The 169,661-nt window shown below is 45.2% G+C and carries 170 protein-coding genes, 1 tRNA gene, 4 pseudogenes and 1 riboswitch (1 of these 176 running past the window's edge); of the genes and pseudogenes, 78 read left to right on the forward strand and 97 right to left on the reverse strand.

Annotation, left to right across the window (positions count from 1 at the left end; all coding sequences use genetic code 11):
- Positions 1–119, reverse strand: the start of a protein-coding gene (gene folB, locus R2S67_RS12070; protein ID WP_005436044.1) for a bifunctional dihydroneopterin aldolase/7,8-dihydroneopterin epimerase. Its footprint begins 241 nt before the window's first position; only the first 119 of its 360 coding nucleotides appear in the window; its start codon is at positions 117–119; the stop codon falls past the left edge of the window.
- A gap of 250 nt (positions 120–369) precedes the next feature.
- Between folB and plsY the strand changes: the two genes are divergently transcribed.
- A complete protein-coding gene (plsY, locus tag R2S67_RS12075; protein WP_005379857.1) occupies positions 370–981 on the forward strand; it encodes a glycerol-3-phosphate 1-O-acyltransferase PlsY in 612 nt (203 codons plus the stop codon).
- Between the two features lie 34 nt (positions 982–1,015).
- On the opposite strand, the gene R2S67_RS12080 is transcribed toward plsY, so the two are convergent.
- Both R2S67_RS12080 and tsaD read right to left on the reverse strand, forming a co-directional pair.
- Positions 1,016–1,831: an alpha/beta fold hydrolase gene (locus R2S67_RS12080; protein WP_104974519.1), complete on the reverse strand. Its 816-nt coding sequence runs from the start codon at positions 1,829–1,831 to the stop codon at positions 1,016–1,018.
- A 175-nt stretch (positions 1,832–2,006) separates the two neighbouring features.
- Positions 2,007–3,023, reverse strand: coding sequence for a tRNA (adenosine(37)-N6)-threonylcarbamoyltransferase complex transferase subunit TsaD (gene tsaD, locus R2S67_RS12085; protein ID WP_046874179.1), 1,017 nt, complete (start codon positions 3,021–3,023; stop codon positions 2,007–2,009).
- Positions 3,024–3,253: 230 nt separating this feature from the next.
- Between tsaD and rpsU the strand changes: the two genes are divergently transcribed.
- The 8 genes and pseudogenes from rpsU to R2S67_RS12125 form a co-directional block, all read left to right on the forward strand.
- Positions 3,254–3,469 carry a 30S ribosomal protein S21 gene (gene rpsU / locus R2S67_RS12090; protein WP_001145625.1) on the forward strand — a complete coding sequence of 72 codons (216 nt, stop codon included), beginning with the start codon at positions 3,254–3,256 and terminating at the stop codon, positions 3,467–3,469.
- A 27-nt stretch (positions 3,470–3,496) separates the two neighbouring features.
- Positions 3,497–3,940: a GatB/YqeY domain-containing protein gene (locus R2S67_RS12095; protein ID WP_005395984.1), complete on the forward strand. Its 444-nt coding sequence runs from the start codon at positions 3,497–3,499 to the stop codon at positions 3,938–3,940.
- Positions 3,941–4,089: 149 nt separating this feature from the next.
- Entirely contained in the window at positions 4,090–5,856 is a 1,767-nt protein-coding gene (dnaG, locus tag R2S67_RS12100; RefSeq protein WP_065644978.1) for a DNA primase, read from the forward strand.
- A 99-nt stretch (positions 5,857–5,955) separates the two neighbouring features.
- Positions 5,956–7,818: an RNA polymerase sigma factor RpoD gene (rpoD, locus tag R2S67_RS12105; RefSeq protein ID WP_005395986.1), complete on the forward strand. Its 1,863-nt coding sequence runs from the start codon at positions 5,956–5,958 to the stop codon at positions 7,816–7,818.
- Between the two features lie 155 nt (positions 7,819–7,973).
- A tRNA-Ile gene (locus tag R2S67_RS12110) sits at positions 7,974–8,049 on the forward strand.
- A 98-nt stretch (positions 8,050–8,147) separates the two neighbouring features.
- On the forward strand, positions 8,148–9,239 hold the full coding sequence (locus R2S67_RS12115; protein WP_317344604.1) for a site-specific integrase: 1,092 nt from the start codon (positions 8,148–8,150) through the stop codon (positions 9,237–9,239).
- A 259-nt stretch (positions 9,240–9,498) separates the two neighbouring features.
- Complete coding sequence (locus R2S67_RS12120) at positions 9,499–9,912, forward strand: hypothetical protein (protein ID WP_317344606.1); 414 nt, start codon at positions 9,499–9,501, stop codon at positions 9,910–9,912.
- Between the two features lie 18 nt (positions 9,913–9,930).
- A pseudogene (locus tag R2S67_RS12125) lies at positions 9,931–10,155 on the forward strand (tyrosine-type recombinase/integrase); the annotation flags it as partial.
- Between the two features lie 249 nt (positions 10,156–10,404).
- Here the strand turns inward: R2S67_RS12125 and R2S67_RS12130 are convergent.
- From R2S67_RS12130 to R2S67_RS12140, 3 genes are all read right to left on the reverse strand, one after another.
- Positions 10,405–11,235 carry an abortive infection family protein gene (locus R2S67_RS12130; protein WP_218562326.1) on the reverse strand — a complete coding sequence of 277 codons (831 nt, stop codon included), beginning with the start codon at positions 11,233–11,235 and terminating at the stop codon, positions 10,405–10,407.
- 110 nt (positions 11,236–11,345) lie between these two features.
- On the reverse strand, positions 11,346–12,296 hold the full coding sequence (locus R2S67_RS12135; protein ID WP_317344609.1) for an FRG domain-containing protein: 951 nt from the start codon (positions 12,294–12,296) through the stop codon (positions 11,346–11,348).
- 95 nt (positions 12,297–12,391) lie between these two features.
- A complete protein-coding gene (locus tag R2S67_RS12140) occupies positions 12,392–13,225 on the reverse strand; it encodes an abortive infection family protein (protein ID WP_317344611.1) in 834 nt (277 codons plus the stop codon).
- Positions 13,226–14,097: 872 nt separating this feature from the next.
- Here R2S67_RS12140 and R2S67_RS12145 point away from each other — a divergent pair.
- The 12 genes from R2S67_RS12145 to R2S67_RS12200 all read left to right on the forward strand — a co-directional run bounded on the left by R2S67_RS12145 (position 14,098) and on the right by R2S67_RS12200 (position 23,389).
- Positions 14,098–14,379: a helix-turn-helix domain-containing protein gene (locus R2S67_RS12145; RefSeq protein WP_256612139.1), complete on the forward strand. Its 282-nt coding sequence runs from the start codon at positions 14,098–14,100 to the stop codon at positions 14,377–14,379.
- Position 14,380: 1 nt separating this feature from the next.
- Positions 14,381–14,725, forward strand: a complete 345-nt coding sequence (locus R2S67_RS12150) for a TraK family protein (RefSeq protein WP_140354586.1) — start codon at positions 14,381–14,383, stop codon at positions 14,723–14,725.
- 343 nt (positions 14,726–15,068) lie between these two features.
- Positions 15,069–15,431 (forward strand): conjugal transfer transcriptional regulator TraJ, encoded by a 363-nt coding sequence (gene traJ, locus R2S67_RS12155; protein WP_222732879.1) that lies wholly within the window; start codon positions 15,069–15,071, stop codon positions 15,429–15,431.
- 5 nt (positions 15,432–15,436) lie between these two features.
- Complete coding sequence (traI, locus tag R2S67_RS12160; RefSeq protein WP_317344616.1) at positions 15,437–17,209, forward strand: TraI/MobA(P) family conjugative relaxase; 1,773 nt, start codon at positions 15,437–15,439, stop codon at positions 17,207–17,209.
- Between the two features lie 29 nt (positions 17,210–17,238).
- Positions 17,239–18,015 (forward strand): P-type conjugative transfer protein TrbJ, encoded by a 777-nt coding sequence (trbJ, locus tag R2S67_RS12165; RefSeq protein WP_317344618.1) that lies wholly within the window; start codon positions 17,239–17,241, stop codon positions 18,013–18,015.
- 2 nt (positions 18,016–18,017) lie between these two features.
- Positions 18,018–18,206 carry a hypothetical protein gene (locus R2S67_RS12170; RefSeq protein ID WP_017048919.1) on the forward strand — a complete coding sequence of 63 codons (189 nt, stop codon included), beginning with the start codon at positions 18,018–18,020 and terminating at the stop codon, positions 18,204–18,206.
- Positions 18,207–18,208: 2 nt separating this feature from the next.
- Positions 18,209–19,300, forward strand: coding sequence for a P-type conjugative transfer protein TrbL (gene trbL / locus R2S67_RS12175; RefSeq protein WP_317344621.1), 1,092 nt, complete (start codon positions 18,209–18,211; stop codon positions 19,298–19,300).
- A gap of 100 nt (positions 19,301–19,400) precedes the next feature.
- A complete protein-coding gene (locus R2S67_RS12180; protein WP_317344622.1) occupies positions 19,401–19,646 on the forward strand; it encodes a hypothetical protein in 246 nt (81 codons plus the stop codon).
- 167 nt (positions 19,647–19,813) lie between these two features.
- On the forward strand, positions 19,814–20,476 hold the full coding sequence (locus tag R2S67_RS12185) for a hypothetical protein (RefSeq protein ID WP_317344624.1): 663 nt from the start codon (positions 19,814–19,816) through the stop codon (positions 20,474–20,476).
- A gap of 546 nt (positions 20,477–21,022) precedes the next feature.
- Positions 21,023–21,304, forward strand: coding sequence for a hypothetical protein (locus tag R2S67_RS12190; protein ID WP_317344626.1), 282 nt, complete (start codon positions 21,023–21,025; stop codon positions 21,302–21,304).
- A gap of 301 nt (positions 21,305–21,605) precedes the next feature.
- Entirely contained in the window at positions 21,606–21,779 is a 174-nt protein-coding gene (locus R2S67_RS12195; RefSeq protein ID WP_158141135.1) for a hypothetical protein, read from the forward strand.
- Between the two features lie 53 nt (positions 21,780–21,832).
- A complete protein-coding gene (locus R2S67_RS12200; protein ID WP_158141445.1) occupies positions 21,833–23,389 on the forward strand; it encodes an anti-phage dCTP deaminase in 1,557 nt (518 codons plus the stop codon).
- 196 nt (positions 23,390–23,585) lie between these two features.
- On the opposite strand, the gene R2S67_RS12205 is transcribed toward R2S67_RS12200, so the two are convergent.
- The 8 genes and pseudogenes from R2S67_RS12205 to R2S67_RS12240 form a co-directional block, all read right to left on the reverse strand.
- Positions 23,586–24,329, reverse strand: coding sequence for a hypothetical protein (locus R2S67_RS12205; protein ID WP_317344628.1), 744 nt, complete (start codon positions 24,327–24,329; stop codon positions 23,586–23,588).
- Positions 24,330–24,485: 156 nt separating this feature from the next.
- A complete protein-coding gene (locus R2S67_RS12210; RefSeq protein WP_317344629.1) occupies positions 24,486–25,373 on the reverse strand; it encodes an FRG domain-containing protein in 888 nt (295 codons plus the stop codon).
- Between the two features lie 157 nt (positions 25,374–25,530).
- A complete protein-coding gene (locus R2S67_RS12215; protein WP_317344631.1) occupies positions 25,531–26,259 on the reverse strand; it encodes a hypothetical protein in 729 nt (242 codons plus the stop codon).
- A complete protein-coding gene (locus R2S67_RS12220) occupies positions 26,256–26,672 on the reverse strand; it encodes a hypothetical protein (RefSeq protein WP_317344633.1) in 417 nt (138 codons plus the stop codon). Before R2S67_RS12220 ends, R2S67_RS12215 begins: the two co-directional genes overlap by 4 nt.
- An 84-nt stretch (positions 26,673–26,756) precedes the next feature.
- Positions 26,757–26,984, reverse strand: coding sequence for a DUF2188 domain-containing protein (locus R2S67_RS12225; RefSeq protein ID WP_317344635.1), 228 nt, complete (start codon positions 26,982–26,984; stop codon positions 26,757–26,759).
- A gap of 11 nt (positions 26,985–26,995) precedes the next feature.
- The gene (locus tag R2S67_RS12230; RefSeq protein ID WP_082038639.1) at positions 26,996–27,130 is read right to left on the reverse strand and encodes a zinc ribbon-containing protein; all 135 of its coding nucleotides are present in this window, start codon (positions 27,128–27,130) and stop codon (positions 26,996–26,998) included.
- A 1,615-nt stretch (positions 27,131–28,745) separates the two neighbouring features.
- A complete protein-coding gene (locus tag R2S67_RS12235) occupies positions 28,746–30,269 on the reverse strand; it encodes an anti-phage dCTP deaminase (protein WP_317344639.1) in 1,524 nt (507 codons plus the stop codon).
- A gap of 154 nt (positions 30,270–30,423) precedes the next feature.
- Positions 30,424–31,359: pseudogene (locus R2S67_RS12240) on the reverse strand (tyrosine-type recombinase/integrase); the annotation flags it as partial.
- A gap of 2 nt (positions 31,360–31,361) precedes the next feature.
- Here R2S67_RS12240 and R2S67_RS12245 point away from each other — a divergent pair.
- A pseudogene (locus R2S67_RS12245) lies at positions 31,362–31,538 on the forward strand (tyrosine-type recombinase/integrase); the annotation flags it as partial.
- Between the two features lie 355 nt (positions 31,539–31,893).
- Here R2S67_RS12245 and R2S67_RS12250 read toward each other — a convergent pair.
- The gene (locus tag R2S67_RS12250; RefSeq protein ID WP_317344640.1) at positions 31,894–32,256 is read right to left on the reverse strand and encodes a GIY-YIG nuclease family protein; all 363 of its coding nucleotides are present in this window, start codon (positions 32,254–32,256) and stop codon (positions 31,894–31,896) included.
- A gap of 220 nt (positions 32,257–32,476) precedes the next feature.
- Between R2S67_RS12250 and R2S67_RS12255 the strand changes: the two genes are divergently transcribed.
- The 3 genes from R2S67_RS12255 (at position 32,477) to R2S67_RS12265 (ending at position 36,733) form a co-directional block, all read left to right on the forward strand.
- Entirely contained in the window at positions 32,477–33,934 is a 1,458-nt protein-coding gene (locus tag R2S67_RS12255; protein ID WP_317344642.1) for a DNA sulfur modification protein DndB, read from the forward strand.
- 134 nt (positions 33,935–34,068) lie between these two features.
- The gene (locus tag R2S67_RS12260) at positions 34,069–34,797 is read left to right on the forward strand and encodes a hypothetical protein (RefSeq protein WP_317344643.1); all 729 of its coding nucleotides are present in this window, start codon (positions 34,069–34,071) and stop codon (positions 34,795–34,797) included.
- Positions 34,798–35,929: 1,132 nt separating this feature from the next.
- Positions 35,930–36,733 (forward strand): MetQ/NlpA family ABC transporter substrate-binding protein, encoded by an 804-nt coding sequence (locus R2S67_RS12265; protein ID WP_104974523.1) that lies wholly within the window; start codon positions 35,930–35,932, stop codon positions 36,731–36,733.
- Positions 36,734–36,827: 94 nt separating this feature from the next.
- On the opposite strand, the gene R2S67_RS12270 is transcribed toward R2S67_RS12265, so the two are convergent.
- Positions 36,828–37,103 carry a hypothetical protein gene (locus R2S67_RS12270; RefSeq protein WP_005383040.1) on the reverse strand — a complete coding sequence of 92 codons (276 nt, stop codon included), beginning with the start codon at positions 37,101–37,103 and terminating at the stop codon, positions 36,828–36,830.
- Positions 37,104–37,332: 229 nt separating this feature from the next.
- Between R2S67_RS12270 and R2S67_RS12275 the strand changes: the two genes are divergently transcribed.
- Complete coding sequence (locus R2S67_RS12275; protein WP_317344646.1) at positions 37,333–38,382, forward strand: DUF4382 domain-containing protein; 1,050 nt, start codon at positions 37,333–37,335, stop codon at positions 38,380–38,382.
- A gap of 53 nt (positions 38,383–38,435) precedes the next feature.
- Here R2S67_RS12275 and R2S67_RS12280 read toward each other — a convergent pair whose 3' ends face one another.
- Positions 38,436–39,155 (reverse strand): SIMPL domain-containing protein, encoded by a 720-nt coding sequence (locus tag R2S67_RS12280; protein ID WP_006742751.1) that lies wholly within the window; start codon positions 39,153–39,155, stop codon positions 38,436–38,438.
- 163 nt (positions 39,156–39,318) lie between these two features.
- Here R2S67_RS12280 and R2S67_RS12285 point away from each other — a divergent pair, with 163 nt between their 5' ends.
- The 6 genes from R2S67_RS12285 to dhaR all read left to right on the forward strand — a co-directional run bounded on the left by R2S67_RS12285 (position 39,319) and on the right by dhaR (position 47,949).
- Entirely contained in the window at positions 39,319–39,585 is a 267-nt protein-coding gene (locus tag R2S67_RS12285) for a hypothetical protein (RefSeq protein ID WP_317344941.1), read from the forward strand.
- A 136-nt stretch (positions 39,586–39,721) separates the two neighbouring features.
- On the forward strand, positions 39,722–41,470 hold the full coding sequence (locus R2S67_RS12290; RefSeq protein ID WP_243326978.1) for a lysophospholipid acyltransferase family protein: 1,749 nt from the start codon (positions 39,722–39,724) through the stop codon (positions 41,468–41,470).
- Positions 41,471–42,073: 603 nt separating this feature from the next.
- Entirely contained in the window at positions 42,074–44,026 is a 1,953-nt protein-coding gene (locus tag R2S67_RS12295; protein WP_317344649.1) for a PTS mannitol transporter subunit IICBA, read from the forward strand.
- A gap of 112 nt (positions 44,027–44,138) precedes the next feature.
- The gene (locus tag R2S67_RS12300) at positions 44,139–45,287 is read left to right on the forward strand and encodes a mannitol-1-phosphate 5-dehydrogenase (protein ID WP_317344651.1); all 1,149 of its coding nucleotides are present in this window, start codon (positions 44,139–44,141) and stop codon (positions 45,285–45,287) included.
- 57 nt (positions 45,288–45,344) lie between these two features.
- A complete protein-coding gene (locus tag R2S67_RS12305; protein WP_012841150.1) occupies positions 45,345–45,875 on the forward strand; it encodes an MltR family transcriptional regulator in 531 nt (176 codons plus the stop codon).
- Between the two features lie 148 nt (positions 45,876–46,023).
- On the forward strand, positions 46,024–47,949 hold the full coding sequence (gene dhaR, locus R2S67_RS12310; RefSeq protein WP_317344657.1) for a dihydroxyacetone kinase operon transcriptional regulator DhaR: 1,926 nt from the start codon (positions 46,024–46,026) through the stop codon (positions 47,947–47,949).
- A 78-nt stretch (positions 47,950–48,027) separates the two neighbouring features.
- On the opposite strand, the gene ptsP is transcribed toward dhaR, so the two are convergent.
- From ptsP to dhaK, 3 genes are read right to left on the reverse strand one after another with little or no spacing between them, the layout of a single operon-like run.
- Positions 48,028–50,427 (reverse strand): phosphoenolpyruvate--protein phosphotransferase, encoded by a 2,400-nt coding sequence (ptsP, locus tag R2S67_RS12315; RefSeq protein WP_317344659.1) that lies wholly within the window; start codon positions 50,425–50,427, stop codon positions 48,028–48,030.
- Between the two features lies 1 nt (position 50,428).
- On the reverse strand, positions 50,429–51,064 hold the full coding sequence (gene dhaL, locus R2S67_RS12320; RefSeq protein WP_005379705.1) for a dihydroxyacetone kinase subunit DhaL: 636 nt from the start codon (positions 51,062–51,064) through the stop codon (positions 50,429–50,431).
- Between the two features lie 15 nt (positions 51,065–51,079).
- The gene (gene dhaK, locus R2S67_RS12325) at positions 51,080–52,138 is read right to left on the reverse strand and encodes a dihydroxyacetone kinase subunit DhaK (RefSeq protein ID WP_048626608.1); all 1,059 of its coding nucleotides are present in this window, start codon (positions 52,136–52,138) and stop codon (positions 51,080–51,082) included.
- 353 nt (positions 52,139–52,491) lie between these two features.
- On the opposite strand from dhaK, the gene R2S67_RS12330 reads away from it, so the two are divergent.
- The gene (locus R2S67_RS12330; RefSeq protein WP_317344667.1) at positions 52,492–53,574 is read left to right on the forward strand and encodes a glycerol dehydrogenase; all 1,083 of its coding nucleotides are present in this window, start codon (positions 52,492–52,494) and stop codon (positions 53,572–53,574) included.
- 54 nt (positions 53,575–53,628) lie between these two features.
- Here the strand turns inward: R2S67_RS12330 and R2S67_RS12335 are convergent, their stop codons facing one another.
- The 5 genes from R2S67_RS12335 to R2S67_RS12355 all read right to left on the reverse strand — a co-directional run bounded on the left by R2S67_RS12335 (position 53,629) and on the right by R2S67_RS12355 (position 59,092).
- Complete coding sequence (locus R2S67_RS12335; protein ID WP_317344669.1) at positions 53,629–55,014, reverse strand: heavy metal sensor histidine kinase; 1,386 nt, start codon at positions 55,012–55,014, stop codon at positions 53,629–53,631.
- Positions 55,007–55,699, reverse strand: coding sequence for a heavy metal response regulator transcription factor (locus tag R2S67_RS12340; protein WP_317344671.1), 693 nt, complete (start codon positions 55,697–55,699; stop codon positions 55,007–55,009). The genes R2S67_RS12335 and R2S67_RS12340 overlap by 8 nt, the downstream gene beginning before the upstream one ends.
- A 102-nt stretch (positions 55,700–55,801) precedes the next feature.
- Entirely contained in the window at positions 55,802–56,179 is a 378-nt protein-coding gene (locus R2S67_RS12345; RefSeq protein WP_031815906.1) for a DUF3316 domain-containing protein, read from the reverse strand.
- 204 nt (positions 56,180–56,383) lie between these two features.
- On the reverse strand, positions 56,384–58,216 hold the full coding sequence (gene glmS, locus R2S67_RS12350; RefSeq protein WP_317344673.1) for a glutamine--fructose-6-phosphate transaminase (isomerizing): 1,833 nt from the start codon (positions 58,214–58,216) through the stop codon (positions 56,384–56,386).
- A 114-nt stretch (positions 58,217–58,330) separates the two neighbouring features.
- Entirely contained in the window at positions 58,331–59,092 is a 762-nt protein-coding gene (locus R2S67_RS12355; protein ID WP_005392240.1) for a DeoR/GlpR family DNA-binding transcription regulator, read from the reverse strand.
- A 433-nt stretch (positions 59,093–59,525) separates the two neighbouring features.
- On the opposite strand from R2S67_RS12355, the gene pykF reads away from it, so the two are divergent.
- Together pykF and R2S67_RS12365 are read left to right on the forward strand one after the other, a co-directional pair.
- Positions 59,526–60,938, forward strand: a complete 1,413-nt coding sequence (pykF, locus tag R2S67_RS12360) for a pyruvate kinase PykF (RefSeq protein ID WP_005392243.1) — start codon at positions 59,526–59,528, stop codon at positions 60,936–60,938.
- Positions 60,939–61,095: 157 nt separating this feature from the next.
- On the forward strand, positions 61,096–61,782 hold the full coding sequence (locus R2S67_RS12365) for a GntR family transcriptional regulator (RefSeq protein WP_317344677.1): 687 nt from the start codon (positions 61,096–61,098) through the stop codon (positions 61,780–61,782).
- Between the two features lie 64 nt (positions 61,783–61,846).
- Here R2S67_RS12365 and R2S67_RS12370 read toward each other — a convergent pair whose 3' ends face one another.
- The 8 genes from R2S67_RS12370 to R2S67_RS12405 form a co-directional block, all read right to left on the reverse strand.
- Positions 61,847–63,727, reverse strand: a complete 1,881-nt coding sequence (locus tag R2S67_RS12370) for a GGDEF domain-containing protein (RefSeq protein WP_005392251.1) — start codon at positions 63,725–63,727, stop codon at positions 61,847–61,849.
- Between the two features lie 109 nt (positions 63,728–63,836).
- Entirely contained in the window at positions 63,837–64,331 is a 495-nt protein-coding gene (ilvN, locus tag R2S67_RS12375; protein WP_005392253.1) for an acetolactate synthase small subunit, read from the reverse strand.
- 1 nt (position 64,332) lies between these two features.
- Positions 64,333–66,057, reverse strand: coding sequence for an acetolactate synthase 3 large subunit (locus R2S67_RS12380; protein ID WP_005392255.1), 1,725 nt, complete (start codon positions 66,055–66,057; stop codon positions 64,333–64,335).
- Between the two features lie 448 nt (positions 66,058–66,505).
- Positions 66,506–68,314 (reverse strand): AMP-dependent synthetase/ligase, encoded by a 1,809-nt coding sequence (locus R2S67_RS12385; RefSeq protein ID WP_046874025.1) that lies wholly within the window; start codon positions 68,312–68,314, stop codon positions 66,506–66,508.
- A gap of 294 nt (positions 68,315–68,608) precedes the next feature.
- On the reverse strand, positions 68,609–69,568 hold the full coding sequence (gene calR, locus R2S67_RS12390; RefSeq protein WP_005379693.1) for a LysR family transcriptional regulator CalR: 960 nt from the start codon (positions 69,566–69,568) through the stop codon (positions 68,609–68,611).
- Between the two features lie 556 nt (positions 69,569–70,124).
- A complete protein-coding gene (locus R2S67_RS12395; protein WP_005392259.1) occupies positions 70,125–71,171 on the reverse strand; it encodes an MJ1255/VC2487 family glycosyltransferase in 1,047 nt (348 codons plus the stop codon).
- Between the two features lie 3 nt (positions 71,172–71,174).
- Entirely contained in the window at positions 71,175–71,723 is a 549-nt protein-coding gene (locus tag R2S67_RS12400) for a phosphatase PAP2 family protein (RefSeq protein WP_005379690.1), read from the reverse strand.
- Positions 71,724–71,875: 152 nt separating this feature from the next.
- Positions 71,876–72,673 (reverse strand): SH3 domain-containing protein, encoded by a 798-nt coding sequence (locus tag R2S67_RS12405; protein ID WP_047009047.1) that lies wholly within the window; start codon positions 72,671–72,673, stop codon positions 71,876–71,878.
- 514 nt (positions 72,674–73,187) lie between these two features.
- Between R2S67_RS12405 and leuA the strand changes: the two genes are divergently transcribed.
- The 5 genes from leuA (at position 73,188) to R2S67_RS12430 (ending at position 78,922) form a co-directional block, all read left to right on the forward strand.
- On the forward strand, positions 73,188–74,735 hold the full coding sequence (gene leuA, locus R2S67_RS12410) for a 2-isopropylmalate synthase (protein ID WP_006742733.1): 1,548 nt from the start codon (positions 73,188–73,190) through the stop codon (positions 74,733–74,735).
- Positions 74,736–74,817: 82 nt separating this feature from the next.
- Positions 74,818–75,909, forward strand: coding sequence for a 3-isopropylmalate dehydrogenase (leuB, locus tag R2S67_RS12415; protein WP_005392269.1), 1,092 nt, complete (start codon positions 74,818–74,820; stop codon positions 75,907–75,909).
- 81 nt (positions 75,910–75,990) lie between these two features.
- Positions 75,991–77,391: a 3-isopropylmalate dehydratase large subunit gene (gene leuC / locus R2S67_RS12420; RefSeq protein ID WP_005392271.1), complete on the forward strand. Its 1,401-nt coding sequence runs from the start codon at positions 75,991–75,993 to the stop codon at positions 77,389–77,391.
- Between the two features lie 11 nt (positions 77,392–77,402).
- Positions 77,403–78,005, forward strand: a complete 603-nt coding sequence (leuD, locus tag R2S67_RS12425) for a 3-isopropylmalate dehydratase small subunit (protein ID WP_256899670.1) — start codon at positions 77,403–77,405, stop codon at positions 78,003–78,005.
- Between the two features lie 134 nt (positions 78,006–78,139).
- Positions 78,140–78,922: a DUF547 domain-containing protein gene (locus tag R2S67_RS12430; protein WP_317344684.1), complete on the forward strand. Its 783-nt coding sequence runs from the start codon at positions 78,140–78,142 to the stop codon at positions 78,920–78,922.
- A 100-nt stretch (positions 78,923–79,022) separates the two neighbouring features.
- Here R2S67_RS12430 and djlA read toward each other — a convergent pair whose 3' ends face one another.
- Entirely contained in the window at positions 79,023–79,877 is an 855-nt protein-coding gene (djlA, locus tag R2S67_RS12435; protein ID WP_005383076.1) for a co-chaperone DjlA, read from the reverse strand.
- A gap of 266 nt (positions 79,878–80,143) precedes the next feature.
- Between djlA and lptD the strand changes: the two genes are divergently transcribed.
- From lptD to R2S67_RS12465, 6 genes are all read left to right on the forward strand, one after another.
- The gene (gene lptD, locus R2S67_RS12440; protein ID WP_006742729.1) at positions 80,144–82,489 is read left to right on the forward strand and encodes an LPS assembly protein LptD; all 2,346 of its coding nucleotides are present in this window, start codon (positions 80,144–80,146) and stop codon (positions 82,487–82,489) included.
- Positions 82,490–82,549: 60 nt separating this feature from the next.
- Entirely contained in the window at positions 82,550–83,833 is a 1,284-nt protein-coding gene (gene surA, locus R2S67_RS12445) for a peptidylprolyl isomerase SurA (protein WP_317344686.1), read from the forward strand.
- The gene (pdxA, locus tag R2S67_RS12450; protein ID WP_005383085.1) at positions 83,823–84,821 is read left to right on the forward strand and encodes a 4-hydroxythreonine-4-phosphate dehydrogenase PdxA; all 999 of its coding nucleotides are present in this window, start codon (positions 83,823–83,825) and stop codon (positions 84,819–84,821) included. The genes surA and pdxA overlap by 11 nt, the downstream gene beginning before the upstream one ends.
- The gene (rsmA, locus tag R2S67_RS12455) at positions 84,818–85,627 is read left to right on the forward strand and encodes a 16S rRNA (adenine(1518)-N(6)/adenine(1519)-N(6))-dimethyltransferase RsmA (protein WP_005379669.1); all 810 of its coding nucleotides are present in this window, start codon (positions 84,818–84,820) and stop codon (positions 85,625–85,627) included. The genes pdxA and rsmA overlap by 4 nt, the downstream gene beginning before the upstream one ends.
- Before the next feature lie 75 nt (positions 85,628–85,702).
- On the forward strand, positions 85,703–86,083 hold the full coding sequence (gene apaG / locus R2S67_RS12460) for a Co2+/Mg2+ efflux protein ApaG (protein ID WP_005379668.1): 381 nt from the start codon (positions 85,703–85,705) through the stop codon (positions 86,081–86,083).
- Positions 86,084–86,098: 15 nt separating this feature from the next.
- Positions 86,099–86,905: a symmetrical bis(5'-nucleosyl)-tetraphosphatase gene (locus R2S67_RS12465; protein ID WP_317344690.1), complete on the forward strand. Its 807-nt coding sequence runs from the start codon at positions 86,099–86,101 to the stop codon at positions 86,903–86,905.
- Positions 86,906–87,173: 268 nt separating this feature from the next.
- Here R2S67_RS12465 and folA read toward each other — a convergent pair whose 3' ends face one another.
- The 6 genes from folA to rplU all read right to left on the reverse strand — a co-directional run bounded on the left by folA (position 87,174) and on the right by rplU (position 91,103).
- The gene (gene folA, locus R2S67_RS12470) at positions 87,174–87,653 is read right to left on the reverse strand and encodes a type 3 dihydrofolate reductase (protein WP_005392293.1); all 480 of its coding nucleotides are present in this window, start codon (positions 87,651–87,653) and stop codon (positions 87,174–87,176) included.
- Between the two features lie 9 nt (positions 87,654–87,662).
- Entirely contained in the window at positions 87,663–88,136 is a 474-nt protein-coding gene (locus R2S67_RS12475) for a threonine/serine exporter family protein (protein WP_005392295.1), read from the reverse strand.
- On the reverse strand, positions 88,136–88,936 hold the full coding sequence (locus tag R2S67_RS12480; RefSeq protein ID WP_150916207.1) for a threonine/serine exporter family protein: 801 nt from the start codon (positions 88,934–88,936) through the stop codon (positions 88,136–88,138). Before R2S67_RS12480 ends, R2S67_RS12475 begins: the two co-directional genes overlap by 1 nt.
- 195 nt (positions 88,937–89,131) lie before the next feature.
- On the reverse strand, positions 89,132–90,307 hold the full coding sequence (gene cgtA, locus R2S67_RS12485) for an Obg family GTPase CgtA (protein WP_005383091.1): 1,176 nt from the start codon (positions 90,305–90,307) through the stop codon (positions 89,132–89,134).
- 206 nt (positions 90,308–90,513) lie between these two features.
- Complete coding sequence (gene rpmA / locus R2S67_RS12490; protein WP_005383095.1) at positions 90,514–90,771, reverse strand: 50S ribosomal protein L27; 258 nt, start codon at positions 90,769–90,771, stop codon at positions 90,514–90,516.
- Positions 90,772–90,791: 20 nt separating this feature from the next.
- A complete protein-coding gene (gene rplU / locus R2S67_RS12495) occupies positions 90,792–91,103 on the reverse strand; it encodes a 50S ribosomal protein L21 (protein ID WP_005383096.1) in 312 nt (103 codons plus the stop codon).
- 256 nt (positions 91,104–91,359) lie between these two features.
- Here rplU and ispB point away from each other — a divergent pair, with 256 nt between their 5' ends.
- Positions 91,360–92,331: an octaprenyl diphosphate synthase gene (ispB, locus tag R2S67_RS12500; protein ID WP_005392297.1), complete on the forward strand. Its 972-nt coding sequence runs from the start codon at positions 91,360–91,362 to the stop codon at positions 92,329–92,331.
- A gap of 88 nt (positions 92,332–92,419) precedes the next feature.
- On the opposite strand, the gene R2S67_RS12505 is transcribed toward ispB, so the two are convergent.
- Positions 92,420–92,611: a hypothetical protein gene (locus tag R2S67_RS12505; protein ID WP_005392299.1), complete on the reverse strand. Its 192-nt coding sequence runs from the start codon at positions 92,609–92,611 to the stop codon at positions 92,420–92,422.
- Positions 92,612–92,724: 113 nt separating this feature from the next.
- Positions 92,725–93,660 carry a malate dehydrogenase gene (mdh, locus tag R2S67_RS12510; RefSeq protein WP_005392300.1) on the reverse strand — a complete coding sequence of 312 codons (936 nt, stop codon included), beginning with the start codon at positions 93,658–93,660 and terminating at the stop codon, positions 92,725–92,727.
- Positions 93,661–94,019: 359 nt separating this feature from the next.
- On the opposite strand from mdh, the gene argR reads away from it, so the two are divergent.
- The 4 genes from argR to R2S67_RS12530 all read left to right on the forward strand — a co-directional run bounded on the left by argR (position 94,020) and on the right by R2S67_RS12530 (position 99,219).
- Positions 94,020–94,490: a transcriptional regulator ArgR gene (gene argR / locus R2S67_RS12515; protein WP_031780246.1), complete on the forward strand. Its 471-nt coding sequence runs from the start codon at positions 94,020–94,022 to the stop codon at positions 94,488–94,490.
- Positions 94,491–94,895: 405 nt separating this feature from the next.
- Positions 94,896–95,864 carry a TAXI family TRAP transporter solute-binding subunit gene (locus R2S67_RS12520; protein ID WP_005392302.1) on the forward strand — a complete coding sequence of 323 codons (969 nt, stop codon included), beginning with the start codon at positions 94,896–94,898 and terminating at the stop codon, positions 95,862–95,864.
- Between the two features lie 295 nt (positions 95,865–96,159).
- A complete protein-coding gene (locus R2S67_RS12525) occupies positions 96,160–98,739 on the forward strand; it encodes a TRAP transporter permease (protein ID WP_317344744.1) in 2,580 nt (859 codons plus the stop codon).
- Between the two features lie 42 nt (positions 98,740–98,781).
- Positions 98,782–99,219 (forward strand): universal stress protein, encoded by a 438-nt coding sequence (locus tag R2S67_RS12530; protein WP_005392306.1) that lies wholly within the window; start codon positions 98,782–98,784, stop codon positions 99,217–99,219.
- A 63-nt stretch (positions 99,220–99,282) separates the two neighbouring features.
- Here R2S67_RS12530 and R2S67_RS12535 read toward each other — a convergent pair whose 3' ends face one another.
- Positions 99,283–100,359: an alkene reductase gene (locus R2S67_RS12535; protein ID WP_006742959.1), complete on the reverse strand. Its 1,077-nt coding sequence runs from the start codon at positions 100,357–100,359 to the stop codon at positions 99,283–99,285.
- A 92-nt stretch (positions 100,360–100,451) separates the two neighbouring features.
- On the opposite strand from R2S67_RS12535, the gene R2S67_RS12540 reads away from it, so the two are divergent.
- Positions 100,452–101,399 (forward strand): LysR family transcriptional regulator, encoded by a 948-nt coding sequence (locus R2S67_RS12540; RefSeq protein ID WP_054867221.1) that lies wholly within the window; start codon positions 100,452–100,454, stop codon positions 101,397–101,399.
- 18 nt (positions 101,400–101,417) lie between these two features.
- On the opposite strand, the gene thiQ is transcribed toward R2S67_RS12540, so the two are convergent.
- The 5 genes from thiQ to mpl form a co-directional block, all read right to left on the reverse strand.
- Positions 101,418–102,122: a thiamine ABC transporter ATP-binding protein gene (gene thiQ, locus R2S67_RS12545; RefSeq protein ID WP_047009041.1), complete on the reverse strand. Its 705-nt coding sequence runs from the start codon at positions 102,120–102,122 to the stop codon at positions 101,418–101,420.
- Positions 102,122–103,708: a thiamine/thiamine pyrophosphate ABC transporter permease ThiP gene (gene thiP / locus R2S67_RS12550; RefSeq protein WP_317344746.1), complete on the reverse strand. Its 1,587-nt coding sequence runs from the start codon at positions 103,706–103,708 to the stop codon at positions 102,122–102,124. Before thiP ends, thiQ begins: the two co-directional genes overlap by 1 nt.
- Before the next feature lie 41 nt (positions 103,709–103,749).
- The gene (gene thiB / locus R2S67_RS12555; protein WP_006742963.1) at positions 103,750–104,742 is read right to left on the reverse strand and encodes a thiamine ABC transporter substrate binding subunit; all 993 of its coding nucleotides are present in this window, start codon (positions 104,740–104,742) and stop codon (positions 103,750–103,752) included.
- A 71-nt stretch (positions 104,743–104,813) separates the two neighbouring features.
- Positions 104,814–104,950: riboswitch (TPP riboswitch) on the reverse strand.
- A gap of 37 nt (positions 104,951–104,987) precedes the next feature.
- Complete coding sequence (locus R2S67_RS12560) at positions 104,988–105,623, reverse strand: flavin prenyltransferase UbiX (protein WP_317344747.1); 636 nt, start codon at positions 105,621–105,623, stop codon at positions 104,988–104,990.
- A gap of 4 nt (positions 105,624–105,627) precedes the next feature.
- Complete coding sequence (gene mpl / locus R2S67_RS12565; RefSeq protein WP_317344748.1) at positions 105,628–106,986, reverse strand: UDP-N-acetylmuramate:L-alanyl-gamma-D-glutamyl-meso-diaminopimelate ligase; 1,359 nt, start codon at positions 106,984–106,986, stop codon at positions 105,628–105,630.
- A gap of 312 nt (positions 106,987–107,298) precedes the next feature.
- Between mpl and fbp the strand changes: the two genes are divergently transcribed.
- The gene (fbp, locus tag R2S67_RS12570) at positions 107,299–108,315 is read left to right on the forward strand and encodes a class 1 fructose-bisphosphatase (protein ID WP_005392321.1); all 1,017 of its coding nucleotides are present in this window, start codon (positions 107,299–107,301) and stop codon (positions 108,313–108,315) included.
- A gap of 127 nt (positions 108,316–108,442) precedes the next feature.
- Positions 108,443–108,973: an inorganic diphosphatase gene (gene ppa, locus R2S67_RS12575; RefSeq protein ID WP_012841160.1), complete on the forward strand. Its 531-nt coding sequence runs from the start codon at positions 108,443–108,445 to the stop codon at positions 108,971–108,973.
- Between the two features lie 77 nt (positions 108,974–109,050).
- On the opposite strand, the gene R2S67_RS12580 is transcribed toward ppa, so the two are convergent.
- The 4 genes from R2S67_RS12580 to R2S67_RS12595 are packed head-to-tail and all read right to left on the reverse strand — an operon-like array spanning position 109,051 to position 115,329.
- Entirely contained in the window at positions 109,051–109,413 is a 363-nt protein-coding gene (locus R2S67_RS12580) for a DUF2799 domain-containing protein (protein WP_170902407.1), read from the reverse strand.
- A gap of 49 nt (positions 109,414–109,462) precedes the next feature.
- Positions 109,463–109,810 carry a gamma-glutamylcyclotransferase gene (locus R2S67_RS12585; RefSeq protein WP_012841162.1) on the reverse strand — a complete coding sequence of 116 codons (348 nt, stop codon included), beginning with the start codon at positions 109,808–109,810 and terminating at the stop codon, positions 109,463–109,465.
- 45 nt (positions 109,811–109,855) lie between these two features.
- Positions 109,856–113,620, reverse strand: a complete 3,765-nt coding sequence (locus tag R2S67_RS12590) for a translocation/assembly module TamB domain-containing protein (RefSeq protein ID WP_317344751.1) — start codon at positions 113,618–113,620, stop codon at positions 109,856–109,858.
- Entirely contained in the window at positions 113,617–115,329 is a 1,713-nt protein-coding gene (locus R2S67_RS12595) for an autotransporter assembly complex family protein (RefSeq protein ID WP_317344753.1), read from the reverse strand. The genes R2S67_RS12590 and R2S67_RS12595 overlap by 4 nt, the downstream gene beginning before the upstream one ends.
- Positions 115,330–115,496: 167 nt before the next feature.
- Between R2S67_RS12595 and msrA the strand changes: the two genes are divergently transcribed.
- The gene (msrA, locus tag R2S67_RS12600; RefSeq protein ID WP_005392333.1) at positions 115,497–116,135 is read left to right on the forward strand and encodes a peptide-methionine (S)-S-oxide reductase MsrA; all 639 of its coding nucleotides are present in this window, start codon (positions 115,497–115,499) and stop codon (positions 116,133–116,135) included.
- An 86-nt stretch (positions 116,136–116,221) separates the two neighbouring features.
- Here msrA and R2S67_RS12605 read toward each other — a convergent pair whose 3' ends face one another.
- Positions 116,222–116,422 (reverse strand): DUF1107 domain-containing protein, encoded by a 201-nt coding sequence (locus R2S67_RS12605; RefSeq protein ID WP_012841164.1) that lies wholly within the window; start codon positions 116,420–116,422, stop codon positions 116,222–116,224.
- 214 nt (positions 116,423–116,636) lie between these two features.
- Between R2S67_RS12605 and R2S67_RS12610 the strand changes: the two genes are divergently transcribed.
- The 7 genes from R2S67_RS12610 to R2S67_RS12640 all read left to right on the forward strand — a co-directional run bounded on the left by R2S67_RS12610 (position 116,637) and on the right by R2S67_RS12640 (position 122,318).
- Positions 116,637–117,188 (forward strand): YtfJ family protein, encoded by a 552-nt coding sequence (locus R2S67_RS12610; protein ID WP_005392336.1) that lies wholly within the window; start codon positions 116,637–116,639, stop codon positions 117,186–117,188.
- 236 nt (positions 117,189–117,424) lie between these two features.
- On the forward strand, positions 117,425–117,724 hold the full coding sequence (locus tag R2S67_RS12615) for a DUF2607 family protein (RefSeq protein ID WP_005392338.1): 300 nt from the start codon (positions 117,425–117,427) through the stop codon (positions 117,722–117,724).
- Between the two features lie 134 nt (positions 117,725–117,858).
- Positions 117,859–118,554, forward strand: coding sequence for a zinc uptake protein ZrgA (zrgA, locus tag R2S67_RS12620; protein ID WP_317344754.1), 696 nt, complete (start codon positions 117,859–117,861; stop codon positions 118,552–118,554).
- Positions 118,555–118,606: 52 nt separating this feature from the next.
- Positions 118,607–119,335: an ABC transporter ATP-binding protein gene (locus tag R2S67_RS12625; RefSeq protein WP_225461741.1), complete on the forward strand. Its 729-nt coding sequence runs from the start codon at positions 118,607–118,609 to the stop codon at positions 119,333–119,335.
- A complete protein-coding gene (locus R2S67_RS12630) occupies positions 119,332–120,591 on the forward strand; it encodes an ABC transporter permease (protein WP_182033104.1) in 1,260 nt (419 codons plus the stop codon). The genes R2S67_RS12625 and R2S67_RS12630 overlap by 4 nt, the downstream gene beginning before the upstream one ends.
- Before the next feature lie 4 nt (positions 120,592–120,595).
- A complete protein-coding gene (locus tag R2S67_RS12635) occupies positions 120,596–121,090 on the forward strand; it encodes a DUF3299 domain-containing protein (protein WP_047009028.1) in 495 nt (164 codons plus the stop codon).
- A 322-nt stretch (positions 121,091–121,412) separates the two neighbouring features.
- Positions 121,413–122,318, forward strand: coding sequence for a TIGR03899 family protein (locus R2S67_RS12640; RefSeq protein WP_167426972.1), 906 nt, complete (start codon positions 121,413–121,415; stop codon positions 122,316–122,318).
- Between the two features lie 89 nt (positions 122,319–122,407).
- Here the strand turns inward: R2S67_RS12640 and cysC are convergent, their stop codons facing one another.
- The 5 genes from cysC to cobA form a co-directional block, all read right to left on the reverse strand.
- The gene (cysC, locus tag R2S67_RS12645; protein ID WP_317344757.1) at positions 122,408–123,025 is read right to left on the reverse strand and encodes an adenylyl-sulfate kinase; all 618 of its coding nucleotides are present in this window, start codon (positions 123,023–123,025) and stop codon (positions 122,408–122,410) included.
- Between the two features lie 24 nt (positions 123,026–123,049).
- Positions 123,050–124,774: an SLC13 family permease gene (locus R2S67_RS12650; protein ID WP_005392351.1), complete on the reverse strand. Its 1,725-nt coding sequence runs from the start codon at positions 124,772–124,774 to the stop codon at positions 123,050–123,052.
- Positions 124,775–125,026: 252 nt separating this feature from the next.
- Positions 125,027–126,457: a sulfate adenylyltransferase subunit CysN gene (gene cysN / locus R2S67_RS12655; protein WP_046874053.1), complete on the reverse strand. Its 1,431-nt coding sequence runs from the start codon at positions 126,455–126,457 to the stop codon at positions 125,027–125,029.
- A gap of 18 nt (positions 126,458–126,475) precedes the next feature.
- Positions 126,476–127,384, reverse strand: a complete 909-nt coding sequence (gene cysD, locus R2S67_RS12660; RefSeq protein ID WP_005379592.1) for a sulfate adenylyltransferase subunit CysD — start codon at positions 127,382–127,384, stop codon at positions 126,476–126,478.
- Between the two features lie 59 nt (positions 127,385–127,443).
- Positions 127,444–128,319, reverse strand: a complete 876-nt coding sequence (gene cobA / locus R2S67_RS12665) for a uroporphyrinogen-III C-methyltransferase (RefSeq protein WP_031780800.1) — start codon at positions 128,317–128,319, stop codon at positions 127,444–127,446.
- Between the two features lie 275 nt (positions 128,320–128,594).
- Between cobA and cpdB the strand changes: the two genes are divergently transcribed.
- On the forward strand, positions 128,595–130,556 hold the full coding sequence (gene cpdB / locus R2S67_RS12670; protein WP_317344760.1) for a 2',3'-cyclic-nucleotide 2'-phosphodiesterase: 1,962 nt from the start codon (positions 128,595–128,597) through the stop codon (positions 130,554–130,556).
- A gap of 97 nt (positions 130,557–130,653) precedes the next feature.
- Positions 130,654–131,232, forward strand: a complete 579-nt coding sequence (locus R2S67_RS12675) for a Crp/Fnr family transcriptional regulator (protein ID WP_012841168.1) — start codon at positions 130,654–130,656, stop codon at positions 131,230–131,232.
- 43 nt (positions 131,233–131,275) lie between these two features.
- Here the strand turns inward: R2S67_RS12675 and dbpA are convergent, their stop codons facing one another.
- Positions 131,276–132,655 carry an ATP-dependent RNA helicase DbpA gene (gene dbpA / locus R2S67_RS12680; RefSeq protein WP_047009023.1) on the reverse strand — a complete coding sequence of 460 codons (1,380 nt, stop codon included), beginning with the start codon at positions 132,653–132,655 and terminating at the stop codon, positions 131,276–131,278.
- Positions 132,656–132,797: 142 nt separating this feature from the next.
- Here dbpA and R2S67_RS12685 point away from each other — a divergent pair, with 142 nt between their 5' ends.
- Positions 132,798–133,259, forward strand: a complete 462-nt coding sequence (locus tag R2S67_RS12685) for a GNAT family N-acetyltransferase (protein WP_048626712.1) — start codon at positions 132,798–132,800, stop codon at positions 133,257–133,259.
- Positions 133,260–133,339: 80 nt separating this feature from the next.
- Here the strand turns inward: R2S67_RS12685 and R2S67_RS12690 are convergent, their stop codons facing one another.
- Positions 133,340–133,936 carry a LysM-like peptidoglycan-binding domain-containing protein gene (locus R2S67_RS12690; protein ID WP_046874056.1) on the reverse strand — a complete coding sequence of 199 codons (597 nt, stop codon included), beginning with the start codon at positions 133,934–133,936 and terminating at the stop codon, positions 133,340–133,342.
- 232 nt (positions 133,937–134,168) lie between these two features.
- On the opposite strand from R2S67_RS12690, the gene R2S67_RS12695 reads away from it, so the two are divergent.
- Entirely contained in the window at positions 134,169–134,789 is a 621-nt protein-coding gene (locus R2S67_RS12695) for an FKBP-type peptidyl-prolyl cis-trans isomerase (RefSeq protein WP_005392370.1), read from the forward strand.
- A 153-nt stretch (positions 134,790–134,942) separates the two neighbouring features.
- Positions 134,943–135,421 (forward strand): annotated as a pseudogene (locus tag R2S67_RS12700) (DUF2780 domain-containing protein).
- A gap of 135 nt (positions 135,422–135,556) precedes the next feature.
- Here the strand turns inward: R2S67_RS12700 and rplQ are convergent.
- The 29 genes from rplQ to rpmE form a co-directional block, all read right to left on the reverse strand.
- Positions 135,557–135,937 (reverse strand): 50S ribosomal protein L17, encoded by a 381-nt coding sequence (gene rplQ, locus R2S67_RS12705; RefSeq protein ID WP_005383141.1) that lies wholly within the window; start codon positions 135,935–135,937, stop codon positions 135,557–135,559.
- A 26-nt stretch (positions 135,938–135,963) separates the two neighbouring features.
- Positions 135,964–136,956, reverse strand: a complete 993-nt coding sequence (locus R2S67_RS12710) for a DNA-directed RNA polymerase subunit alpha (RefSeq protein WP_005383143.1) — start codon at positions 136,954–136,956, stop codon at positions 135,964–135,966.
- Between the two features lie 24 nt (positions 136,957–136,980).
- Complete coding sequence (gene rpsD / locus R2S67_RS12715) at positions 136,981–137,601, reverse strand: 30S ribosomal protein S4 (protein ID WP_005383146.1); 621 nt, start codon at positions 137,599–137,601, stop codon at positions 136,981–136,983.
- Between the two features lie 27 nt (positions 137,602–137,628).
- On the reverse strand, positions 137,629–138,018 hold the full coding sequence (rpsK, locus tag R2S67_RS12720; protein WP_001118870.1) for a 30S ribosomal protein S11: 390 nt from the start codon (positions 138,016–138,018) through the stop codon (positions 137,629–137,631).
- An 18-nt stretch (positions 138,019–138,036) separates the two neighbouring features.
- The gene (gene rpsM / locus R2S67_RS12725; protein ID WP_005383154.1) at positions 138,037–138,393 is read right to left on the reverse strand and encodes a 30S ribosomal protein S13; all 357 of its coding nucleotides are present in this window, start codon (positions 138,391–138,393) and stop codon (positions 138,037–138,039) included.
- A gap of 149 nt (positions 138,394–138,542) precedes the next feature.
- On the reverse strand, positions 138,543–138,656 hold the full coding sequence (gene rpmJ / locus R2S67_RS12730) for a 50S ribosomal protein L36 (protein WP_000868186.1): 114 nt from the start codon (positions 138,654–138,656) through the stop codon (positions 138,543–138,545).
- A 38-nt stretch (positions 138,657–138,694) separates the two neighbouring features.
- Positions 138,695–140,029, reverse strand: coding sequence for a preprotein translocase subunit SecY (gene secY, locus R2S67_RS12735; RefSeq protein WP_005379562.1), 1,335 nt, complete (start codon positions 140,027–140,029; stop codon positions 138,695–138,697).
- Positions 140,030–140,049: 20 nt separating this feature from the next.
- Positions 140,050–140,484, reverse strand: coding sequence for a 50S ribosomal protein L15 (gene rplO, locus R2S67_RS12740; protein ID WP_005383155.1), 435 nt, complete (start codon positions 140,482–140,484; stop codon positions 140,050–140,052).
- A 5-nt stretch (positions 140,485–140,489) separates the two neighbouring features.
- The gene (gene rpmD / locus R2S67_RS12745) at positions 140,490–140,666 is read right to left on the reverse strand and encodes a 50S ribosomal protein L30 (protein ID WP_005379565.1); all 177 of its coding nucleotides are present in this window, start codon (positions 140,664–140,666) and stop codon (positions 140,490–140,492) included.
- 7 nt (positions 140,667–140,673) lie between these two features.
- Positions 140,674–141,177, reverse strand: coding sequence for a 30S ribosomal protein S5 (gene rpsE, locus R2S67_RS12750; RefSeq protein ID WP_004745894.1), 504 nt, complete (start codon positions 141,175–141,177; stop codon positions 140,674–140,676).
- A gap of 14 nt (positions 141,178–141,191) precedes the next feature.
- A complete protein-coding gene (gene rplR / locus R2S67_RS12755; protein WP_005379568.1) occupies positions 141,192–141,545 on the reverse strand; it encodes a 50S ribosomal protein L18 in 354 nt (117 codons plus the stop codon).
- A 9-nt stretch (positions 141,546–141,554) separates the two neighbouring features.
- Positions 141,555–142,088, reverse strand: a complete 534-nt coding sequence (rplF, locus tag R2S67_RS12760; RefSeq protein WP_005392377.1) for a 50S ribosomal protein L6 — start codon at positions 142,086–142,088, stop codon at positions 141,555–141,557.
- Positions 142,089–142,101: 13 nt separating this feature from the next.
- Complete coding sequence (rpsH, locus tag R2S67_RS12765; RefSeq protein WP_005379572.1) at positions 142,102–142,494, reverse strand: 30S ribosomal protein S8; 393 nt, start codon at positions 142,492–142,494, stop codon at positions 142,102–142,104.
- A gap of 29 nt (positions 142,495–142,523) precedes the next feature.
- Entirely contained in the window at positions 142,524–142,829 is a 306-nt protein-coding gene (rpsN, locus tag R2S67_RS12770; RefSeq protein WP_012841173.1) for a 30S ribosomal protein S14, read from the reverse strand.
- Between the two features lie 17 nt (positions 142,830–142,846).
- Entirely contained in the window at positions 142,847–143,386 is a 540-nt protein-coding gene (gene rplE / locus R2S67_RS12775) for a 50S ribosomal protein L5 (RefSeq protein WP_005379573.1), read from the reverse strand.
- A 23-nt stretch (positions 143,387–143,409) separates the two neighbouring features.
- Complete coding sequence (gene rplX / locus R2S67_RS12780; protein ID WP_005379574.1) at positions 143,410–143,727, reverse strand: 50S ribosomal protein L24; 318 nt, start codon at positions 143,725–143,727, stop codon at positions 143,410–143,412.
- Between the two features lie 13 nt (positions 143,728–143,740).
- Positions 143,741–144,112, reverse strand: a complete 372-nt coding sequence (gene rplN, locus R2S67_RS12785; protein WP_004410450.1) for a 50S ribosomal protein L14 — start codon at positions 144,110–144,112, stop codon at positions 143,741–143,743.
- Positions 144,113–144,274: 162 nt separating this feature from the next.
- Positions 144,275–144,529, reverse strand: a complete 255-nt coding sequence (gene rpsQ / locus R2S67_RS12790) for a 30S ribosomal protein S17 (protein ID WP_005379575.1) — start codon at positions 144,527–144,529, stop codon at positions 144,275–144,277.
- Positions 144,529–144,720, reverse strand: coding sequence for a 50S ribosomal protein L29 (rpmC, locus tag R2S67_RS12795; protein WP_005379576.1), 192 nt, complete (start codon positions 144,718–144,720; stop codon positions 144,529–144,531). The genes rpsQ and rpmC overlap by 1 nt, the downstream gene beginning before the upstream one ends.
- Entirely contained in the window at positions 144,720–145,130 is a 411-nt protein-coding gene (gene rplP / locus R2S67_RS12800; protein ID WP_005379577.1) for a 50S ribosomal protein L16, read from the reverse strand. Before rplP ends, rpmC begins: the two co-directional genes overlap by 1 nt.
- An 11-nt stretch (positions 145,131–145,141) precedes the next feature.
- Complete coding sequence (gene rpsC, locus R2S67_RS12805) at positions 145,142–145,840, reverse strand: 30S ribosomal protein S3 (protein ID WP_005383161.1); 699 nt, start codon at positions 145,838–145,840, stop codon at positions 145,142–145,144.
- 18 nt (positions 145,841–145,858) lie between these two features.
- Positions 145,859–146,191: a 50S ribosomal protein L22 gene (gene rplV, locus R2S67_RS12810; RefSeq protein WP_005383164.1), complete on the reverse strand. Its 333-nt coding sequence runs from the start codon at positions 146,189–146,191 to the stop codon at positions 145,859–145,861.
- Positions 146,192–146,201: 10 nt separating this feature from the next.
- Positions 146,202–146,480 carry a 30S ribosomal protein S19 gene (rpsS, locus tag R2S67_RS12815; protein WP_004394525.1) on the reverse strand — a complete coding sequence of 93 codons (279 nt, stop codon included), beginning with the start codon at positions 146,478–146,480 and terminating at the stop codon, positions 146,202–146,204.
- A 21-nt stretch (positions 146,481–146,501) separates the two neighbouring features.
- On the reverse strand, positions 146,502–147,326 hold the full coding sequence (gene rplB / locus R2S67_RS12820; RefSeq protein ID WP_005383168.1) for a 50S ribosomal protein L2: 825 nt from the start codon (positions 147,324–147,326) through the stop codon (positions 146,502–146,504).
- 15 nt (positions 147,327–147,341) lie between these two features.
- Entirely contained in the window at positions 147,342–147,644 is a 303-nt protein-coding gene (gene rplW, locus R2S67_RS12825; RefSeq protein ID WP_004398471.1) for a 50S ribosomal protein L23, read from the reverse strand.
- Complete coding sequence (gene rplD / locus R2S67_RS12830) at positions 147,641–148,243, reverse strand: 50S ribosomal protein L4 (RefSeq protein WP_005379556.1); 603 nt, start codon at positions 148,241–148,243, stop codon at positions 147,641–147,643. The genes rplW and rplD overlap by 4 nt, the downstream gene beginning before the upstream one ends.
- A 17-nt stretch (positions 148,244–148,260) precedes the next feature.
- Positions 148,261–148,890 (reverse strand): 50S ribosomal protein L3, encoded by a 630-nt coding sequence (rplC, locus tag R2S67_RS12835; protein WP_005379555.1) that lies wholly within the window; start codon positions 148,888–148,890, stop codon positions 148,261–148,263.
- A 14-nt stretch (positions 148,891–148,904) separates the two neighbouring features.
- Positions 148,905–149,216, reverse strand: a complete 312-nt coding sequence (rpsJ, locus tag R2S67_RS12840; protein ID WP_004410492.1) for a 30S ribosomal protein S10 — start codon at positions 149,214–149,216, stop codon at positions 148,905–148,907.
- 455 nt (positions 149,217–149,671) lie between these two features.
- Entirely contained in the window at positions 149,672–149,893 is a 222-nt protein-coding gene (rpmE, locus tag R2S67_RS12845) for a 50S ribosomal protein L31 (protein ID WP_005379546.1), read from the reverse strand.
- Between the two features lie 295 nt (positions 149,894–150,188).
- Here rpmE and priA point away from each other — a divergent pair, with 295 nt between their 5' ends.
- The 7 genes from priA (at position 150,189) to rraA (ending at position 158,327) form a co-directional block, all read left to right on the forward strand.
- Entirely contained in the window at positions 150,189–152,390 is a 2,202-nt protein-coding gene (gene priA, locus R2S67_RS12850; RefSeq protein WP_225461735.1) for a primosomal protein N', read from the forward strand.
- A gap of 304 nt (positions 152,391–152,694) precedes the next feature.
- Entirely contained in the window at positions 152,695–153,723 is a 1,029-nt protein-coding gene (gene cytR, locus R2S67_RS12855; protein WP_254901949.1) for a DNA-binding transcriptional regulator CytR, read from the forward strand.
- A gap of 224 nt (positions 153,724–153,947) precedes the next feature.
- Positions 153,948–154,496, forward strand: a complete 549-nt coding sequence (ftsN, locus tag R2S67_RS12860) for a cell division protein FtsN (protein WP_017820300.1) — start codon at positions 153,948–153,950, stop codon at positions 154,494–154,496.
- A 115-nt stretch (positions 154,497–154,611) separates the two neighbouring features.
- Entirely contained in the window at positions 154,612–155,163 is a 552-nt protein-coding gene (gene hslV / locus R2S67_RS12865) for an ATP-dependent protease subunit HslV (protein WP_005383176.1), read from the forward strand.
- 23 nt (positions 155,164–155,186) lie between these two features.
- On the forward strand, positions 155,187–156,518 hold the full coding sequence (gene hslU / locus R2S67_RS12870; protein WP_006742475.1) for an HslU--HslV peptidase ATPase subunit: 1,332 nt from the start codon (positions 155,187–155,189) through the stop codon (positions 156,516–156,518).
- Between the two features lie 308 nt (positions 156,519–156,826).
- Positions 156,827–157,744: a 1,4-dihydroxy-2-naphthoate polyprenyltransferase gene (locus R2S67_RS12875; RefSeq protein WP_047009017.1), complete on the forward strand. Its 918-nt coding sequence runs from the start codon at positions 156,827–156,829 to the stop codon at positions 157,742–157,744.
- A gap of 76 nt (positions 157,745–157,820) precedes the next feature.
- Positions 157,821–158,327, forward strand: coding sequence for a ribonuclease E activity regulator RraA (gene rraA, locus R2S67_RS12880; protein ID WP_005379537.1), 507 nt, complete (start codon positions 157,821–157,823; stop codon positions 158,325–158,327).
- A 135-nt stretch (positions 158,328–158,462) separates the two neighbouring features.
- Here rraA and zapB read toward each other — a convergent pair whose 3' ends face one another.
- The gene (gene zapB / locus R2S67_RS12885) at positions 158,463–158,705 is read right to left on the reverse strand and encodes a cell division protein ZapB (protein WP_005379536.1); all 243 of its coding nucleotides are present in this window, start codon (positions 158,703–158,705) and stop codon (positions 158,463–158,465) included.
- Positions 158,706–159,053: 348 nt separating this feature from the next.
- On the opposite strand from zapB, the gene glpX reads away from it, so the two are divergent.
- The 3 genes from glpX (at position 159,054) to R2S67_RS12900 (ending at position 161,720) form a co-directional block, all read left to right on the forward strand.
- On the forward strand, positions 159,054–160,061 hold the full coding sequence (glpX, locus tag R2S67_RS12890; protein ID WP_005383180.1) for a class II fructose-bisphosphatase: 1,008 nt from the start codon (positions 159,054–159,056) through the stop codon (positions 160,059–160,061).
- A gap of 527 nt (positions 160,062–160,588) precedes the next feature.
- Complete coding sequence (locus R2S67_RS12895; protein ID WP_053809483.1) at positions 160,589–161,209, forward strand: helix-turn-helix transcriptional regulator; 621 nt, start codon at positions 160,589–160,591, stop codon at positions 161,207–161,209.
- A gap of 160 nt (positions 161,210–161,369) precedes the next feature.
- Positions 161,370–161,720, forward strand: a complete 351-nt coding sequence (locus tag R2S67_RS12900; RefSeq protein WP_048626578.1) for a DUF3135 domain-containing protein — start codon at positions 161,370–161,372, stop codon at positions 161,718–161,720.
- Here R2S67_RS12900 and R2S67_RS12905 read toward each other — a convergent pair.
- From R2S67_RS12905 to R2S67_RS12915, 3 genes are all read right to left on the reverse strand, one after another.
- Positions 161,714–162,007 carry a GIY-YIG nuclease family protein gene (locus R2S67_RS12905; protein ID WP_395219149.1) on the reverse strand — a complete coding sequence of 98 codons (294 nt, stop codon included), beginning with the start codon at positions 162,005–162,007 and terminating at the stop codon, positions 161,714–161,716. The genes R2S67_RS12900 and R2S67_RS12905 overlap by 7 nt on opposite strands.
- A 553-nt stretch (positions 162,008–162,560) precedes the next feature.
- Complete coding sequence (locus R2S67_RS12910; protein WP_012841178.1) at positions 162,561–162,983, reverse strand: DUF805 domain-containing protein; 423 nt, start codon at positions 162,981–162,983, stop codon at positions 162,561–162,563.
- 216 nt (positions 162,984–163,199) lie between these two features.
- Positions 163,200–163,547: a 5-carboxymethyl-2-hydroxymuconate Delta-isomerase gene (locus tag R2S67_RS12915; RefSeq protein WP_317344937.1), complete on the reverse strand. Its 348-nt coding sequence runs from the start codon at positions 163,545–163,547 to the stop codon at positions 163,200–163,202.
- A 269-nt stretch (positions 163,548–163,816) separates the two neighbouring features.
- Between R2S67_RS12915 and tpiA the strand changes: the two genes are divergently transcribed.
- Entirely contained in the window at positions 163,817–164,587 is a 771-nt protein-coding gene (gene tpiA / locus R2S67_RS12920) for a triose-phosphate isomerase (RefSeq protein WP_005384863.1), read from the forward strand.
- Positions 164,588–164,687: 100 nt separating this feature from the next.
- Here the strand turns inward: tpiA and galU are convergent, their stop codons facing one another.
- The 4 genes from galU to R2S67_RS12940 all read right to left on the reverse strand — a co-directional run.
- A complete protein-coding gene (gene galU, locus R2S67_RS12925; RefSeq protein ID WP_005397961.1) occupies positions 164,688–165,566 on the reverse strand; it encodes a UTP--glucose-1-phosphate uridylyltransferase GalU in 879 nt (292 codons plus the stop codon).
- A 68-nt stretch (positions 165,567–165,634) separates the two neighbouring features.
- The gene (locus R2S67_RS12930; RefSeq protein WP_140120929.1) at positions 165,635–166,801 is read right to left on the reverse strand and encodes a nucleotide sugar dehydrogenase; all 1,167 of its coding nucleotides are present in this window, start codon (positions 166,799–166,801) and stop codon (positions 165,635–165,637) included.
- Between the two features lie 97 nt (positions 166,802–166,898).
- Entirely contained in the window at positions 166,899–168,995 is a 2,097-nt protein-coding gene (locus R2S67_RS12935; RefSeq protein ID WP_317344938.1) for a YjbH domain-containing protein, read from the reverse strand.
- A 43-nt stretch (positions 168,996–169,038) separates the two neighbouring features.
- A partial coding sequence (locus tag R2S67_RS12940) for a glycosyltransferase family 2 protein (RefSeq protein WP_317344939.1) occupies positions 169,039–169,661 on the reverse strand: 623 nt, incomplete at its 5' end.

The raw sequence follows: 169,661 nt of genomic DNA on the forward strand, positions 1-169,661 counted from the left end.
TTGTCGTGCGCCATTTCGATATCCAGAACCAACTTTTGTTTAATTTGTTGTTCCCAGTCGTACACGCCAATCGTGGTGATTACTTCTAATTGTTCAATAAAAACTTTATCCAGAGCCATCTTATGTCCTTCTATTACAGAGGTCGGATACCCGTGAGGGGTAATTTGATCGTAGTATTCTATACCTAAGTAACATTTACTTGGGTCATCACAATGTTACTTAGGTATAAACTGCGAAAGCATCTTTATATACAAGAAATCACATAATGCAAGCTCTATCACAGTGAGGATTTCTGCATTATGTGAATTCGAGGTATGATAGCAACTACGCGGGAACCGAGCATTAAATTCCAATCCATCAAGGACTTCTATGGACGCACTGGCACTGATAATGACAATGGCCGCCTATTTACTGGGTTCGGTTTCCAGTGCGGTTTTGATCTGTCGACTCTTAAAACTGCCAGATCCACGCAGTGTAGGCTCCAACAACCCTGGAGCAACGAACGTATTGCGTATTGGCGGACGAGGAGCCGCTGTTTCAGTCTTGTTGTGCGATATGCTCAAAGGCACCATCCCCGTGTGGGGCGGATACTTTCTTGGTATCGACCCTATCATTCTTGGCGTCATCGCCATTGCTGCCTGTCTTGGGCACATGTACCCCATCTTTTTCCACTTTAAAGGCGGAAAAGGTGTCGCAACCGCGCTTGGCGCTATCGCTCCGATTGGTTTGGACTTAACAGGATTAGTGATGTTAACTTGGCTGTCAGTCGCCGCGCTATTCCGCTATTCATCCTTAGCGGCTCTCGTCACGGTTTTGGTCACTCCGTTTTATACCTGGATGTTTAAGCCGCAATACACGTTACCTGTTGCTATGCTGTGTTGCTTAATCGTATTTAAGCATCATCAAAATATTCGGCGGCTTTTGTCTGGCGACGAGCCAAAAATCGGCGAGAAGAAACTGACACAAAAAAACTCGGCTTAATGCCGAGTTTTTCGTTTAAAGAGGGATGCATTGGTTATGCATGAACTCGATTCAGGAAGTTCAACAACATTTGGTTGACGAACTCCGGCTGTTCTAAACAACTGATGTGTCCCGCTTGCGGAATTTCTACCAACTCACTGCCCGTGATACAGTCTTTCATTAAATACGATTCGAAAACCGGGCGAGGCTTATCTTCACAGCCCACCGCAATTAACGTCGGCAGAGCGAATTTTTCCGAATCTTCAATCACATCACGGCGACCAAACACCATGCGCCCCATGCGAGCTACTTCAACCGCACGCTCACCGTTGAGGTCTTCTAAACTGCGTTTGAATGAAGCGACCAACTCAGGGTTATCCTGATCGACGTTGTTGGCAAAGAACAGCGGCACAACGGCTTCAATAATTGGCGCAGGCACCGCTTGGACTTGGCTGATGGTATCAAGCATTGCAAAGTACTTTTTATACGTAACTTCTGGCTCCCAACCAATGAAGGTATCCATCAATACCAGTGATTTCACACGTTGCGGCGCTTGAGCCGTTAGCTCCGCTCCCCACATGCCGCCAACAGATAAGCCCACCACCGAAAACTCTTCAATGTCCAAATGATCCATCAACGCCAACATATGTTGTGCATAATCAACTAATGACTCTGTCGATGTAGGGGCCGCTTCTGACTCACCATGTGCCCACAAATCTGGCACAATACAACGATATGACTGGCTTAAAACTTCAATTTGTGGCGCCCACATTTGGCTATCCCACAAATAACTGTGACCAAACAGTAATACTGGACCATCACCTTTATCAAGGTAAGCAAGTTGCTGACCTTCAATTTCAAACTTATTCATTGTTATATCCATTTCTTATTCTTCCGCACCATCCTATCACTGAAACGATACCGAAATGCTCGCATCAGTCAGAGTGTAAACGAAGCTTTTCATTGAATAGCTAAAAATAAAGGCCTCTGATGAGCAGAGACCTTTATCGTAGTGAATCTATTTCAAACCTACCGCATAAGTTTGATTAAGCGACTGGCGTCAGTTGGTCAATCGGCCAACGTGGGCGAGCCTCTACTGACATATCGGCCACTTCGCCATTCTTCAAACGCTGCATACCAGCGTAAGCGATCATCGCACCATTATCCGTACAGAACTCAGTTCGTGGGTAGTAAACCTCGCCGCCAACTTTCTTCGCTAGCTTCTCTAACTCTGCACGTAAACGACGGTTAGCACTCACACCACCAGCAATAACAATACGCTTCATGCCTGTTTGCTCAAGCGCGCGTTTACATTTAATCGCCAATGTTGCACACACGGCTTCTTCAAATGCCAGTGCGATGTCTGCGCGAGTTTGCTCGTCATCGCCATTCGCAGCAATCGTATTTGCTGTAAAGGTTTTCAGGCCAGAGAAACTCATATCCAAGCCAGGGCGATCAGTCATTGGGCGCGGGAACTTAAAGCGACCCGGCGTGCCTTTTTCTGCCAGTTTAGACAACAGCGGGCCGCCTGGGTAATCCAACCCCATTAGCTTCGCTGTTTTATCAAACGCTTCGCCCGCCGCATCATCAATCGACTCACCCAGAATTTTGTACTCACCGATGCCTCTCACTTCGACCATCATCGAGTGACCACCCGACACCAACACTGCCACAAACGGGAATGGTGGTGGGTTATCTTCCAGCATTGGAGCCAACAGGTGACCTTCCATATGATGAACAGGTACAGCAGGCACTCCCCAAGCATAAGCAATACTGCGACCAATAGTAGCACCCACTAATAGTGCACCAACGAGACCCGGCCCCGCGGTGTACGCGACACCATCAATGTCTTTCGAAGTTAAGTTCGCTTCTTTTAGTGCCTCTTTAATAAGAGGAATGGTTTTCTTTACATGGTCACGTGAAGCCAACTCAGGCACCACACCACCGTAATCTGCGTGCAGTTTTACTTGGCTGTAAAGCTTGTGTGACAGCAGACCTTTTTCATCATCATAAATCGCGATGCCAGTCTCGTCACAAGAGGTTTCAATACCGATAATGCGCATGGTTTTCTCAGTATGCTTTCTGTATAGAGGAAATTTGGGCGTCATATTACCTCGCCTTGGTGCTGCAAACAAATTTTGTACAGACAATAATCGACAAAAGGCTTTACAAAGTAGTTGTGATCGGATTAAAATTCCGCACCATTTTTGATCAAGCTGGTAAGAGACCAAACAATTGTGATTTGGTCTGTTGAATGCCAGCGTTAACGAATAACCCCTGAGGTGAAAGGCATATGCCAGTAGTTAAAGTACGTGAAAACGAACCGTTCGACGTTGCTCTACGTCGTTTCAAGCGCTCTTGCGAAAAAGCAGGTATCCTTTCTGAAGTGCGTCGTCGTGAGCACTACGAAAAACCAACTACAGTTCGCAAACGCGCTAAAGCAGCAGCTCAAAAGCGTCACGCTAAGAAGCTAGCTCGCGAAAACGCTCGTCGCGTTCGCCTGTACTAATAACTGAGCTCCAAAAGGAATTTAGTTATGGCTCTGATTGATCAACTCAAAGAAGAGCAAAAATTAGCGATGAAAGCCAAGGACAAATTGCGCCTTGGTACTATTCGTTTAGCCCTATCAGCAATCAAGCAACGTGAAGTTGACGAGCAGATCACTCTGAACGATGACGACATTCTTGCAGTATTGACCAAAATGGTTAAACAACGTCGCGATTCTGTAGCGCAGTATGAAGCAGCGGGTCGTCAAGATCTTGCTGATGCGGAACAAGCAGAAATTACCGTTCTTGAGGACTTTATGCCTCAACCACTGACAGACGAAGAAGTAGCGGCTCTTATCGAGAACGCGATTGCTGAATCTGGTGCAGCTGGCATGCAAGACATGGGCAAAGTAATGGGCGTTCTGAAACCGCAAATTCAAGGGCGCGCAGATATGGGTAAAGTAAGCGGTTTAGTTCGCGCTAAACTGGCTTAAGATACCCCACCCAATTGCAGCAAGCCGTGCTATCCTTTGGAACGCACGGCTTGTTTGTATCTGGATGAATGGAATGAAATAAGTGAGCAACACGCTTATTCTTTTAAAGCATTCACTCCACTCATCATCTTCTTTTTTTGTTAGGTTTTATGGCTGGACACATCCCTCGCAGTTTTATCGATGACCTTCTAGCTCGACTTGATATTGTCGATATCATCGACGCACGTGTGAAACTTAAGAAAAAAGGCAAAAACTACGGCGCATGCTGCCCGTTCCACAACGAAAAGACGCCGTCATTCAGCGTCAGTCAAGAAAAGCAGTTCTACCATTGTTTTGGTTGTGGTGCGCACGGAAATGCCATCGACTTCTTGATGGAATTCGACCGGCTAGAATTCGTCGAAGCCATTGAAGAACTCGCTTCATACTTGGGCTTAGATGTTCCTCGCGAACAACGTAGCGGCGGTAATGGTTCGTTCCAGTCAGGCCCACAAGCAAGCAGCAGTGAAAAACGTAATCTATACGACTTAATGGGCAGCATTGCTCAATTTTATCGTAACCAACTCAAGCAGCCAGCAAGTAAAGTGGCAATTGAGTATCTAAAAGATCGCGGCCTGTCTGGTGAAATCGTCCAGAAGTTTGGCATCGGCTATGTGGCTGATGAATGGGATTTAGTTCGTAAGAACTTTGGCCAGAATAAAGAAAACCAAGACATGCTCGTCACAGGCGGCATGTTGATCGAAAACGATAAAGGCAACCGCTACGACCGATTCCGTGGTCGAGTGATGTTTCCTATTCGAGACAGACGCGGCCGAGTAATAGGCTTTGGTGGTCGAGTATTAGGTGATGGGACACCGAAATATCTCAACTCACCCGAAACCCCGATATTTCATAAAGGTAAAGAATTGTATGGCCTTTATGAAGTACTACAAGCGTACCGTGAGCCACCACAAATTTTAGTGGTTGAAGGCTATATGGATGTTGTCGCGCTTGCTCAATATGGCGTAGATTATTCCGTTGCCTCATTGGGTACCTCTACAACGGGCGATCACTTGCAAGTGTTATTCAGGCAAACAAGCACCGTCGTATGTTGTTACGACGGTGACCGAGCAGGCCGTGAAGCAGCGTGGCGTGCCATGGAAAATGCATTGCCTTACCTAACTGATGGTCGCCAGTTAAAATTCATGTTTTTGCCGGATGGAGAAGATCCCGACTCTTATATCCGACAAAACGGAAAACAAGCATTTGAACAACAAGTGTCTAATGCGATGCCTTTGTCTGAATTCATGTTCAGCTCATTGACTCAGCAAGTCGATATGAGCACGAAAGAAGGCATGGCAAAACTCAGTACCCTTGCTGTTCCTCTCATCGACAAAGTCCCTGGCGGCACTTTAAGACTATACTTGAGAGAACTGCTTGGCCGCCGTTTGGGTTTGGTTGATGAACGCCAACTACAGCAGCTAATTTCAAAACAAGGTAAAGAGGATAAAAGGCCTCAACCTCATAAAGAAATCAAGCGAACGCCGATGCGAGAAGTGATCGCGTTACTGATTCAAAACCCACAATACGTAACTATGGTGCCAGATCTAACTAGCGTTAGAGATTTACCCATTCCTGGTCTAAGTTTATTTGTTGATGTACTTGATAAATGCCAAGCGCATCCCCATATCAACACAGGCCAATTATTAGAGCATTGGCGAAACAGCCAAAATGAGACCCTTCTGTCTCGTCTCGCGAGTTGGGACATTCCACTCGATGAGGACAACCAAGAAGAAATATTTTTAGACTCACTGGATAAAATTATTGCCCAGTGCGTAGAAAAACAAATTGAAAACCTGCAGGCCAAAGCAAGAAGTGTCGGTTTATCAGCCGAAGAGAAAAGGGAGCTGCTAGCACTTATGCTAGATTTAAAAGCGTAACCCTGTTTAATTAGTCAGCAACGATTTAATTTGTTATAGTAAGTGGTTTGCATTTCGCATACTGATTCCTTCACCAGATTACGAAGTTGGATACCGTCTATGGATCACAATCCGCAGTCACAGCTAAAGTCACTTGTTATTAAAGGCAAGGAACAAGGCTATCTGACCTACGCCGAAGTAAATGACCACCTACCTGCTGAAATCGTAGATTCAGAACAGGTAGAAGACATCATTCAGATGATCAACGACATGGGCATTAAGGTAGTAGAAACTGCTCCTGATGCTGATGATTTAGCACTGAACGATGACACAAATATTACCGATGAAGATGCAGCCGAAGCTGCAGCCGCTGCACTGTCTAGCGTAGAGAGTGAGATTGGTCGTACCACAGACCCTGTACGTATGTACATGCGTGAAATGGGTACTGTCGAACTTCTAACTCGCGAAGGCGAAATCGACATCGCAAAACGTATTGAAGAAGGTATTAACCAAGTTCAATCGTCTGTTGCTGAATACCCAGGTACGATTCCGTACATTCTTGAGCAATTTGACAAAGTTCAAGCTGAAGAACTGCGTCTTACTGACCTTATTTCAGGTTTTGTAGACCCAGATGCTGACGACACCGCTGCACCAACGGCAACACACATCGGTTCTGAACTGACTGAATCTCAGTTAGAAGAAGAAGACGATGAAGACGTTGATGACGACGAAGATAGCGATGACGATTCAGATGATTCTGAAGAAGATGTAGGTATCGATCCAGAATTAGCGCTAGAGAAATTCAACCAACTACGCAGCACCTATCAAAATCTTCAATTAGCAATCAACGAGTACGGCTATAACAGCCCGAAAGCAACCGTTGCTAATGAAATGATGCTAGACGTATTCCGCGAGTTTCGTCTAACGCCTAAACAGTTTGATCACCTAGTGAATGAACTGCGTACTGCTATGGATCGCGTTCGTACTCAAGAACGCCTGATCATGAAGTCTGTGGTTGAATACGGCAAAATGCCGAAGAAATCATTCATCGCGCTGTTCACTGGTAATGAATCAAGTGAAGCTTGGTTGGATGAAGTTCTTGCTTCAGACAAGCCATACGCTGAAAAGATCAAACGTAACGAAGAAGAAATCCGTCGTTCAATCGCTAAGCTAAAAATGATTGAAGAAGAGACTTCTCTAAACGTACAGAACATTAAAGACATCAGCCGTCGTATGTCTATCGGTGAAGCAAAAGCTCGCCGTGCGAAGAAAGAGATGGTTGAAGCGAACTTGCGTCTTGTAATTTCTATCGCGAAGAAATACACCAACCGTGGCCTACAGTTCTTGGATCTTATCCAGGAAGGTAACATCGGTCTGATGAAAGCGGTAGATAAGTTCGAATACCGTCGTGGTTACAAGTTCTCGACTTACGCAACGTGGTGGATCCGTCAGGCAATCACTCGTTCAATCGCGGACCAAGCACGTACGATTCGTATCCCGGTACACATGATCGAAACGATCAACAAGCTAAACCGTATCTCTCGTCAAATGCTGCAAGAGATGGGTCGTGAGCCACTACCGGAAGAACTGGCTGAGCGCATGCAGATGCCAGAAGACAAGATTCGCAAAGTTCTGAAAATCGCTAAAGAGCCTATCTCAATGGAGACACCAATCGGTGACGACGAAGATTCGCATCTAGGTGATTTTATCGAAGATACAACGCTAGAACTGCCGCTAGATTCTGCAACTGCAACTAGCCTTAAAGTGGCAACAAAAGACGTGCTTGCAGGTCTAACGCCACGTGAAGCGAAAGTACTTCGTATGCGCTTTGGTATCGACATGAACACTGACCATACTCTAGAAGAAGTTGGTAAGCAGTTCGACGTTACTCGTGAACGTATCCGTCAGATCGAAGCAAAAGCACTACGTAAACTTCGTCACCCAAGCCGCTCAGAGACTCTGCGCAGCTTCCTAGACGAATAAACGCAGCGTATATAAGCTTTTAGAAATCAAAAAAGGTGACTTTAAGTCACCTTTTTTATTATCTACTGTTCTAAGTGGATAAAAACTAAGCGCAATTGCCCTAGTTGGTATCTAGACACCTTGCAACGCTTCCCCTATAATCGTTGTCCTATTAAGGCCCCTTAGCTCAGTGGTTAGAGCAGTCGACTCATAATCGATTGGTCCCCAGTTCAAGTCTGGGAGGGGCCACCATTCAAATCAAGCACTTACTGCTTACCCTTCTTTGAATGTTGCCTTTTATTCCGTCCCGAGGTACAAAATCAGTACAGTACGCATTCGGGAGTACTCACATGGCAACTTTAGTTAAAACTTCTTCAGGTACCTGGAAAGCCGTTATTCGAAAAACCGGCTGGCCGACGACGTCTAAAACTTTTCGTCTCAAACGCGATGCTGAGGATTGGGCAAGACGCACTGAAGATGAAATTGTACGTGGCGTCTACATCAAACGTTCCTCATCTGAACGCCTCACCATTGAAGAAGCATTAAAACGCTACCTGGCAGAAATCTCACCGACCAAACGACCGGCGACCGCTGCCTGTGACGTGAGACATTCCAAACCGATTATCAAAGCCCTGGGGAAATACTCCCTGGCCGCCCTGACTCCCGAAATCATTGCCAAGTATCGAGATGACCGGTTAGCTGGCCTGGACCGTTGCGACGCCAGAGGTAACCCGGCACCCAAACCACGCTCACCTAATACCGTACGCATTGACCTGGCCCTGCTCAGTCACCTGTACAACATTGCGATTAAAGAATGGGGCATCGGCCTGGCCATTAACCCGGTCCAGAATATTCGTAAGCCCTCCCCGCCTTCTGGCCGGGAACGACGCTTAACCGAGGAAGAAGAGCAACAGCTCCTGGAAGCCGTTGAGGCACACACCAACCCGATGCTGGCCTGGATTGTTCGTATCGCGCTGGAAACCGGTATGCGTTCCTCTGAAATCACTTCCCTGCGCCGCTCTCAGGTTGATTTGAAAAAGCGTGTGGTTTTCCTGGTTGAAACCAAAAACACCATGCCGAGAACCGTTCCGCTTTCTCTCCTGGCGTTAGAATCCTTCACGCAGGCGATTAATAACCCGGTACGACCAATTGATACCGACCTGATTTTCTTTGGCGAACCAGGCAAAGACGGCAAGCGACGCCCGTATAACTTCAACAAGGTGTGGATGAAGATTAAGGCTAAGGTTGGCCTGAAGGATTTTAAATTCCACGACCTGCGCCACGAGAGCGTCAGCCGCTTGGTTGAAGGCGGGCTAAGTGATCAGCAGGTGGCCGCCATAAGCGGCCACAAATCCATGCAGATGCTACGCCGCTACACGCACCTCAGAGCCGAAGACCTAGTTGAAGAACTGGACGCGATTGCGAAAGGGAAAAAGGCTTAGCCAACTCTGCCCCTCAAGTGTCAATGAAATGAGTATTAAGCCGATGTGACCTGGCTGTACTCACCAGAAAAGGCAGGTTTATTGACACTTGGGGGGCTGTAATACAGAAAGACACTCTCTAATTGTTACATTCAATACATTTCTAACCCTTTCACAGTTAAAGCTTAACGTGATTTAACACTCAAACTAAATGCTGGATCATGTTTAATATTAAACCTAAAGGGAATGAGCTTTGTTTAATAAAACTTAGTGAGACACTATGGATATCCTATTAAAACTACCAGCCATCAAAAGCGTTGCAAATGATTTAGTATTTCCTTCATTAGCCGCTGCATACATGAGCTACTTCCCTGCATCTTTAGCTCAAAAAAACGACATTGCACTTTTGTATAGCCTATGGCCTGAAGCTGGGGTTATTGCAAATCTATTCCTAGCCTTGATTGTAGCAATTTTCGGTTATGCGGCTCTTTTTTCATTCTCTAACTATTTTGAGTCTTATCATTCCATTCCAATGTTCATGATTACAGCGGGCCTAATGTTATCTGTCGTAGTCGCTGCCACATTTGGAATTAGTGAGTTTAGCTGGGTAAATACACCTCTTTCTTTTGCTTTAGCTACTGTTAGCATGACCTTTTTATTGGTAGTAGAAAAAGCTAGTAAAGACCGTCAATGAAGTCCGTATAACTTCAACAAGGTGTGGATGAAGATTAAAGCCAAGATTGGTCTGAAGGATTTTAAATTCCACAACCTGCGCCACGAGAGCGTCAGCCGGTTAGTCGAAGGCGGGCTAAGTGATCAGCAGGTCGCCGCCATCAGCGGCCACAAATCCATGCAGATGCTACGCCGCTACACGCACCTCAGAGCCGAAGACCTGGTTGAAGAACTGAACGCGATTGCGAAAGGGAAAAAGGCTTAGACAACTCTGCCCCTCAARTGTCAATCCAATGAGGATTAAGCCTATGTAATCTGGCTGTGAGCAATGGCCAGGCCGGGTTGATTGACATTTGAGGGGCCGGTACGTTTAAGTGCAAGATAGTCAGCCACCAATCTCCAAAACAGTTCAATACTGCCTAAATCATGTTTAAACAGACGTATGTTAGTTTAGACCTGATGATTTAAAACTTTCTGTTGGATTAGGAAACTATGTCTATTCTTTGATCGTTTGTTATGGCTTTTTCCTTTCAAGGTTTTCTAGCATTAGCTCAGATATAGCACCTATAAACTCAACTGCGGCTTTTGCTTCAGAAGCTCTTAGATCCGGTACCCACGGGCGACCATGCCCAGAGCCTTGCTTATTTCGGAGGTTATTAATCGAACAAGCAGTTTCATATAAAGAACGCTCTAATCTGCAACGCTGATGTTCACCTTGAACTGGCTTCTGTTCTGGTGTGGCCATATCAAGAGCTACAAATGCTTGCCCTAATAGGCTAGGAAAATTCGCTGTTGAAGGATAGCTTCCCCACAATTCCTGGATTACGTGAGCTGCTACTGCCTCCATTAAGTCTTTGCTAGTTCCTACTACCAATGCCGCATCTTCTATCCCTTTTTTGGCACGATTGACGTAACCACGAAGAGCTTGTGTGAGATTTCGTCCTGAAAGGTTATCCAATGCAACCGGTGATATTGAGCCATCCTCACCCAGAATAATGCCTTCAGGACGCAAAGCTGAACCTAAATCGGCGATAGCATCAGAGCCTACAAAATTTGGGGAAGTTGTTCTAAACCCACCGCAGCCTTTAACGGATGAAATTATTCCGGCAATTAGTTTCTCTGCTTTAGCAATATCGTTCTCGATTGCCCAGTTAAACACTATGCGAAGTCTTTTGGCTTTCCCTACTGGAAAGCCATCCTTATTCGGATCGACATGTATCAAGCCAGCTCTATTAATCTGAAATTCAAGATCAGAATGACTAGGATCTCTTCGATCTTTCTGGGCGTCATCAACGAGACGAACCAACGAATAAATAATTGTATCGTTTACAGGTATCCTATCCATTACATCCTATCTTCGATTGTTGTGAGCCATAACGCCGCGCTCTGCGGCAAATTTGAAGCACAGCGGAAAATTTGTCCGACAGCAGCGCTTTGTTAAGCGTGGCTTGAAGTTCAGTAACTTTTCATTTTAGGAAGCGCAAAGTTTGAAAAACCTGAAAAATCTGGATAAATGGTTGAGTGCCTGTATCCAAAAAGCTTGTCTAGTCGCTTTCGAATATCTTCTTTGGCACTCGCCTTAATTCTGAAGGTGTATAGTGCTCCAGGCCCGGCACCTTTTCCTTTAGCGGGATCAAATACATGAGGTCTTGCAGCAACACAGCACGCTTCGCGCGCTTCTGCTATAGGCCACCAACCTTCTTTGAAATTGGGAGACTTAGGAAACTGAAATTTTTTTCCATCGGGTTTGTTGGTCGATGGAACACCACCGAAAAGAAACCCACCATTTTGAGCCGCTATTCTTGCGTCCAAGTTTGCTGGCTTCCATGCAAAGACTGAAGTATTCCATTCTTTGCTATCGATTCCGTCACTTCGACCCTGCTTCCAAGGACGATTATAATCATCCTCCCAAGATCGATATTCGTCATTTTCATTTATTAGACGATCAGTTACATCGAACGCAAAGAGTCGGGCGTCTTGATCTTCATGGATTCTTGTCCCGTTGCTCCATTTCTCTTCAACAGCGAACCAAGCGCCAACCCAAGCATTGAAAGTAATATCAATTAATCTTGTTGGAGCACCGTAGTGCTGCAACATAGCAAGTTGATTTAATATTGATAACCGTCCTGTTTGAGACGAAGAGTGCAACCCCCAGCGATGAAGTTCTACAAGTATCTCGCTTTCTTCTTTAGCTATTTCGGCTTCAGTAAGAACCTTTCCTTTTGTTAGATTAGCCCTTCTATATAAAGAGCTATGCAGAGACCAACTTGCATCGATTTGCCCACGCCAAGCAAACTTGATGTTCTTTGAAACTGCTTTTTCCATTACTTGATTGACGACTTTTAAAAGTCCATCGAAATCTGCGATTTCCACCTCAAAGGGCTTCCAAAAATCCTCTACCTTCATTTCAAAATCCTTTTACGCTTAACGCCCGCAACACCGGACAATTTGGAGCGCAGCGGAAAATTGTTCCGAGTGCTTGCGCTTTTTATCCAAAATCTCTACCGCGCTCTCTGTATACAGTCTTGAATGTATCTAAATACTGTATACATCGCATTAACAATGGCGGTTGCTTCAGGGACATATAGCAGGTCATTTACATGGGCGAGGCTCGCCTTATTTCTTAGCGTAGAAAACGCGTCAATAGACACGGCAAAAGAATTAAGAACTCTGGTAACCTCCTCAGCCCTATGACCTGACGCTTGCAATGCAGGATGAAACTGCCGAAGTTGTTTGAACGCTTTAGATGCCGTAGGGTCGTTGGGTAGATCAATTTGATTATCGGTACAAAGCTGCACCAAATATCCATGGAGAGCAGTATGAGCGCGATCAATTGCGCTTGAAGAATCAACCGTCCCAATTAAAGCCTTCGCGTCTCCCAAAGCCCTCATCACCGAAGTCGAAATTGACTCACTGAATTCTGGCGCAGCAACACTGCCTGCTGTTTGAATCAACTGATCATCAACAATTTGATAATGGTCTTGGTTGTTAATCAGAATCTGGTTGATGTGCTGTACCGTTGGCACAGAAGCGCCACTATTCTCCAGCTCCTCTAAAGCCTCATATACAGCGGCTATAAAATTTGGAGCATCCTTGGCTGCATTCTGAGCCTGGCTGGACATGTCAGATTCAGCCCAGTCAAGCGAAGAGCTACGTGAGTAATAATCACCAGAAACTTTGCAGAAGTGTTTCTTAAATACCTCAATTATTTGCTGCCGACTCATTGATCCCGATACTCTTCTGATCAATGAACTAAAATCATCTACAGACCGAGCACTGAGTGGTGTCGTTGTTCCCATAGGAAATCTAAGTTCACTTGCCATTTGAAGCGGCATCAATTACTCCCCATTTTGTATAACAGTGTCTTTTCAGCAGACATTGTCTTTATAATATTTTCAGAAAATACAGATACCATAGCAGTAGCATACTGTTCTGTAAGTCTTATCTTCCCTTGCACTCACAGATTGCGGAACATGTCTGCATAGTAGCAAGTGCTCAACAAAGCTCATAATCTGCTATTAAGGAAAATTGGTCAATAAGTGACACGAGAAAGTGGTCAGGAATTAGAGGTTGGGTAATTTTTTGGCATTTACGAGTTAACACTTTCGTTTCATAAGCCGTCGTTACGACTCTCAAGTGCACCTCATATGTCAATAACACCACCATAACTACAACAATACACTTCACTATTCTCTTCAAAAGCTCACATATATTGACACTTGAGGGGCACATGAACGGCAACCGAGTTGCCATAGAATGTGATCACTCAAAAAAAACAGTGATTTAAATCACAAATACATATACAACTAAAAGAAAATCATGATAGATGATTTTTGCAAGTTAAGCGTATTCCACCCGAATTAATCCAACTCTACTGACTATCTCACTCACTTGATCCCACTCTTCTCTCTTTATTTATAAATACAGAACAAAAGTAAATTTTAATAATTAAAACAACAAGATAAAAAAGCAACCCTATCAATAGAGATATTAATGTTCGATATACCGAAATCAAGAACGCTCAAAATCAGAAAAGACTCGATTTTAGCCGCTAAAAAAACCAAAAAAAACACCAATAAAACCTGCGATATATCGAAAACTTGTAGACAACATTCACGAACGTGAAGAGAAAGTGGAGTTTACAGCCCCAAACCCTTATGCATAGACTATCTCAAAGTCAACAAAGAGCATGGCAAAGGAGATCGGTATGACTACAGAGCATCGCAACATAACGGCTAAGGAACATACAATGACCACTGAGGAAAGCCTCTACAACCACTATGGAGGATCTCCGCTGCTTTCATTTACTCAGGTTGCAGAGATCCTGCATCGCAGTCCAGAAGGCTTGAGGATTACACTTCGTACAAATTGCGAACTGGCCAATAAGCTAAAACCAAACCGGATAAAAATAGGCAGACGCGTTTATTTCAAGGTCTCCGATATCGCCAACTTAATTGACCAGGCTACCCCGGACAATATGGAGGCTTGAGATGTCGGATTACGTCAAAGAGCTGCAAGCCTGGATTATCCAGCGCCAGCCCAAAACTCGCCCTCCCACCAAGCAGGAAGTCCTGGCGACCTTCCTTGGCGTTCAACCCTTCGTCGAGGAAAGCATTGAGGCTGGATATAACCTCAAAACCATTTGGGAGTACCTGACGGAGCAGCAACGTATCTCGTTCCGCTATGAAACGTTTCTGCGCTACGTAAAGCAGTACATCACGACGGCCCCCAAGCCCTGCACAACCAATAAGCCAGCGAAAGAGAAGCAAAACGTTTCGCGCAAGATCAGCGGATTTTCGTTTGATGCCAAGCCAAATACGCAGGACTTGATATGAATGCGCAGCCACGCTGTTTACCCACTTTCAGCTCGCAGTCGCGGCGCTACCAACGCGCAACGCAGACACAACTTTGTGTGTTTTTCGCTGGTATTGATGTGTTTTGTTCGTGTTTTTGCCTGCTTTTGGGCTGGTTTACGCGCAATTGCGCGACAGCAGCGCAGCATACCTGCGGTATCCAAAACACAGTTGCGGGCGATATTGCGGGCAGGATAGGTGAAGTGGTCCCCCCGACAAGTCGGCGGTTACCACTTCACTTCCCTTATTCGCGCCAGGGCGCTCAACGGTAATCCTGCCCTGCGGGGCCGATTCAGTAACAGACGGTTCGAGACGGAGACAACACATGAGTCATCCAGAGAAAGTCACTAGGAAGAATACGACGCCAATCAAAGTCTATTGCCTGCCGGAAGAGCGTGAACTGATTGAAGCCAATGCCAAACAAGCCGGGCTGAGCGTATCCACTTACCTGCGCAGAATTGGTCAGGGACGCCAAGTGAAAAGCGTCGTTGACGCTGAGCAAGTGCGAGAGCTGGTGAAGGTCAATGGCGATCTTGGCCGTCTTGGCGGTTTACTCAAACTCTGGCTGACCAATGATGTTAAAGCAGCCCAAATCGGTGTCCCGACCATCAAGGCCGTGCTGAACCGGATTGATACCACCAAAGATCAAATGAGCACCATCATGGAATCGGTCCTGCGCCAAAGGTGATAGTCATGATTGTTAAACACATTCCGATGCGTTCCACGCACAAATCTGATTTTGCCGGCTTAATTGATTACCTCACCGATGCTCAGAGCAAAGAGCACCGCTTGGGGCACGTTAAGCTGACGAACTGCCACGCCGATTCCGTGCGGGACGCAATCAGCGAAGTGCTTGCCACTCAGCAGTCGAACACCCGGGCAAAGAACGATAAAACCTATCACCTGATCATCAGCTTCAGAGCCGGTGAACAGCTTGAGCAGAACGTGCTTTCAGAGATTGAAAATCGTGTGTGTGACAGCCTTGGATTTAGCGATCATCAACGTATCAGCGCCGTGCACAATGACACGGACAATCTGCATATCCATGTTGCCATCAATAAGATTCACCCAACTCGACACACCATGCATGAACCGTATGCTGCTTATCGAACCTTGGCCGAACAATGTGAGCAGTTAGAAAAAGCGTTTGGACTCCAGCAGGACAATCACACGCCGCAGCAAAATCACAACGCTGCGCGCGCGGCTGACATGGAGCGACACTCTGGCATTGAAAGCCTGTCAGGTTGGATTAAACGTGAGTGTTTAGACGAGATTAAAGCAGCCCAGACCTGGGCTGAACTGCACGATACCTGCCGCACACATGGCCTAACGCTATCGGCCAAAGGTAATGGCTTGGTTTTCTCGGCTGACAATGGCATCACGGTCAAAGCCAGTACCGTTGCGCGCGATCTCTCAAAGCCCAAATTAGAAACTCGATTCGGCGCTTTTCAATCGGCTCAAACCGATAGCAATCACTCCGGCCCAGCCGCGCAGCGCAAGTACCAAAAGCAGCCGCTAAAAACACGCATCGATACCAGCGAATTGTATGCACGCTATCAGCGTGAGCAAAAGGCTCTCGCAACTCATAAGGCCGCCGCTTTAGAGCTGCTTCGCCACAAGAAAAACCAGCAAATCATCAACGCCAAAAATAACAACAAGGTTCGCCGCGCCGCCATCAAGCTGACCGGCAGCGGTCGATTTACTAAACGTGTGCTGTATTCCCAGGCAAGTCAGGCGCTGCAAAGCCGCTTGGACTCTATCCATAAACAATACCAACAAGAACGCCAACAGGTTTATCAAACTCACAGCAAGCTCACCTGGGCCGACTGGCTGAAGCACCAAGCGCAACACGGCGACCAAACAGCATTAACCGCGTTGCGAGCGCGAGAAGCAGCTCAGGCACTGAATGGCAACACGCTCCAGGGAAACGGACAGACACGCAAAGACCAGAGCAATGTGATCGATTCAATCACCAAAACCGGCACCGTTCTGTTTCGCTCCCAAAATGGCGCGGTACGTGACGATGGACAGCGCCTCCAGGTTTCGACTCAATCCGATTCCGAAGCGATAACTCAGGCGCTCAAAATAGCCCTGGAGCGTTATGGCAATCAAATCAGCGTCAATGGTTCCCCGGAGTTTAAAGCTCGCGTAATTCGTGCAGCGGCAGACACCGGCCTGCCCCTTACTTTCAGCGATAAAGGTCTGGAACAACGTCGATTATCTTTGCTGTCTGCCAACCATCAGGCCACACCGGCTAAGGCTCAACGCCGTGGTGTTCCGCCGATAGGCAAAGCGCCGCCTGGCATCAGGCGCAACACGCTCAGCACTCTTGCTCAGCTTGATGTCATGCGTTTTGACAAACCACAGGAGCAGAGGCCATCGGCACTGGAACAACGCAAAGCGCAACTGCGCGCTGAAATGGCTCAGAAAAAACAGAAACAAGCCAAGAAGAGCAGAAGTCGATAAACCACTTAAACGTCAGTAAGGAATACACGATGAAAATCAGCACAAAAATTTTAGCGGCTAAAATTCGTCTTTTAGCACTCGGCGGGATAATGGCGCACGCCAGCCCTGTTTGGTCCGGTATACCGGTGGCCGACGGCGTTAACCTGCAACAAAACATCATTTCAGCAATGGAAGCCGTGACGCAGACCGCCAAACAAATCCAGCAGTATCAGTCCCAATTGCAGCAATATGAAAACATGCTGCAAAACACGATGGCTCCGGCTTCCTACATCTGGGACCAGGCTCAATCCACGATTCATGATCTGACTCAGGCGACCAATACACTCGCCTACTATCAGAATCAGCTCGGCAGTCTGGATGAGTATCTGGGCAAATTTCAGGATGTGGCCTACTACCGCAGTTCTCCTTGCTTTTCCTCTTCAGGGTGCAGTGAAACGGAAAGGACTGCCATGATCCAAAACCGTCGTTTGGCCTCTGAGTCTCAGAAAAAGGCCAACGACGCCTTATTCAACAACCTGGCACTCCAGCAAGACAACTTACAAACCGATGCCCGTCAGCTTCAGCGATTGCAGTCAGCCGCTCAGGGAGCCGATGGTCAGATGGCCGCTATCGGTTATGCCAATCAGCTTGCCAGTAACCAGGCTAACCAACTGCTGCAAATCCGAAGTTTATTGATTGCTCAGCAAAACGCTTTGGGCACTCGGATGCAGGCAGATGCCGATAAAGAGGCACTGCAACAAGCGGCCCACGAAGCACTTTTTGATTTTGGTTCGCCAACCGACCGTTCCCAAAACAGAGGATTTTAAGCATGAAAATTACTTCATCTATCGCTTTGTGCCTGCTTACGTCATTACTTCTGCTTGGCTGTGACCAATCGCAAGACATCAAAGATATCGATTGCGACTCACCGAACCTGACCAAAGCCGAAAAACAACAAGCCAACTGCTTTTGGAACATGGGTGACCCTACCGATCGCAGCCAGAATAAGGGGTTCTGATCATGAAGGTTCGTCAGGTAATTTCCTTGGGCTTGATTATCCCTTCGGCAGCCGCCCATGCTGCCATTGCTAACAACGGTGTGCTGGATGACGTCGCATTACAGTTCATGACGGTCGCCAGTACCTGGACTGGCGTGATGACCAACTATGCCAGTTGGCTGTTCTGGCTGCTTGGTACTATCTCTCTGGTTTGGACCGGAGGAACCCTCCTCCTCCGCCAAGCGGATATCAGAGAATTTTTTGCCGAGTTTATCCGCTTCATAATGACCTTCGGCTTCTTTCTGTGGCTGCTACGTAATGGCCCTGAGTTTGCCACGTCCATCATCGATTCACTGAGAATCATTGGTGCAGAAGCTGCGGGGTTACCCCGTGAACTGACACCATCTGAGCCGATCAGTATTGCTCTGGATATTGTGGCTAAATCAGGCAATGCCTACAGCTTTTCCAGCCCCTTCGATAGCCTGGCAATCTTTATCATCACCCTGCTGATTGTCGTTTGTATGACGATCGTTTCTGCCAACGTGTTAGTGGCCTTGGTGTCGGCCTGGGTACTTTGTTATGCAGGCATCTTTGTCCTCGGCTTTGGCGGCTCGCGCTGGACTTCCGATATCGCCATTAACTATTTCCGCAACGTCCTTGGCCTGGCGTTAAAACTCATGACGATGACTCTCATGATCGGCATTGCGATGTCCATTATGGACTCATTCCTGGTCAACCTTTCTGACGACGCCCCCATGCGAGAGCTGCTGGTTATTTTCATCGTTGCGCTGGTCCTGGTGCTACTGATCCACTCCGTTCCCAATATCGTTGCCGGTCTCATCCCTGGCGCTGGGGCCGCCGCCAGTTCGGGCAACATCAGTGCCGGAGCAATGGCCGGGGCCGCAATGACCACAGGGGGGATGGCGGCTGGTGCAGTGATGAGTACTGCCGGTGGCGCATCCGCCCTTCAAGCCGCGTTTAAGTCGGCGACCAACTCAGAGATGGCTGAAATGATGACAGGCTCAATTGGCAGCGATTCTGCCAAGTCCGAAGAACCAAGTACAGGTGACACACCGTTCGCCAGAGCCGCAGGTATGGGGCGTGAGTCGAATTGAGTTTTCACTGGCCGGTAGACGGTTGGCTAAAGAATCACACACCGAAGTTCTGAGAGAACAGGTCTCCAGAATTTCACAATTAGGCTAGAGGAGAACAAGCATGGAACTACATTTCCCACCACAAAATTGGTCCGACTTTGGCGCATTCTTTGCGGTCATGTTTCTGGTAATGCTGGCGTTTTATTTTGCTGGTCAGTGGGCACACTCCACCAAATACAGTAAGCAGCTTTATCGCTTAGCTGACGTGCTGGAAGGGATTCAAAACAAAGTGGCCGATAAGGCGTATCGAGGAATGATGTCGTTGAATAAGCAAACCAACAAAACCAGAGATTGGCCGTTCAAGTAACACAAATAATCAAGACACACAGGCCGGTGCTCGCAACACCGGCCCGCATTTTCACATTAACCTTCCTGAGAGGTATAACATGACAGTTACTCATTATAGTGCACGCTTTAAAGATATAAAGTGCTCATTTTTCACCCTTACATGTTCTATCTTCAAAGGGTGACCCCATGACCAACAAAACCAATAGCAGCACCCGAAAAAATAAGCACCTCTTTAACAAGTATCGAGGAAAAAGGCTCAAAGCAGTACCAGAAACCACTCGTATAGTCTCAGACCGAGTCGCTAAATTCCCGGTACGTAGCTTTATGCTCCAATCGCTGGATATACGCCGCAAAGACGCTCGCCTCCGAATGTATCGAATACTCGAAACCTTAATTGATGCGGTAGATTGGTCGACTTTGCGTATCGGCGTAGCCAAAAAAGAGTTCTTGGACCCAATTACATACAAAGCCTTCATAAAACGCCATGAACGACTGCACAACGAAACGATTCCCCGCTCCACTTGGTACCGGTATATCCAAAAAATCACCAATGCGGGCTACTTAAATAGTATCACTGCAAAAATGAGTACGAGTGAAGGGAAGGTCTTCAACAAACCCGCTTATAAATGGTTCACGAAAAAATTCATGACAGAACTCGGGTTCAAAAAAGATTGGCTTTCTCAGCAGCAAGAGCACGCGCTGAAATCTCTCAAAGCTAAAGGGCTAAGTAATCAATGGCGAGTATTTAAAGGCCACAGTGCTCGCATAGCTCACTCTATGGCGATATCGCTGCAAACAACGCAGGACTATCGTTATTGCGAAGCAGAGCCTTTTAGCAACGAGAGCTGACGGTACCTAAACCAAGCTCAACACTTAAATACAACACGCCGGTTTACTCCGGTCATATTCGCACGCCTGGCATCTGGAAATGTTCAATTTTTCGCCACTAATGAGCAATTCTGACCCCAACCCAAACTCCAATTTCTACTGATTTACTCATCAATCACTGTTCAGTTGCCCTTAAAACGAAGCAATTTAACTCGTACAAACCATATCGTCGATAAAGTGAGACTCTAAAACGGGACCACGGAAAGCACGAGAAGTGAGAACTGTACATACTTCCTAACCTATTACTTCATGCATTGATTCATGCCTCGTACCTCCCCATGAATCAATGTTTTCGCGAACTAACGTTCGAATAGAATTTGAAGGTTTACGCTGCGCTATGCCCAAAGGGGCAAGCCCCTCTGGACTCCCATCGGGAGCTTGGTCACCGGCTGTCGGTATAGGTTACTTATTGAGCATTGGTGCACATGGTGAGATGATAGTTTTTACGCCAGGAAGGTAATCGCCTCAAACCACCAAAATCTTCTCACCGAGAGAGTCAGACGCAACATGAAAAGAAAAGTACCCAATACAGAGCCACCACGCCCCCTCACAGAGGCCGAAAAGGACAACTTGAGGAAAGATATGCAGGAGTCGTCAAAATGGGCCAAAGAGGAGCTGAGAAAGAGAAAAGAAGCCAGAGCATCAAATTATGAACAACTAAACCAGGATGGACCAAGACCACTCACGCCTGAAGAGATCGAAGATCTACGCCAGGAAATGAAAGATGCGTCGGCCAAGATGGCTGAAGTTTTGGAAAAGAGGTATCGCTCGGAGTCACGTCGCAACTAGGTAGGTAAAAGATAATTTGAGAATGTATAAGACGTTATATATTTTCCGAGGCAGAAGAAACAAGCAACCCGAACATAACTTATTGATATTAAATAACAAAAAACAACATGAAAATTTTAATACAGCTATTAGTTCTTCTTCATCAAGTTGAGCAACACCTCACATAAGAAAAATAAAGTTGTTTCATAGGGTGCTTTTACTATCATTGAGATGATATCTTCAAATCAAACGCAATAGAAATTTTATTGAAAGCACGGATTGCTTGTGTATAATTTGCGCGAATTTTTTCAAGGTGAATACAATGAATATTGTGGATATGGCTGTGTCTGAAACTCGTACTGCTGAGAAAGTAAGCAAACATCCTTCTACCTCCCAAAAGGCAACGGTATCTTCAATTCACCAGAAGAAAAAGATGATCGCATTCGAAAATGCAAAGAAAAACCTCAAGGTAGCAGCAAGTAAGCTTGATTGGTAAAGTTGTTATGTCTGATAATATGACCCTATATGCGCAATCTATAGGGACTTATGATGCCAGCAGAAACTGTTACGAGTATATCCCCTTCACAATCTCCTTCGGCGGCGAATAGCGGCTATAGAAACTCGCTTGAAGCTATACGTTCTAGACACTCACAAGAGCTCGTTATAGGCCTCTGTGGTGCTGTTGGTGCAGGAATTAATAGACTGAAAAGCGTCGTAATTACTGAACTAAAGTCCGCCAACTATCATGTAGAACACATAAAGCTCAGTGACTTAATTGCAGCTACCCAACCAGATCCAGAATCCATACTCAGTTTACGTGGATTTCAGCGCTACAATACTCTACAGGATCTAGGAGATCAGCTTAGAAAGCAGCATTCAAACACTACAGTTGCCGAAATTGGCATTCGCAGAATACATCTAATCAGAAACTCAATATTTGGTGATGGAAGTGATAGTGGTAAAGCTGTCAAAGTCACTAAAAAAGTAGCGTATGTCATTGATCAGATAAAACACCACGATGAAGTAGCTCTGTTTCAAGAAGTCTATAGAAAAAACTTCTATCTCATTGGCCTTCTGAGAACTAAAGATCAAAGAGAGAAGAACCTCAAGGAAGAAGGCATTACAGACAGTACCGAAGCGATAAAGCTCATAGAAAGAGATCGGAATAGTAATGACAAATTTGGTCAGCATGTGGAGAAAGCAATCCAAATGTCAGACTACTTTATCAGAAACCTCGATGATACTACAGAACTCAGTCGGTCTATAAAAAGATTCATAAACCTGGTTCATGGAGTCGGGAATCACACACCCACTAGAGATGAGAGAGGCATTTACTCAGCTCAATCAGCATCGCTCTCTTCAGCTTGCCTATCTAGACAAGTAGGCGCTGCAATCATGGATGATAAAGGGAAAATAATTGCTACAGGCTGCAATGATGTCCCTCAGTTTGGAGGAGGCCTCTACGATAACGACAGCAAAAAAGACTTGCGTTGTTATAACCAATTAGGATGTCAAAACGATAAACACAAATTACAACTTAAAGAGCAGATAAAACAGATTCTTGTCGATGAAGGAATCTCTGAACCAGGAAGAGTTGCTGACATTATCTTCAACAATTCAAAAGCAAAATCACTTATTGAGTATTCCAGAGCAATACATGCCGAAATGGATGCAATTGTCTCTCTAGCTCGCAGTAGCGGAGCAAGTACTATTGGAAAAACTTTGTATTGTACAACGTTTCCTTGTCACAATTGTGCCAGACATATCGTAGCTGCAGGTATTACAAGCGTCGTTTACATTGAGCCTTACGAAAAAAGCTTAGCCCTCGATTTACATAGTGATGCAATTTGCCAAATAGATAGCCCAAATAACGATAAATTAGTACTAAAGAATTTTGAGGGCGTTTCACCAAACAGGTACGCAGAGTTCTTTATCTATAAGAAAGAGCGTAAGAATAGCGAAGGTGAAGTAATTAATTATGAATTGCCTACCTCCAATCAAGTAGAGCCACATCAACTAGACTGCTACGTAGATTATGAAGTTAAAGTCGCCGACTTTGCCAATCAATCAGTTGGAGAAGATTCATATTCTGCCCCTGATACATGATATGGAAATTATAAAGTTTTTAGTTCCGAGAACCATCGTCGCTTATTTTGTAAAGGTGGTTGTAATCCTGAATTAAATACCAAGAGACGGAACTGTGTGAGATGCAAATATGGCGAAAATTAACTATTGACGCCATACTCATGGCGTTATTTAGTTTTGCAAAAATATACTTCCGCCTCTTCTTTTGCACTTCCATTCAAGCCTTTATAATATTCTCCACTTTTGAACCCTTACACTGTTGTTCAAAATTGACAATTTTATTACTACCACCAATTACTATTACTTTAATTGGTTGAAAACTTGCGAAGCAAAGACACGCTGTAACGAACCAGGCAGTTTTTCTGAAGCGTTGAAAACCCATCAAGTTGAAGATTGGATTAACTAACAACCTAAATGGCCACCACACCAATACGACTAATATATAAATCATCCAACCGAGGTGAGAAAATGACTGTTCAGGGAATAATCCCTTGAGCAAAAGATCTCCGTAGCTTTTTATAAATAGTAATCCTAAAAGCAATCCATATAAAGCATATATTCGTAACCCATGAGCAAATATTTTATAAGAAATGTCTTTGTAGTAATTAACATTACCTACTCGTAAACAGTACCAAGCAGTAAAAACTAAAGATAATGTGGCTGCATACAGGATACCATTAGCGATATAGATCGCGACTATGTGAACTGGATTAAATACAGATATTGTTTTGAATACAGCCCAAGACTTTTCAACTAAGGCTAAAAATAAACACGCGACTGACAAGAATCCTAATGCATTAAAAATGTCAACACCGGAATGCTGAAGCTGGGTAGAGCATGCATAACTATTATCTAAGACTGGATTCTTGATAAATCCAACCATTCGCTTCCTAAATTCCGGAAAAGGTATTTCATCTAGCACTCTTGCCAACATTTGTCGATAATTATCCATACTATCCATACTATCCCTACTATCCCTACTATCCCTACTATCCCTACTATCCCTACTATCCCTACTATCCCTACTACATAATGATGAGAACAGTTGCAAAATACAAGGCGCTACATTTTGGAAACCAAAACTCGTGATATGTATTTTTTCAATTCATTCGCCTTGTTAGAGTAAATTACGAAGAAAGTAACTTGTTTCCTTTCTTTTTATATCTCGAGATAAGGATTCAAGACCCGGATATATAAAAGATTCCGATATACCTAATGCTTGCAAGTCATGGAAAATTTGTAGTGAATATTCATATGGTATAAATATTTTATTCAAAATATTTCGTAATGCAGTGTAATAATCCAATGGCCATATATTTGCACCATGCAGAGTAAAGTGCCCCGATTGCGATCTAATTCTTGTATCTATATGACTAGATTGAACCGCAATTGGTGTATAATTACTGCTTGGTTTATTCATTGGATCAAAATAAGAATCCCACTTATCAGGCTCTTCAGATATGTAAATTTTGTCTGATCTACCAATAGAGGTTTTATTTAATTTGGATGGACTAACAACAAATACTGCAGCACCATGAGGGCAAAACTCATCATGTTCCAAAAATTCTTCTGAAGCGGTATGATCATATATCTTTTCTTCTTCTGATTTTGGAAATGATTCTAATGCAAAAAACAAAGCAACTAGGGCATTTTCCGTCCAATCCAGCAATCTGGTAGGTAACCCATAATGTTGCATCAAAAACATCCATTCGAAATTATTTTTAGGCTCTCGACCTAAAAATGGCATTGCTCTCGATTTAAATTCGTAAAACATCCTTTCAGGATTGATTCCTGTAACTGTTCCACCTTCGGAGATGACTATTTGTCCGTCTTCGACTTGATTACCTCTACCATCCGTCAATGGAACACTATCACGCAGAACAGATGGTGTAAGTCTATATGAGGCATTTGCGTGACCACGAAACCATGCATCATCCACTTGGTCTACAATAGATGTCGCTATTGATATATACTCTGATAAAGATGTTGCAACATATTTTTCCAAATGTAACTCCGAATTTAATTATTATCACTCTAAAGCCATGTTAAGGTGTGAGCAACGCAATACCGATTCCGCCGCATACCACCTTAAACGCCAAACACAACGCATAGTGAAAATGCCACGCGTTGCGAATCACTCTTAAACAGTTTGTATACAGTATTTATTTGCAAAACGATTTCTTAAAGTTGTTGTACCACTTTGTACTCCAAGACATTTGCTGACAAAGGAACAGTAACTCTTTTTCATCGTTTACATTATTCCTAGTTATTAGGTCATGAGTGGACTTGTTGACAATTAAGCCATTATCCAAATAGTGGGCAATTTGAGGATAGGCACTTTTGCTACGTATGTGTGAAAACTCAGCTGTCCTTATATTCAAATCATCTCCAGTCAACTCATCCTTCGTTATTTTATGGACTTTGATTCTTATTGATTTTAGTCTTTTCAGCTTTTCTGAAGTTTGCTCATAGCGTTTAGCTCTAAGTTCTCGAGCTCGAGAACATCGGCGTGTCGCAACCAATAGTGCATAGGAATACTCCAAATAGTCTTCTGTATTTAGTTTTCCTGCGTAATTTACTCGCTCGTCCAAGTTTTTACACAATGAAGAACCACTAACATAAATATCCCCATTTTCTACTACAATTTTTTCATTGTTCGGCAGCTTTGAAACCCAGTATTTTGCATTTCCCTTAGTGGTTCTAATTACGGTATGCAATTTGCTTGATTCAACCCAAACAATACCCTCATCATTTATTATCCCAATTTTATCCCAAGCATTATCAATACCTTTTATGGTTTTAGAGTCTAAGTGCTCAAACTGCTCCATGCTTGGTTTTTTATACAAACCCTTAACGCTTTCACTCTTAAAAGGTAACAACTCATGCATCATTGCACCATTTCATTATAAATATCATTCAAAGCTCTTGTTGCTGCTTCTGAACGACTATCACTACATACGTCAGGATGTATTGCTTTCAGCACTTTATTTCTCCATTTTTTAGCAACAGATTTGTCTTTATAATGATTAACATCTACTTCTAAAAAATCGAGCCTAATCTTTCCGGATGTGTATAAGAGTACAAAGATGTACTTATTACTTTCAGATATGAAATCTCCATCTGATTTTTGTGGTTCTGAAATGTACAAGGCGCGAAGAGATGTTATTTTATCGAATAGTTCATTCCACCCTCTTGCATTAATTGATGAAATATTTTCAAGGTCACAATTTATCTTTTCCTTTACTGATTTAAAGCTTCCCAATTTCTTTAATGCTCTGAGTGAGTCGCAATCCCTCCAGTCCATTATTATCTCCTTACTATAAATACTACTAACGCCTCAATCAGCCGACGCAATAGCGGTCGGCTGCATTGATTTGTTAAATTTTAGTTATCCTTTTGGAGGGAAAGGATCGTTACCGTGGCTATCTTTTCCACCAATTTGGCCGTCCTTATTATGAATAACCAACTCAGTATTTTGATTTTGGCTAATTTCTCTCGCTCGATCTACCGCATCCTGTTTTCTGTCAAAATGACCAGATGAACGTTGCCCGCCGCTCTGCTTAATGTCCCAGCCACCATCAGGGTTTGGAACAACGTGCGTAGATTTACCACTCATAACACTCCCTCCTATGGTGTGTACTCAGTTTCTTGGCATTTTGGACAAGGCGGTAAAGTATCGGAGTTGTCATCTAATACAACCACCTGTCCGCAGTTATCACATGTGTATGCACCTTTTCCTGGTTTTTCCCCAGTGGTAGACATATCGTTTCTCCATTCAATTCCCTAGAAATGGCACTGCACTTGCCGTGAGGGATACGCGGAAAGATGCCAAGAAATTTAACAGTCTTTTTTAAGCAGACATTGTTTATATGAGATTTTAAGAAAACACAGACACCATCATATCAATGCACTGATTTATATGGTCAATTCTACTAAACACTCTGCAACTACAGAACATGTCTATCTCACCACCAATAATCTACTAAGCTCATAATCTGCCATTGATAAAAGGCGGTCAAGAAATGACAAAAGAAACGTGTCTATTATGTGCTGACTAGCCGGTTTTGTTGTGGGGAAATATTGCCTCTTCGCTCTTGGGGTACAGGAGTGGTGAAGGGCTCGATCGGAGAGTTCTGATATCACAGAGTGTGAGTACTGTACCGAAAAAAAGGTACACTACCGGTACAGTCACTAGTTTTGACAACTTTAGAGAAACTACGCTAAACTACTGTTTAGTAAATACTTTAAGGTATTTTTAGTTACGCTTAATTTACCTCGGTTTTCCTAGACTTACTGCGTTAGTGGCTAACTCATAATCGATTGGTCCGCAGTTCAAGTCTGCGAGGGGCCACCATATTCTAGAAGGTTCGTGGAGAAATCTACGGGCCTTTGTCTTTTCTGGTCCGGTCTATATCCGGTCCGCAATTACTTCCTGTACGCTCTGGTCCATTAGGTCAGCCTAAAGACTCCACGTACTCACCACAGAGTCACACTTCCCCTATCAGAGTGATATCAGCCATCAGAACCTTCTCTCGTCTGTACAGCACGAATCAGAGCAGATACATACCACTCAACACCAGGCCTAAACCTCAGGAAAAACTCCACGCTGGAACCAACAAAAATATAACCAACACCCTGTCCATTAGCTGAAGTTATTAATATAGATATGGGATGGATAGCTAGTTCAGTGGCGGGAAGGACACCCATGCTCCTAAAAACTCCCAGAACTAGCCAGTCAGGAAAAAACAGCATTCAATGATGACCGATTACCCTCAGTGGTAATCGGTCTATTATCTCGTAAGTAATTTAGGCCAGTAATCATCTACACTCCACCACAGCACCAGAAACAACAGCTAATCACTGGACTGGTATTCATACTCAGAACGGAATTACCAACAGCACACTGGATTACAGCGCGAACCTGCTATGAGTTAGGGTGTCAAGTTGGGTTGATGGAATCAGATGGAACTCCCGTCGACGACGACGGCAAACTGGACGGAAAACCTAAATAGGAAATTTACATTAGGGTTCGTGTCCAGCTCGGTATCTAGCCAAAAATCGCAGCTAAAGACCGGACCGACGACGCCGTCGCGATAACTATAGAAACTACATCATGCAGGAAGTTAGGCAGGATAAGCCTTAGAGGAAGATTACAGGGTCAGTCTGATGTGACCGACCCAGCGATCTAGGATTTTAGTTAGTAGTAGATGACTCTCTAACAGTTCTTTGGCTAGAGAGTTGAGAAGATTGAGAGGTTACTTTTAATCTGAAAATTTGTTGTTGCCATTGAGGCCAAGCTGCCATTTTCTGCTCAGCCTTCTCCAAGTGTTCGACTAGAGCTCTGTTATCAACTTTTTTCATCATAAGTTCCTGTTAGCTAGCACTTTTTATCATTAAAGATTTTGAAATGCTCACCTGTTAATGCTGAGGAAAATTCCTCGCTTGCAATATATTGGATTGGGTTAGGTTTTAGCTTAAGTTTAGCTGATTCTCTACTCCAGTCTACAGTCTCACCTGAAGATTTTTTGCGCTTTATCTCTCGACCATTACCTAAAGTCATAGAAAAGAAGTTCAAGAAACTTCTTGGTCCAACTCCAACAAATGGCTCAAAGGATACTTTATCTTCACAATAACCTTCTGAAATTGCATCAGAGTGAAACTCAAACGCCTTACTTTTTGCATATGGCTCAACATATACAACTCTCAATACTCCCGCAGCAATTATGTGTTTCGCACAGTTATGACATGGGAAAGTTGTACAATACAGCGTTGTCTCTAAAGTACTATTATTGGTTCTACCACAAGATAAAATAGCCTCCATTTCAGCATGTACGACTCTTCCATACTCTGTGATATCTTTTAATTTTGTATTTTTTAGTTTTTTGTTTAATTCAGCAGAGCTCTCAAGTCCCAGTTTGTCAATGATATCGTCAATGACCTCTTGAATTGCTTTTTTGTTAGCATCATAACCACGCATGTAATCTCTACCGTCATGACTATCTGCTATCCGAGTATTTGAACTATCTAAGGAAGGCCAGTACAAACCACCTTTAGATCTAGGGACATCATTCGCCCCTGTTGATATGATATTGTTATCTTTGGTTAATACTGCGCCAACTTGTCTTGATAAGTCAGCAGATCGACTAGATGCAGAGAAAGCCATATACATGGCATATTCATCAAAAGTGGGAGTAAGAAATGGGTATCCGAATATCAGCTTAAATACGCGCTCCACATCAGCCCTATTTTTATTAAGATTTTGATCTTCATCGATAAAAAAATCAGCTAAGTGGAAAGTATCTCTTGTATGCTGCCCATGACCGTTATTTGGTCCTTCATCCTCATCTCTGGAGATAAGTTTCTTTACAACATCGCTATCTTCAGTACTTCTACGTTTATTATCAAGTGATTGAAATCGACTTTCGTAGCTAGCATGTATCCCTATGACAAATAAACTGTTGCCATAAGTTTCTCTTAAAGCAGCAACCTCATCAGGGTGTTTCAGTGATCGAATTATCCATGCTTTCTTACTTAATGGCTGAGGCTCACGATCACCTAAAATTTCAGCTCGTCGTTGAGATATTTCGGTAATAGCAGCGTATGCTAAAGCTGCATTATCTTCAGTCAAATTGCGATATTCATTGCCAAGATTCATGAAGTAATTGATAGTTTCAAGTTTTGATAAACCTTCAGGCACAGGTTGAAGTGCGTGCAAAAAACCAGATGAAACTCGAATTACTTCAGGTTTAAAGTCGTACAACTCTAGTTCATCTGACATTAAGTTAATGAATCGACTCAGGTCTGTTCCAACGGCTGAAACTAAAGCTATAACTATTTCTGAAAAGCTCTCTTCCTCTGCCTCTAATCCATCATTAGCATGTATTTTGTTTTTATCACTCATAAACGATATTCAATCAAATAAGCAAATGCATCAATATACATAATGATAAAAAATACAAGCGGTGCAAATATTAACCTTTAAAATGTTATGTATATCTTATTTAACTTAAAGTGTGAACTTAAGTAGCCCCTATTAGGCTACTTAAGGTAATTACTCATTCACACCTCTCAACCAACTCAGCAACATTCGCACTTACCTCTCTCAGCCTTGAACTAGCTAAATGAGCATATCTTGTACTGGTCTGTGGCGACTGATGCCCCAACAAATACTGAACATCATAGAGCGTTGCATTGCCACTATTGATCAAAATTGAAGCAAAGCTATGCCTRAGGTCATGAATACGAAAATTATCGGTTATACCAGCGGCGGCTTTAATCCGAGCAAATGCCTTCTTCGGATGGGCGATAGGTCTACCGGGTGCATCTCCGGCAAAGATATAGGGGTTCTTCGGTTGTTGAAATCGTCGTTGATCATGGATGACCTCCTTAGCTAGGTGGTTGAGCAGGACCGTTCTCGACAATCCCGACTTAGTGTGTGGTAGAAATAGGCTCCAATTGCCATCGTCGTCGACAGTAAGACACTCCCATTTTGAGCTGGTTATCTCACCTATACGCATCCCAGTAAGCAGGGCGAATTTCAATGCATTAGCTTGGGTGCAATTCGGTTCTTCGTTACATGCTTTGATGAAGGCAGAAACCTCCGCCCGTGACAGGAAACGTTGACGAACGTTATTTTCCTTCAATTTCCTGATGTACTGACCGGGATTAGAATCAACATAGCCCCATTCCATTGCCAGTCTGAACATGCGAAGGACTAAGGAATGTAGACGGTTCACCGTTGCAGGCTTCCTACCTTCTAGTAACCCGTCCAACAATTTCTGAATATCCTGCTGACCGATATCAGTGAGAGGTTTCTTGCCCCACTTTGGATAGAAATGGAGCTTAAGACTACCCGCATCACTTTTAGCCGTGAGTTTATTCATCATTGCATACGGTAAGTAGTGCAGCTCCGCGAAGTCTTGAAACGATAGTACGTTGCGCTTTTCGTCTCGAATAGCCTTGAGGTCATTACCTAGAGCAATTTCCCGTTTATCATGACCTCAGGCATAGCTTTGCCTCAATCCTGATCAACTCAGGCAATGCGACTCTATATGATGTTCAGCATTTATTGGGGCATCAGTCGCCACAGACTAGTACGAGGTATGCTCATTTGGCTAGTTCAAGGCTGAGAGAAGTCAGTGCGAATGTGGCGGAGTTGGTGGGGATGTGAGCCATTAAGTCATAGAAGCAGTGATTATTATATCCACTGCTTTTTTAGCTCATTGATGCCTCAAAGTTTGTTGCAACACGCACTCTTTCCTCGATATGAGTTAGGCTACTTCACCTTAATGCTTTCAATACCACTTGGAACTAGAATCATTGCAATCGATCCTTTCTAAATCGCGAGTGCCCAATAACCGCCTGTGCGAACTCGGTACTCAGTGTACAACTGTTACAGATAGTTGGATTAAGCAACAGGGCATCAGCTTACTTTATTGAACTGGCAGAAATGCTGGAGAATGACGAGTTTAGCTATTAGTGAACCTTATATAAGTCAGTAGTCACGTGACTAACTTACTTATACTTCACAACTGATTACTACGCCCAATCCCCCAACATTTACAATAACGTCCGTAACTGCTGAATTGATGCAACTGGTTGATCTTTTCCATTAGTAGTTGAATATGGCATGCCGCTTTTTCTGGGGTTATACGAAAAAACTCTTTATCAACATGATACGCCTCAAGCTCATCATGGATGCGTTGCTCAATACGCTTGCAGTCACTCCAGACAAAAAAATCCATATACTTTTGCCATTTACCCGGCACACCCGTTGAAGAATTCAGCTCCAAACAACGCGCTTCTGTCTCTCTTCCCTCAGTGAAACCAATCTTCACAATCCCATCGATGGTTTCGTTACTCAGAATGTAAATATACCCAAATTTCATGTCACTTCCTTATCTTCTTTTTTATCACTGTAAATCCGCATTTATTTCCCGTCAATAAAAATGAATATCCATTTTTTCAATGGTAAATAAAATGGATATTAGTTTTCATGGTTCTTAAATTGGGTTTTAATGAATGATTTTTGATTTTTATATTGACTATTGAAATTGATTGTCGTAATTTTTAACCACGCCAACACGTAATTACCCCAAGGAGTAGGTTATGTACTTAACACCTGTTATTGTTTCGGAACACCTAGGCAAGAAAACACTAACTGGCACAATGTCGCTAAAAGACATTGCTAGCCAAATTCAACACGGTTCAATCAGCGTCAACCCGGATGCGCAGCGTTCATTGGGGGCTGACCAGACACAGACCACCAAATACCTGCTATCAACCAATGAGATTGGCAAGTCGAAGCGTATGCAAAGCTTTTGTAACTTCATGAATCGCATTTTGCGCAACATCCAAAATGGCAAAGTTGACGAAGGGTTTTTAGGCTGCATCCAATTGATTGTCGATGAGAACAACGAAGGTTTGACGCTGAAAATCGTTGAGCCTGAAAAAGATGAGAAGCTGTCACACAGCGTCGCACTACTTTTTGAGTCAATGGGTAAAGTTCAACAACTGGCTGTCATGAAAGCAGACCCAGGTTTTGGAAAAGAGTACGCACAAATTGGTGACGGCCAAGGTCGCAGTGTGGGTTTCTACCACTGGTACAATAGCTTCCTAAATCAAAAAGCCGCATTACAAAAGCTGATCCAAAAGAAAGAGAAAAAAGCAGAAGACACCGGTAACGAACAGCTACTACTCAACCAACTCTTAAGCTTAGAGCCTCTGTTGAACGAAGTGTTTGACCATACTCGCGTCTCTTTCATGATTTATGCGAAAAACGTTGATGAAAACGGAAACGTACAAGGGTTAGGCATTGATGCCCAGCGCCGCCTTTACATCGAAGGTAACGCGTTGAACTCACAAGCCTCAACCGAGCAAATCATGAAGTACGAGAACTACAGCCCAATCATCTTAGATCTTATTGATATCCGTAGTGAGATTGAGTGGATGGCGCCGAAGTTCATCGAAGAAGATGCCAAGAGCATTGGTAAATCCAGCGTCAAAGTCTTCACATTATCTGCGGTGGCCAAAGCGCACTGCTGGGCAATCTGTAACCACGACAAGCCAATAGAAAAAGTCTCGGATGAAATGATTGTCGATGTCGAAGACAGAACCACCTTCGTTCGCAACTTCTGGAAGAAGATTGACAGCATTTTCGGTGAGATTTGGATAGAGCATGATGACGACAAAAAAGATCGCACTGCCTACCTCAAAGACATGAGAGACAACAAGCGTTGCGTACTCTTCCAGAACATCTTCTTACAGGCGCTGGGGCAGACGTGTTACCGACTGGGTCGCCATGCCGGTTGGGATAAAGAATACGACTTCGCCATCTTAGATAAACTGTCACCAAGCAAAGTGAACTACAACGCCTTCGATGAAGACTGCGACCAATGGAACAGTATTTGGACCGACGCATTGATGAAACCAAACCAAAGTGGTGGTTTTGCCTTTAACAACGTCACCGACTCCATAACGAAAACGCGCAACAAGTTAGTCGAGCTACTGGAACTTGCGCAGAGCGAGCAGTCAGCCGAAGAGCAGGCTTCGTTTGAGTTCGAGTAATCGCGAGAAAAGAGGGCTCTGAGCATAAAAAATCAGAGCCCTTAATACTGATGGCTTCGGGTATCAGCATGGTTGGATTATGCTGATATAAAAATAATACTCGTAGTGACTTTTTGTTACAAGATGGAGTTTTTATGTATAAGTACCTAATCATACTGCATGGAAATGTCGGTAGCTTCAATAAAGTATCAGAGGAACACGAAATAGACCCTGTTGATCTATGGTTTGGTTGGTTTACGGGCATTGGTGAAGAAAAGGTAATTATCGGGCCAAGCGTTTATCAAGTTGTTTATGATCAAGATAGAAATTTATATTATTCAGTGAAACGTTTAGTTGAAAAAAATAGCGATGATTTCGATGATTTCGATGATGAGCATTTAATCCAATCATTAGGTGATGATGACTTAATTCGCTTGCTTGAGAATGATACGGGTCTTACTTTTGATGATTTTAGAGGCTTCATAAAAAAAAGGCTAAATATTGATATCTCAGATTACTCGGTTGAGGATGTTAAAGAGCTTAACCGTATACTCATTGATGTAAATGCAACAAAAAACAATGTAATAACAGTTGATGACCCCGAGTATTCCTTTAGAAATAGACATGAAAATAATATGCCGTCAAATATTTATCACATAGATACTATCGGTGGTGGTTTCGTCTATTGTGTAGAGTTAAGTGATGAGTTTGATGTTGAAAAAATGAAGTTTGAAGCTGAGGAATTTATAGAAGAAAGTAATCATAACACAGAGGTGATTATCACTAAGGCTCTTTATCAGAATAAAGAACTCGAAGAAATGTATTTTGTGTGTGAGGATTCAAGGTCAATGCATATCAGAACGATGTGTGAAACTTTACCTTAAATTTCAAAGTATAGATGACGGAACTTCGCGTCAAATCCTAGATCGCTGGGTCGGTCACATCAGACTGACCCTGTAATCTTTCTCTAAGGCTTATCCTGCCTAACTTCCTGCATGATGTAGTTTCTGTAGTTATCGCGACGGCGTCGTCGGTCCGGTCTCTATCCGGTCTTTAGCTGCGATTTTAGGATTATTTGAGTTGTGCATTTCCTCCCGACGGCGGCGGCAGTAGATGTATTTTTTTCCTGTTGCCCTGACAGTTGCGACGGTTCTGACAGCCGTGACAGTCCCGACAGTAACCAGCTAGATTCACATCCTATTCCACTAACCCAACTCTTAGCCCTAACTCATACCAGATTCGCGCTGTAATCCAGTGTGCCGTTAGTTTTTCCGGTTCGAGTATGAATACCAGCCCCGTGATTAGCTGCTGTTTCTGGTGCTGTGGTTGAGTGCCGATGATTACTGACCTAAATCACTTAAGAGATAACAGACCGATTACCACTGAGGGTAATCGGTCATCATTGAATGCTGTTTTTTTCCTGACTGGCTAGTTCTGAGAGCTTTAGGATCATGGGTGTCCTTCCCGCCACTGAACTAGCTATCCATCCCATATCTATATTAATAACTTCAGCTAATGGACAGGATGTTGGTTATATTTTTGTTGGTTCCAGCGCGAAGTTTTTCTGGGGTTCGATTCTGGTGTTGAGTGGTATGTATCTGCTCTGATTCGTACTGTACAGACGAGAGAAGGTTCTGATGGTGGATATCACTCTGAGACAGGAAGTGTGACTCTGTAGTGACTACGTGAAGTGTTTCGGCTGACCTGATGGACCGGAGCTTACCGGAAGTAATTGCGGACCAGATATGGAAAGGACTGGAACGAAAAAAGGCTTACGGATTTCTCCATAAGCATTTTTTGTATCTTATATCTTTGGGTACAGTTTCGGTTGCGGTAACTCGTCACTAACCTCGTAATAGCTTTTCCTCTTCCCCTCTTCTTTAACTATTATCTGGCTTTCTATACGAGCAATAGAAACAAAATGTCTGCTCGCTATTTAAACCATTGACCCTTTTTCGACTTCTGATAGGATGGACGTGTAAATGTATGGACGTCTAAAACAAAAATGGAGTTACAATGAAAAGTATTCGTCACCTAAAGAAACTAGCTTTGGTTCTCACGGCAGTAGTTGGCTTAAGTGCTTGTGGAGAAAAAGATAACTCTGTCATTAAAGTGGGAGCAACCGTAGGGCCTCATGCTCAAGTAGTTGAAGCAGTAGCGAAGGAAGCAGCGAAGCAAGGCTTGAATGTAGAAGTCATCGAGTTTTCTGATTACGTGACACCTAATGCCGCGCTTAGCGATGGTAGCATCGACATTAACAGCTATCAGCACCAACCATTTTTAGACAACTTCAACAATAGTCATGACGCCCAATTAGTGTCGATTGGTCAATCCATTCTGATGCGCATGGGACTTTATTCTAACAAGTATCGCTCATTGCAAGAGCTTCCAAACAATGCACGCATAGCAATTCCAAACGATCCAACTAATGGTGGTCGTGGTCTATTGCTACTCGCCGATGCAGGTTTAATTGAGCTTAAACAAGGTGTTGGCCACAAAGCCGCCCTAACTGATATTACAAAAAATGCAAAGTCGTTTGAATTTGTCGAGGTAGATGCCGCCCAGTTACCACGAACATTGGATGATGTAGACGCGGCTGCGATCACAATGAACTACGTAATGTCTTCTGGTTTAGACCCGAAGAAACAAAGTATCTATCTTGAAGCAAAAGACGCACCGCTGGCCGTCATGGTCATCGCTACTCGTGACGCAGACAAAAATAATGAAGCGTATAAAAAATTCGTTTCTATTTACCAATCTCAAGCAATTCGTGATTATCTCGATCGTACGTTCAAAGGCACAATAGAAGCAGCTTTTTAATCAATAAAGCAACGAATACTTTGCCCACGAATCAGATAGAAAAGAGGCTAATGTTTTCTCATAGCCTCTTCTTTTCATTACTCACTAAATCGACTCATTGTCGACTTTCAGCCTCTAACTTCATTGCCAAATAAGCTTGGTCAGCAGAAACCAATTCAGGACGGTTAATCAACTTCCAGAGGAAATATGGTGGAATTAAAAATACGATGAAGTAGAGAGATTCATGGAAGAAAACATCGGCTATCGTTTGCTGATGCTCCCAAAGTGCCGTCAGTGCAAAGAGCTCTAACATCACGCCTAATACGCCAAAGACGACAGAGACAACAATCGCTAAACCCAGTAGTTCTCTAATAAAGTGCTTGTATGCCATGATACTAATTCCTTCTAGCAATAAGTCATACTAACTTACGCTCATAAGAAAGAAGCCAGCTTGACTATTATCAAACTCCCCTCATCACAGTTAAGAACTTAGTTTTATAAAAAAGGACTTGTATATAGCACCATTGAAGATTGACCTCTCTATCACAATACAATGACATCATTTCTCGACTTTGAGACTAGCCTTTTACATTTATCAGCAGTGTAAACAAGAGGTCATAATGAAAAAATATACCTACCCTTTACTTGCCATCTCAGGCGGTCTTTTATTGACGGGCTGTGGTAGCGACGACTCTTCATCCGATACAGAAGCAGCCACTTTTTCTCTCAGCGTTTCCGATGCGCCTGTCGACGATGCCAACAAAGTCGTCTTAGCGTTTAAAGATGTTGTCCTTGTACCATTTGACCCAGAAACTGGCGAACAAACTGGAGAACATATTCTGTTAGATGTTACTGACAATGGAGCACTACACCAAGTTGATCTAATGGAATATCAGGGAAGTAACGCTAAAACGATCATTAGCGAGCAAGACATCGCTCCTGGTGATTATGCTATGTGTGTGTACGCTAAAGACGGCAAACAATTAAACGATACAACGCTGTCATACGTAGAGAAGACAGACGGCAACATCAAAGGCTTAGTTGTGCCTAGCCGAGGCAGTTGTTTTGGTTTTAAACCAGATACGAGCGAGCAAGGTCGCTTGAAGTTTTCGCAAAAAGGTCAGTATGTAAAAGTTCATACTGGTCATAATAGCTATGTTGTCGAGTTTGACTTACGCAAAGGTCTGGCAGATCCAACGGGCAAAGATTACATGAACATGAACTCTAATGCGGTAAGCTTAGTAAACGCATCAGAATCAGGTCATATCGGTGGTGAAGTCAGCGAAATTCAGTATCAAGCGTGTGAAGCAGACAGTGCAGCATCAAATGCAATAAATGACGTTCCTGCCGTTCACTCAGTCTATCTTTACGCAGGTTCGATGGATCGCTCAACCATGGGCGATATGGGCGCGATGGAACCACTCCAAGCGCCAGTTGCAGTAGCTAACGTGAATGAGTCGCAAGACGAAGAAGGTAATACAACCTACAGCTACGAGTTTGGTTACATGGGCCCAGGCACCTACAGTATTGGGTACACCTGTACCGCGTATGTTGATACACCAGATAACCATGAAACATCAGAAGATGGCTTCCTGATTTATCAACATTACACACCTGTTGATGTGGTCGAAGGTGAGCATACAGAGCAAGATATTAATCCTATCCTATAGCTCTCATCTTATCGAAAGCCGCTCACACGATGAGCGGCTTTTTGACTATTATTTTAATCCGATAAGTAATACTGAACGGTTGAGACCACTCGTACTTTCTTAATGTAAGGCGTGTTGCTATCTCGGTCATAAATCGAGAACTGCCCTTGCGTGGCACGTTTGATCTTACCCAGTGAACTCTGTGAGTCTTTCGCAAACTTTTGCGCCACTTCGCGGGCGTTTTTGGTCGCCTCTTCAATCATGTCTGGCTTTACATCATTCAGCTTAGTAAAGCTGTACTCAATGCGGTTCGCGTACGGGTCCTGATTCAGCAGTACGCCTTGTTTTCCTAGCTCACCAATCTCATTAATTGCCGCTCGAACCACATCGACACTTTGACTATAAACCGTAACGGTCCGCGAGGCTAAATAACGAAACTCGATATCTTGCTCACTCCCGTATTGCTGTGCTTTTCGGTCAATGACAGCAGGAGAAGAAAGGGAAACGCTGGTTTCAGGGAGCCCTTTGGCACTTAAGAAATCCAGAATCAAACGCGTTTGCTGATCGATGTCATCAAACATAGCCCCCATATCATTACTCGCTAAGGTGAACTGAATTGGCCAGATCACTGTATCGGCAGAGTACTCTCGTTCAGACAATCCCTTCACCGTTACCACTCGCTCATAGGCTTTGTATTTGACTGCTGTTTGCTGAATAAAAAAGCCCAATACTCCTAAACCAATTATCAGACACAGCCCGAGCCATATTGACGCTCTATTGGAAATCTTCTCCATTCATCCTCCTAATTTCGCCAAAAGTAACAATTCGTCGTATCGATAACATAGCTCAACTATGGCCAGAAAATGGCGACCTAAAGCCAAGTTTTTGTCATATCGTTCGAAATGGTGAATAGAATAAATTACAATTGAACGGTGTTTTATTGTGAGTTTTAAGATTATGTTGAAAATAAAATGGCTGGTAGTTCTGAGCGGATTATTTGTCTCAACGGCTTGTTTGAGTACTGACGACTTAGTAATGGATGACAACTCAACACAAGAACACCAAGCGGGTATGTGCGATGAAGATCAATGCGAAGGGAAAAGCTTTGATGGTCGCATTCTGCTAGATAATGAGCCGACCAAACAGGTCTTGAGCTCACTAGAAAGTCTCGGTGAAACGCTCAACTCTCTGAGTATCCTGATGTTTGCTGGCGACAAAACGTAACGCTAATACGTCCCTATCCCCTCGCCTTTGGTCAACAAAGCTTCACCAGTTTGTCACCAAAGGCTCATGGATTTGCCTCTGAACTGTCATCTGTAATTTCTACTATCCGATCAGCCACTTGTATGCTGAGGTAAATATGGATAGTTCAACCCCTTTTCGTCTCCCTCGTAAAACGCCGTTCGGTATTGGTGAAAACGTTGCAGAATGGGCAACGGGTTTAAGTCAGCTCGATAAATTCTACGCCCAACGCCCCGTGAATGCGGATACCAAAACTTTCTTGCGATTTACGCTGGATATTTTGGGGATCGACTATCGCATTGCCCATGGTTCGCTCGACGCAGTGCCAAAGCAAGGCGCAACCGTCATTGTGGCGAATCACCCTCTCGGTTGTGTTGAAGGCGTGATTCTCGCCGAGCTACTATTGATGATACGAGACGATATCCAAATTTTAGCGAATCAGTACCTAAAAACCGTACCAGAGCTCGACCAACTTTTTATTGGTGTCGACGTATTCGAAGGCAAAGACGCCGTCAAATCGAATATGAAGGCCCTCAGAGCAGCCAACAAACACCTTGCGAATGGCGGCTTGTTATTGGTTTTCCCTGCGGGTGAAGTGTCGCAGTTAGTGGATGCCAAACAACAGCGTTTAGAAGACAAAGAATGGAGCCGCAGTGTCAGTGCGTTAATTCGTAAGAACAAAGCCGCCACTGTTCCCGTCTTCATTCGTGGGCAGAACTCAAAACGCTTTTACATGGCAGGTAAAATCCACCCTCTTTTACGCACCTTGATGTTGGGAAGAGAGCTGCTCAACAAGAGCGCAAAAACCATTGAGTTATCCTTTGGGCAAGCAATCAAGTTTAAAGAACTCAATAACCTCAATGATGATCAGATCGTCAATTATCTGAGGCTTAACACCTACCTGCTTAACCGCGATGTAAGTGCCACTCAGCAAACGGTCTCAGACAATGCTCTCTTACCTATTGCAGCAGGGTTACCCATAGGCCAATTGCTTGAAGAGCTGCACAGCTTACCGTCAGAAACCCAATTGCTTCAAAGTGGCGAGTTCGACGTATATTGCGCCAGCGCGCAGCAGATCCCATCTCTCCTGCATGAAATTGGCCGCTTGCGAGAACATAATTTCCGTCAAGTTGGCGAAGGGACCGGACAAGCGATAGACATCGATCATTTCGATCATGATTACCTGCACCTATTTGTGTGGGATCGTGAGAACCAATGCATGGTAGGTGCTTACCGTCTTGGATTAGTTGATCAATTATTGGCGAAATATGGCGTAGAAGGATTGTATTCGCGCACCTTGTTCAACTATGACCAAGGCTTTCTCGATCAAATGGGCAAGTCGATTGAAATGGGTCGTTCTGTGATTGCCGAGCAATATCAAAAAAGCATGAGTGCCCTACTCTTACTCTGGAAAGGCATAGCGACTTTTGTCCATCAACATCCCGAATACACGCACTTGTTTGGCCCAGTGAGCATCAGCAACGATTACAGCCATACCGCGCGTCAGTTGCTGGCACAATCGATGACCCTACACCACTACGACAACGACTGCGCCGAATACGTCACTCCGTCAAATCCACTGCCAGAAACCAACTTAAACTGGAATACCAGCATGCTAACCGCATTGGGAGATTTACAGTTGCTATCTCGCGTGATCGCTCGGATTGACGAAGGCAAAGGCGTTCCGGTACTACTGCGCCAATATTTGAGTTTGAATGGTAAGTTGGTGTGTTTTAACGTCGATCCGGCGTTTAACAACGCACTGGATGGATTGATTATGGTGGATTTACGCGATGTGCCTGAGAAAACGCTTGCACGTTACATGGGCAGTGGAAACGCGCGCGAGTATTTAGCTCTAAACCATTAACCGTCGTCGGAGGTATCGCGCTGCTCAAAATCGCTCTAAACAACACAACGCGAGCAGCGTGATGCGTTATTTACCCATAAGACATTAAAAACAAAGTGTTTAGTTAAACTCATCGAAAAAAGGCCAGTCATCTCAAGCTTTAATCCACAAAACGCCAACATCGCACAAACGTTCACGTTATAAACTTTCACAAAACCTCAAAATGGTCACAGATCACATTTTCAATCAAACCTGACTTCAAACAAAATGTGACATAGATCACTTCGAGTGTTTAATTTGAATTGAAAAAGAAATTAAAGGTGATCTTAATCACAATGAATTTTTATTTTATATTTGTCAGAAGATCGAATTGATCACTAATATTTTTATTGACAGATTTGAAAGTCATTTTTTGTTATTAAGTTACATATCAATTAATTGATCATCATCACTTAAAAAATGCTTTTCATCCGAAGAAATGCGGGGGTTGATCACGAAAAACCCGTCGTCAGTTCCAATTGGAAAATGTGTGGTAAATTGATTGGGTACTAAGCAATCAAACAAGCGGTTTTGGCGAACCGTTTACGACAACATATTCATCAGAACATCGAACGGGGAATTGTTATGATATCACCAGATGCCAAGATCAAGATACAAAATTTTGGTCGTTTTCTGTCAAACATGGTAATGCCTAACATCGGCGCGTTTATCGCGTGGGGCTTTATCACTGCTCTATTTATCCCAACCGGATGGCTACCAAATGAGACGTTAGCTTCCATGGTTGGTCCTATGATCACTTACTTGCTGCCACTACTGATCGGTTACACCGGTGGTAAATTAGTGGGCGGCGATCGCGGCGCGGTCGTTGGTGCAATCACAACCATGGGTGTGATTGTCGGTACCGACATCCCAATGTTTATGGGAGCAATGATGGTTGGCCCAATGGGTGGCTGGGCAATCAAAAAATTCGATAACTACATCGACGGTAAAGTAAAAAGCGGCTTCGAGATGTTGGTGAACAACTTCTCTGCGGGCATCATTGGTATGCTGTGCGCCATTTTGGCTTTCTTCCTTATCGGTCCATTTGTCAAAGTGCTTTCAGGCGCATTGGCAGCCGGCGTAAACTTCCTTGTTTCAGCGCACCTTCTACCACTGACTTCTATTTTTGTTGAGCCAGCGAAGATCCTGTTCCTAAATAACGCGATCAACCACGGCATCTTCTCTCCACTGGGTATTCAGCAAGCGTCAGAGACTGGTCAATCGATCTTCTTCTTGATCGAAGCGAACCCAGGTCCAGGCTTAGGAATCTTGCTGGCTTACATGGTGTTTGGTAAAGGTACGGCTCGTCAAACTGCAGGTGGTGCATCAATCATCCACTTCTTCGGCGGTATCCACGAGATTTACTTCCCATACATCCTAATGAACCCTCGCCTAATCCTTGCGGCTATCGCAGGTGGTATGACGGGCGTATTCGTTCTAACTATGTTTAACGCAGGTATCGTTTCTCCAGCATCACCAGGCTCAATCTTCGCAATCTTGTTGATGACTCAGAAAGGTTCAATCGTTGGTGTTCTAGCGTCTATCGCAGCCGCAACAGGTGTGTCATTCGCCGTAGCAGCACTGCTAATGAAGACACAAACGTCAACAGAAGAAGACGGTGATGAAGTAGCACTAGAAAAAGCAACATCACAAATGAAAGACATGAAATCTGCATCTAAAAACGATGCGGTGGTAAACAGCCAAAGCAAAGGTGACGTAGACCTAGCGACAGTACAAAGCATCATTGTCGCTTGTGATGCGGGCATGGGCTCGAGTGCAATGGGCGCGAGCATGCTACGCAAAAAGGTTCAAGACGCAGGTCTGAACATCCACGTAACTAACCTTGCCATTAACAGCTTACCAGAGAGTGCAGATATCGTGATTACTCATAAAGACTTAACGGGTCGTGCACGTAAGCATGCTCCAAACGCACACCACATTTCATTGACTAACTTCCTAGACAGCGAAATGTACAACCAGCTAGCCACCAAGTTACTAGCAGCACAAAACCAATCCGCAGCCAATGACGACCAGATGGTAAAAGTGTCAGTCATGGCGGCGAACGACGACAGCTTTGAGCCACAACAACCATCGGTATTCCAAATCCAGCGTGAGAACATTCACCTAGGTTTGAAAGCAGCCAACAAAGAAGAAGCCATTCGCTTTGCAGGCAACAAATTGGTTGAACTTGGCTACGCTGAACCAGAATACGTAGACGCGATGTTTGAGCGTGAAGCGTTGGTTCCAACTTACCTAGGCGAATCTATCGCAGTACCTCACGGTACGGTAGAAGCGAAAGATCGCGTGAAGAAAACCGGCATTGTAATCTGCCAATACCCATCGGGTATCCAATTTACTGAAGATGACGACGATGTCGCGAAACTGGTTATCGGCATTGCCGCTAAGAACGATGAGCACATCCAGGTGATCACAACCATTACGAACGCGCTCGATGAGCCGGAAGCAATTGAGAAGCTAACCAGCACCAACGATGTAGAAGAAATTCTGAACATCCTTGGCGGCCAGCAAGCGGCTTAATCACTCCTTTAATTTGCTCCTGAGGCAAACGAGGTCAGCTGTCACCCCCTATGCGGTTGGCCTCACCCTAGTTTCGTAAGTCAACATTTTCAGATATTGGTAGGTAAGAATTATGAAAAACGCAGTTCATTTTGGTGCAGGTAACATCGGTCGTGGTTTCATCGGTAAACTCTTAGCAGACGCAGAAGTCGAGGTCACTTTCGCTGACGTTGATGTACCGCTAGTAGACCAACTCAGCCACAAACAAGAATACAAAGTAAAAGTGGTCGGTACTGAGTGCAAAATCGACACCGTTACCCACGTCACAGCCGTAAACTCAGCCAGTGATGACGTGATTGATCGCATCGTCAAAACCGATTTAGTTACCACAGCGGTCGGTCCAAACGTATTAGATATCATCGCGAAAACCATCGCGAAAGGCATCGCCAAACGTTTTGAAGCTGGCAATGACGCGCCACTTAACATCATCGCCTGTGAAAATATGGTGCGTGGTACCACACACCTAAAAGGTGAGGTGTACAAACACTTGGATGAATCACTGCACACAAAGGCAGACGAGTTGGTTGGCTTTGTTGATTCAGCGGTAGACCGCATCGTGCCACCAGCAGAAGCCGCCAACGATGATCCACTAGAAGTCACGGTAGAAAGCTTTAGTGAATGGATTGTCGATGAGCAACAGTTTAAGGGCGAAATCCCTGACATAGCTGGCATGGAAAGAACCAACAACCTAATGGCCTTTGTCGAACGTAAGCTGTTCACCCTAAACACAGGTCACTGTATTACCGCTTATTTAGGCTGTTTGAAAGGCCATCGCACCATTCGTGAAGCAATTGAAGACCCAAGCATTCATGCTGAAGTAAAACAAGCAATGCACGAAAGCGGAGAAGTACTGATCAAGCGCTACGGTTTTGATCGCGACATGCACAACGCTTACATCGAAAAGATCCTAGGACGCTTTGCCAACCCATATTTAGTGGATGAAGTGGATCGCGTTGGACGACAACCAATTCGTAAATTGGGTGCAAATGATAGATTAGTGAAGCCATTACTCGGTACAATCGAGTATGGCACTGAAAATCAAACACTTTTGAAAGGGATCGCGGCAGCGTTGAAATACACCAACGACACCGACCCACAAGCGGTGGAACTACAAACCTCATTAAAAGCCGTGGGCGTAAAGAAAACGCTAGCAACGTACACTGGCCTGGCTGAAGACAGTGTTGAAGTGGCTCAAATCGAAGTGATTTACCACCAGCTTTAATCGAATCAAGGGGAGCTCTGCTCCCCATAAATATAATTTTAAACAGTTACTCAGTATATGGCAGATAACATCAACGAAACCGAGATCATTGAACGATTAAACAGCGCGCCATCGGTACGAGGCTTCTTTATTGCAGCAGTCGATGTGTTCAACGATTCCATCGACGGGCTAATACAAAGGATCTTTCGTAAAGATAACTTCGCCGTGCAATCGGTTGTTGGTCCCCTACTGCAAGACTCCGGACCGCTGGGCGATCTCTCCGTTCGTTTGAAACTCCTATTTGGCTTAGGCGTACTCCCAGACGATATTTATCATGATATTGAAGACATCATTAAGCTTAAAAACCGACTCAATAGCGATGCATCGGACTACGAGTTCACTGATCCAAATATTCTAGAGCCAATCAAAAAGCTGCATCTGGTAAAGAAAATGGGCATGGTGCAATTAGAAGTCAACGAACCTGATGACGACATCGACCTTGAGTTTTATCAACTCCAACTTCAACGCCAGCAACAAATAATAAAATCAGGTCTCTCGCTCGCCATTGTCGAAATTTGCAATGAACTGGGCAAGGACAGCCCTTTTTAACCCAACCTCCGGCAAGGAACGCCTTCTCTACTAGCCTCTTTTCTTTGCGTATCCTTTCTGTATAACGTGCGTGAAAGCCATCACAGTCCATATTCGTATGTCTCTGTAATATCAGACCAATCTATCGCTGGCATTGAAACGGTATGGCATGCTTTCAATCGAAGACACTAAAACCAAATGGGCGTTTTTCCAGAAACACCATTGGGTATCTCCAGAATTTTCCCGCACTCCCGTACTTGAGTCGTGGGAGCGTTGCATAAAGCAATGCAGCCCTTATACCTGGTCAAAACCACATATTGCCTCTGGCTTTACCTTCTCATCTTTGATGAAACGCAACGAGCACCTCATCGAATGCGCCACGACCGTACTTGAAGACACTTACGACATGCTAGGAGACGAAGATCTGCTATTGATGGTGACTGACGGCAACGGCTGCGTTCTATCTGTTGTGGGACATGACTCAATGCAACAAGAGATGCAGGCGCTCGGTATTAAACAAGGCTGCTTTCTGTCTGAAGGGAAAATTGGCACAAATGCGGTCAATCTCTGTATTAGTACTCATATCCCGTGTGAAGTGTTCGCAGCAGAACATTTCAATCGCCACTTACATCCTTATGCCTCTGTAGCTGCGCCTGTTTTCGACCAGTTTGGCAAGTTACGCGGCACAACATGCCTTCTCAAAAAAGCAGAGAGCTATAAGAAAGAAAACTTGGTCATCATCGCGTCGAGCGCGAAAGAAGTCAGTTTGCAAATCCATATTCAGTCGGAACAAGAAAACATTAACCGCCTCACTTGTGCGCACAACGCAACGTTAGAATGCATGGATGATGGCCTTCTGGCCTGGGATGAAGAAAGCCGTATCACCATGGTAAATCATCAATCAGAGCGCTTGTTAAACATTGAAGCCAGTCAGGTCTTGGATAAAGAAGTCTTTTCGGTTTTGCGCTTCCCGCCAAATGTCCTCAATAGTATTGAGTCGGGTGCAAGCATCAACCGAAAACTCACAACGGTAGAGGTTCGTGGCGAGTTTGTTGAAGCGATCATTACCTTGCGTCCACTCAACGACGGCACGCACTTATTGTTTTTGCACCCCATCGATAAAATTCGCGAACTTGCTCAACAACAAATAGGTGGCAGTGCGCGCTATACGTTCAGTACTTTACCCGTCATATCACGAAAAATGAAGCATGTCATTACCGTGGCAAAACGGGCCATAAAGTCCAAATCACCGATTCTAATTACAGGTGAAGAAGGTGTAGGAAAAGCCACTCTCGCCATGGCGATTCATAACGAAAGCACCTACAAAGAAGGGCCGTTCATTACGCTCAACTGCCGCTCCATCAATACAGAGCAACTGGTAAAAGAAACCCTGGGATACGACGATGGACAAGGCATGCCCTCTAAGTTTGAACTCGCCCATGGCGGTACACTCTTTTTGGAAAAGGTGGAATATCTGTCACCCGATTTACAAGCCGTGCTACTTAAGTTGTTAAAAACTGGACTCGTCAGCCGCAGCGACAGTTTGCGATTAATCCCCGTAGACTTTCAACTTATTACGAGCACCGCTTCAGAGATCAGCGAGTATGTCACTCAGCGCTCATTTGGTCGGCAACTTTATTATGAAATCTCCTCGAACGAGCTGCATATTCCACCACTACGAAAGCGTAAAGAAGACATTGAATTTCTCGTCCAGCAACTTATCAGCCATTATGAACGCCGCCACAATGTGACGATCTCGATAGAGCCAGTCGCACTGGAAGCGTTGATGAATTTTCGTTGGTCAGGCAACAACTCTGAATTAAGAAATCGAACTGAGCGAATTTTGCTTAACCGCAGTTCCAACTTAATCAAGCTGAACGATATTCCTGAAGACATTAAACTGAATTCTCGCCATACCGCAGAAAATACGCCAGTAATCACGTTAGAAGAAGCCGAGAGAAGAGCGATTGTTCAGGCTTGGAATCAGTGTGATGGCAAAATGCATGATATGGCGAAAGCATTGCAAATTGGCCGCACGACCTTATGGAGAAAAATTAATAAGTTTGGGCTGCAGGAGCAAATGAAGCTGTATTAAGCCAAGAAGTGGCGTTCCTACAAAAGTAAAACCGGCGTAAGCACGCCGGTATACGTGTACTAACGATAAAGGTATCGATTAAACATCGACAGACAACTGACGAATCTGCGCTTTTAGTCCCGGCAACAAACTCGCACTGGCGCTGAATTTTCGTAACCCAACACGAAGCAATGTTTCTGTGGCATTTGGATCGCCTGCCATCTCACCGCACATACTGACCGGTATGCCCGCGCGATCGCCTGCTGCACACGTGAGTTCAATAGCTTTTAGTACCGATGGTTCAAAGTAGTTCACTAATTCGGCAACGGCGGCGTTGCCTCGATCGGCTGCCATAACATATTGAGTCAAATCATTGGTGCCAATAGAGAAAAAGTCGACTTCTTGTGCTAACGCATCTGCATTTAATACCGCGGCGGGTACCTCAATCATAATACCGACAGGCAAATGAGTCGCATCCAAGCCGAGTTGGTTTGCTTGATGTGCCAACAGCGCTTTTACTTTTCTCACTTCTTCAACCTGAGCCACCATCGGTATCATCAATTGAATATTCGGTTGCTCGTGAAAAGCTCTCAGAATGGCTCGAAGTTGGGCGGTAAACAATGACTCATGTTGAAGGCACAACCGCACCCCTCTCAGACCTAAAAATGGATTATCTTCCGCTGGCATAGGGTAAGCGACTAAAGGCTTATCACCGCCAACATCTAGACTACGAATCGTAAGTGGCTTATCACCAAGTGCGGCGGCAATATCACGATACACTTGGTATTGCGCTTCCTCAGTCGGCAACTCATCACTGTTTTGAAATAGAAACTCAGTCCGGAATAGACCAACGCCCTCAGCTCCTGATATTAGTGCAGCATCAATATCTTTCGGTCCACCAATATTGGCGAATACTGGAATATGGACACCATCACAGGTGACTGCGGCTTGCTGAGCACTCGCTAGCGCACTTTGTCGGGTGCTTTGCCACTCAATTTGCTGAGCTTCTAATTCCTGCTGTACGGCATCTGAAGGAGAGAACCATAAATGTCCTCGGAAGCCATCAATAGTCACCACTTGACCAGCACACACAGCATCAAGACAGCCCTGAGCTTTAACGATGGCAGGAATCCCCATCGCACGAGCAAGAATCGCACTGTGAGAGGTTTTCCCTCCTTCACTCAAACAGATACCAAGCACTTTCGATTTATTAAGCCCGGCCACATCAGAAGGCATCAGGTCACGGGCCAACAAAATACTCGGTTCCTGTATGTCGATGGCATTAGGCGTTACGCCTGTCATTTCAACCATAACTTGGCGTGCGATATCATGCACATCAGCTTCGCGTTCCCGCATGTACTGACTTTCAGCCTGGCGAAACTCGTCGGCCAACGTTTGCAGTGATTCTATCCAAGCTTGCTCGGCTATCATGCCCGTTTGAATTCGCGACTCGACCGATGCCCATAATTCTGGGTCACTGAGCATCATGCTATGAGCAGAAAATATTTCCCCTTTCGGCTGCTTCGCTTGCTCCTGCAAATGTTGAACAACCACGCCTATCGCATGCTTGACCCGTTCAATTTCATCTTGTTCACTTTGGAAATCACGTTCAGGCACTGCTGGCATTTCATGAGTAAAAAGGACAACTGGAGCAGTAGCGATACCGTCATTGACTCGAATACCAACAACAGCACCTTCAATCTGATTTGGGACCATGTCATCGAGCAAAGTATCCGTGCTCTCTTCAGGCTCGATAATGCCTTGCTCAACCGCCTCTTTTTCTCCGAAGTGCTCACTAGCTAAGGCTTCAAATGCCTTGATTGCTTCACTGGATTGAGAGCCGAGTGCGCACAGCGTGATAGCCTCTTGACTACGAACGCCAAGTTTCGCAATGCTGTTTAAGCTTTTCGCGTTCACACGGCGATCGCCTTTTTTCAACCATAATTGGCAGTCAAAAGGCGCGAGTGCACCAACAATGGCCGCAGCGGGACGAGCATGTAATCCATGCGGATTTTGCACTACCCAATCAAATGTCCGCTCTTGCTCAAAGTTCTCTGATACTGGCACTATCTCAGCGAATGTTAGTGGCTGATCACCAAGGTGCTCTCGTTTTACGCTTAACGCATTCTGTGCCTCTTCGACTACCGTCGATAAAGGTAGTCCAGCGGCGGCAGCCACCGACGCCGCCATAGTCCCTTCAACAATGGGGGCCGAGATAAGGGTGACATTTTCCCTCACATGATCATCAATCAGATCCAGAGCCATTTCCGTGCTAAGCAGGGCGCTGCCAAGATCCATCAACACAACAACCCCTTGTTGATCATGTACCTGCTCAATCGCTTCCATCACAGCAATGGCATCGGTTCCGATCGGGTTCTCTGGATCATCAATCCCAGCCGCAATCGCAAGCTTGGCTTTGCCTTGCGTCATTTGGGTGGCAAGTTCGGCCACCCCTTCTGCAAGGCGACGACTATGAGATACAACTACAATTCCCACCATCTTAATTACCTGCTATTGCCTGCTGTAGTGCTTTAATCATTAACAAAGAAGAGGTTGCGCCGGGGTCTTGGTGACCAATACTACGTTCACCTAAATAGCTTGCTCGCCCTTTTTTCGCCAACATTTCAATCGTGGCAACCGCATTCGTTTCTGCTAGCTCAACCATTTCATTCAGTAAGTGATCGGCGCTCATGCCATTTTCTAACGACGCCTTCACGCTAACTAAAACGGGTAACCAAACATCACACATGGTTTTATCACCCAGTTCCGCTTTACCACGAGACACCACGCCATCCACACCGCTTTTTAGTGCATCCACTAACTCTTCAAACGTTAATTGCTCTCGAGTTCCGACAGCGGCAGCAGTGCGAATAAACAGCGTGCCATACAGCGGGCCACTTGCCCCACCGACACTAGAAAGCAAGGTCATGCCCGTATTCTTGAGAATGCTGCCGATATTTTGGTCCGCAAATTGCGGCAGTTTTTCAGCAACTTTTTTAAAGCCTCGGTTCATATTGAGACCATGGTCTGCGTCACCAATATCACGATCAAGGTCGGTCAGAAAATCTTGATTCTCTTGATACGTTTTTGCACATAGCTCTAACCAGTGAACGATATGTTGTTTTTCAATTTGCATGTTTACTCTCCCCTGTTACCACTTGATCGCGGCCGTATCGACAGGAGCATCAAACAGCTCCAACATCTCTTTGTCTGCCTTCAGCAACGTAATCGAAACGCCTTCCATATCGAGTGACGTACAGAAGTTACCAACCATATTACGCACGATACGGAACCCTGCTTGCTCGCAGTTATGAGCCAGACGGCGGTACACTCCGTAAAGCTCTGAAGTTGGCGTACCACCCATACCATTCACCATCACGATGTAGTCGTGTTCAGCGGCGAAAGGCTCAATGCTGGATTCCACTTCATCCCATTCACCTTCGTCACGATTCCAAATACGCAAAGTGCGCTGATAAGGTGTGTTTTCAGCAACTTCAGCAAACATCTCATCCACTAACGTATCGACATCGGTGTATTTCACTCGCTTGATACCTGGTTCACCATGGATACCAACACCAAACTCCACTTCATCATCTTCCAGAACAAAAGATGGTTTACCCGCCGCTGGCACAACACAAGCATTAAGCGCCACGCCAAATGAACGACAGTGATTATTAACGCGACGAGCCAGATCTTCACATTGCTCCAACGAATAACCTTTGTTCGCGGCAGCCCCAACTAACTTCTCAACCAATACCGTTCCAGCGACGCCACGGCGACCAGCGGTATACAGGCTGTCTTTGACTGCAACATCGTCATCCACCAACACCGACCCAACTTTGATGCCATCGGTATGAAGGAGCTCCACGGCCGTTTCAAAGTTCAACACGTCGCCGGTGTAGTTTTTGATGATAAACAGCACGCCCTCACCAGTATTCACTTGGTTACCACATTCGTACATTTGATCTGGCGTAGGTGAAGTAAATACCTCACCAGGGCAGGCGCCTGTCAGCATGCCTTTACCAATAAAACCTGCGTGCAAAGGTTCATGACCACAGCCACCACCAGAAACCAATGCCACTTGCCCCGGCGTTTCCTCATGCCACATGTAACGAGGTTCGTAGTTAGCTTTTAGCTCAGGGCGGGACAATGCCAGGCCTTCCATTTGCTGCAATACAACATCATCGACTTGGTTAATTAACTTTTTCATCGTTCTATCTCATTCCATTTATATTTTTATGTAGGGTATGAATTCATCTTAAACAGAGAAAAAACGTGCTCAACAAAAATCAATCCGTTTCATATTGAAACAACGACTTCGGTATTTTCGTTTCAATATGAAACGAAAAATGACAGATTCGCTTGAATAGTGATCGGCGCCATAAAGCATGCTGATGCTTATTACTTCTGACAGTCGGTTTGACACAGAGGTCATAAAAGCATGGAACAAAACCAGAGATATCCTTCACCACTTACCACACCAAACCTAATATAAACCTTATCGCTACAATGGATTTTCATTGCAGTCAAAAACACACATAAAAAAGGTTAAAGGTTTGAATTATGGACAAAATTATTATCAGCCCAAGCAAATACCTCCAAGGTGAACAAGTACTTACATCTATCGCTCACTATGTGAAAACATTGGGTGAACGTCCGTTAGTCATTGCCGATGAGTTCGTGACTAACCTGGTTGGTGATGACGTCAAACAAAGCTTTGCTGACGAAAAGCTTCCACTCACTATGAACATTTTTGGTGGCGAATGTTCGCGCGTTGAGATCGAACGCATCACGGACATTTGTGCGACTCAAAAACATGATGTCATTGTCGGTATTGGTGGCGGTAAAACGTTAGATACAGCAAAGGCCGTTGCGTTTTACACCAAAATTCCTGTCGTGGTGGTTCCTACAATTGCCTCGACTGATGCGCCAACCTCTGCTCTTGCGGTGATATACACACCAGAAGGTGAATTTGCGGAATACTTGATGATCCCTAAAAACCCAGACATGGTCATCATGGATACGTCTGTCATCGCAAAAGCCCCAGTTCGCCTACTGGTATCAGGGATGGGCGATGCACTCTCCACCTACTTTGAAGCCAGAGCTAACATGACCTCTGGTAAGGCAACAATGGCCGGTGGTTTAGCGACGCGTTCAGCGCAAGCTCTTGCGAAACTTTGCTATGAAACCTTGCTTGAGGATGGTTTAAAAGCAAAAGCTGCGGTAGAAAATGGTGTGAGCACCAAAGCGGTAGAAAATATTATTGAAGCCAATACATACCTAAGCGGTATCGGTTTTGAAAGCAGTGGCCTAGCAGGCGCTCACGCTATTCATAACGGCCTAACTAAGCTTGAAGAGTGTCATCATCTCTATCATGGTGAGAAAGTCGCGTTCGGCACACTTGTTCAATTGGTGCTAGAAAACGCAGCGATGGAAGAGATTAATACGGTTCTCGCCTTCTGTCGATCTGTAGGTCTACCAACCAACTTATTTGATATGGGCGTTAAAGAGCTTAATCACGCTAAGTTGCGCGAGGTCGCCGAAGCCTCAACGGCCGAAGGAGAAACCATCCACAATATGCCATTCCCAGTGACGGCAGAAAATGTCTACTCTGCAATTCTAACCGCTCATCAACTGGGTCAATAACCCAAATAACTTCAAACGAGTTTAAGTCTCCAAAGGCAAGCCAAGGCTTGCCTTTTATGCTTCAACTGACTTATCACTTCCATTGACACCTGCCGATGGCAACATCATGACAAACTGCGTCTTTTCTTTATCTGATGTTACTTTTATCTGTCCTTCATACGCTTGCACGATAGATTGGGTAATCGACAAACCTAGCCCTGCTCCTACACTGCCTACATGTTGGCGAGATTTATCTGCGCGATAAAAACGGTCGAAAAGGTACAGTAAGTTTTGCTCGGCAATGGTATCACCTTGGTTGCTGACCGATATCGTCACCTGTTCATCAACCTCTTGAACGTCAATCACAATGGTTGAATCAGCATACGCATGACGAATCGCGTTGGAGAGCAAATTGCCCACCGCACGCTCAAACATGTTTTTGTCCATATAGAGCTGACCGTCGCCTGAGCTCACGATTTGCACATCGGCATCTTCGGCCAATATTTCAAAATACGCGACCAAACGGTCGATTTCCTCCTGCACCGCAAACACTTCGTCATGGCGATGAATGAGCTTGTTTTCGGCCTTGGCAATGTAGAGCAAATCGTTGATGGTTTTCGTGATGCGGTTGAGTTCTTCCAACGTTGAGGCAATCGCATACTGATACTCTTCAGGCGTTCGACACGCACCTAAAATGACCTGATTTTGCGTAGTAATGTTGGTGAGTGGCGTTTTTAACTCATGTGCTATATCAGAAGAAAACTCGCTCAAGCGGCGAAAACCAGTTTGCAACCTATCGAGCATCGCGTTGTGTTTGTTGGCTAACTCGCGCAGTTCTATTGGCAACGAATCGGGGTCGAGACGAATGCCCATTTGCTCTGGAGATATCTGTTGAATGTGCTGATTCAATCCCACAATCGGCTTCAACCCACGTTTTACGATCCAACCGCTCAACGCTGAAGAAATCACAAACGCCAAACCGAGCGACCAAAACAAAATCCAGTCGAGCTTATCCAAAAACAAAATATGGTGGTTGATACTCATACCGAGTACCACCTGATACTCCCCAGCTTGAAACGCAAACGCGCGGATATTCAGCGAGTCCTCACTCCATTCGATGGCGCGCTCGTGATTTAAAACCTGAGGTGAGCTAATGCTATAGGTTCGGTTCTGAGGAATCGTCAGGCTCGAATTCTGATACACGTTCTGCTTGCCTTCAAACACCCACATGTAGAGCGTGCTGTTATTCGCTTGCTTGAACACATCCTTTGGCGAGCGTTTTAACGCTTTCTCAATGGCATTGAACTTACTGGAAATATAGCTGAAATCTTGCGAATAAAAGTGGCGCTCAATGGCGTACTGTAGGATGAAAGCCAAAGAAAAATAGGTCACGAACGTCATGCTAACAAACATCAGCACGAGCTTATTTTTCATGGAAAAAGGGAGCGAAAACTTAGGCATCACAACTCTCTTCGAGTTTGTAGCCCATCCCTCTGACAGTGTGAATCAGTGGTTTATCGAACGGTTTGTCCACTTTGCTACGCAGACGTTTGACCGCCACATCAATCACATTGGTATCGCTGTCAAAGTTCATATCCCACACTAACGACGCAATAGTGGTACGTGAAAGCACTTGGCCAGTTTTGCGCATCAACAACTCAAGCAGGGCATATTCTTTGGCGGTAAGCGACATCGACTGCCCCGCGCGCGTGGCAACGCGTTTGATCATATCAAGTTCTAAATCTGCCACACGTAATGTTTGCGGCGATGCGACCACTTGCGCGGAAATATGATGACGAAATACGTTTTGAATACGCGCCAGTAGCTCCGCAAACGCGTAAGGTTTTACGACATAGTCATTGGCACCCAGCTCAAAACCGCGCACGCGATCTTCCACTTGCTCCTTCGCTGTCAGCATGATAACTGGGGTGTGAATCCCACTACTGCGCAATGTATTAAGCACCTGCCAACCATCGAGTTTAGGCAACATAATGTCGAGGAAGATTAAGTCATATTCTTCACTGGTAGCGTGATACAGCCCATCGACCCCATCATGTACTAAATCCACCACATACCCAGATTCAATCAAACCTTTTTGCAGATATTCTCCGGCTTTGTGCTCATCTTCGACGATCAATATTTTCAACTTTACTTACCTAGTGTGTTAGCGGGAGGGTGAGAACCTAGTATAAAGATCGAAAAAGAGCATGATGTGAACCACACCATACTCTTCCCCATTGGCAAACCATTATCGATTGTTATCGCGTTCGGCATAATGCACTTTGACATTCACTTTGCCCAAATATTCCAACTGACCATCTTCATTCATGCGTTCTTGCACGGTCACGAAGCCACCATCTTTTAAATGCGTACTGCGAGACTTCACATTAAACGTCAGGATATTGAGCTCTTTATTCAGTTCACGAGCCGTCATGGTTTTAAGTGAATTGAGTTCAGACAGTGCCTGTTGATAAGCCTCATCTGACGTTGCTGTCGGCGTAACTGAGATGGTTTTCATCTCTTCGCGGCTCACGTAGTTGCCACCAGTGAAAAGTGGTTGAGCGAATGCAGATGCGCTAGTGATTGCCATTACCGTTACAAAAAGAGCAGTTTTGATTGCGTTCATGTTGTTAACCTTTGAGTGCTTGTTTTCAATGAGGTCATTATTGAACACCGCCTCTGACACCACCCTTTCAACAACATGACATTTTTGTCATGAAAGCAACTTACTGGCGAAAGCGCTTGAGCGCTCCATCACGCTTAGAACAAAACAAAAAAAACGACACATACTCTCGCATGTGCCGCTTAGGATTTTTGCTGTTAAGCGTAATTACTCAACCGTTACCGCTTTCGCTAGGTTACGTGGTTGGTCTACGTCCGTACCTTTGATCAGTGCTACGTAGTAAGACAGCAACTGCATTGGGATGGTGTAGTAGATCGCCGCCGTGATTTCACTAACGTGAGGCATCGTGATGATCTTCATTGTTTCATCACCTTCGAAGCCTGCGTCTGCATCTGCGAATACGTATAGAAGGCCGCCACGTGCACGCACTTCTTCAACGTTTGATTTTAGCTTCTCTAGAAGATCGTTGCTTGGTGCAACCACAACAACCGGCATGTCAGCATCAATCAGCGCTAGAGGACCATGTTTCAGTTCACCCGCCGCGTAAGCTTCTGCGTGGATGTAAGAGATCTCTTTCAATTTTAGAGACGCTTCCATCGCGATTGGATAGAATTCACCACGACCTAGGAACAGTGTGTGGTGCTTGTCTGCGAAATCCGTCGCTAGTGCTTCAATGTCTTTCTCGAAAGAAAGTGCCGCATTGATTTGCTTAGGAAGTGCGTGTAGCGCTTCAACAATCTCTTTTTCTTTCTCTTTGCTGACGCGACCTTGCTCTTTACCTAACGCCGTTACCAGCATCAATAGTGCAGAAAGCTGAGTCGTGAACGCTTTGGTTGAAGCGACACCGATTTCGACACCAGCGCGAGTCATGAACGCAAAATCAGATTCACGAACCAAAGAAGAACCTGCTACGTTACAAATGGTCATCGCCGCCATGTAACCTTTTTCTTTCGCAAGACGAAGTGCTGCTAGCGTATCGGCGGTTTCACCAGACTGAGACAACGTGATCAATAGGCTGTTTGGACGCGTCACAAACTTGCGGTAACGGAATTCAGACGCAATTTCTACATCACAGCTCACGCCAGCAATGTCTTCAAACCAGTAACGTGCTGTCATGCCCGCGTTGTAAGACGTACCACACGCAACGATTTGTACGTGTTCTACTTTACTTAGAATGTCTGCCGCATGAACACCGATCGCATCAGTTACAACGGAGTCTGTCGTGATACGGCCTTCCATTGTGTTGATCAACGCTTTAGGTTGCTCATAGATTTCTTTTTGCATGAAGTGGCGGTATTGGCCTTTATCGCCAGCATCATGTTCTGCGTTAGATTCTACGATTTCACGCTCAACCAGCTCGCCCGTTGCGTCAAAGACAGTAACTTCACGGCGAGTGATTTCTGCCACATCACCTTCTTCTAGGTACATGAAACGGCGCGTTACATTCAGTAGCGCAAGTTGGTCAGAAGCCAGGAAGTTTTCACCCACACCAAAACCAATTACGATCGGGCTGCCTGAACGTGCAACTACGATGCGTGAAGGATCTTTGCGATCCAACGCTACCGTGCCGTATGCGCCTTCAAGTTGTTTTGCTGTTTTTTGTACTGCTTCTAGTAGCGTTTCTGAAGTGCGAAGTTCCCACTCAACCATGTGTGCGATAACTTCTGTATCCGTTTGAGATTCAAACACGTAACCACGAGATTGAAGCAATTCACGAAGCTCTTCGTGGTTTTCGATAATACCGTTATGTACAACAGCAATATTGCCGGACATATGTGGGTGTGCATTAACTTCAGATGGTTCACCGTGCGTCGCCCAGCGAGTGTGTGCAATACCCGTTCCGCCGATCACTTTTGCTTCTTCTACTGCATCAGCCAATTCTTGCACTTTACCCAAGCGACGAACGCGCGTTAGGTTTGACTCGCCATCAACAACAGCAACGCCAGCTGAGTCGTAACCGCGGTACTCTAAGCGGCGTAGACCTTCAACCAAAATTTCTGCAACATCTCGTTGTGCTACTGCACCTACGATTCCACACATGTGTTTATCTCCGTTTGTAGTTTTGTTCTTCCCTAGCCATGTTTCAGATAGAGGCAGCAAGCAAAGGCCTGTATTCAGAGGGAAGTGAAATATGAAACTGATTACATTATTAGGTTAGGCACAAATAACTTTCACGCCATGTTGTTCAATCTGTATTTTGTGTTCTTGCTGAATATCAGCATCCGTCACTAGCACATCAATTTGATGCCAAGCGAGCTCTAAATTCGGGATCTTACGACCGATTTTTTCCGATTCGATCATGACGATCACTTCGCGCGACACTTCCGCCATCACCTTACTCAAACCAACCAATTCATTAAATGTTGTGGTGCCGCGTTCGAGATCGATGCCATCCGCACCGATAAATAGCTGGTCAAAATCGTAAGCTCGTAATACAGATTCGGCTACTTTGCCTTGAAAAGATTCTGAGTGCGTATCCCAAGTCCCACCAGTCATCAGCAGTGTTGGTTCGCTCTCTAATTCATTAAGGGCGTTAGCAACATGCAACGAGTTGGTCATGACAACTAAGCCACGTTTGTCATTCAACTGTTGAATCAACGCAGCCGTAGTACTGCCACTGTCGATCACGATGCGATTATGGTCTCGAATCAGTGATGCCGCGGCTTTTGCCAAGTTTAGCTTTCGAGTCGAAACATTAGCGCTCAATTCTTCGTGAATGACTTCGGTTGGGATAGCAATCGCACCGCCGTAGCGGCGTAGAAGTTGGCCATTTTTCTCTAAAGAAGCTAAATCCTTTCTAATCGTGACCTCTGAGGTTTCGAATTTCTGAGCGAGTTCGTCAACGCTGACTTCTCCTAGCTCAGAAACCAAGTTAGAAATGGCGTGTCTTCTTAGTTGAGTGTTTCGTTTCGACATTTACGTTTTGAATTTAAGTTTCGATTTGAAACTTATTATAGTCAAACCGAAACTTTCAAGTCCATTTATTTCGATCCAAAAAATTAATATTTCTCGATAAAACCTTGTCCTAAGACAATTCTTAAACAGTGATATTGGATTCATTCAGTGGTAGAATTCGCCACCGAAAAGAAAAAAAATTACAGAATTGAAGGCTATTTTTTTGCAACTTTCTGCATATAAAGTGGGATTAGTCACAAAAAGGTAACCAAAATCGCCGATCTTTTAGTCATAAAATGACTAAACTTGGTGAAAGACTTTCAGAATCTGAAGTACTGATAATGAGGCGAAAAATCGGTGGGTGACAGGCACTAAATGTCATCAATAACGCCCTAACTTCAGAGTAAACAACCGACTTTCAAATTGTAACTATACTTACCGGAGAGTATCTTCCATGAAAAAGACCAAAATCGTATGTACGATTGGCCCTAAAACTGAATCTGTAGAGAAGCTAACTGAGCTAGTGAACGCAGGCATGAACGTAATGCGTCTTAACTTCTCTCACGGTGACTACGAAGAACACGGCACTCGTATCGCGAACTTCCGTAAAGTAATGGAAGCTACTGGCAAACCACTAGCAATTCTTCTAGATACTAAAGGTCCAGAAATCCGCACTATTAAGCTAGAAGGCGGTAACGACGTTGATCTAGTAGCTGGTCAAGAATTCACTTTCACAACTGACACTTCAGTTGTAGGTAACAAAGATAAAGTTGCAGTAACTTACGCAGGTTTCGCAGCAGACCTAAACGTAGGTAACACTATCCTAGTCGACGACGGTCTAATCGAGATGGAAGTTATCTCTAAGACTGAAACAGAAGTTAAATGTAAAGTACTTAACAATGGTGCACTAGGCGAGAACAAAGGTGTTAACCTTCCTGGCGTTTCTGTAAACCTACCAGCTCTATCTGAAAAAGATAAGAACGACCTTAAATTCGGTTGTGAGCAAGGCGTTGACTTCGTAGCCGCTTCTTTCATCCGTAAAGCTTCTGACGTTCAAGAAATCCGTGAAGTACTTGCTGCAAACGGCGGCGAGAACATCCACATCATCTCTAAGATCGAAAACCAAGAAGGTGTTGATAACTTCGACGAGATCCTAGAGCTTTCTGACGGCATCATGGTTGCTCGTGGTGACCTAGGTGTTGAAATCCCAGCTGAAGAAGTAATCTTCGCTCAGAAAATGATGATCGAGAAGTGTAACCGTGCACGTAAGATGGTTATCACTGCAACTCAAATGCTTGATTCTATGATCAACAACCCACGTCCTACTCGTGCGGAAGCAGGCGACGTTGCTAACGCAGTAATGGACGGTACTGACGCAGTAATGCTTTCTGGTGAAACAGCGAAAGGTAAGTACCCAGTTGAAGCGGTAACTATCATGGCTCAAATCGCGAACCGTACTGATTCAGCGCTAAAAGCTGAGCTAGGTTCTCGTCTAGACAGCCCACGTCTACGTATCACTGAAGCAGTATGTAAAGGCGCAGTAGACACAGCTGAGAAACTGGCAGCTCCACTTATCGTTGTTGCAACTGAAGGTGGTAAATCTGCACGTTCAGTACGTAAATACTTCCCAACTGCAAACATCCTAGCACTAACAACAAACAAGAAAACAGCAGCACAACTTGTTCTAACTAAAGGTGTGACGCCAGTTGTTGTTGATTCTATCGAAAGCACTGACGCATTCTACGTAGCAGGTAAAGAGCTTGCTCTAGAATCTGGTCTAGGTAACAAAGGCGACATCGTAGTGATGGTTTCTGGTGCTCTAGTCGCTTCAGGTACTACGAACACAGCTTCTGTACACGTACTATAAGACTGAACTTTTCATACTTCAGTTGATTGATAAAGAGGGCTTATGCCCTCTTTTTTTATATGGCTTTCTTGCTCTAATAATAGCCTAACTGTATCATTCACCATGCGCAGAATTGCGTACTGTTTAATTTTGTCGTCACGATTAAAATTTCTATGAGGTGTATGTGTCCAGTCCCACTCTTACCGACAAAGTATCAAAAATGATCCGTCAGGATATTCTCGATGGCGTGCTTAAACCGGGTCAAAAACTCGTGGTTGCGGAACTCAAAGAGAAGTACAACGTAGGAGCGTCACCCATTCGCGAAGCTTTGGTGCAGTTATCGTGGAGCAAATACGTCAAACTCGAGCCGCAAAAAGGCTGCTGGGTTGCACCTGTATGTAAAGATGAGTTGAATGACTTGTACGAAAGCCTACAAATGGTCTCTGCATGCCTACTAAATAAAGCAATTGTGATTGGCGATGAAAATTGGGAACTGGACGTCCTAACCGCTTATCACAAGTTATCCCGCTCTAAATCTGGCGAAAGCTTTTGCTGGAAGGAATGGGAAGAACGCCATAATCAGTTTCTTACTGCGCTGTTTGAAGGCGCTGGCTCTGCCAATATGTTTGGTTTTTTCCGCGATCTACTCACGCAAATTAAGCGTTACCAATATTTTGCTATGCAAATGTTAGGTACTGGAAACCCAGGGCACTGTAATATCGATGAGCAAGAAATGCTGATGAAGACGTCGTTAGATAAAAAGAATCAGGATGCTTTAGGTTATCTAGAGCGTTATTTGAGACAGTCAATGCAGTGTATCGAAGCGGCCATCGACAACCAATATCGCATACTGGCTAGCGAATAACGCAGAGGCTAAAATAAGCATAAAAATCGGGGTCTATCCCCGATTTTTTGTTTTTGAAAAAGAGCTAAGCAATATCATCGAAACTATGGCATAGCGATACGCAGTTACGCCCTGCACTTTTGGATTCATACAAGGCAATATCAGCACATTTATAAGTGCGCGTGCGATCGGAGGTTAAATCACTATACCCGGCGCTAACGGTAATCGCTCTATCACTGCGCAGTTGAACCGCCACACGTAACCGATTCAATACAACTTCTGCTTCTTCGAGTGTGGTATGCGGCATGATCACCGCAAATTCCTCACCACCGACACGAGACACAAAGTCAGTACTGCGCACCTCTTTAAGAAGAGTCTCAGCGACACTGCAAATCACTTTGTCCCCTTCATCGTGCCCAAGTTCATCGTTAATGCGCTTAAAGTGGTCAATATCAAACAACGCCAAACACGCTGGGGGACTGTCAGGATAACGCTCAATAATCCCGGCGTATTGCGCTAATTGCTCTTCAAATTTTCGGCGGTTCCACAAGCCCGTCAAACCATCTTTTTCACTGAGGTTGCGTAGCTTTTCTTCCAGCTCTTTTTGCTCGGAAATATCCACCAGCGACGTGATGTAATAGCTCACTTTACCTGACTTGGTTAAGTTTGCCTGAATGCGCATAATGGCGGTAAATACGTGATTAAACTTGGTTCGACAACGAACCTCACCTTCCCAAACGTGCTCGTTCGCAAGCTTATTCCAAATATTGAGGGTCGACTCGAGATCTTCCGGTAAGAAAATTAGATTATGCGCATTCCAGCCTTGAGTATGCTTGGTGGAATAGCCCATCATGTTTTCAAATTCTTGGTTCACCATAATGATTCGATGCGACGCATCTGAGATCATCACCGCAGTCATGCCATCAAGTGCAGCCCGAGCTAACTTCGATTCCATACTATGACGTCGATAGTGCAGGGCTAACGCAGTCGTTGGTAAAGTAAAACCAAACACCAAACTTAATACAAAAAACGCTTCTTGGATTAAGTCATCAATATCTCGCTGAGATCGAGATAGTAATTGCTCATTCGTGAGATCAATCACTAGATGAAGTGGTTCACTAGAAACAAATTGGATCGTGCTATACGCAATCAAATTCGAGCCGTTGTACTCATAGCCCGAAACTTCTGAGATCATCGTGCGCCAAATGTTGGGGTACATCCGGCCAAAATTAAATTGAGAACGAGCTGGGATAATATTGCCGTACAAGCGTGATGACTTAGGACTAGCGATATAAAAGCCATCACTTTTAATTAACTCAATATGAAAATCCCGCACCGGTGAGTAGTTGAGTCGAGAAGATAAATACTCAATATCAACATTAAGAACAAGATACCCTTCGCGTTTCCCATTGAGAGAAATCGGCATCAGAATACGCAATGAAGGGCTATAAGGGTAAACAAGCTCACCATTTTCCCGCTCCAGCTCAATCCCCCACGACGCAATTTCATCATTACCTAAACCTTGCGCGTAATGAAAATAATCCCGCTCTGACTTGTCATGTAATTTGAGGGCGGGTGCAGCGATACCCGTTTTGAAATCGTAATTAATCCGTGCTTTTTCCTGACCGGTAATATCAAGAAAACGAATTTGTTTATATAGCTTTTGGTTGATCGCAACCGAGATCCACATATCTTCTAAGATAGAAAGGTTGACCCGGTTCGGCTGACGTAGATAGTCGTAAAGACTTTGGCTGTGACCGAGAAGATCGCTGATCGTCTCAATTTGATCCTGAATATTGTTGTATTCGCGACCAGTATAAGCCAGTTGGTGTAATGCTTCTTGAGCGGTATTCTCAACGTTACTCTCTAATAACGTCAGATATTTCTGATAATAGTAAACTGCAGTGAGCGCACTAAAAAATAGTGCTGTCGCCAACAATGTGCCGACTCGCTTAGGTATTTTCACGCGTCTACTGCCTATAATGCTTACTAAAACGACAATTATATCATTAATTGTTATTTTCTAAACAAAAAGCCACTTAGATTAAGTGGCTTTTCTATATGCAGTTAGATGGCTAAGGTTTGAGTGCGCGCTCACCTCGGGCAATGCCCACTACCCCACTACGAGCAACTTCGACGACTTCAGTTACTTCAGATATCGCTTGAATGAAGGCATCCAACTTTTCACTCGTGCCCGCAAGTTGTACCGTGTATTGAGCAGCAGTGACATCCACGATCTGGCCACGGAAGATGTCTGCCGTCCGTTTCACTTCTGCTCGCGCAAAACCGCTGGCTTTCACTTTCACCATCATCAGTTCACGTTCGATGTGCTCATACTCGGTGACTTCTTGTACTTTCAGCACATCGATCAATTTGTGTAACTGCTTCTGAATTTGCTCCAACTGCATCTCATCAGACGTCGTGGTAATGTTCATTCGCGACAGCGTTTCATCATCTGTCGGTGATACCGTCAAAGATTCAATGTTGTAACCACGTTGAGAGAACAAGCCAACAACACGAGACAACGCACCCGGTTGGTTTTCCAATAGCAATGAAATAATGTGTCTCATATTAAGTTCTCTCCGTTTTGCTTAGCCACATTTTATCCATACCCTCACCTTTAATTTGCATCGGGTATACGTGTTCGGTTTCGTCTACGTTGATGTCCACAAACACCAGACGATCTTTCATATCCAACGCTTTTTGTAGCCCTTCTTCGAGCTGATCAGGCGTTTCGATACGAATACCGACGTGACCATAAGCTTCTGCAATCGCTGCAAAATCAGGAACAGAACTCATGTAAGAATTAGAGTGACGACCTTGATAAATAATGTCTTGCCATTGTTTTACCATGCCTAGGAATCGGTTGTTCAGGTTGATGATCTTCACTGGAATATCGTATTGCATGGCTGTCGAAAGCTCTTGGATATTCATTTGAATACTGCCATCGCCCGTAACAACCACGACTTCTTCTTGTGGCATGGCAAACTTAACACCCATACCAGCCGGAAGGCCAAATCCCATAGTGCCCAATCCACCCGAGTTGATCCAACGGCGTGGTTTGTTAAATGGGTAGTAAAGTGCTGCAAACATCTGGTGCTGACCCACATCAGAAGCAACATACGCATCACCATTGGTCAGCTTGTGCAAGGTTTCAATCACTTGCTGTGGCTTAATTCGCTCTGGTGACTTCTCATAAGCCAAACAGTTGCGGTCACGCCACACCTGAATGTCATCCCACCATGCGGTGATGGCATCTTCATCGTTCCCACCTTCTTGCTCTGCCAGCAGGCCAAGCATGGTTGTGAGTACTTTTTCCGCAGAGCCTACGATAGGTAAATCCACCTTCACGTTTTTCGATATCGATGATGGATCGATATCAATATGCATGACTTTTGCGTTTGGGCAGTATTTTTCAAGGTTGTTCGTCGTGCGATCATCAAAACGCACACCGATACCAAAAATAAGATCCGCTTCATGCATCGCCATATTGGCTTCGTAAGTACCGTGCATACCCAGCATGCCCAGTGAGTTTTTGTGCGTCCCAGGAAATGCGCCTAGTCCCATCAACGTACTGACTACTGGAAGGTTCAGCTTGTCGGAGAGCTCTAAAATATGTTCATGAGCGCCAGAAATCACAGCACCACCACCGATATAAAGCACTGGTTTTTTCGCTTCTAATAGCGATTTAAGCGCTTTTTTAATCTGGCCTTTATGACCCGACGTCGTCGGCTTGTAAGAACGCATTGAAAGCGTTTCTGGGTATTGGTAAGGCAGTTTGATTTGCGGATTCATTACATCTTTCGGCAAGTCAATCACTACTGGACCAGGTCGACCTGTGGTCGCGATATAAAACGCTTTCTTGATCGTTTCAGGAATATCTTCCGCTTTTTTCACTAAAAAGCTGTGTTTGACCACTGGGCGAGAGACACCAACGATGTCACATTCTTGGAAAGCATCATTACCAATTAGGCTATTAGGTACGTTACCCGAGATAACGATCATAGGGATGGAGTCCATATAAGCCGTGGCAATACCAGTAATGGTATTGGTCGCGCCCGGACCTGAACATACCAGTACGACACCCGGTTTACCGGTAGCGCGAGCGTAACCATCTGCCATATGAGTGGCGGCTTGCTCATGTCTTACAAGTACGTGTTTGATTTGATCGGTTTTGGCATGCAATGCATCGTAGATATCCAAAACGGAGCCACCTGGGTAGCCAAAGATCTGCTCTACGTGCTCTTCTATCAGAGATTGAACCACCATCTCTGCGCCTGACAACATTGCTGTCATAATTGCTCTCCTTAGCCAGTTTCCTCACCGTAAGGTCAACGGATTGGTCTGGTTTTACATAGTCTAGGTCTTATTCGTAGCCTAATCGAAATACTTCCACGTTTTCGGCTATGTCTTGCGTTCGTCATAACATCCCGCAAGGTTACCCAACAAATGTAACGTTTTATTATCAACGGGTCTAATGAGAGATTGGTCTACTTTTTAAACAAGATGCTAGTAATTAGAATGTTAGTAGGAATAGCAGCCACACATACCTTATTTCACAGTACAACCTAAAAATTTAACGTTCAAAAAAAGAACATTATTTCAGAACCTTTTAAGTATAGGGTGCTAAATAGCTGTATTTGGTGAGCAAAATAGAAAGAATCAACACAAACAAAAATCCCCAGTAATGCGCAATAACATCACTGGGGATTTTTCATCAATATAAAATCTAAGTCAGCTTAAGTTACTTTTTCTCTGACTTTTCCTTATACATTTCTTCAATTTCATCTTGGTATTTGTCATTGATGACTTTACGACGCAGTTTTTGAGTTGGCGTTAACTCACCATCATCCATAGAGAAAGCTCTTGGTAACAGTTTAAACTTCTTCACCTGTTCAAACTTTGCCAACTCTTTTTGGAGATCGTTAACACGCTTCTCAAGCATTTCGACCACTTGGTGGTGCTTAATCAATTCAACACGATCGTGATACTTGATATTCAGCTCTTTCGCATACTCTTCAAGAGAATCAAAACACGGCACAATCAGTGCCGAGACAAACTTACGCGTGTCCGCGATAACCGCGATTTGCTCGATGAAGTGGTCTTTACCTATCGCACCTTCAATCATTTGTGGAGCGATGTATTTACCACCTGAAGTTTTCATCAACTCTTTGATGCGATCAGTGATGAACAGGTTGCCATTTTCATCAATATAACCCGCATCGCCAGTTTTTAGGAAACCGTGCTCATCAAAGGTCTTTTCGGTCTCTTCTGGCATTTTGTAATAGCCACGCATCACCATTGGACCACGCACCAGAATCTCGTTGTTCTCACCGATCTTCACTTGCGCGCCAGGCATCGACATACCAATAGAGTCTGGGTTAAAACACTTATCATCCCAACACGATACTGTCGCCGTGGTTTCAGTCATGCCGTAACCTAACTTCACATTGATACCAATCGCGTGGAAGAATCGGCCTATGGTTTCATCTAACTTTGCACCGCCACACGGCATAAAGTTGATTTGTCCACCAAGTAACGCACGCAGCTTGCTCAGAACCAATTTATCCGCCAGGGCATATGACTTGCGCAGCATGAGCGATGGCTGACGTTTTTCTTGATGACAAGCGGCCATTTTTGCGCCCATGTTCACAGCCCAAGTAAACATGATCTTGCGATGAATTGGCGCGCGAGACACTTTTTCGTGAATCGCAGAGAAGATCTTCTCATAGAAACGCGGCACGGCACACATCACGGTAGGTTGCACTTGGCTCAGTGCATCACGTACCTGCATGGTGTCTTGCAAATAGCAGTTGGTTGCCCCTTTGTACAACACATAAAAGGTCCAAGCGCGTTCAAATACGTGTGACAGCGGAAGGAAACACAGTGACACATCACTTTGAGAAAGGCTCAAACGTTGATCGTGCCCTTCCAATTGCGCCGCAATGTTTGCGTAGTCCAACATGACACCCTTTGGTTGGCCTGTGGTACCTGAGGTGTAGATCAGCGTGAGTAGATCATCTTCCTTTGCTTGCTCTAAACGTGCGTCTAATTCAACTTGGTATGTAGTATCGCCTTTGGCGACAAATGCTTGCCAAGAGATAACGAAATCATGCTCGCCAAGTTCGATATCATCAGACATGGCAACAATGAGCTCTAACTGCTCGCACTGGTCGAAAATGCTCACTGCTGCGTCAAATTGTGGCTGCTCACCAACAAACAGCACTTTGACGTCTGCGTTGTCAATGATGTACGCCGACTGAGCGGCGGTATTGGTTGGGTAAATAGGTACTGTTACGCCGCGTAGTTGTAGCGCTGCAATATCAGCAATCGTCCATTGCGGCATGTTGTTCGAGAAAATGCCGATTTTATCTTGGACTCCTAATCCCTGAGCCAAAAGTGCAAGTGATAAAGCATCAACTTGCTGACCAAATTGCGTCCACGTAATACCTTGCCATTCCTCACCCACTTTATGCTTGAGTGCAACGCGCGTACCACCGTTCGCAATTTGTTCACGAATACGTTTAACGATATGAAAATCTAACTTGGCCATTCTTTTACTTACCTTTTGGCTTACAGGCGTAAGCTAATTGAGCGAACAAGTGTACTCACGGCTTGCTAAAACGCAACTGACCAGTATCAAACTTATCACTAATAAGAGACAACTATCACTTATACGTCGCGAACATACCCAAAACTGCTGAATGATTACTCTATTTAACTTACTGTTTCGATTGTTGATTGCTAAAACAAAAAGCCCCGAGAGACAAAAATCTCTCGGGGACCAATGAATTGTAAAAATTGATGATTACCAATATGGTCTTAACAGATAAGACCAAACGTCATCTTATTTTGCGGCAACCACTTCACCACAAGTGATCATCAGTTGATCGCGCAGCCAAATGTGGCCTTTATCTTTTTCACTTGATTCATGCCAGCTTAAGAAGCCGCTGATTTCCTTGTTTGCAAATGGGAAGTCTAGAATTTGCAGCTGATCGCTGTTTACCGCATTTTCTGCCATCCAACGTGGCGCGATAGTCACAAGCTCAGATTGACCCACCACATATAGTAGGTTGCTTAGACTAGAGCCTTCGTACGCGGCTTGGCAATCCAGTTCACGATATGCTTGTTCTGAGAAGCTGCGTTGACCGTGCACTTTCGATAACTTCGCATGTTTTTCGTTAAGCAGTTGCTCGGCCGTTACACCACCTTGAATGCGTGGGTGTGTTTTTGACGCGATAACCACTAATTCATCTTTGAAGATTTCAGTACTTGAGAAACCTTGCTCATCAAAGCGAGCATAATCGATCACGAAATCAATTTCTTGATAGCGCATACGCTCAGACAACAGACGGTCAAATTCTGCATCTAGGTGAAGCTGAACGTTTGGTGCTTGTTGATTCACTTTTGCCATGATCTTCGGAGCAAAACGCATGTCACAAGGACTGCAAATCGCCAGCTTAAATAAGCGAGTCGAAGATTCTGGTTGGAATACGGAGCTAGGAAGTTCATTACGAATCAGCTGTAATGCTTGGCGAATTGGACCAAACAATTGACGAGCACGTTGCGTTGGCTGAATACCACGGCCCTGACGCATAAACAGCTCGTCGTTAAACATCACTTTTAGGCGTGCCACGGCATTACTTACTGCCGGCTGAGACATGCCTAAGTTATGTGCTGCACGAGTAATATTTTGCTCTTGCATCACAGCATCAAATACAGTCAGTAGGTTTAAATCTACACCACGCAAAGTGCTTTCCATACGGTAGCTAGCAATTGCGCTCATCGCATCTTTCTTCTCTAACATTGAGTGCGCCTCTTTTGTAATCGTCAACTTTGTTCATTAAATTCATAACGAATAGAATCCCATCTCGCACAAAAGACGGCGGCTGGATTCGAATCATTTTACGAATAGATAACCTAACTTTTTATTATATTTGCTGTCCGGATACTTCCGGCTCGAACTGTACTATCAACTAATCGATTGCGGTTTCGCAACTAGATTGATATTTAATCAGTAAATTTTAGCCGATTAGGTATTTACCCTTTAAATAACAATAACTTGATAAAAACATAAAAAACTATAAAACACGTAAAAGCGCATTCTTTGAGGAAGTATTTAGCAAATTGATGAGACGGATGGTCACCACACACATGCATTTATCCTAGTTATTAGTCGAGGGCAAACCAACAGATGACGACTATATCTCTGAGTGAAATTTGCACTTATCAGTCAAATTATCAGCAAATACACATTGAATAGAAATGAAAGAGAAAGAATAAAAATGCAGCCTTCTAGATTGAAAGGCTGCAACAAAATCGTGTCAAAAATAGGAAGGAACAATGTACTTAGAACAACGTACTTAAATGTTCGACACGTAACTTGGGAAATCAACTTGCTCCCACAACTGTTTGGATAACTCCGCTTGTGAATCCCACGCGCCTTGTAATACCCAATGAACAATGGCCTGAGCAACGTCTGGATATTTCACACTTTCGGCTTGCTGCTCCTTTAGCCACTGGCGTACTGCGGAAATGTCTAAGCTCTCCATCGACATCGCAAGTCCTAAGTCTTCTAAGGTCGCGACATTGCTTTGTTGCTCAAACTGACCTGCGAGTGGCTTAAGCAATAATTTTTTCCCTAGAGACAGAGCTTCCGAAGGGAGCTCGAATCCACCATTGGCAATGACACCACTACACCGATGCAAATGATGCTGAAAGTTGCTGTGGCATAAAGGGCGTAATTCTATGTTTTCCACCTGCTCACATTCGATCACATCGGGGTGATAACAGATGAACGCTTGCTGGTTAAAATGGAACAGTAAATCCGAGATGTCTTCAATGGATTCGAACGGTAGGTAAACCAAAACAAAATCGTCATTTTCTGCTTGGCTATCGACGGTATGTACAATTGGCGGCAACAAAGGCTGGTCAAAATGATGCCAATGCAAACCGAGGTGGTGTTGAGAAGGCGCAAAGTATTCAATGACGGATTTGTCTAACCAACTCGCTCCCTTTAACGGCACTGGATAACGGAAAGCATTTTGGTGACTGATACCAATCGACGGCTTATTTTGTTGTTTTGCCGCCCATGCCGTAACAGGCTCGAAATCATTGAGCACGAGATCATAGGACGACAAATCAAGCTGTTTAACTTCTTTGCAAAATTGCACTAAATTGTTACTCAATGCTGTTTTCGCATAGTTCACTGAACCTTTTTCAGTGATAAAGGTGAAGCCTCGGCGAGTCTGATAATCGCCAAACGCTTCCATTGAAAAGTACTTTTCAGGCGCTCGTCCAGAAAACAAAAAATCGACCTCAACATCGTGCTCTTTAAACGCATGACTCATCGCCCTCGCACGCGCAATATGTCCGTTTCCTGTCCCTTGAACACCGTATAAGATTTTCATCAATTAGCCTCCCAGCATCGCAATCGCTAACCCACCACATAGGCTACCTAGCAGCGCACCAATGATGACATCGGTAAAAAAGTGCACCCCCAATAAGATTCGCGCGGTTCCGATTAAACTTGCCCAAAAGAATGCAGCAACGCCTAGGCTCGGATAGAAATGATCAATCAGCGTCGCCATGACAAACGCAGCGGCAGTGTGTCCTGAAGGAAGACTGTAGCGATCAGATGGGGTAATAAAAGCAGGAAGGAGTGCACTGAGTTCTTCAGGGCGACGACGCTTAAAACTGTTTTTCAGCGTCCAATAAATTGGCAACTCGATGGCAAAAGCAAGTAAACCCGCCAGTAAAAACCAGACTCCCTGCTCTTTATCTAAATACCAAGCTAATAAACCTAGCACCAAGTACAGATGTCCGTCACCACTGTGGGAGACTCCTTTACTGATGTTGGCAACTTGCTGATTAAAACGGTGCTTAAGACAAACACTAGAGAGCGCTAAATCAAACTTAGCAATGGTTGCAATTGGCTGTGTAATTGTCTCTATGGTTCGCATGTGGCCTTTCCTTACTTTGACAACGCCGTTGTGTGAAAAGTAGGAGGTTTAGGTGACAACTGCATGACGGGAGTTTGGACAATTAATGACAAATGCCAAATTAGAGTGTGCCCAATAATCTATCTATTGAGCACAATCATAGGAGAGAGCTATTAAGAAGGGTTTGCTTGCTGCGGTTGAGGCGTATCGATGTACCAGACCTTTCTCTTCTTACGACAGGCGCGCAAAGAGCCCATCGTCATGTCGCCATCTTTTGTTAGCTCGTAGCTAAGGGAGCGGCAAGTGTAATTTCCTGACAGTTCATGCTCGATGCCCGTTTGCTCAGTTGTGCTCGAAGCAGACTCTAAAAGAGGATTAGGCTGTGTCGATAGAATGTCACGATTTACCACATTGCTGCGCGCATAATCCTTATGGACATAACCTTTTATCACGCCTTTCTGTTCAACGAGAAACCAAGGTTGATCCACCACTTTTGCCAACACATTAAAAACTTCCCCTTTCGATAACACGCCAAGCTTTTCTCCTTCTAGGCTCGGCTTGGATCGCAGGTTTAATGTGGTCTTAGAGCGATAGGAGACATCCATAAACTCAACGGGGTTTGAGGTATCCACACCGTCAGCTGTTGGTCGGAAGACTTCCGCTTGTTGTTTCTCACTAGGTTGCACTCGGATCTTCCACCACGAATAGGTTTCCGGATCTTTGCCTTTAAATTTATCTCGACTGTCCGACTCAAGAGCAACGAGCATTTGATTCAAAAACGACTCACGTCCCTCGTAGCTCAAGAATCGATCCATTTGATCATTAATCACCATGACACTCTGAGAGTGATCATTAATAGCAACAGGGGAAATCTCTGCCATATAGGTTTGAGATTGAAACAGCTGACAACCCGATAAGCTGACCAGAGTAAATACTGCGGCTGAACGTCCAAATTGTTTTGCTAACCTCATTATTCCTTAACCCTTCTTTTTACCTAGTGCAACTGCACTACTATAAATGGTCATTCAAAACTTTTGCCAAACAATTCGGGCCTTTGTGTGACAAGTCGCAATCCCAATGTTTGTTTTGGTAATGAAACGTCGCAAACTTGATGAGAACTTGCCTCTTCTAGCACGTTTCTATCGCACCATGCTGTTTCACTTAGCGCATCATTTTTCTCGAGCAAATGAAAAGACTCATCCGATATGAATAAAAAATCGACTTTAGGGTTGACGCGCTCCATGGAGTGCGGTACTAATTTGTTAACTTAATTATGTGGAAAGCTTAACAACTATGTCAGCTCATTTTTCTATTCTGCTTAGCCTCCTCCTGATCGTGACCAGTTCGCGCGGGTAGGCTGTGGAAGAAAAATAACCACACCAATTTCTAAGAACCCGCATGAGAATGCGGGTTTTTTTATATCTAAATACTGGAAGTAAACGATTAACTTGCACGTAAAGTGCAGAAATCAGGAAGGAAGCAAACATGAACGATCAGGTAATTATATTCGACACCACATTGCGTGATGGCGAGCAAGCGTTGTCAGCAAGCTTGACGGTTAAAGAAAAACTGCAAATTGCCTATGCGCTGGAAAGACTCGGCGTTGATGTTATCGAAGCTGGCTTCCCAATCTCTTCACCTGGTGATTTCGAGTCGGTACAAACCATTGCAAAAAACATCAAAAACAGTCGAGTTTGTGCCCTTTCGCGTGCCGTTGCGAAAGATATTGATGCCGCCGCTGAAGCATTAAAAGTGGCCGACCAATTCCGTATTCACACGTTTTTAGCCACTTCCACCATTCACGTAGAAGACAAACTACGCCGCAGCTACGACGATGTACTAGAAATGGCAGTCAACGCCGTTAAACATGCGCGTAACTACACCGATGATGTCGAGTTTTCTTGTGAAGATGCAGGGCGTACTCCTATCGACAACCTATGTCGCATGGTAGAAGCTGCCATCAATGCAGGTGCGAGCACAATCAACATTCCAGATACCGTTGGCTACACAGTACCAAGCGAGTTTGGTGGCATTATTCAAACCCTTTTCAACCGCGTTCCAAACATTGATAAAGCGATCATCTCCGTTCACTGTCACGACGACTTGGGGATGTCAGTTGCCAACTCTATTGCCGCCGTTCAAGCCGGCGCGCGTCAGATAGAAGGCACCATCAATGGCATTGGTGAGCGAGCGGGAAACTGTTCACTTGAAGAGATCGCAATGATCATCAAGACGCGTCAAGAGTTCTTGGGCGTTCACACTGGCATTAAACATGATGAAATTCACCGCACCAGTAAATTGGTGAGCCAGTTATGCAACATGCCAATTCAGAGCAACAAAGCGATTGTGGGCGCGAATGCCTTTAGCCACTCTTCAGGTATCCACCAGGATGGCATGTTAAAGAATAAGAATACCTACGAAATCATGACCCCTGAGTCGATTGGCCTTAAAAACCAAGCACTAAACCTAACCAGCCGTAGTGGTCGCGCAGCCGTGAAGAGCCACATGGACACCATGGGATACAACGAGGACGAGTACAACCTAGACGCTCTATACGCGGACTTCTTGAAACTTGCCGACCGCAAAGGCCAAGTGTTCGATTACGATCTAGAGGCCCTAATGCACTTCTCGAACCTGCGTGAAGAAGATGACTTCTACAAACTGAACTACCTAAGCGTGCAATCGGGCAGCGTAATGGCCACCACCAGCATCAAAATGCAATGTGGCGATGAAGAAATGTGTGAAGCGGCAGTCGGTAATGGCCCAGTTGATGCGCTATACCAATGTATCTACCGCGTGACAGGCTACGACATCGTACTGGATAAATTCGACCTAACCGCGAAAGGCGAAGGTGAAGATGGTTTGGGTCAAGCTGACATCATTGCCAACTACAAAGGTCGTAAATACCACGGTACGGGCGTTTCCACCGATATCGTTGAAGCTTCCGGCCAAGCACTATTGCACGTTATTAATAGCATCCACCGTGCAGACAAAATCGAAGAAATGAAGCAGAAAAAGATTGCGACTGTGTAATAACAACCGAGCTACATGGCTCAGGAAAGAACACGCTCGTTGAAATAATTAAGCTCAAAATTAGAAAACTTAAAGGATTAACATGACAGACAAATCATACAAAATTGCCGTCCTACCCGGTGACGGCATCGGCCCGGAAGTAATGGCGCAAGCACACAAGGTATTGGATGCTATCGAAAAGAAGCACGGTATTGCGTTTGAGCGTGACGAACATGATGTAGGCGGCATCGCGATCGATAATCATGGCAGCCCACTTCCAGAAAGCACCGTAAAAGCGTGTGAAGAGTCTGATGCAGTACTATTTGGCTCGGTTGGCGGCCCGAAGTGGGAGCACTTGCCACCCAACGACCAACCAGAACGTGGCGCCCTACTTCCGCTACGTAAACACTTCCAACTGTTTTGTAACCTACGCCCAGCGCAAATCCACGCAGGCCTGGAAGCTTTCTCACCACTTCGTGCTGACATCTCAGGCCGTGGCTTTGACATCGTGGTGGTCCGTGAACTGACTGGTGGTATCTATTTCGGCCAACCGAAAGGTCGTGAAGGTGAAGGCGCAACAGAAAAAGCATTTGATACTGAGGTATACCACCGCTTTGAGATCGAACGTATTGCAAAAATCGCTTTTGAGTCTGCTCGTCTACGCCGTAAGAAAGTGTGCTCTATCGACAAAGCGAACGTTCTACAAAGCTCTATCTTATGGCGTGAAGTAGTCGAAGAAATCGCAAAAGATTACCCAGATGTCGAGCTATCACACATGTACATCGACAACGCAACCATGCAGCTTATCAAAGACCCAGCACAGTTCGACGTAATGCTGTGTTCGAACATCTTCGGCGACATCATTTCTGATGAGTGCGCGATGATCACTGGCTCAATGGGTATGCTGCCTTCAGCAAGCCTTAACGAAAGTAAGTTCGGTCTGTACGAGCCAGCAGGCGGCAGCGCACCAGATATCGCAGGTAAGAACATCGCCAACCCAGTAGCGCAAATCCTATCGGCAGCACTGATGCTACGTTATAGCCTTGGCGAAGAAGCCGCAGCACAAGATATTGAAACAGCGGTGTCGAAAGCACTTTCAGCGGGTGAGCTAACGGGCGACCTTGCAGGCGACAACCCGGCACTCTCGACATCTGAAATGGGCGATAAGATTGCTGAGTACATTTTGAACGCATAAATAGACTGAATTTATAAATATAACTGTCGTTCGCAGTCTACAACACGGTTGTGATAACAAGGACGACGAGGAAAGGAAGCAATGGGCAAAACACTATACGAAAAAGTCTACGACGCACACGTTGCCGTCGCAGCAGAAGGGGAAAACCCTATCTTGTACATCGACCGTCACTTGGTACATGAAGTGACCTCTCCGCAGGCTTTTGATGGCTTGCGTGAAAAAGGTCGTAAAGTGCGTCAGGTCAGCAAAACTTTTGCCACCATGGACCACAACGTTTCGACCACCACCAAAGACATCAACGCATCCGGTGAGATGGCACGTATCCAGATGGAAACGCTATCGAAAAACTGTGAAGAGTTTGGCGTTACGCTTTACGACATCAACCATAAATACCAAGGTATTGTGCACGTTATGGGCCCAGAGCTTGGTATTACCCTACCGGGCATGACGATTGTTTGTGGTGACTCGCACACTGCTACACACGGTGCATTTGGCTCGCTAGCATTTGGTATTGGTACCTCTGAAGTTGAGCACGTATTAGCAACTCAAACGCTAAAACAAGCGCGTGCTAAAACGATGAAGATCGAAGTGAAAGGCAAAGTGGCTCCGGGCATCACGGCGAAAGATATCGTGCTAGCCATCATCGGTGAAACGACAGCAGCAGGCGGTACAGGCTACGTAGTTGAATTCTGTGGTGAAGCGATCACTGACCTTTCAATGGAAGGTCGCATGACCGTATGTAATATGGCGATTGAGTTAGGTGCAAAAGCCGGTTTGATTGCGCCAGATGAAACCACATTCGAATACATCAAAGGCCGTAAGTTCTCACCTCAAGGTGCGGATTTTGATGCCGCTGTAGAATATTGGAAGACATTAAAAACTGACGATGATGCCCTGTTTGATGCTGTCGTAACCCTAAACGCAGCGGATATCAAACCACAAGTCACTTGGGGTACTAACCCAGGCCAAGTTATCGCGGTAGACCAACCAATCCCAGCCCCAGAAAGTTTTGCTGACCCAGTAGAAAAAGCATCAGCAGAAAAAGCATTGGCTTACATGGGTCTAGAAGCAGGCAAGTCATTGTCTGATTACAACGTCGATAAAGTCTTCGTTGGCTCTTGTACTAACTCACGTATCGAAGACATGCGCGCAGCGGCGGAAGTCGCGAAAGGTCGCAAAGTCGCGTCTCACGTTCAAGCGCTTATCGTTCCTGGCTCTGAGCAAGTAAAAGCGCAAGCAGAAGCGGAAGGCTTGGACGTTATCTTTAAAGAAGCGGGCTTTGAGTGGCGCCTACCAGGTTGCTCGATGTGTCTAGCAATGAACAATGACCGTTTGGGTCCACATGAACGTTGTGCATCTACTTCAAACCGTAACTTTGAAGGCCGCCAAGGTCGTGATGGCCGTACCCACCTAGTGAGCCCTGCGATGGCAGCGGCGGCAGCAATTGCTGGTCATTTTGTAGATATTCGTGAACTAGACTAAGGAGCAAACAAATGTCAGGCTTTAAACAACACACAGGCTTAGTTGTTCCTCTAGATGCAGCGAACGTTGATACTGATGCCATCATTCCAAAGCAGTTCCTACAAAAGGTCTCCCGCCTAGGCTTTGGTAAACACTTGTTCCATGACTGGCGCTTCCTAGACGATGCTGGCGAACAACCAAATCCAGAGTTCGTGATGAACGCACCTCGCTACCAAGGCGCGTCTATCTTGCTGGCACGTGAAAACTTCGGTTGTGGCTCATCTCGCGAGCACGCACCGTGGGCACTGGCGGATTACGGCATAAAAGCGATGATCGCACCAAGCTTTGCCGATATCTTTTACGGCAACTCGATCAACAACCAAATGGTGCCAGTTCGTTTGACTGAACAAGAAGTGGATGAGATCTTCCAGTTTGTTGAGGCAAATGAAGGCGCAGAAGTCGAGGTCGATTTAGAAGCGAATGTGGTTCGTGCCAACGGCAAAGAGTACAGCTTTGAAATTGATGAGTTCCGTCGTCACTGCTTACTAAACGGTTTGGACAACATTGGCCTAACCCTTCAGCACGAAGATAAGATTGCTGAGTACGAAGCGAATATCCCAAGCTTCTTAAGCTAATTAAAATCGCAATTTAAACAAAAAAAGGTTGGCTTATGTCAGCCTTTTTTCTTTTATTTTCATTGCCTCAAGAAAGAAACTTCGCCTTATGCAGGTCTACACTATCAATAAGGTTTTAACCCAAAGGTATCTCTATGAAGCGTCTGTTATTACTCTTGTGTGCGCTCGTTTCTTTCTCGACATTTGCCGCACCTAAATCCGATTTATGGCCATATTGGAAGCAATCTAATCAAGCCAATCAAAGTCAAATCTCTCATCAAGATTGGCAACAATTGCTCGATGCTTATTTAGTTGAACAAGGCGACAATACCTTGTTTCGTTACCGCCAAGTCACCTCGGCCGATAAAACGAAGCTGAAACAATACATCCAGCGTTTGGCAAAACTCGACCCTCTACAATACAACCAAGCAGAGCAATACGCCTACTGGGTAAACCTTTACAACGCCATCACTGTAGACTTAATCCTAGATAACTATCCCGTCGAATCCATCACCAAGCTGGGTGGCTTATTTAGCTTTGGTCCTTGGGGAGATGATGTGGTCGTGGTCAACGGGAAGGATCTGACTTTAAACGATATTGAACATCGAATTTTGCGTCCAATTTGGAATGACCCAAGAACGCATTACGCCGTAAATTGTGCAAGTTTGGGATGCCCTAACCTACAAGCTCAAGCATTCACTGCCGAAAACACTGAAGCCTTACTTGAAAGTGCTGCCAAAGCGTTTATTAACAGCAACAAAGGCGTATCCATTCAAGGAAACACGGCGCAGCTGTCTTCCATTTATGATTGGTTTGCAGCGGACTTTGGTGGAGAAAAACAAGTCTTCAACCACATCGCGAAGTACGCGCCACAGTACAAAGACTTCTCTGGAAAAGTGAAGTACGAATACGATTGGAGTTTGAATCAAGCTGACTAATTTATCGCCACCGTTTAGCTTGCAACGCTTTTGGTCACCCGTAACCCAAAAGCTAAAAAGGGCACCAAGTGCCCTTTTTATTTTCTAGATTTTGACAAAATCACTTAAAGCCTTTGACCTTTTTAATCAGATCGTAAGCGTTTTGAATCTCTTGAGATTTTTCTTTCGCTACGTTCATCATCTCTGGTGGTAGACCTTTAGCCATCAATTTGTCTGGGTGGTGCTCGTTCATCAGTTTACGATAAGCACGCTTGACGGTTTTACTGTCGGCATCTGAAGACACATCCAGAATTTTGTACGCGTCAGCCAGTTGATCCGCTTGTGAAGCTTGTTGCCAGCTACCACCAGAAGATTGGCCTTGATGCTGACCATGAAAACCTCCTTGGCTTTGGAAACGGAATGCGGCTTCTTGCATTTGCAAGCGACGCTCTAGCTGCTCAGAAGAGAAACCCAAACCACGTGCTATTTTGTGTAACACATTTCGTTCACTAGGATGAATCGATCCATCTGCAAAGGCCGCCGAGATTTGTAGTTCAAGGAAAAATTGCAACAAGTCAAAGCGGCCTGCTGTCGAAATTTTCACACGAACAAGAACGTCTTCTAACGGAAAGTCACTGTCTTTACCTTCACGAAACGCATCTTGCGCAGCGCGGCGCTGTTCGCCATGCAAATTCATGCGGTCCATCATTGCAGAAGCAAGTTGGATTTCCTCTTTGGTGACTTGGCCTTTCGCTTTTGCCACATGTCCCATTACCGCAAACGCCGCTTTAAAAAATTCTTCTTGGCGCTGAGCTTGGCTCGGCCCTTTTCCAAAGCCGCCAGTAGAGAACCCGGCTTGACTCAAGCGACGTGCTTTATCGAATTGATGGCCAATAAATAAGCCAAAGAGTAAACCTAGCGGCCCGCCAAGTAACAAGCCAAAAAAGGCACCCAGAATTTTGCCAAAAATATGCATTATGTGTTCTCTATCAATGAATTTTTATCGACGACGGCGGTCTTATAGTGCCGGATGCAACGATTTCCTTTATGATAATGGAATTAGTTTTATTTCGGCTAGGCCATTTCGCCTGCTTATCTTTGCAGCTATTTTGTCGTCATTATGCCACAGTGAATCAATACGCTGGGATAAATGCGACTATAGTTGATTCATTTGGCTATTACGCTAGGGTACAACAAGCCCTATAGCCATCGAGTAGTAGTGACACAGGAAAGTTCAATTCAATGCAACATTTCTCCCGCACATGTTTAGCGGCCTCTATCAGCACCGCCTTGTTTGTACCCACCACTCAAGCTGAAGCGAATATCCATGATAGTGTGCAGGAAATGCCCGCCACAGATCAATGTTTGGTCGATACCAGTGGCGAGGAGGACGCTCTTAATACCCCAGTAGTGGTAGAAGCTGACACCCTGCAAGCCATCAATGGTGACAAAGCTCAGTACTCAGGTAATGTACAAGTCACCCAAGGCCAGAAGAAAATCACCGCAGATAGCGTAACGCTGCACCAACAAGATAACGTCGTGGTTGCCGAAGGCAACGTGACTTTCAATGACGGCCAAGTCAAAGCTCGATCTGATCGTGTTACTAATGACATCAACCAAGACACGTTTTCACTGGAGAACACCGATTATCAGTTCCTTTGCCAACAAGGTCGAGGCACAGCAGCATACATCGCGCGTACAGGTCAGTCGGTTTATGAACTCGAAGATGGTTCTATTACATCATGTCCTCAAGGCGACAATTCATGGCGTTTAGTGGCATCAGGTATTGACGTTGACCAAGATGAAGAGACGGCGACGCTGCACCATCCTCGATTTGAAGTGTTAGACGTTCCTGTTTTCTATGTGCCGTATCTAACCATGCCAATTGGAGATACGCGTAAAACGGGTTTCCTCTTCCCTTCTTTATCTTATGGTTCTAGCGATGGTATGGAAGTCGAGGTGCCATTCTATTGGAACATCGCACCTCAATATGACATGACGCTCACCACGCTCTACATGCAGCAGCGCGGAACAAAACTCGATACTGATTTCCGCTACCTAACGGATGGTTGGGGGAATGGTGAAATCAAAGGCGAATACCTCAATAGCGATCGCAAATATCAAGACGAGTCTCGTTGGGGCTACCAAGTTAAACACGACGGTATTATCAATAAACAGTGGATAGTCAAAGTCGATTACTCAAAAGTGAGTGATATTGATTACTTCCTCGATCTCGACTCCGATATTGGTAACCGTGAAGATGGTCAACTGGTTCAAGAAGGACAAGTACAATATCGTTCTGATTTCTGGGATGCCTCGTTAACCGTTCGCGACTTCCAAATCTTATTGAAAGAAGAGAACCGCCCTTATCGCCTGCTTCCTCAGTTAGACTTGAACTACTACACGCCATTGTGGGGAGATTACCTCAACTTTGACGTGAAGAGCCAAGTGAGCCGCTTCGATACGAGCGATGCTGCGCGACCAAATGCGACCCGTGTTCATATTGAACCAGGGCTTACATTGCCGCTTTCAAATTCATGGGCAACGTGGACAACGGAAGCTCGCGTGCTTTCCACGTACTACTCTCAAGACTTAACGGGTCTGACAGATGTAAATTTGCAAAACCAGTTAGATGACGAAGTTTCTCGTGTTATCCCCGAGTTCCGTACGCATGCGCAACTTTACTTAGAGCGAGACACGAGTTGGATCAAGGGCTACACACAAACACTGGAGCCTCAGCTGCAGTACTTGTACGTACCTGAAGAAGATCAAACCAATATCTACAACTACGATACCACCTTGCTACAAACCGACTACTACGGGCTATTCCGCAGTCGTAAGTACAGTGGCATTGATAAAATCGCCTCTGCGAACCAGTTAAGCTACGGTGCAAGTACGCGCTTCTTTGATGATGACTATAAAGAGCGTCTTAACGTTTCATTTGGTCAGATTTACTACTTCGATAAAAAGACCAAACTGAGCAACAGCCCAAATCTTCCGGATGAGACCACCAACTACTCATCATGGGCGATTGAAGCTGATTTCAACTACAACGATTACTTGTTCTATCACGGTGGAATTCAATACGATATCGATTTGAGCTCCATGCAGTTGGCGAACAGTACCTTAGAGTACCAATTTAACGGTGGCTTTATTCAGGGTAACTATCGTTACGTCACGCGTGAATACATCGAAGATACGATCATTCTCGAAAACCTAGACACAATTACTCGTAAAGGCATTTCACAAGCAGGTATTGTAGCGGCCTACGAGTTCAACCCGAACTGGTCTGCAAGTGGTCAATACTACTACGACCTAAATGAAAATGCGGACCTAGAATGGCTAGCGAGCCTGCGTTACCAGTCTGACTGTTGGTACATTGGTGTGACTTACGCCAACCAATTGCTTGGTTGGGAAAACCAAACTATCGGCAGCACTGGCGCATCACCTGAATACGAAAATAACTTTAGCGTTAACTTCGGTATTCAAGGCTTTGCGACCAATCAGCGTGAAGATACTGCAGTCAAAGAACTGGACGGTTCTGACAACGCGATTAAGTACGGCCGCCCATTCTATCTGAACAATTAATCGAAATAGGCGTCTTAAATGAATAAGACGCCTATTCAAAAAATACTGACGGAATTTTAAATGAAAATTTGGAAATCAATCTTATTCACGACCCTACTCTCTTGCGGAGCGGTTGCAGCACCAGTAGAGATCGATAAGGTTGCGGTCATCGTGAACGACGGTGTAATTCTACAAAGCGACATTGAAACAGCGATGAAAACGCTGCAAGCCAACGCACGTCAAAGCGGAAAAAGCTTACCTTCTGCTAGCGTGTTAAAAGAACAAGTAGTTGAAAAGCTGATTATTGATACGTTGCAAGGCCAAGAAGCAGACCGTATCGGTGTACGTATTGACGACAACCGTTTAAACCAAGCGATTGCGGAGATCGCACGTAATAATGAACAATCTGTAGAACAACTCGCCGCTTCTGTAGAAAGTGAAGGCTTGAGTTACCCAGAATTCCGCGAACAAATTCGTAAGGAAATCGCCGCTTCAGAAGCCCGTAATGCACTGGTTCGTCGCCGTATTAATATCCTTCCAGCAGAAGTCGACAGCCTTGCTGAGCAACTATCACAAGAAACCAATGCGACCGTTCAATACAAAATTGGACACATTCAACTACGCTTCTCTGACGACAAAGAAAAGTCTGCTGTAGAAGCAGAAGCAGAAGCGTTGGCGAAAAAGCTGAACGAAGGTGCAGACTTTACGGAGATGGCCTACACCTACTCAAAAGGTCCTAAAGCTTTACAAGGTGGCGACTGGGGTTGGATGCGTAAAGAAGAGATGCCAACCATCTTTGCCGATCAGATCAAAATGCAAAACAAAGGCAGCATCATTGGCCCATTCCGCAGTGGCGTCGGTTTCCACATCCTAAAAATTGAAGATGTAAAAGGCTTAGAAACGGTTGCGGTAACGGAAGTAAATGCGCGTCATATTTTGATTAAACCAACCGTGATTCTGAGTGACGAAGGGGCGAAGAAGCAACTGAATGAGTTTGTACGCCGCATCAAAGCTGGTGAAGCCACTTTCGCTCAATTGGCAACGCAATACAGCCAAGACCCTGGCTCGGCAGCACAAGACGGTGAGCTAGGTTATCAAACGCCAGATCTGTACGTGCCAGAATTTAAACACCAAGTAGAAACTCTGCCTGTTGGCTCAATCAGCGAACCGTTCAAAACCGTTCACGGCTGGCATATCGTTGAAGTGTTGGATCGTCGCCAAGTTGACCGTACTGACTCAGCGATAAAGAATAAGGCTTACCGTATTCTATTTAACCGTAAATTTAATGAAGAAGCGGGCGCATGGATGCAAGAGCTACGCGCAAGTGCGTTTGTTGAAATCGTGGATGACAACAATGACAACTAATACAATTCGTAGAATTGTCGTAACCGCAGGGGAACCTGCGGGTATCGGCCCAGACTTAGTGCTTGCCCTATCGAAAGAAGATTGGGCGCACCAAATTGTCGTCTGTGCCGATAAGAATATGCTGACGGAGCGAGCCAAGCAGCTTGGCATCGAAGTCCAACTGTCTGATTATAATCCAGAAGAAGCACCTAAAGCACAAAAAGCTGGCACGCTTATCGTTGATCATATCCAAATATCGGAACCTGCGGTCGCAGGCGAGCTCAATGAAGCGAATGGCCACTATGTATTAAAAACGCTAGAAAGAGCGGCTTTAGGCTGTATGAATGATGAATTTGATGCTATTGTCACCGGCCCTGTTCATAAGGGGGTGATTAATCGCGCAGGTGTTGCATTCAGTGGTCATACTGAGTTTTTCGCCGAGAAGTCACAAACGCCGCTAGTCGTAATGATGCTAGCAACGGAAGGGCTACGCGTGGCGCTGGTTACAACACATATTCCTTTAGCTTATGTGTCCAAAGCGGTCACCGAAGAGCGATTAGAAAAAATCATCGATATTCTTCATAAAGACCTTGTAGAAAAGTTTGCTATCGCCCAACCAAACATTTACGTTTGCGGGCTTAACCCTCATGCTGGCGAAGATGGCTGCTTAGGTCGTGAAGAGATCGAAACCATCACTCCAACACTGGAAAAGATTCGACAAGAAAAAGGTATCAACCTGATCGGCCCTTTGCCGGCAGATACCATTTTCAATGAAAAATATTTAAATGATGCTGATGCTGTTTTAGGCATGTACCACGACCAAGTGTTGCCAGTATTAAAATACAAAGGCTTTGGTCGTTCAGTAAACATTACTCTTGGTCTACCTTTCATTAGAACATCGGTGGATCACGGTACTGCATTAGATCTGGCAGGGACAGGTCAAGCGGATACAGGGAGTTTCCGAACAGCGCTCACGCATGCGATAGATTTGGTAGAGAAGAAACAATGAGAAATGATGTCCATTTAGGACACAAAGCGCGTAAACGTTTTGGTCAAAACTTCCTGAACGATCCATACATTATTGATGGAATCGTATCAGCTATTAACCCAAAACCAGGTCAAAACCTGGTTGAAATCGGTCCTGGTCTTGGTGCAATTACTGAGCCAGTAGGTCGTGAAGTAGATAAGTTCACAGTTATCGAATTAGACCGCGATCTGGCGGAACGCCTACGTACTCACCCTGAACTGGCGGATAAGTTGACCATCCATGAGGGTGACGCTATGCGATTTGACTTCACTCAATTGGTGAAGCCAAACAACAAGCTACGCATTTTCGGTAACTTGCCGTACAACATCTCTACACCATTGATGTTCCACCTTTTTGAATTCCATAAAGACATTCAAGACATGCACTTTATGCTGCAAAAAGAAGTGGTAAACCGCCTAGCCGCCGGCCCTGGCAGCAAAGCTTACGGCCGTTTAACGGTAATGGCTCAGTACTACTGTAAAGTGGTACCAGTACTGGAAGTGCCGCCAACGGCATTCGTTCCACCACCGAAAGTGGACTCTGCCGTTGTTCGTTTAGTGCCATATGAAGAGCTACCATGCCCTGCGAAAGATCTGCGTTTGCTGGATCGCGTTTGTCGTGAAGGCTTTAACCAACGTCGTAAAACAGTTCGTAACTGCTACAAATCGTTGTTAAGCACAGAAGTACTAGAAGAGCTAGGTGTTAATCCAAGCATGCGTCCAGAGAACCTGACGCTAGAACAATTCGTCGCGATGGCGAACTGGCTTGCGGATAACCCGCAGCACTAAGAACTCAAACGATAAGCCAAACCCTTGCCGGTTTGGCTTATTATTATTGGGATATTACGTTTCTGAGGAGTGCACATGGACGTCATTCAACCTTGCATCAAAATTCAAGTTCACACCAAATACATCGAAGAACAGTCCAATCCTGAGCTACAACGCTACGTTTTCGCCTATATCATCACCATCAAAAACCTTAGCCAACAAACCGTGCAGTTAGTGAGCCGTCGCTGGTTAATCACAGACTCGAATGGCAAGCAAATGACGGTTGAAGGTGATGGTGTGGTGGGTCAACAACCTTTTATTCCAAGCAATGATGAATACACGTACAGTAGCGGAACCGCGTTAGAAACCCCTGTCGGCGTTATGCAAGGGCACTACAAAATGCTGGATGAAAAAGGACAGGAGTTCATCACCGAAATTGAACCCTTTCGTCTTGCTGTTCCAAATGTTTTAAATTAGTAAATTGGAGATTCAGTGGCTACCTATATTGTTGGCGATATTCAAGGCTGTTTTGATGAATTGCAGCGACTACTAGAAGAAGTCTCTTTCTCTGCGAAAAAAGACCAACTTTGGCTCGCTGGTGATTTGGTCGCCAGAGGGCCTAAATCACTAGAAACGTTACGCTTTGTGAAGTCGCTTGGCACAAGCGCAACCGTTGTGCTTGGTAATCACGACCTTCACCTGCTCGCCGTTGCTCACGGGATAAAAAAGGTCAAAGACAAAGATAAAACCGCACCTATTTTCACTGCACCCGATAAAGAAGATCTATTGGCATGGCTAGCTCAGCAACCTCTTATGGCCGAGCATGACGAGTTCGTGATGTGTCACGCTGGGATATCACCGCAGTGGAATCTAAAAACCGCAAGAAAATGTGCCCGCGAAGTTGAACGCATCATCCAAAGTGAAGAGCAGCCTTGGCTCTTAAAAAACATGTACAGTAATCAACCTGATTCCTGGGATGACTCTCTACAGGGTTTGGACCGATACCGTTATATTATCAATGCTTTTACGCGGATGCGCTTTTGTTTCCCCGATGGTCGTTTGGATATGGATTGTAAACTACCACCACAACAAGTTTCCGGTAACGAACTTATTCCATGGTTTGATGTACCTCAGCGCGTTCACCTCAATAAAACGGTGTTATTTGGTCACTGGGCTGCACTACAAGGCCATGTAGACGAAGAGATCATCGGTCTGGATACTGGCTGTGTTTGGGGCGGAAGCCTAACCATGATCCGTTGGGACGATAAGAAAATCTTTACTCAGGATGCGTTAAGTTAAACACTGAATAATAGTCGATAGTCCATCGTAGGGAGAATGCCTGTCACCTAACATCTCCTGTAGAGTCATTCCAGCGAGTCTTAGCGAGACTAGGAATCTAGTATCCGTACGCTGCGGGTAGATAGAGATACCTTTGACAACAAAGTACTCGTATAGAAGATCCTGAATCACGCTCCTCCGTCGCTTTCAGGATGATGGCAGGCCGGGATGGCCGCTCGCTGTTATACGAACGGCATTACCGTATTAACTACGCTGTTTTAATCTCGAATTACTTTTCTAACACAGTAAAGCGCATGTTGTAGGCGTTCTTCTCATCCGCTTGATACGTTTCTGAGTAGGTTTCCTTAAATTGATCTCCCCAGTCTGGGAACTGAGTATCACCATCAATCGCGGCTTCAATGTGTGTTACATACAGTTTATTGGCCATCGGCAGACAAGCTGCGTAAATCGCACCACCACCAATGATCATCACTTCTTCCACGTCACCAGCCACGTCCAAAGCTTGCTCAATCGATGTTACGGTAGTGACGCCTTCGATCTTTAGTGTCTCATCACGGCTGATAACAATATTCAAGCGACCAGGTAAAGGGCGACCAATAGACTCATAGGTTTTGCGTCCCATCACAACAGGCTTGCCCATAGTGCAGCGCTTAAACCAAGCGAAATCGGCGGGAAGATGCCAAGGCATTTGATTGTCTTTGCCAATGATGCGATTGTCGGCCATCGCGGCAATCATACTAATGATCATGTTAGGTCCTTATACAATTGGTCTGCGGCGATAGAATAACAGCCCTGGAACAGCAAGACCAACAGCTAAGCCTGCAATAATAAACATGGCCTTAAGAAAGTTCTCCATACAAGTTGCAACGAGCTCAGGTGAATAACCAATATGGTTGATCTCAACCATGGCTATCATTGCTTTGTAAGCAAACACGCCAGGTACCATCGGGATCAAAGCTGCCACAGTGAACACTTTTGGGTGCGCGAGAAAGCGGCGAGACCAGTATACCCCGATCATCCCAACTAGCGTCGCGGCAAAAAAGGTCGCCCATTCAATGGGAATACCAAACTGCATCATCAAATAACGGCTGCCGTGTCCAATCGCGCCGCCAACAGCGCAATACACTAAAGCTCTTTGTGGCACGTTAAAAACCAGTGCAAATCCAACTGCGGGAATCGCAGCGAAAAACATGTCATTCAGCAGTCCAAGCATCAAATCAAACAAACTCATTAGATTGCCCACCCCCAAATTCCAGTAACGCTCATCGCAGCAACGATGCCCAAACACGTCGCCAACGTCAGTAAGCTGGCCATCACAAACCGGGCAATACCCATGTTAATGTGCCCTTTCAGCATGTCTGCCACCGAGTTAATCAACGGGAAACCCGGTACGAGCATTAATACCGACGATGCCATTGCAACAGTGGGCAGATTGCCGATTTGGTAGATTTCAGCTTGCGCAGAAATTAAGGTCGTGACAAAGGCGGTCGCTGCAAAGTTCAGTAAAGGATTAAAGTGACGATGACCAATTTCTTGGCGAACGATCATGCCACCAGCTGATGCTAAAAAGGTCATAACAAATACCCCCCAATCGCCACCAGCCAGATGACTGAATGCCGCACATGACAAGCCAATCATAAACACCACCAGCCAGCGGTTATAACGCTCTGGACTGATGGCGTTCAGCTTTTTCTGCGCCATGGCTGCATCGAGCAGCCCACGCTCCATCATGATGCAGATACGTTGAATTTGCGTAATAACGCGCATATTAATGCCACGATCGGCACAACTTCGGGTGGTGGTGATGCAGTGTCCATCCATTACCGTCGTTACAACCAGTGCATTGGCAGATAGGGCAACCGCAACTTCATTAACCCCACAAGCAAGGCCAATACGGCGCATAATATCGCTCACCAGAGTACTTTCAGCACCATGAGCGAGTAGCATTTGCCCGGCTTGGGCAACAAGGCGAGAAATAGATCGTTGAGTGGATACCGCCAACTCTCCAGACGGTATGGTTTCTAGAGTCATAAATCAGTCTAATTCCTTTTAGGGTGTTGCTCATTCATACGCGAGAGGTCCAAACTAGCCCTCAAAAATCACGACGTATCGGCTATTGTGCCGTAAATCACACCATCTAAATATGATTTAGATACAAAAAAAGCCGCAATAAATAATTGCGGCTTAATGAATTATAGATAAACAGGCATTATTTGACGGTTCTGATTAGTCACGAACGTAGACAACGTGACCGTCATCTTCTTCATCGTCCCAGTCATCCCAATCGTCGTCATCATCTTCAGTGATAACGTCTTTACCCGCCATCGCATCTTTATGGTAGTCATCCCACATGAAGTTAACTTTATCTTCTTCAGCCACTTCCTCCTCTTCGCGAGGTAGGTTATCCATAAAGTCAGCCAATTTGTAACAAAGCTCTTTAGTACCGTTACGATTGATCGCCGAGATCTTAAAGTACTCGTCTTCCCAGCCTAGTGCGTCTAAGATTTCTTGGATCTTCTCATTCGCTTCTTCTTCAGGCATTAAATCAACTTTGTTGAATACTAACCAGCGTGGCTTGCTTGCCAGTTTTTCACTGTATTGCTCTAGCTCATCAATGATCGTCAGTGCATTTTGCACCGGATCAGACTGATCAATTGGCATAATATCGATCATGTGCAGCAACACTCGGCAACGCTCTAAGTGCTTCAAGAATCGAATACCAAGACCAGCGCCATCTGCTGCACCTTCGATAAGACCTGGAATGTCTGCAACAACAAAGCTTTTCTCTGGTACGACACTCACTACGCCCAAGCTTGGAATCAACGTCGTGAATGGGTAATCAGCGACTTTTGGTTTTGCTGCTGAGACTGCGCGGATAAAGGTTGATTTACCTGCATTAGGTAGACCAAGCATACCAACGTCAGCAAGAAGCAATAGCTCAAGGCGAATTTCACGTACTTCACCTTTTGTGCCTAATGTTCTTTGACGAGGCGCGCGGTTTACTGAAGATTTGAAACGCGTGTTACCTAGACCGTGCCAACCGCCTTTTGCGATCATCACTTTCTTACCGTGTTCAGCAACTTCTGCCACGATTTCATTTGTGTGGATATCCACTGCGCGCGTACCTACAGGTACACGAAGAACGATGTCTTTACCACGTTTACCAGTACAGTTACCGCCGCGGCCATTCTCACCACGCTCCGCTTCGTAGAAGCGCTGGAAACGATAATCAATCAGAGTGTTAAGGTTTTCATCGGCTTGGATATAAACATCACCACCGTCGCCACCATCACCGCCATCAGGGCCACCTTTAGTGATGAATTTTTCACGCCAGAAACTCACAACGCCGCTACCGCCGTCGCCAGCCTGAACTTTTACTACCGCTTCATCTACGAACTTCATCTTTTACTCCGACTACTTCGTGCGTGGATTAAATCTACTTTGTCATCTGACAATTTTAGCAGATGACAGATCTAAGCTCCCAGTCCACAAATAAGGTGGAAACGAGAAACTTCGATATGTCGACTGCCATAAATAAAAAACCCCGCCGATTCGGCAGGGCTTTTGAATTCAGCTTAAAGCTATTAAGTAACTTGGTAAAAACCTAATTACTCAGCTTCGATGCTTACAAACTTACGGTTCTTAGGACCTTTCACTTCGAACTTCACTTTACCTTCAGTAAGAGCGAATAGAGTGTGGTCTTTACCGATACCTACGTTGTTACCAGCGTGGAACTTAGTACCACGTTGACGAACGATGATGTTACCTGCAAGTACAGATTCACCACCGAAACGCTTAACACCTAGACGTTTGCTTTCTGAATCGCGGCCGTTACGAGTAGAACCACCAGCTTTTTTGTGTGCCATTGTTAAACTCTCCTAATAGATTAAGCGTTGATACCAGTGATCTTCACTTCAGTGAACCACTGACGGTGACCCTGTTGCTTACGAGAGTGCTTACGACGACGGAACTTAACGATTTTAACTTTATCGCCACGACCGTGTTGTACAACTTCAGCAACAATTTTGCCGCCCTCTACAAGAGGAGCACCAACTTTGATGTCTTCGCCGTTAGCAACAAGAAGAACTTTATCAAATTCTACAGTTGCACCAGTTTCAACGTCTAATTTCTCTAAACGAAGAGTTTGACCTTCGCTTACACGGTGTTGTTTACCACCAGATTGGAAAACAGCGTACATATTTTACTCCGCTTTTTCCGCACAGCCTTTCTTGAGGGTGTGCGCTAAACTAATCATCAATAGGGCGCAGATTCTACAGAATAGATGCTCCTATGACAAGCCATATTTTGAAAAAATTGGCGAAAAGCTAATCGCCAAAGAAAAGTGCGGCAATCATGCCCTTTAGTAATGTATTAATCAACGTTTTTTAGTGTATTATTCGACAATTATATAAATCGAATAAGCCTTGCAGGGTCTAACTTCAGCCGGATATACGATGGATTTTAAAACTATCCAAGCGCTTACTGCCGATGACATGGCAAAAGTGAATGAAACAATTCAAGCCCAACTTAATTCTGATGTCTCTTTAATCAACCAGCTCGGTTTTTATATCGTGAGTGGTGGAGGCAAACGTCTGAGACCGCTTTTAGCGATACTGTCAGCCCGCGCACTTGGTTACCAAGGCAACGGTCATACCATGGCAGCTGCGTTTATTGAGTTCATCCATACAGCGACTTTGCTGCATGATGACGTGGTCGACGAATCAGACATGCGCCGCGGTAAAGCAACTGCGAATGCTGCATTTGGCAATGCTGCTAGCGTGTTAGTTGGGGACTTTATCTATACTCGCTCATTCCAAATGATGACGGAGCTAGGATCCATGAAGATCCTTAAGCTAATGAGCAACGCCGTAAACGTGATCGCCGAAGGTGAAGTTCAGCAGTTGATGAACTGTAACGATCCTGACACGACAGAAGAAAGCTACATGCAAGTCATCTACTCTAAGACGGCACGCTTATTTGAGTCTGCAACTCAAATTGGCGCAATCTTAAACGATGCTCCTGAGCATGTTGAAATCGCAATGCAAAATTACGGTAAGTATTTGGGTACTGCGTTTCAGCTTATTGATGACGTCATGGATTACACCTCTGATGGCGAAGACATGGGTAAAAATGTGGGGGATGATTTGGCTGAAGGCAAGCCAACTTTACCTCTACTTCACGCTATGCGTAATACCACGCCAGACAATGCCCTCATGATTCGCGAAGCAATTGAGAAGGCCAATGGCATGGATCGCTTAGAAGAAATTCTCGCGGTGATGAAAGAGGCCGGATCTCTGGAATACACGACGCAAAAAGCACTAGAAGAAGCAGACAAAGCAATCGAAGAACTATCAGTATTGCCGGAATCTGAATACAAGCAAGCGCTTATTACTCTGGCTCATGTCGCGGTACAACGCACGAAGTAATCATAGCAACCCATAACGCAAGACTTAAAACAAAAAGGAAGAGCWWGCTCTTCCTTTTTGTATCTGATACCTAATGCCGTGATAGGCGCTAGTAATATCTGTCACTACCGCCATGCAGTTGTGGGTCATCTTCTATTTCATCAAAGCTAACCGCAATCTGCTGATCAGAGCCTTGTTTCGACAACAGTACCGTCTCTGCTTCACGGTCGACCACCAATATCGTACCTACGCCCTGCTGGCACTCAACAACCATGCCTTTACGGATTCGACTTGCTTCCATCATCTTCTCCTTCACCACGTTGTTTTGATCAAGTAATTTTACGAAGCAGAGAAGCCAAAGATCAAAAAAGCCGATCATTTTGATCGGCTTTCTTCTTATTCGAGCTTTCTAGATTACTTTGCGAATTCAACACCAATGTTGATGTCGCCATTTAGTGTTTCTAGCATACCGTCTAGTGCAGACTTTTCGTAGTCGCTGAGTTTGCCGTAGCTTAGTACTTCTTCTACGCCTTCTTTACCCAGTTTCACAGGCTGTGCGAAGTAAGTCGCATGTTCACCGTCGCCTTCAACGTATGCACATTCAACTACGCCTTCTTCTCCTTGAAGAGCACGAACTAGAGACAGACCAAAGCGACATGCAGCTTGGCCCATTGATAGTGTTGCACTACCACCACCCGCTTTCGCTTCTACAACTTCAGTACCTGCGTTTTGAATACGTTTCGTTAATGCTTCTACTTCTTCAGCTGTAAACTCAACGCCTTCCACTTGAGACAGTAGAGGTAAGATCGTTACGCCAGAGTGGCCACCGATAACAGGTACGCGAATGTCACCTGGATCTTTGTCTTTTAGCTCTGCAACGAATGTTTCTGAACGGATAACATCCAGTGTTGTTACACCGAACAAGCGACGCTTATCGTAAACACCCGCTTTTTTAAGTACTTCAGCGGCAATTGGCACTGTTGTATTTACCGGGTTTGTGATGATACCAACACAAGCTTTCGGACAAACAACCGCAATCTTCTCCGCTAGCGACTTAACGATACCAGCATTTACATTGAATAGATCCGCGCGATCCATACCAGGCTTACGAGCAACACCTGCAGAAATCAGCACAACATCCGCACCTTCTAGTGCTGGAGTAGGATCTTCACCCGCGTAACCTTTGATAGAAACTGGCGTCGGGATGTGGCTAAGATCAGCAGCCACACCAGGAGTTACTGGAGCAATATCGTATAGGGCTAAATCAGAACCAGCAGGAAGACGGTTCTTAAGTAGAAGGGCCAGGGCTTGACCGATGCCACCAGCGGCACCAATAACGGCTACTTTCATGTAGTTCTCCTTGAGAGTATTTCTCTTATAAACGTATTCGTAGGGTAGTTTGTAACCAACTTAAATAAAGCTATCGGAATCACAACTTGATTACAATCAATTAACGCTAGCTTTGCGACCTCGCGCAACTCGCTGTTACCGTGCTACAAATGGGGCTTGGATTATTCTTTTATTCTGTTGAAATGACAAGGAATTCAAGAAAACAAAAACAGCCCTACTTCATATAGTTAAAGAATTCCATGTGGTATATAGTTTACAGTGACGTAACTAACATAATACTGGGACTCTTTGGCACCGCATGAATATATATGCGAGAATATGCAAAATTGCTGACCCGTAATAAGAGATTCGTAATGACTATGCGCAATTCAGAAAAACAAGACAACTTAGTCCGCGCCTTTAAAGCCCTATTAAAAGAAGAGAGCTTTGGCTCACAGGGTGAGATTGTTGATGCACTCAAACAACAAGGATTTGAAAGCATTAACCAATCGAAAGTATCACGCATGCTGACTAAATTTGGCGCCGTCCGCACACGCAATGCAAAAATGGAAATGGTTTACTGCCTTCCTGCTGAGCTAGGCGTACCGACTGTAAGCAGCTCTTTGCGTGAACTGGTGCTAGACATTGACCATAACGCGGCATTAGTTGTTATCCATACTGGCCCTGGTGCTGCGCAGTTGATTGCTCGCTTGCTTGACTCACTGGGTAAATCCGAGGGTATTCTTGGTGTTGTTGCAGGTGATGACACTATCTTTATCACTCCAACGATGGCGATTACGACTGAACAGTTGTTCAAATCAGTGTGTGAACTGTTCGAATACACTGGCTAAGTTCTTTCACATTTAGATCAGCTAACTCTTTGTGGGCTATAAAAGAAATCTCATTTTGTAGCCCATGATTTATGTAAATTTTTTGCTTATCCAGACCATTATTTAACCACCTATTTTGTGATTAACATCACGCAATTGATCTTTTTCACTTCGTTCACTTAATACTTATTAAGTGTTTGTTATAAAAAGAATTAAATCACAAATCTAACACTATCCTCCTGCACAAGATTCAGACTTATCAACTATAACATTTAACAATTGGATAATTTTCTGCCAATTTTTTGTTATGATTCGCTCGCTTTTTCAAACGATTGGATTGGAAAAGATGCCGTTTCCAAATAGGAAACTCCAGAAGTGATTTATGGTTATTTCCGGGTAAATAATGAATATAAGGAAGGGAAATTCATGGCATTTAACAAACTTCTCAAAGTAGGCGCTATCGCTGCAGCAGTAATGGGTGCAGGCGCAGTTAACGCTCAAGAGTTTATTACTATCGGTACTGGCTCTGTTACAGGTGTTTACTACCCTACTGGTGGTGCTATCTGTAAATTGGTCAATAAAGGTCGTAAAGAACACAACATTCGTTGTTCAGTAGAATCGACTGGCGGCTCTATTTACAACGTTAACACTATCCGTGCTGGCGAGTTAGATTTTGGTATCGTGCAATCGGATTGGCAGTACCACGGCTACAATGGTACGAGTAAGTTTGCGGAACAAGGCCCGTACAAAAAGCTACGTGCAATGTTCTCTCTTCATACAGAACCTTTCAACATCATTGCTCGTGCAGATTCAGGTATCGAAAACGTTGAAGACCTAAAAGGTAAGCGCGTAAACATCGGTAACCCTGGCTCTGGTGACCGTGCAACCATGGGCGTTGTTATGGAAGCAATGGGCTGGACAAACGACAGCTTCAAATTGGCTTCTGAGCTAAAGGGCTCTGAGCGTTCTCAAGCACTTTGTGACAACAAAATTGACGCATTCATTTACATGGTGGGTCACCCGAACGGTTCAATCAAAGAAGCAACAACATCATGTGATGCTAAGCTAGTTTCTGCAACAGGCCCGAAAATCGATAAGATTGTTGCTGATAACCCATACTACGCCTTTAGCTCAGTGCCAGCTGGCATGTATCGTGGCACAGACAAAGACGTAAACAGCTTTGGTGTTGCAGCAACGATGGTTACAACAGCAGACGTTTCAGACGATGTCGCTTACAACGTTGCAAAAGCCGTGTTTGAAAACTTCGATACGTTCAAACGTCTACACCCTGCGTTTGCAAACCTGAAAAAAGAAGACATGGTGAAAGCGGGTCTATCTATCCCTCTTCACCCAGGTGCAGAAAAATACTACAAAGAAGTGGGTCTACTTAAGTAACTTCCTCAGACTCCAAATTCACAGGCAGGAAAAGATGGTTTTCTGCCTGTTTGAGCATGCAGGTTGTAGCACGTGCTAACTGCATGCTTCATTCGCCAGTTTTCTTCCGAAAATTGCGAGTTCATACCCAAGAAAAACTTAAACGCCGCCTAGCAGAGTCTCCAAAATTCAACACTTTGAGTTCAGGCAGCAAAATACTCGAAAGCAAACTTCGCTCCATTCGCTACACTGATAAAGGCGAAGTGTGGTTCTCGATAAAAATCCGACAGGACCATCAATAATAAGGAAAAAGTACATGGCGACGAATCAAGCTCCGTCACAAGATGTGCAAGAAATGGTGGCTCAGGCAGACACAGGTGCACGTAGCCCCTCGGGAATGCAAGGACGAATCCTTTGGTTTGTTCCTCTGTGTTGGTCACTATTTCAATTATGGTACGCATCTCCGCTACCATTTATTTTTAATTTCGGCGTACTGAACGACACGGAAGCGCGATCAATCCACCTCACTTTCGCGATCTTCTTGGCTTTCACTGCTTATCCAGCGATGAAAAATTCCCCTCGCGATCATATCCCTCTTGTCGATTGGATATTGGCGCTAGCAGGTAGTTTTTCTGCGGCATATATTTACCTTTTTTATACCGAGCTAGCTGGACGTTCCGGTGCACCAACAACGGCAGATATCGTCGTTGCTGTCATCGGTATGGTTCTCCTTTTAGAGGCAACACGCCGAGCGCTCGGTCCACCACTGATGGTGGTTGCTGCTGTCTTCCTTACTTACACCTTTGCAGGCCCTTACATGCCCGATGTCATCGCGCATAAAGGAGCGAGCTTAAACAAGGCCATGTCTCACTTATGGCTAACAACGGAAGGTGTATTCGGTGTCGCATTAGGCGTTTCAACCTCTTTTGTGTTCTTGTTTGTATTGTTTGGCGCCATGCTGGAACGTGCTGGCGCAGGTGCTTACTTCATTAAAGTCGCCTTTTCTTTACTGGGTCATATGAAAGGTGGTCCTGCAAAAGCGGCCGTTGTTGCATCTGGTTTATCCGGGCTTGTTTCTGGCTCTTCAATCGCAAACGTGGTAACCACTGGTACCTTTACCATTCCATTGATGAAACGTGTCGGTTTTCCGGGCACCAAAGCGGGAGCCGTTGAAGTTGCCGCCTCAACCAATGGTCAGTTAACGCCACCAATCATGGGCGCGGCGGCATTCTTGATGGTGGAATATGTCGGTATCTCATACGTTGAGGTAATTAAGGCTGCCCTACTTCCGGCACTTATCTCTTACATCGCTTTGATTTACATCGTTCACCTTGAGGCGTGTAAAGCGGGTATGACAGGTCTTCCTCGTCGCCACAACCCAACGTTAGTACAAAGTTTACTTTCCTTTACTAGCACAATCTTGGGACTGTGTGTGATCAGCGCATTGGTTTACTACGGAGTGGGTTGGACGAAAGATGTCTTTGGTGATGCCGCGACGCCTATTGTTACGGTTGCCCTGTTAATTGCGTACGTTGGCTTGGTGAAGATCTCAGCAAATCACGTGCAAGATGGCGCAATTGAGATTGATGCAGAGTTAACAGAAGTACCTGATCCTGGCCCAACGGTTAAATCTGGTTTGCACTATCTACTGCCTATCGTTGTATTGGTTTGGTGTCTGACTGTAGAGCGCTTCTCGCCAGGTCTTTCAGCATTCTGGGCAACGGTGTTCATGATTTTCATTTTGCTGACTCAGCGTCCATTGATTGCTCTGTTATCAAGGCAAGGTGACATGATGCAGCAAACCAAAGATGGCTTCGTCGATCTGGCTGAGAGCTTGGTTGCTGGCGCTCGCAACATGATTGGTATCGGCGTTGCAACGGCAGCGGCAGGTACCGTAGTTGGGGTCGTCACCCTAACGGGTATCGGCCTGGTCATGACGGACTTCGTTGAGTTTATCTCTGGCGGTAGCATCATTCTTATGCTGCTGTTTACCGCAATAATCAGCTTGGTTCTTGGGATGGGTCTACCGACAACGGCGAACTACATCGTCGTCTCTACGTTGATGGCACCGGTTATTGTCACACTAGGTGCAGCACATGGCTTGATCATCCCACTCATTGCGGTGCACTTGTTCGTTTTCTACTTTGGTATTTTGGCCGACGACACCCCACCCGTAGGTCTTGCGGCATTTGCGGCGGCTGCGATTGCTAAATCAGACCCGATTCGTACAGGTATCCAAGGCTTTACTTACGATATTCGAACCGCCATTTTGCCATTCATGTTTGTGTTCAATACCCAGCTACTATTGATGGGGATAGACTCTTGGTGGCATTTAGCACTCACGGTCATCTCATCGATCATTGCGATGCTGATCTTTTCCGCCGCTACACAAGGATGGTGGTTCACGCGTAACAAGTGGTGGGAAACCGTTCTATTATTAGTACTGACATTTTCGTTTTTCCGTCCTGGTTTTTGGTGGGACATGCTGTATCCAGCGAAAGTTCTTTCTCCTGGCGTTGAGGTAGCTCAAATCACGGAAACGCTAAATGTAGGAGAATCATTGGAGCTACGTGTTGCCGGCGAAAACCTTGAAGGCGACTACATCGAGAAAACGGTTCGTCTTCCATTCGAAGACAGTGCGACAACAGCGGAAGCACGTATTTCGTCTATGGGTCTGATGCTGACCGAAAGCGACAACAAAATGATTGTCGATATGGTCGAGTTTGGTAGCCCGGCAGAGTCTGCAGGTATCGACTTTGATTGGGAGATCAAGTGGGTTATCCAAGATGCAGAACGTCCGATGAAAGAATGGGTATTTGTGCCATGCTTAATGATTTTGCTGGTGCTTGCCATGAACCAAAAACGTCGTGCTCGTAAGGAACAATTGAGCGCATAACCGATTTGGCCCCGAGGAAGGGGCCTTAGTGAGAGACATTGAATGTACAAACAAATTCTTGTTCCGGTTGATCTAAATGACCAAGGCTTTTCAGACCGAGCGGTTGAACTAGCGGTTTGGCAGGCAAAGCAAGCGAATGCGCAAATCCACCTTCTAACAGTATTACCTGGAATTCACATGTCGATGGTTGCTACATACTTCCCAAAAGATGCAGCAGCCAAAATGAAGCAAGACGTGAAGCAGCAATTAAAAGCTTTCGCCAATAAGCATATTGCTGAAGATGTTGTGTACCAAGTGCATGTTGCTGAGGGCAAAGCCTACGCGACGATTCTTGATTATGCAGAGCGCTTGGGCGCTGATCTCATCATTATGCCAAGTCACAAGCGTTCTAAAATCAATAAAGTAATGCTTGGCTCTGTCGCAAGTAAGGTCGTGGAATATTCTCCAATCAATGTGATGGTCGTGAAACCGCAAGGTTAAACAACTAAAGAAACGAAAAAGGACGCTAACATTAGCGTCCTTTTTATATTGAACAAGTAAGGATTATGCCATTACTGGGTAATCGGTATAACCTTCTGCTCCACCTAAATAAAAGTGCTCAGGTTTTGCCTCATTAAGAGGTGCATTTTTCTTAAATCGCTCAACTAAATCAGGGTTGGCGATAAATGGAACGCCAAATGCGACCACATCAACTTGATTTTCTGCAATTGCCGTTGTCGCTTCTTGTGCACTGTAGCCCACGTTGGCCATTAGGTAACCTTGATAGTTTTCGCGCGCTGGCTTGAGAACATCTGCTTTTTGTACGCCCTTTAGATCCGCACGCATCACGTGCCAATAAGCAAGATCGAAAGCATTAAGTTGCTTAGCTAAGTAACGAACCAAGCCAACCGGATCGCTGTCTTTCATGTCATTAAATCCATTTAATGGTGATGTGCGCAGCCCTACTCTTCCAGGTCCCCATACCTCGACCACTTCTTTAACTATCTCAAGTAAAAAACGGGCACGATTTTCGACTGAGCCACCGTATTCATCAGTACGTAAATTCGATCCATCACGAAGAAAGTTATCGATAAGATAACCATTGGCGCCATGTATCTCCACACCATCAAAGCCTGCTCTCTTGGCGTTTTTCGCACCTTGCTTAAACGCTGCCACAATGGAAGCTATCTCATCCACTTCGAGTGCTCGTGGTACCGTATATGCTTGCTTACCTGAAGGGGTATGAACTAACTCATCACGAATGGCTAGTGCGCTCGCTGCAACAGGTGTTTTCCCATCATTCAGTTCAGGATGACAAGCGCGTCCCGCATGCCAAATTTGCAATACGATCTTACCGCCTCTCTCATGAACCGCATCCGTTACCTTTTTCCAAGCTGCAATTTGTTCTTCGTTATAAATGCCCGGTTCTGCCATAAAAGCAGACGTTCCTTCCATCACCATGGTGCATTCAGCAATGATAAGTCCAGCACTCGCGCGTTGAGCATAATACTCAACCATAAGGTCATTCGGGATATGATCTGCGCTGGCACGAGCGCGCGTTAAAGGGGCCATAATGGCACGGTTATCTAATGCTAATTGACCGAGTTCGATAGGAGAAAATAAGTCTACAGAGTTGGACATGTTGGTTACCTCAAATGACAATAACTTGATGGCTAAGGATGAGGAGCCAGACTATAATCAGATCAATATTGAAACAATATGGATAATTGAAAGTGATTGTTCGAAATTTAGAAACAATTGACTTTAGGACGCTCTCTATCTTTGTCACAAGCTGTCGACTACTGAGCTTAACCAAGTGCGCGCTGGAGTTAAACCTACCAAAATCTACTGTTAGTAAAGCCATAACCAAACTCGAACAACACTTTGAAGCCAAGCTCCTAGAGCGCACGACCCGAAAGTTGGTGATTACCGAAGCTGGTCAAATGGTTTTAGAGCGTGCTGCAAGCTTAGTTGAAGAATTTCACTCGATTGGTCAAGACGTTCAGGAAATGGAACAGCAGATCCAAGGTCGGCTTCGCATTGCTGCGCCACCAGCCTTGGACGCGTATATGGCTGAGCACATCTTTTTACCATTTTTAAAACAATGGCCAAAAGTACAAATTGCGTTAGAAGCATCGAACGATTTTGTTGATCTATTTTCACACGGTTTTGATATGGCAATTCGAGTCGGCCAGATCGTCGATGATCGACTGATTGCTAAAAAATTGGGTTACACCACCCGAGTATTGGCCGCCAGTCCTGAGTATTTAGCTGAGTGTGGCGTACCTAAAACGCCAGAAGATCTGACAACACACAACTGTTTGAGATATCAGTATGTTTCAGAGATAGGCCCTTGGACGTTGATTTCGCAGGACAGCACCGTCAACGTCTCGGTAAGCAGTAACTTCTCTAGCACCACCGTAGAAGCGGTATTAAAAGGCGCACTCAAAGGACTAGGCATCGCTAACTTACCTATGCAAAACATGACGCAAGAGCTAGAAAATGGCTCCTTAGTCAGAGTCTTACCTCAATGGCACACGGTACCAATGCCCATTTATTTAGTCTATCGTCCTGGCGCAAACCGAACGCGACGAGTACAAGCGATGATTGACCATATCATGAGCCTAAGATCTCAATTTGAATTTGGTCCTCGACATGGTTTGTGTTGCGGAGAAGCATAACCCAGCCACCATTGAGCATTAGCGTGCGGCTCGGATAAATGCCGCAAGCTTCTCACTAGCATGCTGCTCACTCAATGCAGACATACTATCCGCCGCTTCCACTTTGCCATCAGCCACAAACACAAAGTGGCTGGCAATGGCTTTGGCATCGCTTAAATGGTGCGTGACCATCAATACGGTTATTCCCCGCTCTGCCGCCAGTTTTTTTACCAAGCTCAGCATCTCTTCACGTAAAACCGGATCAAGCGCCGAGAAAGGCTCATCCAACAGCCACATGGGATGAGGCTGAACAAAACAACGCGCCAAGGCAACACGTTGACGCTGCCCTCCAGAAAGGTGCTCAGGCAAACGGTCGAGGTACTCTGCAACGCCAACTTGCTGCGCCGCTTGTTCAACCTGACGCTTTTGGTCTACAGTGAGCTTCAGCCCTGGGTGTAAACCTAAGCCAATGTTGTCACGCACCGACAAGTGAGAAAACAAGTTATGCTCTTGGAACAGCATGGAGAAAGGACGCTGATAAGGCTCTTTGTGCACAATAGACTCACCATCAACCCGAATGTCACCTTGGTCAGGATGGATAAATCCAGCCACCAACGCCAGCAACGTCGATTTTCCAGCCCCACTTGGTCCCATCAGCGACACTATCTGACCTTGCTCAATCGTTAAGTCAAAACGAAACAGCTCACGTTGGTAGGTGTACTGCACATCATCCAACACTAACATTACGCTCTCTCCTTCGTTTTCAATACTTTCTCAATCAAGGCAAAACAGCCCACACTCAACAACAACAAGGTCACCGATACCACCGCAGCCGCGTCCATCTGATAGCTGCCAAGCAGCTGGAATAAATACAGAGGTAAAGTGCGGAACTCTTGTCCGCCAAACAACGCGATAGCACTTAAATCGCCAATCGCAAACATAAAGCTGATCGCAAACGCATGTGCGAATGGCTTGCGCAGCGCCTGCCACTCCACCACTTTAAAGCGTTGCCAGCCACGCATGCCTAAGCTGGCACACACATACTGGTATTGCTGCTCGATGTGCAGCATTGGCTGTGCCAGCGTTTTGATCACGTAAGGCAAAGCCATCAAACCGTTCACCAAAATCACGACAAAAAACGCCAAGCTAAAAACATCGGTAAATGATCGCAACAGCAAGAATAAACCGGTGCTAATCACCAGCCCTGGAGTCACCAAAATAATGGTGCCGATTAGCTCAATCTGATCGGCTCGCGTGTTTTTGTACTGCAAACGCCAACGACGGCTGGTCAACAATATGGACACGCCCGCAGCGACCGCAAGCGCACTGGCTAACCCTGCCACTTTGAGTGAGTTAGATAACGCAGACCAAAAACGTTCATCGGTTAACACCGCCCAAACTTGTTGGTTGATGCCACTCAGTAACACCATCAATAACGGTGGTATCACCAGTAAAAAGGCACCTATGATCCAAAAGCTATCCCAAGCTTTTGACCACCCATGATCCTTCGTTAAATATTGCTGTACCGATGTGCTGCCAGCACTGATAGAAACAGGCTTTGTTAACTTCTGCACTCCAATGGCAAGCAGTCCACATAACAGCATCTGCCACAGCGCCAATAACGCCCCAGCTTGTAAATCAAAATCAAACTTAATCGCTTGGTAAATTGCCAATTCAATGGTGGTGGATTTTGGCCCGCCCCCCAACGCCATTACAGTGGCAAAACTGGTGAAGCACAACATATATACCAAGCCACAAACGTGGGGAAGTTGCTGCCTTAAACGCGGCCATTCCACCCAACGAAACTTATTCCAATGGTTCATACCTAAATGCGCACACAGCTTATGCTGCTCGGCAGGAATAGATTCTAATGCTTGCAACAGCAAGCGCGCCGCGTAAGGTAAATTAAAGAACACATGGGCGAGTAAAATTCCGTTCAAACCGTAAATAGAAAATGGCAGTTTAGTATCGAAACTTTGCAGCCACTGCGCTAACAAACCGCTGTTGCCATAAATCGCTAATAGCCCGAAAACACCAACCAAAACAGGCAAAACTAGCGTCGATGCAAACAGCTTAAGCAGTAATGACTTACCCCAAAATTGGCGACGTGAAAGCGCGTGCGCAACTGGAATGGCAAAGCCAACACTGAGCAATGTGGAAAGAAAAGCTTGGTAGAAGCTGAACTTGGTGACATGTTGATAATACGGGTCGTCCCATACCACAGACACATCAAGTGAAGGGGCTTGAACAATCAAAGCACCTAGGGCAGAAACAACAAAGGTCGCGATGATCATCGCGACCCCTAAACCTATTTTTGGAACAGAATTCAAAGGTAAAACCTATCTCATTCAGATGAGGGGTGGAACGTCAGCTAAAACGTCAGTGCGCTTTGCCATTCGCGAATCCAAGACTTACGCATTTTTGCCACTTCATCAGCACTAAAGCTCAACGACTTGTTTGGAACGCTCAAGGTTTCAAAACCTTTAGGTAACTCAACGTCAGTAACAGGGTACATCCAGTTACCCGTTGGCATCGCTGACTGGAACTCATCACTTAAAATGAAATTCATAAATTGATCAGCAAGTTCTGAATTTTTTGCCCCTTTCACTTTAGCGGCGACTTCAACTTGCATGTAGTGACCTTCAGCAAAATTCGCCGTCGCAAACTTTGAATCGTTTTCCGCAATTAAGTGGTACGCAGGTGACGTAGTGTAAGAAAGCACTAAGTCCGACTCGCCGTTAAGGAACATGGAATACGCTTCTGACCAACCTTTCGTGACCGTTACGGTTTTGCTCGCTAGCTTCTGCCACGCTTGCGTCACATCGTCGCCATAAATGGATTTCATCCACAGCATCAAGCCTTGGCCCGGCGTTGACGTACGCGGATCTTGATAAATCACTTTCAAATCGTCGCGCGTTTCCACCAGCTCTTTCATGCTTTTCGGCGGATTAGCCAGTTTCTCTGTGTTGTACACAAACGCGAAGTAGCCGTAATCGTACGGTACAAACGTCGTGTCGCTCCAACCATTTGGTAACACTGTGTTAGCCGTATCCACATTGTGCTCGGTAAGCAGACCGGTTTTCTTCGCTTCTGCCATCAGATTGTTATCCAAACCTAACACGATGTCGGCTTTGCTATTACCGCCTTCAAGACGAAGACGATTCAGGATCGACACACCATCGTCCAACGCCACGAAGTTAACGTCACAGCCACATTTTGCTTCAAAAGCTTGCTCGATTTTAGGACCTGGTCCCCAATCTGCGGCAAAAGAATCGTAGGTATAAATAGTTAATGGGTTTTCAGCAGCAAACGCTGAAGTTGAAGTAATTGCAGCTAAGGCAATCAGACTTGAAGTGGTTTTCACTGCTCGCTCTCCATGAGTATTTCAGAGAAATAAGTTGAGCGGCACAGGGTTGAGGCGGCTATTAAGGACTTCCAATATCCAGACTCAATTCCTACGCCAGCATTATCTGGTTCAGGTAATACGGGTCCCTAGTAAAGCACTTAGGTCTCAGCGCCCAAATGCATTGATTGACTCAATGCTAAATGGGTTTGCTCCCCGATGAGTTGGATGGATTGTAAAGGTATTTGAGTGGTTACACAATCAGCTCACGAACGCTGGTCATAACCCCAACGAGGCACTAAACCTTGCTCAATACCTAAGTGGTCGAGAATTCTCGCCACCATAAAATCCACTAAGTCTTCAATGCTCTTTGGCTGATGGTAGAAACCCGGAGCCGCTGGCATGATGGTGACGCCCATTTGCGATAGCTTGTGCATGTTCTCCAGATGCAGCGTTGAAAATGGTGTTTCGCGAACGACGAGCAACAACTGCCCACGCTCTTTCATCACCACGTCAGCGGCGCGCTCAATCAAGTTATCCGACATACCATGCGCGATCGCCGCAACACTTCCTGCTGAACATGGGCAAACCACCATTTGCTTGGGTGCCGCAGAGCCAGACGCTACCGGTGAGAACCAGTCATCTTTACCACAAACGGTGATGTTATTTGGGTCACAGTTGAGGTGTTCCACCAACGCTTGCTTTGCGGCTTCTGGCCCACTTGGCAGCTTAAGGTTGTGTTCGGTTGCCATCACGACACGAGCCGCCGAAGAGATCAGAACGTAGACATGATAATCCGCCGCGACTAAACATTCTAAAAGGCGCAGACCATAAGGCGCACCAGATGCTCCAGTTAACGCTAAAGTGATGGTTTTTTCTGCTTGCTGCTGTTTGTTTTGCATAAAATCAGGCTTTTTGTTTAAGTTGCTCGAGGATCTTGCCGTGAATACCGCCAAAGCCACCATTACTCATCACGAGGATTTGGTCACCTGGCTGCGCACGTTCAACGATTTTCGCTACAAAGTTATCGATGTCAGCGTCAACAAAAGCAGGTTGCTGACATTGTTCCGCGATATCTTGCACCGACCATTCGATATTGTCTGGTTGGAATAAGAACACTTCATCTGCGCTGTGTAGCGAATCCGCGAGTGTGTTTTTGTGCACGCCGCGCTTCATAGTGGCAGAACGAGGTTCCAACACGGCAAGAATGCGTTTTTCGCCTACCTTGTTACGCAAACCACCGACGGTGAGTTCAATTGCCGTTGGGTGATGCGCAAAATCATCGTAAACCGTGATGCCTTGTTCTTCACCTTTGAGCTCTAAACGACGCTTAGTGTTGATGAAACGGCCCAGAGCCTGACAAGCAAGTTCCGGCGTTACACCAACGTGTCGTGCGGCGGCAATCGCCATTAACGCATTATCAACGTTATGATCACCCACCAAACCCCATTCGACGGTACCGACCTTCTCGCCTTGTAGAGCAACTTCAAATTTTGAGCCATCGACCACTAATTTGTGCGCTTGCCAGTCGCCACCAACACCTGAAAACTGCTTTTCTGTCCAGCAACCACGCTCTAATACATCCGCCAAAGCTTGGTCTTGCTTCGGAGCTAAGATTAAGCCATTTCCGGGAACCGTTCGCACTAAATGATGGAATTGGCGCTTGATCGCCTCTAGATCATCGAAGATGTCAGCATGATCAAACTCAAGGTTGTTCATGATTAAGGTTCGAGGATGGTAGTGCACAAACTTAGAACGCTTATCGAAAAAAGCACTGTCATATTCGTCCGCTTCAACGACAAAAAACATGCTTTCACCCAAACGAGCAGAGACTCCAAAGTTACCAAGTACTCCACCAACTAGGAAACCAGGTTGATAACCGCAGTCTTCGAGTATCCAAGCCAGCATGCTCGACGTGGTCGTTTTACCGTGTGTACCCGATACCGCCAATACCCAGCGATCGTGCAGCAAAAACTCGTTGAGCCACTGCGGACCAGAGGTGTAGCGCATGTTGGTATTGAGCACATGTTCAACACATGGGTTACCACGGCTCATGGCATTACCGATCACCACAAGGTCTGGTTGAGGGTCGAGTTGAGACGGGTCGAAGCCTTCAATAATTTCAATACCTTGAGACTCAAGCAACGTGCTCATCGGTGGGTAAACGTTGGCATCAGAACCAGTGACTTTATGCCCTAATTGGCGCGCTAAAATCGCAGCGCCGCCCATAAATGTGCCACAGATACCCAAGATATGAATGTGCATAAACTAAACCTTGTAATGCGTTCTTTAATGCTTTCATTATCGCGATCACAACCAGAAAAGCGAGAGACTTTAGCCTTCTTCTTGCAGTCCCTTTCACAAATATGACAAGGTTGAACACAGACTGTACAACCTCTTGCTTACTGATGAATACCTCAAACAAGTCTACAAATAAATTGAGATCTCAAACAGTTACTTCATTACCATTAAAAAGATCTGCGACTTAAACTTACATCCAGCGCAATCGTTTAACATCCATAAAGAGATGCTCACTTGCGCACTACCCCCAATGAAATGAAAATGTAAGGATTAACCATGTCAGGACTGCGCACCCTAGGCGAGTTCATTGTCGAAAAACAAGCGGATTTCCCCCACGCTAGCGGTGATCTATCATCCCTTTTAGCCTCCATTCGTTTAGCTGCAAAAATCGTTAACCGCGAAATCAACGCAGCGGGTCTCGGTGATATCACTGGTGCTGTAGGTACGGAAAATGTCCAAGGTGAAGACCAGCAAAAGCTCGATGTTTACGCGAACGATAAGTTCAAAGCCGCGCTTGAAGCTCGTGACCAAGTGTGTGGCGTTGCCAGTGAGGAAGAAGACGAAGCGGTTGCTTTCAACAAAGAGCTCAACCAAAACGCCAAATATGTGGTACTGATGGACCCACTTGATGGTTCTTCTAACATCGATGTGAACGTCTCTGTCGGTACTATCTTCTCTATTTATCGCCGTGTTTCACCTATTGGCACACCGGCGACAGAAGAAGATTTCCTTCAGCCTGGTCATAAGCAAGTTGCCGCTGGTTACGTGATTTACGGTTCATCAACCATGTTGGTTTACACCACAGGTAACGGCGTAAACGGCTTTACTTACGACCCATCTATCGGCAGCTTCTGCCTTTCTCATGAAAACATGATGATTCCAGAAGAAGGCAAGATTTATTCGATCAACGAAGGTAACTACATTCGCTTCCCTCAAGGGGTGAAGAAGTACATCAAGTACTGCCAAGAGAATGTGCCAGAAGACGGTCGTCCATACACTTCGCGCTACATTGGCTCATTGGTTGCTGATTTCCACCGCAACTTACTGAAAGGTGGTATCTACCTTTACCCTAGTACGCAAAGCCATCCACAGGGCAAGCTACGCCTGCTTTATGAATGTAACCCAATGGCGTTCTTAATTGAGCAAGCGGGCGGTATTGCATCAGACGGCGTCAATCGCATCATGGATATCAAACCAACCGAATTGCACCAACGTGTGCCTTTCTTTGTGGGTTCTAAGAACATGGTTCGCAAAGTTGAAGAGTTCCTTGAACTGCACCGCGACGAAGAATAATTTCAGACCTTTGTCCAACGCGGCAGGTGTTTACCTGCCGCGTTTTTGTCGCTAAAGTGAAACGCGAATTTATCATCAGATGAAGCCGCTTTTGTGTGACTCATCGTTAATGAAAAGGAATATTCTAATGAGCTTAAACCATGTGCCAGCAGGCAAGTCGCTGCCTGAAGATATCTATGTCGTGATCGAAATTCCTGCAAATGCAGATCCAATCAAGTACGAAGTAGATAAAGATTCTGGTGCGGTATTTGTCGACCGTTTCATGTCTGCACCAATGTTCTACCCATGTAACTATGGCTACGTGAACAATACGCTGTCTCTTGATGGCGACCCAGTTGACGTACTGGTACCAACACCATACCCACTTATGCCAGGTTCAGTGATTCGCTGCCGTCCTGTTGGCGTTTTGAAGATGACGGATGAGTCAGGTGAAGACGCAAAAGTGTTTGCGGTTCCACACACCAAAATCTCGAAAGAGTACGATCACATCCAAGATGTGGACGATATCCCAGAACTACTGAAAGCGCAGATCACGCAATTCTTTGAGCGTTACAAAGAGCTTGAAGCAGGTAAATGGGTGAAAGTGGATGGTTGGGCAGATGTTGCTGCCGCTAAAGCTGAAATCCTAGAATCTTACGAGCGCGCTCAGAAAAAATAAGCATCACTGCTGCTGATACAAAATTAAAAAGAGCAGCTTTAGGGCTGCTCTTTTGCTTTTCATCTTGTGTAAGTCAACTAGATAGGTGCGCCTGCAGATGACATTCGGCCAGCGTCATAGTCATGCTGAAAGAAAGGGTCTAGGTCATCACAAATACCAAAATACGGACGCCCGATAACACCAAGCATATACGCGCTTTGTTCACAATACTCTTGCTTCCCTTGCTGATAACCCGTTTGATAGGCAATGATCAGTTCAGGCGTAGCATGATTAGTACCATCCAGTGCAGCGATACGATCTTCAGATAAAACTCTTAATCCATCTAAGGCAGACTGCTTACCAAACGCTTGCCAGTCGGTAGCATTACTCGAGGTCGGCAGGGTTGTTTGCGCGCATGCGGCAAGAATCAACGCCATTGATCCAATTACGAATACCTTCATCATGACTCCTTAGTGACCAGCTCGTCGCTATTGATAATGTCAGTATAGCTCACACCTTTTGACACCAATCTCCGGAAGCGATTTCTTCGGTCAGTTGTTCAGTATCTTGATACAAGTAGATCCAAGCTTGGCCAAACGGCGTGACGATACTCTCTCGACGATACTCTACTGGCACATCTTCCAACTTATCTAGCTCGGATAAGGTTTCATCATCAATCAGATACACTTCACCTTGTATCGAGCGCTGCCCGACAGACAACGCGGGATAAGGACCTAAGTCATACAGTGCGAACTGAGCATCCGTTTCATGCTGACCAAGAAACTGGGCCGAGCTCAGAAAGTGATGATTACACTCTCCTTTACGTAAGGTCCCATATACAAAAACTAAATGCTGCATAACCACTCCTTAGTCATGAACTTTATGTACGCAGACGAACAAGCTCTAATCGAACTCAAATTGATAGAGTAGGTCAACCGCACTATCTACACCAGAAACCGCCTCTAAATACAGATCTTGCATCAATCGATAACGCACAGTGAACTCGCCTAGTGAGTTAAAGATGCCGACGCCGTATTTCACCTGTAATCCCGGCAGAATGTAACCACTGACGGTCACTTGAGAATCATCGCCCGACCCCGCCGTATCCAATTGTAAATCTTGAACCCCAAAGGCTTCACCGATTTCACCAACCACGCGTCCACTCTTTGCCAAACTTAGGCCAATCAACGTGGTCGTCATAGCATTGCCTCCCGCTTCGCCATCAATGTCTTGACCGCGAAGTAGGTAAGAGAGCGCATTCGCTTGAGGCATCGCTGGCTCAGAGAATATCTCCACATTTGGATCCGATGCTGGTCCTGTTACACGCACACCAGCAATCACGTCATCTTGGGTATTATCTGGGTTTCGAATCGCCTTAATAGAAACGTACGGCTGATCTGCCGGACCATTCATTAAGATCTTACCTTCTTCAATCACCAAATCCTGACCAAAAGAACGGTAAGAACCGTCGACGATATTAACCTCACCAACGATGAACGGACCTTTATCTTTCTGTGTCACATTGAGGTTACCTTTCAGACCACCTTTCAAGCCAAAGGCGGCCAGTTGGAAGTCATCACCGATCTTAATGTTGATATCCGTTTCAACATCAAATGGCATTGACTCGATATCACTCACAGGCTGTAAGTTCTGGTCCAAAATCACGGTGTCGCTTGAAACACCAACCGCACTTGGTGGCAGCTCTTCAACCACAACTCGTCCCCAAGGCAGATTAATATTACCTTCGACCTTAGCAAGCTGTGGTGTGACATCAATGGTCATGTCCGGCTCAACTTTGATTTTTACCATTGGTGGAAGATCCACCTGAAGCTCTTTCGCAAATACGCGCGCTTTGGTATGCCAATTTTGTAGATCCTGCCAATCGGCCTCACCGGTCACTTCCAACTCACCATCTGGCGTCATGATACCCGCATCAAGATCCGCTTGGTGACCTTTAAAGTTGATCGCGACCTGACCGGAGTTAATGTCTATCGGCGTGACTTCACCTTGTAGCTTCATTTGATCAATCAAGAACTGACCGTTGACTTTAGGGTGCATAACATCACCAGATATCGCCAAATCAGTATTCATGTTCGCTTTGAATAGGCTGTACTCACCTATCAACGGCGCTAAGAAATCCAGATGGAATGTCGATAGCGAGACCTTACCGTCAATCTCAGGCTGCTCAGACGTTACATCGACCAAAGAAACCTGACCTGATAAGTCACCATTGTCTCTCACATCAAATAACCACTCAGCATCTAACTTGTCTTTTGCCAGCGCCGCTTTAAAGCTAAAGCTTTCCCAACCAAGAGTTATCGGCTGCTCTAGTGCTTGCTCTACTTGACCTTTAGGCATATCAACGTTCACCGTGACTTCCGGCTTCATCTCTGGTGCCCATTTTGCTGTCGCTTGCGCGTTGACCGACCCTTGTAATTTCGTCTCTGGCGGCAGGAACTGCTTGATTTGTTCAAAGTCAAAGTCGTTCACAGCTAACTTGGCTTCGCCACTTTGACCAACACTAATATCTTCGGTCAAACAAACACTCGAATTGGCTTGCAGCCAACAATGTGCTTGAACATCAGCGATTTGTTTATCAATGTTGACTTTAACCGCCGTCGATTTCTGCAACGCCCAAGGTCCCTGCGGCGTGCTCAAAGTAAGACGACGCAATGCACCATCCCAGATCATTTGCGGCTTCTGTATGAATGAGCCTTCAATTTCTAAGCTGGTTGATACAATGTCAGACACCACATCTAGCGTCAGTTGGTGCATTTTTTCATCCCCAGAGACTTCAAGGTCTGCACTATCAACTTTAATGTCGTCGTAGGTAATGTTGTTCGCAATGAGGCTTAAGTTCGCTTTCGGTGCTGGCAGAGGCGTCACATCCCCCTTCAAGGTTATGTTTTCAACGTTCGCTTGCTGCTGCCAGTTCACTTGATTTAGCGCTAGGTCTAATTTGATGTCAGGCTCTTTCAAGCTACCACGCAGCGCCACGTTGCCTTGCATCTTACCCGCTAGATCCGGAACACTTTTCGCAAAATCGGGGAAGTTAACCTCAACATCCATTAATATCTGCTTATCAATCTTACCTTTGGCACTCAATTGGTTAGGGCCATGAGAAAGCGCTAAACCTTGCGTAGTAAGCTGAATGTCTTCACCTTTGCCATTCTTATCAGACGCTTCCAGTTGGCCTTCCACATTCAGCGGATAACCGCGTAAGATGCCATCGATATCTAACTTAGGTAAACTGACTTGCCAACCGCCTTGCTCTGTTAAAGAACCTGAAGTCGAGAGGCTACCACTGATATCGCCTTCCGCTTCTTCCCATTGAAGCCCTGGTTGAATATGTTGCAAATTAAGGTCAGCTTGCCAGTTGATTGGCGCAGCCCAATTCGCCATCACCTGACCGGATAGCTCACCGCCCAATGTTTTTACTACCAGGCTTTCAAGATCGATTTGCTCTAATGTGCCATTGCCGTTTAGTGCAACATCTACAGCAGGAATATCTTTACCCGAAGCTTGTGTTTCTAGTGCCACAGTGTATCCGTCCAGGGAACCTTTTGCAGATAAACTTGGTACCGATACTTGATAATCACTTTGACCGATTAACGGCCATTGCGCTTGCACATTTTTGATTGCAACATCAAAGGGTAACTGCGCTTTCAGGGGCTGAAGTTCACCTTTGATCTCCGCTTCGACTAGTTCAGATAAGGTCGCAGTGAGAGAAAGGTCTCCCACAGTGCCAGCAGCTGACAGCGACAGCTTTTGCCCTTTCGCATCCGCTTGCTTCACCAGCACATCGAGCTGAGCTTTGAGAGGATAGTCAGCGGAAAGCGTTACTTGCGTGCTTAACTTACCTTCCACTTCAGGCATATCGAGCTCTAATGTTTTCACATCAACACGGTCGCCCCCCGCTTTCGCTACAACACCAAGGTGGTGAACGATCACCGTCTTCTCACCTGCAAGCTTGAAGTTATGAATATCGAGGCGTCTTGCTTCCACAGTGAGTGGAATCCACACCTCGGGTAACATAATATCTTGCGGCGGAGCGTCAGCGTCTTTCGGCTCGTCTGTGGTCGCTTCAGGTTCAACTTCACTTGGAGCCAGTGCAACATTGATGTCTTTTAATGCCGTCGGCGCAATCACTAAACGGTCGCCTTGCATAGAAAGCCCGGTAGAGAAATCTTGCCAGTCAATTTGGTTGCCTAAAATGTTTAAGTTAATGTCATCAAAACTGACCTTATTAACAAAAATAGGGACTGGTGTACTGACTGTACGTAATGGCGGTGTCTCCTCTGACTCTTCGCCTGCCGGAGGGAGCTCTGGCATCTGAAAGTTAACACCTTGCAGGGTTAGCTCATCGACACAGACTTTAGGATCAAAGAAACAACGGAAGTTAACCGCTAACGCTAAACGATCGACTTTTGCGTCGATGTTCAAAGATTCGTCGACAAAACTGACGTTCTGTAGCTCAAAACGAGGAAATAATGAGCCCTGAACTTTCTCTATTTGTAATTGCGGTAAAGCCTTTTCTGCTCCCCACAACGCGAGCTTAAGACCAGGGTGAGTAAATAGCACTGTCGCAACAAAAATGATGAGCAACAGCAATAGACCAATCAAACTTAACGACAGCCATTTGGTCCACTTAAACATCATTTTGATCATAACTCAGGCCCCAATGAGAAGTGGATGCGGAACTCTTTTTCTGGTTTTTCATCCAGTCCCCACGCAAAATCAAAGCTAACCGGTCCAACCGGAGACGCCCAACGGATACCCACACCAGCACCCGATTTCCATTCAGGTGTTTCGTTAAATGCATCACCAATATCGTAGAAGGTGGCTGCCCACCAGTTTCCATACACGCGATATTGATATTCTAATGTGCTGCTAACGATGTATTTACCACCCGTCAAGGCGCCACTTTCATCCACAGGTGAAATAGACTCATATCCATAACCACGAATGTTGTTATCACCACCAGCGAAGAAACGCAGAGAAGGCGAAAGCTTTTCAAATTCGTCAGTGATGTTCGCACCACCTTCTAAACGGAACAAACCACGATGATTATCACCGATCCCGCGGATCCAAGATGATCGCCCTAATAGGCGCAATACTCGCGTTTCTGACAGCAAAGCAGGATCACCATATTCGATCGTTACACTTTGCTTATCCCCCCACATTGGCATGTTGCCACCACGGACACGAGTTCGTGAAAAAGTAGCTCCGGGTAAAACAAATTGCACCCCATCATCTTGCAGACCTTGAGAGAAGTTTTCGTACAAGTGACGAACATAAATGGTTTTATGCCAGCCGCCATCAGTTAGCCAATGTCGCTCAACTGCCAGGTTGGATTCCAAACTCTCCGTATCTCGGTTATCAAGGTGCTTTAAACCAAATTGCAATTGGTAGTATTCACGCAATACATCATCAAGCGGGATTTTGTAGCCTGCCGTGATCGTCTGTTCAGGCTTTGATAGTGATAACGCCGTATTAAAGCTGTGGCCACGTGAACTAACCCATGGTTTTTTCCATTTTAACGTGCCACGCACACCAGTATCGGTCGAGTAACCAAGACCGGTTTCTATTTGGTTTTTTGACGCTGGCGCGAGCGAGACCTTAATTGGCAATTCGCGTCCCTCATCCAATTTACTTAAATCAGGCTCCACAAAAACCGATGAAAACCAATCGGTATTAGACAGGTTTTGGTTGTACTCCCCCACTTGCGAAACCAAGTAAGGTTCACCAATTTCAAAAGGTCGCATTGATTCAACACGGTTTTCCCAAATCTGACTGCCAGTAATGTTAATCGGACCAAAGTGATAACGAATACCACTGTCATAATGCAAACGCACATTCGCTTCATTGAAGTCAGGAATCACTTCAAGTTTGCTGAGCTTGTAATCACCATTGAAATAACCACGCTGCAACGCCAAGTTACGAATACCCGATTTCAGGCTATCGTATTCACCTTGATTCAATACTTTGCCGACTTTAAGCGGTGAACGTTCAATAAGTTTGGCGAACTCTTCATCGTCTTTTGCTTCACCTGTGATCACTACATCCATGACTTTCACTTTCACAGGTAAACCCGGCTTGATGCTGACGATCAACTCATCATTCCCTTCCGGAATAGAGTATGAAATTTTTGCATGATAATACCCAAGCGCATTGAGAGCTTCAGTGATACTTTGATCTAATCTCGCTTGAAAGCGCAGAGAAGTGGAGTAGTCCTTCGCTGGAATGGACGACAGGTACGCACTGACATTCTCTTCTAAAGCGCCATCGATGCCTTTTAAAGTCAAAGAAACATCGGCATAGGCACCATGAGAAAAGGCAAACAGGCCAACAATGGTGAGGAGAGCTTTTTTTATCATGCTTTTTTGGCTGAATGAGGTTAAGTAAACGTAAATAATGATAACGCCAATTAAAGTCTAAGTCTGTAATATTAATAGGTTTAACGCGGTCTATGTCATCACAGCATCAGATACAGACGAAATGAAAAAGTTCGCAAATTTAAGACACGTATTGAAGGACAAATACCATGCTCAACAAACAAACATTGATCAGTATAGAAGATGCCTTGCCAGGTAGAGATCAACCGATGCAGGTTGAAGATCATCATTTTGTAAACAAATCTAACTTAAAGGCACCATTGGAGCCGCATCAACAACAAATTCTGCTGGGAATGGGCTGCTTTTGGGGTGCTGAGCGCGTATTTTGGCAACTGGATGGGGTTATCTCCACTTCGGTTGGCTACGCCGGTGGATATACACCCAATCCTACTTATGAAGAGGTGTGTACGGGTAAAACAGGCCATACAGAGGTAGTACGAGTCGTCTTCGATGAACGCGTGATTTCCTTAGAAAAACTACTGGCCGTTTTTTGGGAGAAACATGACCCAACCCAGGGGATGCGTCAAGGTAACGATTTGGGCACACAATACCGTTCGGCTATTTACACTTATTCCGCGAAGCAGCAAGAGAGCGCAGAAAAATCGAAGCTCTTGTATCAACAAGCACTGCAAGAGGAACTACGCGCAAATATCACCACTGAGATACAGCCAGCGGGCCCGTATTATTTTGCCGAAACTTACCACCAGCAATACCTGGCTAAAAACCCTGACGGTTACTGCGGTATCGGTGGCACAGGTGTTTGCTTTCCACCCAGCTTACAAAGTTAGTTCCTACGACTAACTGAAACCAAAAAGAGCGACCGAATAGGTCGCTCTTTTTTGAAATCGAAAACTAAATTCAAGCCAACGGGCTCTTAAACAGACAGCGAAGCAATCACTTGGTTGACTTCTTTAAAGATGGTGAGTCTTTTCTGATCGTTGACGTCAGGGAGCAAAACTTTGCCATTGTCGAACTGAAAACATCCAACCCCAGCAATAAAGAATTGACCTTTGAACAACGTTTTAACGAAACGTGCCACTTGTAATGGTCGGTATACAGCAAACTCACGTAGCATAACTCACCTCAATTCCTTTGAGAAAACACGGATTGCTTATTTATCCTCTGCAATCTTGATGCGCAATCTGCGACGAGGTTCATTTTAGCAAATTCTAAATATAACGCAATATTACACCACCCCATACGTTAAATAAATGTTATCAACAGTTCTACAAATTTCCTAGATCTGGATATATACTGGAAAACTTCCAACTCGTACGGAATATAACAATATGAAAACTAAGACTCTCCTACCTCTACTATTGGCTATAACGCCAAGCTTTGCGTTTGCACACAACCTATCTGTCGGTGAGACCGTTCCTTCTGCCAAGGTCGCGGCTTATGGCGAGATTGTTTTGCAGGGTGAGGGCGTGGCATACCAACCATGGGCAACCCAGCATATGCAGGGTAAGGTTCGTGTTATTCAAGCAATCGCAGGTCGTAGCAGTTCAAAAGAAATGAACGCCCCTTTGATGTCAGCAATAACCGCCGCGCAATTCCCGCAAGAAAGCTACCAAACAACTACGATCATTAACCAAGATGATGCGATCTGGGGGACAGGTTCGTTCGTGAAATCTTCAGCCCAAGACAGCAAAAAAGAGTTTCCTTGGTCATCTATGGTTCTGGATGAAAATGGCGTAGTCGCCAACACTTGGGATCTTAAAGAAGAAAGCTCTGCCATTATTGTTCAAGACAAAACAGGCAAAGTGCTGTTTGTAAAAGAAGGCGCACTTGAGCAAGATGAAATTGCAAAGGTGATCGAGCTAATTAAACAGAACATCTAGTCTCGTTGCTTGGCTCCTTAATATCCGTAGTACGCAGTATAAGGAGCCATGCGACCAAACTTAAAGCTTGAGATTTCTGTTGCCCCTAGTTTAACGCTCAGTGATTCCACCAAGGAGACTGTCTCAGATTCGGCGACATCGCATGTGTTGACGTAAATTTTCCCACTAGCCAACAAAAGAGTGAACTTTTACTCATTATGGGTGTTATATTATAACAGTCGGTAAGAGGAGCTCAGATGTACCATCACCAGCAAAAGATACGGAAGCATTGGCATCGCACTGTTTTATTTTTCAGTGTCGCGTTGCTGATCGCTTGGAACTTTGCGGTAATCCTTCATCAAGTTGATCTGACTCCCGAACACCACACACACCATCATTGCCAGCTATTTTCTGGGGTTCAGCACGGCATAGCCAAAGCTCAACCGACCCTATCGACGCCAACATTTACGCGCATCCAATACCATGATGTCTTTCAGCGCCTTGTTAATAGTGAAGACATTCGTGGTGCAGCTCGTGCCCCGCCTTATTTTGCTTAATTTCCAAACTATTCCACACTCAACATAATTTGTGCGTATTCCTGCACCTAACGTGTCAGCGAATCGCACCTTAGTAAATACAAATCTGATCCGGTATTGCTCGGGTTAGTGCCAGCAAAATTAGGAAACACAAAATGTCATCGAAACATGTTTTAGCGCTTGTCATTGGTCTCTCTTTATCGACAGCAGCAAATGCGGACGAATACCGCCAGCACGGTGCTCATGTGCATGGTCACGTCGAATTTAATATCGCCCAAGATGGAAAGGATCTGTTAGTGGAGATTACTGCTCCCGGTGCCGATGTGGTCGGTTTCGAGCATGCTCCAGAAAATGAACAACAAGAGCAAGCACTTAAACAAGCCATTGCCACCCTAGAAGACAGCAACACACTGTTTGCTATTAACGCGCAAGCCAATTGTGATATTGAAGAAGCTTACGTAAACCATAACCTCAGCAACCCTCATGAAGACCATGATCATAGCGAGCACGACCATGATGACCATGCAAATCACGATCATGAAGGGCACGAACACCATGATCACCACAATGAACATCATGATGAACATGAGCACCACAATGAACATCATGATGAACATGAGCACCATGACGGTCACGATGCTCACCATGAGGAGCATGAAAATGGCGGACATGGTGAGTTTTCGGTGCAATATCGATTCAGCTGTGACCAAGTTAACCAACTCAGTCACATTCAAACCGACTGGTTTAATCAATTTCCAACGACTGAGTCAATCAACGTCAATATATTCACTGACACCATGCAATCAGCCATCAAACTGAGCAAAGATAACTCCCAAATCGTAATCAAATAACACGAGTGGCGTGTAAGTACACACTTACACGCCAATGCTTTGGTGATTTAGTATGACTGAAATCATGTCAAATGTTGTTGAGCTAAATAATGCCCAGTTTGTCTGGCCCGGTTCAACACACGCAACCATTCATATTCCACAGTTACATATTGCCCAAGGTGAGCACGTATTTATCAAAGGTCCCAGTGGCTGCGGTAAATCTACGCTGCTTGCCCTACTAACTGGCATCAACACGTTAACATCAGGCTCTCTATCCGTACTGAATACTGACCTTGTTAGTTTAAGTGCAAGTCAAAGAGACAAATTTCGCGCCGATCACATTGGCTATATCTTTCAGCAGTTCAATTTATTGCCTTATTTAAACGTGCTTGAAAACGTACTACTGCCTTGCCAATTCAGTCAAATACGACGTGGCCGCGCTCATTCAAGAGCGCCATCTCAAACGTTAGAAGAGCAAGCTCAAGCTCTGCTTGAAAGACTCCACCTACCCAGCGAGCTTCATGCGCGTCCGGTATCGGAACTGAGCATTGGCCAACAACAACGTGTTGCGGCTGCACGAGCACTCATTGGGTATCCGGGGTTAGTGATTGCTGACGAGCCAACCTCCGCTTTAGACCATGATAACCGTAAAGCGTTTATTGAACTCCTGATGGAGCAAACGAATCAAGCCAACGCTACGCTGATCTTCGTCAGTCACGATCCAACGCTTGAGCCCTTATTTGACCGCACACTTAACCTGCCAGATATTAACCAAGCATCTAACCTAGGAGCCGCATCATGAGCGCTGTTGCAAAGCTCGCGTGGAAGAGCTTAATCAATCGTAAGGCGACGGCAATATTAACCATCATGACAGTCGCGATTTCTGTCGTACTCCTTTTAGGAGTAGAACGCATTCGTACTCAGGCAAAAGATAGCTTCGCCAATACAATTTCAGGCACCGACCTCATCATTGGTGGCCGTTCTGGACAAGTGAACTTGCTGCTCTACTCTGTATTTCGCATTGGCAATGCCACCAACAACATTGACTGGAAGAGCTACCAAGAGTTTGCCAATCATCGAGCAGTAGATTGGGCGATTCCAATCTCACTTGGCGACTCGCACAAAGGGTTCCGAGTCATGGGAACCAACCACAGCTATTTTGAACACTATAAATTCGGAAGTAAGCAATCACTAACCTATTCAGAAGGCCGAGAATTCAATGGCTTATTTGAAACAGTGCTCGGTTCTGATGTCGCAAAACAGCTGGGGTATCACGTCGGTAGTGAAATCATCATTGCCCACGGCATTAGTGATGTAGGCTTTAGCCGACATGACAACCTGCCATTCAAAGTTGTCGGGATTCTTGCGCCCACAGGCACGCCAGTCGACAAAACCGTTCATGTCTCGCTAGAAGCTATCGAAGCGATTCACGTCGGATGGGAAAGCGGTGCACGTTTAGGCCCAACACCCAAAGCACAAGATCTCAAAAACAGAGACTTTCAGCCCAAGCAAATTACCGCGATGCTGGTCGGTTTGAAATCTCGGATTCAGACTTTCACCCTACAAAGGCAAATCAACACTTATCCCAAAGAACCGCTTAGCGCGATTATGCCCGGGGTTGCGTTGCATGAACTGTGGGGAATGATGTCTGTTGCCGAGCAAGCCTTAATGGCAGTGTCTGGCTTTGTGGTGATTGCAGGATTACTCGGCATGCTAAGCAGCTTATTAACTAGCTTACAGGAGCGCCGCCGTGAAATGGCGATTTTGCGCGCTATGGGAGCAAGACCTCGTCATGTTTTCTCATTGTTGATCAGCGAAGCCAGTCTACTTACTGCTGCCGGAATTGTGACCGGAGTGGCAGGGCTGTATGCCATTCTCGCCATCGTGCAACCCATCATTCAACAGCATTATGGAATACATCTGACTTTAAGCCTCTTATCGCCCTATGAATGGATGCTATTAGGTTTCGTACAATGCGCTGGAATTGTAATTGGTTTCATCCCGGCTTTTCGCGCCTACCGACAGTCACTAAGTGACGGAATGACAATAAGGATTTAATAAAATGTGGAGAAAAATACTCGCAAGTTGCTTGCTGATCGTCTCATTTATAGCACCAGTACTCGCAAGCGAGGAGCCATTAACGCTCGACTGGATTGATCTAGTACCTGAGAAAGAACGCAAACTGTTCGACAGTATGGGCATGCCAGCTTCTGATCACAGTGGCGGCGCAGCGCAACAGTCTAAAATTGGTAACGTTCGACCAGAGCTAAATGGAAGCCAAGTTAAAATCCCAGGCTTTGTCATCCCGCTTGAAGGTGACGCGAATACCGTCACCGAGTTTTTGTTGGTGCCATACTTTGGAGCTTGTATCCACGTACCACCACCGCCACCAAACCAAATCATTTACGTGAAGTTTCCCAAAGGCGCACCCGTTCAAGAACTGTGGGATGTCATATATGTGGTTGGGGAGTTGAAAACCGAAACGATAAGCCACGAGCTGGCTGAAACGGCTTACGTTATTGAGGGATCGAAAATAGAAGCCTACGACGATATGTAGTTTAAGTCGTTGACATGCATCGGTACACCTAAGGCGTCACATCGGCGCCTTTTTTAGTTCTGTGTTACACGATATAACGAGACAAATACGCTAATACGCCAACATAAATAACCAAAAGAAACGCTATCGACAGGTGCTTTTTTAATTTACCTGCTTCTGAGAACTTCATTGTCCCTCCAAAATAACGATAACAATTTTAACAACTCATTATCATTTTGGATAGCCCTATTCGTTCAAAAACTGAGAACTCCTATCTGGTCGCCTGGTTAGATAAGGTGTAAATTTAAACAAGCGAACAGCGCAGTTCTTGGTAGGAAAATTAATGGCAGAACCGACAAAGCAACCTGTTGTCATCGAACATCAGTCAAACGCACAAAAAAATACGCAACAAGAAAAGAAGCAGGGCTACATCAAAGACAGTGCCAGCAAGGTAAAAACCATTGCCCAAATACACGGTCTTGATGCCTTACTGCAAACCGATCCACCAGCCAAATCCGCGCTTGAAAGAGCCCAACTGCGTGAACAGAGACGCCAAGAACAGCGACAAAAAAATCTAGAGCAGATTTTAAAGCTAGCACACAGTTCATGCCGAGATGAAACTGCCGGAGAGCCCGACCAAGACTGGTTGTATCGTTTTTTTGAAATGGCTCAAGACATCCATAACAGCGCGATGCAAAAGTTATGGGCTCAAGTGATGAAGCGTGAAGTGACAAACCCAGGCTCGACGTCTATGAAAGCGCTAAAAGTCCTCAAAGATATGTCACCAAAAGAAGCACAAACTCTGCAAAGAGCCGCCTCTCTGGCGTGCAGTTTTGGAGGGGATCACAGTCGCAAGCTGTTAATTGGTTATAAAGCGCAAGGAGGAATATTTAGCTTCGGTAAACGAGACATCGCCAACAGCTTAAACATGGGAAGTTTTCAGCTGCCCTATTCAAGTTTGTTGCTGTTGATTGAACTAGGGTTACTGCATAGTACCGAGCTTGAATCTGGCGAAATTGGTATCGAGACGCAATTGATCCTCACCTACCAAGGTAAAAACTTGTCGCTGAACGTGAACAGCAAAGGCGTCCGCCTTTTATATTACCGCTTCACGCCAACAGGCAATGAGCTCTGTACCTTGCTCGGTAACAAACCACATGCCGACTACTACGACCAAATGCTTGCGCTTTTAAATCATAGATTTAGTGTCCATAGTGACGCTAAAAGTACGGTTCATCATACCGTGTAGGCAGTTCGAGAAGCATTTGACCATCCATGATCTAAATGCTTCTTAAGCCGCTCAAAGAGCTTGAGGTCACCAATGATCCAAATGCTTATTTATCGGATCACTGCACGCGACTTAAGCGCTTCCAAGCACAAGTCCACCAGGTCATCGACGCTTTTTTCGCCCGCTGGTAAATCGACTTCCGGATTCTTCGGTGCTTGATATTCAGAATCAATACCAGTGAAGTTAGGAATTTCTCCCGCACGTGCTTTGCGGTACAAACCTTTAGGATCGCGACCTTCGCAGACTTCTAGAGATGCATTGACGAACACTTCGATAAACTCACCTTCTGGCAATAAGTCGCGCACTAGCTGTCGCTCTGCACGATGCGGTGAAATGAACGCCGACAACACAATTAAGCCTGCATCCGCCATCAGTTTAGCCAGTTCACCAATACGACGAATGTTCTCGCGACGATCCTGTTCAGAAAAGCCCAAATCGCTACACAGGCCATGTCGCACATTGTCACCATCCAATAAATAGGTGTGGTAACCCAATGTTGCAAGGCGATTTTCCAACGCCCCTGCTATGGTTGATTTACCCGCTCCAGATAAACCAGTGAACCACAATACGGCAGGTTTTTGCTTCTTTAATTCAGCACGAAGCTGTTTATCAACCGAATGCTGGTGCCAAACAATGTTTTCATCTTTTACCGTCGTTTCGGCAGTCATAACGTATCCTTGTAAATATCGGAATTAAAACGGGAAGAAGACCGGAATCAAAGTAAGTACTAATACAGAGTACACAATCGAAATCGGCACACCAATTCTCACATAGTCGGTCAATTTATAATTTCCTACGCTGTACACCAGCAAGTTGGTTTGATAACCGTAGGGAGAAATAAAGCTCGCACTGGCGCCAAACAAGACCGCCATAATGAATGGCATCGGATCAACGCCATAACCGACCGCCATGCTATAGCCAATAGGAAAAGAAAGCGCAGCCGCGGCATTATTCGTCACCAGTTCAGTAAGAACTAATGTCATGATGTAAGTTGCGACCAAGGCTCCAAACACGCCCCAGCCATTGAACGCTTCAATAAACATCGCTCCCATTCTCTCTGACAAGCCGGAAGAGATCATCAATTGAGCGATGGACAAAGCAGAGCCGACAATCACAACGATATCAATTGGGAAACGGCGGCGCAGTTCTGATATCTGTACAATACCAAACGCGATAAGTGCAATAAGATACGCGGCAAGGCCTTTAATAATCGGTACTAGTTCTAATAGCGCACACCCAATTACGGCAGCAAAACCCAGTAGCACGATGGAGGATTTATTTGTATCAAGCCGAGCGCTAGAGTCCAAATCATGCACTAAAACAAACTCTTTACGATGAGCTCGGCGCTCCGATTCAAAACGCTTCCCCGGAACCAGAACTAACGTGTCACCTGGCGCTAAGGTAATGCTACCCAAACCGCCCTCTAGGCGCTCATGGCCACGACGAATAGCGACAACAACGGCATCAAAGCGGTCACGGAATCGGCTCTCTTTAAGTGTTTTATAGCAAAACGTCGCGGATGAGCTCACCACAACTTCAATAAAATTTTGCCCATTCAAGTGCTGCTGACCAAAAAGCTTGAGACCCGGAATTTCTTGCAGGGTCGCGACGCTCTCAACATCACCACAAAACAACAATCGGTCTTTCGCATTGAGTACGAAATCCGGTCCTACAGAGGAAACCGTCACGCCATCTCGTACAACCTCCGCAAGAAACAGTTTGCGCAGCGCACGTAAATTATTCTCGCTGACCGTGCGCCCAACTAACGGTGAACCAGGCTCTACGCGAGACTCAAGAAAGTACGGTAAATCTTCTTGGCTTTGATCATCGTAGTTCGGCAGTAAGTAACTGAGCGGGATAAGAATTAGCATTCCTCCCACCAACACCGCCAAGCCAATCATCGTGGGTGTAAAAAAGCTCAGGCTCGGCAAACCGGCATCTTCAACAAAGCTGTTGATGATTAAGTTAGTCGACGTACCTATCAAAGTTAATGTGCCACCAAAAATGGCCGCGTAAGACAGCGGGATGAGTAATTTCGAAGGCGCATGCTGCTGATTACGCTTAATCGCCCCAATCAATGAGACAACCACGGCGGTATTATTCGTGAATGAAGAGAGCAAGGCCGTTGATACACCGAGCTTAGCGATCACACTACCTAACTGGCCTTCAGAAATACTACGGCTCACCCAACTGATTAGTAACGTTTTTTCTAAAGCACACGATGCAAGAATCAACAGAACCAGAGTCAATAACGAAGAGTTGGTAAAGTTGGAAGCGATCGTGGCTGAATCCATCATTCCCGCCATAAATGCAATAAAAGCGGCACCCGCAAAGACATAACTAGGCTTAATTTTTGTGACAAGCAAACAAGTGATAATGCCAAGCAAAATCGCTAATACAAACCCTTGTTCCCACATAGCCTTTCCTTACCAAATCGCCCAAAGGGCACAACAACGGCTCATTTATCCGTGAGACACCAGACAAACGAGTAAACAGACCAAAATCAGCGCAAGCGAAAAGAACATCAGAATGCTCGGTTTTCTTGGGCTTTACCGAAGCATTCTGGTACTAGGAGAATAACCTAACTGCATTTCGCAACTCAGTTAGGCAGCGACGCCCCAAGCACAACAACAGATAGAATCAGAGCTTATCGTGCTCGGGCGCGCCAATTACTTTTTCAGCAATTGGCTGACGTCTTTTGCTTCCCAGTGTGGGAAGTGTTTACGCACAAGTGCATTCAGCTCAACTTCAAACGCAGAGATGTCCGTCAAATCGCGCTCAACCACCGCGAGGCTTTCTTTGACCATGCCTGCACCGACCGTCACGTTCGTCAGACGATCGATAATGATGAAGCCGCCGGTATCAGCACAATCTTGGTAATTGTCCAGCGCAACTGACTCATTGAGAGACCATTCACACAAGCCAATACCATTCAATGGCAGCTCTGCCGCACTATGAGTTGATAGGTTGTTGATATCATATTGGTGACGAATCGCTTCAACATGACCTACGGTTTTCTTACCTGCGATTTTGATGTCATAGTCACGACCCGGTTGCAGAGGTTGCTCTGTCATCCACACCACATCGGCAAGCAAATGGTTTGTGGTTTCCACTTGAGCATTATCTAGAACAATCAAATCGCCACGGCTAATATCGATCTCATCGCTTAGCGTCAGAGTGACCGCCAACCCAGCACGAGCTTCCTCAATATCACCATCAAACGTAACAATGCGTGCCACGGTTGACGTTTTCCCCGATGGCAATGCTTTGATGGCATCACCGACTTTGATCGAACCTGAAGAAATCGTCCCCGCAAAACCACGGAAATCGAGGTTAGGACGGTTAACGTATTGCACAGGGAAGCGGAACTCACCCGCACCTTTTTCTTGATCCACATCGACCGTTTCAAGAAGTTCAAGCAATGACGGGCCTTTAAACCAGCTTAGGTTTTGCCCTTTATCCACCACATTGTCACCTTCAAGCGCCGAAATCGGGATGATTTGAATATCAATATCCCCGGTTAGGTTCTCAGAAAACTTAAGATACTCATCGCGGATTTCTTCAAAGCGCTCTTGCGAGTAATCCACTAAATCCATCTTGTTGATCGCCACAACAAAGTGTTTCAAACCCAGTAGGTTGGAAATAAAAGAGTGACGACGAGTTTGATCAAGAATGCCTTTACGTGCATCAACTAAGATCACCGCTAAGTCACACGTCGATGCGCCTGTCGCCATATTACGCGTGTACTGCTCGTGCCCAGGAGTATCGGCGATGATGAACTTACGTTTCTGCGTCGAGAAATAGCGGTAAGCCACATCAATCGTGATCCCCTGCTCGCGCTCAGCTTGTAAGCCATCGACCAACAACGCAAGGTCAGGCTTTTCACCCGTGGTGCCCACACGTTGGCTGTCTGAGTGTACTGCCGCTAGCTGATCTTCATAAATTTGTTTTGAGTCATGGAGTAAGCGACCGATTAGTGTACTTTTACCGTCATCTACCGAGCCACAAGTCAAGAATCTAAGTAACGACTTGTACTGGTGTTGTGTTAAATAGCCTTCGATACCAAGCTCGGCTAATTGAGCTTCAACTGCACTGTTCATTATCTTTCCTTAGATCCTTTAGAAGTAACCTTGACGTTTCTTAAGCTCCATCGATCCTGACTGATCGTGGTCGATCGCTCGACCTTGGCGCTCACTCGACGTTGCCACCAGCATCTCTTCGATAATGCCGGTCAAAGTGTTCGCTTCAGACTCGATAGCCCCAGTTAATGGATAACAACCAAGAGTACGGAAACGCACACTCTTCTCTTCGATCACTTCACCCGGTTGAAGCTCCATACGATCATCATCAACCATGATTAGCATGCCGTCGCGTTCAACAACTGGACGTTTGTCAGCGAGATAAAGCGGTACGATCTCGATGTTTTCTAAATAGATGTATTGCCAGATATCAAGCTCCGTCCAGTTCGAAAGTGGGAATACACGAATGCTTTCCCCTTTATTGACCTGACCGTTGTACGTCTTCCACAACTCTGGACGTTGATTTTTAGGGTCCCAGGTATGGTTCTTGTCACGGAACGAATACACTCGTTCTTTTGCGCGTGATTTTTCTTCATCACGACGAGCACCACCAAAAGCAGCATCGAAGCCATATTTGTTTAGCGCCTGCTTAAGACCTTGCGTTTTCATGATGTCCGTATGCTTTGACGAGCCATGAACAAACGGACTGCAGCCCATTGCTAGACCTTCTGGGTTCTTATGTACCAAAAGCTCAAAGCCGTATTTGGCAGCGGTGCGATCGCGAAACTCAATCATCTCGCGGAATTTCCAGTCGGTATCGACATGCAAAAGTGGAAATGGAATTTTGCCCGGGTAAAACGCTTTACGCGCTAGATGCAGCATCACTGATGAGTCTTTACCAATCGAATACATCATGACTGGGTTATCAAACTCAGCCGCAACTTCGCGGATAATATGGATACTCTCCGCTTCGAGTTGTTTAAGGTGAGTTAAACGTTGTTGGTCCATGTTTTGTATTTCCTTTTTAAGCTTGAAGGCGCATTACGTCTCTAATCTTTGGTCTGAAATTATATGGAGTTGGCAATAGCACTTTTGTTGAATTCAGTACTAGACAAAAACCAGTCTAACTTTTGAGACAGTCGCACTACCTCTCCGACAACAATCAAAGATGGCGATTGTGCTTCCTTCGATAAATCAGAGAGTTGGGAGAGCTCTCCCGTAAATACTTTTTGTTGAATCTGCGTACCACGCTCAATAATGGCAATCGGAGTCGACGCTGAACGACCATGCTTAATGAGTTGATTCTGAATATAGTGTGATTTCATCAGCCCCATGTAGATCACTAAAGTCTGATTCCCACGAGCCAACGTTGACCAATCCATCTCATCGCTTTCTTCTTTCAAGTGGCCGGTCACAAAGATGGCCGATTGCGCGTAATCGCGATGAGTCAGTGGAATCCCAGCATAGGCCGTTGCGCCAGCTGCCGCGGTAATGCCAGGGACGACCTGAAAACGGACGCCTGCATCAGCAAGCACTTCCAGCTCTTCACCGCCACGACCGAATACAAATGGATCACCACCTTTAATGCGCACTACTTTGTAGCCCTGTTTGGCAAAATCCACCAAAAGCTGATTCGTCTTCTCCTGCGGCACACTGTGATGCCCAGCTCGCTTCCCAACGCACACTAAAATCGTATCGCTAGGGATCAAGGCCATGATTTCTTCAGACACCAAGTAGTCGTACAAAACCACATCGGCTTGCTGCAAACAGTTCAGTGCTTTCACTGTCAAAAGTTCAGGATCACCCGGCCCCGCTCCCACTAAGGCGACTTCACCAGGCTGTAGCGATTGCTTTGCAAAACGAGTAACACCAGCTACTGGGTTGTCAGAAACTAACCGGGGCTTTGGTTTAGGAAAAGAAGTGACTGAATCGTTCGTTGCCATGTGCTTGCTCATCGTCCATTGATATCGTTATGCAAGCATTATGGCGGGGCGTTTATATTACCTGAAATTCTAAAATTTCATTTTTTATTCAAAAATCTGCTAAGAAGTTTTTGTTTGGTCTCATTCAAAAGCGTGAAAAAGTCGGCGGTTAATATGAATAAGGTTCAGTAAACTGATTTTTTTTCACAGTTTTCTGTATCTTTATCATTAAGTTGCACCAGCGTTTGATACATTACGCGGTACGATTCCCCCTTCCCATTGAATTGGAGCACCAAATGAAAGTGGCAGTTCACCCTATTTCCCTCGCAGTGTTAAGTGGCATGCTAACGCTTGCGGGCCCTGCGATGGCCGATACCATCAAGCTTCGTATCATCGAAACCACCGACATTCACACCAACGTGATGGATTACGATTACTACAAAGACCAACCATCACAGCAAATCGGTCTTAGTCGCGCCGCGACCATAGTGAAGCAGGCTAAGTCCGAGGCAGAAAACACGGTATTAGTAGATAACGGCGATTTAATTCAGGGCAGCCCAATGGGTGATTACATGGCTGCGAAAGGGATTAACGCTGGCGATGTGCACCCAGTCTACAAGGCGATGAACCAACTAGACTACGATGTGGGCAACATTGGCAATCATGAGTTCAACTATGGCCTAGACTTTCTACAAAAGACGTTGGCGGGCGCTAACTTCCCTTACATCAACGCAAACGTATTTGATAAAAAAACCGGTAAGCATTACTTCAAGCCTTACCTGATCAAAACTCACACCTTTAAAGACACAAACGGCGAAGCGCATCAAATAAAAGTGGGTTATATCGGCTTTGTACCACCACAAATTATGGTGTGGGACAAGAAGAACTTAGAAGGCAAAGTCTTTGCTAAAGACATTAAGGAAACAGCAGAGAAACTGATTCCTCAAATGAAGAAAGAAGGCGCAGACGTGATTGTGGCGATTCCACACTCGGGCATTTCTACTGACCCATATAAGCTAGGCGCTGAAAACTCAGTTTACTACCTCACAGAAGTTGAAGGTATTGATGCGATTGCTTTTGGCCACTCTCACGCAGTCTTCCCAGGGAAAGACTTCGCAAACCTACCTGATGTTGATACCGAGAAAGGGACCATCAATGGTGTAACGTCCGTGATGCCGGGCCGCTGGGGAAGTCATGTAGGTGTGATGGATTTGATGCTGAAAGAGAAAGACGGCAGATGGCAAGTCGTCGAAGGCCAAGCCGAAGCACGCCCTATCTTCGATAAAGTAAATAAGAAGTCATTAGCTAAAGCCGATGAAGATATTGTGAAAGCGTTAGAAGAAGATCACAAAGGCACTCGTGAATTTGTAAACCAACCAATCGGCAAAGCAAATGATGTCATGTACAGCTTCTTGGCATTAGTGCAGGACGACCCAACCATTCAGATCGTTAACCTTGCTCAGAAAGATTACGTGGAACGCTTTATTCAAGGCGACCCAGATCTCGCTGACATTCCAGTATTGAGTGCCGCAGCACCATTTAAAGTCGGGGGGCGTAAGAACGATCCGAATAACTTTACAGAAGTCGAATCCGGTCAGCTCACCTTCCGTAATGCTGCCGATCTTTATTTATATCCCAACACCTTGGTCGCGATGAAAGTGAAAGGTAAAGAGGTTCGCGAATGGCTAGAGTGCAGCGCGGGTCAATTCAACCACATCGACATCAACAATCCTGAACCGCAATCTTTGATTGATTGGGATAATTTCCGTACGTACAACTTCGATGTCATTGATGGGGTGAACTACCAGATCGATATCACCCAACCGCCCAAATACGATGCGAGTTGCAAAGTGATTAATCCAGATTCTCAGCGTATTGTGAATCTGACATTCAATGGTAAGCCTGTTGATTCGAAGCAGGACTTCATCATCGCAACCAATAACTACCGTGCTTATAGCAATACCTTCCCTGGTACGGGCCCAGACTTTATTGCGTTTGACGCACCAGATGAAAACCGCTCTGTCGTCGCCGCTTATATTTCTCGCGTGAGTGAAGAAAAAGGTGAAGTGACACCAAGCGCTGACAACAACTGGTCTTTCGCACCGATTAAATCCGATAAAAAGCTAGATATTCGCTTCGAGACATCTCCTAGCGATAAAGCGGCGCAATTCATTAAAGATAAAGGTCAATACCCAATGAAACGTGTCGCGACTGACGACATTGGTTTCGCGATTTACCAAATCGATCTGAATAAGTAAGGCTGATTTGACAACAACGCTAAGCGGCTCTCATGAGCCGCTTTTTTGTTATCAATAAAACCCGTTAGAATAAAGAAAACCGTTTCTGAGTTATCACATGCACAGCGATCTTTTTTCAGACTTAGTCAATCATGGCTTCTTAGACACAGAAGCAAACCAACTTATCGAAAATGGTGAGTTACTCGAACTGCCTACGCGCCACATTCTTAACCACCAAGGAGAGTTTAGCTCGCACCTTTACTTCATTATTGAAGGGTTATGCCATGCAAGCTATCTCACTGAGCAGGGCAAAGAGTTCAGTAAAGAGTTTTATTGGGAGAAAGACTGGGTTATCGGCTTTGAGAGCATAATTAAGAACCAACCTTCGCCTTACTTATTGGAAACGCTGAGCGCTTGTCAGCTATTTTGCTTACCAATTGAAACGCTGCATCAATGGCGAGCAGAAAAACACGCCATTTACTTAAAGCTACTCGAAAACCAACTGGTTAATAAAGAGAACAAAGAACGCTTTATGCTGCTCTACTCCCCAGAGGAACGATATCAACTATTTTGCGCCCATTACCCAGACTTAAAGCTACGTATTACCGATAGCCAAATAGCTGCTTATCTTGGGATCACGCCTATCAGTTTGAGCCGAATTAAAGCTCGCTTAACTAAAGATCACACATCCAAATAAACTCGAAAAAGAAAAGGCTCTTCAAACGAAGAGCCTTTCTATGCTATTTAAGAAGCCGCGCCCGGAACTGACGCCCTTTCATCTTGCCATTACTAATGGTTTGTAGGGCCTTTTTGGCAGCTGACTTCTCGACCGCAACGTAGGCGCGCATCGGGAACAGGTGAATCTTGCCAACTTGAGAGCCTGGGATACCATTTTTCCCCGTCAGACACCCTAAGATATCACCCGGTCGTACTTTCTGTTTCTTACCGCCATCAATGTTAATCGTCACCATCTTCGCTTGGTATGGCTGCTGATTTGATTTGGCAGGCAATGTTGCTGGTACCACGTCCATATCCAGGTATTCTTCAATACGAGCTACACGCAAACCGTCTTTCTCTCCAAAGAAGCTGAACGCCAAACCTTTACTACCCGCACGGCCTGTACGACCGATACGGTGTACATGAACCTCAGGATCGCGCGATAGCTCAAAGTTAAAGACTGCATCAAGGTTATCTACGTCCAAACCACGCGCCGCGACGTCTGTTGCGACAAGGATAGAAACACTCTTGTTAGCAAACTGCACCAATGCTTGATCGCGTTCACGCTGTTCTAAATCCCCATGGATATCGATAACGCTGAACCCTTTGCGATGCAACTCATCTGCGACACTTTGCACTTCTTTTTTGGTATTGCAAAAAACCACAGCGGACTCTGGTTGGTGAGTCAGTAGCAAGTTCGCCAACGCTTCATCACGCGCTTCCGAGCCTTCAACTTTATAGAAATGCTGAGCAATGCTTGAGGTATCGTGCGTCGATTCCACCTTAATCACTTCAGGCGTCTGCATGATACGCTGCGCAATTTGCTCAATTTTCTCTGGGAAAGTAGCACTGAAAAGTAGAGTTTGACGCTGCTTTGGCGCTGCATCAATAATCGCATCTAATGCGTCTTGGAAACCCATGTCCAACATGCGATCAGCTTCATCCAGCACCAAAGTATTCAGCTCGCTAAGGTTAATTCGGCCTTTCTCAAGGTGATCCAAAATACGGCCAGGTGTGCCGACTAGGATATGCGCACCATGCTCCAGAGAACCAATTTGTGGCCCCATTGGCATCCCACCGCAGAGAGTAAGCACTTTAATATTATGAATGCCACGACCTAAAGTACGAATTTCCTTCGCGACTTGATCCGCAAGCTCACGAGTTGGACACAATACTAATGACTGGACACGAAAACGTTTGACGTTAAGGTTCGATAAAACACCCAAACCAAATGCAGCGGTTTTACCTGAGCCCGTTTTACCCTGCCCGATGACATCACGATGTTTTAGGATTGCAGGCAAACTCAAAGCTTGAATTGGCGTCATGTGGGTGTAGTTCAGGGAATCAAGTGTGGCGAGTAACGCTGGGTTTAGCCCGACTTGATCAAAAGTTTGTTTGCTCACGGGAATATCCTCAGGTGAGATGAAAAGAGGGCACATTATCACCAGATTTGGTGGGAAAACCAGTGCTAATTAACCTTTGTTAATGAGTATGAGTACAAAACAAAGTAAAGTCAGTCACTCTACTCTCATGACGGATGACAACATGCTAACTTGGATTACTTTGCCCTTTGCTCAACTGACAACCACACAATTGTATACAATGATGAAATTACGTGTGGATGTATTCGTCGTTGAACAAACCTGCCCTTATCCTGAACTGGATGGCAAAGACACACTGGAAGGTGTTTATCATCTAATAGGTTACCACGGTGATGAACTTGTTGCTTGCGCACGATTGCTACCCGCTGGCACGACGTATGACAATGTGAGCATTGGTCGAGTCGTCACCAAACAAACTGCGCGTGGTGATGGTCTGGGACATAAGTTGCTGGAAGAGGCATTAACACAGTGTGAAATATTGTGGCCAGGACAGACGATTGATATAGGAGCTCAAGAGCATCTCATCCAGTTTTATGCGAGTCATGGATTCAAAGTTATTTCTGATAGCTACCTAGAGGATGGTATTCCTCATGTGGATATGCGAAAAGAAGCCGTAGCGATATAACGCGTTCATTGCTAGGTTACTAATTTGTAGATAAACTAAAAAGACGCGATACCTTCGCGTCTTTAGTTCATTTGAAGCATCTACTTGTTGCGCCCAAAGGTCCCATCCGATAAGCGGAAAAACATGACGGACCGCCCGCTTTTTTCTAGTTGCAGCATATCCAACTCGCCTTCATCGCTAAGCTTAAAGCGAATCAATTGTCCTTGTTTAATTTGGCTCAGCGGCTTATCACTGCCTTCGATTTTTACTAGAGCGCTAAGATCCGCCATCGAGAGCTGATTACTTCTGAAAACCTGCGCTAACGTGTCGCCATTTTTAACCGTGTACTCTTTCCAGTCTTCGGATTTCGGCCCAGAATTCTGAGAGGTTCTTTGCTGGCTTAAACTCTGTGCGTTCAGCTGAATCGCTACGCGCTGATGATCGACCTCAGCTTGCTCAACTGATTGTTCTGTTTTATTTGGCAAAGGAATAACAAGGAGTACCAGAATCAATGGTACTAAAACCATCAAAGCTCGTTGATGGAATTTCGGTAGGCGCAGCCAAAACTGCTTAACAGGCTGTATACGCTCCAACCACTGCTCTTTGTTGAACGGCTGCTTCCAGTCGATAGCAGCGAATTTTTGTTTAACCAATTCGACATAGTCGACTTGCTGCTTTTTCTTTCTGCGACGATTCATTTTAATGAGTCCCTTAATACTTCTACTGCCAGTATAAAAATACCGACGCGGAGAGTATATGTTTTTCACTAAACTAAAATGGAATTTGGATTAAATTAGCAGAAATTTCACTTGGAGTAAGAGATAAGTCACACCCTGGCCGCCTCAATTAAGCATTCAGTCGCAATCATTTAAACCTAAGCTCGAAACTGATATCCTGTTGCCTTTATCACTCCTAACAAGAGCGACATTCATGTCTGAAATTAAATTTGAAACTGCAGAACAAAAAGCAAGCTACGGCATTGGTCTGCAAATGGGTCAGCAACTTGCAGGTTCTGGTCTTGAAGGTCTTAGCGTTGATGCTATCGCAGCGGGTATTGCAACAGCACTAACTGGTGACATGCCATCAATCGAAATTGATGAAATCAACAAAGCACTACAAGAACTTCACACTCGTGCAGAAACCGCTCGCCAAGAAGCAGCGAAAATTGCAGCAGCAGAAGGCGAAGCGTTCCTAAAAGACAACGCACTACGCCCTGAAGTTAACGTTCTAGACTCTGGCCTTCAGTACGAAATCATTTCTGAAGGTACTGGTGCAGTTCCAACAGCAGAAAGCTCAGTTCGCGTTCACTACCACGGTGAGCTAACTGACGGTACTGTATTCGATAGCTCTGTATCTCGCGGTCAACCAGCTGAGTTCCCTGTTACAGGCGTAATCAAAGGCTGGGTAGAAGCACTACAACTAATGCCTGTTGGTTCTAAGTGGAAACTATACGTACCACAAGACCTTGCGTACGGTGAGCGTGGCGCTGGTGCAGCTATCCCTCCATTCGCAGCACTAGTTTTCGAAGTAGAACTACTAGATATTCTTTAATTGAAACCATTTTCAATTATGATTTAATAAAACGGCGCATTAGCGCCGTTTTTTTGTCTAAACTGAATAGACTTTCTCACCTCTAAACCTTTCATTCTGATAGCCTTTAAAACAATAAAATCACGTTAAAAACGCTCAACCTTCGGAGGTACTATGCGTAAAACACTCCTGACTCTGGCACTCTTATCAATGAACATTGGTAGTGCACACGCATTCTTAGATTCCGTCACGCAAAAAAGTAAAGAAAGTGGCCTAATGGATATGGTAGGTAGTACCTGAACACTGAATCATCTCCATTGACAGACATGCTAACTAGCCAATTACCTGTATCTACAGAACAAGCGGCTGGAGGTAGTGGCGCACTACTCGCTTTGGCTCAAAGCCAGCTTTCACAAGAAAATAGCAGTGAATTACAGTCTTTGATTCCTGGGCTTTCAAACTTGCAAGGAGCACAAAGCTTACTAGGGAATATTGAGAATATTAGTGCAGTAAAAAGTGCATTCGATACGTTGGGTTTAGATCCCTCTATGATCAGTCAGTTTGCTCCAGTAATCTTGGATTACTTGAGCAAGCAAGGCGCTAGCGAGGGACTTCTAAGTTCGTTGGGCGGGTTGTGGAATACTAGTAAATAAGCGCAAGTGATAATCACTTTTTAAATTGCCAGTCTGCATGGAGTAAAATAAATGTAGGCTGGATATAAAGATTTACTGAATCGCAGATACAAAAAAGCCGAGCGTTAGCTCGGCTTTCTCGTTCTTACGAACTGATTACTCAGCAGCTTCTTCAGCAGCTGGGCGATCTACAAGCTCAATGTAAGCCATTGGAGCTTTATCACCAGCACGGAAGCCAGCTTTTAGGATACGAGTGTAACCGCCCTGACGAGCAGCAAAACGTGGACCTAGTTCGTTAAATAGTTTTGCAACTACTTCGTTGTCACGAGTACGTGCAAATGCTAGACGACGGTTAGCAACACTGTCAGTCTTAGCTAGTGTAATCAAAGGCTCAACTACGCGACGTAGCTCTTTTGCTTTTGGCAAAGTAGTCTTGATAACTTCATGACGTACTAGAGAGCTAGCCATGTTGCTGAACATCGCTTTGCGATGTGAGCTGTTGCGGTTGAGTTGACGACCACTCTTACGATGGCGCATGACCTAATCCTTCTAACTAGTATCGATTAATCTTCAGCGATTGATGCAGGTGGCCAGTTTTCTAGGCGCATGCCCAGAGACAGACCACGTGACGCAAGTACGTCTTTAATCTCAGTAAGAGATTTTTTACCAAGGTTAGGCGTTTTAAGTAGCTCAACCTCAGTACGTTGTACTAGATCACCGATGTAGTGAATCGCTTCTGCTTTCAGACAGTTAGCAGAGCGAACTGTTAGTTCAAGATCGTCTACAGGACGCAGTAGGATCGGATCGAATTCTGGCTTCTCTTCTTTCTCCTCAGGAACTCGTACATCACGAAGATCTACGAATGCATCCAATTGTTCAGCTAGGATTGTAGCTGCACGACGGATTGCTTCCTCAGGTTCTAGAGTACCGTTTGTTTCCATATCGATAACAAGCTTGTCTAGATCAGTGCGCTGTTCTACACGAGCTGCTTCCACAGCGTAGGCAATTTTGTCTACTGGGCTGTAAGTAGCATCTACTAGTAGGCGACCGATTGGACGCTCGTCTTCTTCGTTATGGATACGCGCAGAAGCTGGAACATAACCACGACCACGTTCTACTTTAATACGCATTGCGATTTCAGCGTTGTCATCCGTTAGGTGACAAATAACGTGTTCAGGGTTAGCGATCTCTACATCACCATCATGGGTGATGTCACCTGCAACCACAGGGCCCGAGCCTGATTTGTTCAAAGTAATGAACACTTCATCTTTGCCTTCAGCAACACGCACTGCCAAACCTTTAAGGTTTAGAAGGATTTCAAGAATATCTTCTTGTACACCTTCTTTAGTGCTGTACTCGTGAAGTACGCCTTCGATTTCTACTTCTGTCACTGCACAACCAGGCATAGAAGATAGAAGAATGCGGCGAAGTGCATTACCCAGAGTATGACCAAAGCCACGCTCTAATGGCTCAAGAGTTACTTTTGCGTGAGTCGAGCTGATTTGTTCGATGTCAACTAGACGTGGCTTAAGAAATTCTGTTACAGAACCCTGCATTGTGTCCTCTCTTTAGTTTAAACCTTACTTAGAGTAAAGCTCGACGATCAATTGTTCGTTGATGTCAGCTGATAGATCAGAACGCTCAGGCATACGCTTGAATGTACCTTCCATCTTGCCACCATCTACTTCAATCCAAGTTGGTTTTTCACGTTGTTCAGCAACTTCTAGAGCCGCTTTAATACGAGCTTGCTGTTTAGCTTTCTCGCGGATAGAAACAACGTCATTAGCCGCTACTTTGAAAGAAGGAACGTTTACAACTTTACCGTTTACTAGGATAGCTTTGTGGCTAACTAGCTGACGTGCTTCTGCGCGAGTTGCACCAAAGCCCATGCGGTAAACTACGTTATCAAGACGACCTTCAAGAAGCTGAAGTAGGTTTTCACCAGTGTTGCCTTTTAGGCGAGCAGCTTCTTTGTAGTAGTTACGGAATTGTTTTTCTAGAACGCCGTACATACGACGTACTTTTTGCTTCTCACGAAGCTGAACGCCATACTCAGATAGACGACCGCGACGAGCGCCGTGTACACCTGGTGCGTTATCAATTTTACACTTGGTATCGATCGCGCGAACACCAGACTTAAGGAATAAGTCAGTGCCTTCACGACGGCTAAGCTTCAGCTTAGGACCCAAATATCTTGCCATGATTCTTCTCCAATTGTCCTAGAAACGTTATACGCGACGTTTCTTAGGTGGACGACAACCGTTATGAGGGATTGGTGTAGCATCAACGATGTTTGTGATGCGGAAACCAGCGGCGTTTAGTGCACGAACAGTAGATTCGCGACCTGGACCAGGACCCTTAACCATAACTTCCAAGTTCTTTAGGCCGTATTCTTTAGCCATTTCAGCACAACGCTCAGCAGCAACCTGTGCAGCGAACGGAGTAGACTTACGAGAACCACGGAAACCAGAACCACCTGCAGTAGCCCATGCAAGAGCGTTACCTTGACGGTCAGTAATGGTTACGATTGTGTTATTGAAAGAAGCATGGATGTGCGCAACGCCATCTGCAACTTGCTTGCGTACGCGCTTACGAGCGCGAGTTGGTTGTTTAGCCATTGTACTCTACCTTCCCGATTATTTCTTGATCGGCTTACGCGGACCCTTACGGGTGCGAGCGTTGGTTTTAGTACGCTGTCCACGTAGTGGTAGACTGCGACGATGACGAAGACCACGGTAACAGCCAAGGTCCATAAGACGCTTGATGTTCATAGATACTTCACGACGTAGATCACCTTCTACAGTGTACTTAGCTACACCATCACGCAGTTGATCGATCTGCTCTTCAGTTAGTTCACTGATCTTAACATTTTCAGCAATACCCACTTCAGCTAGGATAGCTTGAGAGCGAGTTTTACCGATGCCGTAGATCGCTGTTAGAGCGATTACTGCATGTTTCTGATCAGGAATGTTAATGCCTGCTATACGGGCCATTATTCACTCCTAAGTGTTTCTATAAAAGAATTAGCCGCAGCAAAGCCCGTTATGGATACGCTGCGGAATACTACTTCTTTTGCACGCAAAAGGTAGGCCGAGGAATATACTCGACCCAACCTTCATTTTCAAGTAAAAATTTCTGCTAATTAGCCTTGGCGCTGTTTGTGCTTTGGCTCACTGCAAATCACGCGAACGACACCGTTACGCTTGATTACTTTACAGTTACGGCAGATTTTTTTAACGGAAGCACGAACTTTCATTGCTAAACTCCGTAAATGAAACTGAGTCTACCGCCGGATTAACGGCCGTAGCCTTTCAGATTCGCTTTCTTCAACACAGAATCATACTGTTGAGACATCAGATGAGTCTGTACCTGTGCCATAAAGTCCATAATTACAACAACTACGATTAGTAGCGATGTACCGCCGAAGTAGAAACGTACGTTCCACGCGACCATCATGAACTCGGGAATCAGACAGATAAAGGTAATGTACAGTGCACCAGCAAGGGTTAAACGTGTCATTACTTTATCAATGTACTTCGCTGTCTGCTCACCTGGGCGGATACCGGGTACGAATGCACCAGACTTCTTCAAGTTATCTGCTGTTTCACGCGGGTTGAAAACCAACGCCGTGTAGAAAAAACAGAAGAAGATAATTGCTGCTGCATAAAGCATTACATACAACGGTTGACCTGGGCTAAGAGCCAAAGACACGTCAGTTAACCAACCGAACGCGCTGCTCTCGCCGTTTTGACCAAACCACTGAGCCAATGTTCCTGGGAACAAGATAATGCTTGATGCAAAAATCGCTGGAATAACACCTGCCATGTTAATTTTAAGAGGCAAATGCGAGCTTTGTGCAGCAAATACTTTACGACCTTGTTGACGCTTCGCGTAGTTAACGACGATTCGGCGTTGACCACGTTCCATGAAAACAACGAAGTAAATGACTGCAAAAGCTAATACCGCGATTAGCAACAGAAGAAGTACATGCAATTCACCTTGACGCGCTTGCTCGATTGTTTGACCGATTGCAGAAGGCAATCCAGCAACAATACCTGCAAAAATCAGTATCGAAATACCGTTACCAATTCCTCGCTCTGTAATTTGTTCACCTAACCACATTAAGAACATGGTACCGGTTACTAAACTTACGGTAGCAATTAGCGTAAACATGGTTTGGTTGATAACAACCAGATTGTCGACCATGTTTGGTAGGCCAGTTGCAATACCTATAGCTTGGAAGGTTGCAAGTACAAGCGTGCCGTAGCGTGTGTATTGGCTGATCTTACGACGGCCTGCTTCACCCTCTTTTTTGAGTTCAGCTAACGCTGGATGAACTACAGTTAGCAATTGGACAACAATAGATGCCGAAATATACGGCATGATGCCCAATGCTAATATAGATGCACGCTCAAGAGCACCACCGGAGAACATGTTAAACATTTCAACGATGGTACCTTTTTGCTGTTCGAACAAATCGGCAAGTACAGCAGCGTCAATACCAGGAATCGGCACAAAGGAGCCGGCTCGGAATACTAAAAGTGCACCAATTACGAATAACAAGCGCGACTTTAGTTCACTTAAGCCGCTCTGAGCACTACGAAAATCTTGTCCTGGTTTCTTAGCCATCTGTACCTCGTTCCTCGAGATTATTCCTCGATTTTACCGCCTGCAGCTTCGATTGCAGCTTTAGCGCCTTTAGTCACACGTAGACCTTTCACAGTCACTGCTTTGTTGATTTCACCAGAAAGAACAACTTTTACAAATTCGATGTTCTTAGTGATGATGTTAGCAGCTTTAAGACTGTTTAGATCAACTACGTCACCAGAAACTTTCGCTAGCTCAGCTAGACGAACTTCAGCAGACACTAGGCTCTTACGAGAAGTGAAACCGAATTTTGGTAGACGTTGTTTCAGAGGCATCTGACCGCCTTCGAAACCTGGACGAACACTGCCGCCAGAACGTGATTTTTGACCTTTGTGACCACGGCCACCAGTTTTACCTAGGCCTGAACCGATACCACGACCTACTCGCTTCGCAGAAGTTTTCGCGCCAGCAGCCGGTGCTAGAGTATTCAAACGCATTCTGATTACTCCTCAACTTTAACCATGTAGTAAACCTTGTTGATCATACCGCGAATACACGGAGTATCTTCAAGTTCTACTGTGTGGTTGATTTTACGAAGACCTAGACCGCGCAAAGTAGCTTTGTGCTTTGGCAGACGACCAATTGAGCTTTTAGTTTGAGTTACTTTAATAGTTGCCATGGTGTTCTTACTCCGAAATAGATTCAACAGTTAGACCACGTTTAGCAGCAACCATTTCTGGTGACTTCATGCTACCTAGTGCATCGATCGTTGCACGAACGATGTTGATAGGGTTCGTAGAACCGTACGCTTTAGATAGTACGTTGTGTACACCAGCAACTTCTAGTACTGCACGCATCGCACCACCTGCGATAACACCAGTACCTTCTGCAGCAGGCTGCATGTAAACTTTAGAGCCCGAATGGCGACCTTTCACTGGGTGGTGAAGAGTGCCTTCGTTTAGAGCGATCGTAGTCATGTTACGACGCGCTTTTTCCATTGCTTTTTGAATCGCTGCAGGTACTTCACGAGCTTTGCCGTAACCGAAACCTACACGACCATTACCGTCACCAACTACTGTTAGTGCAGTGAAGCTCATGATTCGACCGCCTTTAACCGTCTTAGATACGCGGTTAACTGCGATTAGCTTTTCTTGCAAATCATTCGCTTGAACTTGTTGTTCTTTAGCCATCTTCCAACCCTACCTTAGAATTTCAGACCAGCTTCGCGAGCAGATTCTGCTAGCGCCGCTACTCGACCGTGGTATTGGAAACCAGAACGATCAAATGCAACTGCAGTTACGCCCTTCTCAAGAGCGCGCTCAGCAATAGCTTTACCCACTGCTTTAGCTGCATCAACGTTACCAGTGTATTTCACTTGCTCACGGATCGCTTTTTCTACAGTAGAAGCTGCTGCGATAACCTCAGAGCCGTTAGCCGCGATAACCTGTGCGTACACGTGACGAGGAGTACGGTGTACAACTAGGCGAGTCGCACCCAGTTCTGCAATCTTACGACGTGCACGTGTAGCACGACGGATGCGAGATGCTTTCTTATCCATAGTGTTACCTTACTTCTTCTTAGCTTCTTTAGTACGCACATTTTCATCTGCGTAACGAACACCTTTGCCTTTGTATGGCTCAGGCTCACGGTAAGAACGAATGTCAGCCGCAACTTGACCAACTAGTTGCTTGTCAGCACCAGTGATCACGATTTCAGTTTGGCTTGGACATTCAGCTTTAATACCCGCTGGCAACTCGTGCTCAACTGGGTGTGAGAAGCCTAGTGTTAGACCTACAGCGTTGCCTTTGATAGCAGCACGGTAACCTACACCTTTAAGAGTTAGCTTCTTAGTAAAGCCTTCAGTAACACCAACAACCATGTTGTTAACTAGAGCGCGAGCAGTACCTGCTTGAGCCCATGCGTTAGCAACACCTTCTTTAGGACCGAAAGTCAGGTTATTTTCTTCCTGAGCGATTACAACTGCATCGTTAAGAACGCGAGTTAGTTCGCCTTTCGCACCTTTTACAGTGATTTCTTGGCCGTTTAGTTTCACCTCTACGCCAGCTGGAATAGCGACAGGTGCTTTTGCAACACGAGACATAGTCTACTCCTTATTAAGCTACGTAAGCGATGATTTCACCACCAAGACCTGCTTTACGTGCAGCGCGGTCTGACATAAGACCCTTGGAAGTTGAAACGATAGCAATACCAAGACCACCCATTACAGAAGGAAGTTCATCTTTCTTCTTGTAAACACGTAGACCTGGACGAGAAACACGTTTAAGTTGCTCGATTACTGGTTTAGCTTGGAAGTACTTAAGTGTAACTTCTAGCTCAGGTTTTGCTTCGCCTTCAACAGCGAAGTCAACGATGTAACCTTCAGCTTTTAGTAGTGCAGCAATTGCAACTTTAAGCTTTGAAGAAGGCATTTTTACAGCAACTTTGTTTGCTGCCTGACCGTTACGAACGCGGGTCAGCATATCCGAAATCGGATCTTGCATGCTCATATGATTTACTCCAAATGATTAAGTGGCAATTACCAGCTAGCCTTACGAAGACCCGGAATCTCGCCTTTCATGCAAGCTTCACGAACCTTAATACGGCTTAGACCGAACTTACGTAGGTAACCGTGTGGACGACCAGTTTGGTTGCAACGGTTGCGCTGACGTGATGCACTTGAATCACGTGGAAGAGATTGCAGTGTAAGAACCGCGTTCCAACGATCTTCTTCAGATGCGTTTACATCGCTGATGATAGCTTTTAGCGCTGCACGCTTTTCAGCGAACTTAGCTACTAGCTGTGCACGTTTAGCTTCACGTGCTTTCATTGATTGTTTAGCCATAACAGTAACCCTTCACCTTACTTACGGAATGGGAAGTTAAAGGCAGCCAGCAGAGCACGGCCTTCCTCATCAGTACCAGCAGACGTCGTAATAGTGATGTCTAAACCGCGTACACGATCAACTTTATCAAAGTCGATTTCCGGGAAGATGATTTGCTCGCGAACGCCCATGCTGTAGTTACCGCGACCGTCAAAAGACTTAGCGCTAACACCACGGAAGTCACGTACACGTGGAAGAGCGATGTTAATTAAACGCTCAAGAAAATCCCACATACGTTCGCCACGCAAGGTTACTTTACAACCGATAGGGTAGCCTTCACGGATTTTGAAACCTGCAACAGATTTGCGCGCTTTTGTGATAAGTGGCTTTTGACCAGAGATCGTTGCCATATCAGACGCTGCATTTTCTAGCAGTTTCTTATCGTTGATTGCTTCACCAACACCCATGTTTAGGGTGATTTTCTCGATTCTAGGGACTTGCATGACGCTTGTGTAACCGAACTGTTTGGTCAGTTCAGCGACTACAGACGACTTGTAGTAATCATGCAGTTTCGCCATAGTAGAACTCCAAATTACTTCTATTAGTTAGAAACGGTTTCGCCGTTAGACTTGAAGAAACGAACTTTTTTGCCGTCTTCAAAACGGAAACCGATACGGTCAGCTTTACCAGTAGCTGCGTTGAAAATCGCCACGTTAGAAACGTCGATTGCTGCTTCTTGCTCTACGATACCGCCTTGGATACCCATAGCTGGAACAGGTTTCTGATGCTTCTTAACTAGGTTGATACCTTCAACGATAACTTTACCAGTTGCTAGAACCTTAGTTACTTTACCTTTCTTGCCTTTGTCTTTACCAGCAAGAACGATTACTTCGTCATTACGACGGATTTTAGCTGCCATTTCTACGTGCTCCTTACAGAACTTCTGGAGCCAGTGAAACGATCTTCATGAACTTATCGCCACGAAGTTCGCGTGTCACAGGACCAAAGATACGTGTACCGATTGGTTGCTCAGTATTGTCGTTTAGCAATACGCAAGCATTTCGGTCGAAGCGAATGACAGAACCGTCAGGACGACGTACGCCTTTACGGGTGCGCACTACCACCGCCTTCAGAACATCACCTTTTTTAACTTTACCGCGAGGGATTGCTTCCTTCACAGTAACTTTGATGACGTCACCGATATGTGCATAACGGCGGTGAGAGCCACCCAGAACCTTAATACACATTACGCTGCGTGCGCCTGAGTTATCAGCTGCGTCCAGCATACTTTGCATTTGGATCATGTTAGTGCTCCGCTAAATATTAATAACTAGACCCATCACGGGTCGGGCTGCCTCTTTAAAAGGGACGCGAATTGTACCACCCTTTTTTGTGATTGGGTAGTCAAAAAATAAACGGCTCCAAAAATATTTTGGAGCCGCTTTAGTTTCATAGAATTAACGAGATTAAATCTTCGCCTTTTCTAGAACTTTTACCAAAGTCCAAGACTTAGTCTTAGACAGTGGACGACACTCTGCGATTTCAACTGTGTCGCCTAGGCCACACTCGTTGTTCTCGTCATGTGCGTGTACTTTAGTCGTACGTTTTACGTATTTACCGTAGATTGGGTGTTTTACGAAACGCTCGATAGCAACAGTGATAGACTTGTCCATCTTATCGCTAACAACACGACCTTGTTGAGTACGTTTTACTTCGCTCATTATGCGCCTGCCTTCTCAGTCAAAACAGTTTTCACACGTGCGATATCACGGCGTACAGCTTTCAGAGTATGAGTTTGCTGTAGTTGACCAGTCGCAGCTTGCATGCGCAAGTTGAACTGTTCACGTAGCAAATTCATTAGCTCAGCGTTAAGCTCTTCAACGCTTTTCTCGCGTAGATCTTGTGCTTTCATCACATCACCTGCTTAGTTACAAATGTAGTTTTGAAAGGCAGTTTACGTGCCGCAAGACGGAACGCTTCACGTGCCAATTCTTCAGGTACACCACCCATTTCGTACATAACCTTACCAGGTTGGATTTGGGCTACCCAGTACTCAACGTTACCTTTACCCTTACCTTGACGAACTTCAAGTGGTTTTTCTGTGATTGGTTTGTCTGGGAACACACGGATCCAGATTTTACCTTGACGCTTAACGTGACGTGTCATTGCACGACGTGCCGCTTCGATTTGACGAGCAGTTAGACGACCACGGCCAACAGCTTTAAGACCGAATTCGCCGAAGCTTACATCAGTACCTTTAGCTAGACCACGGTTACGACCAGTCTGAACCTTACGGAACTTAGTACGTTTAGGTTGTAGCATCTGTCGACTCCTTACTTACGGCCTTTACGCTGCTTCTTAGGCTTGTCGCCTTTAGGCTCTACAGCGTTAGCTGCTGGCATACCACCTAGGATTTCACCTTTGAAGATCCAAGTTTTAATGCCGATCACACCGTATTGAGTGTGAGCCGAAGAAGTTGCGTAATCAATGTCAGCACGTAGAGTGTGTAGAGGCACACGGCCTTCACGGTACCACTCTGAACGTGCGATTTCAGCGCCGCCTAGACGACCGCTTACTTCCACTTTGATACCTTTAGCGCCTAGGCGCATAGCGTTTTGTACTGCGCGCTTCATAGCACGACGGAACATAACACGACGCTCTAGCTGAGACGCGATGCTGTCACCAACAAGTTGCGCATCTAGTTCAGGCTTACGTACTTCAGCGATGTTAATTTGCGCTGGTACACCTGCAATTTTAGCTACAGCTGCGCGTAGCTTCTCAACGTCTTCACCTTTCTTACCGATAACAACGCCTGGACGAGCAGTGTGAATAGTCACACGGATGCTCTTAGCAGGACGCTCGATAACGATACGTGATAGAGACGCTTTTTTCAGTTCACTTGTAAGGAACTGACGTACCTTGAAGTCGCCGTCTAGGTTGTCAGCGAAATCTTTGGTGTTAGCAAACCATGTAGCATTCCAAGGCTTAACGATGCCTAGACGAATACCATTTGGATGTACTTTTTGACCCATTGCTTACTCTCCTAGTCTCTAGCGATCTGCTACAACAACAGTGATGTGGCTTGAACGCTTCAAGATACGATCCGCACGACCTTTAGCACGAGGCATAATACGCTTCATGGTTGGGCCTTCATCTACAAAGATTTTTGCGACATTCAGATCGTCAATATCTGCACCTTCGTTGTGCTCCGCGTTAGCGATAGCAGACTCTAGAACTTTCTTAACTAGTGCAGCAGCTTTTTTGTTGCTGAACGTTAGGATTTCTAGAGCTTGGTCAACAGATTTACCACGGATTAGATCCGCAACTAAGCGAGCTTTCTGAGGCGAAATGCGAGCAAAGTTATGTTTAGCAATTGCTTCCATTATTTACTCCTTAGCGCTTCTTAGCTTTCTTATCCGCAGCGTGACCGCGGTAAGTACGTGTTGGTGCGAATTCACCCAGTTTGTGACCGATCATTTCATCAGTTACAAATACTGGTACGTGCTGACGACCATTATGGACAGCGATGGTCAAACCGATCATCGTAGGGATGATCATTGAACGACGGGACCAAGTCTTAATAGGCTTTTTGTCTCCGCTTTCCACCGCTTTCTCTACCTTCTTCAGCAAGTGTAGGTCAATAAAAGGACCTTTCTTGAGAGAACGTGGCATGGCGATTCCTCTTTATATAGATTACTTGTTACGACGACGTACGATGTACTTGTCAGTGCGTTTGTTCTTACGAGTCTTGAAGCCTTTAGTAGGCATACCCCAAGGAGATACTGGGTGACGACCACCAGAAGTACGGCCTTCACCACCACCGTGTGGGTGGTCAATCGGGTTCATTACAACACCACGAACCGTTGGACGGATACCGCGATGACGTGATGCACCTGCTTTACCAAGTTCACGTAGCATGTGCTCAGAGTTACCAACTTCACCGATTGTTGCACGGCCTTCAGAAAGAACTTTGCGCATCTCGCCAGAACGTAGACGGATAGTTACGTACGCACCGTCGCGAGCAACGATTTGAGCGTAAGCACCAGCCGAACGAGCTAGCTGACCACCTTTACCAGGCTTAAGTTCAACGTTATGTACTGTTGAACCTACTGGGATATTACGCATTGGTAGAGTGTTACCAGCTTTGATTGGTGCATCAACACCAGACTGAATAACATCACCAGCTACAACACCTTTAGGTGCTAGGATGTAGCGACGCTCACCGTCTTTGTAAAGAACTAGAGCAATGTTTGCGCTACGGTTTGGATCGTATTCAAGACGCTCAACTGTCGCTGGAATACCATCTTTAGTACGTTTGAAGTCAACTACACGGTAGTGGTGCTTGTGACCACCGCCGATGTGACGTACTGTGATACGACCCTTGTTGTTACGACCACCGTTCTTAGAGTTTTTCTCTAGAAGAGGTGCGTATGGCTTGCCCTTGTGTAGGTCAGCGTTAACAACTTTAACAACGTGACGACGACCAGGGGAAGTCGGCTTACATTTAACAATAGCCATTTTTAACTACTCCTGTTATTCCGCGCCGCCAACGAAGTCAAGATCTTGACCTTCTTTCAAAGTAACGTACGCTTTCTTAACGTCGCTGCGGCGACCTTGGCGTAGACCTTGACGTTTGGTCTTACCCTTAGTGATAAGAGTATTTACAGACTTAACTTCAACTTCAAATAGCTTTTCTACAGCTGCTTTGATCTCTTTTTTAGTCGCATCTTTAGCTACTTTGAAAACGATAGTGTTCGCTTTCTCAGCTGCCATAGTTGCTTTTTCAGAGATGTGCGGTGCACGTAGAACTTTTAGGATACGCTCTTCAGTGATCATGCTAGCATTTCCTCTACTTGCTTAACTGCTTCTGCAGTCATTACAACTTTGTCAAACGCGATTAGAGATACTGGATCGATACCAGCAACATCACGTGCGTCAACTTTGTATAGGTTACGAGCAGCTAGGAATAGATTCTCATCTACTTCGCTAGTCACGATTAGAGCGTCAGTTAGCTCAAGCTCTTTAAGCTTAGCAACTAGCTCTTTAGTCTTTGGTGCTTCAACTGAGAAGTTATCAACAACGATTAGACGCTCTTGACGAACAAGCTCAGAAAGAATGCTCTTCATAGCACCACGGTACATTTTTTTGTTTACTTTTTGGCTGTGATCTTGTGGTTTCGCAGCAAAAGTAACACCACCTGTACGCCAGATTGGGCTACGGATTGTACCAGCACGCGCACGGCCAGTACCTTTTTGACGCCATGGCTTAGCGCCACCGCCAGAAACTTCTGAACGTGTTTTTTGAGCACGAGTACCTTGACGAGCACCTGCTGCGTACGCAACAACTACTTGGTGTACAAGAGCTTCGTTAAACTCACGTCCGAAAGTAGTTTCGGAAACAGTTAGTGCATCGGCACCTTTAACCATTAGTTCCATTACTTACTCCTGAGACGTTATGCTTTAACAGCTGGTTTAACGATCACGTTGCCGCCAGTTGCGCCTGGGACTGCACCTTTAATAAGAAGCAGGTTGCGCTCAGCGTCAACACGTACGATCTCTAGGTTTTGAGTCGTTACACGCTCAGCACCCATGTGACCTGCCATTTTCTTGCCTTTAAATACGCGACCTGGAGTCTGACATTGACCGATAGAACCAGGAGCACGGTGAGACAATGAGTTACCGTGAGTCATATCTTGAGTACGGAAGTTCCAACGCTTAACAGCGCCTTGGAAACCTTTACCCTTAGATGTACCAGTAACGTCTACTTTCTTAGTTTCGTTGAATAGTTCAACAGTTAGTTCTGAACCAACTTCGAACTCTTCGCCGTTTTCTAAACGGAATTCCCAAAGACCGCGACCAGCTTCAACGCCAGCTTTAGCAAAGTGACCTGCTTCAGCTTTGTTTACGCGGTTAGCTTTCTTAGAACCAGCTGTAACCTGGATTGCTGCGTAGCCATCAGTTTCAAGAGTTTTCACTTGAGAAACACGGTTAGCTTCAACCTCAACAACAGTTACTGGGATAGAAACGCCTTCTTCAGTAAATACGCGGGTCATGCCCACTTTACGACCGATTAGACCAATCATACTTCTAATCTCCCTTAACCTAGGCTAATTTGAACGTCAACGCCCGCAGCAAGGTCTAGACGCATTAGAGCATCAACAGTCTTGTCTGTTGGCTCAACGATGTCGATTAGACGCTTGTGAGTACGGATTTCGTACTGGTCACGTGCTTTCTTGTTAACGTGTGGAGAGATAAGAACTGTGAAACGCTCTTTACGAGTTGGCAGTGGGATTGGACCACGAACCTGTGCGCCAGTGCGCTTAGCTGTTTCAACGATTTCCGCTGTAGAAGCATCGATTAGTTTGTAATCGAAAGCTTTTAGGCGGATACGGATACGTTGGTTCTGCATGAGACAGAGCTCCAAATTTAATAAATTACACAAACAATATCGCCACTCAAACTCGTCAAGACGAGAGAATGCCGATTGATTTATGTGAAACCGTAGCATCCAAGATTAGGACGCATTGTCAGTTAATTTTCGATTAACTATCCCTATATGCCAAAGTCACCTTTGAGGATAGTTTTTCCGAAGAAAAGATAGCTAATTGTATTAACCGCGAACATAAGCTGAGTATACATTACCTAGCAAATCCTTAGATTTGCTCGCTCCTCACTGCTCATTGGTTCACAACTGGCTTAACCAGTGCGCTGCATTATACAGATCACACTTTAGGTTGCAAGCGCTGAGTGAAAAATAATCGGGAATATTCCAAACCCTATACATCCCTCTTCGCTTGGTAGCCATTAAACAAAAAGGACGCCGAAGCGTCCTTTTCTAAACTGTAATCGTAATAGCGGCTGCTATTATTTCTTACCGCTTGATAGTGCACCGAAACGCTTGTTGAAGCGATCAACACGGCCGCCTGTATCAACGATACGTTGCTTACCAGTGTAGAATGGGTGACACTTGTCACATACGTCTAGGTGGATAGACTCTTTACCTAGAGTAGAGTTGAACTCAAAAGAGTTGCCGCAAGAACAAGTCGCTTTTACTGCTTTGTATTCTGGGTGGATACCAGCTTTCATGGGATAACCTCAATAGTAGGCCGTGTCGCTATACGAATCTAAGCCGCACACCACACGCAATTAATAATAAAATGGGATACCGCATCAACTAATTGCCGAAGCCATATCTCAAGGCGCGATATAGTAAAGAATCACATTGCTCGGATCAACACATTTGGCAACTTTTTCGCCACTTTTTTAGCCAGACTAATCATAGAGGCACGATTCACGCTGAATCACATAGCTTTACTCGAATTTCCATACCGATTTTAATAGACTCTCATTTCCTTTCCCTCTTTTTAATAGCTAAGAATTTATGCGTCCAACCATTGCTAGAGTGGCATTACCCGTTCCGCTCGACAAACAATTTGATTACGCCATTCCGGGGCACCTGTTTCCGATCATTGGTGGACGCGTTTCCGTACCTTTTGGACGCCAAACCTTAGTCGGCATCGTCACCGCAATGGTGAACGACTCTGACTTTCCTAAAGATCAACTTAAGCCAATCAAAGCGGTATTAGACTCCCAACCGATATGGCCAGAGACGCTTTATTCTCTGCTAAATTGGTGCAGCCAGTTCTATCAGTACCCTCTAGGTGACACTCTACACAATGCAATGCCTGCCGCGCTGAGGAAAGGCAAACCGGCCGACTTTGCAACGCTACAAGAATGGCAACTGACAGAAGCAGGAAGAAATAAGCTCATGCAAGGGCTTGGACGTGCGATAAAACAACAGCGTGCACTCCAAATGATGATCAACGGCCCAATCTCGCATCAAGAGCTCTTGGATCAAGAAGTAAACTCGACCATCTTAAAAAATCTCGAAGAAAAAGGTTGGGTCGAGCGCATCGAGAAAAAGCCGACCATTACGAAATGGAGTCAAAATGTAGAGTGTGCGGTAGAGAAACCAAAGCTTAACCATGAACAAGCACTCGCGATTGCCAGCGTAAATAGCCAAACGGGCTTTGCTTGCTATTTATTAGAAGGGGTCACGGGATCCGGTAAAACCGAAGTTTACTTAAACCTTATCAAGCCCGTTCTAGAGCAAGGGAAACAAGCATTAGTTTTAGTACCTGAGATCGGTCTAACGCCCCAAACCATCAACCGCTTTAAACATCGATTTAATGTCCCAGTAGATGTGATTCATTCCGGTTTGAATGAAACAGAGCGTTTGAACGCCTGGTTATCGGCTCGCGATAAAGCCGCGGGGATCATCATTGGTACGCGCTCAGCCCTACTGACACCTTTTGCTGATTTGGGGATTATTATCGTTGATGAAGAGCATGACTCCTCTTATAAGCAACAAGACAGCTTGCGTTACCACGCTCGTGATGTTGCTGTCATGCGCGCCCATAAAGAGCAAGTGCCGATTGTCCTTGGCTCAGCGACGCCAGCGTTAGAAACCCTACATAATGCGCTGTCTGGTAAATATCACCATTTAACACTCACCCAACGAGCTGGCTCTGCTGTGCCAACCACCAATAAAGTGTTAGATGTAAAAGGTCAGTATTTAGAAAGTGGCTTATCCGCCCAACTGATTGCCGAAATGCGCAAACACTTAAAAGTAGGCAATCAGGTTATGTTGTTTCTTAACCGCCGAGGTTTCTCGCCCGCTTTGATGTGCCATGAATGTGGTTGGATTGCAGAATGTAAACGCTGTGATGCGTACTATACGTTCCACCATTACAGCAACGAAATACGCTGCCATCACTGCGGCTCACAACAACCTGTCATTCATCAGTGTCAGGGATGTGGTTCAACTCAACTGGTTACCGTCGGCGTAGGTACGGAACAGCTCGAACAACAATTGGCTCAGTTGTTTCCAGAATACAAAGCCATTCGCATCGACAGAGATAGTACACGTCGTAAAGGTAGTTTGGAAGATGCCCTTGAATCGATTCGTAAAGGTGAATACCAAATACTGATAGGCACTCAAATGCTGGCTAAGGGGCACCACTTTCCAAATGTAACGCTCGTTGCTCTTTTGGATGTTGATGGCTCTTTGTATAGTAGTGATTTTCGCGCTTCGGAGCGATTAGCTCAGCTGTTTATTCAGGTCGCAGGTCGTGCTGGCCGAGCAAGTAAACCTGGCGAAGTGATCCTGCAAACTCACCATCCTGAGCACAGCTTGCTGCAAGCCCTACTTCAAAAAGACTATCGTCACTTTGCTATGACAGCTCTGGAAGAACGCAAACTGGCTCAGCTTCCGCCTTATAGTTTCTTGACTCTGTTTAAAGCAGAAGCAAACCAAAGTGAAGTGGTTGAAGATTTCTTACGTCAGGTTCGCTTTACCTTAGAATCGCACCCTTTATTTGACGACACTTGCATGGTGCTGGGTCCAACACCATCACCTCTCGCCAAACGCGCAGGCAAATACCGCTGGCAGCTGTTACTTCAAACCCAGCATCGTTCATTGATGCAAAAGTTATTAACCAGTGCCAAACCTGCTATTGAGTTGTTGCCAAATGCCAAGAAAGTTCGCTGGAATTTAGACATAGAGCCACAAGATCTCAGCTAGCAAACGTTTAACTATGTAATGAATTACCATTTAATGTGACGGGCATCACGACGGGATTGCAATTTTTGTTAAACAGACCGTAACTTTCACTTTAGAAATGAATAGACTATCCAAATTAGAAAAGTCTAAAGTGACTTGTTCGCACAGGCTTAGATTAAAACAATGACTATTCCCACAAATTGATGTCGCAGTGAAGAATCCATTTTTCCACTTGTTAACACGAACTGAGCGAAGAGCAAACGATGCTCTAACTCAGCGTGATTATTATGATTTCAAACAGGAATAACGTCATCTTGGCAAAAAAATAAACGAGAGGTTAAAAACTATGGCGACAATGAAGGATGTTGCCCAGCTTGCGGGAGTGTCTACGGCTACGGTATCTCGAGCATTAATGAACCCAGAGAAGGTCTCTTCTTCAACGAGAAAAAGAGTAGAAGATGCCGTACTTGAAGCGGGTTATTCTCCAAACTCATTAGCGCGCAACTTACGTAGAAACGAATCAAAAACCATTGTCACTATCGTTCCCGACATCTGTGATCCTTATTTTTCTGAAATTATTCGCGGTATTGAAGATGCTGCCATGGAACATGGCTATCTAGTCCTGCTGGGCGATAGCGGACAACAGAAGAAACGCGAAAGTTCTTTCGTTAACCTCGTATTTACTAAGCAGGCGGATGGAATGCTACTGCTTGGCACAGATCTACCGTTCGATGTCAGTAAGCCAGAGCAAAAGAACTTACCTCCGATGGTAATGGCGTGTGAATTTGCGCCTGAACTCGAGCTTCCGACAGTACATATTGATAACCTGACCTCAGCATTTGAAGCGGTGAATTACCTAACCCAATTAGGTCATAAACGCATTGCTCAAATCTCTGGACCAGATACAGCAATATTGTGTCAGTTCCGCCAGCAAGGCTACCAACAAGCCCTGCGCCGTGCCGGCATCAATAAAGATCCACAATATAGTGTCATTACTGAGTTCTCTTTTGATGGCGGAGCAAAAGCCGTTCGTAAACTGCTCGAATTGCCAGAGCCACCAACGGCTATTTTCTGCCACTGTGACACAATGGCCATCGGCGCAATTCAAGAAGCGAAAAAGCTTGGCTTACGAGTACCGCAAGATCTCTCTGTTGTGGGCTTTGATGACATTAACTTCGCTCAGTACTGCGATCCACCGTTGACCACTATCTCTCAGCCTCGCTATGAGATTGGTCGACAAGCGATGCTAATGATGCTTGAAATGTTAAAAGGACACGACGTGCATTCAGGCTCGCGCCTACTTGAAACTAACCTCGTCATTCGCGGAAGTGCAGCGCCACCACAGCGCCCTTAACCTAAAGATTAGGTATTCATACCCAAAGCGGTGCTAAGGCGCCGCTTTTTATTTGCCCCTCCTGCTTTTTGTGTATCTCCGAATAAATATAAGCAAGAACGGAAACACACTCCTACACTCGGGCGTTGTCGCGCTTTAGCTATCAAGATTCTATCAATAGGGTGTTTTCTCAACTCGTTCTGGATTAACATATTTGCAAGAATCCTTGATGACCAGAAATAACCGTGGCAAATAGAGATTATGTAAGACGGGGGCGAGGCGCCCCAAAAAAGTCGACAAAAAAACAGCCGCCGAGAAGAAAAAAACCTTGGCGTAGTGGCCTGCTCGCTATCTTGCTCGTGGGTGGTTTTGGCTATGGTCTTTACCTTTTGAGTAGCGACCCAGAACCCAAACAACCTGTCGTGAAGCAGCCAACAACCACTGTAAGCAAACCAAAGCCGAAAAAAGACTTGCCGCCACCACCAGAAGAAAAGTGGGAATATGTTGAGTCACTACCGAAACGTGAAGTTGAAGTTGTGGCCAAAGAAATTGAAGTTTCTAAAATTCCTTACATCATGCAGTGTGGCGCGTACAAAACCCAGGCACAAGCGGAAGAGCGCAAGCTTGCAATCGCGTTCCAAGGGATGTCGAGCAAGATTCGTAAGAAAGAAGGCAGTTCATGGTATCGCGTGGTGCTAGGTCCGTATAAGTTCAAACGTGATGCAGAACGTGACCGTCATAAACTGCAACGCGCGAAAATCGAGCCATGTGCGATTTGGAAAGAAAATCTTTAAACTCAGGCCCTAGGAGCTAAGATCCTAGGGCCTTTCTTTTTGCCCCCTTGAATCCCTATTTCCCCTCCCCCATATACTGAATTAAATCCAAAGAGAAATAATCAAGAGGTCGACTGTGACTACCATTGTATCTGTACGTCGAAATAATAAAGTCGTCATCGCGGGTGATGGCCAAGTATCTCTAGGCAATACCGTAATGAAAGGTAATGCGCGCAAAGTTCGCCGCTTATATAACAACCAAGTACTAGCGGGCTTTGCTGGCGGCACTGCGGATGCCTTCACCCTTTTTGAGCGCTTCGAAAGCAAGCTGCAAATGCACCAAGGCCACCTAACTAAGGCTGCGGTTGAGCTAGCCAAAGACTGGCGTAGCGATCGTGCTCTGCGCAAGCTCGAAGCCTTGCTTGCCGTTGCCGACGAAACCGCATCGTTAATCATTACCGGTAATGGTGATGTCGTACAGCCAGAACACGACCTGATTGCGATTGGCTCTGGTGGTGCTTACGCACAAGCTGCAGCAACCGCCCTACTAGAAAACACAGATCTAGATGCTCGTGAGATCGCGGAAAAAGCCCTCAACATCGCGGGTGATATTTGTGTCTTCACCAACCACCACCACACAGTAGAAGAGCTAGACTCAACGGTAGAGCCTGAAAAACCAACCGCGTAATCGTAACGAAGTAAGGAAAGAATATGTCTGAAATGACGCCTCGCGAAATCGTTCATGAATTGAACCGCCACATTATCGGTCAAGAAAAAGCCAAGCGTTCGGTTGCGATTGCACTTCGTAACCGCTGGCGCCGTATGCAGCTTGAAGAAAGCTTGCGCGCCGAAGTGACGCCAAAAAACATTTTGATGATTGGTCCTACTGGTGTTGGTAAGACTGAAATCGCACGCCGCCTCGCAAAACTGGCAAATGCCCCTTTCATCAAAGTTGAAGCGACAAAATTCACCGAAGTGGGTTACGTTGGTAAAGAAGTTGAAACTATCATCCGTGACCTGACTGATGTCGCGGTAAAAATGACGCATCAACAAGCGATGGAAAAAGTGAAATTCCGCGCAGAAGAGCAAGCAGAAGAACGCATTCTTGATGCGCTACTGCCACCAGCACGTGATAGCTGGGGTCAAGCAGAGCAAACGGAAGAGTCTTCTCACACTCGCCAGATCTTCCGTAAGAAACTGCGTGAAGGCCAACTAGACGATAAAGAAATTGAAATCGACGTAGCCGCACCACAAATGGGCGTAGAGATCATGGCGCCCCCAGGTATGGAAGAGATGACTAACCAGCTGCAAGGCATGTTCCAAAACCTGGCAGGCGACACTAAGAAAAAACGTAAGCTGAAAATCAAAGACGCAATGAAAGCGTTAGCGGAAGAAGAAGCGGCGAAACTGGTTAACCAAGAAGAGCTAAAAGAAGCGGCGATTTTCAACGTTGAAAACAACGGCATCGTATTTATCGATGAGATCGACAAGATCTGTAAACGCGGCGAGAGCTCAGGCCCAGACGTTTCACGCGAAGGTGTTCAGCGCGACCTACTTCCATTGATTGAAGGCAGCACGGTATCAACCAAGCACGGCATGGTAAAAACAGACCACATTCTGTTTGTTGCATCTGGTGCATTCCAAGTGGCAAAACCATCTGACTTGATCCCAGAATTGCAAGGTCGTCTACCAATTCGTGTTGAGCTAGAAGCACTAAGCAGCAACGACTTCAAACGCATTCTGACAGAGCCAAAAGCCTCTCTAACAGAGCAGTACGTTGCGTTGATGAAAACGGAAGATGTGGACATCGAGTTCACAGAAGATGGCATCACGCAAATCGCGGAAGCGGCATGGACGGTCAACGAAAGCACAGAAAACATCGGTGCTCGTCGCTTGCATACCGTTATGGAGCGCTTAATGGATGAAATCTCTTACGACGCGGCGGAGCAATCTGGTGCGAAGTTTGTTATCGATGCCGCTTATGTGAAAGAGCGCCTAGGCGACACGATTGAAGATGAAGATCTAAGCCGCTTTATTCTTTAATCGCAATCTATCCCACCAAAGCCCAGAACCTTGTTTCTGGGCTTTTTGTTTAGAGTGACGATTACTGTGACAACACCTAAATCAAAAGATCTGGTCATTCTAGCGAGCTCAAGCGAGACTAAGAATCTAATAGCAGCGTTCTCCGTACCCTTTACTTTCCAAAAAGAGGGCTATTTTATCGCCTCAAATATCGAAACTGCTTTCCTTCTACTTCACCCTTTGACTTCTAGTTGAGTTGTTTTAGGTCAATAGCGTATCTGCCTCTTTGTGCTTATACTGGGCACATTGGTTACTAGCACGAAATTTCCATGAAACAATCTTTACAGATCTGGCTTGAAGCCGCTCGCCCAAAAACACTACCTCTGGCGTTAGTCTCTATCTTAACGGGTAGCGTACTCGCCTACTCGGCGGGTCATTTTTCACCGACAATTGCCATCATGGCTTTCGTAACCGCGACGTTGCTGCAAATTCTATCCAACCTTGCGAACGACTATGGCGATGCCGTTCAAGGTACAGATAACGACAAACGCCTTGGCCCATTACGAGCGATGCAGTCTGGCGCGGTAAGTGCGAAACAGATGAAACAGGCGATTATCTTTAACATCGTTCTGACCGCTATTTCTGGCTTAGTGTTAGTTTTCTATTCACTAAGCTCACTGGAAAGCATTGTGACGTTTATCGGGCTGGGAATTTTAGCCATCCTCGCGGCGATTGCTTACACCATGGGTAGCAAACCATACGGTTACGTGGGGCTTGGCGATATTTCAGTTTTCTTGTTTTTTGGTTTACTCGGCGTATCCGGTACCTATTTCTTGCATACTGGTCACGTAGATACCACGCTATTCTTACCAGCTCTAGGCTGCGGTTTACTCGCCGTTGCAGTACTCAACATCAACAATATGCGTGATATCGAAAACGACCGAGAGTGTGGTAAACGCACGGTCGCAGTGCGTTTGGGTCAACGCAAAGCCAAGCAGTACCACTTTGTTTTACTTGGAGGTGCTATTCTTGCCTTTGCGGCTTACTTGTTAATTCAAGACAAACCCGTTTGGATTAGCTTGCCATTTTTACTTAGTATTTATTTCGTGGCCGATCATGGTAAAGCGGTTTGGCATACACAAAAGCCCGCTCAGATAGCACCAATGATGCCAGTCATCGTGAAATGCTCTTTAGTCACCAACGTTTTGTTTGCAACAATTGTGGTAGCTCAAACTCTAGTAAGTTAAAAAAGGATTGTCATTGCATTGACTTAATGCCTAGATATACTCAAAGACAACCAATTTCTGTTTAGAAAGGTACGCTATGGAATACAATACCTCAGCACTCTGTGATATCTACCTCGATCAGGTAGATGTGGTTGAACCAATGTTCAGTAATTTTGGCGGTCGCGCTTCATTTGCCGGGCAAATCACCACCATCAAGTGTTTTGAAGATAATTCGTTGATCCGCGAGACATTAGAGCAAGATGGACTTGGTCGCGTTTTGTTAATTGACGGTGGCGGTTCCCTACGTAAAGCCCTTATCGATGCAGAAATCGCAACCATTGCGGAAGAAAACGAGTGGGAAGGCATTGTCGTTTACGGCTGTGTTCGTGAAGTAGATGAACTTGAAGATATGAACTTAGGCATTCAAGCCCTCGCCTCTATTCCTGTTGGAGCGACCAGCCAGGGTATTGGCGAATTAGATGTACCAGTCAACTTTGGCGGCGTCAGCTTCTTACCTGAAGATTATATTTATGCCGATAGCACCGGAATTATCCTGTCGCCTGAACCATTGAATATTGATTTAGAGTTGGATGAAGAAGCATAGCGAGTCTTAGACGCCTAAGTTATAGGGCCTTCTCTTGGCTATCAGAATCGAGCTTGTCCCAACGATTTTCAACTTGCCCAAAACACAAACACCCGCTTAACGCGGGTGTTTTTAATTTGGAATGAAGAAGCCGAATTATTCCACTTCGTCCATTTTGCCAAGTAGTGCACGAATGCGCTCTTGCCATTGCGCGTGCTCTTGTTGTGCTTGCTGTGCTTTTTGCTCTAGCTCTTCACGTTGAGAGCGAAGCTCGTTCGCTTCTTCCGCAAGTTTTGCTTTATCTTCTTTCAGCTCTTCGACTTCCATCTGAAGAAGAGTGATTGTGTCAACTGCAGTTTGAATTTTAGATTCTAGTTGTTCTAGTACTTCAAAAGACATCTTGGCCTACCTATGTTATTCCGTTGGGACGATGTGCGAGATTGATGCACACCTAACCTATATAAGGTTCATTCTACTCAGCGTCGCGATGAGAAACACTCACTATATTCGATATTTCGCATCATTCGGTCAAAAAATCGGCGCAATCTCACTAAACGCTGACTTTTCTTATCGCCGAAGCATTTTTGAGCAAGGATTTTGCCTCCCGCCACGCTGAAAATCGCCCTAAGTATTGATCAAATTCAAGTTAGATAAAGTAAAAGCTCCGCAAAAAGGCAAACGTTTACCCTACGTTGTGATAGAATCGCCGCGCAAATTCTTCTTCCCTCTTGCTTACTTGGAGACATCATGAAACGCGATTTAGCAATGGCATTTTCCCGTGTGACTGAAGGTGCAGCTTTGGCTGGTTACAAATGGCTTGGCCGTGGCGATAAAAATGCAGCCGATGGCGCAGCTGTTGAAGTTATGCGCACCCTACTGAACAAAACAGATATCAGTGGTGAAATTGTCATTGGTGAGGGTGAAATCGATGATGCGCCAATGCTATACATTGGTGAGCAAGTGGGTATTGGTGGTGATGAAGTAGATATTGCAGTCGACCCGATTGAAGGGACGCGTATGACGGCAATGGGACAGTCAAACGCACTAGCCGTACTTGCCGCAGGTGAGAAAGGCAGCTTTCTTAAAGCGCCAGATATGTACATGGAAAAACTGGTTGTTGGCCCTGGTGCAAAAGGCGTGATTGACTTAGAAAAGCCGTTAAAAGAGAACCTAGAGAACGTAGCAAAAGCCCTGAACAAACCACTTGATACCTTAGTCGTTATTACCCTTGCGAAACCTCGCCACGATGACGTTATTGCAGAAATGCAAGCAATGGGCGTACGTGTCTTTGCGGTGCCTGATGGTGACGTGGCTGCCTCTATTCTGACTTGTATGCCAGACAGTGAAGTGGACATGATGTACTGTATTGGCGGCGCGCCAGAAGGGGTCGTCTCAGCCGCGGTGATTCGAGCGCTAGACGGTGACATGCACGGTCGTCTACTTCCTCGTCATGAAGTAAAAGGCGATACTGAAGAAAACCGCATTTACGGCGCAGACGAACTAAAACGCTGCGATGAAATGGGCGTAAAAGCGAATGTTGTCCTCAAAATGGAAGACATGGCACGCAGCGACAACGTGGTATTCTCAGCAACAGGCATTACTAAAGGTGACTTGCTAGAAGGCATCTCTCGCCAAGGCAATATCGCAACGACAGAAACGCTGCTCGTGCGTGGTCGATGCCGTACTATTCGTCGTATTAAGTCAACTCACTACCTAGATCGTAAAGATCCAGAAGTGCGTGATATTATTCTTTAAGCATTTCTCGAGGCTCTAGCCAATCTGAGTTGGAGCCTTTCTTTCTCACACTCGTTCCTCGCTGTTCAGAATGACGGTTACCACAGTAAGCTCTAAATCAAAAGAGTTCGTCACTCTCGCGAGCTCCAGCGAGACTAAAAAATCCAGTAACAGCAAACTCCTATTCTCTCCCTCCCACCATAACCCCTACACAGCCGGACGATAGATTCTGAATCACACTCGTTCCTCGTTGTTCAGAATGACGGTGACTTTAATAAGCTCTAAATCAAAAGAACTCGTCATTCTAGCGAGCTCCAGTGAGACTAAGAATCTAATAACAGCAAACTCCTATTCTCTCCCTCTCACCATAACCATTGCACAACCGGACGATAGATTCTGAAGCACACTCGTTTCTCGCTGTTCAGAGTGGCGATATATATTGGTTCGCATGAACATAGACCCAACAGATCCCCACTCAAACTAAGTCAACACTTTTCTTTACTAACCCTATCGCGCATAATATGTACTGACGTATAAATGGTGGGTATATGAAGACCGTAGATAGGATATTGCAAATCGTTAAGCGTGATGGTTCCGTCACTGCAAAACAACTCTCTTCTGAGCTGGGTATGACAACCATGGGGGCACGTCAGCACCTTCAGAGTTTAGAAGATGATGGCATCCTGTCTATTCATGACGTCAAAGTCAAAGTGGGTCGCCCCGCTCGCCATTGGTCTCTCACTCAAAAAGGTCATGAGCAATTTGCTGACCGTCACGGTGAGTTGACCATTCAGTTTATAGAGGCTGTCGAACACATTTTTGGCAAAGATGGACTGGACAAAGTCACATCGGAAAGAGAAAAACTCACGTTACAAAGTTATCGTCAGCACCTTGAGCAATGCAACTCTCTGCAAAGCAAACTAGAAACTCTTGTGACACTCAGAGAACAAGAAGGCTATATGGCCGAGCTTGAGCAAGATGAGAACGGATTTATCTTGATCGAAAATCACTGCCCGATTTGTAAAGCCGCAACTCGCTGCCCAAGCTTGTGCCAATCAGAATTAAGTGTCTTTCAGTCTTTACTTGGACGTGACACCAAAGTAGAGCGCACCGAGCATATCATCAGCGGTCAAAGACGCTGCGTGTACCGCATCCAACAACTGCAGTAACTACCACAACCAAACATCGACATGCCGCACTTATTCAATCTCAAGCTTAAAAGCTTCTCTTATAAGTGAGACGGCTGAAGAATTCATCCTCTCTCCTCTTTCTAGTGGTATAGGCTTTTAGTAACTAAAGGCAATTTCCATAAGGATTTGGAGAACATTGATGTCTACTCTACGTCACTACCCTTCTCAAACGCTTCCGCCATTCGATGAAATGGTTCGAATGGCAGAGCGAGATCCAGAAGCTTTTGAGCAATTTCGTCATGAAATGGCAAAAGAGATGATCGAAAGTGCATCAGAAAACATGCAAGAAAGACTGTGGGCTCAGCAAAGCCACATCGATAGGGTCATCAGCACGTGTAAAAACCCTCACCACACCAATGTGGTATTGATGAACGAATTACAAAAACAGGTCGTGAAGTTCAGAGCGGCGCTACAAGGGGAAACGGCACCGACTCAAAAAGCGGATGTGGTTAGTTTAGAGGCATTTAAAGGTAGGGATGATTTTTACTGATACTCAGTAGATAGATCGAGAAAGTTAGGGTTCGTTTCTCTTACCAAGGCTAACTTCCACTCACGCTTCCACTGCTTGAGCTGCTTTTCTCGGTTTATGGCAGTTGCCATATCTTCGAATAACTCAAAGTAAACGAGCTTATGAACGTTGTATTTCTTGGTAAATCCCTCAACTACTCCGTTTTTATGCTGCCATATTCTTTGAGGCAGCTGACTGGTAACACCAATGTAAAGAACGGCGTTGTTGTTTGACGTTAGGATATAAACGCAAGGCGTCCTATCGATGATTCATTCTCCTTCATGATTCGCTGTTACTTTTCCATTGTAATTTAATCGCTCAGTTCAAACTCGGAGCGCTCTGTGCGTAGATTCTGAATCACGCTCGTCCCTCGCTGTTCAGAATGACGGTGACTTTAATAAGCTCGCTCTAGGTCAAAAGCGTTCGTCATTCTAGCGAGCTCAAGCGAGACTAAGAATCAAGTAACAGCAAACTCCTATTCTTTCCCACTCACCTTAACCACTGCTCAAGCGGACGATAGATTCTGAATCACCTCGTTCCTCGCTGTTCAGAATGACGGTGAGTTTAACAGCCTCTAAATCAAAAGAGCTCGTCACTCTATCGAGCCTTAGCGAGACTAAGAATCTGGTAACAGCAAGCTCCTATTCTCTCCCGCTCACCTTAGCCACTGCTCAAGCAGACGATAGATTCTGAATCATGCTCGTCCCTCACTGTTCAGAATGACGGTTAAAATAGCAAGCTCTAGATCAAAAAAGCTCGTCATTCTAGCGAGCCTCAGCGAGACTAAGAATCTACTTTCAGCGCGCACGTTACTTAAAGCGATTACTCCGGCTCAGGGCCATATTGGTTTGGTCCTGATGTCCCCTTTAAGAAGCCACATTCAATTAGAATCCATAAACCACAAATCAGAGAAATGGAAGCAACGAACATTTGCGGTGTCGACGGCTCTTGTGCAACAGGGCTGGTCATTGGCGTAGCGATTCGTCCGATAATCAACGGAATATTCAGTGCTAGCCAATAGATTGATTTGTTGCGGTCATGCCAACGCTTGGTGGTGATCGCCAAATCAGGGATTAACAAAATCACCAAGAAAATAGGGAGAAGTAAATAGGAGAAAGTAGGAAATAGCTTACTGATTCCAGCACCAAAACCTAGAATAGAGACATAGTAAATGACGTTCCAAATCCAGTAGGTTTTACGGTTTATACGTCCTTGAAAAGAAAACAGTAACTCTTTAGTCGACATCAAATTTTACCCCAAAATAGAAAGGTTATAGATTAGCCGAGTCGATATGGTTTGGAAAGTACACCTGCTGTGTAAGCGCCAATAGTGCCGTTATAACAAGCAGAGCGAGACTAAGCTCAAGCAACGATAAACGCTCGATAAGGCCTATTAGCTTTCAGTACCCTGCATCTAACGATACTTAACCCTGCTCACTGCTCTCAAGAAACTCGGTTCAACCTAATTCACTACCTTCTGGAAGCTGTCTACGTCCATGTCTCGGATATTGACCGTTAAGCTGTGCACGTGACTGGCTTGCTCTTGAAGTGTCTCCATCAAGGCTCGTGACAGTTCTCGCTTCTGCTCTTGGGAACGGCCAGATAGCAAATCAAAGTTGATATGGATAAAGTCGAGGCTATCGCCCTCTTCCCCAATTAACCAATTGTGGCTCCGGAGCGTTCTAGATTTCACTGACGCGAGTTCAAAAAGGCCACTCTCTAACGCCGTTTTATGTAAGTCCTCCAGCAACCCCTGAACATTGACACGTTCTTCCACCGAGTTTGAATACTCTAAAACGAGATTTGGCATTTTGATTCCTTTCTACAACAATTAATTCCAGCGCGTAGTAATACCAATCTCAGCAGCAATTTCCGAGGAATGAACTATCATTCTGTCTACGTGATCACCAATCGATTGCTTTTGACAAAAATAACAGGATCGCTGCTTGGTCGAATCAGTAAAGAAAGCCGGACAAGACATGACGCCAATCATGATCTGTTCACATTATTCTGTTATATTCCTACGTAGATTTTTTACATTAATTGACTATTTACATTAAAGATAAGGGAGATATTCCTATGCGTCGTCCTGTAGTGATGGGTAACTGGAAACTAAACGGCAGCAAAGCAATGGTAACTGAGCTGCTAACTGGTCTTAACGCTGAGCTTGAAGGCGTTGAAGGTGTTGACGTAGCAGTCGCTCCACCAGCACTTTACATCGACCTAGCAGAGCGCGTAATCGCTGAAGGCGGTAACAAGATCATCCTAGGTGCTCAAAACACTGACCTAAACAACAGCGGTGCGTTCACTGGCGATATGTCTCCAGAAATGCTGAAAGATTTCGGTGCTACTCACATCATCATCGGTCACTCAGAGCGTCGTGAATACCACAACGAATCTGACGAGTTCATCGCGAAGAAATTCAACTTCCTAAAAGAAAACGGCCTAACTCCTGTTTTCTGTATCGGTGAATCTGAAGCGCAAAACGAAGCTGGCGAAACTGAAGCAGTATGTGCACGTCAAATCAACGCAGTTATCGACACTTACGGTGTTGAAGCTCTAAACGGCGCAATCATCGCTTACGAACCAATCTGGGCTATCGGTACTGGTAAAGCAGCAACCGCTGAAGATGCACAACGCATCCACGCTTCTATCCGCGCACTTATCGCTGCGAAAGACGAAGCAGTTGCAGCACAAGTAATCATCCAATACGGTGGCTCTGTTAAGCCAGAAAACGCTGAAGCTTACTTCTCACAACCAGACATCGACGGCGCTCTAGTTGGCGGTGCTTCACTAGACGCGAAAAGCTTCGCAGCAATCGCAAAAGCAGCGGCTAAAGCAAAAGCTTAATCTCGTTTTTACTGAGAGTAGAAATAACAAAGGGATGCATCATGCATCCCTTTTTGTTTGCGTGTTATCCACTCGGAATACACCGATAGGAAGTTCTGAATTATGCTGGCTCGGCAATTTTCACGGTTGGTTTTTTCGCGAGCTCCGCACTGGAATCCTTCTTATAAAGGTTCTCGTAGCAGTAATTTGTTGCTTCAATGTAGCCTTCTACGCTACCGCAATCAAAGCGCTGACCTTTAAATTTGTATGCCAAAACACAACCAGATTGAGCTTGTTGCATCAACGCATCGGTGATTTGAATCTCGCCACCTTTACCCGGCTCTGTATTTTCAATCAGCTCAAAGATATCAGGGGTCAGAATGTAGCGACCAATAATCGCTAGATTGCTAGGTGCAGTACCTGGCTCTGGCTTTTCAACCATGTTATCAATGCGGAAGATATCATCTTTGATCATCTCGCCAGCAATCACACCGTATTTATGCGTTTCTGATTCCGGTACTTCTTGTACCGCAACGATTGAACAGCGGAACTGTTTGTACAGCTCAACCATTTGCGCTAGAACGCCTTTGTCTTCATTCACACAAAGGTCATCCGCGAGCACGACAGCAAACGGTTCATCACCGACCAATTCACGTCCCGTAAGAATAGCGTGACCTAAGCCTTTCATTTCACGCTGACGGATGTAAGTGTAACTCGCTGAATCAATCAAAGAACGAATATCATCAAGCAGCGCTTCTTTACTTGTACCGCTAATTTGATGCTCTAGCTCGTAGTTTTTATCAAAGTGATCCATCAGGGAGTGTTTGCCACGACCTGTAACAATACACATTCCATCCATGCCCGCTTCAATGGCTTCTTCAACACCGTATTCAATCAATGGCTTGTTCACCACTGGCATCATTTCTTTCGGCATCGACTTAGTTGCAGGAAGGAAACGTGTACCGTAACCCGCCGCAGGGAATAAACATTTTTTAATCATAACCATTACCAACTAAAAAAAGGCTCCTCTGAGGGAGCCTGTTATATTATTTTGAATATAAATACGAATTAATCGCTACCAAACAGATCACGGGTGTAGACTTTATCAGCAACATCAGCAAGTTCCTCAACCATGCGGTTAGAAACAATAACATCAGACATTTGTTTGAACTCTTCAATATCGCGGATAACGGCAGAGTGGAAGAACTCATCTTCCTTAAGTACTGGCTCATACACCACGACTTCGATACCTTTTGCCTTAATACGCTTCATAATGCCTTGAATAGACGAAGCGCGGAAATTGTCTGAGCCAGCCTTCATAATTAAGCGGTAAATGCCCACAACTTTTGGTTCTCGCTTGAGAATAGACTCTGCGACAAAATCTTTACGAGTGCGGTTTGCATCAACAATCGCTCCGATAATGTTATTTGGAACATCCTGATAGTTTGCTAACAGTTGCTTTGTATCTTTCGGTAAGCAGTACCCGCCGTAACCGAATGACGGGTTATTGTAGTGATTGCCAATACGAGGATCTAAGCCTACACCTTCAATAATTTGGCGCGCATCAAGGTTATGTGCTTCAGCATAAGAATCCAGTTCATTGAAGTAAGCCACACGCATCGCAAGGTACGTGTTTGAGAACAACTTAACCGCTTCTGCTTCTGTAGAGTCAGTAAACAGAACCGAGATGTCTTCTTTTACCGCGCCTTCAACTAAAAGGTTAGCGAACTTCTCTGCACGTTCGCTTCGCTCACCAACGATGATGCGAGACGGGTGGAGGTTATCGTAAAGTGCTTTACCTTCACGAAGAAACTCTGGAGAGAACATAACATTCTGACAACCGAGTTCTTCTTTAATACGCGCAGTGTAACCCACAGGTACAGTCGACTTAATCACCATAACCGCATCTGGATTAATTGCCATCACATCTTTAATCACCGCTTCAACTGAAGAGGTGTTAAAGTAGTTCGTTTGAGGGTCATAATCCGTTGGTGTTGCAATAACAACAAACTCTGCATCTTTGTAAGCCAGCTCTTTATCTAGCGTCGCGACAAAGTTGAGCTCTTTGTTTGCAAGAAAATGTTCTATTTCCGCATCAACAATTGGAGACTTCTTGTCGTTCAACAAGTCCACTTTTTCTTGGATAATGTCAACCGCCACAACCTCATGGTTTTGCGACAATAACATGGCATTGGACAAACCGACGTAGCCCGTGCCTGCTACAGCAATTTTCATTTTTATTTCCTATTATTTAACTGACGCTAGCATATCAAAACACCTAAACTCTCGGTAGAGTGCGGTGATTGACTAAAAGCCTAACTAGCAACACAACTTAATTCAATTGAGTACCCAGGTAACGCAAATAAGCGTTGCGGATACGCAGCTTGTTCTGCTCAAAGTACTCTTGACCATAACGGCCTCGGTTAAAGTAGCGACGAAGCATACTATTATCCATTACGAGTTCATCACCCTGGCCTGCCGCTAAATGGTTAGCATCATTACCAACCCGTGTCGTAACGTTGAAATCATAAGCCTCGTTACCACGAACTTGTATCACTCCCGGCGACATATCACGCCATGGCGTTAATGGCAGCTTTACCGACACAGTGACAAACTGCTCTTCGTCTGTATCGTTAAACTTTGTCACCTGATAACTTGCGGATATTTCTATGTCTTCAAACCAATGTGATGTCGTGAATTTTGCGCCAACATCCCCTTTCCAAAACTCGCCAGCAGTTGCGTTAAACTGCCAATCCCACTCTGGCATAGAGAATGTGTAACGAGTTAAAAAGGTTTGGCGATCTGGGTTTGCATAACCATTTTTGTCTTTTTCGTCTTGATGCTGGAAATAGCTCATCTCTAATCCCAACTCATGGTTGCCCGATTGAGAGAACCAAGCTGATTCGCTGCGCGCACCGATATAATCCGATTTAACCAAGCCTAGGGAAACCTGATTGGCAATATCGACATATGGTAAACGGAAGAACTGATGCACCATTGCACGATCAATCTCGTTCTCATACGCGCTGTCTTCGAAATACCCACCCTCTTCAAAATCATCACTTTCTGCTAAAGGTAAAATATGACGAACATCAATTGCGGCGCCAGACCATAGGTAGGTGTATAAGTTGCTAGACATGGCCAAAGAGTAATCATACACTCCGTACTCGGTTGCTACGCCATGCCTTACCATAGGTGAAAGTACGATCTGCGAATCTAAAGTGCCTGAATTGACTCGTTCCGTTTTCCAATCAACCATGTCTAATCTTTCCGACAAATCGCGCGTGATAAACTGAATGTCATCGCAAACTGCGCTACCATTGACAAAGCTTTGATAACAGTTAGAGTTAGACAAAACGCTGACCACTGGTTTTTGGTTGGCAAGCATCACAAGTTCAAATTGATCGGATGCAGCGCCAATATCTTGCGCCGCATTTTGACCGAAATGACTCGAAACAATTCCCAGAGCCACACCTAATCCATCTGCTTGATTATGGTTGTATCGACGGTTCTCTAAAGCCACCACCACTCTACCATTGACTAACCCCACTTGAATGTTAACGAAACCTTCATTTTTTAATGCACTCACCAAAGTGGAGATCGAAGCATCTTGAGACTTCTTCTGCTCTACAAAAAGCTTATCTATCAAAGAAATATCGTTTTGATAAAAACTAACTGAGCGTGTGTAAGCAGATATCAGAGGGATTGAAAAAGCGGCATTCCATACACTTCTATTATCTGTTTCATGCCCTGAATAGAGCTGATAACTAAGAGAAGCTGTTAWATCATACGGGAGCAGCTCTTTTGGCGTAAAAATTTTTACTGAAGAATTAAACTCTTCAGAGTCATACTCACCTACCAACTGAATAAAATTGAATGGTTGGAACTCAACACCACCAAATGGCCCGTCCATAACACCAAGCGGAATATCTGACTGACCATAACCAGCTGATATACGAACAGGGAAAGACTTGGGAGAATAATCAATAACAAGATATTTAGAGAAAAAAAACTGAGAAGACCCATCAAGGTCCTGAATACCAAAAGCGACATCAAATTTATCACTTTCCCAAAGTCGAGAGAGTTGATATTTAAATGACATTGACAGATCACGACTTCCACACTTTTGTCGAGACTCGAAAATGTGACAGTCATAAGTTTCAGTCGCTATTCTTCCTGTGGTTTCGAGTCCCTCTATTAAGCCAAGAGACAACTTGATAGAGTCGCTACTTTTAATACGCTCCCTCCACGGTAACCCTCTTGCAAAAGCTACAGATAAACTCCCAGTATCAACAACTTCTGCATTAGGTGTATAAACCAAACCAGTAAAACTTTGATTTGAGGGTAAATTAGTACTTATCGAATTCGCTACAGTATAAAATGAAAATGAGCTCAACGTTATTACTAAAATTAATTTACTTTTATTCATTAAATTTTACTCAAACTTGAATGCAGATAAAAATTAATGTTCACTACTTTCTGAAAACAGCTCTCCAGCCATAAAAACAGAAGCACTCCAAAGAACTAAAGAATGACAAGTCTTCCAGTTGCCTATATATCTGCCATTGTCGCTTGGCTTTTTTAAATTTGTTTCTTGATATTGAATTAGGAAGAATTCTATATTTAGTTAACACTGTTGTTAAAGGATAAGCTCTATTCCCATCCTTTAACAGCTTTAGCCACAATGCATAGTCTTGCCCTGTCCTTATCAATGGCATTTTTAAATCAGAGAATGCATTCTTTCTTAGCATTACTGTGGAACAGCCTAATGTTGCTTTCTTTCTCAACATATCAGAGTAAGACAAACTTTTCTTATGGTGCGTATCAACGAACTTCCCTGTCGAGTTATCATTATGATCTATAATCTCATAGGCAGTAAAGCTAAAGTTAATGCGTTTATCTATCATAAATTTCAATTGTAGTTCAAGTTTATTCTCAATCCATAAATCATCACTATCTATAAAAGCCAAGTATTCACCTTTGGCATTTTCAATTGAATTATTTCTGGATATAGCGGCTCCAGAGTTTTTATTATTTCTAAAAACCTTAACCCTTTCATCTTCAAAAGATATTTTTTTTAAGACCTCAAAAGTAT

Origin of the sequence: Vibrio sp. T13N (assembly GCF_032970445.1) — a bacterium.
GTDB classification, from domain to species: domain Bacteria; phylum Pseudomonadota; class Gammaproteobacteria; order Enterobacterales; family Vibrionaceae; genus Vibrio; species Vibrio diabolicus.

Bases quoted from the DNA above. Each gene is read 5' to 3' on its own strand.
- plsY (WP_005379857.1), top strand. From the start codon at position 370: ATGGACGCACTGGCACTGATAATGACAATGGCCGCCTATTTACTGGGT.
- R2S67_RS12080 (WP_104974519.1), bottom strand. From the start codon at position 1,831: ATGAATAAGTTTGAAATTGAAGGTCAGCAACTTGCTTACCTTGATAAA.
- tsaD (WP_046874179.1), bottom strand. From the start codon at position 3,023: ATGCGCATTATCGGTATTGAAACCTCTTGTGACGAGACTGGCATCGCG.
- rpsU (WP_001145625.1), top strand. From the start codon at position 3,254: ATGCCAGTAGTTAAAGTACGTGAAAACGAACCGTTCGACGTTGCTCTA.
- R2S67_RS12095 (WP_005395984.1), top strand. From the start codon at position 3,497: ATGGCTCTGATTGATCAACTCAAAGAAGAGCAAAAATTAGCGATGAAA.
- dnaG (WP_065644978.1), top strand. From the start codon at position 4,090: ATGGCTGGACACATCCCTCGCAGTTTTATCGATGACCTTCTAGCTCGA.
- rpoD (WP_005395986.1), top strand. From the start codon at position 5,956: ATGGATCACAATCCGCAGTCACAGCTAAAGTCACTTGTTATTAAAGGC.
- R2S67_RS12115 (WP_317344604.1), top strand. From the start codon at position 8,148: ATGGCAACTTTAGTTAAAACTTCTTCAGGTACCTGGAAAGCCGTTATT.
- R2S67_RS12120 (WP_317344606.1), top strand. From the start codon at position 9,499: ATGGATATCCTATTAAAACTACCAGCCATCAAAAGCGTTGCAAATGAT.
- R2S67_RS12130 (WP_218562326.1), bottom strand. From the start codon at position 11,235: ATGGATAGGATACCTGTAAACGATACAATTATTTATTCGTTGGTTCGT.
- R2S67_RS12135 (WP_317344609.1), bottom strand. From the start codon at position 12,296: ATGAAGGTAGAGGATTTTTGGAAGCCCTTTGAGGTGGAAATCGCAGAT.
- R2S67_RS12140 (WP_317344611.1), bottom strand. From the start codon at position 13,225: ATGCCGCTTCAAATGGCAAGTGAACTTAGATTTCCTATGGGAACAACG.
- R2S67_RS12145 (WP_256612139.1), top strand. From the start codon at position 14,098: ATGACTACAGAGCATCGCAACATAACGGCTAAGGAACATACAATGACC.
- R2S67_RS12150 (WP_140354586.1), top strand. From the start codon at position 14,381: ATGTCGGATTACGTCAAAGAGCTGCAAGCCTGGATTATCCAGCGCCAG.
- traJ (WP_222732879.1), top strand. From the start codon at position 15,069: ATGAGTCATCCAGAGAAAGTCACTAGGAAGAATACGACGCCAATCAAA.
- traI (WP_317344616.1), top strand. From the start codon at position 15,437: ATGATTGTTAAACACATTCCGATGCGTTCCACGCACAAATCTGATTTT.
- trbJ (WP_317344618.1), top strand. From the start codon at position 17,239: ATGAAAATCAGCACAAAAATTTTAGCGGCTAAAATTCGTCTTTTAGCA.
- R2S67_RS12170 (WP_017048919.1), top strand. From the start codon at position 18,018: ATGAAAATTACTTCATCTATCGCTTTGTGCCTGCTTACGTCATTACTT.
- trbL (WP_317344621.1), top strand. From the start codon at position 18,209: ATGAAGGTTCGTCAGGTAATTTCCTTGGGCTTGATTATCCCTTCGGCA.
- R2S67_RS12180 (WP_317344622.1), top strand. From the start codon at position 19,401: ATGGAACTACATTTCCCACCACAAAATTGGTCCGACTTTGGCGCATTC.
- R2S67_RS12185 (WP_317344624.1), top strand. From the start codon at position 19,814: ATGACCAACAAAACCAATAGCAGCACCCGAAAAAATAAGCACCTCTTT.
- R2S67_RS12190 (WP_317344626.1), top strand. From the start codon at position 21,023: ATGAAAAGAAAAGTACCCAATACAGAGCCACCACGCCCCCTCACAGAG.
- R2S67_RS12195 (WP_158141135.1), top strand. From the start codon at position 21,606: ATGAATATTGTGGATATGGCTGTGTCTGAAACTCGTACTGCTGAGAAA.
- R2S67_RS12200 (WP_158141445.1), top strand. From the start codon at position 21,833: ATGCCAGCAGAAACTGTTACGAGTATATCCCCTTCACAATCTCCTTCG.
- R2S67_RS12205 (WP_317344628.1), bottom strand. From the start codon at position 24,329: ATGGATAGTATGGATAATTATCGACAAATGTTGGCAAGAGTGCTAGAT.
- R2S67_RS12215 (WP_317344631.1), bottom strand. From the start codon at position 26,259: ATGATGCATGAGTTGTTACCTTTTAAGAGTGAAAGCGTTAAGGGTTTG.
- R2S67_RS12220 (WP_317344633.1), bottom strand. From the start codon at position 26,672: ATGGACTGGAGGGATTGCGACTCACTCAGAGCATTAAAGAAATTGGGA.
- R2S67_RS12225 (WP_317344635.1), bottom strand. From the start codon at position 26,984: ATGAGTGGTAAATCTACGCACGTTGTTCCAAACCCTGATGGTGGCTGG.
- R2S67_RS12230 (WP_082038639.1), bottom strand. From the start codon at position 27,130: ATGTCTACCACTGGGGAAAAACCAGGAAAAGGTGCATACACATGTGAT.
- R2S67_RS12235 (WP_317344639.1), bottom strand. From the start codon at position 30,269: ATGAGTGATAAAAACAAAATACATGCTAATGATGGATTAGAGGCAGAG.
- R2S67_RS12250 (WP_317344640.1), bottom strand. From the start codon at position 32,256: ATGAAATTTGGGTATATTTACATTCTGAGTAACGAAACCATCGATGGG.
- R2S67_RS12255 (WP_317344642.1), top strand. From the start codon at position 32,477: ATGTACTTAACACCTGTTATTGTTTCGGAACACCTAGGCAAGAAAACA.
- R2S67_RS12260 (WP_317344643.1), top strand. From the start codon at position 34,069: ATGTATAAGTACCTAATCATACTGCATGGAAATGTCGGTAGCTTCAAT.
- R2S67_RS12265 (WP_104974523.1), top strand. From the start codon at position 35,930: ATGAAAAGTATTCGTCACCTAAAGAAACTAGCTTTGGTTCTCACGGCA.
- R2S67_RS12270 (WP_005383040.1), bottom strand. From the start codon at position 37,103: ATGGCATACAAGCACTTTATTAGAGAACTACTGGGTTTAGCGATTGTT.
- R2S67_RS12275 (WP_317344646.1), top strand. From the start codon at position 37,333: ATGAAAAAATATACCTACCCTTTACTTGCCATCTCAGGCGGTCTTTTA.
- R2S67_RS12280 (WP_006742751.1), bottom strand. From the start codon at position 39,155: ATGGAGAAGATTTCCAATAGAGCGTCAATATGGCTCGGGCTGTGTCTG.
- R2S67_RS12285 (WP_317344941.1), top strand. From the start codon at position 39,319: ATGTTGAAAATAAAATGGCTGGTAGTTCTGAGCGGATTATTTGTCTCA.
- R2S67_RS12290 (WP_243326978.1), top strand. From the start codon at position 39,722: ATGGATAGTTCAACCCCTTTTCGTCTCCCTCGTAAAACGCCGTTCGGT.
- R2S67_RS12295 (WP_317344649.1), top strand. From the start codon at position 42,074: ATGATATCACCAGATGCCAAGATCAAGATACAAAATTTTGGTCGTTTT.
- R2S67_RS12300 (WP_317344651.1), top strand. From the start codon at position 44,139: ATGAAAAACGCAGTTCATTTTGGTGCAGGTAACATCGGTCGTGGTTTC.
- R2S67_RS12305 (WP_012841150.1), top strand. From the start codon at position 45,345: ATGGCAGATAACATCAACGAAACCGAGATCATTGAACGATTAAACAGC.
- dhaR (WP_317344657.1), top strand. From the start codon at position 46,024: ATGCTTTCAATCGAAGACACTAAAACCAAATGGGCGTTTTTCCAGAAA.
- ptsP (WP_317344659.1), bottom strand. From the start codon at position 50,427: ATGGTGGGAATTGTAGTTGTATCTCATAGTCGTCGCCTTGCAGAAGGG.
- dhaL (WP_005379705.1), bottom strand. From the start codon at position 51,064: ATGCAAATTGAAAAACAACATATCGTTCACTGGTTAGAGCTATGTGCA.
- dhaK (WP_048626608.1), bottom strand. From the start codon at position 52,138: ATGAAAAAGTTAATTAACCAAGTCGATGATGTTGTATTGCAGCAAATG.
- R2S67_RS12330 (WP_317344667.1), top strand. From the start codon at position 52,492: ATGGACAAAATTATTATCAGCCCAAGCAAATACCTCCAAGGTGAACAA.
- R2S67_RS12335 (WP_317344669.1), bottom strand. From the start codon at position 55,014: ATGCCTAAGTTTTCGCTCCCTTTTTCCATGAAAAATAAGCTCGTGCTG.
- R2S67_RS12345 (WP_031815906.1), bottom strand. From the start codon at position 56,179: ATGAACGCAATCAAAACTGCTCTTTTTGTAACGGTAATGGCAATCACT.
- glmS (WP_317344673.1), bottom strand. From the start codon at position 58,216: ATGTGTGGAATCGTAGGTGCAGTAGCACAACGAGATGTTGCAGAAATT.
- R2S67_RS12355 (WP_005392240.1), bottom strand. From the start codon at position 59,092: ATGTCGAAACGAAACACTCAACTAAGAAGACACGCCATTTCTAACTTG.
- pykF (WP_005392243.1), top strand. From the start codon at position 59,526: ATGAAAAAGACCAAAATCGTATGTACGATTGGCCCTAAAACTGAATCT.
- ilvN (WP_005392253.1), bottom strand. From the start codon at position 64,331: ATGAGACACATTATTTCATTGCTATTGGAAAACCAACCGGGTGCGTTG.
- R2S67_RS12380 (WP_005392255.1), bottom strand. From the start codon at position 66,057: ATGACAGCAATGTTGTCAGGCGCAGAGATGGTGGTTCAATCTCTGATA.
- R2S67_RS12385 (WP_046874025.1), bottom strand. From the start codon at position 68,314: ATGGCCAAGTTAGATTTTCATATCGTTAAACGTATTCGTGAACAAATT.
- calR (WP_005379693.1), bottom strand. From the start codon at position 69,568: ATGTTAGAGAAGAAAGATGCGATGAGCGCAATTGCTAGCTACCGTATG.
- R2S67_RS12395 (WP_005392259.1), bottom strand. From the start codon at position 71,171: ATGAAAATCTTATACGGTGTTCAAGGGACAGGAAACGGACATATTGCG.
- R2S67_RS12400 (WP_005379690.1), bottom strand. From the start codon at position 71,723: ATGCGAACCATAGAGACAATTACACAGCCAATTGCAACCATTGCTAAG.
- R2S67_RS12405 (WP_047009047.1), bottom strand. From the start codon at position 72,673: ATGAGGTTAGCAAAACAATTTGGACGTTCAGCCGCAGTATTTACTCTG.
- leuA (WP_006742733.1), top strand. From the start codon at position 73,188: ATGAACGATCAGGTAATTATATTCGACACCACATTGCGTGATGGCGAG.
- leuB (WP_005392269.1), top strand. From the start codon at position 74,818: ATGACAGACAAATCATACAAAATTGCCGTCCTACCCGGTGACGGCATC.
- leuC (WP_005392271.1), top strand. From the start codon at position 75,991: ATGGGCAAAACACTATACGAAAAAGTCTACGACGCACACGTTGCCGTC.
- leuD (WP_256899670.1), top strand. From the start codon at position 77,403: ATGTCAGGCTTTAAACAACACACAGGCTTAGTTGTTCCTCTAGATGCA.
- R2S67_RS12430 (WP_317344684.1), top strand. From the start codon at position 78,140: ATGAAGCGTCTGTTATTACTCTTGTGTGCGCTCGTTTCTTTCTCGACA.
- djlA (WP_005383076.1), bottom strand. From the start codon at position 79,877: ATGCATATTTTTGGCAAAATTCTGGGTGCCTTTTTTGGCTTGTTACTT.
- lptD (WP_006742729.1), top strand. From the start codon at position 80,144: ATGCAACATTTCTCCCGCACATGTTTAGCGGCCTCTATCAGCACCGCC.
- surA (WP_317344686.1), top strand. From the start codon at position 82,550: ATGAAAATTTGGAAATCAATCTTATTCACGACCCTACTCTCTTGCGGA.
- pdxA (WP_005383085.1), top strand. From the start codon at position 83,823: ATGACAACTAATACAATTCGTAGAATTGTCGTAACCGCAGGGGAACCT.
- rsmA (WP_005379669.1), top strand. From the start codon at position 84,818: ATGAGAAATGATGTCCATTTAGGACACAAAGCGCGTAAACGTTTTGGT.
- apaG (WP_005379668.1), top strand. From the start codon at position 85,703: ATGGACGTCATTCAACCTTGCATCAAAATTCAAGTTCACACCAAATAC.
- folA (WP_005392293.1), bottom strand. From the start codon at position 87,653: ATGATCATTAGTATGATTGCCGCGATGGCCGACAATCGCATCATTGGC.
- R2S67_RS12475 (WP_005392295.1), bottom strand. From the start codon at position 88,136: ATGAGTTTGTTTGATTTGATGCTTGGACTGCTGAATGACATGTTTTTC.
- R2S67_RS12480 (WP_150916207.1), bottom strand. From the start codon at position 88,936: ATGACTCTAGAAACCATACCGTCTGGAGAGTTGGCGGTATCCACTCAA.
- cgtA (WP_005383091.1), bottom strand. From the start codon at position 90,307: ATGAAGTTCGTAGATGAAGCGGTAGTAAAAGTTCAGGCTGGCGACGGC.
- rpmA (WP_005383095.1), bottom strand. From the start codon at position 90,771: ATGGCACACAAAAAAGCTGGTGGTTCTACTCGTAACGGCCGCGATTCA.
- rplU (WP_005383096.1), bottom strand. From the start codon at position 91,103: ATGTACGCTGTTTTCCAATCTGGTGGTAAACAACACCGTGTAAGCGAA.
- ispB (WP_005392297.1), top strand. From the start codon at position 91,360: ATGGATTTTAAAACTATCCAAGCGCTTACTGCCGATGACATGGCAAAA.
- R2S67_RS12505 (WP_005392299.1), bottom strand. From the start codon at position 92,611: ATGGAAGCAAGTCGAATCCGTAAAGGCATGGTTGTTGAGTGCCAGCAG.
- mdh (WP_005392300.1), bottom strand. From the start codon at position 93,660: ATGAAAGTAGCCGTTATTGGTGCCGCTGGTGGCATCGGTCAAGCCCTG.
- argR (WP_031780246.1), top strand. From the start codon at position 94,020: ATGCGCAATTCAGAAAAACAAGACAACTTAGTCCGCGCCTTTAAAGCC.
- R2S67_RS12520 (WP_005392302.1), top strand. From the start codon at position 94,896: ATGGCATTTAACAAACTTCTCAAAGTAGGCGCTATCGCTGCAGCAGTA.
- R2S67_RS12525 (WP_317344744.1), top strand. From the start codon at position 96,160: ATGGCGACGAATCAAGCTCCGTCACAAGATGTGCAAGAAATGGTGGCT.
- R2S67_RS12530 (WP_005392306.1), top strand. From the start codon at position 98,782: ATGTACAAACAAATTCTTGTTCCGGTTGATCTAAATGACCAAGGCTTT.
- R2S67_RS12535 (WP_006742959.1), bottom strand. From the start codon at position 100,359: ATGTCCAACTCTGTAGACTTATTTTCTCCTATCGAACTCGGTCAATTA.
- thiQ (WP_047009041.1), bottom strand. From the start codon at position 102,122: ATGTTAGTGTTGGATGATGTGCAGTACACCTACCAACGTGAGCTGTTT.
- R2S67_RS12560 (WP_317344747.1), bottom strand. From the start codon at position 105,623: ATGCAAAACAAACAGCAGCAAGCAGAAAAAACCATCACTTTAGCGTTA.
- mpl (WP_317344748.1), bottom strand. From the start codon at position 106,986: ATGCACATTCATATCTTGGGTATCTGTGGCACATTTATGGGCGGCGCT.
- fbp (WP_005392321.1), top strand. From the start codon at position 107,299: ATGTCAGGACTGCGCACCCTAGGCGAGTTCATTGTCGAAAAACAAGCG.
- ppa (WP_012841160.1), top strand. From the start codon at position 108,443: ATGAGCTTAAACCATGTGCCAGCAGGCAAGTCGCTGCCTGAAGATATC.
- R2S67_RS12580 (WP_170902407.1), bottom strand. From the start codon at position 109,413: ATGAAGGTATTCGTAATTGGATCAATGGCGTTGATTCTTGCCGCATGC.
- R2S67_RS12585 (WP_012841162.1), bottom strand. From the start codon at position 109,810: ATGCAGCATTTAGTTTTTGTATATGGGACCTTACGTAAAGGAGAGTGT.
- R2S67_RS12590 (WP_317344751.1), bottom strand. From the start codon at position 113,620: ATGATCAAAATGATGTTTAAGTGGACCAAATGGCTGTCGTTAAGTTTG.
- R2S67_RS12595 (WP_317344753.1), bottom strand. From the start codon at position 115,329: ATGATAAAAAAAGCTCTCCTCACCATTGTTGGCCTGTTTGCCTTTTCT.
- msrA (WP_005392333.1), top strand. From the start codon at position 115,497: ATGCTCAACAAACAAACATTGATCAGTATAGAAGATGCCTTGCCAGGT.
- R2S67_RS12605 (WP_012841164.1), bottom strand. From the start codon at position 116,422: ATGCTACGTGAGTTTGCTGTATACCGACCATTACAAGTGGCACGTTTC.
- R2S67_RS12610 (WP_005392336.1), top strand. From the start codon at position 116,637: ATGAAAACTAAGACTCTCCTACCTCTACTATTGGCTATAACGCCAAGC.
- R2S67_RS12615 (WP_005392338.1), top strand. From the start codon at position 117,425: ATGTACCATCACCAGCAAAAGATACGGAAGCATTGGCATCGCACTGTT.
- zrgA (WP_317344754.1), top strand. From the start codon at position 117,859: ATGTCATCGAAACATGTTTTAGCGCTTGTCATTGGTCTCTCTTTATCG.
- R2S67_RS12625 (WP_225461741.1), top strand. From the start codon at position 118,607: ATGACTGAAATCATGTCAAATGTTGTTGAGCTAAATAATGCCCAGTTT.
- R2S67_RS12630 (WP_182033104.1), top strand. From the start codon at position 119,332: ATGAGCGCTGTTGCAAAGCTCGCGTGGAAGAGCTTAATCAATCGTAAG.
- R2S67_RS12635 (WP_047009028.1), top strand. From the start codon at position 120,596: ATGTGGAGAAAAATACTCGCAAGTTGCTTGCTGATCGTCTCATTTATA.
- R2S67_RS12640 (WP_167426972.1), top strand. From the start codon at position 121,413: ATGGCAGAACCGACAAAGCAACCTGTTGTCATCGAACATCAGTCAAAC.
- cysC (WP_317344757.1), bottom strand. From the start codon at position 123,025: ATGACTGCCGAAACGACGGTAAAAGATGAAAACATTGTTTGGCACCAG.
- R2S67_RS12650 (WP_005392351.1), bottom strand. From the start codon at position 124,774: ATGTGGGAACAAGGGTTTGTATTAGCGATTTTGCTTGGCATTATCACT.
- cysN (WP_046874053.1), bottom strand. From the start codon at position 126,457: ATGAACAGTGCAGTTGAAGCTCAATTAGCCGAGCTTGGTATCGAAGGC.
- cysD (WP_005379592.1), bottom strand. From the start codon at position 127,384: ATGGACCAACAACGTTTAACTCACCTTAAACAACTCGAAGCGGAGAGT.
- cobA (WP_031780800.1), bottom strand. From the start codon at position 128,319: ATGGCAACGAACGATTCAGTCACTTCTTTTCCTAAACCAAAGCCCCGG.
- cpdB (WP_317344760.1), top strand. From the start codon at position 128,595: ATGAAAGTGGCAGTTCACCCTATTTCCCTCGCAGTGTTAAGTGGCATG.
- R2S67_RS12675 (WP_012841168.1), top strand. From the start codon at position 130,654: ATGCACAGCGATCTTTTTTCAGACTTAGTCAATCATGGCTTCTTAGAC.
- R2S67_RS12685 (WP_048626712.1), top strand. From the start codon at position 132,798: ATGCTAACTTGGATTACTTTGCCCTTTGCTCAACTGACAACCACACAA.
- R2S67_RS12690 (WP_046874056.1), bottom strand. From the start codon at position 133,936: ATGAATCGTCGCAGAAAGAAAAAGCAGCAAGTCGACTATGTCGAATTG.
- R2S67_RS12695 (WP_005392370.1), top strand. From the start codon at position 134,169: ATGTCTGAAATTAAATTTGAAACTGCAGAACAAAAAGCAAGCTACGGC.
- rplQ (WP_005383141.1), bottom strand. From the start codon at position 135,937: ATGCGCCATCGTAAGAGTGGTCGTCAACTCAACCGCAACAGCTCACAT.
- R2S67_RS12710 (WP_005383143.1), bottom strand. From the start codon at position 136,956: ATGCAGGGTTCTGTAACAGAATTTCTTAAGCCACGTCTAGTTGACATC.
- rpsD (WP_005383146.1), bottom strand. From the start codon at position 137,601: ATGGCAAGATATTTGGGTCCTAAGCTGAAGCTTAGCCGTCGTGAAGGC.
- rpsK (WP_001118870.1), bottom strand. From the start codon at position 138,018: ATGGCTAAACAACCAACTCGCGCTCGTAAGCGCGTACGCAAGCAAGTT.
- rpsM (WP_005383154.1), bottom strand. From the start codon at position 138,393: ATGGCCCGTATAGCAGGCATTAACATTCCTGATCAGAAACATGCAGTA.
- rpmJ (WP_000868186.1), bottom strand. From the start codon at position 138,656: ATGAAAGTTCGTGCTTCCGTTAAAAAAATCTGCCGTAACTGTAAAGTA.
- secY (WP_005379562.1), bottom strand. From the start codon at position 140,029: ATGGCTAAGAAACCAGGACAAGATTTTCGTAGTGCTCAGAGCGGCTTA.
- rplO (WP_005383155.1), bottom strand. From the start codon at position 140,484: ATGCGTTTGAATACTCTAGCACCGGCTGCTGGCGCGAAAACTTCTGCG.
- rpmD (WP_005379565.1), bottom strand. From the start codon at position 140,666: ATGGCAACTATTAAAGTAACTCAAACTAAAAGCTCAATTGGTCGTCTG.
- rpsE (WP_004745894.1), bottom strand. From the start codon at position 141,177: ATGGCTAAAGAACAACAAGTTCAAGCGAATGATTTGCAAGAAAAGCTA.
- rplR (WP_005379568.1), bottom strand. From the start codon at position 141,545: ATGGATAAGAAAGCATCTCGCATCCGTCGTGCTACACGTGCACGTCGT.
- rplF (WP_005392377.1), bottom strand. From the start codon at position 142,088: ATGTCTCGTGTTGCAAAAGCACCTGTCGCTATTCCAGCTGGCGTAGAG.
- rpsH (WP_005379572.1), bottom strand. From the start codon at position 142,494: ATGAGCATGCAAGATCCGATTTCGGATATGCTGACCCGCGTTCGTAAC.
- rpsN (WP_012841173.1), bottom strand. From the start codon at position 142,829: ATGGCTAAACAATCAATGAAAGCACGTGAAGCTAAACGTGCACAGCTA.
- rplE (WP_005379573.1), bottom strand. From the start codon at position 143,386: ATGGCGAAACTGCATGATTACTACAAGTCGTCTGTAGTCGCTGAACTG.
- rplX (WP_005379574.1), bottom strand. From the start codon at position 143,727: ATGGCAGCTAAAATCCGTCGTAATGACGAAGTAATCGTTCTTGCTGGT.
- rplN (WP_004410450.1), bottom strand. From the start codon at position 144,112: ATGATCCAAATGCAAAGTATGCTGGACGCAGCTGATAACTCAGGCGCA.
- rpsQ (WP_005379575.1), bottom strand. From the start codon at position 144,529: ATGAGCGAAGTAAAACGTACTCAACAAGGTCGTGTTGTTAGCGATAAG.
- rpmC (WP_005379576.1), bottom strand. From the start codon at position 144,720: ATGAAAGCACAAGATCTACGCGAGAAAAGCGTTGAAGAGCTTAACGCT.
- rplP (WP_005379577.1), bottom strand. From the start codon at position 145,130: ATGCTACAACCTAAACGTACTAAGTTCCGTAAGGTTCAGACTGGTCGT.
- rpsC (WP_005383161.1), bottom strand. From the start codon at position 145,840: ATGGGTCAAAAAGTACATCCAAATGGTATTCGTCTAGGCATCGTTAAG.
- rplV (WP_005383164.1), bottom strand. From the start codon at position 146,191: ATGGAAGCAATTGCTAAACATAACTTTGCTCGCATTTCGCCTCAGAAA.
- rpsS (WP_004394525.1), bottom strand. From the start codon at position 146,480: ATGCCACGTTCTCTCAAGAAAGGTCCTTTTATTGACCTACACTTGCTG.
- rplB (WP_005383168.1), bottom strand. From the start codon at position 147,326: ATGGCTATTGTTAAATGTAAGCCGACTTCCCCTGGTCGTCGTCACGTT.
- rplW (WP_004398471.1), bottom strand. From the start codon at position 147,644: ATGATCACTGAAGAGCGTATCCTAAAAGTTCTACGTGCACCGCACATC.
- rplD (WP_005379556.1), bottom strand. From the start codon at position 148,243: ATGGAACTAATGGTTAAAGGTGCCGATGCACTAACTGTTTCCGAAACT.
- rplC (WP_005379555.1), bottom strand. From the start codon at position 148,890: ATGATTGGTCTAATCGGTCGTAAAGTGGGCATGACCCGCGTATTTACT.
- rpsJ (WP_004410492.1), bottom strand. From the start codon at position 149,216: ATGCAGAACCAACGTATCCGTATCCGCCTAAAAGCTTTCGATTACAAA.
- rpmE (WP_005379546.1), bottom strand. From the start codon at position 149,893: ATGAAAGCTGGTATCCACCCAGAATACAAAGCAGTAAAAGCGACTTGT.
- priA (WP_225461735.1), top strand. From the start codon at position 150,189: ATGCGTCCAACCATTGCTAGAGTGGCATTACCCGTTCCGCTCGACAAA.
- hslU (WP_006742475.1), top strand. From the start codon at position 155,187: ATGTCTGAAATGACGCCTCGCGAAATCGTTCATGAATTGAACCGCCAC.
- R2S67_RS12875 (WP_047009017.1), top strand. From the start codon at position 156,827: ATGAAACAATCTTTACAGATCTGGCTTGAAGCCGCTCGCCCAAAAACA.
- rraA (WP_005379537.1), top strand. From the start codon at position 157,821: ATGGAATACAATACCTCAGCACTCTGTGATATCTACCTCGATCAGGTA.
- zapB (WP_005379536.1), bottom strand. From the start codon at position 158,705: ATGTCTTTTGAAGTACTAGAACAACTAGAATCTAAAATTCAAACTGCA.
- glpX (WP_005383180.1), top strand. From the start codon at position 159,054: ATGAAACGCGATTTAGCAATGGCATTTTCCCGTGTGACTGAAGGTGCA.
- R2S67_RS12895 (WP_053809483.1), top strand. From the start codon at position 160,589: ATGAAGACCGTAGATAGGATATTGCAAATCGTTAAGCGTGATGGTTCC.
- R2S67_RS12900 (WP_048626578.1), top strand. From the start codon at position 161,370: ATGTCTACTCTACGTCACTACCCTTCTCAAACGCTTCCGCCATTCGAT.
- R2S67_RS12910 (WP_012841178.1), bottom strand. From the start codon at position 162,983: ATGTCGACTAAAGAGTTACTGTTTTCTTTTCAAGGACGTATAAACCGT.
- R2S67_RS12915 (WP_317344937.1), bottom strand. From the start codon at position 163,547: ATGCCAAATCTCGTTTTAGAGTATTCAAACTCGGTGGAAGAACGTGTC.
- tpiA (WP_005384863.1), top strand. From the start codon at position 163,817: ATGCGTCGTCCTGTAGTGATGGGTAACTGGAAACTAAACGGCAGCAAA.
- galU (WP_005397961.1), bottom strand. From the start codon at position 165,566: ATGATTAAAAAATGTTTATTCCCTGCGGCGGGTTACGGTACACGTTTC.
- R2S67_RS12930 (WP_140120929.1), bottom strand. From the start codon at position 166,801: ATGAAAATTGCTGTAGCAGGCACGGGCTACGTCGGTTTGTCCAATGCC.